Origin of the sequence: Kitasatospora cinereorecta (assembly GCF_024172095.1) — a bacterium.
GTDB classification, from domain to species: Bacteria; Actinomycetota; Actinomycetes; order Streptomycetales; family Streptomycetaceae; genus Kitasatospora; species Kitasatospora cinereorecta.
Map to the genome: position 1 here is coordinate 445451 of NZ_JAMZDX010000004.1, position 230686 is coordinate 676136.

193 protein-coding genes, 3 rRNA genes, 6 pseudogenes and 1 riboswitch (2 of these 203 cut by a window edge) are annotated in these 230686 nt (G+C 73.0%); of the genes and pseudogenes, 90 read left to right on the forward strand and 112 right to left on the reverse strand.

The window, feature by feature from the left end; translation table 11 throughout:
• On the forward strand, positions 1-1891 hold the 3' portion of the coding sequence (locus tag FHR36_RS22195; RefSeq protein WP_253799922.1) for a ricin-type beta-trefoil lectin domain protein. It extends 473 nt beyond the left edge of the window; only the last 1891 of its 2364 coding nucleotides appear in the window; its start codon lies beyond the left edge, outside the window; the stop codon is at positions 1889-1891.
• Between the two features lie 9 nt (positions 1892-1900).
• Here the strand turns inward: FHR36_RS22195 and FHR36_RS22200 are convergent, their stop codons facing one another.
• A complete protein-coding gene (locus tag FHR36_RS22200; RefSeq protein ID WP_253799923.1) occupies positions 1901-2659 on the reverse strand; it encodes a serine hydrolase in 759 nt (252 codons plus the stop codon).
• 252 nt (positions 2660-2911) lie between these two features.
• Positions 2912-3439, reverse strand: a complete 528-nt coding sequence (locus tag FHR36_RS22205) for a GNAT family N-acetyltransferase (RefSeq protein WP_253799924.1) — start codon at positions 3437-3439, stop codon at positions 2912-2914.
• Positions 3440-3568: 129 nt separating this feature from the next.
• On the opposite strand from FHR36_RS22205, the gene FHR36_RS22210 reads away from it, so the two are divergent.
• The 7 genes from FHR36_RS22210 (at position 3569) to FHR36_RS22240 (ending at position 10693) form a co-directional block, all read left to right on the forward strand.
• The gene (locus tag FHR36_RS22210; protein WP_253799925.1) at positions 3569-3958 is read left to right on the forward strand and encodes a hypothetical protein; all 390 of its coding nucleotides are present in this window, start codon (positions 3569-3571) and stop codon (positions 3956-3958) included.
• A 94-nt stretch (positions 3959-4052) separates the two neighbouring features.
• A complete protein-coding gene (locus tag FHR36_RS22215) occupies positions 4053-4511 on the forward strand; it encodes a hypothetical protein (RefSeq protein ID WP_253799926.1) in 459 nt (152 codons plus the stop codon).
• A 149-nt stretch (positions 4512-4660) separates the two neighbouring features.
• On the forward strand, positions 4661-6247 hold the full coding sequence (locus FHR36_RS22220; RefSeq protein WP_253799927.1) for a CehA/McbA family metallohydrolase: 1587 nt from the start codon (positions 4661-4663) through the stop codon (positions 6245-6247).
• Between the two features lie 157 nt (positions 6248-6404).
• Positions 6405-7574 carry a 4-hydroxybenzoate 3-monooxygenase gene (locus FHR36_RS22225; RefSeq protein ID WP_253800666.1) on the forward strand — a complete coding sequence of 390 codons (1170 nt, stop codon included), beginning with the start codon at positions 6405-6407 and terminating at the stop codon, positions 7572-7574.
• A 52-nt stretch (positions 7575-7626) separates the two neighbouring features.
• Positions 7627-9333 (forward strand): methyltransferase, encoded by a 1707-nt coding sequence (locus FHR36_RS22230; RefSeq protein WP_253799928.1) that lies wholly within the window; start codon positions 7627-7629, stop codon positions 9331-9333.
• A 74-nt stretch (positions 9334-9407) separates the two neighbouring features.
• Complete coding sequence (locus tag FHR36_RS22235; protein ID WP_253799929.1) at positions 9408-10013, forward strand: YdeI/OmpD-associated family protein; 606 nt, start codon at positions 9408-9410, stop codon at positions 10011-10013.
• Positions 10014-10063: 50 nt separating this feature from the next.
• Complete coding sequence (locus FHR36_RS22240; protein WP_253799930.1) at positions 10064-10693, forward strand: class I SAM-dependent methyltransferase; 630 nt, start codon at positions 10064-10066, stop codon at positions 10691-10693.
• Here the strand turns inward: FHR36_RS22240 and FHR36_RS22245 are convergent.
• Positions 10690-11232, reverse strand: coding sequence for a GNAT family N-acetyltransferase (locus FHR36_RS22245; RefSeq protein WP_253799931.1), 543 nt, complete (start codon positions 11230-11232; stop codon positions 10690-10692). The two genes, FHR36_RS22240 and FHR36_RS22245, sit on opposite strands and share 4 nt — an antisense overlap.
• 69 nt (positions 11233-11301) lie before the next feature.
• Here FHR36_RS22245 and FHR36_RS22250 point away from each other — a divergent pair, with 69 nt between their 5' ends.
• Entirely contained in the window at positions 11302-11883 is a 582-nt protein-coding gene (locus FHR36_RS22250) for a 3'-5' exonuclease (protein WP_253799932.1), read from the forward strand.
• A gap of 44 nt (positions 11884-11927) precedes the next feature.
• Here FHR36_RS22250 and FHR36_RS22255 read toward each other — a convergent pair whose 3' ends face one another.
• The 4 genes from FHR36_RS22255 to FHR36_RS22270 all read right to left on the reverse strand — a co-directional run bounded on the left by FHR36_RS22255 (position 11928) and on the right by FHR36_RS22270 (position 21122).
• Positions 11928-14147, reverse strand: coding sequence for a DEAD/DEAH box helicase (locus FHR36_RS22255; RefSeq protein ID WP_407660851.1), 2220 nt, complete (start codon positions 14145-14147; stop codon positions 11928-11930).
• A 135-nt stretch (positions 14148-14282) separates the two neighbouring features.
• The gene (locus FHR36_RS22260) at positions 14283-15629 is read right to left on the reverse strand and encodes a hypothetical protein (protein WP_253799934.1); all 1347 of its coding nucleotides are present in this window, start codon (positions 15627-15629) and stop codon (positions 14283-14285) included.
• A gap of 52 nt (positions 15630-15681) precedes the next feature.
• On the reverse strand, positions 15682-16545 hold the full coding sequence (locus tag FHR36_RS22265) for a hypothetical protein (protein ID WP_253799935.1): 864 nt from the start codon (positions 16543-16545) through the stop codon (positions 15682-15684).
• Entirely contained in the window at positions 16542-21122 is a 4581-nt protein-coding gene (locus tag FHR36_RS22270) for a PDDEXK-like endonuclease domain-containing protein (RefSeq protein WP_253799936.1), read from the reverse strand. The genes FHR36_RS22265 and FHR36_RS22270 overlap by 4 nt, the downstream gene beginning before the upstream one ends.
• Positions 21123-21509: 387 nt before the next feature.
• Between FHR36_RS22270 and FHR36_RS22275 the strand changes: the two genes are divergently transcribed.
• Complete coding sequence (locus FHR36_RS22275; RefSeq protein ID WP_253799937.1) at positions 21510-21917, forward strand: hypothetical protein; 408 nt, start codon at positions 21510-21512, stop codon at positions 21915-21917.
• A 57-nt stretch (positions 21918-21974) separates the two neighbouring features.
• Here the strand turns inward: FHR36_RS22275 and FHR36_RS22280 are convergent, their stop codons facing one another.
• Together FHR36_RS22280 and FHR36_RS22285 are read right to left on the reverse strand one after the other, a co-directional pair.
• Entirely contained in the window at positions 21975-22655 is a 681-nt protein-coding gene (locus FHR36_RS22280; protein WP_253800668.1) for a response regulator, read from the reverse strand.
• 14 nt (positions 22656-22669) lie between these two features.
• Positions 22670-23872: a sensor histidine kinase gene (locus FHR36_RS22285; protein WP_253800670.1), complete on the reverse strand. Its 1203-nt coding sequence runs from the start codon at positions 23870-23872 to the stop codon at positions 22670-22672.
• A gap of 218 nt (positions 23873-24090) precedes the next feature.
• Between FHR36_RS22285 and FHR36_RS22290 the strand changes: the two genes are divergently transcribed.
• Complete coding sequence (locus FHR36_RS22290) at positions 24091-24783, forward strand: ABC transporter ATP-binding protein (RefSeq protein ID WP_253799938.1); 693 nt, start codon at positions 24091-24093, stop codon at positions 24781-24783.
• Entirely contained in the window at positions 24780-27179 is a 2400-nt protein-coding gene (locus FHR36_RS22295) for an ABC transporter permease (RefSeq protein WP_253799939.1), read from the forward strand. The genes FHR36_RS22290 and FHR36_RS22295 overlap by 4 nt, the downstream gene beginning before the upstream one ends.
• A gap of 15 nt (positions 27180-27194) precedes the next feature.
• Here FHR36_RS22295 and FHR36_RS22300 read toward each other — a convergent pair whose 3' ends face one another.
• Positions 27195-28181: a LysR family transcriptional regulator gene (locus tag FHR36_RS22300; protein WP_253799940.1), complete on the reverse strand. Its 987-nt coding sequence runs from the start codon at positions 28179-28181 to the stop codon at positions 27195-27197.
• A 104-nt stretch (positions 28182-28285) separates the two neighbouring features.
• Here FHR36_RS22300 and FHR36_RS22305 point away from each other — a divergent pair, with 104 nt between their 5' ends.
• From FHR36_RS22305 to FHR36_RS22315, 3 genes are all read left to right on the forward strand, one after another.
• The gene (locus tag FHR36_RS22305; RefSeq protein ID WP_253799941.1) at positions 28286-29203 is read left to right on the forward strand and encodes an NAD(P)H-binding protein; all 918 of its coding nucleotides are present in this window, start codon (positions 28286-28288) and stop codon (positions 29201-29203) included.
• Positions 29203-29568, forward strand: a complete 366-nt coding sequence (locus tag FHR36_RS22310) for a darcynin family protein (RefSeq protein WP_253799942.1) — start codon at positions 29203-29205, stop codon at positions 29566-29568. Before FHR36_RS22305 ends, FHR36_RS22310 begins: the two co-directional genes overlap by 1 nt.
• Before the next feature lie 87 nt (positions 29569-29655).
• On the forward strand, positions 29656-30222 hold the full coding sequence (locus tag FHR36_RS22315; RefSeq protein ID WP_253799943.1) for a hypothetical protein: 567 nt from the start codon (positions 29656-29658) through the stop codon (positions 30220-30222).
• 68 nt (positions 30223-30290) lie between these two features.
• Here the strand turns inward: FHR36_RS22315 and rrf are convergent.
• The 3 genes from rrf to FHR36_RS22330 form a co-directional block, all read right to left on the reverse strand.
• Positions 30291-30407, reverse strand: a 5S ribosomal RNA gene (gene rrf, locus FHR36_RS22320).
• A 71-nt stretch (positions 30408-30478) separates the two neighbouring features.
• Positions 30479-33584, reverse strand: a 23S ribosomal RNA gene (locus FHR36_RS22325).
• A gap of 253 nt (positions 33585-33837) precedes the next feature.
• Positions 33838-35354: ribosomal RNA gene (locus tag FHR36_RS22330) — 16S ribosomal RNA — on the reverse strand.
• Together the 16S, 23S and 5S rRNA genes form the textbook arrangement of a ribosomal RNA operon.
• A 697-nt stretch (positions 35355-36051) precedes the next feature.
• Between FHR36_RS22330 and FHR36_RS22335 the strand changes: the two genes are divergently transcribed.
• Positions 36052-37722, forward strand: a complete 1671-nt coding sequence (locus FHR36_RS22335) for a SulP family inorganic anion transporter (protein ID WP_253799944.1) — start codon at positions 36052-36054, stop codon at positions 37720-37722.
• A gap of 237 nt (positions 37723-37959) precedes the next feature.
• Entirely contained in the window at positions 37960-38604 is a 645-nt protein-coding gene (locus FHR36_RS22340) for a DUF4360 domain-containing protein (RefSeq protein ID WP_253800672.1), read from the forward strand.
• A 99-nt stretch (positions 38605-38703) separates the two neighbouring features.
• Here FHR36_RS22340 and FHR36_RS22345 read toward each other — a convergent pair whose 3' ends face one another.
• The 4 genes from FHR36_RS22345 to FHR36_RS22360 all read right to left on the reverse strand — a co-directional run bounded on the left by FHR36_RS22345 (position 38704) and on the right by FHR36_RS22360 (position 43090).
• Entirely contained in the window at positions 38704-39291 is a 588-nt protein-coding gene (locus tag FHR36_RS22345; protein WP_253799945.1) for a GNAT family N-acetyltransferase, read from the reverse strand.
• A 212-nt stretch (positions 39292-39503) separates the two neighbouring features.
• Positions 39504-40649 (reverse strand): PP2C family protein-serine/threonine phosphatase, encoded by a 1146-nt coding sequence (locus FHR36_RS22350; protein WP_253799946.1) that lies wholly within the window; start codon positions 40647-40649, stop codon positions 39504-39506.
• Between the two features lie 128 nt (positions 40650-40777).
• Complete coding sequence (locus FHR36_RS22355) at positions 40778-41677, reverse strand: glutathione S-transferase C-terminal domain-containing protein (protein ID WP_253799947.1); 900 nt, start codon at positions 41675-41677, stop codon at positions 40778-40780.
• Between the two features lie 393 nt (positions 41678-42070).
• Positions 42071-43090: an LLM class flavin-dependent oxidoreductase gene (locus FHR36_RS22360; protein WP_253800674.1), complete on the reverse strand. Its 1020-nt coding sequence runs from the start codon at positions 43088-43090 to the stop codon at positions 42071-42073.
• A gap of 474 nt (positions 43091-43564) precedes the next feature.
• Here FHR36_RS22360 and FHR36_RS22365 point away from each other — a divergent pair, with 474 nt between their 5' ends.
• Positions 43565-44131: a cupin domain-containing protein gene (locus tag FHR36_RS22365; protein WP_253799948.1), complete on the forward strand. Its 567-nt coding sequence runs from the start codon at positions 43565-43567 to the stop codon at positions 44129-44131.
• Between the two features lie 2 nt (positions 44132-44133).
• Positions 44134-44586, forward strand: coding sequence for a rhodanese-like domain-containing protein (locus FHR36_RS22370; RefSeq protein WP_308199620.1), 453 nt, complete (start codon positions 44134-44136; stop codon positions 44584-44586).
• 8 nt (positions 44587-44594) lie between these two features.
• On the opposite strand, the gene FHR36_RS22375 is transcribed toward FHR36_RS22370, so the two are convergent.
• The 5 genes from FHR36_RS22375 to FHR36_RS22395 all read right to left on the reverse strand — a co-directional run bounded on the left by FHR36_RS22375 (position 44595) and on the right by FHR36_RS22395 (position 49992).
• On the reverse strand, positions 44595-45815 hold the full coding sequence (locus FHR36_RS22375; protein ID WP_253799950.1) for an SPFH domain-containing protein: 1221 nt from the start codon (positions 45813-45815) through the stop codon (positions 44595-44597).
• A 13-nt stretch (positions 45816-45828) separates the two neighbouring features.
• The gene (locus tag FHR36_RS22380; protein ID WP_253799951.1) at positions 45829-46083 is read right to left on the reverse strand and encodes an NfeD C-terminal domain-containing protein; all 255 of its coding nucleotides are present in this window, start codon (positions 46081-46083) and stop codon (positions 45829-45831) included.
• Between the two features lie 173 nt (positions 46084-46256).
• On the reverse strand, positions 46257-46622 hold the full coding sequence (locus FHR36_RS22385; RefSeq protein WP_253799952.1) for a hypothetical protein: 366 nt from the start codon (positions 46620-46622) through the stop codon (positions 46257-46259).
• A gap of 78 nt (positions 46623-46700) precedes the next feature.
• A complete protein-coding gene (locus tag FHR36_RS22390) occupies positions 46701-48833 on the reverse strand; it encodes a SpoIIE family protein phosphatase (RefSeq protein WP_253799953.1) in 2133 nt (710 codons plus the stop codon).
• A gap of 175 nt (positions 48834-49008) precedes the next feature.
• Positions 49009-49992, reverse strand: coding sequence for an aldo/keto reductase (locus FHR36_RS22395; RefSeq protein WP_253799954.1), 984 nt, complete (start codon positions 49990-49992; stop codon positions 49009-49011).
• A gap of 311 nt (positions 49993-50303) precedes the next feature.
• Between FHR36_RS22395 and FHR36_RS22400 the strand changes: the two genes are divergently transcribed.
• Entirely contained in the window at positions 50304-52757 is a 2454-nt protein-coding gene (locus FHR36_RS22400; RefSeq protein ID WP_253799955.1) for a SpoIIE family protein phosphatase, read from the forward strand.
• 39 nt (positions 52758-52796) lie between these two features.
• On the opposite strand, the pseudogene FHR36_RS22405 reads toward FHR36_RS22400, so the two are convergent.
• The 3 genes and pseudogenes from FHR36_RS22405 to FHR36_RS22415 all read right to left on the reverse strand — a co-directional run.
• Positions 52797-53903: pseudogene (locus FHR36_RS22405) on the reverse strand (ATP-binding SpoIIE family protein phosphatase); the annotation flags it as partial.
• A 213-nt stretch (positions 53904-54116) separates the two neighbouring features.
• Positions 54117-54650: pseudogene (locus tag FHR36_RS22410) on the reverse strand (ATP-binding cassette domain-containing protein); the annotation flags it as partial.
• Positions 54647-56737, reverse strand: a complete 2091-nt coding sequence (locus FHR36_RS22415; protein WP_253799956.1) for a SpoIIE family protein phosphatase — start codon at positions 56735-56737, stop codon at positions 54647-54649. The gene FHR36_RS22415 and the pseudogene FHR36_RS22410, both read right to left, overlap by 4 nt.
• A gap of 233 nt (positions 56738-56970) precedes the next feature.
• On the opposite strand from FHR36_RS22415, the gene FHR36_RS22420 reads away from it, so the two are divergent.
• A complete protein-coding gene (locus tag FHR36_RS22420) occupies positions 56971-57882 on the forward strand; it encodes a squalene/phytoene synthase family protein (protein ID WP_253799957.1) in 912 nt (303 codons plus the stop codon).
• Positions 57883-57914: 32 nt separating this feature from the next.
• Here FHR36_RS22420 and FHR36_RS22425 read toward each other — a convergent pair whose 3' ends face one another.
• From FHR36_RS22425 to FHR36_RS22435, 3 genes are all read right to left on the reverse strand, one after another.
• Positions 57915-58199, reverse strand: coding sequence for a hypothetical protein (locus FHR36_RS22425; RefSeq protein WP_253799958.1), 285 nt, complete (start codon positions 58197-58199; stop codon positions 57915-57917).
• A gap of 127 nt (positions 58200-58326) precedes the next feature.
• Positions 58327-59637, reverse strand: a complete 1311-nt coding sequence (locus FHR36_RS22430; protein ID WP_253799959.1) for an MFS transporter — start codon at positions 59635-59637, stop codon at positions 58327-58329.
• Positions 59634-60869, reverse strand: coding sequence for an aminotransferase class V-fold PLP-dependent enzyme (locus tag FHR36_RS22435; RefSeq protein WP_253799960.1), 1236 nt, complete (start codon positions 60867-60869; stop codon positions 59634-59636). Before FHR36_RS22435 ends, FHR36_RS22430 begins: the two co-directional genes overlap by 4 nt.
• On the opposite strand from FHR36_RS22435, the gene FHR36_RS22440 reads away from it, so the two are divergent.
• The 5 genes and pseudogenes from FHR36_RS22440 (at position 60868) to FHR36_RS22460 (ending at position 67222) form a co-directional block, all read left to right on the forward strand.
• The gene (locus FHR36_RS22440) at positions 60868-62280 is read left to right on the forward strand and encodes an aminotransferase-like domain-containing protein (RefSeq protein ID WP_253799961.1); all 1413 of its coding nucleotides are present in this window, start codon (positions 60868-60870) and stop codon (positions 62278-62280) included. The two genes, FHR36_RS22435 and FHR36_RS22440, sit on opposite strands and share 2 nt — an antisense overlap.
• Before the next feature lie 174 nt (positions 62281-62454).
• The gene (locus FHR36_RS22445) at positions 62455-62946 is read left to right on the forward strand and encodes a universal stress protein (protein ID WP_253799962.1); all 492 of its coding nucleotides are present in this window, start codon (positions 62455-62457) and stop codon (positions 62944-62946) included.
• A 150-nt stretch (positions 62947-63096) separates the two neighbouring features.
• Positions 63097-63893, forward strand: a protein-coding gene (locus tag FHR36_RS22450; protein ID WP_253796714.1) for an IS5 family transposase whose coding sequence is annotated in 2 segments (ribosomal slippage) — positions 63097-63433 and positions 63433-63893 — 798 coding nt in all. Because the reading frame shifts where the segments join, the coding sequence is not laid out codon by codon here.
• 9 nt (positions 63894-63902) lie between these two features.
• Positions 63903-65795 (forward strand): annotated as a pseudogene (locus tag FHR36_RS22455) (Xaa-Pro dipeptidyl-peptidase); the annotation flags it as partial.
• A 143-nt stretch (positions 65796-65938) separates the two neighbouring features.
• Positions 65939-67222 carry an NAD(P)/FAD-dependent oxidoreductase gene (locus FHR36_RS22460; RefSeq protein WP_253799963.1) on the forward strand — a complete coding sequence of 428 codons (1284 nt, stop codon included), beginning with the start codon at positions 65939-65941 and terminating at the stop codon, positions 67220-67222.
• Here FHR36_RS22460 and FHR36_RS22465 read toward each other — a convergent pair.
• Together FHR36_RS22465 and FHR36_RS22470 are read right to left on the reverse strand one after the other, a co-directional pair.
• Positions 67167-68747: a GMC family oxidoreductase gene (locus FHR36_RS22465; RefSeq protein WP_253799964.1), complete on the reverse strand. Its 1581-nt coding sequence runs from the start codon at positions 68745-68747 to the stop codon at positions 67167-67169. The genes FHR36_RS22460 and FHR36_RS22465 overlap by 56 nt on opposite strands.
• 134 nt (positions 68748-68881) lie before the next feature.
• Positions 68882-69352: a hypothetical protein gene (locus tag FHR36_RS22470; RefSeq protein WP_253799965.1), complete on the reverse strand. Its 471-nt coding sequence runs from the start codon at positions 69350-69352 to the stop codon at positions 68882-68884.
• Between the two features lie 237 nt (positions 69353-69589).
• Between FHR36_RS22470 and FHR36_RS22475 the strand changes: the two genes are divergently transcribed.
• Positions 69590-70132: a thioredoxin family protein gene (locus FHR36_RS22475; RefSeq protein ID WP_253799966.1), complete on the forward strand. Its 543-nt coding sequence runs from the start codon at positions 69590-69592 to the stop codon at positions 70130-70132.
• Between the two features lie 77 nt (positions 70133-70209).
• On the opposite strand, the gene FHR36_RS22480 is transcribed toward FHR36_RS22475, so the two are convergent.
• Both FHR36_RS22480 and FHR36_RS22485 read right to left on the reverse strand, forming a co-directional pair.
• Entirely contained in the window at positions 70210-73101 is a 2892-nt protein-coding gene (locus FHR36_RS22480) for an ATP-binding protein (RefSeq protein ID WP_253799967.1), read from the reverse strand.
• A gap of 47 nt (positions 73102-73148) precedes the next feature.
• Positions 73149-73928 (reverse strand): SDR family oxidoreductase, encoded by a 780-nt coding sequence (locus FHR36_RS22485; protein ID WP_253799968.1) that lies wholly within the window; start codon positions 73926-73928, stop codon positions 73149-73151.
• A gap of 323 nt (positions 73929-74251) precedes the next feature.
• Here FHR36_RS22485 and FHR36_RS22490 point away from each other — a divergent pair, with 323 nt between their 5' ends.
• Complete coding sequence (locus FHR36_RS22490; RefSeq protein ID WP_253799969.1) at positions 74252-74986, forward strand: DUF899 domain-containing protein; 735 nt, start codon at positions 74252-74254, stop codon at positions 74984-74986.
• Positions 74987-75084: 98 nt separating this feature from the next.
• Here the strand turns inward: FHR36_RS22490 and FHR36_RS22495 are convergent, their stop codons facing one another.
• From FHR36_RS22495 to FHR36_RS22515, 5 genes are all read right to left on the reverse strand, one after another.
• Complete coding sequence (locus tag FHR36_RS22495) at positions 75085-75999, reverse strand: carbohydrate ABC transporter permease (protein WP_253799970.1); 915 nt, start codon at positions 75997-75999, stop codon at positions 75085-75087.
• Positions 75996-77309, reverse strand: coding sequence for a carbohydrate ABC transporter permease (locus tag FHR36_RS22500; RefSeq protein WP_253799971.1), 1314 nt, complete (start codon positions 77307-77309; stop codon positions 75996-75998). Before FHR36_RS22500 ends, FHR36_RS22495 begins: the two co-directional genes overlap by 4 nt.
• 6 nt (positions 77310-77315) lie before the next feature.
• Entirely contained in the window at positions 77316-78641 is a 1326-nt protein-coding gene (locus tag FHR36_RS22505; RefSeq protein WP_253799972.1) for an ABC transporter substrate-binding protein, read from the reverse strand.
• A gap of 48 nt (positions 78642-78689) precedes the next feature.
• Positions 78690-80381 (reverse strand): glycoside hydrolase family 13 protein, encoded by a 1692-nt coding sequence (locus FHR36_RS22510; RefSeq protein ID WP_253799973.1) that lies wholly within the window; start codon positions 80379-80381, stop codon positions 78690-78692.
• A gap of 173 nt (positions 80382-80554) precedes the next feature.
• A complete protein-coding gene (locus FHR36_RS22515; RefSeq protein WP_253799974.1) occupies positions 80555-81862 on the reverse strand; it encodes an ABC transporter substrate-binding protein in 1308 nt (435 codons plus the stop codon).
• Positions 81863-81996: 134 nt separating this feature from the next.
• On the opposite strand from FHR36_RS22515, the gene FHR36_RS22520 reads away from it, so the two are divergent.
• Genes FHR36_RS22520 through FHR36_RS40005 form a run of 3 tightly spaced genes read left to right on the forward strand, consistent with a single transcriptional unit; the run spans position 81997 to position 85635 of the window.
• A complete protein-coding gene (locus FHR36_RS22520) occupies positions 81997-82500 on the forward strand; it encodes a PadR family transcriptional regulator (protein ID WP_253799975.1) in 504 nt (167 codons plus the stop codon).
• Positions 82497-83264, forward strand: coding sequence for an ABC transporter ATP-binding protein (locus FHR36_RS22525; RefSeq protein WP_253799976.1), 768 nt, complete (start codon positions 82497-82499; stop codon positions 83262-83264). Before FHR36_RS22520 ends, FHR36_RS22525 begins: the two co-directional genes overlap by 4 nt.
• A gap of 4 nt (positions 83265-83268) precedes the next feature.
• Complete coding sequence (locus tag FHR36_RS40005) at positions 83269-85635, forward strand: FtsX-like permease family protein (RefSeq protein WP_253799977.1); 2367 nt, start codon at positions 83269-83271, stop codon at positions 85633-85635.
• A gap of 155 nt (positions 85636-85790) precedes the next feature.
• Here FHR36_RS40005 and FHR36_RS22535 read toward each other — a convergent pair whose 3' ends face one another.
• From FHR36_RS22535 to FHR36_RS22545, 3 genes are all read right to left on the reverse strand, one after another.
• The gene (locus FHR36_RS22535; protein WP_253799978.1) at positions 85791-86582 is read right to left on the reverse strand and encodes a DUF3050 domain-containing protein; all 792 of its coding nucleotides are present in this window, start codon (positions 86580-86582) and stop codon (positions 85791-85793) included.
• Positions 86583-86795: 213 nt separating this feature from the next.
• Positions 86796-88253 carry an ATP-binding protein gene (locus FHR36_RS22540; protein WP_253799979.1) on the reverse strand — a complete coding sequence of 486 codons (1458 nt, stop codon included), beginning with the start codon at positions 88251-88253 and terminating at the stop codon, positions 86796-86798.
• Entirely contained in the window at positions 88250-89926 is a 1677-nt protein-coding gene (locus FHR36_RS22545) for an NAD(P)/FAD-dependent oxidoreductase (protein ID WP_253799980.1), read from the reverse strand. Before FHR36_RS22545 ends, FHR36_RS22540 begins: the two co-directional genes overlap by 4 nt.
• 288 nt (positions 89927-90214) lie before the next feature.
• Here FHR36_RS22545 and FHR36_RS22550 point away from each other — a divergent pair, with 288 nt between their 5' ends.
• The 3 genes from FHR36_RS22550 to FHR36_RS22560 all read left to right on the forward strand — a co-directional run bounded on the left by FHR36_RS22550 (position 90215) and on the right by FHR36_RS22560 (position 93424).
• Positions 90215-92320 (forward strand): SpoIIE family protein phosphatase, encoded by a 2106-nt coding sequence (locus FHR36_RS22550; protein ID WP_253799981.1) that lies wholly within the window; start codon positions 90215-90217, stop codon positions 92318-92320.
• A 242-nt stretch (positions 92321-92562) separates the two neighbouring features.
• Positions 92563-92859, forward strand: a complete 297-nt coding sequence (locus tag FHR36_RS22555) for a hypothetical protein (protein ID WP_253799982.1) — start codon at positions 92563-92565, stop codon at positions 92857-92859.
• 169 nt (positions 92860-93028) lie between these two features.
• Complete coding sequence (locus FHR36_RS22560; protein WP_253799983.1) at positions 93029-93424, forward strand: nuclear transport factor 2-like protein; 396 nt, start codon at positions 93029-93031, stop codon at positions 93422-93424.
• A gap of 99 nt (positions 93425-93523) precedes the next feature.
• Here FHR36_RS22560 and FHR36_RS22565 read toward each other — a convergent pair whose 3' ends face one another.
• Together FHR36_RS22565 and FHR36_RS22570 are read right to left on the reverse strand one after the other, a co-directional pair.
• On the reverse strand, positions 93524-94120 hold the full coding sequence (locus FHR36_RS22565; protein WP_253799984.1) for an NADPH-dependent F420 reductase: 597 nt from the start codon (positions 94118-94120) through the stop codon (positions 93524-93526).
• A 49-nt stretch (positions 94121-94169) separates the two neighbouring features.
• Entirely contained in the window at positions 94170-94988 is an 819-nt protein-coding gene (locus FHR36_RS22570) for a 3'(2'),5'-bisphosphate nucleotidase CysQ (RefSeq protein ID WP_253799985.1), read from the reverse strand.
• Between the two features lie 139 nt (positions 94989-95127).
• Here FHR36_RS22570 and FHR36_RS22575 point away from each other — a divergent pair, with 139 nt between their 5' ends.
• Positions 95128-96033, forward strand: coding sequence for a LysR family transcriptional regulator (locus FHR36_RS22575; protein WP_253799986.1), 906 nt, complete (start codon positions 95128-95130; stop codon positions 96031-96033).
• Positions 96034-96126: 93 nt separating this feature from the next.
• On the opposite strand, the gene FHR36_RS22580 is transcribed toward FHR36_RS22575, so the two are convergent.
• Entirely contained in the window at positions 96127-96597 is a 471-nt protein-coding gene (locus tag FHR36_RS22580; RefSeq protein WP_253799987.1) for a TetR/AcrR family transcriptional regulator C-terminal domain-containing protein, read from the reverse strand.
• A gap of 125 nt (positions 96598-96722) precedes the next feature.
• Between FHR36_RS22580 and FHR36_RS22585 the strand changes: the two genes are divergently transcribed.
• The gene (locus FHR36_RS22585) at positions 96723-97754 is read left to right on the forward strand and encodes an FAD-dependent oxidoreductase (RefSeq protein WP_253799988.1); all 1032 of its coding nucleotides are present in this window, start codon (positions 96723-96725) and stop codon (positions 97752-97754) included.
• Positions 97755-97818: 64 nt separating this feature from the next.
• Positions 97819-97950: pseudogene (locus FHR36_RS22590) on the forward strand (IS5/IS1182 family transposase); the annotation flags it as partial.
• Here the strand turns inward: FHR36_RS22590 and FHR36_RS22595 are convergent.
• Both FHR36_RS22595 and FHR36_RS22600 read right to left on the reverse strand, forming a co-directional pair.
• Positions 97932-98069: a hypothetical protein gene (locus tag FHR36_RS22595; protein WP_253799989.1), complete on the reverse strand. Its 138-nt coding sequence runs from the start codon at positions 98067-98069 to the stop codon at positions 97932-97934. The pseudogene FHR36_RS22590 and the gene FHR36_RS22595 overlap by 19 nt on opposite strands.
• The gene (locus FHR36_RS22600) at positions 98056-99045 is read right to left on the reverse strand and encodes a hypothetical protein (protein WP_253799990.1); all 990 of its coding nucleotides are present in this window, start codon (positions 99043-99045) and stop codon (positions 98056-98058) included. Before FHR36_RS22600 ends, FHR36_RS22595 begins: the two co-directional genes overlap by 14 nt.
• Positions 99046-99083: 38 nt before the next feature.
• On the opposite strand from FHR36_RS22600, the gene FHR36_RS22605 reads away from it, so the two are divergent.
• Entirely contained in the window at positions 99084-99437 is a 354-nt protein-coding gene (locus tag FHR36_RS22605) for a hypothetical protein (RefSeq protein WP_253799991.1), read from the forward strand.
• A 110-nt stretch (positions 99438-99547) separates the two neighbouring features.
• On the opposite strand, the gene FHR36_RS22610 is transcribed toward FHR36_RS22605, so the two are convergent.
• The 4 genes from FHR36_RS22610 to FHR36_RS22625 all read right to left on the reverse strand — a co-directional run bounded on the left by FHR36_RS22610 (position 99548) and on the right by FHR36_RS22625 (position 103240).
• Positions 99548-100207, reverse strand: a complete 660-nt coding sequence (locus FHR36_RS22610; protein ID WP_253799992.1) for a response regulator — start codon at positions 100205-100207, stop codon at positions 99548-99550.
• Positions 100204-101412, reverse strand: coding sequence for a sensor histidine kinase (locus FHR36_RS22615; RefSeq protein ID WP_253799993.1), 1209 nt, complete (start codon positions 101410-101412; stop codon positions 100204-100206). Before FHR36_RS22615 ends, FHR36_RS22610 begins: the two co-directional genes overlap by 4 nt.
• Positions 101409-102242 (reverse strand): CPBP family intramembrane glutamic endopeptidase, encoded by an 834-nt coding sequence (locus FHR36_RS22620; RefSeq protein ID WP_253799994.1) that lies wholly within the window; start codon positions 102240-102242, stop codon positions 101409-101411. The genes FHR36_RS22615 and FHR36_RS22620 overlap by 4 nt, the downstream gene beginning before the upstream one ends.
• 389 nt (positions 102243-102631) lie before the next feature.
• Complete coding sequence (locus tag FHR36_RS22625) at positions 102632-103240, reverse strand: PadR family transcriptional regulator (RefSeq protein WP_253799995.1); 609 nt, start codon at positions 103238-103240, stop codon at positions 102632-102634.
• Between the two features lie 64 nt (positions 103241-103304).
• Between FHR36_RS22625 and FHR36_RS22630 the strand changes: the two genes are divergently transcribed.
• Together FHR36_RS22630 and FHR36_RS22635 are read left to right on the forward strand one after the other, a co-directional pair.
• The gene (locus FHR36_RS22630) at positions 103305-104003 is read left to right on the forward strand and encodes an ABC transporter ATP-binding protein (protein ID WP_253799996.1); all 699 of its coding nucleotides are present in this window, start codon (positions 103305-103307) and stop codon (positions 104001-104003) included.
• Positions 104004-104008: 5 nt separating this feature from the next.
• Positions 104009-106807: an FtsX-like permease family protein gene (locus tag FHR36_RS22635; protein ID WP_253800676.1), complete on the forward strand. Its 2799-nt coding sequence runs from the start codon at positions 104009-104011 to the stop codon at positions 106805-106807.
• 238 nt (positions 106808-107045) lie between these two features.
• Here the strand turns inward: FHR36_RS22635 and FHR36_RS22640 are convergent, their stop codons facing one another.
• From FHR36_RS22640 to FHR36_RS22660, 5 genes are all read right to left on the reverse strand, one after another.
• A complete protein-coding gene (locus FHR36_RS22640) occupies positions 107046-107933 on the reverse strand; it encodes a MurR/RpiR family transcriptional regulator (protein ID WP_253799997.1) in 888 nt (295 codons plus the stop codon).
• 124 nt (positions 107934-108057) lie between these two features.
• Positions 108058-109299 (reverse strand): M20 family metallopeptidase, encoded by a 1242-nt coding sequence (locus tag FHR36_RS22645; protein WP_253799998.1) that lies wholly within the window; start codon positions 109297-109299, stop codon positions 108058-108060.
• Positions 109296-110048, reverse strand: coding sequence for an amino acid ABC transporter ATP-binding protein (locus FHR36_RS22650; protein ID WP_253800678.1), 753 nt, complete (start codon positions 110046-110048; stop codon positions 109296-109298). The genes FHR36_RS22645 and FHR36_RS22650 overlap by 4 nt, the downstream gene beginning before the upstream one ends.
• A gap of 16 nt (positions 110049-110064) precedes the next feature.
• On the reverse strand, positions 110065-111060 hold the full coding sequence (locus FHR36_RS22655) for an amino acid ABC transporter permease (protein ID WP_253799999.1): 996 nt from the start codon (positions 111058-111060) through the stop codon (positions 110065-110067).
• Position 111061: 1 nt separating this feature from the next.
• Positions 111062-112027: an ABC transporter substrate-binding protein gene (locus tag FHR36_RS22660; protein ID WP_253800000.1), complete on the reverse strand. Its 966-nt coding sequence runs from the start codon at positions 112025-112027 to the stop codon at positions 111062-111064.
• Between the two features lie 341 nt (positions 112028-112368).
• Here FHR36_RS22660 and FHR36_RS22665 point away from each other — a divergent pair, with 341 nt between their 5' ends.
• Both FHR36_RS22665 and FHR36_RS22670 read left to right on the forward strand, forming a co-directional pair.
• Positions 112369-113652: a cyanophycinase gene (locus tag FHR36_RS22665; protein WP_253800001.1), complete on the forward strand. Its 1284-nt coding sequence runs from the start codon at positions 112369-112371 to the stop codon at positions 113650-113652.
• Positions 113653-114059: 407 nt separating this feature from the next.
• Positions 114060-115286 carry a C40 family peptidase gene (locus tag FHR36_RS22670; protein ID WP_253800002.1) on the forward strand — a complete coding sequence of 409 codons (1227 nt, stop codon included), beginning with the start codon at positions 114060-114062 and terminating at the stop codon, positions 115284-115286.
• 296 nt (positions 115287-115582) lie between these two features.
• Here the strand turns inward: FHR36_RS22670 and FHR36_RS22675 are convergent, their stop codons facing one another.
• Complete coding sequence (locus tag FHR36_RS22675) at positions 115583-116581, reverse strand: NADP-dependent oxidoreductase (RefSeq protein WP_253800003.1); 999 nt, start codon at positions 116579-116581, stop codon at positions 115583-115585.
• 130 nt (positions 116582-116711) lie between these two features.
• Here FHR36_RS22675 and FHR36_RS22680 point away from each other — a divergent pair, with 130 nt between their 5' ends.
• A complete protein-coding gene (locus tag FHR36_RS22680; RefSeq protein WP_253800004.1) occupies positions 116712-117584 on the forward strand; it encodes a LysR family transcriptional regulator in 873 nt (290 codons plus the stop codon).
• Between the two features lie 251 nt (positions 117585-117835).
• On the opposite strand, the gene FHR36_RS22685 is transcribed toward FHR36_RS22680, so the two are convergent.
• Positions 117836-118543 (reverse strand): SDR family oxidoreductase, encoded by a 708-nt coding sequence (locus FHR36_RS22685; RefSeq protein WP_253800005.1) that lies wholly within the window; start codon positions 118541-118543, stop codon positions 117836-117838.
• 101 nt (positions 118544-118644) lie between these two features.
• Between FHR36_RS22685 and FHR36_RS22690 the strand changes: the two genes are divergently transcribed.
• Positions 118645-119496, forward strand: coding sequence for a helix-turn-helix transcriptional regulator (locus FHR36_RS22690; protein ID WP_253800006.1), 852 nt, complete (start codon positions 118645-118647; stop codon positions 119494-119496).
• 151 nt (positions 119497-119647) lie between these two features.
• On the opposite strand, the gene FHR36_RS22695 is transcribed toward FHR36_RS22690, so the two are convergent.
• On the reverse strand, positions 119648-120241 hold the full coding sequence (locus tag FHR36_RS22695) for a TetR/AcrR family transcriptional regulator (protein ID WP_253800007.1): 594 nt from the start codon (positions 120239-120241) through the stop codon (positions 119648-119650).
• Between the two features lie 165 nt (positions 120242-120406).
• Between FHR36_RS22695 and FHR36_RS22700 the strand changes: the two genes are divergently transcribed.
• Positions 120407-121354, forward strand: a complete 948-nt coding sequence (locus FHR36_RS22700) for an alpha/beta hydrolase family protein (RefSeq protein ID WP_253800008.1) — start codon at positions 120407-120409, stop codon at positions 121352-121354.
• Positions 121355-121642: 288 nt separating this feature from the next.
• Here the strand turns inward: FHR36_RS22700 and FHR36_RS22705 are convergent, their stop codons facing one another.
• From FHR36_RS22705 to FHR36_RS22725, 4 genes are all read right to left on the reverse strand, one after another.
• Positions 121643-122338 carry a class I SAM-dependent methyltransferase gene (locus FHR36_RS22705; RefSeq protein ID WP_253800009.1) on the reverse strand — a complete coding sequence of 232 codons (696 nt, stop codon included), beginning with the start codon at positions 122336-122338 and terminating at the stop codon, positions 121643-121645.
• 127 nt (positions 122339-122465) lie between these two features.
• Complete coding sequence (locus FHR36_RS39465) at positions 122466-123989, reverse strand: HD domain-containing phosphohydrolase (RefSeq protein WP_308199621.1); 1524 nt, start codon at positions 123987-123989, stop codon at positions 122466-122468.
• A gap of 236 nt (positions 123990-124225) precedes the next feature.
• Complete coding sequence (locus FHR36_RS22720; protein WP_253800010.1) at positions 124226-125581, reverse strand: GH1 family beta-glucosidase; 1356 nt, start codon at positions 125579-125581, stop codon at positions 124226-124228.
• A gap of 93 nt (positions 125582-125674) precedes the next feature.
• Entirely contained in the window at positions 125675-126331 is a 657-nt protein-coding gene (locus tag FHR36_RS22725; protein WP_253800011.1) for a TetR/AcrR family transcriptional regulator, read from the reverse strand.
• 134 nt (positions 126332-126465) lie between these two features.
• On the opposite strand from FHR36_RS22725, the gene FHR36_RS22730 reads away from it, so the two are divergent.
• The 4 genes from FHR36_RS22730 (at position 126466) to FHR36_RS22745 (ending at position 129385) form a co-directional block, all read left to right on the forward strand.
• A complete protein-coding gene (locus FHR36_RS22730; RefSeq protein ID WP_253800012.1) occupies positions 126466-127500 on the forward strand; it encodes a medium chain dehydrogenase/reductase family protein in 1035 nt (344 codons plus the stop codon).
• A gap of 155 nt (positions 127501-127655) precedes the next feature.
• The gene (locus FHR36_RS22735; protein ID WP_253800013.1) at positions 127656-128528 is read left to right on the forward strand and encodes a universal stress protein; all 873 of its coding nucleotides are present in this window, start codon (positions 127656-127658) and stop codon (positions 128526-128528) included.
• Between the two features lie 68 nt (positions 128529-128596).
• Positions 128597-129130, forward strand: coding sequence for a flavodoxin family protein (locus FHR36_RS22740; RefSeq protein WP_253800014.1), 534 nt, complete (start codon positions 128597-128599; stop codon positions 129128-129130).
• 81 nt (positions 129131-129211) lie between these two features.
• Positions 129212-129385, forward strand: coding sequence for a DUF8730 family Cys-rich protein (locus FHR36_RS22745; RefSeq protein WP_253800015.1), 174 nt, complete (start codon positions 129212-129214; stop codon positions 129383-129385).
• A gap of 114 nt (positions 129386-129499) precedes the next feature.
• Here the strand turns inward: FHR36_RS22745 and FHR36_RS22750 are convergent, their stop codons facing one another.
• Together FHR36_RS22750 and FHR36_RS22755 are read right to left on the reverse strand one after the other, a co-directional pair.
• Complete coding sequence (locus FHR36_RS22750; RefSeq protein WP_253800016.1) at positions 129500-129709, reverse strand: cold-shock protein; 210 nt, start codon at positions 129707-129709, stop codon at positions 129500-129502.
• Positions 129710-130001: 292 nt separating this feature from the next.
• A complete protein-coding gene (locus FHR36_RS22755) occupies positions 130002-130364 on the reverse strand; it encodes a GvpU-like protein (RefSeq protein WP_253800017.1) in 363 nt (120 codons plus the stop codon).
• A 226-nt stretch (positions 130365-130590) separates the two neighbouring features.
• Between FHR36_RS22755 and FHR36_RS22760 the strand changes: the two genes are divergently transcribed.
• The 3 genes from FHR36_RS22760 (at position 130591) to FHR36_RS22770 (ending at position 133069) form a co-directional block, all read left to right on the forward strand.
• A complete protein-coding gene (locus FHR36_RS22760) occupies positions 130591-131502 on the forward strand; it encodes a universal stress protein (RefSeq protein WP_253800018.1) in 912 nt (303 codons plus the stop codon).
• Between the two features lie 240 nt (positions 131503-131742).
• Positions 131743-132306: an Rv1733c family protein gene (locus FHR36_RS22765; RefSeq protein WP_253800019.1), complete on the forward strand. Its 564-nt coding sequence runs from the start codon at positions 131743-131745 to the stop codon at positions 132304-132306.
• Positions 132307-132424: 118 nt separating this feature from the next.
• Positions 132425-133069 (forward strand): potassium channel family protein, encoded by a 645-nt coding sequence (locus FHR36_RS22770; RefSeq protein WP_253800020.1) that lies wholly within the window; start codon positions 132425-132427, stop codon positions 133067-133069.
• Between the two features lie 7 nt (positions 133070-133076).
• Here the strand turns inward: FHR36_RS22770 and FHR36_RS22775 are convergent, their stop codons facing one another.
• Positions 133077-134438 carry a chloride channel protein gene (locus tag FHR36_RS22775; protein ID WP_253800021.1) on the reverse strand — a complete coding sequence of 454 codons (1362 nt, stop codon included), beginning with the start codon at positions 134436-134438 and terminating at the stop codon, positions 133077-133079.
• Positions 134439-134642: 204 nt separating this feature from the next.
• Here FHR36_RS22775 and FHR36_RS22780 point away from each other — a divergent pair, with 204 nt between their 5' ends.
• From FHR36_RS22780 to FHR36_RS22805, 6 genes are all read left to right on the forward strand, one after another.
• A complete protein-coding gene (locus tag FHR36_RS22780; protein WP_253800022.1) occupies positions 134643-136040 on the forward strand; it encodes a hypothetical protein in 1398 nt (465 codons plus the stop codon).
• Between the two features lie 162 nt (positions 136041-136202).
• Positions 136203-136925, forward strand: coding sequence for a helix-turn-helix domain-containing protein (locus FHR36_RS22785; protein WP_253800023.1), 723 nt, complete (start codon positions 136203-136205; stop codon positions 136923-136925).
• Entirely contained in the window at positions 136925-137158 is a 234-nt protein-coding gene (locus FHR36_RS22790) for a DUF1918 domain-containing protein (RefSeq protein WP_308199622.1), read from the forward strand. Before FHR36_RS22785 ends, FHR36_RS22790 begins: the two co-directional genes overlap by 1 nt.
• Before the next feature lie 57 nt (positions 137159-137215).
• A complete protein-coding gene (locus tag FHR36_RS22795; protein ID WP_253800680.1) occupies positions 137216-137716 on the forward strand; it encodes a P-loop nucleotide/nucleoside kinase family protein in 501 nt (166 codons plus the stop codon).
• A gap of 361 nt (positions 137717-138077) precedes the next feature.
• Positions 138078-139979 carry a putative Ig domain-containing protein gene (locus FHR36_RS22800; protein WP_253800024.1) on the forward strand — a complete coding sequence of 634 codons (1902 nt, stop codon included), beginning with the start codon at positions 138078-138080 and terminating at the stop codon, positions 139977-139979.
• Between the two features lie 340 nt (positions 139980-140319).
• A complete protein-coding gene (locus FHR36_RS22805) occupies positions 140320-141423 on the forward strand; it encodes a hypothetical protein (RefSeq protein ID WP_253800025.1) in 1104 nt (367 codons plus the stop codon).
• A gap of 78 nt (positions 141424-141501) precedes the next feature.
• Here the strand turns inward: FHR36_RS22805 and FHR36_RS22810 are convergent, their stop codons facing one another.
• On the reverse strand, positions 141502-144240 hold the full coding sequence (locus FHR36_RS22810) for a bifunctional acetate--CoA ligase family protein/GNAT family N-acetyltransferase (protein WP_253800026.1): 2739 nt from the start codon (positions 144238-144240) through the stop codon (positions 141502-141504).
• A gap of 35 nt (positions 144241-144275) precedes the next feature.
• Positions 144276-145319 carry a zinc-dependent alcohol dehydrogenase family protein gene (locus FHR36_RS22815; protein WP_253800027.1) on the reverse strand — a complete coding sequence of 348 codons (1044 nt, stop codon included), beginning with the start codon at positions 145317-145319 and terminating at the stop codon, positions 144276-144278.
• A 204-nt stretch (positions 145320-145523) separates the two neighbouring features.
• Between FHR36_RS22815 and FHR36_RS22820 the strand changes: the two genes are divergently transcribed.
• Positions 145524-147236 (forward strand): sensor histidine kinase, encoded by a 1713-nt coding sequence (locus FHR36_RS22820; RefSeq protein ID WP_253800028.1) that lies wholly within the window; start codon positions 145524-145526, stop codon positions 147234-147236.
• A gap of 6 nt (positions 147237-147242) precedes the next feature.
• Here the strand turns inward: FHR36_RS22820 and FHR36_RS22825 are convergent, their stop codons facing one another.
• The 4 genes from FHR36_RS22825 to FHR36_RS22840 form a co-directional block, all read right to left on the reverse strand.
• Positions 147243-148220, reverse strand: coding sequence for an Acg family FMN-binding oxidoreductase (locus FHR36_RS22825; protein ID WP_253800029.1), 978 nt, complete (start codon positions 148218-148220; stop codon positions 147243-147245).
• A gap of 42 nt (positions 148221-148262) precedes the next feature.
• The gene (locus tag FHR36_RS22830; RefSeq protein WP_253800030.1) at positions 148263-148535 is read right to left on the reverse strand and encodes an SHOCT domain-containing protein; all 273 of its coding nucleotides are present in this window, start codon (positions 148533-148535) and stop codon (positions 148263-148265) included.
• A 139-nt stretch (positions 148536-148674) separates the two neighbouring features.
• The gene (locus FHR36_RS22835) at positions 148675-149382 is read right to left on the reverse strand and encodes a response regulator (protein WP_253800031.1); all 708 of its coding nucleotides are present in this window, start codon (positions 149380-149382) and stop codon (positions 148675-148677) included.
• Positions 149383-149480: 98 nt separating this feature from the next.
• Positions 149481-149951, reverse strand: coding sequence for a CBS domain-containing protein (locus tag FHR36_RS22840; protein WP_253800032.1), 471 nt, complete (start codon positions 149949-149951; stop codon positions 149481-149483).
• Between the two features lie 173 nt (positions 149952-150124).
• Here FHR36_RS22840 and FHR36_RS22845 point away from each other — a divergent pair, with 173 nt between their 5' ends.
• Positions 150125-152557: a glycoside hydrolase family 65 protein gene (locus FHR36_RS22845; RefSeq protein WP_253800033.1), complete on the forward strand. Its 2433-nt coding sequence runs from the start codon at positions 150125-150127 to the stop codon at positions 152555-152557.
• Between the two features lie 33 nt (positions 152558-152590).
• Here FHR36_RS22845 and FHR36_RS22850 read toward each other — a convergent pair whose 3' ends face one another.
• On the reverse strand, positions 152591-155527 hold the full coding sequence (locus FHR36_RS22850) for an ABC transporter permease (RefSeq protein WP_253800034.1): 2937 nt from the start codon (positions 155525-155527) through the stop codon (positions 152591-152593).
• A gap of 3 nt (positions 155528-155530) precedes the next feature.
• On the reverse strand, positions 155531-156238 hold the full coding sequence (locus FHR36_RS22855) for an ABC transporter ATP-binding protein (protein WP_253800035.1): 708 nt from the start codon (positions 156236-156238) through the stop codon (positions 155531-155533).
• A 386-nt stretch (positions 156239-156624) separates the two neighbouring features.
• Between FHR36_RS22855 and FHR36_RS22860 the strand changes: the two genes are divergently transcribed.
• From FHR36_RS22860 to FHR36_RS22880, 5 genes are all read left to right on the forward strand, one after another.
• Positions 156625-157218: a hypothetical protein gene (locus FHR36_RS22860; RefSeq protein WP_253800036.1), complete on the forward strand. Its 594-nt coding sequence runs from the start codon at positions 156625-156627 to the stop codon at positions 157216-157218.
• A gap of 67 nt (positions 157219-157285) precedes the next feature.
• Positions 157286-158149: a universal stress protein gene (locus FHR36_RS22865; RefSeq protein ID WP_253800037.1), complete on the forward strand. Its 864-nt coding sequence runs from the start codon at positions 157286-157288 to the stop codon at positions 158147-158149.
• Positions 158150-158296: 147 nt separating this feature from the next.
• Entirely contained in the window at positions 158297-158965 is a 669-nt protein-coding gene (locus FHR36_RS22870; protein WP_253800038.1) for an Rv1733c family protein, read from the forward strand.
• Positions 158966-159119: 154 nt separating this feature from the next.
• Positions 159120-159863: a response regulator gene (locus FHR36_RS22875; RefSeq protein WP_301330523.1), complete on the forward strand. Its 744-nt coding sequence runs from the start codon at positions 159120-159122 to the stop codon at positions 159861-159863.
• 91 nt (positions 159864-159954) lie between these two features.
• The gene (locus FHR36_RS22880) at positions 159955-160365 is read left to right on the forward strand and encodes a pyridoxamine 5'-phosphate oxidase family protein (RefSeq protein ID WP_253800039.1); all 411 of its coding nucleotides are present in this window, start codon (positions 159955-159957) and stop codon (positions 160363-160365) included.
• A gap of 34 nt (positions 160366-160399) precedes the next feature.
• Here the strand turns inward: FHR36_RS22880 and FHR36_RS22885 are convergent, their stop codons facing one another.
• From FHR36_RS22885 to FHR36_RS22895, 3 genes are all read right to left on the reverse strand, one after another.
• Positions 160400-162112 carry a sensor histidine kinase gene (locus FHR36_RS22885; RefSeq protein ID WP_253800040.1) on the reverse strand — a complete coding sequence of 571 codons (1713 nt, stop codon included), beginning with the start codon at positions 162110-162112 and terminating at the stop codon, positions 160400-160402.
• 103 nt (positions 162113-162215) lie between these two features.
• Positions 162216-163736 (reverse strand): IPT/TIG domain-containing protein, encoded by a 1521-nt coding sequence (locus tag FHR36_RS22890; protein ID WP_253800041.1) that lies wholly within the window; start codon positions 163734-163736, stop codon positions 162216-162218.
• 175 nt (positions 163737-163911) lie between these two features.
• Positions 163912-168138, reverse strand: coding sequence for a bifunctional nitrate reductase/sulfite reductase flavoprotein subunit alpha (locus FHR36_RS22895; RefSeq protein WP_407660858.1), 4227 nt, complete (start codon positions 168136-168138; stop codon positions 163912-163914).
• A 350-nt stretch (positions 168139-168488) separates the two neighbouring features.
• Between FHR36_RS22895 and FHR36_RS22900 the strand changes: the two genes are divergently transcribed.
• Complete coding sequence (locus FHR36_RS22900) at positions 168489-168968, forward strand: ATP-binding protein (protein ID WP_253800042.1); 480 nt, start codon at positions 168489-168491, stop codon at positions 168966-168968.
• 390 nt (positions 168969-169358) lie between these two features.
• Here the strand turns inward: FHR36_RS22900 and FHR36_RS22905 are convergent, their stop codons facing one another.
• On the reverse strand, positions 169359-169778 hold the full coding sequence (locus FHR36_RS22905) for an ATP-binding protein (protein WP_253800043.1): 420 nt from the start codon (positions 169776-169778) through the stop codon (positions 169359-169361).
• Between the two features lie 372 nt (positions 169779-170150).
• On the opposite strand from FHR36_RS22905, the gene FHR36_RS22910 reads away from it, so the two are divergent.
• The 3 genes from FHR36_RS22910 to FHR36_RS22920 all read left to right on the forward strand — a co-directional run bounded on the left by FHR36_RS22910 (position 170151) and on the right by FHR36_RS22920 (position 173612).
• Positions 170151-170999: an SMP-30/gluconolactonase/LRE family protein gene (locus FHR36_RS22910; RefSeq protein ID WP_253800044.1), complete on the forward strand. Its 849-nt coding sequence runs from the start codon at positions 170151-170153 to the stop codon at positions 170997-170999.
• An 85-nt stretch (positions 171000-171084) separates the two neighbouring features.
• Positions 171085-171450, forward strand: a complete 366-nt coding sequence (locus tag FHR36_RS22915; protein ID WP_253800045.1) for a VOC family protein — start codon at positions 171085-171087, stop codon at positions 171448-171450.
• 98 nt (positions 171451-171548) lie between these two features.
• Positions 171549-173612 carry a SpoIIE family protein phosphatase gene (locus tag FHR36_RS22920; protein WP_253800046.1) on the forward strand — a complete coding sequence of 688 codons (2064 nt, stop codon included), beginning with the start codon at positions 171549-171551 and terminating at the stop codon, positions 173610-173612.
• 23 nt (positions 173613-173635) lie between these two features.
• On the opposite strand, the gene FHR36_RS22925 is transcribed toward FHR36_RS22920, so the two are convergent.
• The 6 genes from FHR36_RS22925 to FHR36_RS22950 form a co-directional block, all read right to left on the reverse strand.
• On the reverse strand, positions 173636-173893 hold the full coding sequence (locus tag FHR36_RS22925) for a DUF6296 family protein (protein ID WP_253800047.1): 258 nt from the start codon (positions 173891-173893) through the stop codon (positions 173636-173638).
• Positions 173894-173899: 6 nt separating this feature from the next.
• Entirely contained in the window at positions 173900-174241 is a 342-nt protein-coding gene (locus FHR36_RS22930; protein WP_253800048.1) for a hypothetical protein, read from the reverse strand.
• Positions 174242-174494: 253 nt separating this feature from the next.
• On the reverse strand, positions 174495-174740 hold the full coding sequence (locus tag FHR36_RS22935; protein WP_253800049.1) for a hypothetical protein: 246 nt from the start codon (positions 174738-174740) through the stop codon (positions 174495-174497).
• Positions 174737-175891 (reverse strand): inorganic phosphate transporter, encoded by a 1155-nt coding sequence (locus tag FHR36_RS22940; protein ID WP_253800050.1) that lies wholly within the window; start codon positions 175889-175891, stop codon positions 174737-174739. The genes FHR36_RS22935 and FHR36_RS22940 overlap by 4 nt, the downstream gene beginning before the upstream one ends.
• Positions 175892-176056: 165 nt before the next feature.
• Positions 176057-178117, reverse strand: a complete 2061-nt coding sequence (locus FHR36_RS22945) for a phosphocholine-specific phospholipase C (protein ID WP_253800051.1) — start codon at positions 178115-178117, stop codon at positions 176057-176059.
• Positions 178118-178268: 151 nt separating this feature from the next.
• Positions 178269-178475, reverse strand: a complete 207-nt coding sequence (locus tag FHR36_RS22950) for a hypothetical protein (protein WP_253800052.1) — start codon at positions 178473-178475, stop codon at positions 178269-178271.
• Between the two features lie 599 nt (positions 178476-179074).
• Between FHR36_RS22950 and FHR36_RS22955 the strand changes: the two genes are divergently transcribed.
• From FHR36_RS22955 to FHR36_RS22975, 4 genes are all read left to right on the forward strand, one after another.
• Positions 179075-179839, forward strand: coding sequence for an SDR family NAD(P)-dependent oxidoreductase (locus tag FHR36_RS22955; protein WP_380230413.1), 765 nt, complete (start codon positions 179075-179077; stop codon positions 179837-179839).
• Between the two features lie 89 nt (positions 179840-179928).
• Positions 179929-180105: riboswitch (M-box (ykoK) riboswitch) on the forward strand.
• 304 nt (positions 180106-180409) lie between these two features.
• Positions 180410-181777, forward strand: a complete 1368-nt coding sequence (locus FHR36_RS22960) for a magnesium transporter MgtE N-terminal domain-containing protein (RefSeq protein ID WP_253800054.1) — start codon at positions 180410-180412, stop codon at positions 181775-181777.
• On the forward strand, positions 181774-183093 hold the full coding sequence (locus FHR36_RS22970) for an NRAMP family divalent metal transporter (protein ID WP_308199623.1): 1320 nt from the start codon (positions 181774-181776) through the stop codon (positions 183091-183093). Before FHR36_RS22960 ends, FHR36_RS22970 begins: the two co-directional genes overlap by 4 nt.
• Positions 183094-183332: 239 nt before the next feature.
• Positions 183333-184823, forward strand: a complete 1491-nt coding sequence (locus FHR36_RS22975; protein ID WP_253800055.1) for a flavin-containing monooxygenase — start codon at positions 183333-183335, stop codon at positions 184821-184823.
• Positions 184824-184893: 70 nt separating this feature from the next.
• Here the strand turns inward: FHR36_RS22975 and FHR36_RS22980 are convergent, their stop codons facing one another.
• From FHR36_RS22980 to FHR36_RS23005, 5 genes are all read right to left on the reverse strand, one after another.
• Entirely contained in the window at positions 184894-185514 is a 621-nt protein-coding gene (locus tag FHR36_RS22980; protein ID WP_253800056.1) for an L-threonylcarbamoyladenylate synthase, read from the reverse strand.
• 155 nt (positions 185515-185669) lie between these two features.
• Positions 185670-186611 (reverse strand): MBL fold metallo-hydrolase, encoded by a 942-nt coding sequence (locus FHR36_RS22985; protein WP_253800057.1) that lies wholly within the window; start codon positions 186609-186611, stop codon positions 185670-185672.
• A gap of 75 nt (positions 186612-186686) precedes the next feature.
• Positions 186687-187943 carry an MFS transporter gene (locus FHR36_RS22990; RefSeq protein WP_301330524.1) on the reverse strand — a complete coding sequence of 419 codons (1257 nt, stop codon included), beginning with the start codon at positions 187941-187943 and terminating at the stop codon, positions 186687-186689.
• A gap of 112 nt (positions 187944-188055) precedes the next feature.
• Positions 188056-188616, reverse strand: a complete 561-nt coding sequence (locus FHR36_RS23000; RefSeq protein ID WP_253800058.1) for a TetR/AcrR family transcriptional regulator — start codon at positions 188614-188616, stop codon at positions 188056-188058.
• 74 nt (positions 188617-188690) lie between these two features.
• Positions 188691-188912: a hypothetical protein gene (locus FHR36_RS23005; RefSeq protein WP_253800059.1), complete on the reverse strand. Its 222-nt coding sequence runs from the start codon at positions 188910-188912 to the stop codon at positions 188691-188693.
• Positions 188913-189030: 118 nt separating this feature from the next.
• Between FHR36_RS23005 and FHR36_RS23010 the strand changes: the two genes are divergently transcribed.
• From FHR36_RS23010 to FHR36_RS23020, 3 genes are all read left to right on the forward strand, one after another.
• Positions 189031-190188 (forward strand): ROK family transcriptional regulator, encoded by a 1158-nt coding sequence (locus FHR36_RS23010; RefSeq protein WP_253800060.1) that lies wholly within the window; start codon positions 189031-189033, stop codon positions 190186-190188.
• A gap of 92 nt (positions 190189-190280) precedes the next feature.
• Positions 190281-190892 carry a winged helix-turn-helix domain-containing protein gene (locus FHR36_RS23015; protein WP_253800061.1) on the forward strand — a complete coding sequence of 204 codons (612 nt, stop codon included), beginning with the start codon at positions 190281-190283 and terminating at the stop codon, positions 190890-190892.
• Positions 190889-192214 carry an MFS transporter gene (locus FHR36_RS23020; protein ID WP_253800062.1) on the forward strand — a complete coding sequence of 442 codons (1326 nt, stop codon included), beginning with the start codon at positions 190889-190891 and terminating at the stop codon, positions 192212-192214. Before FHR36_RS23015 ends, FHR36_RS23020 begins: the two co-directional genes overlap by 4 nt.
• Positions 192215-192244: 30 nt before the next feature.
• Here the strand turns inward: FHR36_RS23020 and FHR36_RS23025 are convergent, their stop codons facing one another.
• Both FHR36_RS23025 and FHR36_RS23030 read right to left on the reverse strand, forming a co-directional pair.
• Positions 192245-192931, reverse strand: a complete 687-nt coding sequence (locus FHR36_RS23025; RefSeq protein ID WP_253800063.1) for a hypothetical protein — start codon at positions 192929-192931, stop codon at positions 192245-192247.
• Positions 192928-194169 carry a hydroxymethylglutaryl-CoA lyase-like TIM-barrel protein gene (locus FHR36_RS23030; RefSeq protein WP_253800064.1) on the reverse strand — a complete coding sequence of 414 codons (1242 nt, stop codon included), beginning with the start codon at positions 194167-194169 and terminating at the stop codon, positions 192928-192930. The genes FHR36_RS23025 and FHR36_RS23030 overlap by 4 nt, the downstream gene beginning before the upstream one ends.
• Positions 194170-194474: 305 nt before the next feature.
• Here FHR36_RS23030 and paaK point away from each other — a divergent pair, with 305 nt between their 5' ends.
• From paaK to FHR36_RS23055, 5 genes are all read left to right on the forward strand, one after another.
• Positions 194475-195746 (forward strand): phenylacetate--CoA ligase PaaK, encoded by a 1272-nt coding sequence (paaK, locus tag FHR36_RS23035; RefSeq protein WP_253800065.1) that lies wholly within the window; start codon positions 194475-194477, stop codon positions 195744-195746.
• Positions 195747-195866: 120 nt separating this feature from the next.
• Positions 195867-196604 carry a hypothetical protein gene (locus FHR36_RS23040; RefSeq protein ID WP_253800066.1) on the forward strand — a complete coding sequence of 246 codons (738 nt, stop codon included), beginning with the start codon at positions 195867-195869 and terminating at the stop codon, positions 196602-196604.
• A 54-nt stretch (positions 196605-196658) separates the two neighbouring features.
• Positions 196659-197126 carry a hypothetical protein gene (locus tag FHR36_RS23045; RefSeq protein ID WP_253800067.1) on the forward strand — a complete coding sequence of 156 codons (468 nt, stop codon included), beginning with the start codon at positions 196659-196661 and terminating at the stop codon, positions 197124-197126.
• A 39-nt stretch (positions 197127-197165) separates the two neighbouring features.
• Positions 197166-197708 (forward strand): MOSC domain-containing protein, encoded by a 543-nt coding sequence (locus tag FHR36_RS23050; protein ID WP_253800068.1) that lies wholly within the window; start codon positions 197166-197168, stop codon positions 197706-197708.
• Between the two features lie 62 nt (positions 197709-197770).
• Entirely contained in the window at positions 197771-198199 is a 429-nt protein-coding gene (locus FHR36_RS23055) for a VOC family protein (protein ID WP_253800069.1), read from the forward strand.
• A 24-nt stretch (positions 198200-198223) separates the two neighbouring features.
• Here the strand turns inward: FHR36_RS23055 and FHR36_RS23060 are convergent, their stop codons facing one another.
• On the reverse strand, positions 198224-198646 hold the full coding sequence (locus FHR36_RS23060; RefSeq protein WP_253800070.1) for a S26 family signal peptidase: 423 nt from the start codon (positions 198644-198646) through the stop codon (positions 198224-198226).
• Between the two features lie 93 nt (positions 198647-198739).
• Between FHR36_RS23060 and FHR36_RS23065 the strand changes: the two genes are divergently transcribed.
• The gene (locus FHR36_RS23065) at positions 198740-199225 is read left to right on the forward strand and encodes a DUF2975 domain-containing protein (RefSeq protein ID WP_253800071.1); all 486 of its coding nucleotides are present in this window, start codon (positions 198740-198742) and stop codon (positions 199223-199225) included.
• A complete protein-coding gene (locus FHR36_RS23070; protein ID WP_253800072.1) occupies positions 199225-199446 on the forward strand; it encodes a helix-turn-helix domain-containing protein in 222 nt (73 codons plus the stop codon). The genes FHR36_RS23065 and FHR36_RS23070 overlap by 1 nt, the downstream gene beginning before the upstream one ends.
• A gap of 108 nt (positions 199447-199554) precedes the next feature.
• Here FHR36_RS23070 and FHR36_RS23075 read toward each other — a convergent pair whose 3' ends face one another.
• Positions 199555-200865 carry an alpha/beta hydrolase gene (locus tag FHR36_RS23075; protein WP_253800073.1) on the reverse strand — a complete coding sequence of 437 codons (1311 nt, stop codon included), beginning with the start codon at positions 200863-200865 and terminating at the stop codon, positions 199555-199557.
• Positions 200866-200964: 99 nt separating this feature from the next.
• Complete coding sequence (locus FHR36_RS23080; RefSeq protein ID WP_253800074.1) at positions 200965-201519, reverse strand: carboxymuconolactone decarboxylase family protein; 555 nt, start codon at positions 201517-201519, stop codon at positions 200965-200967.
• Between the two features lie 51 nt (positions 201520-201570).
• Between FHR36_RS23080 and FHR36_RS23085 the strand changes: the two genes are divergently transcribed.
• Positions 201571-202068, forward strand: a complete 498-nt coding sequence (locus FHR36_RS23085) for a MarR family winged helix-turn-helix transcriptional regulator (protein WP_253800075.1) — start codon at positions 201571-201573, stop codon at positions 202066-202068.
• Between the two features lie 27 nt (positions 202069-202095).
• Here the strand turns inward: FHR36_RS23085 and FHR36_RS23090 are convergent, their stop codons facing one another.
• From FHR36_RS23090 to FHR36_RS23105, 4 genes are all read right to left on the reverse strand, one after another.
• Positions 202096-204249: a SpoIIE family protein phosphatase gene (locus FHR36_RS23090; RefSeq protein WP_253800076.1), complete on the reverse strand. Its 2154-nt coding sequence runs from the start codon at positions 204247-204249 to the stop codon at positions 202096-202098.
• An 83-nt stretch (positions 204250-204332) separates the two neighbouring features.
• Positions 204333-206021 (reverse strand): amidohydrolase, encoded by a 1689-nt coding sequence (locus FHR36_RS23095; RefSeq protein ID WP_253800077.1) that lies wholly within the window; start codon positions 206019-206021, stop codon positions 204333-204335.
• Positions 206018-207451, reverse strand: coding sequence for an APC family permease (locus FHR36_RS23100; protein WP_253800078.1), 1434 nt, complete (start codon positions 207449-207451; stop codon positions 206018-206020). Before FHR36_RS23100 ends, FHR36_RS23095 begins: the two co-directional genes overlap by 4 nt.
• Before the next feature lie 135 nt (positions 207452-207586).
• Positions 207587-208534, reverse strand: a complete 948-nt coding sequence (locus tag FHR36_RS23105; RefSeq protein ID WP_253800079.1) for an Lrp/AsnC family transcriptional regulator — start codon at positions 208532-208534, stop codon at positions 207587-207589.
• Between the two features lie 41 nt (positions 208535-208575).
• On the opposite strand from FHR36_RS23105, the gene FHR36_RS23110 reads away from it, so the two are divergent.
• Positions 208576-209415, forward strand: a complete 840-nt coding sequence (locus FHR36_RS23110; RefSeq protein WP_253800080.1) for a tetratricopeptide repeat protein — start codon at positions 208576-208578, stop codon at positions 209413-209415.
• Between the two features lie 90 nt (positions 209416-209505).
• Here the strand turns inward: FHR36_RS23110 and FHR36_RS23115 are convergent, their stop codons facing one another.
• The 6 genes from FHR36_RS23115 to FHR36_RS23140 all read right to left on the reverse strand — a co-directional run bounded on the left by FHR36_RS23115 (position 209506) and on the right by FHR36_RS23140 (position 216253).
• Positions 209506-209946: a hypothetical protein gene (locus FHR36_RS23115; protein ID WP_253800081.1), complete on the reverse strand. Its 441-nt coding sequence runs from the start codon at positions 209944-209946 to the stop codon at positions 209506-209508.
• A 132-nt stretch (positions 209947-210078) separates the two neighbouring features.
• Entirely contained in the window at positions 210079-211677 is a 1599-nt protein-coding gene (dacB, locus tag FHR36_RS23120; RefSeq protein ID WP_253800082.1) for a D-alanyl-D-alanine carboxypeptidase/D-alanyl-D-alanine endopeptidase, read from the reverse strand.
• Between the two features lie 309 nt (positions 211678-211986).
• The gene (locus FHR36_RS23125) at positions 211987-214071 is read right to left on the reverse strand and encodes an alpha-galactosidase (protein ID WP_253800083.1); all 2085 of its coding nucleotides are present in this window, start codon (positions 214069-214071) and stop codon (positions 211987-211989) included.
• A 106-nt stretch (positions 214072-214177) separates the two neighbouring features.
• Positions 214178-214477, reverse strand: coding sequence for a DUF4193 domain-containing protein (locus tag FHR36_RS23130; RefSeq protein ID WP_253800084.1), 300 nt, complete (start codon positions 214475-214477; stop codon positions 214178-214180).
• A gap of 199 nt (positions 214478-214676) precedes the next feature.
• Positions 214677-215411 (reverse strand): VanZ family protein, encoded by a 735-nt coding sequence (locus tag FHR36_RS23135; protein WP_253800085.1) that lies wholly within the window; start codon positions 215409-215411, stop codon positions 214677-214679.
• Positions 215412-215446: 35 nt separating this feature from the next.
• Entirely contained in the window at positions 215447-216253 is an 807-nt protein-coding gene (locus FHR36_RS23140; RefSeq protein WP_253800086.1) for an AraC family transcriptional regulator, read from the reverse strand.
• Positions 216254-216363: 110 nt separating this feature from the next.
• On the opposite strand from FHR36_RS23140, the gene FHR36_RS23145 reads away from it, so the two are divergent.
• Positions 216364-217032 carry an alpha/beta fold hydrolase gene (locus FHR36_RS23145; RefSeq protein ID WP_253800087.1) on the forward strand — a complete coding sequence of 223 codons (669 nt, stop codon included), beginning with the start codon at positions 216364-216366 and terminating at the stop codon, positions 217030-217032.
• 56 nt (positions 217033-217088) lie between these two features.
• Here FHR36_RS23145 and FHR36_RS23150 read toward each other — a convergent pair whose 3' ends face one another.
• Both FHR36_RS23150 and FHR36_RS23155 read right to left on the reverse strand, forming a co-directional pair.
• Positions 217089-217739, reverse strand: coding sequence for a response regulator (locus FHR36_RS23150; RefSeq protein WP_253800088.1), 651 nt, complete (start codon positions 217737-217739; stop codon positions 217089-217091).
• Positions 217727-218974: a sensor histidine kinase gene (locus tag FHR36_RS23155; protein ID WP_253800089.1), complete on the reverse strand. Its 1248-nt coding sequence runs from the start codon at positions 218972-218974 to the stop codon at positions 217727-217729. The genes FHR36_RS23150 and FHR36_RS23155 overlap by 13 nt, the downstream gene beginning before the upstream one ends.
• A 424-nt stretch (positions 218975-219398) precedes the next feature.
• On the opposite strand from FHR36_RS23155, the gene FHR36_RS23160 reads away from it, so the two are divergent.
• From FHR36_RS23160 to FHR36_RS23175, 4 genes and pseudogenes are all read left to right on the forward strand, one after another.
• Positions 219399-220181: a maleylpyruvate isomerase family mycothiol-dependent enzyme gene (locus FHR36_RS23160; RefSeq protein WP_253800090.1), complete on the forward strand. Its 783-nt coding sequence runs from the start codon at positions 219399-219401 to the stop codon at positions 220179-220181.
• Positions 220182-220261: 80 nt separating this feature from the next.
• Positions 220262-221073 (forward strand): annotated as a pseudogene (locus FHR36_RS23165) (transposase).
• Positions 221074-221212: 139 nt separating this feature from the next.
• Complete coding sequence (locus FHR36_RS23170; RefSeq protein ID WP_253800091.1) at positions 221213-221650, forward strand: hypothetical protein; 438 nt, start codon at positions 221213-221215, stop codon at positions 221648-221650.
• 115 nt (positions 221651-221765) lie between these two features.
• Positions 221766-222809, forward strand: a pseudogene (locus tag FHR36_RS23175) (IS701 family transposase); the annotation flags it as partial.
• Positions 222810-222935: 126 nt separating this feature from the next.
• Here the strand turns inward: FHR36_RS23175 and FHR36_RS23180 are convergent.
• The 8 genes from FHR36_RS23180 to FHR36_RS39475 form a co-directional block, all read right to left on the reverse strand.
• Positions 222936-223733 (reverse strand): hypothetical protein, encoded by a 798-nt coding sequence (locus tag FHR36_RS23180; protein ID WP_253800092.1) that lies wholly within the window; start codon positions 223731-223733, stop codon positions 222936-222938.
• Between the two features lie 260 nt (positions 223734-223993).
• Complete coding sequence (locus FHR36_RS23185; RefSeq protein WP_253800093.1) at positions 223994-224536, reverse strand: hypothetical protein; 543 nt, start codon at positions 224534-224536, stop codon at positions 223994-223996.
• Entirely contained in the window at positions 224533-225858 is a 1326-nt protein-coding gene (locus FHR36_RS40010; protein WP_253800094.1) for a DUF58 domain-containing protein, read from the reverse strand. The genes FHR36_RS23185 and FHR36_RS40010 overlap by 4 nt, the downstream gene beginning before the upstream one ends.
• Positions 225855-226916, reverse strand: a complete 1062-nt coding sequence (locus FHR36_RS23195) for an AAA family ATPase (RefSeq protein WP_407660852.1) — start codon at positions 226914-226916, stop codon at positions 225855-225857. Before FHR36_RS23195 ends, FHR36_RS40010 begins: the two co-directional genes overlap by 4 nt.
• Positions 226917-226958: 42 nt before the next feature.
• The gene (locus FHR36_RS23200) at positions 226959-227471 is read right to left on the reverse strand and encodes a hypothetical protein (protein ID WP_253800095.1); all 513 of its coding nucleotides are present in this window, start codon (positions 227469-227471) and stop codon (positions 226959-226961) included.
• Positions 227468-228442 carry a DUF4129 domain-containing protein gene (locus FHR36_RS23205; RefSeq protein WP_253800096.1) on the reverse strand — a complete coding sequence of 325 codons (975 nt, stop codon included), beginning with the start codon at positions 228440-228442 and terminating at the stop codon, positions 227468-227470. The genes FHR36_RS23200 and FHR36_RS23205 overlap by 4 nt, the downstream gene beginning before the upstream one ends.
• 300 nt (positions 228443-228742) lie before the next feature.
• Positions 228743-229825, reverse strand: a complete 1083-nt coding sequence (locus FHR36_RS23210) for a methyltransferase domain-containing protein (protein ID WP_253800097.1) — start codon at positions 229823-229825, stop codon at positions 228743-228745.
• Between the two features lie 77 nt (positions 229826-229902).
• Positions 229903-230686: the 3' portion of an ATP-binding protein gene (locus FHR36_RS39475; protein ID WP_308199624.1), read on the reverse strand. The gene runs 2282 nt beyond the window's last position; the window shows 784 of its 3066 coding nt (coding positions 2283-3066); its start codon lies off the right edge, out of view — the gene reads right to left on this strand; its stop codon occupies positions 229903-229905.

Here is a 230686-nt window from a genome sequence, read left to right on the forward strand (position 1 = left end):
GATGAACTGGATGGGCTGCGCCGCCCAGCACCACCTCACCGTCGACTACCTCGGCGGCTGGAACGAGCGCGGCTACGACAAGGCCTGGTACGAGAACCTCAAGAAGACCCTGACGGCCAAGGGCTGGACCGGCACCAAGGTGGTCGCCGCCGACAGCGACTGGACCGTGGCCGACGCCATGAACCTCGACCCCGCGTTCAAGAACGCCGTCGACATCGTCGGCGTCCACTACCCCTGCGGCTACCTCGGCAGCTACACCTCCTGTCCCAGCACGCCCGTCGCCCAGGGCCTCGGCAAGCCACTGTGGGCCAGTGAGAACGGCTCCGAGGACGCCGACACCGGCGCACCCGCGGTCGCCCGCGCCATCAACCGGGACTACCTGGACGGGAGGATGACCGGCTTCTTCAACTGGCCCGTCATCGCCGCGCTCTACCCCAACCTGTCGTTCTCCACCGACGGCATGTCGATCGCGAACCAGCCCTGGTCCGGCCACTACAGCATCGGCAGCACCACCTGGGTCACCGCGCACACCACCCAGTTCACCGCGCCCGGCTGGCACTACATCGACGCGGCGAGCGGCTACCTCGCCGGCAACCGGGCGAACGGCAGCTACGTGACGCTGAAGTCCACCGACAACCGCAACTACAGCACCGTCGTCGAGACCCTGGACGCCACCGCCGCGCAGACCGCCGCCTTCACCGTCACCGGCGGCCTGTCCACCGGCCAGGTGCACGTCTGGTCGACCGACCTGACCTCGACCGACCCGGCGAACTGGTTCGTCCACCAGCAGGACGTCACCCCGGCCAACGGCAAGTACACCCTCACCCTCCAGCCCGGCCACGTCTACACCGTGAGCACCACGACCGGCCAGGGCAGGGGCACCGCCTCCCCGCCCCCCGCGGCGCCGCTGAACCTGCCGTACGCGGACTCCTTCGACACCCCCGCCGCGACCACCTCGCCGGCGTACTTCACCGACATGAACGGCGCCTTCCAGACGGTCGCCTGCGGCGGCGGGCGCAGCGGCACCTGCCTGCGCCAGATGGCCCCGACCACCCCGATCCGGTGGACCGACGAGCCGTACAACGCGCCGTACACCATCATCGGCGACGGCGGCTGGAGCAACTACACCGTCACCGCCGACACGATGTTCGAGCAGAGCGGCACGGTCGAACTCCTCGGCCGGGTCAACCAGCAGGGCCGCAACAACAACGGCCTGAACGCCTACCACCTCCGGGTGAGCGACACCGGCGCCTGGTCGCTCGACAAGAGCGACACCAGCTGGACCTGGACCACCCTCGCCAAGGGCACCACCGCCGCCCTCGGCACCGGCCGCTGGCACACCGTCGCGCTCACCCTCCAGGACGCGACCCTCACCGCCACCGTGGACGGCGCCACCGTCGGCACCGCCACCGACCGCAGCTTCACCAACGGCCAGGCCGGCCTCGGCGTCACCGGGTACCGCACCGAGCAGTTCGACAACTTCGCGCTCACCCCGGGCACCCCGTCCGCGCACACCGGCCCGATCACCTCCGCGCTGCCCGGCAAGTGCGTCGACGCCGCCGCGAACTCCGCCGCCGACGGCACCCGCGTCCAGCTCTGGGACTGCACCAACGCCCCTGCCCAGCAGTGGACCTGGGCCAACGGCACGCTCACCCACAACGGCGCCTGCCTGGACGTCACCGGGCAGGGCACCCTCAACGGCACCCTGGTCGAACTGTGGTCCTGCAACGGCGGCAGCAACCAGCAGTGGCTGCCGCAGCCGAACGGCTCGGTCAAGAGCGCCCAGTCCGGCCGCTGCCTCGACGACCCCGGCGCCACCACCGCCAACGGCACCCAGCTGATCATCTGGGACTGCAACGGCGGCGCCAACCAGCGCTGGCAACTCCCCTGACCTGCGGCTTCAGCCCGGCGCCTCCCCGCGCCGGGCCCACGCCCGCGCCGACAGGCGGGCCAGCAGGCGGGCGGCCGGGTCGTGTTCGTACGCGTCCCGGCCCGACGCCAGCGGGCCGGTGTAGCAGACGGCGATCACGTACGGCGGGGCGTCGTCGGGGTACACGATGCCCGCGCTGTTCCGGACCTCCGGGATCCAGCCGTTCTTGAACGCGATCCTGGTGCCCTCCGGCAGGCCGGCCGCCAGGTCCACCCGCCAGGCGTTGCGCTCCAGCAGCGACAGCAACTCCGGTTCCAGCGACCGCAGGAGGCGGACCAGATCGGCGGCTGTCACCCGGTTGTGGATGCCGGCCGCCCGGGCCGCCAGGTCCTCCACCCCGCGCGGACTGGCGCTGCGGGTCGCCCCGGCCCGCCGCCACACCTGGGCCACCGCCGCCGGGCCGACCGCGGCGAGGCAGAGGTTGGTGGCGAGGTTCGACGAGTGCGTGATCATGCGTTCGGCCAGCCACCGCAGGCTCGCGGACCCGCCCCGGTCCAGCAGCAGCCACGGCTCCGGATCGCTGTCCCACTCCCGGGTGTTGGCGAAGCTCCCGCCGGCCGCCGACGCGAACCGGTTCACCACCGGCCGCTCGGCGCCGAGGTCGATCCCGCTGCGGTGCAGCGCGGCCAGCACCGCCACCTTCATGGTGCTGGCCGCCTCGTGCAGCACGTCCGCGTTCCGCGCCACCACCGGCTTGCCGTCCAGCGGCCCCGCGACGACCGACAGCACCGACCCACCCGCCTTCCGCCCGGCCCACGTCCCGACCCCTCCACCATGCCCGCCCGCACGGCCCGATCACCCGCAGCAGCGCCGCCAGGTCACCCACCTGCCCGCGCGGCCCGGCGCCGCCGACAGCGGTCGCCCAGGACGTCCCGGCCGGGGATCACTGCGCCACGCCGGCCGGCAGCCACCGCCGCACCGGGACCTCGACCAGCAGCCGCTCCGACCACGGCCGGTCCGGCGCGGCCGCCTCCACCGCGGTCACCGGGGCTCGGTACGGAAGTCGGGGCAGGCCATGATGCACAGGCGCTTCGCCGGATCCAGCGGGTACGGCACCGTCGTCCCGGTCTCGGTGAAGCCGAGGCGCCGGTAGAACGCCCTGGCCCGGTGGTTGTCCTCCCGGACGCCCAGGGTGAGGTGCGTGCGGGCGATGTGCTCGCGGGCGAAGCCGACCGCCGCCGCCATCAGCGCCCGCGCCGGCCCGTCCGGACCGCGGTGCGCCGGGGAGACGTAAACGGCGTGGACGTGCGCGGTGTCCGGGATGTCGGTCAGCGGCGCCGCACCGGCGGTGCCCACCCAGACGCCGTCCTCGTCCACCGCCACGAACAGCCCGTCGTCGGGCGCGGTCGCGGCCCGCCGCGCCTCTTCCTGCCAGCTGTGGTCGGCGAGCGCGACCGCGTCGGTGTACCGGGTGCTGAACGCCTCCGGCGAGTCCTGCAGCGCCTCCAACCGCAGGGACCGCAGCTCGCGCCACTCCCCCGCCGCGATCCGGCGCACGTCGTACTTCATGATCCCCATCATGCCGGACGGCCGACGGCGGGCGGCGGTGCGCCCTGGCTACGATGAGGCATGGAATCGAACAACGCACGTACCGCGGCAGGTTGGGCCCGACCGCGGGCGGAGGTTCTCACCGCACTGATGGGCGCCGCAGCGCTCGGCTGGACCATCGTCGCGCTGAGCGTGCATCAGTCCGCGCTCTCGCCCGACGGTGCGGCCGATGCCGCGCTGGAGCGGATCGCCGCCGGCACGATGGCCGCCGTCGCGGCGGTGGCGGCGCTGCTGTGGAACCACCACCGGGTCGCCGCGCGCCGCCCGGGAAGCGGCGCGGGCCGGGCGTGGACGGCGTTCGCCGTCTCCGCCGCCCACCTGGTGCCCACCCTGCCGGTGATCGCGCTCGCCCCGTGGGGCTGGAAGGCCCCGCTGATCGCGCTGACGGCCGCCGTGGTCACCTGCGGCGTCCGCGAGATCGCCGCGTCGATGCCGCCCGCCGCTGTCGCGGCGAACCGGCCGGTCCCGGCGTCCGGCTGACGACCGGGCCCCGCCGTACGGCTGCGCCCGCCGGTTCCCGGACCTGCGGGCGGAGCGGCGCAACCGTCCGGCGGGGTACGCCGTCCTCCCCTCGGTGAGCGAGACCGAACCTTCCGCACCCGCCCTGAGCTACTTCAGGGCCGCGCCCGCCCTGTGGAGCGCCTGGGACATCCCGGGCTGGCGCGAGGACAGCCGCCTGCGGACCTTCTACACCTGCTTCCTGCATCCGAACATCGGCTGGGACCTCGTCGAGGAGAAGCGCAGGCTGGCCCGCGACGCCGCCTGGGCCGCCCGGCTTCGCACCAGCCTGGAGTACCTGCTGGAGCAGCAACCGGCCACGCTGGGCACCTGGCACTCCCTCACCCAGGCCGACCTGCACCTCTACTCGGAGGGCGAGCTGTACGGCTACCTGCTCGACCTGCACGCCTTCCTCTTCGGCGACCGCCCCTCCCCGCCCGACGACCCCGACCCCGACCGGCCGACCCCGCCCGCCCACTGGACGTACTGGACCAGGAACTCCTGGCGCGCGGGCCGCGCGCCGTGGGAGCACTGACGTGCTTTCAGGTGACGGGGGCCGTCCGCCATCCGATCGACCGGCCGCCGTGGGACCGTCCTCACCGGGGGTTCACCCGCCCGGGTAGGTCTCCAGGGTCGGCGGTGTCCGCCCGGGCAGCGCCGGGCCGGGGCGAGGGAGGCTGCAGGATGGACGAGGTCGAGCAGACGGGCGGACCGACGAGCCGCCGGGCGGTCCTGCGGGCCGGGGCGGGCTTGGCGGCGGGCGCGGCGGCCGGAGTGGCGGCCCCAGCCCCGGCCGCACCGGCGACCGCTCGCGCGGCCGGGGCCGAGGCCGGGGCCGGCGGGCCCGAGCGGAGCGTCGTCCTCACCGGCCGACTGGACTCCGGCGCACCCGACTTCGTGTACCTCCCGGTCGAAGTGCCCCCCGGTGTCCGGGAGATCGCGGTGGCGTACTCGTACGACAGGCCGCCCGTCCCGCCCGGGACGCCGGGCAACGCGTGCGACATCGGCATCTTCGACGAGCGAGGGACGGCGCTCGGCGGCCGCGGCTTCCGGGGCTGGTCGGGCGGGTTCCGGCAGGAGTTCGCGATCAGCCGCTCGGCGGCGACGCCGGGCTATCTGCCGGGCCCGGTCCGTCCCGGCACCTGGCACGTGGTCCTGGGCCCGTACCAGGTGGCGCCGCAGGGCCTGAACTACCGGGTGGAGGTGACGCTGCGCCTCGGCGAGCCGGGTCCGGCGTTCGTGCCCGCGTACCCGCCGGAGCGGGCGCGGGGGCGGGGCCGGGCCTGGTACCGCGGCGACTGCCACCTGCACACGGTGCACTCCGACGGCCGCCGGGTGCCCGAGGAGGTGGCGGCGGGGGCCCGGGCCGCCGGGCTGGACTTCATCGTGTCGACCGACCACAACACCCCGTCCTCGCACGGCGTGTGGGGCCCACTGGCCGGCCCGGACCTGCTGATCGTCCTCGGCGAGGAGGTCACCACCCGCAACGGGCACTGGCTGGCGCTGGGCCTGCCGCCGGGCAGGTTCGTCGACTGGCGCTACCGCTCCCGGGATGACGCCTTCCCCCGGACGGCAGCCCAAGTCCGCCTCCACGGCGGCCTGGTGGTCCCGGCGCACCCGTTCTGCCCGTACGTGGCCTGCCAGTGGAAGTTCGGTTACCGGGACTCGGACGCCGTCGAGGTGTGGAACGGGCCGTGGACCTACGACGACGAGTCGGCGGTCGACGGCTGGGACGCCCGGCTGGTGGAGGCGGTCCGCGACGGGCGGCACTGGCTGCCCGCGGTCGGCAACAGCGACGCGCACAGCGCCCCGCAGGTGATCGGCTCCCCGCACACCGTGGTGCTGGCCGAGGACCTGACCGTGGCCGACGTCCTCGCCGGGATCCGGGCCGGACACAGCTGGCTCGCCGAATCCGCCGCCGTGCAGCTGGAGTTCACGGCGACCGGTGGCGGCCTGCAGGCGGGGATCGGCGAGGTGCTGACGGTGCCGGGGCAGGCCCCGGTGGACGTCCGGCTGACCGTGGCGGGAGTGCCGGGCGGGACGGTCCGGCTGATCACCGACGAGGGGCAGCTGCACCAGGAGTCGCTGCCCGCGGACGGCGCCGGGACGGTGGTGTGGCGGACCACCGCCTCGCTCGCCTCGTACGTCCGCGCCGAGGTGCGCCACCCGCGGGCCGACGGAACGCCGGGCAGGGGCAACTCCATGGGCCCCGACCTGCCGTGGGGTCCGATGGCCGCGCTCACCAACCCGGTGTTCCTCCACAGCACGTGAGCGTCCGGCCCCGGCCGCCGGTTCGTGTCGCGAACCGTGATCACTCTTCCCTGCCGCCATACGGGTGAATCCGCCCATTCGGGGCGTTTCCCACTGCCTATGATCCTTTTCCGTGACGGACAGTGAGAGCAGTCGAGCAGCACGTGGAACGGCCGACGTGGTCGTGCTCGGCGCCGGCCCCGCGGGGCTGGTGCTCGGGAACCTCCTCCTCGCCGGCGGCGTCGACTGCGTCGTCCTGGAACGCGCCACCTCGGAGCAGGTCAAGTCCCGCTCCCGCGCGGGCTTCCTCGCCGCGAACACCGTACGGATCCTCGACCGCCACGGCCTGGCCGAGGGCCTCCACCGGCGCGGCCGGACCCACTCGACCTGCGAATTCCGCACGGAGGACGGCCGGTTCCGGCTCGACTACGCCACCCTCGGCCGCCGCGAACCGCACACCGTCCACCCCCAGCACGAACTGGTGACGGACCTGCTGACGCACTACCTGGACGCCGGCGGCCGCCTGCACTTCGCCACCGAAGCGGTCGCCGTCCACGGCGCGGACGGCGACCGCCCCTCCGTCACCGTCCGCGGCGCCGACGGCCGGACCGGCACCTGGCAGGGCCGGTACGTGGCCGGCTGCGACGGCCGGCACGGCGCGGCCCGCCGCTCGCTCCCAGCCGGCAGCGTCCGCCACCACCGCCTGGACCACGGCGTCTCCTGGCTCGCCCTGCTCGCCGAGGCGCCGCCCAGCCTGGACGCCGTCGGCTACGCGGTGCACGAGCGCGGCTTCGCCGGGCACATGGCCCGCACGCCCGAGGTCACCCGCTACTACCTGCAGTGCGAGCGCGGCACCCCACCCGGTGCCTGGTCCGAGGACCGGATCTGGGACGAGCTGGCGCTGCGGATGCGCGCCTCGGACTACGGCCCGCTGCGCCGCGGCCCGCTCCTCCACCGCGCCGTGGTCGACCTGGAGTCCGACGTCCTGGAACCCCTGCGCCACGGCTCCCTCCTGCTCGCGGGCGACGCGGCGAGCCTGATCAGCCCGTCCGCGGCCAAGGGCGCGAACCTCGCCGTGCTGGAGGCCGAACTCCTCGCCCGCGCCCTGATCGACGACCTCCGCCACGGCTCCCCGGACGCCCTCGCCGACTACTCCGCCCGCTGCCTCGAACACATCTGGCGCGCCCAGGAGTTCTCCCGCTGGATGGTCGGCCTGCTACACCGCGTCCCCGGCCCGGCGGGCGACGAGGCGGCGTTCCACGACTCCCTGCGCCGCTCCCGCCTCGCCTCGCTGCGCACCTCGTGCAGCTGCCAGGACTGGTTCGCCGAGAACTACGTCGGCGTCTGAGAACCACCTGCTTCCGCTCAACTCCGCTCGACCGAAGTGAGGTTGCTCCGCCATGACCACGATCTTCCCGACCGACACCGACCGTTTACGCGAGACCGTCGACTTCGTCCGCGAGCAGGACGCCACCACCCTCCTTCCGCTCCTGCTGCCCGGCCTGGACGCCCTGGAACTGCGGGCCCTGGTGGACCGCTGCCGCTTCGCCCACGCCGCCGTCCTGATCTTCCCGCCGACCCCCGCGGCCCTGCGCACCGTCCTCGCCGACTGCGGGCTGTCCGCGGATGCGGCCCCGCAGCCCAGCGTGGTCGTCCGCGACCGCCTGGCCGCACGGCACCGACGCGACGCGGCTGACCTCGACGTCCACATCCACCGCCCGCGCGTCACCGGCCCCGCCGGGACCGGCCGCTCGGTCGAGGTGTTCGCGCTGACCGTCCCGCCCGGCTCGGACCTCGCCCCGATCGCCGCGCACGAACGCGCCCGGGACCACGAGGCACACGTCGCCTTCGAGGTGGACCGCCCGGACCCGCTGGTCCTGCGCGGCATGTGCGCCCTCCTCGCCCGCCACGGCGCGCTCGCCGACGGCGGGGGGTACAACCCGCACGAGGACGGCACGGTCCTCTACTTCACCGCGCCCGCCGCCGCGAAGACCGGCTACCGGCGGATCGAGCTCTACGCACCCGGCGACCACCGGGACGTCCTCGCCACCCATCTCGACGCGTACCGCGCGCGACACTCTGCGGAAACGCTCCTGCGCCTGATGACCGGCGCGTGGACCACCCAGGCCCTCGCCGTCTTCGCCGACCTCCGACTGCCCGACACCCTGCACCCCGAGGCGGCGACCTCCACCGAGGCCCTCGCCCACGCCGTCGGCGCCGACCCCGACACCCTCGCCACCCTGCTGCGCTACCTCGCCATGCTCGGCGTGGTGGCGAGCGACCGGGACGGCCACCGGCTCACCGCCCTGGGCGCGCTGCTCCGCGCCGACGCCCCGGACTCCCTGCGGCCGCTCGCCCTGATGTACGGCGGCCCGTTCTACCGGTCGTTCGGCGCACTCGGCCACACCGTCCGCACCGGCGAGCCCGCGTTCGACCACCTCTTCGGCGAGAACCACTTCGACCACTTCGCCCGCCACCCCGACCTCGCCGAACTCTTCGACCGGTCCATGGCCGCCAGCTCCCGGATGTTCGAACCGCTCACCGCCCACCCGGCCGTCACCGCCGGCCACACCGTCCCCCGCCCCCGGACCGTCGTCGACATCGCCGGCGGCAACGGCGCCCTCCTCGGCCGCCTCCTCACCGCCCACCCCCACCTGCGCGGCGTCCTGCTCGAACGCCCCCACGTCGTCGAAGCCGCCCGCCGCACCCTCGACACCGCCGGCCTCGACGGGCGCTGCGCCTACCTCGCCGGCGACTTCGCGGACGTCCCGCCCGGCGGCGACGTCTACGTCCTCTCCCGGATCCTGCACGACTGGGACGACGACCGGTGCCGGGAGATCCTCCGCCACTGCGCCCGCGCCATGCACGCCGACGCCGACCTCCTCATCGTCGAACGCGTCCTGCCCACCGACGACTCGCCCTCCCTCGCCACCGCCTGGGACCTCCACATGCGCTGCAACGTCGGCGGCCGCGAACGCCGCGCCGACCACTACGCCCGCCTCCTCGCCGACGCCGGCCTCACCCTCGTCGGCCGCACCCCGCTACCACTCGAAGGCACCGTCCTCCACGCCCGCCGGGCCGACACCCCCCAGCCCACCGACAACTGACCGGCCGACCGCCTACCGTCTCGCCGAGCCCGTCCCGGACGCACCTGCCGGGCAGGCTCGGCTAGCCTGGCGGGATGGAGCACCCGGAGGAGATCGACGGGGTGGAGGTCCTCCCGTTCGCCGACGAGCAGGCGTTCGCGGACTGGCTCGGCGAGCACCACACCCGGCACGAGGGCGTCTGGCTGAAGCTGGCCAAAAAGGGTGCCGGAATCCCGTCCCTGACCAGCGACCAGGCGGTCGACGTCGGGCTCTGCCACGGCTGGATCTCCGGGCAGCGGCGCAGCCTCGACGACCGCTACTACCTGCAGAAGTACGTGCCCCGGCGGCCGGGCAGCCTCTGGTCGCGGGTGAACGTCGAGAAGGTGGCGGTCCTCACCGCCGAGGGCCGGATGCGGGAGCCGGGCCTCGCCGAGGTCCGCCGGGCGCAGGCGGACGGCCGCTGGGCGCGCGCGTACGAGTCGCAGCGCACCGCCACCGTCCCCGACGACCTGGCCGCCGCCCTCGCGGCGGACCCGGCCGCCGCCCGGGCCTTCCACGCCCTCGACCGCACCGGCCGCTACCTCGCCGGCCTCCCCCTCCTCCAGGCCGCCACCCCCGAGGTCCGGCAGGCCCGTCTGGAGCGCACGGTCCACCGCCTCGCCGCCGAAGGTCATCGCCCCGGGGACGGTCCGACGACCTAGGGACCTGACGGTCGGTCTCCGGAGGTGCGCGGGTGCTACGTTCCCTTCCCGTGACGGAGCACCAGGACGAGACCAGGGCGGCCTACGACGGGGTCGTCGAGCTGTACGCGTCATTGTTCGCGGATCGGTTGGAGACGCACCCGTTCTCGCGGAACATGATCGGCACCTTCGCCGAGCTGGTGCGCGGGACAGGGAACCCGCGGGCGGCCGATGTCGGGTGCGGACCGGGCCATCTGACCGCCATGCTGCACGACCTGGGCCTGGACGCCTTCGGTCTCGACCTCTCGCCGGGGATGGTCGCCCATGCCCGGCGGGCCCATCCGGCGCTGCGGTTCGACGAGGCGCGGATGGAGGCCCTGCCGGTCGAGGACAGCGCGCTCGGCGGCGTGCTGGCCCACTACTCGATGATCCACACTCCGCCCGTGGACCTGCCCGCGCTGCTCGCCGAGCAGGCGCGAGTCCTGGCACCGGGGGGCCTGCTCCTGGCCTCGTTCTTCGCGACCGACGGGCCGGAACCGGTCCGCTTCGACCACAAGGTGACGCCTGCCTACAGCTGGCCGGTGGACCGGTTCGTCGAGCTGCTGACCGGGGCCGGTCTCGTCACCTTCGCCCGGCTGCTCCACGATCCGGCCTCCGAACGGGGCTTCCTCGACGCCCACGTCCTGGCCCGCCTCGGCTAATGCCTCGTCGGTGCGACGGGCGACCGCATGCCGAGCCACTGCTCGGCGCCCCACGCCTCGAACCGCTCCACCTCGGTGAACCCCAGCTTCGCCGCGAGACGCATCGAACCGGCGTTGGCGGACTGCGTGGTGAGCACCACCGGCTCGCCCGGAAGCGCGCCGGCGAGCCAATCGAGCGCCGCCGCGCACGCCTCCGCGGCGTACCCGCAGCCCCACGCCCGTGGCAGGAACAGGTAGCCGAGATCGGCCTTCCCCGCGGCGGCAGCGCGACGGTGCCCCGTGGCTCTCCGGAGCAGGACCTGCCCGATCATCGACCCGTCGAGCTCGACGACGAAGCTCCCGGGCCACCGCTCGGGCACCTCGGCCAACTCGCGCTCGAGCTCGTCCCGCGACCGGGGGCCACCGAGGTAGGTGTGCACCTCCGGCGAGGCGAGCAACTCGATGAACGCCGCCCGGTCCCGGGCCTCGGGCGCACGGAGCACCAGCCGGTCGGTGCCGATCGGCGCGGGCGGCCACGCCACAGGTCCGAGATCGTCCATCCGCGCACCCTAACAGGCGGTCAGAAATTGAGATGCCGGCACCGGGGGCGCATCCCTACCCTCGGCCCCATGCACCACGAACCCTCCCTGCTGAACGTCATCGACCTGGAAGCCACCTGCTGGGACGGACAGCCGCCGCCCGGGTCGGTGAACGAGATCATCGAGATCGGCCTGACCGTCGTCGACGTGTCCGCAGGACGCCGCGTGTCCCGGCACCGCATCCTGGTCCGCCCCACCCGCTCGACGGTGAGTGACTTCTGCACCGAGCTGACCGGACTGACGCAAGCCGAGGTGGACCGGGGCGTCACCTTCGCCGAGGCGTGCCGGATCCTCGTCGAGGAGTACGGCGCCGCGCAGCGCCCCTGGGCGAGCTGGGGCGAGTACGACCGCCGGCAGTTCGCTCGCCAGAGCCAGGCCGACGGGGTGGCGTACCCGTTCGGCTATCCGACGGAGCGCACCCACACCAATGCGAAGGCCGTCTTCGCCGCCGCCCACGGGCTGCGCAGGAAGCCCGGCATGGACCAGGCCCTGCAGATCGCCGGACTGCCGCTCGAGGGACGCCACCACCGCGGCGAGGACGACGCGTGGAACATCGCCGCACTCGTCCTCGACCTGCTCGGCCGCGGAGCCTGGCCGGTGCCCGAGGCCTGACCCGCTGGTCCGCCGACGGAGTCCGGCGACGCCCGCACCGCGGCTCACTCACCCGCCGCGGCCGCCAGGCGCAGCTGCTCCTCCTCCACGATCCGTACCGCAAGCGACTGCTCCGAGACGTCCACCGCCTCGGGCGTCGACTCCGCCACCTCGCTGCGCCGCGCGTACTCGTCGAACAGCTGGTTCTTCGCCCGCAGGATCTCCAGCATTCGCTGGTCGACGCTGTCGGCGACGAGCAGGCGGTGCACCTGGACGCGGCGGAGCTGTCCCATGCGGTGGGCGCGCCCGACGGCCTGGCTCTCCATCGTGGGCTTCACCTGCGGCTCGCACAGGACGACCACCGAGGCTGCCTGGATGTTCAGTCCGACACCGCCGGCCTGGATCTGGGCGAGCAGCACCGCGTGGCCCGGCACGGCGGCGAACTGGTCCACCACGTCCTGGCGCCGGGCAGCGGGAAGGCTCCCGTCGATCGGGCCGAACGCCCGCTGGCCCAAGGCCTCCTGGACGACCGCAAGGACGTCGCGGAAGAACGAGAAGATCACGACCTTCCGCCCGTTCTCGGCGGCCTCGTCCACGATCTCCCGCAGCCGCTGCAGCTTCGCCGACCGCTCGGGGTCGGCGTAGGCGGCACGGCGCATCGCCATGAAGTTCCCGGCGGTGACGGCCGACCGGTACGCGGCGAAGTCGGCCGGCGTGAACTCCTCCCACTCGTCGACGTGGACGACCTCGGGAAGCTCGGTGAGGACGTCCTGCTGGTTGCGCCGCAGGTACGCGGGGGCGACCGCCTTGCGGAAGGCCGTCGGTCCGGCGGCCCCCGATCCGCTGTGGATCCGGGGCAGCAGGTCGGGTTGGAGATAGTGCACCAGGTTGCGGAACTCCTCGACCCGGTTCTCCATCGGGGTCCCGGTAAGGAAGAGGACCCGCTCGACCCGGTCCGCCCAGGCGGCGACCGCCCGAGACCGCTGGGTCCGGTGGTTCTTGACGAAGTGGGCCTCGTCGACCACGACCATGGCGACGGCGACCTCCGGCGGCGTCTCCAGGTGGCGGAGTCCGTCGAACGTCGCCACCGCGACGCCGCCGTTGCGCAGCCACTCGGACTGAGCCGCTTCCCGCTCCTGGCCATGGAACCGGTAGGCGCGCAGTGTGCTCCGCGACTCGATCTCCCGGGTCCAGTTGATCAGGACGCTGGCCGGGCAGACGACCAGGAAGTGCGCACTTCCCAGCGCCCGCAGGTGCGCCATCGCGGCGATCGCCTGAACGGTCTTCCCCAGGCCCATCTCGTCTCCGATGATCACCCGCTTCTGTCGGAGGGCGAAGCGGGCACCGAAGGCCTGGTAGCCGCGGAGCGAGACCTTGCAGTGGGTCTCGTTCAACGGCTCTGCCCGTACCCGGTCGGACAACTCCTCCGGCAGGAAGCCCTCGGAGGCACTGTCCTCCGCCGGTCCCGGCCCGGCGATGCCGCCGAGCACGCCGTAGTAGTCGGCCGAGCGGTGCTCGAAGTCCGTCCATGCCTCGATGTCGGAGGCCGGCGGGCGCAGGAGGTCGGCCGAGGCCTGGGCGAGGAGCAGCGGCACCGCCTCCGCTTCCAGCTCCGCCAGCAGGGCCGTGAGCCGGTCGACCGCGGCGAGTGCCTCGCGTCTGCGGCGCGGTCCGGCGAGGAGGCCGCGGATGACGCCTCGCGCCGGTCGGGCGGTGGCGACCAGGCCGGTGACCTCCTCGACCAGGCCCCGCGCGAGTTCCTCGGCGCGGGCCGCCTCGGGTCCGGCGACGACCAGCCGGTGGAGCGCGACGACCAGGGCCGTGCTCAGCGGGTCGCGGTGGTCGACATCGAGCCGGACGGCCACCGTCTGCCCGGCCGCCTCGGCGATCTGACGGGCAGCCGCGACCGCCTGGGCCGCCGTCTGCGCACCCACTCCCGGGAGCAGCCGGAGCGCGTAGACGGACGAGTCCAGGACGTGTCGTACGGTGTCGAGACCGGCGGCCTCCAGCGCGGCGACCCGCAGGCGCCCGTCGGTCGCGTCCTTGAGCCGGGCCACCGGGATGGTGGCCAGCTGGTCCCGCACCAACCGGTCCTGCACACCGGCCACGGCCTGGGCCACCTGTGCCACGGCACCGCGGTGGTCGTCGACGACCGCGGTAGCGGCCGCGTGCAGCCGCTCGGCATCCGCGAGGACGTCCCGGGGCCTGCGGACGGTCCGCTGTCTGTCCCCCACGTACCGCCCCTCCCTCGGCTCGACCGTCCGGCGCCCTTCGGGCCACCCCATGATCCCACCCCGGGCACGGTCCCCGACGCCACGATCGTCCTCCCCGTACCGCCTTGGCCGGTGACCGGCACCCGGCGGCTTCGGCGCGGTCGAAACCGTGCCGAAGCCGCCGGGACGCCGTCGCTCGGCCGGACGTCAGAGGACGCGGATCGCCAGCACCGAACCGTCCGGGTTCACCGAGACCGGCCCGTTCCACTCGGTGTCCCACTGCTCCTCCGGCCAGGTGGTGCGCAGGGCGTGCGCCTTGTGCCGGTAGTCCTCGACCCGGCCGGCCGCCAGGTCGTCGAAGAGGTCCTGCGCGACGCCCGAAAAGGCCTCCACCCGTGTGCCGTTCAGCCGGAAGACGTGGTCGGTGCCGACGCAGGGGACGCCGTGAACGGAGTACGCGACGTCCTGGACGATGCCTGTTCCCGCATGCGTGTACTGCTCGAAGTGGCGCTTTCCCTGCCGCTTCGACAGGTAGCGGGCGGTGGGCTCGCCTCCTCCGGTGAAGGCTGCCAGGCCTGCCGCGTCCGCGTGCGCGAGGACCCGGCGGAACCACCCGTGGTCCTCGGGCCGCACGTGGTAGCCGGAGACCGTCCGGGGCTTCTCGCCGGTCCCCCAGGCGAGGTCGATTCCCGGTACGACGGCGCGGTCCTCCGGAGGGCTGTCGAGGTCGACGTCCCCGGCTCCGGCGGGGAGGTGCAGCGTTCCGTCCCCGGGTGCCTCCAGCAGGTGGAGGGTGATCGGGTCGGTGCCCGGGAGCTCCGTGCCGAACACCATGGCAGGTACCTCGCCCGGCCTCCCGATGTGGAGCGCCTCGACGTGGACGGCGGCCGTGGACAGCTGCGCATGCACCCGTGCGGGCTTGCTGTGCGTCCCCTTGCAGGCGACGAGCACGACCTTCGAGGGCGCCCCGGGCTTCCACACCTCCAGGAGGAAGTGCGGCCGCTTCGATGCCCGGTGGGCCGCGTGCTCCTTCCCGGTCAACGTCCATCCCGCCCGGAGGGCGATCTCGGCGTCGACGACCGAGACCGAGTGGTCCGGGTACCGGCGCCGGAGCACCTCCTGGGCGACGACCAGGGCGAAGCCGACGCCCAGCTCCGCCGACTGCACGGCCTTGTAGTGGCGGATCGGGTTGCGCCCCTCCTCGGAGAGGGTCATGAAGCTTCCGTGGTTGCCGCTCAACGCCTGGCAGTACTTGAGGCTCGCCCAGTGTTCGGCCAGCCCCCGGCCCGCTCCCTGCCGGGCCAGGACGTTGGCCCGGCCGAGCGTGTGCAGCAGCTTCCACGGCGTGAGGCGGATCGACTGCCCGCGGTCCGCGACGGGTACGGCACGCAGCCCGGGCTTGCGCCGCAGCGGTTCACTGTTCTTCGCGCGCCGTTCCTTGTCGTCCGCGGCGGAGACCTCGGCGACGCTCCCGGCCAGGCCGGAGTTCGAGTGGAGCGCCACGCTCCACGGCTGGACGAGGTCCCTCAGGACGGCGGATGCCTTCTTCCCCATCTTCTCTCTCTCCTTCGAGCGGGTCACGGTTGGCACGGCACGGCGTCGGCCGTCACCGGTAGGACTGGCGGGTGCGGCCGGGGTGGGTCTCGGCGAGGTCGTTCAGGGCGGCGTTGACCACCTGCCAGCAGATGCTCAAGGTGTCGCGGTCCGGGCGGTGGCTCTGGCGGGACTCGGCCTTGGGGTGGACGAAGTTGCGGTACTCCCGGAGTTCGTGGCTGAACCTCTTGGCGTCCGCGCCGATCCACCCGGCACCGTGGCAGGCCTCGATCAGCGCGTGCAGGGTGACGCGGTCCTCCGTGGACCGTCCCAGGAGCGAGGGGTCGCGCTCGACGACGCTCTGCAGCAGTACGCCCTCCATCAGCGAACCGAGCATGATGATCGCCGCGACGTGGGCCCCGTTGGCGTAGCAGGTCCGGGCCTCGTCCAGGCGCCGCTGGAGGAGCTCGGCCATGGAATCGTCGGCGATGACGTCGGCCATGACCGCCTTGAGTTCGGTCGCTCCGTAGTGCGTCGGATGGGCCAGCGCCGGGTCGCACGGCACCAGCCGGGCGCTGCCACCGGGGTTCTCCAACCGGTACCCCTCGTGGATCAGGAAGGAGTTGACCGCCGCCACGACCTCGGCCAGCAGGGCGGGCTCGTCGAGGTACTCGCGAGGGTCGGCCAGCCGGAGCAGGACCTTCTCGATCTCCCCGGACACGTCGCGTCGCTCCATCAGCAGTTCGGTCGCCCACTCCCTGCGGTACTGGCCGTCGTACTCGGGCACCTCCTGCCAGCCGGCCCGCTTGAGGAATGCCGCGATCTCGAACCCGCGGCGGTAGTAGAGGTCGTCGTCGCCGGCGACGACGCGGGCGAGTTCCTCCAGCGTGTTCTCGTCCAGGGTGAGGTCGTACCGGGTGGACTGGGACTGGTTCATGCCGTTCCTTCGGTCGTTCCGGATTCGGGTTCGGAGTCCGTTTCGGATTCCGGTTCGGAGTCGGGGAGTTCGTCGCCGGACTGCAGCTCGAGGGGCGTCCAGGCGGGCGCGTCCTCGGGCGGCCGCGGCGATGCGGACGGCCGGGTGTAGTCGGCCGGATGGATGCCCGACCGCTCGAGCTCCAGCCAGAGACCGGCCAGGGCCTCGTCCGGGTCGATCGCGAACTCGCTCTCCCGGACGCGCCAGAACCGCCAGCCGACGCGCTGGAGTTCGCGGTCGCGCTGGTGGTCGTGGCGGATCTGTTCGAGGGTGGAGTGGTAGTAGTCGCCGTCGCACTCCACACCCAGCCGGCCCCGTGCGCCCACGACCACGAGGTCGATGCGCTTGCTGCCCGCGGGGTACTGGGGCACCACGTGGTAGCCCTTCTCCTTCAGCCGCAGGTAGACCCGCTGCTCGAAGAGGGAGTCGAACGGCGCTCGCCGCACGTCGGGCAACACGGCCCCGAGGTCGGCAGCTTCCGCCATCGCGGCCGGCGGGTTCTGCATGTAGCCGAGCAGGTTGAGCCGCAGGTCGCCGGGCTTGAGCTGGTCCGGCGGCACGGAGTAGAAGAGCCGCATCTGGTCCTGCGCCCGGCTGGCCGCCACGTTGTAGGCCTGCTGCTCGCTGCGCAGACCGCCGGCGATGCGCCGTACCCGGTCCACCACCATCGACAGCAGGATGACGTGCCGTTCGTCGCCCTGGAACTGCGCGGGTGTGCCGACCCGGATGCGGTGGCGCTCCCGGACCGGGGCGGGGATGCGCTGCTCGATCAACTGCTCCAGCAGGCGGACCTGGCCGGTGCCCTGGAGCACGATGGCTCCCATGGTCTTGTTCTCGTAGGCCGGGTCCGCGGTCAGCTCGACAAGGCAGTCGACGACCGCCTCGGCCTCCCTGGGATTCCGGATCCGACCGTCCCTGCCTTCGGCGACCCCGCCCTCGACGTAGTGCGTCAGCAGTGGGTCGAGCCGCTCGCCGCCGTACTGGCGGAGCGGGATGAGCCCGGGCGGGGTGTAGAACGTCTCCGAGGACCAGCCGATGATCTCGGGCATGCACCGGAAGTGTTCCTGCAGGCGGATGGTCGACGGGAAGAGGGCCGACAGCAGCTGGTACAGGTTGGAGTGCGGCATGTACAGCTGCCGCAGGTGCGCGGGGACTTCGGGAAGGTGGGCGGTCAGGCGGTCCTGGATCTGCTGGGTGCGCCCGAACCCGGTGACGGGGGGAGTGCACTGCTTGTCGTCCCCGACCACGATGATCCGCGGGGCGAGCCAGAGCAGGAAGAGCGCGTCCATGCCGGCCTGGCTGGCCTCGTCCACGATCACCACGTCGAACGCGTCCTGCTGCGGCTGGATCATCTCGGCCACTCGGGCAATGGGCATCACCCAGGCCGGCACCGCCCCCTGGGCGATGTGCATCGCACTGCGGGCGGCCGCCTTGAAGTGGGATGCGTTCTTTCCCTTGCCCTTCCCGTACGAGGCCATGTGCGTGCGGTAGGCCTGCAGGGCCGAGCGCTGTTCCGAGGTCATCCGGACCAGGCAGTGCAGGCGACCGTGGGCGGCGGCCAGGTCGCCGGTGAGCTCCTCCAACTTGGCCTCGTGCTCGGTCAGCTCACCGTCGAGCCGCTGTTCCCGGCCGGGGGCGCGCTCGTCCTCGATGAACCGGGAGGCCTGCGCCCAGGCCCAGGCCTCCCGGAGTCGGCCGAGCCGCTCGTCCCAGGCCGGGTCCTCGGCCTCGGATTCGAGGCGCCCCGCGAGGGCGGGCGACGCGGCGCGGAGTGCTCCGAGCAGTTCGGCGCAGCGCCGGCCTCGCTCGTCCCGCCGCTGGGCCGCCGCGAGCGCTTCGAGTTCTTTGGTGTAGCGGTCGACGTCGCCGTCGCGCAGGGCCTCGGCCATGGCCAGGGCCTCGAGCGGCGGAGCCGTACCGTCGTCCTCACCCCGCAGGATCGCGTGCCATCGGGCCAGGCGCGCCGACGCCTCCTCGGCACGCTGCCGACCGGCCAGGGCCGACGCGGCCTCGGCGAAGTCCTGCCACGCCTGCGGCCGGGTCAGGTCGAGGTACGTGCCGTGGCGCACGAGGAGGTCGTCGACCTTTTCGCGGATCAGGCCGAAGGCGTCGACGTCCGTCAGATGCCGGTACCGCTCGCGCAGCGCGGCCAGGCGTACCTCGAGCGGCGCCTCCGCCACGGCCGCGCCCACCTGGTCCCAGCGGGCGGCGACGGCCGCGAGTGCCGCGTGGGCCCGCAGGTGGACGAGGACCGCTCGCAGATCCTCCGCGGAAGCCGGCGCCCTGCCGTCCACCCGGCAGGTGTTGAGGAGTTCTTCGGCCTCCCGCTGTGCCTTCGGCACGAACCAGGTGCGCAGCTGTCGTCCCGCTGCCAGGTGGGCGGTGAGGGCGGGGACCGTGGCCGCCAGTCGGTTGGCGTGTTCGGGTGTCAGCGTCTCCGGAAGGACCACCGTGCGCAGGCCGATCCGCTCGAGGTCGTCGGTCACCTCCGAGAGGACGCCGGCGACATCGGCGACCCGACGCCACAGCTCGGGGTTGCGTCGGCCGAGCCGGTCCGCCAGAGCCCTCGCCACCCAGGTCTCGGTCCCCCAGTCCGCGGCCTCCCGGTGGATGCCCAGCCGGTGCAACCTGCTCCTGGCGGAGCCGAGCAGCTCGGTCAGGCCGTCGGTGACGGAGGTCTCCAGCGCCGCCAACTGGTTGCGCACCCGGACGGCCTCCGGCGAGAGCCCGTGGACGCTCAGTCGGCTCGCCGCGACGGCCGTTGCGACCTGGCCGGGCGTCGGCAGTGTTCCGGCCGCCCGGAACACCCCGGACCCGGTCCACTGACCGGCCCCGTCCCTCAGCAGCGCCAGCAGTTCCTCCGCCTCTACCGGCGACAGCGGAGGCGCCGCAGGCGACCGGTCGGGAAGGTTCCCGATCCAGTTCAGCCGCACCGCCCCGTCCTGCACCTTCTGCACGATCGCGGCGAGCGTTCCCGAGTAGCCCGGTGCGACCTCCGGGTGCTGGTAGATCTCCGCCTCCCGCAGGGAGATCACCTGCTCGGTGAGCAGCTTGATCCTGCTGCGGACCTCGTACCGGCGCTCCGTCAACCGGCGGATCTCGTCCCGCAGCTGACCGGTGTCCCCTGCCGCCACCTGGTCGCTCAGCGCGTTGATGGTGCGCTCCAGCTCGTTGGCGCCGTCCTGACGGGTGCTGCTGAGCAGGAGAACGCACAGATCCCGGACGGCGGGCGGGAGTTTGTCGCGAAGAACCGTCAACGCCTGGTCCCGTGCGCTGGTGACGAGGACCCGCTGTCCTTGGGCCAGAAGTGCGGACACCAGATTGGCGATGGTGTGGGTCTTGCCGGTCCCCGGCGGCCCCTGCACCACCACGCCGGTGTCGCGCTGCAGCCGTTGAAGGACGGACCGCTGCTGCGCGTTGGTCTTGCCCGGGAACAGCGGCTCGTCACCGAAGAGCTCGGGAGGCTGTCTCCCACCCCAGACCTGCCGGTCCTCGGAGTCCAGTGACATCACCAACTGCGCCAGACCGAGCGGGGCGTGCCGCTCGGCGACCACGGTCTCGGCGATGCGGTCGTAGAAGCCCAGGACCGCGTTGCGGTCCCTCGGCCGCATCAGGAGGGCCGGTGCGAACGTCAGCCTGGTGCCCGCCTCCGGCCCGCTCGGCGGCCGCCAGTTGGTGCTGAACGCCACCGGGCGGGGCAGCACCAGGTCCAGCCACTGGGAGAGGCAGTCCAGCGTCTCCTCGCTCAGCAGGTGGAGGGGCCGCGCGGAGAGTTCCTCGTCGAACGCCGCGGAACGCTCCGGCACCCACCCGTCGTCCGTGTCGAGGAAGTCCCGGTCCTCCAGCCGCACCGCCCCAGCTCCCGTGAGGTGGACGGTGATCCGCGCGGTCCGCCGGTCCACCTGGGTCTCCACCCGCCGCGAGAGCACGTGCCGGTGGACGGCCGCGCCGTTCGGCTCGCTCCAGGACAGCAGACCCACCGCGAGAACCAGCTCGTACTGGTCGTCCTGCTGCGCCAACTGCTGGTGCCAGTGGTAGACCTTCTCGTAGAGCTCCCGTTGAGGCCGCTCGGACCGTTCCCGTTCCGCCCACAGGCGCCAGCGTGTGAGCCACGATCCGTACGCCCGAAGGACGTCCGGGGCGTCCCCCCGCGCGACGGTGGCCTCCTCGCCGCCCTGCCGGCCGTCGCCCACAGCCGTGGCCGGGGCCCACGTCCGGTGCGGTCCCTCCTCGGCCAGCGGCGGGTCCTCGGCATCGGCGTCGCGGCACAGCCGCTCGTCGACCCACCCCTCCAGTACCGGCGGAAGCTCCGGCGCCGCCGCCTGCGGAACGTGGTCCAGGACCAGGAGCGGGCGGTCGTCGTCGGACGGCCTGGGCACCTTCGCCGGCAGGTCGGCCAGCCAGAGCGGCCCCCAGGGGCGGGTGTCCCGGAGCCGCTGATGGCTGCTCTGCACGACCTCGCGCAGGAATCCGACCAGCGCGGCGGTCTGGCCGATGACATCGGGATCACCCGCATGTCGTCGTGGAACGCTCACCATTCTCCCTTCGATCGGTGACGAACGTTCCAGGATGGGGGCGGCCGTCGGCGACGGAAAGCGATCACGGCAAAGTGGCCGAAGATACGCTGAGCGATGGCCGAGACACGCTCGGTCGCCGGGCGTACGCCGGCGCAGAGAACGGCAGTCGGTACGCCACCTTCAGCATTGCGGGACGGCACTGACGGTTCGCCCGGCCTCCGGCGGATGCGGACGTGTACGGCCGAGCGGGATCCGGTCCGACGATTGGCCCGACCGGCCGTCAGGCGCGCCGGTCGACACGCCACGACCGGCGGACCATCGCCCGTCGGCGCGGGGAGCCGCGCCTACTGTCGCCAGCGCCAGAAAGGGCACCCCTACAACCTCTACGACGGAAGCGGAGAATCCCTCATGAACCGGCTCATCACCCGGACGCTGACCCTGCTCGCCGTCGCCGGCATCGCCGCCGTGCCGACCACCGCGAGCGCGGACGCGGTCCCCGGCGGCAACCACGGGACGGTCGTCGTCGGCAACGGCAACCAGGTCGCCGGCTACGACCTCATCAACGCGGGCCACGACGCCACCGTCGGCTCCCAGAACGGCAGCTCGACCGGGTCGGCCGAGGCGCCCGCCACGGACGCGGCCGAGGCGCCCGAGGCGGCGGGTGGCAACTACGGCACAGTGGTCGTCGGGAACGGCAACCAGGTCGCGGGCGACGACATCATCAATGCCATGAACGACGCCACCGTCGGCTCCTACAACGGCGCCTCCGGGATGGCGGCGATGATGACCACCGCGCTGCGCCCGATCACGGGCTGAGGCCGAAGCGACGGCCGACGTTCGACGAGGCCAGCCCGGCGCGGGACCGGCCCGGGGTTACGGGGTGGCGGCGGCTCCGCCGACGCTGATCAGTCCGCTCTCGTAGGCGGCCACCACCGCCTGCGCCCGGTCGCGGAGGCCGAGCTTGCCGAGGATCCGGGCGACGTGGGTCTTGACGGTCGCCTCCGAGAGCTGGAGTCCGGCCGCGAGTTCGGCGTTGCTGAGTCCCCGACCGAGCAGGCTCATGACCTCCAGCTCGCGCGGTGTCAGCGCGGCCAGGGAGCGGTGCAACTCGGTGGTACCGGAGTCGCGGCGGGCGAAGCGTTCGACCAGGCGCCGGGTGATGGCCGGGGCCAGCAGCGCGTCGCCGGTGCGCACCAGGCGGACGGCGGCGGTGAGCTGCTCGGGGCTGACGTCCTTGAGCAGGAAGCCGCTCGCACCGGCGGAGAGCGCGGCGTAGACGTAGTGGTCGAGGTCGAAGGTGGTCAGGATGATCACCCGGGGGCTGTCGGCAGCGTCCGTGACGATCCGCCGGGTGGCCTCCAGGCCGTCCGTCTCGGGCATCCGGATGTCCATCAGCACCACGTCGGGCCGGGTGCGGCGGACCGCCTCGACCGCCTCGGTGCCGTTGGTGGCCTCGGCGACGACCTCGATGCCCTCGGACATCAGGATCAGCCGGAACCCGGTGCGCACCAGGGTCTGGTCGTCGGCCAGCACCACGCGCAGCGGCCCGGTCACGCTTGCTCCGGCGGTCACGCTTCCTCCAGGGGGATCAGGGCGCGGACCCGGAAGCCGCCGCGCGGTCGCGGTCCGGTCTCCAGGGTGCCGCCGTGGACGGCGAGGCGTTCGCGCAGGCCGATCAGTCCGCGCCCGTTGCCGGTGGCCGCGGTGGCGCTCGGACGGCCTCCGGTGTCGGAGATCTCGAGGTGGAGCCGTTCGACGCCGTACTCGACCCGGACGTCGACCCGCACCTGGCCGCCGGCTCCGCCCGCATGCTTGATCACGTTGGTCAGTGCCTCCTGCACCACCCGGTAGGCGGCGAGTTGGACGGCGGGCGGCACCGCCCGCGGCGGGCCCTGCACCGTCAGCTCGACGGGCAGCCCGGCCCGCCGGACCCCGTCGACCAGGGCGTCGAGCCGGTCCAGGCCGGGCTGGGGGGCCAGGTCGACCGAGGTGGGGTCGGGCCCGTCGGGCCCGCCGTGTCCGTCGGAGTCCATCGTGAGCAGGCCCATCACCTGGCGCAGTTCGGTCATCGCGGCCCGGCCGCCGCTCTCGACGGCGAGCAGGGCCTCGCGGGCGAGGGCGGGCTCGCTGTCCATGATCTTGCGGGCGGCGCCGGCCTGGATGACCATCACCCCGACGTTGTGGGTGACCACGTCGTGCAACTCGCGTGCGATCCTGGCCCGTTCGTGTTCGACGGCGCGGATCAGCGCCTCGAACCGCTCGCGTTCCAGCGCCACGAGCCGCTTGCGCTGCTCGTCGACCCGGCGCCGCCACTGCCGGATCTCGTACGCCACCACCAGCACCGGGGCCAGCACCAGCAGGCCGATCACGCCGTTCGGGAACTCCGGCAGCTTCGCCTCGGTCCACAGGACCACCAGCCCGGCCGCCGCCGGCGCCAGCGCGGCGAGCGTCGCCACCCGGTGGCCACCGTGGACGGCGGCGCTGTGGATCGCGACCAGGCAGACCACCCCGTCCCAGTACGCGATGTCGCCGGAGAGCCACCCGGTGGGCAGGGCCAGCGCCACGACGGCCCACAGCACCGCCACTGGGAAGCGGCGGCGCAGGACCAGCGGCAGGGGTGCGAGGACGACCAGCAGGGGCAGTCCGAGCCAGTCGACCGGGCCGTCGGAGATCGACACGTACCGGGCCCCGACCAGCGCGAGGACCAGGGCCAGCGCCGCGTCGAACCATCGGCCGCCGCGCGTCCCCTGGCGGGGTGGGAGCAGGTTCATCACGGACACGATTGTGGCCGACCGCCCCGGCCCGGCACATCCTCCTTCGTGATCAATGGGCCTGCATCTTCCGGATACCTCGCAAGGATGACACCGGGCGCCATGGTCCTGACGGGGTATGTGATTTGCCCCGCCCGGCCGACGTGCCGAACCGCCCCTCCGCGCCAGGCTTCACAGCGTCACGGCAGCACGCCGAAGCGGACCGAAGGAGACCACAGATGTCCACGCCCGTCATCGAGTTGAGCGGAGTCAGCCGCCGGTACGACGAGGGACCGCCAGCCCTGGACGCGGTGTCCCTGACCGTGGAGGCGGGGGAATCCGTGGCGGTGCTCGGCCCGTCGGGCAGCGGCAAGTCCACCCTGCTCAACCTCGTCGCCGGCCTGGACCGGCCGAGCGCGGGCACAGTCACCGTGGACGGCGTCCGCGTGGACCGGCTCGGTGAGGCGGGTGCCGCCCGCTACCGCCGGGCCAAGGTCGGCATGGTGTTCCAGTTCTTCAACCTGCTGGACGACCTGACGGTGGTCGAGAACGTCCTGCTCCCGGCCGAGTTGGCCGGGGTCGAACGCGCCGAGGCGCGGCGCCGCGCGGCGGAGCTGCTCGACGTCCTGGGGATCGCCCGCCATGCCCGCGCCCACCCGGCCCGGCTCTCCGGCGGTGAGCGCCAACGGGTCGCGGTGGCCCGGGCGTTGATGAACCGGCCGGCCCTGCTGCTGGCGGACGAGCCGACCGGCGCGCTGGACTCCGCCTCGGGCGAGGACGTCAAGCGCCTCATCACCGACCTGAACGCGGACGGCCAGACCATCGTCACCGTCACCCACGACCTGGCCCTGGCCCGCGCCTGCGCGAGCCGTACGGTCACCCTGGTGGACGGCCGGATCGCCGCCGACTCCCGGACGGAGGCCGTCCGATGAGGGGGGTCGGGCGGGTGGTGCGGGCGGGGGTGCGTCGCCGGCGGGTCCAGACGGTGGTGATCCTGCTGGCCGCGTTCATCGCGGTGACGGCGTCCGTCCTCGGCGGCTCCCTGCTGGTGGCCTCCGACGGACCGTTCGACCACGCCTTCGCCGACCGGCACGGCGCCCACCTGACGGTGGAGTTCGACCCCGCCCGGGCCGATGCCTCGCAGGTCGGGGCGACCGGCCGCGCCGCCGGGGTGACCGCCGCCGCGGGGCCGTTCCGCACCGCGACGCTCGACCCGCAGGGCGGCCCGGAGCTCGGCCTCCCGGCCGGCGTCTCCCTCCCGCCGCTGCGGGTCGTCGGCCGCACCGACCCGGGCGGCCCGGTGGACCGCCTCACGCTGCTGCGCGGCAGCTGGCCCTCGACCCCCGGCGAGGTCGTGCTGTCCGTCGACTGGCCGAGCCCGATCACGGACCTCGGCACGACCCTGCACTTCCCCGGGCTGCCCGGCGATCCCACTCTCACCGTGGTCGGCTTCGGCCGCTCGGTCGGCCGCAGCGGCGACGCCTGGGTCACCCCGTCCGGGATCACGGCCCTGACCAATCCCGGCACCCCGGGCGGCTACCAGATGCTGTACCGCTTCGCCGCCGCCGACACCGAGACCCGGATCGCCGCCGACAGGGCCGCCGTCACCGCGGCCGCGCCCCCCGGGGCGGTGCGCGGCGCGCAGTCCTGGCTCACCACCAAGCGGGGCTCGGACCGCAACACGGCGCTCTTCGTGCCGCTGCTCGTCGCGTTCGGGCTGCTGGGCGTCCTGATGTCGGTGCTGATCGTCGGGGTGGTCGTGGCCGGCTCGGTCGGTACGGCGACCCGGCGGATCGGCATCCTCAAGGCCGTCGGCTTCACCCCCGCCCTGGTGGTCCGCTCCTACCTGGGCCAGGCGCTGGTCCCGGCCTCCGGCGGCACCGCGCTGGGTATCGTTGCGGGCAACGCCCTCGCCGTCCCGGTGCTCTCCGCCACCGCCCAGGTCTACGGCACCACTTCGGTGGTCGTCGCCCCGTGGATCGACCTCGCCGTGGCCGCGGGCGCGCTCGGCCTGGTGACGCTCACCGCGTGGGCGGCCGCCCTGCGGGCCGGCCGGCTGCGCACCGTCGACGCCCTGGCCGTCGGCCGGACCGCCCGCCGCACCCACGGCCGGCACGTCACCCGGCTGACGGCCCGGCTGCCGCTCCCCCGGCCGGTCGCCCTCGGCCTGGCCCTGCCGTTCGCCCGCCCGGCGCGCGCGGCGGGCCTGATGGCGGCGATCCTGTTCGGCACCGCCGCCACCACCTTCGCCGTCGGCATCGCCGCCACGACGAACTGGGTGCAGCAGGCCAAGAACCACGACACCAGCGATGTCGCGGTACGGCTCCTTCCCCCGCCGACCGCCGCCGCCTCACCGACCGCCTCCGCCAACGCTTCCCCAAGCGCCGACGCTTCCCGTACCGCGGGCGATCCCGCCGCCCTGGCCGCCGCGGTCGACCGGGCGCTGGCCGCGCGGGCGGAGACGGGGACGTCCTACAGCGTCGGGCAGGGCGAGCTGACCGTCGCGGGCGTGGCCGGCACCACCACGGTCTTCACCTTCAAGGGCGACGCCTCCGCGGCCGGCTACCGGATGGTCTCCGGCCGCTGGTTCCGGGGGCCCGGCGAGGCCGTCGCCCCGTCGACCTTCCTGACCGCGGCCGGCGCGAAGGTCGGGGACACCGTCCGACTGGAGGACCACGGCCGGACGGTGCCCGTGCGGATCGTCGGCGAGGTCTTCGACCCGCACACGCAGACCAACGAGGTCCTCACCGACGCCGCCGCCCTCCCCGACCTGCCACCCCGGAGCTACCACATCTCCGTCCGGCACGGCAGCGACGCGGCCCGGTACCTCGACGGGCTCCGCACGGAACTCACCCCCCTCGGCATCACCGTGGAGAGCGGCCGGGCCGGCGGGTCGAGCGACGTGATCGCCGCGCTGGACGCACTGACCGGTCTGCTCACCCTGATGCTGGTCGCGGTGGCAGGCCTCGGGGTGCTCACCACCGTCACCCTCGACGTGCACGAACGCGTCCGCGAGATCGGCACCGCCAAGGCGCTCGGCATGACACCGCGCCAGACCACCGCGATGGTGCTGGCCTCCGTCGCCCCCGGCGGCCTGGTCGGCGGCGCCGTCGGACTGCTCGCGGGCGTCGCGCTGCACACCGTCACCGCGCCCGCGATGGCCCACGGCGCCGGACTGACCTTCCCCGCCGCGGCGCTGCACGTCTACCCGCCGGCGGAGCTCGTCCTGCTCGGCGCGGGCGGTCTGCTGATCGCCGTCCTCGGCGCGCTGCTCCCCGCCACCCGCACCGCCCGCGCCCGCACGGTCACGGCGCTGCGCGCAGAGTGACGCCTGGACACTTTCTCAGCGCTCGGGGTCGACCGCGTCCGCCGCCGTGATTCCGGGGGCCGGCGCCGGTGCGCGGAGCGTCCGACGGACGGCGTCGCGCAGCCAGCGGTGGGCCCCGTCGGCCGTGTGTCGCGGGTGCCAGGCCATGCCGATGGTCAGCGGCGGCAGGGCCAGGGGGATGTCGAGAAGGACCAGCCCGAGGGCGCCCGCGTCGCGGGTGAGCGGCGAGGGCGCGGCACCGGGCTGTGCGGCGGGCACCAGGCAGACCACGTCGCTGCGGGCGGCGAGGGTCATCGCGGCCAGGTGGCTGGGGAGGACGACGCCGACCCGCCGGTGAAGGCCCTGCTCGGCCAGGGCGGTGTCGAGCGGACCGCTGAACCGGCCGCGGCGGCTGACCGCGACGTGCGCGGCGGCCGCGAGCCGAGCCGGGGTCAGCGTCCCTTCGGTGAGCGGATGGCCGGACCGGACGGCGGCGACCATCCGGAGGCTGACCAGGTCCTCGACCCGGGTCTCGGGATCCACGTGGTCGATGGACCCCACCTCCAGGTCGATCCGGCCGTCGCGCAGCGCGGGCCCGGCTTCCCACTCCTCGGCCCCGATCCGGAACGAGACCCCGGGCGCCTCCTGCTCGGCCAGCCTCAACAGCCCGGGGGCCAGCGCCGAGCCGACCAGGTCGGCGGCCTGGAGCGTGAAGGTGCTGCGCAGGCCGGCGAGGTCGACGCTCGCACCCGGGCTGAGCAGCGCGCCGAGGCTGCGGACCACTGCGGCGGCTTCCTCGCGCAGGGCCTGGGCGCGCGGGGTGGGCACCATCGTCTGGCCGGCCCGGACCAGCAGGGGGTCCTGGAGGATGCGCCGCAAGCGGGCGAGGGTGCGGCTCATGGCGGCGGGCGAGGTGTGCAGCCGCGCGGCGGCACGGGTCACGCTGTGCTCGGCCAGCAGTGCGTCCAGCGCGATGGCGAGATTGGCGTCGATCACCGGATCCGGGCTGTTCACCTGCATCATTCCATTCCGAGCAATGATTGCGTGCCGAAGTTCCCATTGTGGCAGCACTGCGGTCGTCAGCAGGATGAGGGACGTACCGAACCGGCACGACCTCCGAGGATTTCATGATCGTCATTACTGCTCCCACCGGGAACATCGGCCGTCACCTGCTCTCCCGGCTCCTGGAGTCCGCACCCGCCGCGAGCGAGGACCTGCGGGTGATCGTGCGCGACCCCGCCCGGCTTCCGGACACGGCACGCGGCCGCGTCGAGGTGATCACCGGCTCGCACGCGGAGCCCGCGGTCCTCGACCGGGCCTTCGACGGTGCGGACGCCGTCTTCTGGCTCGTCCCCCCGGACGCCTCCCGCACCCCGCACGACGCCTACACCGGCTTCACCCGCCCCGCCGTCAAGGCGCTCACCGACCACGGCGTCGGCCATGTCGTCGGCGTCTCCGCACTCGGCCGATCCACCCCTCTCGCCGACCGGGCCGGCCTCGTCACCGCCTCCCTCGCGATGGACGACCTCATCGCCGGCGCCGGCGTCGCCTACCGGGCGCTGGCCTGCCCGTCCTTCTTCGAGAACCTCCTGGAAGACGTCGACACGATCCGCGAGAACGGTGTCTTCACCGACGCCGTCCACCCCGACCTCAAGGCCCCCCTGGTCGCCGTCACCGACATCGCGGCCGCCGCCGCCCGCCTCCTGCTCGACCGCTCGTGGGCCGGCGCCGGCAGCGTCCCGGTCGTCGGACCGCAGGACCTCTCCCCCAACGACCGGGCCCGCATCATGACCGAACAGCTCGGCCGCCCCGTCCGCTACCGACACCAGCCGCTCGACGAGCTGTACACCACCCTCGTCGGCTACGGACTCAACGAGGCGTTCGTCCAGGGCATCGTCGACATGAAGCGCGCCAAGGACGACGGCCTCGACGCCGGCATCGCCCGCACCCCGAACACCACCGCCCCCACCGGCTTCGCGCAGTGGTGCGCCCAGACCCTCAAGCCCGCCGTCCTCTCCGCACCCGCCACCCCGGAGGCATCCTGATGCCCACCGACCCGACCGAACCGCCGGTCACCGCGTTCATGCTGCTCAAGACCACACCCGAGTGGCTCGCCCTGACCGTCCCGGAACGCGTGCACGCCTTCACCACCCACGTCCTGCCGGCCATTCACGCCAGGACCACCGGCGTCCGATCACGCTTCTACGACACGGAGTTCTACTCCGCCCGCGTCACCGACGTCTGGGTGTGGGAGGCCGAGAGCCACTACGCCTACCAGCTCCTCATCGACGCCCTCCGCGAAACCCCCTTCTGGGACCGCTACTTCGAGATCGTCGACCTCCTCGTCGGCACCGAGAACGGCTACGCGCGGACCTACGGCCTCGAACCCGTCGCCACCATCACCGCCTGACCGCGGAATAATCCGCTGGGCCTCCCGCACCGTCGGCCGGTACCGTGCCGAAACGATCTCAGGGGGTGGAGCGATGGGGGTGGACCGATGCGGCCGGTGCGGCCGGTGCGGCCGGTGCTGCTGGTGGACGTCGACGGACCACTCAATCCGTACGCGGCGAAGCCGTACAGACGTCCCGACGGCTACCGGACGCACCGGCTTCTGACACCGCAATGGGAAGCGGCCGAACGGCAACGGCTCACCGAGTGGGGGATGCCCAACAGGCCCGTCAAGCCGCTGCGGGTCTGGCTCAACCCGGACCACGGGCCGGCGCTGGCCGAGCTCCCGTACGACCTCGTCTGGGCCACCACCTGGGAAGAGGAAGCCAACGACTTCCTGGCGCCCCTGCTGCGGCTGCCCGCGCTGCCCTTCATCGCCTGGTCCGATCCACGGCCCCGGCCGGAGGGCGGCGTGTTCTGGAAGACACCGGACATCGTCACGTGGGCCCAGGGACGTCCGTTCGCCTGGATCGACGACCAGATCACCGACGCGGACCGCGCCTGGGTCCGAACACACCACAACGGCCCGGCACTGCTGCACCGGGTGGACCCCCGGACAGGGCTGACCGCCGCCGACTTCGCCACCCTGGCGGACTGGGCGGCCGGCCAGCGCTGACAGACCGGGCCCGGAAATGTGAAAAGCCCCTCCCGGGTCTCCCCGGGAGGGGCTATTTCTGAAGAATTGTTCGGCGGCGTCCTACTCTCCCACAGGGTCCCCCCTGCAGTACCATCGGCGCTGTGAGGCTTAGCTTCCGGGTTCGGAATGTAACCGGGCGTTTCCCTCACGCTATGACCACCGAAACACTATGAAACTGTCGACCCGCCGGCAGGGCGGTCGTTGTTTCAGAACAACACAGTGGACGCGAGCAACTGAGGACAAGCCCTCGGCCTATTAGTACCGGTCAACTCCACCCCTCACGAGGCTTCCATATCCGGCCTATCAACCCAGTCGTCTACTGGGAGCCTTACCCTCTCAAGGAGGTGGGAGTGCTCATCTCGAAGCAGGCTTCCCGCTTAGATGCTTTCAGCGGTTATCCCTCCCGAACGTAGCCAACCAGCCATGCCCTTGGCAGAACAACTGGCACACCAGAGGTTCGTCCGTCCCGGTCCTCTCGTACTAGGGACAGCCCTTCTCAACACTCCTACGCGCACAGCGGATAGGGACCGAACTGTCTCACGACGTTCTAAACCCAGCTCGCGTACCGCTTTAATGGGCGAACAGCCCAACCCTTGGGACCTACTCCAGCCCCAGGATGCGACGAGCCGACATCGAGGTGCCAAACCATCCCGTCGATATGGACTCTTGGGGAAGATCAGCCTGTTATCCCCGGGGTACCTTTTATCCGTTGAGCGACGGCGCTTCCACAAGCCACCGCCGGATCACTAGTCCCTACTTTCGTACCTGCTCGACCCGTCAGTCTCACAGTCAAGCTCCCTTGTGCACTTACACTCAACACCTGATTGCCAACCAGGCTGAGGGAACCTTTGGGCGCCTCCGTTACTCTTTAGGAGGCAACCGCCCCAGTTAAACTACCCACCAGACACTGTCCCTGATCCGGATCACGGACCCAGGTTAGACATCCAGCACGACCAGAGTGGTATTTCAACGTCGACTCCACGACAACTGGCGTTGCCGCTTCACAGTCTCCCACCTATCCTACACAAGCCGAACCGAACACCAATATCAAGCTATAGTAAAGGTCCCGGGGTCTTTCCGTCCTGCTGCGCGAAACGAGCATCTTTACTCGTAATGCAATTTCACCGGGCCTGTGGTTGAGACAGTCGAGAAGTCGTTACGCCATTCGTGCAGGTCGGAACTTACCCGACAAGGAATTTCGCTACCTTAGGATGGTTATAGTTACCACCGCCGTTTACTGGCGCTTAAGTTCTCAGCTTCGCCACGACGAATCGTGACTAACCGGTCCCCTTAACGTTCCAGCACCGGGCAGGCGTCAGTCCGTATACATCGCCTTACGGCTTCGCACGGACCTGTGTTTTTAGTAAACAGTCGCTTCTCGCTGGTCTCTGCGGCCACCACCAGCTCGGGGAGCAAGTCCCGTCACCAGCAATGGCCCCCCTTCTCCCGAAGTTACGGGGGCATTTTGCCGAGTTCCTTAACCACAGTTCACCCGAACGCCTCGGTATTCTCTACCTGACCACCTGAGTCGGTTTGGGGTACGGGCCGCCATGAAACTCGCTAGAGGCTTTTCTCGACAGCATAGGATCATCCACTTCACCACAATCGGCTCGGCATCAGGTCTCAGCCTTGATGTGAGGCGGATTTGCCTACCTCACGGCCTACACCCTTACCCCGGGACTACCACCGCCCGGGCTGGACTACCTTCCTGCGTCACCCCATCGCTCACCTAATACCCCGTTGGGTCACCGGCTCCACCACGTCCCTTTGTCCGAAGACTCCGGGCCGGCTTCACGGGCTTAGCATCAGAGGGTTCAGCGTTGGCGCTTCAAAGCGGGTACGGGAATATCAACCCGTTGTCCATCGACTACGCCTGTCGGCCTCGCCTTAGGTCCCGACTTACCCTGGGCAGATCAGCTTGACCCAGGAACCCTTGGTCAATCGGCGCAAGAGTTTCCCACTCTTGTATCGCTACTCATGCCTGCATTCTCACTCGTGAACCGTCCACAACTCGATTCCTCGGCTGCTTCACCCGGCACACGACGCTCCCCTACCCATCACAGCGGGCGTTGGCCCTATTGCTGCAATGACACGACTTCGGTGATGTGCTTGAGCCCCGCTACATTGTCGGCGCGGAATCACTTGACCAGTGAGCTATTACGCACTCTTTCAAGGGTGGCTGCTTCTAAGCCAACCTCCTGGTTGTCTCTGCGACTCCACATCCTTTCCCACTTAGCACACGCTTGGGGACCTTAGTCGGTGTTCTGGGCTGTTTCCCTCTCGACCATGGAGCTTATCCCCCACAGTCTCACTGCCGCGCTCTCACTTACCGGCATTCGGAGTTTGGCTAAGGTCAGTAACCCGGTGAGGCCCATCGCCTATCCAGTGCTCTACCTCCGGCAAGAAACACGCGACGCTGCACCTAAATGCATTTCGGGGAGAACCAGCTATCACGGAGTTTGATTGGCCTTTCACCCCTAACCACAGGTCATCCCCCAGGTTTTCAACCCTGGTGGGTTCGGTCCTCCACGCGGTCTTACCCGCGCTTCAACCTGCCCATGGCTAGATCACTCCGCTTCGGGTCTTGGGCATGCAACTCAGACGCCCTATTCGGACTCGCTTTCGCTACGGCTACCCCACACGGGTTAACCTCGCTACACACCGCAAACTCGCAGGCTCATTCTTCAAAAGGCACGCAGTCACAGTCCGAAGACTGCCCCCACGGCTTGTAGGCACACGGTTTCAGGTACTATTTCACTCCGCTCCCGCGGTACTTTTCACCATTCCCTCACGGTACTATCCGCTATCGGTCACCAGGGAATATTTAGGCTTAGCGGGTGGTCCCGCCAGATTCACACGGGATTTCTCGGGCCCCGTGCTACTTGGGAAATGAGCAAGCAAGCCGCTGATGTTTCGTCTACGGGGGTCTTACCCTCTACGCCGGACCTTTCGCATGTCCTTCGACTACACCAACGGTTTCTGACTCGCCGACCGGCCGGCAGACCGATCAAGCTCACTCCCACGACCCCGTCACGGCAACCCCTGCCGGGTCTCACACCATGACGGTTTAGCCTCATCCGGTTTCGCTCGCCACTACTCCCGGAATCACGGTTGTTTTCTCTTCCTGCGGGTACTGAGATGTTTCACTTCCCCGCGTTCCCTCCACATACCCTATGTGTTCAGGTATGGGTGACAGCCCATGACGACTGCCGGGTTTCCCCATTCGGACACCCCCGGATCAAAGCTCGGTTGACAGCTCCCCGGGGCCTATCGCGGCCTCCCACGTCCTTCATCGGTTCCTGGTGCCAAGGCATCCACCGTGCGCCCTTAAAAACTTGGCCACAGATGCTCGCGTCCACTGTGCAGTTCTCAAACAACGACCAGACACCCACCCGAACAGGCATGGGACCGGCACTCCATGAGGCAACTTCCGTTCCCTCAGGACCCAACAACGTGCCCGACACACCAAGCGGTGACCCACGTTCCACGCCGAAGCAGTACTAGTGATCCCTACCGAGTGTGCCGAATAGTCAACGTTCCACCCATGAGCAAGCACTCCGGGACATTCGCCCGAAGCTGCCGTGTGCTCCTTAGAAAGGAGGTGATCCAGCCGCACCTTCCGGTACGGCTACCTTGTTACGACTTCGTCCCAATCGCTGGTCCCACCTTCGACGGCTCCTCCCCTTACGGGTTAGGCCACCGGCTTCGGGTGTTACCGACTTTCGTGACGTGACGGGCGGTGTGTACAAGGCCCGGGAACGTATTCACCGCAGCATGCTGATCTGCGATTACTAGCAACTCCAACTTCATGGGGTCGAGTTGCAGACCCCAATCCGAACTGAGGCCGGCTTTTTGGGATTCGCTCCGCCTCGCGGCATCGCAGCCCTTTGTACCGACCATTGTAGCACGTGTGCAGCCCAAGACATAAGGGGCATGATGATTTGACGTCGTCCCCACCTTCCTCCGAGTTGACCCCGGCAGTCTCCTGTGAGTCCCCGACATTACTCGCTGGCAACACAGAACAAGGGTTGCGCTCGTTGCGGGACTTAACCCAACATCTCACGACACGAGCTGACGACAACCATGCACCACCTGTACACCGACCACAAGGGGGCTGATATCTCTACCAGTTTCCGGTGTATGTCAAGCCTTGGTAAGGTTCTTCGCGTTGCGTCGAATTAAGCCACATGCTCCGCTGCTTGTGCGGGCCCCCGTCAATTCCTTTGAGTTTTAGCCTTGCGGCCGTACTCCCCAGGCGGGGAACTTAATGCGTTAGCTGCGGCACCGACGACGTGGAATGTCGCCAACACCTAGTTCCCAACGTTTACGGCGTGGACTACCAGGGTATCTAATCCTGTTCGCTCCCCACGCTTTCGCTCCTCAGCGTCAGTAATGGCCCAGAGATCCGCCTTCGCCACCGGTGTTCCTCCTGATATCTGCGCATTTCACCGCTACACCAGGAATTCCGATCTCCCCTACCACACTCTAGCCTGCCCGTATCGAATGCAGACCCGGGGTTAAGCCCCGGGCTTTCACATCCGACGCGACAGGCCGCCTACGAGCTCTTTACGCCCAATAATTCCGGACAACGCTCGCACCCTACGTATTACCGCGGCTGCTGGCACGTAGTTAGCCGGTGCTTCTTCTGCAGGTACCGTCACTTGCGCTTCTTCCCTGCTGAAAGAGGTTTACAACCCGAAGGCCGTCATCCCTCACGCGGCGTCGCTGCATCAGGCTTTCGCCCATTGTGCAATATTCCCCACTGCTGCCTCCCGTAGGAGTCTGGGCCGTGTCTCAGTCCCAGTGTGGCCGGTCGCCCTCTCAGGCCGGCTACCCGTCGTCGCCTTGGTAGGCCATTACCCCACCAACAAGCTGATAGGCCGCGGGATCATCCTGCACCGCCGGAGCTTTCCACCAACCCCCATGCAGAGGAAGGTCATATCCGGTATTAGACCTCGTTTCCAAGGCTTGTCCCAGAGTGCAGGGCAGATTTCCCACGTGTTACTCACCCGTTCGCCACTGATCCACCCCGAAGGGCTTCACCGTTCGACTTGCATGTGTTAAGCACGCCGCCAGCGTTCGTCCTGAGCCAGGATCAAACTCTCCGTGAATGTTTACCCGTAATCGGGTCCACACCCGCGAAAGAGCGGCACGGCAACCACCGGAATAGGGCGGCCCCGCGCACTGCGTCCTCGCTAGTGTTATTTCAAAAGGAATCTCCAACCGGTCACAAGAACCGGCCGGGGATGTCAACATATCTGGCGTTGACTTTTGGCACGCTGTTGAGTTCTCAAGGAACGGACACTTCCTTCGGGCCGCCTTCCAGCGGGCCCTCCGGGCGCTTCGTTCTTTCGTGTTTCCAGCTTATCAGATCCGAGCTGCTGCTCTTTCCCGACTCGCTTTCGCCTTCTTGACCCTGACGGCCCTTCCGACGTTTCAAACTCTAGCCGATCCCCGCTCCGAAAAGCGAATCCGACCGCAACCCATATAAACGCGCACACCGAATACGAACGGAGACGCGAAAAGACGCGACCCGCTACGGATCAGAAGTGGTGGTTCAAGGATTGGCCGCCCCGGGACCGTCCGCGTGGACACGTGTCCGGTGCTCCCAGCCGAGCGACTGGTGAACAGTACTCCCATCCACCGGCCAGGGCAAACCGACGCCCATCCACATCGCGGGCATCCGCGACACCGTGGACTCGGACCAAATGCCGGAGTCAGAGGCCCTCCGACGGCCACCATGGGACCGTAACGGTTCCCCGGCTGCGGTGAGGTGCCCACGTGACTGGCATGACGAGGCTGGTCCCCGTGTCCCTGCGCGGGTACCGGCGGGCGTGGCTGAGTCAGGACGTGCTCGCCGGGGTGGCGCTGGCGGCGGTCTCGATCCCGGAGGTCATGGGGTACAGCTCGATCGCCGGCATGCCCATCGTCACCGGCCTGTACACGCTGATCCTTCCGGCGATCGCGTTCGCCCTGCTGGGCTCGTCGAAGCTGCTCGTGGTCGGTGCGGACTCGGCCACGGCGGCGATCCTCTCCGCCGGGCTGCTCGGGCTGGGGGTCGACGGTCTGGTCCCGGGGTCGCCGCAGTGGGTCGGGCTGGCCGGTCTGGTCGCCCTCCTGTCGGGCGCCATCCTGGCTGTCGCGCGGCTGCTGCGGCTCGGCTTCCTCGCCGACTTCCTGTCGGCCGCGGTGCTGATTGGTTTCCTGACGGGTGTCGGTATCCAGGTGGCGACGGCGCAGATCCCCGAACTGCTCGGCATCCCCAAGGGCCACGGCAACTGGTTCCAACAGCAGTGGTCCTGGATGTCCCGCCTGGACGAGATCTCCTGGCGCACCGCCGCCTTCGGCGCCGCCACGGTCGTGATCATCCTGGCCTTCAGGCGGTTCACCCGCCGGTTCCCCGGTTCCATCGTGGCGGTGGTCGTGCTGATCGCCGTGTCCGCGGCGACGGACGCCTCCCAGCACGGGGTCGCCGTCGTCGGTGCCGTCGAGGGCGGCTTCCCCCCACTCGGCCTGCCGTCCGGACTGACCCCGGGCGATGTGCCCGCGGTCTTCTCCGTCGCGATCTCCTGCTTCGTCCTGATCCTGGCGCAGAGCGCGGCCACGGCGCACAGTTTCGCGACCCGTCACGGCGACCGCGTCGACGTCGACCGCGACCTGGTCGGTCTCTCGGTCGCCAACTTCGCGGCCGGGCTCAGCGGGACCTTCGTGGTGAACGGCTCCCCGACCAAGACGGAGATCCTCGACCAGCAGCGCGGCCGCACCCAGGTCGCCAACCTCACGATGGCGTTCCTCTCGCTCCTGGTCGCGCTGGTCTTCACCGGGCTGCTGGCCGACATGCCGCTGGCGACGCTGGCCGGGATCGTGTTCCTGGTGGCGCTCGGCCTCATCGACGTACGGGGTCTGCGGCAGATCCTCAGCCGGCGCCGCAACGAGTTCGTCGTGGCCGTCGCCACCGCCTTCGCGGTGTTCGGCATCGGCGTCGAGCAGGGCGTCCTGCTGGCCCTCGCGCTGTCGCTGTTCGAGGTCATCCGGCGGGAGTACCGGCCGAAGGACTTCGTGGTCGGCGTCACCGGTGAGGGCGTGCCCACGTACACGGTCGCCGAGCCCGGGATCGAGAGCGCGCCGGGCCTGATCGTGTTCCGCTTCAACGCGGAGCTGTTCTACGCGAACGCGAGCCGCTTCGCCGACCAGGTCACCGCCCTCGTCGACGGTGCGCCCCATCCGGTGCACTGGCTGGTGCTCGACGCCGCCGGCATCGCCGATGTCGACTACTCCGCCGGCGTCCGGCTCCACAGCCTGCTCGACTTCCTCGCCACCCGGGGCGTCACGTTCGTCCTCGCGCGGCCCGACGCGGCCCTCGTGGAGACCCTGAAAGTCTACGAGTTGTGGCAGCGGATCCCGCCCGGGAACGTCTTCGGCAACCTGATCGACGCGATCCGGGCGTATCCCGCCGGCGAGTCCCCCGACGCCCAGTGAGCCTTCCGGCGCCCAGTGAGCCTTCCGGGGGCATTCGGTAGCCCCACCCGCCCCTCCCTCCCCCGTGACCTCGCAGGCGACCCGCAAGCGGATGAAGCGGGTTCCGCTCGCGCCGTCTCCCTGGACGGCCCCGATCCGACGTGTTGTCATGTTCCGACCAAGACGCGGGGTCTGGCGGCGGGGCACCTCCCCCCTGCAGACCTCGGGTTGTCGGACGAGTGGAAGGAGAGACCCATGATGGTGCGCGCTCTCGCCGTCGCCGGGGCCGCCGTGTCACTGCTCGGCGGCACGATCGCCCAGAGCAGCTCGGCCCTGCCGACCACACCCCCGCCGGACAAGATCGTCATCGATGTGGCGACCGTCAACGGATCCGGCTGCCCGGCCGGCACCGCCGCGGTGGCCGTCGCCCCGGACAACACCGCCTTCACCGTGACGTACAGCAACTACCTCGCCCAGGTCGGCGTCGGTTCCAAGCCGACGGACTTCCGCAAGAACTGCCAGCTCAACCTGCGCGTCCACGTCCCGCAGGGATTCACCTACGCGATCGCGTCCGCCGACTACCGCGGCTTCGCCCACCTCGAGACGGGCGCGAAGGCCGTCCAGCGGGCCAACTACTACTTCCAGGGCTCGCCCCAGACCGACTCCCTCAGCCACCAGTTCAACGGCCCGTACGACGACAGCTGGCAGGCCACCGACAGCGTCTCGGTCGCCGCCCTGGTCTGGGCGCCGTGCGGCGAGCTGCGCAACTTCAACATCAACACCGAACTCCGGGTCAACGCCGGCACCTCGAACCCGGCCACCACGACCAGCTTCATGACCATGGACTCGACCGACGGCGACATCAACACCGTCTACCACCTCGCCTGGAAGCACTGCCCCTGACCGCCGCCGGGCGGGCCGTCACCCCCGTACGGCCCGCCCGACGGCCCGCCCGACGCCCGCCGAGGGCAAACCTGAGCGGTTCCGACCACCGACCACCGCTCAGAAGAGCCCGGCGCCCCAACCGCTCCGCCACTCGTTGGCGAGCAGCGCGTAGACGAGGGTGTCCCGCCAGGTGCCGTCGGAGCGCCGGGCGTGGCGGCGCAGCGGGCCCTCGCGGACGGCGCCGAGACCCGACAGTGCGAGCTGGGAGCGAACGTCGAGGTGGTCGATCTGCCACTGGACCCGGCCGAACGCCAAGTGCTCGAAGGCGTGGCGGAGCAGCAGGAGCTGGGTCTCGGCTGTCACCGGGGTGTCCCAGGTGGATCGCGCAGCCCAGTGCCAGCCGATGTCCAGACGCTCGTCGGCGATCGAGACGTCCGTGTACGCGACCCATCCGGCGGCCCGGCCGGTGCCGGCCGGGACGATCGCGAACAGTACCGCCCCTCCTGCAGCCTGCTGGGCCAGCCGCTGTTCGACCAGCATGCGCATCTCGCCGAGGGTGTACGGCGTGACCACGGGAAGCCAGCGCCACAGGTCGTCGTCCCGGCCGCCGGCAAGATACAGGTCCGGTACGTGCGCTGTGGTCAGGGGTTCCAGCCGGGTGTACCGGCCGTGGAGGACGACGGGTGCGGGGGGCCGAGGTTCCATGCCGAGCAGGCTAACCCCGGCCGAGGATCCTTCACAGGGATCCGCCTGGCTCAACCGTCCCGGGGTGTTCGGCGCCGAAGCTCCGGCACGAGCCGACGCGGGTTCGAGACCGGCCTGGGCCCGGTGCCCACGTGGCCGGCCCTCCCACCGGTCGCACGCCCGCAAAGGCGGCGGTCCTGACCTGGACATGGGATCGCGGTGACGGACAGCCCTCAGAGCAGCCCGTGCAGGCCGTGCAGCCCGTGGCCCGGTTCTCCGGCCGCGCGCCGGACGGCGACCAGGGCCGCGTCGTCCCCGAGTCGCCCGCCGGCATGAGCCAGCAGGTCTCGGCGGATGTGGTTGACCAGTGCCTCCGGGGTGCTCCCGGTCCAGCGGGCGACCCGTTCGGTGAGGGGGTAGAAGGCGCCAGCACGGTCGCGTGCCTCGACCACGCCGTCGGTGTACAGCAGGAGGGTGTCGCCGATCTCGAAGCGGAACGCGTCCTCCGGGTAGTCGTCCGCCACCAGCGCGCCGAGCCCCAGGGGCGGCGCGGCACCCGTGCCGTCGAGGCTGACGACGCTGTCGTGGCGCAGGAGCAGCGGTGGCGGGTGCCCGCAGTTGGTCAGGCGGGCCGACGGGGCGTCGTCGGGGATGTCGAGGAACAGGGCTGTGACGAAGTGCTCGGCGGTCTCGCGGTCGGTCTGGGCGAAGTCGAGCAGGTACCGGCTGACGTTGCCGTCCAGCGTTCTCGCCAGGTCGGCCAGCGTGGCGTGCTGGGCGGCGATGAGCCGGAAGGCGCTGAGCAGCAGGGCGGACTCTCCGACGGCGGCCAGGCCCTTGCCGCGGACGTCCCCGATGATCATCCGGGCCCCGCTGCCGGTGCGGGTCGCCGTGTAGAGGTCACCGCCGATCTGTGCCTCGTACTCCGCCGCCAGGTACACGGTCGCGATCTGCAGCGGGCCGATCTGTTCGGGAATCGGCCGCAGCAGTGCGCGCTGGGCGGCTTCGGCGACCGACTGGGCGCGGGCGAGCTGCCGACTGCGGCGGTCGCGGACCGCCGTGAAGAGCACGATCATCACTGACACCGCGGCGAGTGCGATGAGCTGTGCCGGATGGTCGCCGTCGGTGACGCCGCCGCGCAGCGCCGCGATGAGGACGCCGGCGGCGACGGTGAGTGCTCCGATCATGGCGGTCACCCGGGCTCCCGCGAAGGAGGGCGTCAGCGCGGGAGCGATCACGAGCAGCGGGCCGAGCCGGGTCGAGGCGGGCGACTCGAGAATCACCATGGTGAGCACCACGACGAGGGCGACCGGTACCAGCACCAGGGCCGAGGTGCGTCCCCACAGCCGCTCGCCGGCCGGGCGCCGCTCGATGTTCATGCCCTCAACTGTGCGCCGCGCCCAGGGCCGGTGCATCCGACACGTGGCGGATTTCGCGGCCGATCACCCGTACGGCACCGTCTCCGTACGGCACCGTCTCCGTGCACGCCGGGCGGTGCGGCCGTCGATCACCGTGCGCGGCGGCCGCCGGCCGGATCGTCGACCTGCTGCCGGACCAGCGGGTGGGCGTGCTCCGCCCAGTCCACGATCTGCATGGCCGCGCCGGCGGCCTCCTTGCCCAGGCAGCGGGAGTGGTGGCGCAGGGCGATGCCGTCCAGGTCGAGGTGGCGGCCGAAGGCGGGGTGTCCGGCGAGTCGGCGGGCGTAGGCCCACACCCGCGGGTGGTCGGCGATGCGGTGCACGGCGGTGGCGTCGAGGTGCCAGCGGTGGACGGTGTCCAGCTGGACCAGGGTGGCCCAGAGCCGTACGTCCGCGAGGGTCGGCTCCTCGCCCAGCAGGTGGTCCCGGCCCTCCAGGCGGCGCTCGATCAGGGCCAGCCCCTCGACCAGGACGCGCAGGGCCGCCTCGCGTACGGCCGTGCCGGTGTCGGCGCGGCCCGCGCACTGTGCCGGAGCGTCGATGCTCCGCTCGCACAGCAGCGCGACCGTGTCGATCGCGCTCTCGGCCCCGCGCGGGTACAGGTCGGGGCCGCGGAATCGCCGTGCCAGGTCGGTGAGGATCTCGGCGGGGTCGGTGCTGACGATCCGTCCGCTCCAACCGTCGCTGAGCAGGGGCGCCTTCGCCGGACCGGGGTGCTGGTGGGAGCTCGCCTCGTACAGCGGTCGAAGCGCGAGGTAGCCGTCGCCACCCGCGTCCGGCAGGGCCGGCAGCAGGGTCACCGGAAGGATCTCGTCGAGGCCGAGCAGGCTGTGGGTGACGGCGATCTGCAGACCGTGCGGACAGGACAGTGCGAGGTGTAGCCGGTAGCGGTGGGACGCGGGGTAGAACCCGCTGCGGGCGTCGTGGCCGATCCGGCCACGGAGCGAGGGAACGACGGCGGGCACGACGGAGGGGAACGAGGAGGACATGAATCTCCCAGGCGTCGGAGGTACGCGGACGCGCAGACGACGGATCCGGCGGGGTGAGGGGGGCTCAGGAAAGGGCGACGGCGCGGTGGGCCCGGTCGGGTACGGCCACCGGACCGCGGGGAGCAGGCACTCATGCCATGCTGCTGCACACCCGCTGCAGATCGATGTGGCGACGGCACGTCAGCACGGGGAGCAGCCGGACGGCGTGGGCCACGCCGTCGATCACCGGCTCCGCTCGCCTCACGACTCTCCCGCCCACGTTCGAGGATCTGCGCTTCGGAGTGTCGTCCCGCCCTGGCGCTCCGTCAAGGGCGCCGACCGGACAGCCCGTCGGCGTCCCGCATGCTGGGACGGCGTGTCCCACCCGGACGGCGTGTCCTCCCGGGCGACGGCTCAGAGTGTCGGCTGCCGGCCGAGGGCGGGTGCGAGACGGGTCGCGATGTCGGTGAGGATCTGCACGTAGTCCTCGTGGCCGAAGGAGAACGGCAGCGCGAAGACGACTTCGTCGACCTCCCGGAACGCCGCGTGGGAGTAGAGCTGTTCGGCGATCTCGGTGGAGGTTCCGATCAGGTCCGGCGCGAACACCGTCCGGGCCGGTCCCTGCGGGGCGGCGGTACGCGGGGTCCGGCCGCGCACGTAGTCCCGGTACTTCGCGCGCTGCCCGGCCGAGGCGCTGTCGGTGGGAATCACGACGAGCCCCTGCGAGACCCGGGCGCGCCCGCCCTCGGGGTGGCGGGCCCGGAAGGCGGCGATCTGCGAACGCTGGATCTCGGCGAAGTCCTCCGACTCCTCGGCCCGGACCACGTTGCTGGTCAGCAGGCTCAGCCCCTGCTCCCCCGCCCAGCGGGCCGAGCGCAGGCTCCCGCCGCCGTACCAGAGCCGGCCGGCCAGGCCCGGTGAGACCGGCTGGACCCGGTCCGAGTACACCTCGATGCCCTCGACGCCGTCGAAATCCGTGGCGGGCTCCCCGCGGAGGAAGTCCAGCAGCCGCCGCACCCGGTCGTAGCCGAAGTCCTCGGCCTCGGCGGTGTGGGGGTAGAGCGCGGAGGCGACCCGGTCGTAGTGGCCGGGGCGTCCGACGCTGACGCCCGGGTTCAGCCGGCCGCCGGAGAGCAGGTCGACGGTCGCGAGGTCCTCGGCCAGCCGCAGCGGGTTCTCCCACCCCAGCGGGATGACCGCGGTGCCGAGCTCGATCCGCTCGGTGCGCTGCGAGGCCGCCGCCAGGACCGCGACCGGGGAGGAGATCCCGTACTGGAGGTGCCGGTGGCGCACCCAGGCGCTGTCGAATCCCAGCTCCTCGCCGAGTTCGATGAGCCGGAGCGTCGACTCGTGACCCCGGCCGGGGTCGGCCGGGTCGAACAGGCCGATGGTCAGGAATCCCAGCTGCCGAAGGGGCTGCGCGGGCAGCGGCACCGGTGTCCCTCCCTCCTCCTGGGCGGCGGTCACCCGGTTGGTGTCCGGCCCACCGTCACACACCGATCGGCGGCGCTCAAGGCCGCCTCGGGAAAGGTCATCGGGCGCAACACGGGTGTGACATCGCCGCAGCAGTACGCAGCAGTACGGTCCCGGACCTGCCCGCCGTACGGGGCGGCGGCGCTTGACCGCACCGCCGGGTGCTGGTTCACTGCCGAGCGTGGGACACCTCGACCTCAGGCTCTTCCGGCGCACGCACCTGGACACCGTCCGGTACGCCGGCTGCCTGTGTTGTCGCCCCGCCGTCTGATCACTGCGCCGCTTCCGCGCCCTCGGCTCCGTCGGCCCGTTCTCACCGGGCGCCCGCGCCGTACCCTGCGCGGCCGTACCCCGCGCGCACGATCAGTCGGCTCCGGACCGCTCGCCATCCGCAGCCCGTTCGACCGGGCGACCCACATCCAGGACGGTTCCCCCGTGTTCCGCACCACCGCACCCCGCACCGCCGTACCCACCCCCACCCGGACCCCCGCCCGGAGCCCCGCCCGGAGCGCCGGGCCCGCGCTCGGTGACCTGCTCGCGTTCGCCCGCCGGACCGCCGCCGACCCCGGCGTCCTGTCCCGGCTGCCCCGCCACCCCGAGGACCGCACCTGGATCGCGCTGCCCGCACCCGGCGGCGCCGAGGCGTGGGTGATCGGCTGGCCGCCCGGCACCGGGACCGGCTGGCACGACCACGGCGGGTCCCGCGGCGCCTTCGCCACGGCCTCCGGGCAGCTGCGCGAGAGCTCGATCGCCGTGGAACTGCCCTCCGCGGGCTGGGAGGCGTGGGAGCTGGCCGACGGCGTGGACCGCGGTCGCGAGCTCGCCGCGGGCCGCGGTCGTGCGTTCGGCCCGCACCACGTTCACCACGTGGTCAACCCGTCCCGGACGGAGCACGCGGTGTCCGTCCACGTCTACTGGCCGCCGTTGCCGCTGGTCCGCCGCTACACCCGCGACGGCCGGGTGCTGCGGCCGGCGGGCGTCGAGCAGCCGCAGGAGTGGTGACCGTGTCCGAACACCCGAAGAGCGTCGACGAGTTGCTGGGCGAGGCCCGGAGCCGGCTCGACCGCCTGACGCCCCGGCAGGCCGCCGCGGCCGCGCGGGAGGAGGGGGCGCTGCTGGTGGACACCCGGTACGGCGCCCTGCGCGACCGCGACGGCCTGATCCCGGGCGCGGTGGTCGTGGAGCGCAACGAACTCGAGTGGCGCCTGGACCCGCAGTGCCCGTACCGGCTGCCCGGGGCGACCCGTCACGACCTGCGGGTGATCGTGCTGTGCAACGAGGGCTACGCCTCCTCCTTCGCCGCGCTGTCCCTGCGGCAGCTGGGGCTGTGGCGGGCCACCGACGTGATCGGCGGCTTCCAGGCCTGGGCGGCGGCCGGGCTGCCCGTCACCCCGCCGGGTGCGGAGCCGTCCGTCCCGACTGCGCACCTCTCCCCGCACGGGCCGGCTCGGACCTGACCCCGGGGTCAGGGCCCTTCGACCGCGAGACCGGCCGCCCCACCGTCCTGGCCGCCGTCCTGTTCGATCTCCCGCCGACCGTCCTGCAGTTCGTCCTGCAGTTCGTCCTGCTGTCCGCTCTGCTGTCCGCTCTGCTCGACGCGCCCCTCCGGCGTGCCGAGGCCCCGGCGGACCGAGTCCAGGATCGTCATGCCCTGGCCGACCAGGCCGGCGGCGATCTCGCCCAGGCCGTCGGTGCCGTTGAGCACGTTGACGTTGGCGCCCGCGAGCCCGCCGGCCGCCTCCTTGACGATCTGCGGCAGCTGGTCGATCAGCATCCGGTCCAGCGCCACCCGGTCGTACGAGGCCGCCGCCTCGGCCTGGATCTTCATCCGCTCCGCCTCGGCCCGCGCCAGCACCCGGATCCGCTCGGCCTCCGCCTCGGCCGGTTTCACGACCTCGGCGACCAGCTGCTGCTGGCGCAGCTCGGCCGCGCGCTGGGCCAGCTCCGTCTGCGCCGTCAGCACCTCCTGCTGCGCGTGCGCCTGGGCCAGCGGGCCGGCCTGGGCGGCCTCGGCCTGGGCCCGGTCCACCTCGGCGGAGTACCGCGCCCGCACGACCGCCGTCTCCCGGGCGTACTCGGCCTGCATCCGGGCGGACTGCTGCTCCGCCTCCACGGAGGCCTGGGTGGCCTGGGCCTGGGCGATCTGGGCCTGGCGCCGGATGGCGGCCAGGTGCGGGGCCGACATCGCGGCGATGTAGCCGGTGTCGCCGTCGTCGATCGACTGGATCTGGAGCGAGTCGACGATCAGGCCGATCTTCGCCATCTCGGCCTTGGAGGTGTCGAGCACCTCGGTGGCGAGTTTCTGCCGCTCGGTGACGATCTCCTCAACCGTCATCGATCCGATGATGGAGCGCAGGTGCCCGGCGAAGATCCGGCCGGTCAGGACGGACATCTGGTCCTGGTCGGAGAGGAAGCGCTGGCCGGCGTTGACGATGCTCTCGGTGTCGTTGCCCACCTTGAAAGCGATCACCGCCCGGGCGGTCAGTGCGATGCCCTGCTTGGTGACGCAGGTTTCGGCGACCTCCGCCTCGCACATCGCCAGGGTCAGGAACCGGACCTTGCGGAAGATCTGCAGGACGAACGTCCCGTGTCCGGTCACCACGCGGAACGGCGAGCCCGACAGGCCCCGTCTTCCACCGGAGATCAGCATCGCCTGGTCGGGGGCGGGAACGCGGTAGCCGAACATCTCGATTGCCTCCTCAGCGCGGTCCGTCGGCCCGGTCGGACCCCGGGTCGGCGGTGGGGTCGGTCCACGCCATGACGTCGACCTGGCGGGTGCCGCGCGATTCGATCACCAGGACGGTCGTGCCCCTGGGCAGGGGCTCCTCCGACCAGGCGAGGAAGCTCTCCGAACCGCCCCGGATCCTGACCAGGACCTCGCCCGGGCCGTCGGCGCCCCTGGTCGCGATCATCAGCACGCCGGGGCAGCCGATCACGGCCTCGTCCGACACCATCGGCGGCCGCCCCTTTCACCTGTCGAAGGTCGCGCGACCATCCTGGCAGCAGCGACCGTCCGCGGCGGTCAGGCGCGCGGCCGGGTCACCGCACCGAGGTGGCCCTGTCTCCACGGTGCCACCGACACGCGCGCAGCGGACCCGACGGGGCGCCCTCGCTCGCCGTCACGGCCTCACCGCAGGTCGACGATGTCCGTCGCGAAGACCGTGCCCAGCGGCTCGGGGCCGATGTACTGCTGGCAGTTGCACGGGCGGGGCTCGAAGTTCAGGGGCTTGCGCTCGGCGTCCCAGGCGGTCGGCGCTTCGACCACCTCGTGGCACCGGCCCTGCTTGTCGTGCTTGGCGAGGTGGTGCGTGCAACCGCAGACCGGCTCCGGCGGCCGGTTCGCCGCGTCCAGCGCGAGCTGGCGGCGTTCGGCGGCCTGGTGCAGTTCCAGCTTCCGCTCGTGGCGGGTCTTCAGCGCGCGCCTGAGGTTGTCGCTGATCCATCCCCCGCCGACCATCACGGCGGGGATCACTGCCCACAGCCAGCCACCCATGTCGTCCCCCTGTTCGATGGAGTCACAGCATAGGGCCGGCGACACTGCGCTGAGGAGCCGGGCGGTGTCGGACAGGCCCTACCGCGGTTGCGTCGCCTCCAGGAGGAAGGTCGCGATGTCGTCGGCGCGTTGGCCGGACCGCTGGGCGCCGGCCACCAGGTCGGTCGCCATGGTCTCCAGGTCGGGGGCCGCATGGTCGAGCTGCCGGGCGACGGCGGCGATCGCCTCGTCGAGGTCCGTGTGGGGGGACTCCACCAGGCCGTCGGTGTAGAGCAGCATCAGCGCGCCGATGTCGAACTCCACCTCGGTGATCGGGTAGGCGGCGCCGGCGTCGATGCCCAGCGGCAGGCCGGGCGGGATGTCCAGGACCCTGGTGGTCGACCGGCCGGGCGGGCGCAGCAGTGGCGGCGGGTGTCCGGCGTTGACCACGAAGGCGCGGTGCGCGGCGAGGTTCAGGTGTGCGTACAGGCAGGTGGTGAACAGGCCCGGGTCGAGGTCGCACAGCAGCCGGTTGACCCGGACGAGCACCTGGTCGGGGGCGGCGCCCGCGGTGGCGTGGACGGCGGTGCGGACCTGGCTCATCAGGGCGGCGGCCGGGACGTTGTGGCCCTGGACGTCGCCGATCACGGCCGCGGCCGAGGTCGGGCCGAGCCGGATGAGGTCGTAGAAGTCCCCGCCGATGTCCATCTCCCGGGTCGCCGGCAGGTAGCGGGCCGCGACCCGCAGGCCGTCGACGGTCGGCAGGGCATGCGGGAGCAGGGCCTGCTGGAGGTCGTGGGCGAGCCGGTTCTTGGTGTCGTACAGGTGCGCCCGGTCGAGGGCCTGGGCGATCAGTCCGGCCAGGGAGGTCAGCACGGTGCGCTCGTCGCCCGCGAAGCGGTGCGGCTGGTCGTAGGCGAGCAGGCAGCAGCCGACCGGGCGGCCGGAGGTGACGAGGGGCAGGACGGCCCAGGCCTGCTTGCCGGTGACCTGCGGGACCTTCGGGAAGGCGCGGGCCAGCGACTCGGGGTCGTCGAAGAACCCGGGCACTCCTGCGGTGATGGCCCGCTCCATCGGGGCGGTGCGCTCGTCCAGGGGGATCTCGTTGTAGCGGGCGATCTCCGCGGCGGTGTACCCCCGGTAGCCGGTCACCTGGAGGCGGCCGTCCTCGGCGCTCATCATGGCGAGCCCCTGCGCGTCGAAGGCCGGCAGGATCTGTTCGGCCACCAGGGCGATGACGTCGTCGACCGTGACCGCTTCGGTGAGGGCGGCCGCCAGGTGCATGATCTGGTACAGCTGACCGGCGCGGGAGACCGGGGTGGGCCGGTGCCCGCCGGGGCCGGGGGCGGGGGTGGTGGCGCGGCCGGCGCTGGTGGGGGTGATGCGCACGCTGATCCCGTTGCCGTCGGTGTAGAGCCGGAAGTCCAGCCACTGGTCCGGGGGGCGCATCGCGGTGAACGCCACCGGCTGCCGGCTGATGATCGCCGCCCGGTACCGGTCCTCGAAGTCGGGGTCGTCCAGCCAGGGCAGGGTCTGCCAGGGGATCGCGCCCAGCAGGTGCTCCCTCTCGGCGCCGAGCAGGGCGCACGCGGTGTCGGTGAGGAAGGTGATCCGTCCGTTGAGATCGAGTGCGCAGCTGCCGCCCGGGAGGCGTTCCGCGAAGGCGGTCGCGGCGGCCTCGGGCAGCTTGGCGGCGGCCAGCCGGCGGGGCAGGACGCGGGGCCGCAGGGGCGCCGTGACGGGCTGCCCGGCGGCGTCGGCTCCGGCCAGCAGCTCGGCGAGCCGGTCGCACCCGGCGACGATCAGCTCGCGGTCGGCCGGGGTGAGGTGGGACGGGCGGGAGCCGGGCCACAGCATCAGCAGCGAGCCCCACCGCCGCCCGTCCCGGCAGATCGGGGCGGCCGCCAGCGCGAAGTGGTACGGCATCGAGACGGCGATCCGCGGGTACAGCCGGGCGAAGTCCTCGTGGCTGCCGGACCACACCATCCGGCAGTCCCGTGCGGCATCGCTGCTGGGGGCCGGGGCGGTGAGCGCGATCCTGGTCCACGGCGCGATGAACTCGGCGGGCAGGCCCCGGACGACCGCCAGGTCCAGCACGCCCTCGTCGGGCCGCAGGAGGTACACACCGCCCGAGGACGCGCCGCACTGCTCCACGGTCGCGGTCAGCACGTCGTCCAGCCGCTCGTCCCAGTCGGCCGCGTCACCGGCGGCCGGCACGAGGTTCTCCCGCACGCCGTCTCGCTTTCCGCCACTGATCCGGAGGGCCGGCCCCGCAGCGCGCTCCGCGCCGTGCCCGTACCTGTGACGCTACGCCCGCTGCGGTGGTCGGGCACACGGACCACCCCGCCGTGGACGCCGGCGCGCGACGAGGCACTCGACCGGCGTCACCCCTGACGGACCCTAGCCCTCAGGCCCACGGCAGCGCGGCGCGGGTCCTCCAGTAGAGCTCGGCGGGCTCGGCGAGCGCTGCCAGGCCGGCGAACTCGCCGAGGTCGAGGTCGAGCCGGGCGGCGGTGAGGTTCGAGGCCAGCTGGGCCGGGGTGGCGGCGCCGGAGAGCACGATGTCCGCCCAGGGCTGCGCCGCGACCGCGGCCAGCGCGAGGGCGTCGCAGGACGCGCCGGTCCTGGCGCCGAGCGCGCGCAGCGCGGCCGTGTCGGCGCCGGTGGCGTTGCGATCGGCGAGGCGGCCGTTGGCCATGCCCTCCTTCACCACGACCAGCAGGCCGGCCGCGCGGGCCTCGGCCAGCGCCGGTCCGGCGGACGGTTCCAGCAGGTTCCAGGTGGACTGGACGGCTTCGAACAGCGGACGGCCCGCCACCTCCACCTCCAGCGCCGCCCGGACGGTCTCGCGCTGGGCCGGGCCGCTGGTGGACAGGCCCACGCGCAGGCCCCCGGCGGCCAGTTCGGCCAGCCGTTCGTGCAGCGCGCGGTCGGTCAGGGCCGGGCTGTCCGGCGTGACGGAGTGCACCAGATAGACGTCCAGCCGCGGGCCCAGCAGCGCCCGGCTCTCCCGGATCTGCCGGTCGAACACGGCGGTCGAGTGGTCCTTGACCTCGTGCACGGGCACCCCCGAGGCCTGCCAGTCGGCGGTGTACGTGTACCCCCACTTGCTTCCCACCACCACGTCGGCCGCGGCCTCCGGCCGGGTGGCCAGCCACTCGCCGACGAACTCCTCGGCCCGCCCGTACGACCGGGCCGTGTCGAAGTACCGCACCCCGGCGGCGTGGGCGGCGTCCAGCAGCGCGTGGGTCCGCGCCCGCAGCGCCTCGACGCTCCGGTCGGCGGGCAGGTCGAGGTCGCGGCCGAGCGTGATGTAGCCGGGACGGCCCACGGCGGCGGTGCCGAGGCCGAAGCGTGCGGGCGACGGTCCGGCGGTGGGTGCGGTCCCCATGGCGGAGCTCCGTTCGACGGTTGCGACGGGCGGGGCGACGTACCCCGTCCGGGGTCCGACCCTAACCACCGCCCTTGCCGCACCGACGACCTGATCACCGCCGACCCGGACGGGTACCGGGCGGCCTTGTGGTCGCCGTCGTGTCGGCCTTGACAACACCGGCGGCCGGACGTAGATCGGGAGGCATGGATCGGCAGGACCCGGTGGAGCGAGCGAGGCCGCGCATCCGGGACGACACGGCCACCTACCCGCACCCGGGCACGGGCACGGGCACGACGGCAGGGGCAGCGGAGGCCGAGGAGGCCGACCGTGTGACGGCGGAGCGCGAGGACGCCCTGGTGGCGGCCGTCGTCAAGGCCGTCAGGGCGGCCGGCGGCCATGCCGGGAGCGTCTTTCTCCGGTCCGAGGACAACCGGTCGATCGTGCTGGCCGCGACCTGCGGCGCATCGGCGGCCCTGCTCGGTGGCTGGCGACTCATCCCGGTCAACAGCCCCATTCCGGTGGCGGAGGCCTACCGGTCGGCGCGGACGATCCATCTGGCCGACGCGGGCGCGACGATGCGGCGCTATCCCCAGCTCGCGATGGCCCTGCCGTACGCGTTCGGCTCCGTGTCGGTTCCGGTCAGGGCCGGGCAGGAGCGGCTGGGCGCGCTGGCGGTGATCTGGGAGGCGTCACCCGGGCACGAAGGGCTGTCCCGGGCCCAGCTCCGCCACCTTCGGGCCATCGCCAATCGGCTCGGCGCCGTGCTCGCCGACCTCCGGGCCCGCGGGGACGCCTTCGTGTACAACGCCGCGACGGTGCCCATCGAGGTCCCGGCTCCCACCGCCCCGGCGGTACGGGTCGGCCTGTTCGACTGGCGACTCGACACCGGGGCCGTGGGAGCCGACGACGAGCTGTGCGCGATCTTCGGTCTCGCGCCCGGCGCGTTCGACGGGCGGGCCGACACGCTGGCCTCCCGGCTCCACCCCGGCGACCGGGTCTCGCTCCGGGCCACGGCCCGCGCGGCCGTCGCGGACGGCAGGGTGCTCGCCCGTCGACTGCGCATCCGCGCCGACGACGGGTACCGCACCGTCGAGCTGTGGGGCCGCGTCCCGGACGGACCCGGGGAGGAGGTGCGCAACCACCTGGTCGGCTGTGTGCTGGACGCCGCAGCCGGCGCCGCGGCCGTCACCGCGGTGGAGCGGCTGCGGGACGGACTCTTCTCCGCCGCCCCGGACGGGCGGGTCGGCTACGCCAACCACAGTCTGGAGCAGTTGCTCGGAGCCGGCGCCGGGGAGCTGCTCGGCCGCCGCCTGTGGGAGGTCCTGCCGTGGCTGTCCGATCCGGTCTTCGAGGACCGGCACCGGGCCGCGATGGTCTCGCAGCAGCCGACCACCTTCCTGGTCTGCCGCCCGCCGGACCGCTGGCTCACCTTCTCCCTCCAGCCGGACGCGACCGGCGTGACCGGCCGAGTGGCCCCGGCGGGGCCGCCGGTGGAACCCGGGGAGTCGGCCGTCACGTCGTCCACCTCCCGGCCCGGACCTCCCGCACCCGACCCGCCGACGGCCCAGGCGGCGCCCGCGCGCCTGGGTTCCATCTACCGCGTGCTGCAGCTGAGCAGTTCGCTGACCGAGGCGGTCACCACCGACGAGGTCTGCAAGGTCGTCGCCGACCAGCTCCTCCCGGCCTTCGGCGGACAGCACCTGGCCATCTACGTGATCGACGGAGGCCGCCTGCACCTGCTCTTCCGCACCGGCCGTCACGACCGCTTCCTGCACTGGCTGGAGGGCAAGCCCCTCGACACTCCGCTGCCCGGAACGGAGACGCTGACCTCCGGAGTGCCCCTCTTCGTCGAGTACCCGCAGGATCGTGCCGACTCCCACCCGGCGCCCTCCGTGGACGGCATCGGCGCCTGGGCCTACCTGCCGCTGATCGCCTCCAACCGTCCGGTCGGCACCTGCATCCTCGGCTTCGACGGGATCCACCACCTCACCACCAAGGACCGCGGCATCCTGACCGCGCTCAGCGGTCTGATCGCCCAGGCACTCGAACGCGCCCGGCTCTACGACGCGAAGTCCGCCCTCGCCCACGGCCTGCAGAACGCGCTCCTGCCGCACCGCCTGCCCGCCCTCCCGGGCATCCGCACCACCGGCCGGTACCTGCCCGGCACCAGTGGGATGGACATCGGCGGCGACTGGTACGACGTGATCCCCACCGGCAGCGGCGTGGCCCTGGTCGTCGGGGACGTCGAGGGCCACAGCGTCGCCGCGGCCGGCATCATGGGCCAACTGCGCAGCGCCGTACGCGCCTTCGCAACCGTCGGCCACCGCCCCAGTGCCGTGCTGGCCGGCACCAATCGGCTTCTGGTCGACCTCGACCCCGGGTTGCTCGCCAGCTGCTGCTACGTCCGCGTCGAGCCGGGCACCGACCGGGCCCTCGCCGTCCGCGCCGGGCACTGCCCGCCGCTGTTGCGCCGTCCGGACGGCACCACGGAGGTGCTGGACCTGGCGGGCGGCCCGCTCCTCGGCGTCGACGGCGCCGCCGGTTACCCGGAGACCCGGCTGGATCTCCCCCGCGGCTCGATCCTCGCCCTCTACACCGACGGCCTCGTCGAGGCCCGCGGCAGGGACATCGATCTGGGCATCGACGACCTGCGGGCCTCGCTGGCCCACGCCACGGCCGGAAGCCTCGATGATCTCGCCGACCACCTGCTGCGCAACGCCCTGCACTCCCCGCACCGGTCGGACGACATCGCCCTGCTGCTCACCGAATACCGACCCGAGTGAGCCTCGGCCGGAGCACCGCACTCGACCGGAGCACCGTGCTCACAGCGCCTGCTCAGCCCAGATGATCTTGCAGTCGGGGGTGTAGCGGGTACCCCAGCGCTCGGCGAACTGGGCCACCAGGAACAGTCCGCGTCCGCCCTCGTCGGTGTCGGCGGCGTACCGCAGGTGCGGGGAGGTGCTGCTGGTGTCCGAGACCTCGCAGATCAGCGTGCGGTCCAGGAGGAGGCGCACGCCGATCGGGCCGCCGCCGTACCGGACCGCGTTGGTGATCAGCTCGCTGAGGATCAGCTCCGTGGTGAAGTCCAGCTCCGCCAGCCCCCACTCGGCGAGCTGCCGGCCGGCCGCGGCCCGGATCCCGGACACGGCGGCCGGGTCCGGCGGGACGTCCCACTGGGCGATCCGGTCGGGCGCCAGCGCCCGGGTGCGCGCCACGAGGAGGACCACGTCGTCCGTGGAGCTCGCGGGCAGCAGCGCGTCGAGCACCGCGTCGCAGGTCTCCTCCGGGGTCCGGTCGGTGGCGGCCAGCGTGCCGTGCAGGAGGTCGAGACCGGCGTCGAGGTCCCGGCGCCGGTCCTCGACGAGGCCGTTGGTGTACAGGACCAGCCGGCTGCCCTCGGGCACCTGGATCCGCGCGGTCTCGAAGGGCAGGCCGCCGACGCCCAGCGGTGGTCCGGCCGGCAGGTCGAGGAACACTGCCGTACCGTCCGGCGCCACCAGCGCGGGCGGGAGGTGGCCGGCCCGGGCCAGCTCGCAGCTCCTCGACACCGGGTCGTAGATCGCGTAGAGGCAGGTGGCCCCGGTGACCGCCGGGTCGCTGCGCGCGGCGGCTTCGTCCCGGTCCATCCGGTTGACCAGCTCGTCGAGGTGGGCGAGGAGGTCGTCGGGGGGCAGGTCGAGCATCGAGAAGTTGTGGACGGCCGTCCTGAGCCGGCCCATGGTGGCGGCGGCCTGCACACCGTGCCCGACGATGTCCCCCACGACCAGCGCGATCCGGGTGCCGGAGAGGGGGATGACATCGAACCAGTCGCCGCCGACACCCGACTGGGCTGGCAGGTAGCGGTAGGCGACGTCGAGGGCGTCCTGCTCGGGCAGCCCGTGGGGCAGCAGGCTCTGCTGGAGGCTCACGGCCGTGCTGTGGTCGCCGGTGACGGCCGAGACGATCTGCTCCTGGGTGGCGTACTTGGTGTCGAACACGCCGCTGTTGCGGCCGAGGCGCAGCACCACGACCCGGTCGGCGACGGCCCGGACGTTGTCCAGGTCGTGGCTGACCATCAGCACGCCGAGCCGCTGGGCCCGCAGCCGCTCGACCAGTTCCAGGACCAGGGCGGTCGGTCCGACGCCGAGGGCGGCGGTGGGCTCGTCCAGGATCACGACCCGGGGCTCGCCGATCATCGCGCGCGCGATGGCGACGGTCTGGCGCTGGCCGCCGGAGAGCGATCCGACCGGGATCCGCAGGCTCGGGAGCCGGATGGACAGGTCGCTCAGCAGCCGGCGGCAGCGCTTCTCCATCTCGATCTCGCGGAGGATCCCGAATCTGCGCAGTTCGCGGCCGAGGAAGACATTGGCGACGGTGTCGAGGTTGTCGCACAGCGACAGGTCCTGGTGGACGGTGGCGATGCCGAGGTTCTGGGCGTCGATCGGCCTGCGGAGGTCGACCGGCCGGCCGTCGAACTCGATCACTCCGCCGTCCGCCGGTGCCACCCCGGAGACGACCTTGACCAGGGTGGACTTGCCGGCCCCGTTGTCGCCGACCAGCGCCACGACCTCGCCCTCGTCGACGGCGAGGTCGACGGTGCTCAGCGCCTGGACGGCGCCGAACCGCTTGGAGACGCCGCGGGCGGCCAGCAGCGGGGTGTGTGCCACGGAATCCGTCTCCTTCCCCTCGCCGTTCACCGGGGGACGGACCGGACGAGCAGCAGCGCGATGTCGTCGGTGCGCTGCTCCGCCTGTCCGGCCCGGCCGATGAGCGCGTCGGCCAGCTTCTCGAGCGGTTCGCCGCCGTGGCGGGCGAGCGTGGCGGTGAGGTCGGCCAGCGCCCGGTCGGGGTCCATGCCGGGCGTGTCGACGAGGCCGTCGGTGTACAGGACCAGGATGGTGCCGATCGGAAGGCCGATGCGGACCTGCGGGTACTCGGCGGCGGGGTCCACGTTCAGCACCATGCCGATCTGCGGCTCCACCGCCTCCGCCCGGCCGTCCGGCCGGTACAGCAGGGGTACGGGGTGGCCCGCGTTGGCCAGCCGGGCCTCCCGGCGCGCGAGGTCGACCAGCAGGTAGGCACCGCTGGCCAGCAGGGTCGTGTCCAGGTCCGCCAGCAGGCGGTTGGTACGGCTGAGCACGGTGCCCGGATCGGCGTCGGCCGCGGCGAAGGCACGGACCGCGGTGCGGATCTGTCCCATCAGCGCGGCGGCGTTGACGTTGTGCCCCTGGACGTCGCCGATGACGACGGCCACGCTGTCCGGCCCGACCCGGATGAGGTCGTAGAAGTCGCCTCCGACGTCCATGTCCGCGGTGGCCGGGAGGTAGCGTGCGCAGACCTCCAGGCCCGGGACGGCGGGCAGCCCCCGGGGCAGCAGGCTCTCCTGGAGACCGTGGGCGAGGACAAGCTTGGTGTCGTACAGCCGGGCCCGGTCCAGGGCCTGCGCGATCAGACCGCCGAGCGAGGTGAGGACGGCCCGTTCCTCCACGTCGAAGCGGTGCGGCTCGGCGAACGCCAGCACGCAGGTTCCGATCAGCCTGCGGGAGGTCACCAGCGGCAGGTACGCCCAGGCCGCCATCCCGTCCTGCGTCTCGTGGCGGTCCGGGTAGAGCCGCTCCAACTCCGTACGGTTCTCGAAGAACGCCGGCACGGGACTGGTCGACGCCTGGACTCCCGGGGTCGACTCGGTCAGCGGGGTGCCGTCGAACTGGTCGACCAGACCGGCCGGATAGCCGCGGTGCCCGACGATGCGCAGCCGGCCGCCCTCGGCCAGCAGGACCGCGACGGCCTGGCCGCCGAAGGCCGGCACGATCTGCTCGGAGACCATGCCCACCACGTCCTGCACGCTGATCGCCTCGGTCAGCGCGCCGGCGAGGTGGAGGAGGTGGTAGAGCGCCCCGGGCCGGGTGTGCACCGCCCGCGCGGTGGGTGCCTCGGTACGCCGGTCGGCCCCACCGTGCCGACCGTCGGAGACGGCGACGATCCGCACGGTGAGTCCGGATCCGTCCGGGAAGAGCTGGAACGACAGCCACCGGTCCGGCGGCCGCAGTGCCACGAACGAGGTCGACTGCCCGCTGATCACCGCCGAGCGGTGGTGGTACTCGTACACCGGATCGCGCAGCCACGGCAGCACCGCCCACGGCCGTCGGCCCAGCAGCTGCTCGACCGGCTCGCCCAGCAGCTCGGCGGCGGCCGGTGTGACGGCGGCCAGCCGGCCGTCCAGGTCCATGGCGCAGACGCCCTCCGGCAGCCGCGCCACCATCGAGCCGATCGGGTCGACGGAACGGTTCTCCGCCACTGCGGGGCGTGCGCCCGCTCGGATCGGCCGGCCCGCCCCGGCCGCCTCCGCCACCACTTCGGCCAGGCCCCGGGCGAGCGCGTCGAGCCCGGCGCGCTCACCGGACGACAGCTCGGGCGAGTGCCCGGCGGGCCAGATCACGAACACGGACCCGTACGTGACCTGCTTCGCGACGAGCGGTACGGCCGCGAGGCAGAACGCGTACGGCATCGCGACCGCCACCCGCGGGTACCGGCGCGCCATCTCCTCCGCGCCGCCCACCCAGACGACCCGGCCGCTGCGCACGGCGTCGACCACCGGGATCGGCGCGGTCATGCCGACGTGCCGCCACGGCCTGGTGAACTGCCGGGCGGCTCCGAGCGTCATGACCAGCTGGAGCAGCTGCCCGTCGTCCGACAGCAGGTAGACGCCGCCGAGCTGCGCGTCGAGCCGGTCCGGCACCGCCCGCAGGATCTGCGCCACCGCCTCGAGCCCGCGCTCCGTCATCGCACCGCCCCGTCAGCGGGCAGCGACCACCCGTGCCACGACATGCCCATCACAAGAACCTCATTCGAGCCGACGAGAACCCGCAGCCTCCCTCCCATACTGGCCCGACGGGCACCATCCGTCCCCTCGCCCGCCTCCCGCCCACGATCAGGTCGCCCCATCGGTTGTTCGGCGATGTCGAACACGGCACTAGGCTCGGGGACGTCGATCGATCATGGAGAGGGCTACGACACGTGGGCAAGTGGCAGCGGGCACTGGACGCGGCCGGGATCAACGACCCCGGCCTCCGCGACGACTACAGCCGGCAGCACCGGCAGGTGGCGCAGTACAAGCGCGAGGCCGTCCTTGCGGCACAGATCCTCCTGCCGACCCGGCTCGTGCCCCACATGATCGCGGCCACCGCCTACATGCACCGCACCGACACCCTCCTCGACAGCGGTCCCCTCGACGACCGGAAGGCAGCGTACGCACGCTGGGAGCAGGAGGTGCGCGACAGCCTCGCCACCGGTACGACCGGCAATCCCGAGCTGCGCCCCCTGCTGAACACCATCGCCGCGCACCCCGCTCTGCGCGACCGTGCACTGGACTACCTCGCCGGGGCCGTCGCCGACCTCGACTTCGCCGGATTCGTCGCCGAGGCCGACTACCAGCGCTACCTGGACACCTACTCGCTCCCCGCGTTCATGGTCGTCGCCACCCTGCTCGGCCCGGACGGCGACCAGACCGCCTACCGGGCCGCCTGTCGCACCTTCATCGACGCCAGCCAGCGGCTCGACTTCGTCAGCGACCTCGCCGAGGACCTGGTCGACGGCCGCCTGACCATCCCCGAGCAGACCCTCGACCGGCACGGGGTCACCCGCACCGATCTGGAGCAGGCCCGCAACCTTCCCGCCGTCCGGTCGATGATCGCCGACCAGCTCGACCAGGTCGACCGCACCCTCGCCGAAGCCCGCGCCGTGGTCGGGCTCGTCCCACCCGCCCACCGGCCCATGGTCCGCTGCATGATCGGCCTCGACGGACTGACCAGCTCGGCCGCCCGTGCGGACATCCCCGCCCTGCTGCGCCGCTCGGCCGGCCCGGCCAAGGTCGCCGCGCTCCGCCTGCTGGGACGCGAGTACCTCCGGGCACGCCGGGTGAATCGCTGAGCACCGCCCGGCGAAGCCGACCCAAGGCCTCGTTACCCGGCAGCCACCACCTGACCGGCCGTGACCTGGGGAGGGTTGGGCAGCAGTTCAGCGAGGTTGTCCCGCACGAACTCCGCTGCTCGGCGGATCGATTCCTCGGCCCCGGCCTCGTCCCGGAAGACGCTGGTGGAGACCATCACCCCCGCCCCGGCGTCGACCCAGTAATAGGCCACGAATCCGGGAACCCGGCTGAGCAGGGGCACGAATCCCTCGCTCACTCGCCGTCCTGCCTCCGCGGGATCGGTCACCCCGTCGTACCGCCGCACCACCGCATACATGCTGGTCTCCTCACGGGTCCCGGGTCATCGCGTGCGGGACGACATACCCGCCGCCGGAGTCCTCCGCTCGCGGGGCATCCGGAAGACACTCGGACAGCCGCACGGACCGGGACGGGCCGGAGCCCGGTCACCCACCTTCGGCGGCGGCCACCGGCGACTGCGGCATCTCCTTCAGTCGGCTGACGGGAGAGACGACCAGCCCGAGGACCACGACGGCGGACCCTGCCGCCGCCACGACCAGCGCGCCGTGGGCCCCGAGCCGCCCGGCGAGCAGACCGGCCGAGAGTCCGCCGAGCGCGCCGCCACCGAACAGGAGGGTTCGGAACGCCGCCGTCATCCGGCCCATCATCGACTGCGGGGTCAGGGTCTGGCGGAGGCTGACGATGACGACGCCGGCCACTCCCAGGCCGAGGTAGGTGGTGAAGAACGACAGGACGAACAGCACGAGCATCAGCGGCCGCGGCCCGATGGCCGGCACCAGCAGGGTCGGGCCGAGGAGCAGGGCCGACTGGGCGACCAGGTAGACCCGGCCGATCGGGAAGCGGGCGATGACCCCGCGGGAGACCAGCGAGCCGATCAGTCCGCCGACCGAGGCCGTCGCGAGGACGGCCCCGAGGGTGGACGAGCCCAGGTGGAGATCGTTCGTACCGTAGAGCAGGAACATGGTCCAGATCGCGACCATCGAGAAGTTGCAGCAGAAACCGACGAGCGCGAGCGCCCGCAGGATCCCGCTGCCCAGGACCCATCCGAGCCCGTCCCGGAGCTCGCGCAGCAGGTGCCGCTCGGCCGTCGGCTCCGGGCGGGGTTCGCGGGTACGGATCAGCAGCAGCGAGAGCAGGGACACCGCGTACGAGCAGGCGTCCACGACCAGCGCGACCGGTGCGGTGAGTGCCGAGACCAGGAGACCCGCGAGCCCCGGCCCGGCCACCTCGGCGGCGGAGGAGGAGCTCCCCATCCTGGCGCTCGCCTCGACGTAGTGCTCGGGCCTGCGGACCAGCGTCGGCACGTACGACATCCAGCTGACGTCGAACACCACCGAGGCGATGCCCACGGCACAGGCGATCACCAGCAGGAGTGTCAGATCGAGGGCGTGCCACCAGTACATCACCGGGACCAGCGCGATCAGGACCAGCCGGACGAGGTTGGCGCCGAGCATCACCGGTCGGCGGCGTGCCCGGTCGGTCCACACGCCGATCAGCAGGGCGAGCCCCAGGTACGGGACCAGTTGCAGGAAGCGAAGCAGCCCGACCTGCTCGTCGGTGGCGCCGAACGCGTTGATCGCGGTCAGCGGGAGGGCGAGGTTGGTGACCTGGGTACCGAGCAGCGACACCGTCTCGCCGAACCAGAACGTGAGGAAGTCGCCGTTGCGCCAGAGGCTGTCCCTGCGCCCGGAGGTGCTCGGCGCGTCGATGGCGGCCCCGGCCGCCGTCCGGCTCACCGGGCACCGCCCACGAGCTCGGCGACGGCGGCGGCGACCTCGTCGACCTCGTCCTCGGTGTTGTAGTAGTGCGGCGACAGCCGCAGGCACCACTCCACCTCCTTGTCCGCGAAGTCGAATTGCGCGAACTCCCGGTAGCTCAGGGCCGAGTTGATGCCACGTGCGGCCATCGCGGCCTTGAACGGCTCCGGTTGCCAGCCGTGGACCGCGAAGGTGACCAGCGCGGCGGGAGCCGCTCCCCCGTCCAGCGTCCGCACGCCCGGCAGGTCGGCGAGTTGCCCGCGCAGCCGGGCGGCGAGCGCCGGGGTGCGCCGGGCCACCGGTTCCAGGCCGACCCGCAGCGCGTAGCGGACGGCTGCGGCGCAGCCGAGCACGGTGGCGTACGGGAATTCCCACTCCTCGAACCGGGCAGCGGTGTCGACCGGCCGGTAGTGACCGGGGGCGGTCCAGCGGGCGCCGTACATGTCGATGAACAGCGGCTCCAACCCGGCGTCGAGCAGCCGGTCGGAGACGTACAGGAAGCCCGAACCACGCGGCCCGCGCAGGAACTTGCGGCAGGTGGCGGTGAGCAGGTCGCAGCCGATCTCCGTGACGTCGATCGGGTACTGGCCGACCGACTGGCAGGCGTCGACGAGGTAGAGCAGGTCGAGTTCGCGGCAGTGCCGGCCGATCTCGGCGACCGGCTGGACGAGGCCCGAGTTGGTGGGGATGTGGGTGACCGACACCAGGCGGGGGCGGTGGGTGCGCATCAGGCGGGCCATCGCGTCGACGTCGACGCCGCTGCCGTCGGGGTGGTCGGGAGCGTGCACGATCCGGATGCCGTGGCGCCTGCGCAGGGCGAGGAAGGCAATTTGGTTGGAGATGAAGTCGTTCCTCGTCGTCAGCACGGTGTCGCCGGGCCGGAAGTCGATCGCCGAGAGCGCCTTGGTGAAGGCGTGGGTGGCGCTGCCGGCGAAGGCGATGTTCCGCGCCCCGGCGCCGATCAGCTCGGCGACCGACGCGTGGAAGTCGGCGACCTCGGCGGCCCGGGCCGCGGACGCCTCATAGCCGCCGATCTCGGCCTCCAGCCGGAGGTGGTCGAGCATCGCTGCGAGCACCGGCCGGGCGAGCAGGCCGCAGCCGGCGTTGTTGAAGTGGATCACCGATTCGCAGCCCGGGGTGTCGGCCCTGAGGGCGGCGAGGTCGAGGAGCGGTTCCACCGGCGAGCCGAAAGCGCTATTCTGTATCGTCATGTCCGACGGTAGCAGTACTGAAGCGCTCACGGCCATCCTCCGGACGGAGATCGCCGCCCTGGCGCCGGGCGACCGGCTGCCCTCCAGCCGGGATCTGATCGCCCGTCACGGAGTCGGCCCGGTCACCGTCTCCAGGGCCATCGCCCAGCTGGCCGCCGAGGGCCTGGTGGTCACCCGTCCGGGCAGCGGCACGTACGTCGCCGACCGCCGTCGGGCGTCGGACGAAGGCGCGGCGGACACCTCCTGGCAGACGGTGGCGCTGGCCGGACGGGCCTTCGACCCGGGCGCCGCGGACGGCCCGTCCGAGGATCTGCCGCCCGGCACCATCGCGCTCTCCGGCGGATACCTGCACGAGAACCTCCAACCCACCCGGGCCCTCGGCGCCGCGCTGGCCCGCGCCGCCCGCCGTCCGGACGCCTGGCACCGGGCCCCGGCCGCCGGCCTCGCCCCGCTGCGCGCGATCCTCGCCCGGCAGGCCGGGGGGACGGTCGGCCCCGAGGACGTCCTGGTCACCGGCGGCGGCCAGGGCGCGCTGTCGATGCTGTTCCGCGCCATGGCCGCCCCCGGCAGCCCGCTGCTGGTCGAGTCGCCGACCTACCCGGGCGCGCTCGCCGCCGCCCGCGCGGCCGGACTGCACCCGGTGGCCGTGCCGACGGACGGCGACGGCATCCGCCCCGACCTCCTGGCCGATGCGTTCGCCATGACCGGCGCCCGGCTGCTCTACTGCCAGCCGACCTTCCACAACCCGACCGGCACGGTGCTCTCCCCCGAGCGCCGACGGCAGGTCGTGCGGGTCGCCCGGGCGGCCGGGGCGTTCCTGATCGAGGACGACTTCGCCCGCCACCTCGGCCACGGCGCACCGCTCCCCCGCCCACTGATCGCCGACGACCGCGACGGCACGGTCGTCCACCTGACCTCGCTGACCAAGCCCTCCTCGCCCAGCCTGCGGATCGGCGCGATCGTCGCCCGCGGCCCGGTGATGCACCGGCTGCGCGGCATGCGCCTGGTCGACGACTTCTTCATCGCCCGCCCGCTGCAGGAGGCCGCCGTCGAACTGCTCTCGACCCCCGCCTGGGACCGCCACCTGCGCGCCCTGGCCACCGCGTTGCGCCACCGCGCCGCCACCCTCGCCACCGCCCTCGGCCGCGAACTGCCCGACTGGACCCTCGCCTGCCACCCGGCCGGCGGACTCCACCTGTGGCTCCGGCTGCCGGCCCACCTCACCGACACCGCCGTCGCCGACGCGGCCCGCCTGCACGGTGTGTCCCTCGACGCGGGCCATCGCTACTTCCCCACCGACGCTCCCGCCGCCCACCTGCGCATGGGCTTCGCCGCGGCCGCCGACCCCGCCGAACTGACTGAAGCCGCCCACCGCCTCGCCACCGCGACCCGGACGCTGGGCAGTCCCTGAGCGTGCCGCGCCGCGGCTCCACGCCGGCCGAACCGCCGGTCACTCGTCGGCCTCGACCGGACGCGGCGCGTGGCTGCGATGGTGGCCACCGGCGGACCGGGGCAGGCTGAGAGGTGCACCCGGCAACGGACGGCCGACCGCACCTCACGGCCGCCGAATCCCTGGAGGTCACCCATGACCGATCCTGTCGCCCGCCCCGCGGTCGGCCCGATCGTGGTCGGCACGGACGGTTCGCCCCAGGCCCGGCAGGCCGTGACCTTCGCGCTCCGCGAGGCCCGCCTGCGCGCCACCGGCCTGCGGGCGGTCTGCGCCTACGAGTACACCCCCGCCCGGCAGTCCGGCTTCGAATGGACGGCCTCCGGCCCCGACAGCGGCCCCGTCCCGCAGCAGCGCGATCTCGTGACCCAGGCCGTGGCGGACTCCGTCAGGGAACTGCAGGAGCAGCTCGGCGAACCGCCCGTGGAGGTGGAGATCGTCTGCGAACCCGGCCGCCCGGCGCAGGTCCTCCTCGAAGCCAGCCGGGACGCCGACCTGCTCGTGGTCGGCTCCCGGGGATCGGGCGCCTGGGGACGCCTCGCCCTCGGCTCGACCAGTACCGAGGTCGTCCACCACGCCCGCCTCCCGGTCGTCGTCGTCCCGGCGGAACCCGGCACCGCCTCCTCCTGACTTGTCCATGACTTGTCAAAGTCCTTCCCGGTGGCGGGATGCCGGATCTACCGTCATTCGGTATGGCCATCAGACTGCTTCGCTCCATGGTTCTCGTCGGCGCGCTCTTAGAAGCTATCTCATTTGGGCTTGTAGGCTGCTCTCGTGACGATCGTGGAGCGGCTGGTACCGGACGAGTTGTGGGAGCTGTTCCAGCGGGTGGTGCCAGCGGCACCGACGCGCCCGCAGGGCGGTGGCCGACGCCGGCACGGGGACCGCGAAGTGCTTGCGGCGATCGTGTTCGTGGCGACATCGGGGTGCACGTGGGCCCAGTTGCCGCCGTGTTTCGGCCCGTCCGGGCCGACGGCCCACCGGCGCTTCACCGAGTGGACCGCGGCCCGGGTGTGGGCCAAGCTCTATCGTCTGGTCCTGGACGAGCTCGGCTCGCAGGGTGAGCTGGACTGGTCGAGGTGCGCGGTCGACTCCGTGAACATGCGGGCCACGAAAAAGGGGACCTGACGGGTCCGAATCCTGTCGATCGGGGCAAGTTCGGGTCAAAGATCCACTTGCTCACCGAACGCACCGGTTTACCCCTGTCGCTGGCGATCTCCGGCGCAAACCTGCACGACAGCCAGGCCCTGATTCCGCTCGTCGAGGCGATCCCACCGATCCGCTCCCGCCGCGGCCCCCGGCGCCGCCGGCCCGGCAGGCTCCACGGCGACAAAGCCTACGACCACCGCTTCATCCGCTCCTACCTGCGACGACGACAGATCACGACCCGCATCGCACGCCGCGGCATCGAGTCCTCCAGCCGCCTCGGCCGGCACCGCTGGGTGATCGAGCGGACCGTCGCATGGCTGGGCGGCTTCCGTCGGCTCCACCGCCGCTACGAACGCAAAGCCGACCACTTCGCAGCCTTCGCCACCATCGCCGCGGCACTCATCTGCCATCGCCGGCTGGCCAAATGAGATGGCTTCTTAGCGACGCTCACCGCCACCCAGCTCGGCCCCGCCACGGCGCACGCCGCCGCCCCCGGCCCGATCAGAGGCGGCGTCAGCCAACCCGTCTACTCCTACGCCAACGCCGTCCGGGAGACGGTCTGGGTCGACACCGGGCTCGACCTCGACGGCGACGGCCGTACCGACCGGGTGGCCGCGGACATCATCCGGCCGAGTGAGCCGGCCGCCGCCGGGCGGAAGATCCCCGTCATCATGGACGCCAGCCCCTACTACTCCTGCTGCGGCCGGGGCAACGAGTCGCAGCTCAAGACCTACGACGCACAGGGCAGGCCGGTCGGCTTCCCCCTCTACTACGACAACTACTTCGTGCCCCGCGGCTATGCGGTGGTGCTGGTCGACCTTTCCGGCACCAATCGCTCGGACGGCTGCGTGGACGTCGGCGGCCCCGCCGACGTCACCTCCGCCAAGGCGGTCGTCGACTGGCTGAACGGCCGGGCCGCCGGCCACAGCGCCCGTACCGGCGGCACCACGGTCAAGCCGGCCTGGGCGAACGGCTCGGTGGGCATGATCGGCAAGTCCTGGGACGGCACCATCGCCAACGGCGTCGCCGCGACCGGTGTCGACGGCCTCAGGACCGTCGTGCCGATCTCGGCGATCAGTTCCTGGTACGACTACTACCGCTCCGACGGCGCTCCGCTCTACAGCGGCACCCCCGCCGACCTGGCCGCTGTGGTGGAGAGCGCGTCCGCCGCGCCGCACTGCACGGCGGTGCAGCAGCGACTCGCCGCCGGCGCGCCGTCGAACGGCGACTGGAGCCGACTGTGGCAGCAGCGCGACTACGTCGCCGACGCGGCCAAGGTGCGCGCCAGCGTCTTCGTGGTGCACGGGATGCAGGATCTGAACGTCCGTGACATCAACTTCTCCCAGTGGTGGACGGCACTGGCCCGGACCGGCGTCGACCGCAAGATCTGGCTGTCCCAGACCGGCCACGTGGACCCCTTCGACTTCCGGCGCGCCGCGTGGGTGGACACCCTGCACAGCTGGTTCGACCACTACCTGCTCGGCGTGGACAACGGCATCCAGCGCGGCCCGGTCGCCGACATCGAGCGCGCCCCGGACCAGTGGACGCAGGACCGCACCTGGCCCGCGCCCGCCACGGCGACCGGCACATTGGGCCTCCGGCCCGGCACCCTGACCACCGCGACCGGCCGCGGCACCGCCACGTTCACCGACAACCCGGCTCTCGGCGAGGACGACTGGGCCGCGAACGCCGATTCGGCCTCCCCGGAGAAGACGGTCTTCACCACCGGAGCGCTCACCCAGGACCTGCGGATATCGGGCCAGGGCTCGATCACCCTGTCCGTACGATCCACCACCAGCAGCGCCCACCTGAGCGCCGTCCTGGTCGATCTGGGGCCGACGACCATCCGCAACTACGAGGGCGCGGGCGAGGGCATCACCACCCTGACCACCCGCTCCTGCTGGGGTGACAGTACGCCGGGCGACAGCGCCTGCTACCTGGACACCGCGGCCGACACCGCACCGGCGGGCTACACGATCTTCAGCCGGGGCTGGGCCGACCTCGGGCACTACGCCGGGCTGGACCGGACGGTGACGCTCACCCCCAGCACGCCCTACTCGATCACCTTCGACCTGGCCGGCACCGACCACGTGGTGCCCGCCGGACACCGGCTCGCCCTGATCGTGGCCGGCACCGACAGCGGCCTGCTCGAACCGCCGCCGACCACGCCGCGCCTGAGCATCGACCTGGCCCACTCCTCGCTGCGACTGCCGATGGTCGGCGGCGCTGCCGCTCTGCGGCAGACGGCCACGCCCACGCCGAGCAGGGCCCTCCCGGGGCTGCCGGCGGGTCGGGCAGGTGCCGCCACCGGCCCGGAGAACTTCCGGTAGGCCGCCCGGAAGCGCCTGCGCGCCTGTCGGGGAGCGCTGCAGCGGTGCGCTGCAGCGCTCTTGACAATTGCTCATGTTCCTGACAGCACTGGGGCCGCACCACTCCCACGAACGGCACCGTACCCCGAAGGGGCGATCCGCACATGACCAGTCCTGAGAGCGCCGGCTCCGACTACGACGTCGTCATCAGCGGAGCCGGCCTCGCCGGCAGCGCCGCGGCCATCCTGCTCGCGCGTCGCGGCGCCCGCGTCGCGCTGCTGGAACGCCGCTCGGACCCCGACGCGTACAAGGTGCTCTGCACCCACTCCCTCACCGCCAACGCCTACCCGGTGCTGGACGAACTCGGCCTCGTCCCCGCTCTCGAGGAGGCGGGAGCCGTCCGCAACGACGCCCGGTGGTACACCCGCTGGGGGTGGATCGAGCCGAGGGCGGCGCCGACGGGCCCCGAGCTGCCGTACGCGTACAACATCCGGCGCAGCACCCTCGACCCGTTGATCAGGTCCCGGGCGGCGCAGACGCCCGGCGTCGACCTGCTCCTCGGCCACCGGGTGACCGGGCTGGTCGGGGAAGCCGGGCGAACCGTGGGGGTGCGCGCGGCGACGCCGCAGGGCGAGCGCGAGATCCGGGCCCGCCTGGTGGTCGGCGCCGACGGCAAGGACTCGGCCGTGGCGAAGTTCGCCGGGGTGGCGACCCGGCGGTTCGAGAACGCGCGGTTCGCCTATCTCGCGCACTTCCGCAACCTGCCGCTGCGCGACGGGATCGGTCACACCTGGTTCCTCGAACCCGACATGGCGTACGCGTTTCCCAACGACGACGGGGTGACGGTCGTCGCGGTGCTCCCGAACAAGGACCGGCTGCCGGCGTTCCGGGACGACCTGGAGGGCAGCTTCCGCCACTTCGTCCGTTCCCTGCCCGAGGCGCCGCCGATCGACTCGGCCGAGCGCATTTCGAAGATCATCGGCACGGTCGACTACCCGTTCCACACCCGCAACCCGACCGCACCGGGCGTCGCCTTGATCGGCGACGCCGCCCTGACCGGCGACCCCCTGTGGGGAGTGGGGTGCGGATGGGCCCTGCAGTCCGCGCACTGGCTGACCGCGGCGGTCGCCCCGGCCGCGACCGGTCGGGGCGACCTCGACCGGTCGCTCGCGGTGTACGCCCGCAGGCACCGGCGCCGGCTGCGCGGCCACCAGTACCTGGCCGCCGACTTCGCCAGGGCCCGTCCGTTCAACCCCTTGGAGCGGCTGATGTACTCGGCGGCAGCGCGCGACCAGGCGGTGGCGCGGCACATGCACCGGTTCGCCTCCCGCGTGATCGGCCCGCTGCGCTTCCTGAACCCCGTGGCAGTGGCCAAGGCGGCGGCCGTCAACCTCAGGCACCGCGGGGCGGCCGTGCCACCGGCGCGGGTGTCGCACCCGCGGTCATGACCGGCTCGGCTGCCGCCCCACGCGGCCGCTGCCGCAGGGCGGCCACGTGTTCGGCGACCATGATCGTCGGCAGGTTGGTGTTGGCCGACGGGATGTCCGGCATGATCGACGCGTCCACCACCGACAGGCCCACGACGCCGAAGACGCGGGCCTCGTGGTCGACGACGGCGCCCGCCCCGGGATCGGAGCCCATCGCGCACGAGCCCACCGGGTGGTGGTAGCTCCAGGTGTTGGCCCGGACCCAGACGCGGGCCGCCGCCGGGTCGTCGAGCAGTCCTGCCGGGAGGCCGGCCGCGGGCGCGGCGGTGATCGCCTTCCACGCCGGCGTGCGGGTGACGGCTTCAGCACGTCGGAGACCCTCGATCAGCCGGGGCAGGTCGGCGCCGTCCGCGAAGTAGCCGAGGTCGATGTCGGGCGGCGCGGCCGCGTCGGCCGAGCGTGCCAGGACGCGGCCGCGCGAGCGCGGTTTCAGCAGCGCGGCGAACACGGTGCACCCGTGGGCTCCGGGGCCGAGCGGATAGGGGCCGACGGCCACCAGTTGCAGGTCAGGTGGCCCGGTTGCCTGCCCGCTGTGACAGGTGGCGACCGTCTGGAACCGGGCGTGGCCGCCGACCGGGCCGACGTACGGCAGGTCGATCGAGACGGCGGGATGATCGACGAGACCGGACCCCACGCCGGGCAGGTCCGCCACCACCGGCCGCCCGAGGGCCGCCACCTCCGCCGCCGGCCCGATTCCGGATCGCAGCAGCAGCCCCGGCGAGAGGTAGGCGCCCGCCGCGACGATCACCTCGCCGGCGGGAACGACCTCCGCGGAGCCGTCCAGGCGTACGCCCGCGACCCGGCCGTGGCGGATCACGACCTCGCGGACGAGCGTGTCGGCGCGGACGTCGAGGTTGACCCTCGACCGGCAGGGGTCGAGGTAGGCGGCGGCCGTGCTGATCCGCCGCCCGTCCACGGCGTTGACCGGCAGCGGTCCCACGCCCACCGCGGCGGGCGCGTTGTGGTCGGCGATCCGCGGCACGCCGAGCGAGGCGATGGCCTCCTCGGCCGCGTCCGCGACGGCGGACCGCTCGGTGCCCCGGTACCGGCGGATCGGCAGCGGCCCGTCGTGGCCGTGGTGGTCGGCGGCGTCGAAGTCGAGGTCGCACTCGAGGCGCGTGAAGGCGGGCAGGACGTCGTCGAACGCCCAGCCGGGCACTCCGGCCGCGGCCCAGGCGTCGTAGTCCGCCGGGTGCCCGCGCAGCGCGAAGGTCGCGTTCACCGCCGACGAGCCGCCCATCACCCGTCCGCGCGGCAGGTCCAGCAGCGGTCCGCCGCGGACGCCGACTCCGCGCAGGCCCCAGTCGTGCGAGGCCGCCGGCCCCTGCGTCCCCTCCACGAGATCGGCCGGGAGGGCCGCGGGCCCGTAGTCCGGCCCCGCCTCGATGAGCAGCACCCGCCGCTCGGGGTCCTCGCTCAGCCGTGCGGCGAGCACACACCCCGCGCTGCCGCCCCCGACGATCACCACGTCGTACGAAGCGTTCATCCCGTGCCTCCGCTTCCAGGCTGTTCCGCCGACCGGCTCGGGGCCAGTCGGCGGCCCGGGGCGGCCGACTGCGCCCGGCGCAGGACGACCGGCGCAGGACGACCGGCGCCGCAGCCCGCCCGTGCGACGGGCCGTCAGTCCGCCGCGTTGCGGTCCGGCCCCGCCTCGGCGTCCCGGCGGTCCAGAGCCTCGGCGATGGTGGGGTGCCTGGCGCGGAGCCGGTCCCGGAGCGACTGCGCCGGCTCGTCCGCTTCCGCCCCCGGATCGGCGTGCGCCACACCGGTTCCACGCAACTGCGCCACCTCCGCTTCCAGGTCGGCCACCCGCGTCTCCAGGAGCTGCACGTCCCGGGTCGCGTCCCGGTATCCCTCGCGGTGGCGCCTGGCGACGTCCGTGAGGGTGTCCACCCGGTCCGCGAAGGCGTCGCGTTCGGCGGCGATCGGCTGGACGACGTGGCCGGCGACGACCGCCGCGATCCAGTCGACCCACTGGTTGATGCGCTCGGCGCCCGCCGCGCCGATCAGTTGGGCGTCCTGGAGGCCGTTGAGCATCGCCGGTCGGATGGCATCGGCGATGCGCTGCTGCGGGCCGGACTGCTCGGTCACAGCTGCTCCTCGATGACGAATCGGACGGTGTCGGGAAGCGATCTTCCCATGCGCCGGCCCGCCGGGTCCGAACGGCACTCGTACCACCAGCGTCACGCCGTCCCGCGCGGCCCGCGAACCGGCCGCTCCGCCCACGGCACGGTGATCGGCGTCGGTGGATTGGCAACCGCCGCCCCGGTCGGACGACCATGGTGGTGTACGCACTGCCGCCGCAGTCGACCGGAGGAGTTGAACCGGATGGCCGCCACCTCCGCCCTGGTCCCGCTCGGGACACCGGCGCCGGACTTCTCGCTGCCCGCGATCGACGGCCGGGTCGTGGCCCGGGACGACTTCGCCGCCGCACCGGCCCTGCTGGTGGCCTTCCTGTGCAACCACTGCCCGTACGTACGGCACGTCGAGCAGGTCTTCGGCGAGCTGGTCGGCGAGTTCCCGGACCTCGCGGTCGTCGGGATCTGCAGCAACAGCCCGGCCGTCGCGCCCGCCGACGACACCGCCGGGCTGCGCGCCCAGGTCACCCGCACGGGGTGGGTCTTCCCGTATCTCGTCGACCTCGACCAGTCCGTCGGCCGGGCGTACGGGGCTGCTTGCACACCGGACTTCTTCCTCTACGACGCCCGGCGCGCGCTGGCCTACCGGGGCGCGATGGACGACTCGACTCCCGGCAACGGGAAGCCGGTCACCGGCAGCCTGCTGCGGCAGGCCATCGGCCTGGTCCTGGCCGGCCGGCCCGTCCCGGAACCGCACCGGCCGAGCATGGGGTGCTCGATCAAGTGGGCGTGACGGACACTCTGTCGGTGTCGGTGGTCGGCCGCTCCACATCCCGGTGGTGAGCCTGCTGGGAGGTGCTCATCGCGGGTTCACCGCCGGCGCACTGCCTCGACGACGGTCTCGGGAACGCCGAGCAGGCGCAGCACGGCCGGGGCGTCGTGGCCCACCTCGGTCGCGGTGTCGGCGGCCGCCCGGTAGCGGGTCCGGGCGGTGAGGTGGTCTCCTCGCAGTTCGGCGACGCGGGCGAGTCCGGCGAGCGTGCGCACCCGGTTGCCGAGGGCCTTGATCCAGTGCGGGTCGATCCGGTCCAGCGCCTCGGAGTACAGCCGTTGCGCCGCGCCCAGGTCGCCTTCCGCCAACGCGAGGTCGGCCTGCCCGCGCAGGGCGGCCGCGAGACCGTCGGGGCTGCCGGCGCCGACGGCCAGCTCGGCCGCTCGCGCGTAGTCGGCACCGGCCGCCGCGGGGTTGTCGGCGGCGAACTGGTCACCCCGGTTGACCAGGAGGTCGGCGGCGTCCTCCAGGGCTCCGAGCTCTTCGGCCAGGGCGAGGGCCCGGTCGGTCAGCGCGACCGCCTCCGCCCGGTCGCCTCGGCCGGCCGCCACTCCGGCGAGCAGGTCCAGGGCCAGTGCGGCTCCCCAGCGGTCGCCGAGTTCGCCGAACGCGTCGGCGGCCAGGGCGAAGGCGCGCTCGGCTCCCGGGGTGTCGCCGGCACCGAGGAAGCCGAATCCCGACACGTACCCGGCGACCGCCCGGGCCCACGGCTCGGGGCAGTCGCGCTGGGCCGAGACCAGCTCGAACGCGCTCTGCCGGTCCCGGGCCTCGGCCTGGCCGGCGCTGCGCAACATCCACACCAGCAGCGCGACCGGGTACCGGCCCGCCCGGTCACCCGGCCAGGCATCGGCCAGCGCCTGTTCGGCCGCGGCACGGTGCTGCTGCCAGAGCGGCCGCCCGGCGCTGCCGGACGCCGCGAGCAGCACGCACACGGCGTACTCCTCACCGTGCCCGGGTGGGGGCCGGTCACCGATCGTCCGCAGCAGCGCGCAGGCGTGGGCCGCCACTGACGCCGAGGCGCCCCGGATCCACAGGTAGGCCGAGGCCGAGGAGAGCAACTCCAGGGCCGTCTCCACCTCCTGCGCCGCGACGGCCCGACGTACCGCCGCCAGGAGGTCGTCGTGCACGGCGGAGACGACCGGCAGCCAGGTCAGCTGCTCGGCCGCGCGCAGGTGTGGGTCGGCGCTGCGGACGAGCTGCCGGACGTACCGGGCGTGGGCGCGGCCGGCCTCGTCCTGCTCGCCCGCCGCCGCCAGCTGTTCGGCGGCGAAGGTCCGGATCGTCTCCAGCATCCGGTACCGACCGCGGCCGGCCTGAAGGAAGGACTTGTCCGCCAGCGATTCCAGCGTGTCGTCGTCGGCGTCGCACACCTGCGTCGCCGCCTCGGCCGACGCATCGCCGGCGAAGACCGCGAACCGCTGGGCGGCCCGCCGTTCGGGTTCGGAGAGCAGGTCCCAGCCCCAGGCGACCACCGAGCGCAGGGTCCGGTGGCGCTGGTCGGCCGTACGGGCGCCGCGCGCGGCGATCCCGAGCACGTCGTCCAGCCGCTCGGCGAGGTCGGCGACCTCCAGCGTGCGCAGCCGGGCCGCGGTCAGTTCGATGGCGAGCGGCAGGCCGTCCAGCGCCGTGCAGATCCTCCGCAGGAGGGCGGGATCGGCGGCGAAGCCGCGCCGCACGGCGGCGGCCCGCTCGGTGAACAGCCGTACCGCCGCGTCCTCGTCGAGCGGCCCGACCTGCTGCAGGCTCTCGCCGATGAGACCGAGCGGCTCGCGGCTGGTGGCCAGGACGCGCAGCCGCGGGCAGGCCGCCAGCAGCCGCGCCACCAGCGCGGCGGCCTCCTCGACCAGGTGCTCGCAGTTGTCCAGGACGAGCAGCAGCAACCGGTCCGACAGCGCCGTGATCAGGCGGTCGAGCGGTGCCCGCGCACCGTCCAGGTGGAGCCCGCTCCCCCGCAGGCCGAGCGCGTCCAGCAGTAGCTGCGGCAGTGCGGCGCCGTCGCGCAGCGGGGCCAGTTCGACGAAGCACACCTCGTCGGCGACGCCATCGGCGAGCTCGACGGCCAGCCGGGTCTTCCCGACGCCGCCGGGGCCGACCAGGGTGACCAGGCGGGCCGCGCGCAGCAGCTCCGCGGTCTCCTCCACCTCCTCGGCGCGGCCCACGAAGGAGGTCAGTTGCGCCGGCGGAGCAGCCGGCGCCGGCGCCCGGTCGGCGCTCAGCAACTCCCGGTGAAGAGCGGACAGTTCGGCCGAGGGATCGGCGCCGATCTCCTCGGCCAGGTGGCGCCTGGTCTCCTCGAAGACCACCAGCGCCTCGGCCTGACCGCCCTCGGCGAACAGCGCGCGCATCAGTAGCGCCGCCAGGTGTTCCCGGAGCGGGTGGCGGCCGACGAGTTCCCGCAGTTCCGGGACGGCCGCGCGGTGCTCGCCGAGGCGGAGCGCTCCCTCGAACCGGTCCTCCAGCGCTGCGAGCCGCAGCTCCTCCAGCCGTACGGCCGCCGCCCGGGCCGTCTCGCGTTCGGCGACCTCGGCCAGCGCGGGCCCCCGCCACAACTCCAGCGCCTCGGACAGCAGCGCGACCGCCTCTTCCGCATCGCCGTCCCGCAGTGCGGCGCGCCCCTCGCCGGTCAGCCGCTCGAACCGGCGGGCGTCCACGGCGTCCGGCCCGACCACGATCCGGTAGCCCGCCCCGGCCCGCTCGATCGCCGCCGCCGGTCCCAGGACCGTCCGCAGCCGGGACACCTGGGACTGCACCGCGTGCGCCGACAGCTCCGTGCCCGGGTCGACCTCCTCCGCCAGCCGGTCGACGGAGACCACCTCACCGGGGCGGACCAGCAGCAGGGCCAGCAGTGCCCGGCGGGCCGGCCCTCCGAGCGGCACCTCGGCCCCGTCGTCGCGCCACGCCTTGGTCTCTCCGAGGATTCCGAACCGCATGGAGGTGATTGTCCCTCAGATGCTCATCGGATGTGCCTCGGAGTTGATCACGCCGGCACGATGGGGCCGAGGTAGGTGCCGCCCGACACGTCGACCGTCTGGCCGGTCACCCATCGCCCCTGCGGGCCGGCCAGGAAGCCGACGACGTCGGCGACGTCCTCCGGCTCGCCGAGCCGGCCCAGCGCGGTGATGGACTCGAGCCCCGCGACCACCTCCGGAATCGCGGTGTGACCCGCCGTCATGTCGGTCCGCACCGCCCCGGGGGCCACCGTGTTCACCGTGATCCCCCGCCGGCCGAGCTCGTTGGCCAGCGACGGCGCCATCGCCTCCAGCGCCGCCTTGCTGACCGTGTACGCGATCTGGGTGGAGACCGCGAACCGGCTGGCCGTCGAGCCCATGTTGATGATGCGGCCACCGTCGTTGAGCAGCGGCAGCGCCCGCTTGATGACGAAGAACGGCGTGCTGACGTTGACCGCCAGCAGTGCGGCGAACTCCTCCTCGGTGACCTGCCCGATCGAACTGCCGGAGATGATGCCCGCGTTGTTGACCAGGACGTCCAGGCCGTCCACCCCGTGTGCGGCCAGCCCCGCGGTCAACCCCTCGAACAGCCGGTCCAGCGCGCCGCTCTCGCCGAAGCGGGCCCGGACGGCGAACGCCCGGCCACCCGCGGCCTCGATCCGCGCCACGGTCTCCTTGGCGGCGTCGTCGTTGCCGCCGTAGTGTACGGCGACCAGGGCACCTTCCGCGGCCAGCCGCAGCGCGACCGCCCGGCCGATCCCCCGCGATCCGCCGGTCACCAGCGCCGCCTTGCCGGTCAGCTCGCCCATGATCGTGCTCCCTCTGTCGTGGCCGGCCCCTCGGCGGTTCCGGCGATGACCGGAGACTGCCGACCACCGCTCACCGCGCCCTCACCGCCGGCTCACCGCCCACCGAGGACCGCCGGTCCCGGCCGCCGACCGGCCCGGTCCGCGGCTCCTCGACGCTACGACGCCGATCAGGCCGTTCGGCTTGGCCTCGAAGGCCCGCCACCGCACGCGTACGGTGGAGGTATGGCCGGACGGGTGCCCGGTGGCAGGCACGGCCGGCTGCCACTGCGGGTGACCGCACGCCGCGGTGCGGTGTCCTGCTCCCAGGACAGGAGGGAGAGGCCATGCCCGAGCACAGCATCGGCACGCAGGAGGAATTCGAGGCGGCCCGGAAGGAGCTGCTTGCGGAGGAGAAGAAGCTCACCCGACGAAGCGACGAGCTCGCGCGCAAGCGGCGGGAGCTTCCGTGGGTGCCGGTCGACAAGGACTACCGCTTCGAGACCGGGGGCGGGACCAAGTCGCTCGCGGACCTCTTCGACGGGCGCTCGCAGCTGCTGGTCTACCACTTCATGTTCGGCCCGCCGTACGAGGCCGGGTGCCCGGTCTGCTCCTCGATCGCGGACACCCTCAGCCCCAACGCGGTCCACCTGAAGGCCCGTGACGTCACGCTGATCTGCTCCTCTCGGGCGCCGATCGACAAGCTCCTCGCCTACCGGGAGCGGATGGGCTGGCGCTTCGACTGGGTCTCCGCCGCCGGCAGCGACTTCCACCGCGACCTCGGCTTCCAGTACACCGCGGAGGAGCTGGGGCCGTTCCTCGACGGTGACATCCCGCCGACCGTGCGTCAGATGGCCGAGGCCTGCGGCACCGACGTGCTCGGGTACGTCACCGAGGGGCCCGGACTGAGCGCCTACGCGCTCTCGAACGGCACCGTCCACCGGACGTACGTCACCACCGCGCGCGGCCTCGAACCTGCCATGGCCTACTACGGCCTCCTCGATCGGACACCGCTCGGCCGGCACGAGGACGGCGAGGAGACCCACTGGCTGCGCCGCCACGACGAGTACGGGACGACCTGACACCGGCGGCATGCCGGGGATCGGACGGCCCGTCCCCCGCATGCCGCCGGGTGATCACACGATCGTCGCACCTACGGGCTGCGCCGCCCCGGCGGTCGTCATTTCACGGATCCGGCCATCGCTCCCTGGACGAAGAACCGCTGGAAGCAGAGGAAGACCACGACAGGGACCAGGAGCGACAGGAACGCACCGGGCGCGAGGATGTCCATGTTGCTGCCGAACTGCCGCATCTGGGACTGCAGGTAGACGGTCAGCGGCTGCGAGTCGTTGCCGGCGAAGATCAGCGCGACCAGCATGTCGTTCCAGACCCACAGGAATTGGAAGATGCACAGCGAGGCGACGGCCGGGGCTGCGAGCGGCAGGGCGAGGGTGCGGAAGATCCGCCACTCCCCGCAGCCGTCCATCCGTGCCGCTTCCAGAATCTCCGCGGGGATCTCCAGGAAGTGGTTGCGCATCAGGAACACCGCGAACGGGAGTCCGTAGCCGACGTGGAACAGCACCACGCCGGGGATGGTGCCGAACAGCCCGACGGCGCCCTCCAGTCTGGCGACCGGGATGAGGCCGACCTGGACCGGTACGACCAGCAGCCCGACCACGCCGAGGAAGATGCCGTCCCGGCCGGGGAAGCGCAGCCAGGCGAAGGCGTACCCGGCCCCCGCCGCGAGGGCGACCGTCAGCAGCGTCGCCGGGACGCTGATGAGCACGGTGTTCCACAGCGCCTTGGGTACGTCCCCGCCGCCGAGCAGCGCGGTGTAGTTCTGCAGGGTGAGCTGGGCGGGCCGGGTCAGCGCCGTCCACCAGCCGCCGGTCGCGCCGAGCTGCTTGGGCCGCAGCGAGGAGACCAGCAGGCCGACCGTGGGCACCAGCCAGGCCACGGCCGCGACGATCAGCACGACCTGCACGAGGCCGCTGCTCGTCAGGGAGACCAGTCGGGTGGTGAGCCGTACGGCGGGCCGACCGGTGGGCGCGGGGGCGGAGGCGGTGGCGGCCGGGGCCGCCTGGGTGGTGGTCATGCGCGGCTCCCTCGGAAGCGTCGGACGTTGAGGAGCATCACCGGGACGACCAGGAGCAGGAGCAGGACGCTGAGTGCGCTGCCGAGGCCCTGGTCGTTGCCGCCGCCGAAGGAGACCAGGTAGAGCCGGAGGGCCAGCACGCCGGCGTCCTGCTGCACCGGCCCGGGCGCGATGATGTAGACGAGGTCGAAGATCTTCATCACGTTGATGACCATGGTGATGAACACGACGCCGAGGACCGGGGCGAGTTGGGGAACGGTGATGCGGCGGAAGATCTGCCACTCGCCGGCGCCGTCGATCCGGGCCGCCTCGATGGTCTCGCGGGGCAGGTTGGCCAGGCCGCCGGCGATGATGACCATCGCGAAGCCGGCCCAGATCCAGATGTAGGCACCGATGATGGCAGGGGTGACGAGGGCGGGCCCGAGCCAGTCGACTCCGCGGTAGGGAGCGGCGAAGTCGGCTGCCGGCAGGACCAGCGTGGTCGTGGCGGACGGGGCCGCCGCGAACCGGAAGGTGCCGTCGTCGGCCGTGGTCGTGGTGGCGATCGTCCTTCCACCGTCCCGGAGTTGGACCTCGATGCCGGGCAAGCCCTGCTTTCCGGGGCCCAGTTGTCCGGGGTGGCCGCCACCGCCCGGGACGAAGTCCAGGAACACCGTGCCGCTGACCCCGTCACCGGCGTCCGGCCGGCGGGCCGTCCGGGCGCCGGCCGGGAGCGTGTCGGGCTGCACGCCGACCAGCGGCAGCAGCACGACGTGCGTGGCAGCCGGCGCCGTGACGTCGCCGCTCCCGACCCGGTCGAGGCCGACGCCGGGGCGCGGCCGGGCACCCGGGTAGGACGGCTGGTCGTCGAAGGTGTCGTGGACCGCGACCGCGGCGGCGTTGAGCACGCCGCGGTGCGGGTCCGCGTCGTACACCGTGCGGAAGATGATGCCGGCGGCGAGGAAGGAGATCGCCATCGGCATGAAGACGAGCAGCTTGAACGCGGTGGCCCAGCGGACCTTTTCGGTGAGCACCGCGAACACCAGGCCGACCGCGGTCACCAGCGCCGGGGCGACGGCGACCCAGATCGCGTTGTTGCGCGCGGCGGTGAGGGTGGCGTGGTCGGTGAAGGCGGCGCCGTAGTTGTCGAGCCCGACGAAGCGGTGGCCGGAGGCGTCGAAGAGGCTTCGCGCCACCGAGTAGCCGATGGGGTAGACGACGAGGGCGCCGAGCAGCAGCAGGGCGGGCAGGACCAGGAGCAGGGCGAGGCCCCGGTGGCGCCGGAGCGCGCCACCGGAGGCCTGGCCCCTGCGGGGTGAGCGCAGAGACATGGCGGATCAGCCCTTGTAGGCCTTGGCCGCGTCCGCTTCGAGCTTCGCCGCGGCGCCCCGGACGTCGGAGGGGTCGGCGATGAAGTCCTGGAGGTCCTTCCACTCACCCTGGCCCGCGGTGCCGCCGAACGCGGCGGGCGCCTGGTCCGACATGTCGAAGCGGAACGTGTCGCCGGCGTCGATCACGGACTTGGCGAACTGCCGGGTGGTGTCGTCCGGGTAGACGGAGAGGTCGACCGCCCTGTTCGGCGAGATGAACCCGCCGGCCTTGGCCCAGACAGCAGCGGCCTCGGGGCCGGCCAGGAACTCGACGAACTTCTGCGCGGCCTCGGCGTGCTTGGCGCCCTTGAGGACGACCGCGGCGTCGCCCGCACCCATCACCGGGGCCTTGCCCCCGTCCACGGCGGGGAAGGGGAAGACCTTGGCGTCGGTGCCGATCTGCTTCTTCAGCTCGGCGGCGATGACGCCGCCCACGAAGTCACCCTCGTAGGTCATGGCGGCCTTGGGCTGCGCACCGAAGACCTGCTGGACGGAGGTGGGGAAGTCGGTCTGCAGCGCGCCCTGTCCGCCGCCCGCGACGAGCTGCTGGTCGCCGAAGACCTTGCCGAGAGTGGTGAGGGCCTTGATCACGGACGGATCGGTCCACGGGATCTCGTGCCGGGTGAGCTTGTCGTAGAGCTCGGGCCCGGCCTGGGAGAGGTAGACGTTCTCGAACCAGTCGGTCAGGGTCCAGCCGGCCTGGCCGCCGACCGCGAAGGCCGGGGTGCCGGAGTCGGAGAGCGTCCGGCCGGTCCTGAGCAGGTCGTCGAAGGTCGTCGGGGGCTGGACACCGGCGTTCTGGAAGGCGGTGGGGTTGTACCAGACGGTCGACTTGTCGGCGGCCTTGAAGTAGAGGCCGTACTGGGTGCCGCCGACGGTGCCGAGGCTCGACCAGACGCCGGCGTAGTTCTTCTTCGCGGCGTCGGTGACGGCCGGGGAGAGCGGCGCCAGCCAGCCCTTGTCGGCGAACTGCTTGATCACGCCGGGCTGGGCGACCATGACCACGTCCATCGGGTCGCCGCCCTCGATCTTGCTGCCGACCACGGTGGAGAGGTTGTCGCCGGTGGAGGTGTAGCTGACGGTGGCGCCGGTCTTCTCGGTGAAGGCCTCCAGCACCTTCTTGAAGTTCTCCTGCTCGGTGCCGCTCCACACGGCGGCGACGGTCAGGTTCTGTCCCTTCAGTTCCTGGGTGGCGGACGCGTCCGCGCTGCTGCCGCTGCTTGCGCAGGCGGTTGCGGTGGTGCCCAGGACGACGGCGGCGGCCAGGGCAGGGAGGGTGCGGCGGAGTCTCATCGTCGGGTCTTCCTTCGTGAGGTGGGTGGGGGGCAGGGTGGTTGGTCGTCAGATGCGCTCGGCGGCGGTGGGTCCGATCCACCAGGCGGCCGTGGCGGGCGGCAGGACGCCCTCACCGCACGGGCCGCTGGAGAGCAGGGGCGGACCGGCGACCGGCGCCGGCGCGGGGGTGTCGCCGAAGTTGACGGCGCACACCAGGCCCTCGCCGCGGACGAAGGCGAGGACCCCGGGCGGAGTCTCCAGCCATCGCAGCGTGCCCTCGCCGAGCTGCGGGAGTTCACGACGCAGCTGCAGGGCGGTGCGGTACAGGTGGTACACGGATCCGGCGTCGGAGCGCTGCCGCTCGGCGGTGTGGGCGGCGAAGGAGGCCGGCTGCGGCAGCCAGGGGGCCGTCGGGCTGCCGTGCGGGCTGAATCCGTACGGGGCCTCGGTGCCCGACCAGGGCAGCGGTATCCGGCAGCCGTCGCGAATGCCGGTGCGGCTCCCGGTGCGCCTGAAGATCGGGTCGGTGATCAACCCGTCCGGCAGGTCGAGGACTTCGGGCAGCCCGAGCTCCTCCCCCTGGTAGATGTAGGCGGCTCCGGGCAGGGCCAGCATCAGCAGGGCGGCGGCCGCGGCCCGGGCGGGGCCGGAGGCGGGGTCCTCCCCCGCGAACCGGCTCACCGTACGGACCTGGTCGTGGTTGTTGAGCACCCAGGTGACCGTCGACCCGGTGGCGGCGATGTCCCGCACCGCGTCGTCGATGACCCGGTGGAAGTGCGCGAGGTCCCACGGCGCGTGCAGCAGATGAAAGAAGAAGGCCTGGTGGAGCTCGTCTGGGCGCACGTACAGCGCCTGCTCCGCCGGTGTGGGCACGGAGGCCTCGCCGACCAGCAGCCGCTGGTGGCCGTCACGGGCGGTGTACTCCTCGCAGATCGCGCGCCACCGGCGCCAGATCCCGTGCACCTCGGGCTGGTTCCAGGCCAGCGGGTTGACCGAGTCACGGGTGCGCTCGTCGACGTCCGGATCGGCCGAGTCCGGCAGCTCGGGGTGCTTGAACAGCCCGGCCGCGACGTCGATCCGGAAGCCGTCCACGCCGCGGTCCAGCCAGAACCGCAGCACCTCCTCGAAGTGGGCGGCGACGTCGGGATTGCGCCAGTTGAAGTCCGGCTGCTCCGGGGTGAACAGGTGCAGGTACCACTGGCCGGGCCGGCCGTCGGCCTCGGTGACGCGGCTCCAGGCCGGGCCACCGAACATGGCCCGCCAGTTGTTGGGCGGGAGTTCGCCGGCCTCGCCACGTCCGTCGGCGAAGTGGAACCGCGCCCGCTCCGGGCTGCCGGGGCCGTTGGCCAGGGCCTTCCGGAACCACGGATGCTCGCTGGAGCAGTGGTTGGGGACGACGTCCAGGACCAGCTTGAGGCCGAGCAGCCGGCAGTCCGTCACCAGGCGGTCGAACTCGGCGAGGTCGCCGTAGACGGGGTCGACGGCGCAGTGGTCGGCGATGTCGTAGCCGTGGTCGTGCTGGGGCGACACGTAGAACGGGTTGAGCCAGACGCCGTCGGCGCCCAACTGCCGTACGTGGTGCAGCTGTTCCCGGACACCGGCGAGGTCGCCGACACCGTCGCCGTCGGTGTCGCGGAAGCTGCGCACGTAGACCTGGTAGATCACGGCGTCGCGCCACCAGGCGCGGGCGAGGGGGCTGTGTGACCGGGCGCGCGGAAGGGTGACCACGTCGCCGTCGGGAAGGGTGGGGGTGGGCATCTGGCTACTCCAACGGTTATGCATTCGCGTTAGGTATAGCAGGCAGACACGACCGCTGTTAAGCCCTTGTTCCAGGGAGTTTTCCAGGCGCTACGCGCTAAGGTGCCCGAACGGGCATAGATACATGTTAGGTACTCGCCGGTAAGGGCGGCGAACCCCGGCTCGGCGTCGGCTCAGCCGACGAGGGCGCGCAGGTCGGCAGCCAGCCGCGGCAGCGCCGCCTCAGCGGTCCGGCGCCCCGACACGACCTCGAACGCCGCCTCGCTGAACGCGAGGCTCAACTGCTGGTACTGCGGAACGCCGGGCCTCGCCCCGGCCGCCAGGATCGCCGTGCGCAGCACGGGGAGGTACGGGAACCGGGCCGTCAGCTCCGGGTCCTCGTAGAGGTCCGCCCAGACCGGCGGCAGCCCGCCGTCGGCCAGCACGCGGTACTGCGCCCGACGGCTCGTCAGGTAGCCGATCAGCGCCCGCGCGGTGCGCTGCCGCAGGGAGAACCGGCTGACCGCCAGCCCCGAGCCGCCCAGGACGCCGCTGCCGGGCCCGTGCGGCCCGGGCAGCGGCACCACACCGAAGCGTCCCGCCACCGGCGAACCGGCCTCGCCGACCGCGTGGTAGACGTACGGCCAGTTCCGCAGGAAGAGCAGGCCGCCCCGGCCGAACGCCGCGCGGGACTCCTCCTCCTGGTAGCCGAGCACCTCGGGCGGGATCCAGCCCTCGCGCACGCCGCCGGCCAGGAACTCCAGCCCGGCCCGGGCCTGCGGGCTGTCCACGACCACCGATCCGTCGCCGGCCAGCAGGTCCCCGCCCGCCGAGCGGATCGCCTCCAGTGCATTGACGGCGAGGCCCTCGTACGGGCTGAGCTGCCCGGCGTACCCGGACAGGCCGTGCGCGGGCGCCAGCGTCCGTGCCTGCCGCGCCAGCTCGGCCCACGTGGTGGGCGGCTGCTCGCCGGCCGCCTCCAGCACGTCACTGCGGTAGTACAGCAGAGCCGCGTTGGCCACGAACGGCACCACGTACAGCCGCCCGCCGTAGCGGCCGGTCCGCACGACCGGCGGCAGGAAGCTGCCCAGCGCGAAGCCCGACTCGTCCAGTGGCACGGTCCACCGCTTGGCCGCGAACTCGGCCGTCCACACCACGTCGAGGTTGAGCACGTCGAACCGGCTGCCGCCGGTCGACAGCTCCCCGGCCAGCTGCGCGTGCACCTCGTCCGCGGCCTCGGGGAGCTCGACCAGCTCGGCCGGCTGGTCCGGGTGCTCGGCGTTCCAGTCGGCCAGCAGCCCGCGCAGGTAGCGCGTGGTGTCCCGGCCGGTGGCCAGCGTGACCGGCCCGACGCCGTCCGGGTCGCCGGAGGCGTGCGAGCGCCCGGCCAGGCCGTACCAGGTGGACGCTCCCCCGGCCGCGAGCACCGCCGCCCCACCCACCAGCGCGCGCGTCACGCGCCGGCGGCCCGGGTCGTGCCCGGGGGGCGGCCGGTCTTCCATGGGGCTCCTTCGGTCCGCCGGAGCGGGTGGGCGCCGACGCACGTCCCTTTATACGGTCTCCCTGCTGGTCGGTGCCCACCTGCCCGTACTGTGTGACCGAGGTGTAATCAGCGAAGAGGAAGAGGTGACGCCCGGTGCGCCATCAGCTGCTGGCGCTGCTGGCCCGGCAGCCCGCCTACGGGTACCAGCTCAAGCAGGGGCTTGAGCAGACCTTCGGCGCGGCGTACCCTCAGCCGAACATCGGCCAGATCTACGTGACCCTGAGCCGACTGGAGAAGTCCGGTCTGATCCGCGGCACCGAGGTGACCCAGGAGGGCAAGCCGGACAAGAAGGTCTACGAGATCACGGAGAAGGGCACCGAGGAGCTCGCCGGCTGGTTCGAGGCGCCCACCGAAGGGCCGCGGGTCAGGGACGAGTTCTTCATGAAGCTCATCCTGGCCGAGGACACCGACCTCGCCGACCGGCTGACGCTGATCAACAACCAGCGCCGGCACTGCATCAACATGATGCGGGGACTCAACAAACTGGCCGCCACCGAGCGCGGCAACCGGACCTCGCTGCTGCTGATCGAGGGAGCCGTCCTGCACCTGCAGGCCGACCTCGACTGGCTGGAGCGTTGCCAGGAGGAGCTCATTTGACCGGCTCGGAGCCGACGCCGCCACCGCTGCTGGCCGCTGACGACCTGGTGCGTTCGCACCTGAGCGGATCGACCCTGATACCCGCGGTCCGTGGTGTCAGTCTGCGGATCGACCGGGGTGAGTTCGTCGCCGTCACCGGCCCCTCCGGCGCCGGCAAGACCACTCTGCTGCACCTCCTCGGCGGACTGCTGCGGCCCGACGAGGGCGAGTTGAGGCTCGACGGCCGCCGGGTCGACCGACTCCGGGAGGCCGCCTGGGCCCGCCTGCGCCGCCGCCGCTACGGCATCGTCTTCCAGAGCGGCAACCTGCTCTCCGACTTCTCCGTCGCCGACAACATCGAACTGACGGCGGTGCTCGCCGGGATGTCCACCCGGACGGCCCGCGAACGCCGCCAGGAACTCCTGGCGGACCTCGGCCTCGCGCACAAGGCCACCGCCGGGCCCGGGGAGCTGTCCGGCGGCGAGCGCCAGCGGGTCGCCCTGGCCCGCGCGCTGGTGAACCGGCCCGAGCTGCTCCTCGCCGACGAGCCGACCGGAAACCTCGACAGCCGCAGCACCCGCGACGTCCTCGCGCTGCTCAGCCGCTACCACGAGCAGGGCACCACCATCGTGCTGGTCACCCACGACGCCCGGGCGGCCAGCACCGCCGACCGGGTCGTCAGCCTCTTCGACGGCCGGATCGCCGACGACGCCCGGGTGGAGGAACCCCCGGCCGCCTGGCGCAGCGCCACCGGGATCCGCGACGTCATCGACTTCGGCGGGTGACCCGGTGCGCGCCCTCCTCCGCTGGATCCGGGCCGACCTGCGCTCGCACCGCCTCCACGCCCTGCTGATCGTCCTCGCCACCGGCGGCACCGCCGCCGCCCTCCTGCTGGCCGGCAGCCTGCTCGGCGCCGCCGCCGACCCGTGGCAGCGGGAGTTCCGCGCCGCCGGGTCGCCCGACGTCCGGATCGACCTGCGCCCGTCCGCGGCGGCCGCGGGCGGCAGCGACGAACCGTCGGCCGAACTGCTCGCCCGCGAACCCGGAGTGGTCGCGGTCTCACCGCCCCAGCACACGGCCGAGACCACCCTGGTCGGCCGGCGCCCCGACGGAGCGCCCACCGCGGGGGGCACCGACCGCACCACGCTCGTGCTGCGCGCCGACACCCCGGGCGCGGCCCGCCCGCTGCTCCGCTCCGGCGCCTGGCTCGACCCCGCCGACGTCCACGGCATCGTCCTCGAGCAGTCCGCGGCCGACGCCGTCTGGGCCCACCCCGGCGACCGCCTGACCGTGCTCGACAGCCACGGCGCCCCCGTCGAACTCCGGGTCCTCGGCATCGCCGACAGTCCCGACCAGCTGCCCAGCCAGGCCGCGGGCTACGACCTCGGCTGGACCCTCCCCGCCACCCTCGACCTCGTCCAGCCCGACCCGGCCGCACGCGGCCTCACCCTCGGCCTGCACCTGGCCCACCCCTCCGACGCCGCGTACACGGCCCAGCGCGTGGTCAGCGTCCTCGGGCCCGAGCGGGTCTCCCGGATCACGACCTGGCTGGACGCACGGGCCGCCCGGCAGCAGGACAACCGGCTCGCCGGGCTGCTCCTCGGCCTCAGCGGCCTGGCCGCCCTGCTCGCCGCCGCCCTCGCGGTGGCCGGCACGGCCGGCGCCCGGATCAAGGCCAGGACGGGCGACATCGCCCTCCTCAAGGCCATCGGCTTCACCGCCGCCCAGGTCGCCTGGATGTTCATCACCGAACAGCTCCTGCTGGCCGTCACCGGAGTCCTGCTCGGCGCCGGCGGCGCCGCGATCGCCGCCCGCGCCGTCCCGGCCCCGGGCGGCGGCACCGACGCCCTCCATCAGCTCGTCCCCGGCGGAACCGCGGCCACCGGCGCCGTCATGGCCGCCGCGCTCGTGGCGATCGGGGCCGCAGCCGCCCTACCCGCCCTGCGAGCCGCCCGGGTCGCCCCCGTCCCCCCGACCGACGGCACCCGGCCGCCCGCCATGGCGGCCCGGCCGGTCCGGCTCGGCCTGGTCCGACGGCTGCCGCCCACCCTCGTGCTCGGGCTCGGCGGGGTGCTGCGCCGACGCTCGGGCCTCGCCGGGAGCGCCGTCCGGCTGACCGTCCCGGTCGTCGCCGCCACCCTGGCCCTGAGCACCTGGTCGACGCTCGACGCCGTCACCCGTCCCGACGGCGGGGTCACGGTGCCGTCCGTCACCGCCCGCCGAACCACCCCCGCGCCGTCGGGCGGGGACGCACAGCTCACCGGTGCCCTGGCCGCCGACCCCGCCGTGCGGGGTGTCTACCCGGGATCCGAGATCCAGGCCCTGGCGCCCGGCCAGTCCGCGACGCTCACCCTGCGGGCCGTCGGCACCACCGACGCGCCATACCCGTTCAGCGTCGTCGAGGGCCGGGCGATCCGCGCCACCGACGAGGCCGTCGCCGGACAGGGCGCCCTCGACCTGCTCGGCGCCCGGGTCGGCCAGTGGGTCCGGATCACCACCGGCGGCACCCCCCGCATCCTGCACATCGTCGGACGCGACCTCGAACCCGAACACGGCGGCCGCGTCCTGTCCACCGGCTTCGACACCCTCGACCGCCCCGGCGACCCCACCGGCCCGGACTTCTGGCAGCTGGCCCTGTGCCCCGGCCACGATCCGGCCGAGGTCCAGCGCGACCTCCCCACCCGCGCCGGTCTCACCGGCCAGGTGGAACTCCGCCTCCCGACCGGCCCGGTCACCCGGCCCGGCGCCCTGCGGGCCAGTGTCGTCGGCCTCCTGCTCCTGCTCGCCCTCATCGGCCTGGTCGACCTGCTGACCATGGCCGCGGCCGGCTTCCACGAACGTCGCCGCGACATCGGGCTGCTCAGGGCGATCGGCCTGACCCCGGGCCAGTCCGCCGTCGTGCTGGCCGTCCGCGGGACGGCCATCGCCCTTGCCGCGGTCGCCGTCGGCTCGGCCGTCGGCATCCCCCTGGTCCGCCGGCTCATCGACCGCCAGGGCCACCTGGGCGGCATCGGCGCGGGCATCGCCCGAGCCCCGTCCGCCTGGACATTCCTCGCCATGGCCGCGACCTGTGCCACGGTGGCAGCCGTACTCTGCGCGCTCCCGGTGCTGCGCGTCCCGCCGCCCACCCGGGGCCCGGACGGCGCCGGCCGGTAGCCCGGCGTGGCCCTCGACGGCGACGCCGGGGACCTTGGTGCACCGACGAGCGCGTACGTGCCGTCCACGTCGGTCTCGCCGCACCGGTGGACTGCTGGACACCCGCGCCCGGCCCGCCGGCCACCGGAGGTCCGGCGGCCCGGCGGGTCCAGGGGTCAGGCGTCGAAGGCGGCCAGGATGCCGTCCCACAGGGCAACGCGGGCGGCGAGCGCCCCGCGGACCGTCGCGGCGCACTCCTCCCAGCGCTGCGGGTCGTCGCCGCACAGGTCGATCAGCATCTGCATCGCCATCGGCGTGTGCTGCTCGCCGTCCACCTCGATGTGCCGGGCCAGGTAGTCCTTGAACACCGTCAACCGGCCGCCGCCGTCCTCGATCCGGACCACCTGCTCGAACATCTCCGGGATGAGGTCCTCGCGCCCGAAGGCGAAGGCGGCGGCCTGGCAGTGCACCGGCGCGTTCTCGATGATGTCCCAGGTCACCGCGACGAACTCGGCCGCCGCGGACGGAACCTCGGCCGCCTTGGCGGCCTCGGTCGCCGAGGTGCCGCGGCCGAGGAGGCCGAGGAAGGCCTCGACCACCGCCGTGTCCGCGCCGGCCCGGGCCATCCCGTCCACGTAGAGCTCGAAGTGGCTGATATAGCCCTCGCCGAGTTCGTCGCTCTCCTCGACCAGGACGATCTCGTTGATCAGTCGTCTGCTCGCGGTCGGACCGGTCGGCACCCACGGCAGCTCCACGCAGGTCAGCTGCCGCTGCAGGCACTTGAGCAGTGACATGAAGTCCCAGACCGCGAAGACATGGTGCTCCTGGAAGGCCCGGACCCGCTCGATGGAGTTGATCTCCCGGTAGATCGGGTGGCCGACCACCTCTCGGCGCACCGGCTCGATGGCCTCGCGCAGGGCGGTGAGCCCGGGGTGCGAGCGGTCCCAGTGGTAACGGTCAGAACTCATGGGGTCTCCATGGCATGGGTTCGCGGAGCTTGCGTGACGAAGATGCGGTGATCATGTGTTCGACACCGCGCACCAGGCTACGCGCGGCGCGCCGCGGATCCGAGACCTCTGCCTCCACTTCTTTCCGCGACCGACTGGTGACGATTCGTCATCTCTCCAGCCGAGGGCCCCGCTTGCGCGATGGCACGGTCGGGTCGATCGGGCTCCCGGTGCTCAGGAGAGCTCCTGCGGGGTGTCCGGCGCTGCGGGGTCGATCGGGAGGCGGACCTGGAAGCGGGTGTCGCCCGGGGCCGACTCCAGTCGCAGATCGCCGCCGTGCCGGTTGACGATGATGCGCCAGGAGATGTCCAGACCGAGACCGGTCCCCTCACCGACAGGTTTGGTACTGAAGAACGGGTCGAAGACCCGACTCTGTACGTCGGCGGGCACACCGGGCCCGGTGTCGCGGACTTCGACCAGCACCTGGTCCCCGTCCCGTGCGGTGCGTACGGTGAGGGTGCCGCCGGCGCCGGTGCTGCGGATGGCCCAGGCGGCATTGTCGATCAGGTTCGTCCAGACCTGGTTCAGCTCGGCGGGGTAGCCGGGGATGTTGGGCAAGGTGCGGTCGTAGTCGCGCACGACGGTGATGCTCGGGCCGATCTTCGCGGAGAGCAGCAGCAGCGTGCTGTCCAGCAGCTCGTTCACATCGGCATTCCGGTACGGGGCCCGGTCGAGCTGTGTGTACTGCTTCGCCGCACCGACGAGTGCGGAGACGCGGTGCGCGGCGTCCTCGATCTCGTTGATCAGGAGTTCGCCCTGGACCGTGCAGCTCAGCCAGTTCAGTGCCTTTCCGAGCAGGTCTTCGGGCATCGCTCCGGCGATCCGCTCCAGCCAGTCGAGGTCCAGACCCGCCTCGACGAGGACCGGCGCCAACTCCCAACCGTCGCCGACGCCGTGCTCCTCCAGCCAGCCGCCGATCTCGTCCTCGCGGTCCGAGGCCTCCAGCGGATTGAGCACCGAGGCCTGCCCCATCCGGCCGAGCGTCATGTCCTGCAGTTCCCTCAGATGTGCCAGATCCCCGCGTCGGTCCGGCTCGGCCGCGAGTCGCGCGAATTCGCGGCGCATCCGGGCGAGGAGTTCCCGCAGGGCCGAGGTGGCGCGCACGGCGGCAGCCGCGGGGTTGTTGAGCTCGTGGGTGAGCCCGGCTGTCACCGACCCGAGGGCGAGCAGCCTCTCCCTCTGGCCCACCGCCTCCTGGGTGCTCTTGAATCCGAAGAACAGACCCTCCAGCAGGTGGACGGCCATCGGGAACCAACTGCGCATGATCTCCGCGAACGCTTCCGCGGGCAGCACGAAGAACCTGGACCGCTCGGTCACCCGGAGCGAGTTGTTGTAGACCTGCGGCACCTGGTCGCCGAGGTAGGCCTGGAATGCCCCGGCGTACACGCCGGGCTGGGATGTGCGGCTGACGTCCACCTGCTGGCCACCGACGCTGCGCGAGAGGACCACGGTGCCCCGGAACAGCACGAAGAGGCTCGTCGCGGGATCGCCCTCCCGGTACACGGGGCCCGGGTCGAACCATTCGGCGTGGCCGTCCCGGCACAGCTGGGTGAGCTGGTCGGGAGTGAGCTTTTCGAACAGGAACAGCGTCCGCAGCTCCTGCTCGTCGCACTTCTCCCGGGCGGTGGTCATGACTGCTCCAGGTACCGGTGCGCGAGCATGACGGCCATGGCGCCTTCGCCGACCGCGGAGGCGACCCGCTTGGCGGACTCCGCGCGCACGTCTCCGGCCGCGAAGACCCCCGGCACGTTGGTCTCGAGGTGGTAGGGGGGCCGATCCAGCGGCCAGCCGGCAGGGGGGCGCCCGTCGGTGGTCAGGTCGGGGCCGGTCAGCACGAAGCCCCGCGGGTCCCTCAGCACCGTGCCGTCCAGCCAGTCGGTCAGCGGTGCCGCGCCGATGAAGACGTACATCCACTGCGCGTCGACGGTCTCGGAGCTGCCGGTCACGCGGTTGCGCAGGGTCAGCCCTTCCAGGTGTTCCTTGCCGTGGGCAGCCTCGACGACCGTGTCCGTGAGCACCGTGATGGTGGGGGCGTCCTGGACCCGCTGGAGCAGGTAGTAGGACATCGAGGTGGCCAGCTTCGGCGCCCGCACCAGCAGGGTGACCTTCCGGGCGGTGCGGGAGAGGAACATCGCGGCCTGGCCGGCGGAGTTCGCACCGCCGACGATGTGCACCTCCTGCCCCTGGCAGGCGGCCGCCTCGGTCAGGGCCGAGCCGTAGTAGACCCCGCGCCCGGTCAGTCCGGCCGCCCCTGGCACGTCCAGTTGCCGGTAGGACACACCGGTCGCGAGGATCACGGTGTGCGCCGAGACGGCGGAGCCGTCGGAGAAACGCAGCACACGGGCCGCCCCCTTCACGTCCAGGCCGGTGACCGTGCACGCCGTGAGCAGTTCCGCGCCGAACTTCGTGGCTTGGCGGCGCGCCCGGTCGGTGAGCTGCGCGCCGGACACGCCGTCGGGGAAGCCCAGGTAGTTCTCGATGCGGGAGCTCTGGCCCGCCTGCCCGCCGGTTGCCTCGCGTTCCACGAGGACGGTGCGCAGACCCTCCGAGGCCCCGTAGACGGCCGCGGCGAGGCCTGCGGGGCCACCGCCGACGACGACCAGGTCGTAGAAGTCGGCCTCGGGGGTGGTCGACAGCCCTACGTGGTCGGCCAGGTCCCGCTCGGCGGGCTCGACGAGGGCGGTGCCGTCCGGCGTCACCACCAGCGGCAGCCGCAGACCGTCCTGCCCTGCGGCGGCCAGCAGACGTCTGCCCTCCGGTTCCTCGCTGGAGTACCAGCGGTACGGCACCTGGTTGCGGGCGAGGAACTCCCGGATCCGGGAGGAACGGGCCGACCAGCGGTGGCCGACGACCTTGGTGACGTCCACGGCGCGGGCGGCGCCGGCCCGCCACGTCTCCAGCAGGTCGTCCACCACCGGGTAGAGCTTCTCCTCGGGCGGCTCCCACGGCTTGAGCAGGTAGTGGTCGAGATCGACGACGTTGATGGCGTCGATCGCGGCGTTGGTGTCGGCGTAGGCGGTGAGCAGGATCCGTCGGGCCGCCGGGAACAGATCGAGCGCCGCTTCGAGGAATTCGATGCCGTTCATCTGCGGCATCCGGTAATCGGCCAGGATCACCGCGACCGGCGTGCCCCGCAGCTTCAGCACACGGAGCGCCTCGAGCGCCGCGGCGCCGGACTCCGCGCGGACCACCCGGTAGTCCTCCCCGTAGCGGCGGCGCAGGTCGCGGGCGACGGCCCGGGAGACTGCAGGATCGTCGTCCACGGTCAGAATCACGGTCCGCGCCTCATCGGTGGCCTCTGCCATGGTTCACCACCCAGGACTGTCGCAGGGCCGGAGGGGGAGCACCTTTCCAGTCTGGTCGCCTGCACGCGGAGCGGCCCGCCGTCGCGTCGTCGCCGTGTGTTCGCGAACGGGCACGGTCGGTGTGACCGACGACCGTCTCCACGGGGCGGCGGACACAGCCGCCCGAGCTGTCCAGCGGCCCTGCGCGGAGAGACGATGGAGGGCACCGGAACGGAAGGCGAGGTCGAGCGACAGGACCGGAGCGGACGAGGCCGCCGGTATCGGCGGCAGGCAGGAGGAAGGCCGGGAATGAGCGCCTCCGAGGCGGGCCGGCCCCTGGTCGGCACGGTACGGGCTGCCGCCTCCGAACCCGGGGGCCTGCTGGACCTGCTGGGTGTGGCCGCAGCGGTGTTGGACGCGGACGGGCGGGTCGCCCTGTGGAGCCCGCAGGCTCAGGATCTCTTCGGCTGGAGCGCCGAGGAGGCGCTCGGCCGGTACGCGGCCGAGCTGCTGGTCGCCGACGAGAACCGGGGCCTGATCCTCGAGCTGTTCGCCGAGGTGATGAGTGGCGGCGGGCGCTGGGCGGGGGTGTTCCCGGTGCTGCACAAGGACGGCAGCACCCGGCTGGTGGAGTTCCGCAACATGCGGTTGCAGGACGAGCGCGGCCGCCTCTATGCCTTGGGGATCGCCACCGACGAGGCCACGCTACGCAGCGTCGAGCGGGATCTGGCCCTGTCGGCGCGGCTGGTGGCCCAGTCCCCGATCGGGCTGGCGGTGCTGGACACCGACCTGAGGTACGTCCTGGTCAACCCCACACTGGAGCGCATCAACGGCCTGCCGGCCGAGCAGCACCTCGGTCGCGAAGTCCGCGAGGCGCTGCCGTTCCTCGACACCGGGGTCGTCGAGTCCGCGATGCGCCAGGTACTGGCAAGCGGCAAGCCGCTGGTGGATCAGTCCACGGTCGGCCGCACACGTGCCGATCCGGACAGCGACCACGCCTGGCGGGCGTCGTACTTCCGGCTGGAGGACTCGGCCGGACGGGTGATCGGCCTGGCTGTCTCCGTGGTGGACGTGACCGAGCAGCACCGCGCGGCCGCCGAGGCCGCCCGCGCCCGACAGAGACTGGCACTGGTCGCCCAGGCGTCCATCAGGATCGGCACCACCCTCGACCTCGGCCGGACCGCCCAGGAACTGGCCGGCTTCGTCGTCCCCGGCCTCGCCGACGTCGCTGCGGTCGACGTTCTCGACTCGGTCCTGAGCGGACGCGCGCCCACCCACGGGCCGGTCGCGGGGCCGGTGACCCTGCGCGCCCTGGCCGTGGCGGCGGCCTACCCCTCCGACGCCCTGCGCGCCGCCGACCCGGTCGGGGAGATCGCCAAGTACGACGCCGACCGCCTGGTCACCCGGTGCGTGACCACCGGCCGTCCGGTGCTCGTGGCCGATGTGACGGACGAGGATCTGCCCGGCATCGCCCGGGACGGCGAGGCCGCAGCCGTGCTGGCCCGAGCAGGCCTGCGCTCCTACCTGGCGGTGCCGCTGATCGCCCGCGGCGAGGTGCTCGGCGCCCTGGACCTCAAGCGCCTGCGCGATCCGTTGCCGTTCGGCGAGGACGACATCGTGCTGGCCGAGGAACTCGCCGCCCGCGCCGCCGTCTGCATCGACAACGCCCGCTGGTACCAGAGCCAACGCAACACGGCCCTGACCCTGCAGCGCCACCTGCTGCCGCACGTGCCCACCCGGCCGGTCGGTCTCCAGATCGCCTCCCGGTACCAGCCCGCGGGACGCACCGCGCTGGCCGGCGGTGACTGGTTCGACGCCATCGCGCTGGCCGGCGACAAGACCGCCCTGGTCGTCGGCGACGTGATGGGCCATGACATCAACGCCGCCGCCAGGATGGGCCAGTTGCGCACCGCCACCCGTACCCTGGCCGATCTCGACCTCGACCCCGCTCAGGTGCTGCACCACCTCGACCGCGTCACCGCCGAGCTCGGCGAGACCACCGCCACCTGCGTCTATGTCGTCCACGACCCGCACGCCAGGCAGTGCCGCATCGCGCTGGCCGGCCATCCGCCGCCCGTCCTGGACCGCCCCGGTCGGGCCCCGACGCTCCTGGAGCTGCCCCCGGGCGCGCCGCTGGGTGTCGGAGGCGTCCCGTTCGAGTCCACCTGCCTGGAGCTGGCACCCGGCGACCGGCTGCTCCTCTACACCGATGGCCTGGTGGAGACCCGTGACCAGGCCATCGACACGCGCCTCGATGCCCTCATGAGCCTGCTCCGCGGGCCGAGGCTCTCGCTGGAAGCGACCTGCGACCGTCTGCTGACCGCACTGCGGCGGGCGGACGACGACGAGGACGACGTGGCCCTGCTCATCGCCGAGGTCGACGCGGCGCCGGGTCCGGTCGGCCACCCGGCGTGAGTGCTGCGACCGCCGAACCGAGGGGCCGAGACGAACTCGTCGAGGTAGCGGATCGACGCGATCATGATGGTGCGCTCGGTGTCCGCGCCGAACGAGATGTGGTGGGCGTTCGCGTCGAACCTGCCGTCCCGAGCGGCGCGACGCCCCTGGACACACCCGTTCGCTTCGGGTGGTGTGCGGGCGGGATGCCAGGGTGGTCAACTCGGCCTGTCGGAGTTCGACCGGTGTCAAGGGAGTGCGGCATGGCGATCGTGGCGGTTTTCGAGCTGTCGGGGATGACCGAGGCTCAGTACGACAAGAGCGCGGAGATGGTTGCGGGCCGTCCGGGACCGGTCACGAGCCCGCAGGACTGGCCGGTGCCGGGGCTCATCTCGCACACCGCCGCGCCCACGGCGGACGGCTGGCTCGTCGTGGATGTGTGGGAGTCGGAGGAGGCGTTCCGGCAGTTCGGCGAGGTCATCGTCCCGATTCTGAACGAACTGGGGGTTCAGAACGCGCAGCCGAGGATCTACCCGGTTCACGTCGTGGTGACCCGATAGCCCGCCGAATCCGCGCAGGTCTTGTGGTCGCGACAGCCCCGCCGGGCCCGCTGGACGCTGACCCCTCCCAGGGCTGCGGGGCTGCCGCCGGCAGAGCGGGCTCGACCCGTGGGCCAGGGCAGGGCGAGCCTCCGAGGACGGCGGGGCGATCGGTTCTACTGTGCGCCTCATGGGAGAACGCGCGCACTCGACCCGCCTTGAGCGCATCCTCGGCGTTCGGCTTTCGGAGGATGCGGTGCGCCAGTGGCCGCAGAGCGGCGAAATCATCCGGGGGAGATCACGGATCGCCGAGGTGGAGTCCCACTTCGTCGGGCTGAGACTCGGGGTGGGGAGGCGGCGTGCCTTCGGCGACACCGTCGTCGTCGAGTGGAGCACCGACTACGGCGACGGCCGGGTGTACCGGAACGTCTCAATCGCCGAGCTCGTCGCCGGAATGGCGGTCCGGGTGACCGACTACTGGGGCGAGCCGTTCACCCCACCCCCGTGGCGGCAGACGCTGGCAGAAGACCTCGAGATGCCCGCCGACGGCACCTGGCCCGCCGCCGAAGCCCTCACCCAGGACTGAGCCGCCGGCGCCATTCGTCGGCGAGCAGCCCACGCTCCGCCTCGCGCTCCGCGCCCGGTGAGCAGCGATCAGGTCGCGGTAGCAGGCGTAGAAGGCTGGTCAGCGGGTGATCGAGATCGCGAAGGGGACGAATCCGCTGGAGCGGATGACGTGGGGTACGAAGAGGATCGCGGCCTCCGTTGCGCGGGCGGTCCGGATTCCGCCGAGGTCGGTGATCCATTCGTGGTGCCAGCCGAGGTCGGTGAGGAGTTCGCGGACGGTCTGCTTGGCCCCGAGGTCCTCGCCGGAGAGGAACACGGTGGGCGTCCGGGTGAGCATGGCCGGATTGGTCATCACCGGGAAGAGCATGGTGTTGAGGGTCTTGACGACGTGTGTTTCGGGGAGTGCTTCCTGGAGTTGCTCGGCGAGGCTCGACCCGGGGTAGAGCAGGTCGGCGGGCAGGCCGTCCGGTCCGTCGGTGGTGGCGTTGGACACGTCGACGAGGAGGGTGCCGCGCAATTCGTCGCGCAGGGCGGCGAGTCGTTCCAGGGAGCCGGCGCCCGGGGTGGCGTTGATGACGATCCGGGCGCGTCGGGCGGCGTCGGCGGCGGCGCCCGGGGTGCGGTCCGCGACGGTCACCTCGTGCCCTGCGCGGGTGAGGGCGGCGGCCAGGTTGCCGCCGACGCGGCCGTTTCCGAGTACGGCGATCGTGGTCATGAGGGTGTGGCCCCTTGTCGTGTGTGCGTGCGGGTGGGGTGGTGTTCGGTCAGCGTGCGAGGGTGGCGACGGCCTGGGCGTGGACGCCGGGTGCGGCGGCCAGGAAGCCGGCGCTCTGCGGGGTCCAGGGGCGGCCCTCGTGGTCGGAGATCCGTCCGCCGGCCTCGGTGACGAGGAGCGCGCCGGGCAGCAGGTCCGCGCGGGCGCCGGCGAACTGCCAGAAAGCGTCGAGCCGGCCGGCGGCCACGTTCAGCAGGTGGAGGGTCGCGGGCACGGCGACGCGGACGACGAGTGCGTCGAGGAGCATCTCGGTGATTGAGGCTCCGACGCGCCGGACGACGTCCTCGTCCTCGTCGGGCCGGGCCTGGCTGGTGGCCACGACGCTCAGGCCGAGCTCCGCGGTCCGGGAGACGTGCAGGGGCCGGCCGTCGAGGTGGGCGCCCGCGCCGGTGAGCGCGGTGTAGGTCTGGTCGGTCAGCGGCAGGTGGACCGCGGTGAGCACCGGCTGGTTGTCGCGTACGAGGGTGGCGGTCACTGCCCATTCGGGCAGGCCGTGCAGGTGGTTGACGTTGCCCTCGGCCGGATCCACGACCCACCACTCGCCGGGCGGCAGCGCCCCGCCGTCCAGCTCGTCCTCCACCCAGCCGGCGTCCGGGCGCAGGCTCGTGAGGCGGGGGCGCAGGATGCCGAGGGCCGTGTCGTCGTTGGCGGCGAGCGCGCTCATCAGCTCTTCGCGGGTCCGGTAGGGGACCACCTCGCCGTACCGCTCGCGCAGTGCCGAACCGGCCTCACGCACGGCGGCTGCGGTCCGCTCGAGCAGGTCGGCGTCCAAGGCGGTGACGTCAGTGGCCTGAAGCGTTTCGAACATGGGGGAACTCCCGTCTGAGCAAGGGGTGTTGAAGAGGATTCGGGCCAGGACGCGCGTTCCGTCCGGCGCCGTGATGACGACGCTATCCACCCCCTCCGTTAACATCAAATGCATGTCAAGAACTGCTGGGATTACTCCCATGCAATTGGATTTGAATCTGCTCACCGCGCTCGACGCGCTGCTGGAGGAGGGCAGCGTGGCCGGGGCGGCCGCACGACTGCACGTCACCGCCCCCGCGATGAGTCGGAGTCTGGGCCGGATCCGGCGCACGACCGGGGACCAGATCCTGGTGCGCACCGGCCGCACCATGACCCCGACGCCCTATGCGATCGCCGTCCGGGAGCAGGTGCACGAGCTGCTGCACCAGGTCCGGGGCGTGCTGGCACCGAGCCGTGAACTCGATCCGGCAACGCTGGAACGCACCTTCACACTCCGCTGGCACGATTCCCTGGTCGCCCTCAGCGGCCCCGCGCTGCTCGCGGCCGTACGCGGACAGGCGCCGGGCGTGCGACTGCGCTTCGTCGCGGAATCGAGCACCGACACCCCCGAACTGCGACGCGGCGAGGTCGATCTGGAGGCGAACGCCAACCGCCCGAGCGCACCCGACATCCGCGCCGAGCACGTGGGCGAGACCCGCCTCGTCGCCGTCGTGCGGCAGGGACACCCCCTCACCCGCGCCCGAACCGTCACCGCGCAGCAGTACGCCGCCGCCGAACACGTCACCGTCTCGCGACGCGGAAACCTCAGCAACGCCGTCGACGACGCCCTCACCCGGCTCGGCCTCACCCGCCGGGTGGTGGCGGCCGCCCCCACCGAAGCAGCCGCGCTGGAGTTCGCGCGCGGCACCGACCTTCTGATCACCGTCCCCGAAATCACCACCCGCACCGCGGCCGCCGGGCTCGGCCTGGCCGTGCTCCCCCTGCCGCTCGAACTCCCCCCGGCACCGGTGTACCTGTCATGGCACCAGCGCTACGACACCGACCACGCCCACGCCTGGCTGCGCGCGCTGGCGCGAACCGCACTGGCCACCTGCGGGGCGTCGTAGCCGACGCCGTACGGCCGCTTCACCGGGATACGTCCGACCGGCCCCCGTCCGACCGGGCCCGTCCGGTCGGCCCCCGTCCCGCTCGGGTTGGAATCAGGTCCGAGCGGACGGTCCCGGGTGGGCAGCCTCGATGCCGCCCAGGATGAGGTCGATGCCGGCCAGGAACTGCTCCCGATCGTCATGCTCGGGCAACTGCGCCGCCACCCGGTGCACGAACGGGTACCGAGCGGGGTCGAGCTGAGCCCACTGCTGGGCGATCTCGCCCAGGAAGGCCGTCCGATCGGTCCTGTGCGCGAGCAGGCGGGCGTTGGCGGCGTTCTGTCCGGCGACGCCGCGGACATGGATCACCAGCGTGGACGTGGCGTCGAACTGCGCCTCCTCGGGCACACCGAGTTCCTCCAGCCGGCTGCCGAAACCCTCGAAGATCTGCGGAATCGCGGCCAGCCACGGCGCGCGGGAGAGCTGGGTGCCGACCCAGGGGTGTACGTCGATCGCGTCGAAGAGCCCGAGCGCGAGGGCCCGGATCGCCTCCCGCGGACGCGCGCCTTGGGCCAGGTCCGCCATGACTCGGGCGATCACGTCGTTGGTGGCCGCCGCCAGCAGGTCGTCCTTGTTGGCGACGTGCCAGTAGATCGCCCCGCTTCCGGTGGCCAGGCGGGCCGCGAGCGCGCGGCCTCACCCTCGCACGCGTGCTGCACATCCACGGCATACCCGCCACCGTCCACGAGGCCGACCCCTCCCCCGAGGCCCGCGCCCAGGGCGGCCAGCTCGACATCCACCAGGGCGGCGACGCCGCCCGGGTGCTCGACCAGCACGGCGCGCTGCTGTTGGACGTCCCCTCCGACGGCACCGCGGTACGCCCCGAGGTGCTCCGCGGCGACCTCCGCCGGATCCTGCTCGACTCCCTGCCCGAGGGGACGGTGCGCTGGGGCAGCAAGGTCACCGGCGTCCGGCCGCTCGGCGGCGGCCGGCACGAGCTGACCTTCACCGACGGCTCGACCGAGACCAGCGCCATCCTGGTCGGAGCGGACGGCGCCTGGTCCAGGGTCCGGCCCCTGCTCTCCGACGCCCGGCCCGTCTACACCGGCACGACCTTCGTCGAGACCTACCTGCACGACGTCGACGAGCGGCACCCCGCGACGGCCGCGCTGGTCGGCCGGGGCGCCATGTACGCACTCGCCCCCGGCAAGGGGATCGTCGCCCACCGTGAGGCGGGTGGCATCCTCCACACCTACGTCGAGCTGAACCGTTCGGAAGAGTGGATCGCCGCCACGGACTTCACCGACACCGCGGCCGCGACCGCCCGGGTCGCGGCCGAGTTCGACGGCTGGGCGCCGCACCTCACCGCGCTGATCACCGACGGCGAGACCGCCCCGGTGGCACGCATGATCCACACCCTCCCGAACGGACACCGCTGGGACCGGGTGCCTGGCGTGACGCTGCTCGGCGACGCCGCGCACCTGATGCCGCCGTCCGGCGACGGCGCCAACCTGGCGATGTTCGACGGTGCCGAACTCGGCAAGGCCATCGCCCAGCACCCCGACGACGTCGAAGCGGCGCTCGCCGCCTATGAGAAGGAGCTCTTCCCGCGCAGCGAGGCCTTCTACGCGGACGCCCACGAGATTCTCGACCTCTGCCTCGGCGAGCGCGCACCGCAGAGCTTGGTCGACTTCTTCAGCGGGCACCCGGGGGAACACGACGAGGCGGTGGCGCAGTCCTGAAGGTGACCGCCGCGTGCGGACGACCGGGTGCGGCCGGGCTCGTCCTCACCAGATGAACCGGTCAGAGTCCGGCGCGAAGGCCGCCGTCGGCCGGAGGACGACCATCGCTGACGGCGGCTGTCCGGGCACCGGCCCGGTCATCCCGCACCGGATGCGGGGACGGTGGCGACGGGAGTCTCAGTCCTTTCGGCGGGAGCGGGCCATCCTGATGAGCACCACGACACCGACCAGTACCAGCAGGCCGACTCCGATGATGAGGAGCGGTGCGGGGACGGCGTCGGGGCCGGGCGAGGGGGCGATGTCAGCGAGCGGCACGGGAGGTCCTTTCAACAGCACTGCCGCCCGGGGCCATCCCCAGGACGAGCATCAGCAGAACGGGGAATTCGAGGTAAGCGTGGTAGCTCGCCACGGCCGCGTAGAGCGCCTTGCCCTGCGCGTAGTCGGTCGCGAACAGCACGGCGAGCGCGGCGCCGACGGCGCAGCCGAGCAGCCAGGCGCGAGGACCGCGCAGCAGCGGTACCCGTCGGTCGAAGGCGGCGGCGGCGTCGGGCGCGTAGCGCGGGAGGAACCAGATCCACACGACGTAGTGCATGGTCTGGAGGAAGGCGAACACCGCAACGAAGCGCAGCCCCGCCGAGGTGTGCAGCCAGGCGGGCGGTGTGTAGGCGGTGGCCAGCCGGTCGGTCGTGGCCGTACCGGCTGCGAACCAGCCGTCCAGTGCGCCGGAGAGCAGCAGGGCCGGAATCGCCAGCACCCAGGCGCACTGCACCGCGAGGAACACCGTCCGGCCGCGCGGCAGCGCGCGCGACCACTCCCAGAGGAAGAGCAGCGGGACCAGGTTGTGCAGGTGTGTCAGCACCACGAAGTGGTACGCCGGGAATTCCAGGGAGACCGAGGCGGCCCCGACCAGGACGGTCGTCGCGGCGGCGAGCAGCAGTGGGCGAGGACGGAGCGAGTACAGACAGGCCGTGGCCAGTACCCCGTAGGTCAGCAGGATCTCCGCGGCTCGCGGCCCGGGAGCGGGCGGCAGCAGTCGGCAGAGCACGATTCCGCTGATCAGCAGGAGCAGCAAAGCCAGGAACCGGCCGGTCAGGATCCGCTCGAACCGGCCCGAGACGTACCGCAGTTCCAGGACGTTGTGCAGGATGCCGAAGGTCGCGAGGCCCAGCACGGCCAGCCCGGCCGGTGCCCGCAACGCCGTGACCAGCGCCAGGCCGGCAGCCGTGCCGAACCCCGCCAGCGGCAGGGCGCCGCCCGCCGTCCGGCCGACCGGCAGCGCAGCTGTCGTCACGTCACTCCTTCTCCCTGCCCCGTGGCACGATGCACACCGTGCCCTATCCGCTGGCCTTCGCGCTCACCCTGCTCGTCGAGCTGCCGCTGTACACCGTGGCGCTCACCGCCCTCGGCCGGGTACCTGCCAGGCTCGCCCTGGCTGCCGGTACGGCGGCCAACTGTGCGACGCACCCGCTGCTCTGGTGGTTCCTCAACCGCTTCGCCGCCGCGGCCCCGGCAGCCTACTGGACGGCGTTCGCCCTTGCGGAGGCCGTGGTCTGCCTGGTGGAGGCGGTGCTGGTGCGGGCCCTGGTGGGGCCGACGCGGCTGGCTCCGGTCCCGGCCCTCACGACCGCGCTGACCGCCAACGCGGCCTCGGTCCTGGCCGGGTTGCTGCTCACGGCGCGATGACGGCATCACCGGAAGCCCCCTGGGAGCGCCACCCCTTGGGACATCCCGTCCACCTAGAGCTCGAAGTGGCTGATGCAGCCCTCGTGGCGCTCCGGAAGGCCCGGACCCGGTCAGGTGACCAGGCCGTGGCGGTAGGCATAGATGACGGCCTGGACCCGGTCGCGGAGTTGAAGTTTGGTGAGGATGCGGGAGACGAAGGTCTTCACGGTCTCATGGCTGATGACGAGGGCTGCGGCGATCTCGCTGTTGGAGAGGCCGTCGGCGATGAGTCGGAGAACCTCCAGTTCGCGAGGGGTGAGCGGGATGTCTCGGTGGGTCTTCTCGGCGGGGCGGATGCGGGCGGCATAGCGCCCGACGAGGCGGCGTGTCACGTCGGGGTCGAGGAGGGCCGCGCCGGTGGCCACGGTCCGGATGCCGTGGAGCAGTCGGTCCCCAGGGGCGTCCTTGAGGAGGAAGCCGCTGGCGCCGACGCGCAGTGCCTCGTAGACGTATTCGTCCAGGTTGAACGTGGTCACCACGAGGACTTTGGCGGGGTGGGGCACTCCGACGCCGGCCAGCAGGCGGGTGGCTTCGAGGCCGTCGAGGACCGGCATGCGGATGTCCATCACGACGACGTCGGGTCGTACCTTGCGGGCGAGGTCGACCCCGGTCCGTCCGTCCCCGCACTCGCCCGCCACCTCCATGTCGGGCTGGGCACCGATGATGGTGACCAGGCCGGTGCGGACCAGCATCTGGTCGTCGCAGACCAGGACCCGGATCGGTGCGCTCACGAGGTGCCGTCGGCGGGGATGCGTGCCCGGACGGTGAAGCCGCCGTCCGGGCCGCGGCCGGCGCTGAAGTCGCCGCCCAGAACGTCGACGCGCTCGCGCAGGCCCGCCAGGCCCCGTCCGCTGCCGGCAGCGGCGGCGGTGGTTCGTGAGCCGCTTCCGTCCGTACTGACCTCCACGGTGATCTCCCTCTCGCCGCGCTGAACCTGCACGGAGGTTCGGCTGCCGTGAGCGTACTTGAGGGCGTTGGTCAGTGCTTCCTGCACCACCCGGTAGGCGACGAGGTCGGCGCTGCCGGTCGATGCCGGCGGTGTGCCCCGCTCGGTGAAGTCCACGGGCTGTCCGGCCCGGCGGGTCTGCTCGACGAGCGTGAGGACCCTGCCGACGGCCGGTGTCCTGGCCTGCGTGGCCTGCGTGGACTGCGTGGCCTCCCCCGGGCCGACGCCGTAGTCGGTGCCGTGACCGGGGTTGAGCAGGTCCAGCAGGTGACGCAGGTCGGTGAGGGCGCGGCGGCCGGTGTCGCTGACAGTGGTCAGGGACTGCTCCAGCCGCTCGGGTGCGGCGGTCAGGTAGCGGGCGGCTTCGGCCTGGACGACCATCGCGGTCACGTGGTGGGTCACCACGTCGTGCAACTCCCGTGCGATACGGATGCGTTCGGCGGTACGAGTCTCGGCAGCCACACGCTCGCGGCGTGCGGCCTCGGCGGCCCGTGTGGACCGCAGCCACGCCCCAGCTCCCCAGGCCAGGGCGAGCGTCAGGTAGAACGTCGCGAACTCCGCCGCCGTCTCGCCGCCCGAGCCGAGCCGCGCAAGCGCGATCGCCAGCGGCACGTATGCCACGGACAGCAGGACCACGGTGGTGCGCCGGCGCTGTTCCAGATGGCAGCCGGCACTGATCAGCGCGACGAGCAGGGTGGTGCCGGCGGCCGAGTGGTAGCCGCGCAACTGGTCGAGGGCGAAGCCGCACGCCACCAGCGCGAGACAGATGACCGGCCACCGCCTGCGCACCACGAGGGGGAGGCATTCGAGCGCGAGGGCCACGACGGCCAACGCGTCGAAGGGGCGGGTCGCCAGGTCCCCGACCTGCGTCCCGTGGCCGCGCAGCCCCGGCAGGAACGACGCGACCAGGAACAGTGTCCCGAGCGGGAGGTCGCGGAGGGTGACGTCGAGCCGGCGCCACACCTGACCGGCCCCCTGAAGGCTCCTCACCGGGCGAGTGTAGCGAGGGCGTCGACGCGCTCGGCCCGCTGCCGGGGGACGATGTGGCCGCGCCGACGGGCCAGCCACAGGAAGACGACGGTGAGCAGCGCGCCGAACAGCGTCGCGTACACGCTGGCCTCCGGGCCGAACTCGCCGCCGGTGATCAGCTTGGCCCCCGACGTCGAGGCGTCCAGCAGTCCGTGCGTCTCGCCGTTGCCCGAGACCTCGGTGCCGAAGATGCCGGACTCCGCGAAGTTCCAGCCGAAGTGCAGGCCGATCGGCAGCCACAGGGAGCGAGTGGCGGCGTACGCGGCGGCGAGCATGCCGCCGGCCTCGATGGCGATGGCGACGCCGCCCAGCAGGGTGGCGTCCTTGTTGAGCAGGTGGGACGCACCGAACACGGTGCCGGACAGGGCCAGCGCGAGGTACGTTCCGAGGCCGCGCTCCACGAGCCGGAAGAGCAGGCCGCGGAACATCAGTTCCTCCGTGACGGCGGCGCCCGCCATGAAGCCGACCAGCCCGATCGCCCCGGTCGCCGAGCCGAAGCCGTGGACCTTGTAGTCCCCGAGGAAGGAGATGTTCGCAATGACGGACCCGAACATCGCGACCCCGATCACCAGCCCCCGCAGGAGCGACCCGGGCGCTCCCTCGCGGGCCAGTTCCGTGACCGGGCGCCGCTCGGTACGCCCCACGACCCATCGGTAGACGAGCACCAACAGCACGACCGTCAAGCTGCCCACGAGCAGCGAGAGCCACGGGTCGTCCTGGACCGCGGTGGCAGCTTGACCGCCGACCGCACCGACCAGGACCACCGCCAGGATCTGCCACACCAGTTTCATGACGACTCTTTCCTCGGTTCCGTTTCCGGTTCCTTGTCCGGTCCGCGACCAGGGCGCCGCGGCTGAACTGAACGCTAGGGAAACCGTGATCAGGAATCGTCACCTCACAGGGGACACCTGCACGTAGCTCTCACGGGGGACAGAACCCCCGCCACCCCTCCCGGCGTGCAGGCCTGTGCAAGCGCGGCTTGTCGTGACGCGCAAGGGGCTGATGCCCGGCCGGGGAGGCTGAGGAGCTGGGGCCGTTCCTCCGAGGTGACATCCCGCCGACCGTCCGGCGGATGGCTGAGGCCCGCGGCATGCCCGGGTACGTCACCGAGGGGCCCGGGCGTGGACCGAGTCCGAGCGGCAAGCCACAGACCTCGCTCACTCCCGGCTGTGCCGGGATCTCAGGCTCGTCGGGCGGATGTTTCGCCCGCTCGTCTTCCCTGGGTATCCGTGCTCGCACACCGGTCGTCATGATTCACCCCGCCGGCGGCCGCGACCTCCGCCAGCCGGGACTCGGCGCTGTCGACGATCTCCAGATCCGCCTTCGTGTGCGCCACGGCAGCATCGATCAGCAGGGCGACCATCGGATCCGCCGCGTGCTCGCGCCGCAGCCGAGTGAGCCCGCCCAACTCGGCCAGATAGGTCTGCCGCTGCGCCTCGACCAAGCTGGTCAGGGCCTGCGGTCCGAGCCGGGCCGCGCCGAAGAGCTTGAGGAAGAGCTCGTCGCGGAAGCCCGAGGTGCGCACCCACGGGCTGGTCGCCCAGCCCAGCAGCTCCTCGCGTCCGGCGGGGGCGAGCGTGTAGTGCGTCTTGTCGGGACGGTCCGACTGCGCCACCTGCGAACGAGTGACGTATCCGTCCCGGACCAGACGGTCGAGGATCTGGTACAGGTGCCCGATGTTCAGGCCGCCCCACTGCGGACCGACGGCCTCCTCGAACCGGCCCTTGAGCTCGTAACCGTGGCTGGGCCCGTCCGCGAGCAGGGCCAACACCGCGTGGTGCAACGGCATTTACACACCTCCTAGGTTGTGACAATGTACCCGTACATTGTCACAATGTAGAGGGGGATCGACCATGGTGGTGAGCCTGCGCGGGGTGACTCGCGGCTATCCCGGGCTGAATGCCCTGGACGCCGTGGACCTGGAGATCGCGGACGGCGGCGCCGTCGCGCTTACCGGCGCCTCCGGCGCGGGCAAGTCCACCGTGCTGCATCTGCTCGGCGGCATGGACCGCCCGACCGCCGGCACCGTCGAGATCGACGGCAAGGCACTGACCTCACGGCAGATGGACGAGCACCGGCGCCGCGTCGGCTTCGTCTTCCAACGCTTCCACCTGCTGCCGGCGCTCACCGTGCTGGACAACGTGCTCGCCCCGTTACTCCCACGCCGGGTCGACTTCGACCGCCGGGAGCGGGCCACCGAGCTGCTGACCGCGGTCGGCCTCGCGGAGCGGACCTCCGCCCTTCCGGCCGAGTTGTCCGGCGGCCAGCAACAGCGGGTGGCCATCGCCCGCGCGCTGGTCGGCCGGCCCCGGCTGCTGCTGGCCGACGAGCCCACCGGCAACCTCGACAGCGTCATCGGCCGCGAGATCGTCGACCTGCTGCTCTCGCTGCGCGAGCGCTACGGCACGACCCTGGTCGTCGCCACCCACGACCCCGAGGTCGCGGCTGGCTGCGACCGGATCGTCCGCCTGCAGGACGGCAGGATCACCTCGGACACCAAGCTCTCCCCGTCGGACGACGTACTGGACCGGCTGGGAGGGCTGCGCCCGTGATCGCGATGATCCTGGCCCAACTGCTGCGCCGACGCGGCCGCACCTTCGCCCTGGCCGCCGGGATCCTGGTCGCGGCGACCAGCTTCACGCTGCTCACCTCGGCGGTCACCACCAGCCGGGCGGAGACCGTGGGCACGGTCCGGGCCAACGTCCGCTCCGCCTACGACCTGCTGATCCGGCCGCCCGGCGCCACGACGCCGCTGGAGCAGCAGCACGGGCAGGTCGAGTCCAATTTCCTGTCCGGCATCTTCGGCGGGATCTCGATGGCGCAGTACCAGCGGATCAAGGACCTGCCCGGGGTGGACGTCGCCGCGCCGGTCGCCAATATCGGCTACCTGCAGATCAACAGCCACCTCACCCTGGACGTCTCCGCCTTCCTCGACAGCGGCGCCCGCAACCAGGTGCTCCGGATCCGGCCCGTGCTGAGCACCGGCCTGGGCAGCTATCCCCTGGCCGACCAGTACCTCTACCTGACGCGCGACCCGATCGCCACGGTGAACGCCCAGCGGCAGGGCGGTCTCGAGCCCCAACTCCAGTTGCAGCGCACCGGCGCCAAGGACTACGCCGTCTGCTGGTACTTCAACTGGGACCACACCGGCCAGCCGGGCGGCCCGTACACCAATGTGGACCCGTTCGAGCTCCACCCCCTTGGACCGACGGCCTTCACCCCGGACGACCGCACCCGCCTCACCTGCGAATCCGGCCAGGACAAGGCCTCCGTCGTCCTCCCGATCGCCTACCCCGTCCTGCTGTCGGCGATCGACCCGACCGCGGAGAGCCGGCTGGTCGGCCTCGACTCGGCGGTCACCTCCGGCCGGATGCTCAACGAGAACGATGCCCCGCGCACCACGACGGGGAGCTCCACCGGCGGCTTCGACCAGCCGGAGGTCACCGTCCCGGTGCTGCTCAGCGCCCGCGCGATGAGCGCCGGGACAATCGCCGCCGACATCCAGCGCCTGAACGCCGCAGACCCGTCGGCCCTGCCCGACCAACTGAACAGCCCCGCCGCGCACGCCTACGTCGAAGGCCTTCCGGGAACCACCGTCGGCACGGTGCACACGGACCTCGCATCGGGGTTCCAGAACCTCGACACCTCCTCCGCATCGTCCTCCGGCACCTACTGGACCGTCGGTCCGGTCGACTACCGCACCACCCCGGAGGGCCTGGTCGCCCTCACCCGCCCCGCACAGTCGACCGACGTCTGGCAGAGCAACAGCACCACCGGCGGCTGGGTCCGGCTGGTACCCGAGGAGAACACCGGCACCCAGTTCCGCTCGGTCACCCGCCGTCCGCCCTCGGACTGCCGCGGCGTCCTGGGACGCTGCGTCACGGTGGAATCCAACAGGACTCCCTCCCCCGCGCTCGACTTCGTCGGCCGCTACGACACCGCCAAACTGCGGACCTTCTCCGCGCTCAGCAGCGTCCCGCTGGAGACGTACCAGTCCCCCGCCGTCACCGGTGCCGACGCGGCGAGCCGCACCGCACTCGGCGGCAATCCGCTGCTGCCCGACCGCAACCTCGGCGGCTACACCAGCCAGCCGCCGACGCTGCTGACCACGCTCTCCTCCCTCTCCGCCTTCACCGGCAGCCGCCTCACCCCCGACGCCCAGGCGACCGCGCCGATCAGCGCCGTCCGGATCCGCGTCGCCGGGGTGACCGGCGTCGACGCGGCCTCGCAGGCCCGGGTCAACGCCGTGGCCGCGGCGATCCGCGACGCGTACCCCTCGCTGGATGTGGACGTGACGGTGGGAAGCTCGCCGGTCCCACAGACGATCGTGCTGCCCGGCGGCGTGCGGGTGGTCGAGGACTGGACCACGAAGGGCGTCGCGCTGCGGATCCTTTCCGCGGTGGACGCGAAGAGCGCGGTGCTGTTCGTTCTGGTGCTGGTGGTCTGCGCACTGTTCCTCGGCCAGGCAGCGCTGGCGTCGGTCCGGTCCCGGCGCACCGAGATCGGCACGCTGCGCTGCGTCGGCTGGAGCGCGGGCGAGGTGTTCCAACTGGTCCTGGGTGAGCTGCTGGTGATCGGCACGGCGGCGGGAGCCGCCGGAGCCCTGCTGGCCTACGCGCTCGCCGCCGCCTTCGGCCTGCACGCCTCGGCTGCGAAGGCCGCGCTGGTGCTCCCCACAGCCGTGCTGCTCGCGCTGCTGGCCGGACTGCCGCCGGCCTGGCGGGCCACCCGTCTCGGCCCGCTGGACGCGGTCAACCCGCCGGTCGCGGCAGTCCGCCGGGCCCGCGCGGTCCGCTCGGTCCCCGGCCTGGCCGCGCGCAACCTGCTGCGCGTGCCCGGCCGCAGCCTCCTCGGCGCGGCGGGCCTCGCACTGGGCGTGGCAGCGTTCACCGTGCTGCTGGGCGTCACCCTGGCCTTCCACGGCGAGGTGGCCGGCTCCCTGCTGGGCGACGCGGTGGTCGCCCGGGCCCGGGCGGTGGACTTCGCGAGCGTCGCGCTCTCACTCCTTCTCGGGGCGGCGGGCGCGGTCGACGTCCTGGTCCTCTCCCAGCGAGAACGCGCGGCAGATCTCGCGGTGCTGCGCGCCTGCGGCTGGAGCAGTCACGAGCTGACGCGGCTGGCGCTGACGGAGGGTGTCTGCCTCTCCACGTTCGGCGGAGCGCTGGGCGCCGGCGCGGGGCTCACGGTTCTGGCGAACCTGGGCTCAGGACTGCTCGCCGGGCGAGCACTTGCCCTGACGGGAGCAGGCCTGCTGGCAACGGCGGCGGGCGTAGCGCTGGTGTGCTGCGCTCTGCTCCTCCCGATCCGGGCGCTGTCGCGCCTGGCTCCGGCCGGACTGCTCGCAGCGGACGGATAGATCTAGACCTGCCAGGCGGCGCACGGAGCTCTGTTTGCTCAACCGTCCCTGCGGGATGCCACCCCATCCCGTAGGGACGAAGCACGAACCCCCGTCAACGCGTGTCGAGCCCCCGGCTTGTGCTCTTCACCGCAGGGCTCAATTACCTTGCACGGCGGGCCCTGCCCTGATCCCCGAACCGGGCGCTCACCGTGCTGCCCGGCGGGTGAGACCGCCGTACTGCCTCGGCTGCGGGAGCTCAGTAGAACCCGGCGCGCTTGGCGATGTCCTCGCCTCGCTGCATGTGCCGGTGCCCGTCCTCGCCGAGGGTCTCGAGTATCCCGGCGATCACCGTCTCGGTGACCGCGAGGGTCGGGACGAGGCTGTCGTACGGGGAGGGCGCCCCGACCTGGCTGGGCAGCACGACCTCCGCATGGGCGGCAACCGGGGAGAGCCAGGTGTCCGTGAAGAGGACCACCCGGCCGCCCTGCTCCTGGACGAGCTCCGCCATGGTCACCTTGTCCGGCTCGTAGCGCCGGTAGTCGAACACCACCAGGACATCACGGCGGCCGAACGCGCCGAGCACGGCCGCCCGCTCGACATCGCGGTCGGGTAGGAGGCGGACGTCGTCCCGTAGCTGCATCAGGTGCAGGCCGAGGTACTGGGCGAGGAGACCGGTGAAGCGCCCCCCGACGAGAGTGATCCGCCGTTTGCGGTCGGCCAGCAGCTGGATCGCACGCTCGACGTCATGCGGCGGCATCCCGGTGAGGGTGCGGCCGACCGCCTGCGTGAACACCGTCGAGGCGCGCGCCAGGAGCCCTGCCCCACCGACCCCGCCGGGCGCGCCGTCGCTCTCGCCCGGGTCCACCGCCGCGCCGGCCGTGTACAGCGACAGCGGGGAGGCGTTGCGCTCCTCCAGTTCGGTGCGCAACGCGGCCTGGAAGTCGGGGAATCCGCGGTACCCGAGCCGTCCGACGAACCGCAGAACCGTGGGAGCGCTGACGACTGCGCGCTCGGCGAGGGTGGCGACCGTCTCGAAGCCCGAGGCCGGCCAGTTGGCGAGCAGTACCCGGCCGACCTTCCGTTCGGCGGGGCTGCATTCGCCGAGCCTGGTACGGATCTGCTCGGCGATCGGGGCGGCCGGCATGTCGGGGGTCCTTTCGCGTGTCCTGTGCGAACGATATCCGGTCGTGGCTCGGGGCCGGGTGCGATGGTCGGAGCGCTCCCGGCCCCGGTGCCGTACGGCCTCGGTTCCGCACCGGTGCTGGAGATCAGAACGACCGTCCCCCGCCGGTGCCGGACAACCGCCGGCCGAGCCGGGCGACGGTGGCGGCCAGCACGGCGATCCGGGCCGGCACGCCGGAGATGTCCAGCCACTCCTCCGGGGAGTGGTCCGCGCCGCCGACCGGTCCGAGGCCGTCCAGGGTCGGCACTCCGGCTCCGGCGATCAGGTTGGCGTCGCCGACCCCGCCGGTGGCGGCGGCTCCGAGGTCGATCCCGAGCTCGGCGGCCGCGGTGCGGGCGACGGAGTACATCGTCCTGGCGGCGGGCGTGTCCTCCATCGGCGGGCAGCGGGAGAGCTCGGTGACGGTCGTCCTGGTGCCGGACACGACGCTGTGGGCCGCGAGCGTGTGTACGGCTTGGGCCGCCAGGTTCAGGCCTTCGGTGGTGCTCGCGCGGACCTCGACCCACAGCTCGGCCTCCGGGCAGACGATGTTGGCCCGCGTACCGGCCCGCACCACGCCGACGTTGACGGTCACACCGTCCCAGCGGCCGTTGAGATCCTGGAGGTCGACGACGAGGTACGCGGCGGCGAGGGCGGCGTTGGCTCCGCGCTCGGGCTCGATGCCGGAGTGGGCGGCGCGGCCGGTCACGGTGAGCTCGAAGTCGGCGACGCCCTTTCGTCCGATGACCAGGTCGCCGTTCTCCCGTGCGCACTCGAGAGCGAGGGCGATGTCCATCGTGGCGGCGATCCGTTCGGTGACGGGGCGGCTGGCCGGGGAGCCGATCTCCTCGTCGGGTGTGGCGAGCAGGACGATCTCGGCGTAGTCCTCCCAGCCGGCGCGCAGGAGGATCTCGACGGCGGTCAGGCCGGCCAGTAGCCCGCCCTTGTCGTCGCTCACGCCGGGTCCGTGGGCGGTGGTCCCGTCGATGCGGAACGGGCGCAGGGCCGCGGTTCCGTCCTCGAAGACGGTGTCCATGTGGCCGGCCAGCAGGATCCGCCGGCCGCCGTCGGCGGCCGTGAGGCGGCCGCTGCGGCGGGCCACCAGGACGTCCCCGACCGGCCGGCCGTGGACGGGGTCGGGCCGGATCCGCTCGACGGCGAGCCCGATGCCACGCAGTCGGGCCTCGAGCCGGTCGGCGACCCGGTTGACGCCGGCCGGGCTGTGGGAGCCGGAGTCGATGGCCACCAGCTCGGCGAGGTCGGCCAGGTACCGGTCCGTCAGGTTCTCGGCGAGCGGCAGCAGAGCGGGGGCGCTGAAGGCGGCGGCCGGCCGGGCGGGGGCGCTCACAGGACCTTGCCCAGGAACGCCTTGGTACGCTCCTGCGTCGGTGCGACGAGGACCTGCCGAGGAGCGCCGGACTCCACGACGACGCCCTCGTCCATGAAGACCGCGGTGTCGCCGACCTCGCGGGCGAAACCGGTCTCGTGGGTGACCACGACCATCGTCATGCCGTCGGCGGCGAGGTCGCGCATCACGTCCAGGACGTCGCCGACCAGCTCGGGGTCGAGGGCCGAGGTCGGCTCGTCGAAGAGCATCAGCTTGGGCTTCATGGCCAGCGCACGGGCGATGGCCACACGCTGCTGCTGGCCTCCGGACAGCTGGGCCGGGTAGTGGTCGGCCCGGTCGGCGAGGCCGACGCGGTCCAGCAGGCGCCCGGCTTCGGCACGGGCTTCGGCGATGTTCACCCTCGCAACCCGCACCGGCGCCTCCATGACGTTCTGCAGGGCCGTGAGGTGCGGGAAGAGATTGAAGCGCTGGAACACCATGCCGATGTCGCGGCGGCGGGCCGCCACCTCGGCCTCGCGCAGCTCGTACAGCCGGTCGCCCGCCTGCCGGTGGCCCACCAGGTCGCCGTCGACGGCGAGGCGTCCCCCGTCGATCTTCTCCAGGTGGTTGATGCAGCGCAGGAAGGTGGACTTGCCCGAGCCGGACGGGCCGAGCAGGCAGCACACCTGACCTCGTTCGACGGTCAGGTCGACGCCCTTGAGGACCTCGAGCTTCCCGTACTGCTTGCGCACGCCCTGGGCGTGCACCATGGGGAGGGGCATCGCCTCAGCCCTTCTGGTCGGTGGTGTTCCGGGAGCCGCCGAACGCCGGGAGCAGTCCTGCCGCTCCCGTGAACATCCGGCGCAGTGGGGAGACCTGGCCGGCGCGTGCGGTGCCGCGGCCGTAGCGCCGCTCCAGCCAGGCCTGCGGGACGCTCAGGACGGTGGTCAGCGCGAGGTACCAGAGCGCGGCGACGACCAGCATCGGGATGACCTGGTAGTTCTGCGCGTACACGTCCTGGATGTTGGACATCAGGTCGTGTGCGGCGATCACCGACACATAGGCGGTGGTCTTGAGCATGTTGATGGTCTCGTTGCCCATCGGGGGGATGATGACCTTCATTGCCTGGGGGAGCACGATCCGGCGCATCGTCAGGGCGGGCTTCATGCCCAGCGAGTACGCGGCCTCGGTCTGGCCGGGGTCCACCGACTGGATCCCGGCGCGGACGATCTCGGAGGCGTAGGCGGCCTCGTTGAGTCCGAGCGCGAGCAGCGCGGCGACGGTCGGGGTGAGCAGCGCGTTGGTGTCGAACTCGACGAAGGTGACCGTGGTGAACGGTATGCCGATCATCACGTGCTTGTAGAGCGCGGCCGCGTAGGCCCAGAAGATGATCTGCACCAGCAGCGGCGTACCGCGGAAGACCCAGACGAACAGCGCGGACAGGCCGTGCAGCACGGGGTTGGCGGAGAGCCGCATGACCGCGACGAGCGTGCCCAGGCCGAGGCCGACGGCCATCGCCGCGACGGTGAGCCAGACGGTGGTGACCAGGCCGTCGAAGACCAGGTCGGCGAGCAGGAAGTGCCCGACGACGTCCCAGTGCAGGTTCGGGTTCTTCGCGAGGGAGCCGATCAGGCCGACGAGGGCGAGGACCGCGAGGACGGCGGTCACCCGGCGGCCCCAGTGACGGACCGGAACGGCCGTGAGCTGCTGCGGTGCCGGGGCGCCGACCGGCCTGTCGGGACGGGCTGCCGCGGCGGCGGGCGGGTGGGTGGGGGTTGCCATGTCAGTCCACCGCGCCGTTCCTGACGGCCCGCTCGACCGCGATGGAGGCGACGCCGTACTTGTCGTAGATCTTGGCGACGGTGCCGTCGTCGATGAGCTGCTGGAGCGCCGTCTGCACGGCGTCGGTGAGCCGGGGCAGGGCCTTGCTGATCGCGATGCCGTTCGGCGAGGCGTTGTATCCGGCGGCGGCGGCCGGGTCGTCGACCACCTCGAAGGCGGTGCCGTCGTCCGCGACCCTCGCGGTCCAGCCCGCGGCTGGCTTGGTCAGGACGTCGGCGACGACCTTGCCGGAGCGCAGGACGAGTTGGGCGTCGGAGTCCTTGGGGAAGGCCTGCACCTCGATGGCGCCCCGGCCGGCGGACCTGCAGGCGTCCTGGTGCCGGTCGAGGAGCTTCTGCTGGTTGGTGCCGGTCTCGACGGCGACCTTCCTCCCGCACAGGTCGTCCAGCGTGACGATCTTCTCGGGGTTGCCCTTGGCGACCATGAGGCCGGTTCCGGAGGCGGAGTAGTCGACGAAGTCGACGACCTGCTCGCGCTCCTTGTTGTCGGTGAGGGCGCTGATCGCCGCGTCGTACTTGCCGGCCTGGATGGCGGGCACGATGCCGTCGAACTTCTGTGCCTGGAACTCGAATCGCACGCCGAGCCGCGCGCCTATGGCCTGGCCGAGCTCGTAGTCGAGACCGGTCATCCCGGTCTTTCCCTCGCTCTGGTACATCTCGAACGGCGGGTAGGGCACGTCGCTGGCCACCCGCACCTTGCCGGCCTTCCGCACGGCATCCGGGAGGGCCGCGTTGAGCACCGGGTCGGGCCTGATCTCGACACCGGCGACGACCACCGGGCCGGTGGCCGAGGGTGCGGACGGCGCGGTGGAGCTGCCGCCGCCGCTCCCGCACGCGGCCGTGCCCAGGCCGACGCCGAGGGCGAGTGCCGCCGCAGCGGCGAATCTGCCGGAGTTCTTGTTCTTCATGGTCGCAACCTCTTCCGGGCTGGCGTGTCCGGCCCGTCGGGCCGGCCCATCGAGCTGAAGCGAAAGTTACACATCGAGCAGACAAATATCCAGATGTAACGAGCAGTACAGGTCTGCAACGACACGGCCATGGGGTCGACATGACCGCTTCGAGACCCGTCGGTCACTCAGAGTAACGATTCACTTGAAATCAGAGTTACATCTACCGGTCGAGCCAACCCATCTGTATGTTCCGTTCCCATGGCTCGGAGGAGCCCGCGGCGACTCGGCGGGCCCGGCCCCACGTTCGTGCACCGCTCCTACCGCTCGGCCGCCCTCGGCCGTTCCCCCACGGAGGACGCATGTCCGCTCACCGCTCGCCCGTCGGCCGCCGCACTCTGGCGGCCCTCGCCGGCGCCGCACTCACCACCGGCGCCTTACTACCCACCGGTACCGCCCACGCGGCCGAACCGATCAACGGCGGCCTGGTGCTGGCCGGCGGCGCGCTCGCCGACACCGACTCCGCTGTCTACGGCAGCTTCCTCAACCTCGCTGGGGGTGCCTCCCACGCGAGAATCGGCGTGATCACCGCGGCGTCCGACGTACCGGCCGACGACCCGAACGCCGACGACCCGGCCACCTGCAGCAACTCGGTCTGCAACGGCAACTACTACGTCCACCTGCTGAAGAACACGTACCACGCGGCCGACGCGCAGTGGATCCCGATCGACCTGGACCACATCTCCAACAACTCCAGCCAAACGGTCGTCGACCAGATCAACTCGCTCAACGGCTTCTTCTTCGGCGGCGGAGACCAGAGCCGCCTGGTCCAGACCCTCCTGAAGAGCGACAACAGCGACTCCCCCGCCCTCGCCGCAATCCGCGCCAGGTTCACCGCGGGCGCCGCCATCATGGGCACCAGTGCGGGCACGACCATCGCCAACGGCCGAGACATGGTCACCGGCGGCGAGAGCTGGGACAGCCTGCGCTACGGCTCACACACCAGCACCAGCGGCGGCCACCCCGACGACCTCAGCTACCGCCCCCAGGGCGGCTTCAACTTCTTCACCTCCGGCCTGCTCGACACCCACTTCGCCACACGCGGCCGCGAGGGCCGCATCACCCGCCTCGCCGCCGACACCGGGCACAACCGCGCGTTCGGCATCGACGAGGACACCGCGCTCGTCGTCACCAACCCCGGCTCGGCGAACGAGACCGACAAGGTCGTCGGCACCCACGGCGTCTCGATCCTCGACCTGCGCACCGACACGGTCGGCACGCACAGCGGCTACTGGTCGATCGACAACGTCAAGTGGTCCTACCTGACCGACGGTGACACCTACAACCCCGCCACCTGGACCGCCACCAGCACCAAACCCACCTTTGCGCCGACCGGCGGCACCGTCGGCAGCCGCTGGAGCGACGTCTTCTCCTCGCCCAACTCCCGCGCCGACCACCCCTACCGGCTGGTCGACATGGCCACCGAACTCGTCAACGCGGGCCGCAGCACCCACCAGTACGGCATCAGCTACGAGAGCGGCCCCACCTTCGAGGCCGACCTCACCAAGGGCACCGGCTACCGGGCGTGGAAGAGCGGGTCCGCCGTCTCCTTCGCCGACCTGACCACCCACCTGTACGTCCACTAGATTCCGCAGCAATCTCCCGCGCCATACCGGGAGGCCCTGATCGGAAATCCCTGCGAACCCGGATCGCATTTCCGTGTCCCCTTGCCAGGGGAAATGCGAGCCGCTCTCCGCGGAATGCCGGCTGCTTCACACGCATGCCCGGGTCGCACTGTGGCGATGGCCCACATGGACACCAACACCGTTGTGTCTCACGGTAGTTGGCCGACTCCTGCGGACACCCGCGCAGCCTTGTCGCGCCTTCCTGCGCCCGCCGCGTGCGGAATCAATGGAGCTTCTGCGCGCACGTGAGGCTTGCAGAAATAGTTTTCACCGGGGGCTGTCGGAGTCGAACCGGCGGTGCTTGAATAGCCGCCACCAACCCCCCTTCCACTCCTGCCACTTGTGGCACACGAGATCAAGGATGAGCTGTGACTACGCGCGTTGACCTGTTACCACGCCGGGCCCTTCCGGTCCTGCGCCTCGCCGCGTTCCTGGCCGTACTCGCCTCCTTCGCCGTCTTCTTCGCCGGCGCGCAGCAGGCCCATGCGGCGCCCGCCTGCGGCGTTCTCTCCTCCGGTGCCGCACCTCAGGCCAACTCGGCGGTGAACGCGGCCTGCAGCCTGATCGGCACGCCGTACTCCTGGGGCGGCGGCCACGGCTCGCAGCCCGGTCCGTCGTACGGGATCTGCGATGCGTCCAACGGAGCCCCCAACGACTGCCATGTGAAGGGCCTGGACTGCTCCGGCATGGTCCGCTACGCCTACGACCTGGCGGTCGGCACGGACGTCATCAACGGCGTGACCACCACCCAGTGGAACTCCTCACGTGCGGTGGCCAGGTTCTACCGGGGCGACGGGACGGGCCCGCTGCTCCCGGGCGACCTGGTGTTCTTCGGGAACACGCCGTCGACCATCCACCATGTGGCGATCTACCTCGGGCAGGGGTACATCGCCGAGGCCCCCTACTCCGGCGGCTACGTGCAGGTGGCGGCACTGTCCTCGCACGGCGACTACTACGGCGCCATCCGCCTCTACGGTCCCGGCGGCAATCCCGGTCCGCCCGGCGGCGGTCGGTACTGGGTGGACACCTTCGCGAACGCGTCCGTGTACGGCTCGCCGACCAGCACGAACAGCACCGGCACGCTCTACCAGGGCACCAACTACGTGTTCTGTAAAGCGTGGGGACGTGAGATCCGCAACGGCAGCAGCTTCAACCACTGGTGGCTGAAGACCGACCCCGACGTCGGCCCCGCCGGCCAATGGGTCTCCGCCTACTACCTCTCCAAGTGGGGCAACGACGAAGCCAAGGACAACAACGGCACCGTCATCCCCGACTGCCCGGGCGGCTCCACCCCGCCCCCGCCCCCGCCGCCGCCCGCCAACACCAAGTACTGGGTGGACACCTTCTCGAACGCGTCCGTGTACGGCTCGCCGACCAGCACGACCAGCACCGGCACGCTCAACAAGGGCACCAACTACGTGTTCTGCAAGGCCTGGGGACGCGAGATCCGCAACGGCAGCAGCTTCAACCACTGGTGGCTGAAGACCGACCCCGACGTCGGCCCCGCCGGCCAATGGGTCTCCGCCTACTACCTCTCCAAGTGGGGCAACGACGAAGCCAAGGACAACAACGGCACCGTCATCCCCGACTGCTGAACGGGCGGTCGGACCCGGCCCCTGCGGCCGGCTGCACCAGACGCGGGCCCGGCCCGGTGGACGGTCGTCCGCCGGGCCGGGCCCCCGCAGGCGTGGAGCGCTGGATCTCCAACCAGTTCCCCGACCAGACTTCGAGACGGCCTGGCTGAACTCGGCGCCGGACGACCACTGGCGCAGCCGCGAATACCCGCTGCGCTTCGCGACCTGGACGCGGTTGCCGCCTCCGAGCTGCGCGGGCACCTTCAGCTCGTCCAGGGCGTGGGCGCAGTGCGCCACCGCCTGCTGGAGTTCGGCGATCACGAGACCACCGTCAGCACGATCTTGCCTTGGATGTGGCCCTGCGCGGCTCGCGTGTGTGCGCTGCCCGCCTCGGGCAGCGGGTAGGTGCTGTCCACCCCGACCTGCAGCTTGCCCTCGTCGAACAAGCGCCCGATCTCGGCCAGCTGGGGGCCGTTGGAACGCACCTGAATGTTCGAGACTGTGATGCCCAGACTCGCCGTCTCGTCCGGATCGTACTGGGCGAAGAACACCGGAAGCATGGTGCCGCCGCGCTTGAGCACAGTCAGGAAGCGTGAGCTGTCCGGGCCACCGACGGCGTCGATCACCAGGTCGACACCGCTGACCACGTCCGCAGCCTGCGTCCTGGTGTAGTCGATGAACTCATCGGCGCCGAGCTTGCGCAGGAACTGCTCGTGCCGCCCGGAGGCCACCGCGATGACGTGTGCCCCCTTCCATTTCGCCAGCTGCACCGCGAAGTGACCCACTCCACCGGCAGCCCCGTTGACCAGCACGGTCATCCCTGGCGTGATCGGCACCGGCTGGTGCACCTGACCGGTGAAAACTGACGGCACGTCGTGGCCGAGATCCACCAGGTACTGCCAGGCCGTAAGCACGGCCATCGGCGCCCCGGCCGCCTGCACGTGGTCGATACCGGCCGGCTTGTGAGCCAGGTCCGAAGCCGGTGCGGCCACGTACTCGGCGTAGGTCCGGCCGTCGAATCCGGGGAACCGCAGCATGCCGAAGACCTCGTCACCGACGGCGAACCCCGACACGTCCGGAGCGACCGCCTGGACCACGCCCGACATGTCCGTTCCGGGGACCAGAGGGAACTCCAGGGCCGGCCTCATCTCGGCCGGCATGACCTTCATCCCCTCGCGCAGGTACCAGTCCGGCGGGTTGATGCCCGCTGCGTGCACCCGGACGAGCACTTCGCCCGGGCCGATCTCGGGAACCGGCACCTCGTCATACTGCAAAACCTCGGGCCCGCCCGCTTCATGGAACTGGATCGCCTTCATCGCGTCTGTCGCCTTCTTGGGGAAACGTTGAAACGTTGCTCCTTGAGTCAAGGCCCACCGCGGCATCGCCGTCCAAGACCAATCCGGCACCCTGCTCATGCCGAAACGGCATGACGCGTACGGTGCAAGGATGAACGATCTCGGACAGGACCTGGAACTGCGGTTGGTGCGCTACTTCACCGTGGTCGCGGCGCACCAGCACTTCGGCCGGGCCGCCGCCGACTTGCACGTGGCCCAGCCTGCGCTGAGCCGCCAGATCCAACGGCTCGAGAAGTATCTCGGCACACGATTGCTGGACCGCGCACCCCAGGGCACCCGGCTCACTCCGGCAGGCCAGAGGTTCCTCCCCCGGGCCCAAGCCCTGCTGCAGGCCGCGCGCCAGGCCGAACTGGCCGTGCGCGAACAAGCCGAGATCGAACGAATCACCATCGGCTACGTTGAAGACCTGGTGATCACTGCCGCCGTGGGGGAACTGCGCCGCCGCTACCCGGACGCCGAGATCACCACCCGGTACCTGAGCTGCCGCGACGTCGGGGCGCTGTCCGACAAGCGCGTCGACGCCCTGATCGCGCGGGCCCCGCTGCCGCTCACCGCCGACGTCCTCACCACCCCTTTGTACGAGGAGCCCCGGATGCTCGTGGTCCCACGCGGCCATCCCTTGGCCGACCGCCCGTCGGTGACCTCGGAAGAACTGGCCGGCGAGGAGGCGGCGCCATGCCCGTTCGAGACCGCGGACTGGACTTCCTACCGGATCCTCGGGGCCGACGTGCCGCCGATCGAGAGCTACGAGGACAAGCTCGAACTCGTCGCGAGTGGCAGGGCGATCGCCGTGCTACCGGTCGGCGATCGGCGTAGCTCACTACGCCCCAACCTCGTCACCGTCCCGATCGAGGGCGCTCCTTCCAGCCAGGTCGTCCTGGTCAGCCGCAAGGGCGACCCGAATCCGATGATCAGGAATCTCCGACTGGTGGCCAGGGCCGTCCTGACCGCCCCGGCAGCCTGACCGGGCTCGCCTCTGACCTGTTAGAACGCTGGTCGGGACAACAGGATTTGAACCTGCGACCCCTTGACCCCCAGCCGCAGTGCCTACCTTCACGGCTGGACCCGCCGCCTGCCTCTGCAGCCAAGCCGCGTGGGCCTTCGGTGGGAAGCCGGATGGTGTCGCGCAGGGCCGTGACCAGGATGGGCTGAGCACATGCTCCTGCAGGGCGAGGACTTGATCGTCGGCCGGGGCGGCCGTCGTGGGCGGGTCGGTTACCAGGGCAGCGGGCCCTTGGCATCGGTGTAGGTGCCGGTGGGACCGTCCGGGGTGAGGCCGGCCATGCGGACGATGATCTCGGCACCCTGTTCGACGGTCTGGATGCCGGTGTTGCCGTTGAGGTCCGTCCTGGTGAAGCCGGGCTCGACGGCGTTGATGCGCATGTTCGGGAACGCCTTGGCGTACTGCACGGTGACCATGTTGACGGCGGCCTTGGAGGCCGGGTAGGCGACGCCGGGGTACGCGTAGGTGGGAGTGTCGGCGGTGGTGACGCGGGTGAGCGAGGCCAGGCCGCTGCTGAGGTTGACGACGACGGGGGCGGCGGAGCGCTGCAGCAGCGGGAGGAACGCGTGGGTGACGCGTACCGTGCCGAAGACGTTGGTTTCGAACGTGCTCCGCATCAGGTCGGCGGTGACGTCCGCGGCACCGATGATGCCGTTGTCCTCGGCCCGCTCCTCCACGCCGGCGTTGTTGACCAGCACGTCAAGGCCGCCGTCGGCCTCGACGGTCTTCGCTGCTGCGGCGACCGAGGCGTCGTCGGTGACGTCGATGACGACCAGCCGCGCGCCCAACTGCTCGGCGGCGCGACGCCCGCGCTCGGGGTCCCGGCTGCCGATGTACACGGTGTGGCCTGCGGCGATGAGTTGACGGGCGGTCTCGAAGCCGAGCCCCTTGTTCGCTCCGGTGATCAGTGTTGTGGTCATGCCTCCACGATGCTGCGCGGCAATGCCGTCAGCCAGGCGTCCGGTCTTCCTGGGACTGCCAGTACCAGGCACCCGCCGGTGGGGCGGTGCACAGTGGTGGCATGGCGACCACGGAGTTCGGGCAGACGGTGCGGCGCTGGCGGGACCGGGTCCCGCCGGAGGCGGCCGGCCTGCCGGTGGGCGGCCATCGGCGCGCGGCCGGACTGCGCCGGGAGGAGCTGGCGCTGCTGGCCGGGATCTCGGTCGACTATGTCACCCGCCTGGAACAGGGCCGGGCGACCAACCCGTCGGAGCAGGTCGTCGAGGCGCTGGGGCGGGCGCTGCGACTGAACGCGGAGGAGCGTGAGCATCTGTTCCGGGTCGCCGGGCTGGTAGCGCCGGGAATCGGCACGGTGCCCGCCTACATCACGCCCAGCGTGCAACGGATGCTGGACCGGCTGACCGGCACACCTGTCGCGGTCTCCGACGCGGCGTGGACGCTGCTGCTGGCCAATCCGCTCTACACCGCGCTGATGGGTGAACGGCACGGCAAGGAGCGCAACGGGGCGTGGCGGAACTTCCTCGGCTCGGGCAGCCGGGTCCGCCACACGCCGGAGTCCCGGCGGGCGTTGGAGACCGCGGTCGTCTCCGACCTGCGGGCGACGGCGAGCCGCTACCCGGCGGATCTGCGGCTGCGGCGTCTGATCGCTGATCTGCGCGGCAACAGCGAGCGGTTCGCCAAGCTGTGGGACTCCGGCGCGGTGGGACACCAGGAGGCTTCGCGCAAGACCATCGACCACCCGCAGGTGGGATCGCTGACGCTGGACTGCGACGTGCTCAGCGTCGCGGGCAGCGATCTGCGGATCATGGTCTACACGGCCGAACCCGGCACCGAGGACGCCGAACGGCTGGCGCTGCTGTCGGTGATCGGCACGCAGGCACTGGTGGAAGCCGCCGGCGAGGGCGTCGGGTGAAACCGCCGCAGCGGGTCGGCTCAGCTGTCGAGCGCGGCGGGCGCGGCGGGTGCGGCGGGTGCGGCGGGCGAAGACGGCCTCGCGGCGTCCGGCGGTCCGGCCCGCACCCCGCGGACACTTGACCGCGCCCGGCGAGCAGTTACCGTCAACGTCACTCCGACGGGTGGCGCTGCAATCCGCACAGGAGCAGTTCGACCAGGCGCCGGGGATCGTACTGCGGGTCTCCGCCTCCGATGCACAGGTTGCCGATGCCGCGCATCAGTTCATAGGGATGGGTGCCCGCCCTGATCTCCCCCGCCTCGACCGCGGCGTCGAGCAGCCGCGCGCAGACCGGCAGCAGACGGTCGAGGAAGTAGCGGTGCAGTGCGGCAAAGCCGCTGCTGTCCGACTGCATCGCGTCGGCCAGCCCGTGTTTGGTGACCAGGAAGTCGACGAACAGGTCGATCCACTGGCGCAGCGCGATGAACGGGGAGTCGGCGGCGGCCAGCAGCACCGACCCCGCCTCCGCGCACTCCTCGATCTGGTGGCGGAACACGGCCGTGACGAGATCGGCCCGGGTCGGGAAGTGTCGGTAGATCGTTCCCGTCCCTACACCCGCCTTGGCCGCGATCTGGCGGATCGGCGCGTCGACGCCGGAGGCCACGAACACCTCGGCGGCGGCCGCGAGCAGCGCCTGTTGATTGCGCAGCGCGTCGGCCCGCTTGCTCCGGGCCGACACCCTCCCCGTGGAGTTCTCGCTGGACACGGCTCTCCCTCCGACACCCGTTGACAAAGCGGAACGATGTTCCGGATAGTAAACGGGACAGCGTTCCGCTTCAGCTTAGCCGAAGCGGGGCGCAGCTGCCCTTGCCCGCCGCCACCCGATCGGGGCCGGCCGCGGCACCCATCGCAGTAAGGAGAACCGCTCGTCATGAGCGCATCCGCCCGCACCGCACCTGTCCCCGTCCTGTCGTACAGCCCCGTGGTCCTGCCCGTACCCGGGCGTCCCGTGGACCTCCAGGTACGCGTCTCCGCTCCCGAGTCCGGAACCGGCCTTCCCGTCATTCTGTTCTCCCACGGTCACGGCCCGTCGAACAACCTCTCCTCGCTGAACGGCTACGCGCCGCTCGCCAACGCCTGGGCGGCACAGGGATTCGTCGTCGTCCAGCCCACCCACCTCACCTCCCGGACACTGAGCCACCTGGTCGCCGACGCCGCCGGTGCACCGGACTTCTGGCGCTCCCGTGCCGAGGACATGAGCCACCTCCTCGACCGGCTCGACGTGATCGAGCGCACCGTGCCGCAGCTCGCGGGACGGATCGACCACACCAAGGTCGCCCTCGCCGGACACTCCCTCGGCGGCTTCACCGCAGCCCTGCTCCTGGGCGCCGGGCTCAACGACCCCGACACGGGGAACGTGGTGCACCTGGTCGAGCCGCGGATCAAGGCGGGCGTACTCCTCGCCGCGCCCGGCAGGGGTGGCGACGTCTTCAACGGGCCCATGGCCCAGCACTGGCCGATCATCGGGGCCGTCGACTTCTCCACCATGGCCGCTCCCACCCTGGTCGTCGCAGGCGACAAGGACGACCCCCGGCACTTCACCGACGCGGGCCCGGATTGGCATGCCGACCCCTACATCCTTGCCCCCGGCCCCAAGTCCCTGCTCACCCTGTTCGGGGCGGAGCACGGACTCGGCGGGATCGCCGGATACGACGCCGCCGAGACCACCGACGAGAACCCCGAACGGGTTGCCGCCGTCGGGCGACTCACCGCGGCCTACCTCCACAGCCGCCTCCACCCCGGCGACCCGGCCTGGCAGGCCGCATGTGAGGCGCTGGGAACCGATCCCGACCCGATCGGACGAGTCGAAGCAAAGTAGACCGCCCGGACGCACGGCGCGGGGGTCACACCGGGCGCGGACGGCCCCGCGCAACCCCCGACACAGGCAACTCCGGCTTCCTTGCCGGTATCACGTGCGCCTGACGGTCGGCCAGGTCATCGACCGGAATCGCCGTCCTCGCCGGACTGCACCCGGGCCCGACACCGACACCGCCCCCGGTGGGCGAGCCTGCGCCGGGCCCGGGTGGGGATCCGTCACATCCGATTCGACCGCGGGCGAGCCGGGAGGCACGGGACCCGTTGCGGAGATCAGCCGGAGCGCCCCCCGTCAGCCGCCCGCGGCCGTCTCCGGCACAGCCGTCTCCGGCACGGCCGTGGCCGCGTCGGGCCCGGGCCGGGTCGCGGCCGCGAGCGTGGCGCTGCCCAGCACGGCCGGGCCGACGAAGGACGGACTCGCGGGGAAAACCTGGCGCTCGACGTGGTCGACGACGAATCCGGCCGCCCGGATCGAGTCGAGCGTCGGACGGTTGCACTCGCAGCAGACCACGAGCCGGTTCAGCCAGTTCATCCGGTCCTGGTGGCGGGCCAGCTTCGGGTCCTCCGAGCGCATGTGCTCCAGGAAGAGCAGCCGCCCGCCGGGGCGCAGCACCCGGCCGAGCTGGCGCAGTGCCCGCTGCTGGTCGCTCACCCCGCAGAGCACCAGCGTCGACACGACGACGTCGAAGCTGTCGTCCTCGAACGGAAGGTCCTCGGCCGGCGCCCGCAGGACCGTGGTGCGCGGAGCCCGCTCCGCGACGTGGCGCTCCAGCCGGCGGACCATCGCCGGCTCGGGCTCGGTGACCGTCAGCGACTCGACGCCCTCGCCGTAGAGGGCGAGGTTGGCCCCGGTGCCGCCGCCGATCTCGAGCACCCGGCCGCCGGCCTCGGCGATCAACCGGCGACGCAGGTCGCTCAGGCCCTGCCGCTCGGCCTTGGCCATCATCCGGTCGTACGTCACCGCGAACAGTGTGCTTCTGATGCCCATGACTGCCTCGATTCACGGTCCGACGTTCTGCCTCGACGCTAGGCCCGTGCCGTGCCCGGCACATGGGGCGGATGCCTCATCTTCGGCGCCTTTCTCCGGGCCGTCGGCCCCGGAGCCGGCCCCGCTCTCAGAGCAGACCGTTCTGCACCGCGAAGAGGCAGGCCGAGGCCCGGGTCGAGGTCCCGATCTTGGCGTAGATGTGCTCGATGTGGTTGCGCGCGGTCTTGGGCGAGATCACCAGTTGTGCGGCGATCTCCTTGCTGGAGCAGCCGCGGGCCAACAGCCGCAGCACGTCGATCTCGCGGGTGGTCAGGCCCGCGGGCCCGGCGCTGCGTCGCGGCGTGCGGTGCCCTGCGGCCGCGAGGACCGCGGCGACCGCCTCGCCGTCCAGGCATCCGGCGGCGACCTCGGCGTGCAACTGCGCGGCGGCCTCCGCCGCCTGGAGCGCCGCCCGGTGCGGGCGCGGCTCGATCATCGACTGGTACGCGTCCGCGACGCCCAGGATCCGGCTCGGCCGGGAGATCGCGCCGCCCGCGAGCCCGCGCGGGTAGCCGGAGCCGTCCAGCCGCTCGCGATACTGCACGGCGACCGCGCCCAGGGGGGCGAGCGCCGGGGACTGCCGGAGCATCCGCTCCGTCAGATAGGGCTGCAACCGCACCCGTTCCCACTCCCCCGCGCCCAGCGGACCTGGTTTGTCCCAGATCGCGTTGGAGACGCCGAGGCGGCCCAGGCCATGAACCAGGCCGGCCCGGCGCAGCGTCGTGACCTCGGCCGGATCCATCCGCAGCCCGAGCGCCGCCGCCTCGGCCAGCGCCCCCACGGCACGGCCGTGGCCCAGGGTGTACGGGGACTTCAGATCCACGAAGTCGGCGACCGCGAGCAGCGCCGCGTCGAACTCCTCCTCGCCGAGCCACACGCCGAGCGCGGGCTCGGCCCCGATCACCGCCTCCCAGGTACGGGCCGTGTCCAGTCCGCCCACGATCTCCTCGGGCTCCCGGCAGAACTCGACCGCGAGTCCGGGATCGAACTGCGTCCCCGCCCGACGCCTGACCAGCGCCGTGGCCGCGCCGGTTCCGCCGATCCGGTGCGCCACCTCGACGTACTCGGACAGCTGCGCGAGCCGGGAGGGCAGCGGCACGGCGTCGCCCTTGAGCTCTCCCGGCCAGCCGCGTCCGTCCCACTGCTCGTACGAGCCGGCCAGCGCCTCCTGCACGGCGTCCGGCAGACCGAGCCGCCGGGCGAGCTCACGGGCCAGCGCCGAGTGCGAGTTGATCATCCCGTTCAGATCGCGGAACCCGCCGAGCGTGAACTCCAGGCCGACCCGGAACCGGTGCAGCGGCGGATTGCCCGATCCGATCAACCGGAGCGTCGCCGCCGCTCCTGCCAGGCTGCGCTGCTCGTAGGCGTACTTGCCCGACTTCAGCGTGATGTCGTCGCCGAACCACTTCGCCTGCTCGTGCGCGTCGGAGTGGCAGCCGACGTTGACCAGCAACGCGGTGTAGTAGACGACCATCCGGGTGTCGTCGTCCAGGCCGAGCCGCTCGGCCAGCCGCAAGGCGATCAGGCACTGGCGCAGCACGTGCTCCATCGGCTGGCCGAAGCCCAGGTCCACGCCCAGGGAGAGCGCGGCCACCAGCTCTGCCAGACGCACCCCCGCTCCGCTCTCCGCGCGGCTCGTCACCGTCACCACGCTACGCCTCCGCGCGCCGCCGATCCCGGTCCATGTGACAGAGGCGGAGACGCAGGACGGCCCGTGGCCGCACCGCGGTGAAGCTGGGACCGCCGGCCAGGTGTTCGTCGGACGGGCGTGGCTGGTGGTGGCGGTCCGTGCGTGGTCGGTCTCCGAGGCCTGCTGCGCACGGAGGACGGCATCCGAGCAGGCCGCTCCTACCTCTCGTGCTGCGCCCGATGGCCGCTGATCAGGTCGCGGTACCAGGCGTACGAGGCCTTCGGCGTCCGCCGCTGCGTCTCGAAGTCCACGTGCACCAGGCCGAAGCGCTGGTGGTAGCCCTCGGCCCACTCGAAGTTGTCGATGAGCGACCAGGTGAAGTAGCCGCGGACGTCGACGCCTTCGGCGACTGCGGCGGCGACGGCGTCGAGGTGGCCGGCCAGGTAGTCGATGCGCGGCTGGTCGTCGACGGTGCCGTCGGCGGACGGCTTGTCGTCGACTGAGCAGCCGTTCTCGGTGATGGTGACGGGCGGCAGGGCCGCGCCGTAGCGCTCCCGCAGGCCGACCAGAAGCTCCCGCAGGCCGTCGGGCACGACGGGCCAGCCGAAGGCGGTGCGGGGGACGTCCTCGATCTCGGCCTGGGTGAAGGGGAGACCGGGGTCGGTGGGGGCGGCGATGGCGGTCGGGTTGTAGTAGTTGACGCCGAGGCCGTCGAGGGCGGTACCGGCGATCAGGTCGAGGTCACCCGGGCGGACGGCGCCGTACAGGTCGTCCGGAACGCCGAAGGCGGAGAGGTCGGGGTAGCGGCCGAGCAGGACCGGGTCGGTGAAGAGCCGGTTGTGGAGGGCGTCGTACGCGGCGGCCGCCGCGCGGTCGGCCTCGGCCGGGCCGGCCGGGCGGACGGGGGTGAGGTTGTTGGTGAGCTGGACCCGCAGGCCCCGCTCGTGCAGTGCGGCGGCGGCCAGGCCGTGGCCGAGGAGCTGGTGGTGGGCGGTGGGGAGGGATTCGAGCATCAGCGTCCGGCCCGGGGCGTGGATGCCGAGGGCGTAGCCGTAGACGGTGTGGACGAAGGGCTCGTTGAGGGTGATCCACTCCGGGACGCGGTCGCCGAGCCGGTCGGCCATCACGGCGGCGTACTCGGCGAAGCGGTACGCCGTGTCGCGCTCCAGCCAGCCGCCGGTGTCCTCCAGTGCCTGCGGGAGGTCCCAGTGGAAGAGGGTGGGCAGCGGGGTGATCCCGGCTGCCAGCAGGGCGTCGACCAGGCGGTCGTAGAAGGCGAGACCGGCCGGGTTGGCGGGGCCGCTGCCGGTCGGCTGGATGCGGGGCCAGGCGACGGAGAAGCGGTAGGCGTCCAGGCCGAGGCCGCGCATCAGCTCGATGTCCTCGGGATACCGGTGGTAGTGGTCGCAGGCCACCGCCCCCGTGTGCCCGTCGCGGACGGCGCCGGGCCGGGCGACGAAGGTGTCCCAGACGGATGGTCCGCGGCCGTCCTCCCCCACCGCCCCCTCGATCTGGTACGCGGCGGTGGCGGCACCCCAGCGGAACCCCGCCGGCAGGTCGTAACGGTCCGGCATGACAGCCTCCTGACGTAACATGAGGAGCACTCATGTTACCGATGTGGCGCCGAAACACCAGGGGTGGTCGCAGCGCCGCAGGAAGCGCGGCGGTCAGCGCCCGGTGAGGGCGTCCACCTCGGCGGCGTAGAGGCGGGCCGGGTCGAAGCCCATGCCGGCGAAGTGGCCGGCCAGCTCCAGGGACAGCACGCCGTGCAGGCGGGTCCAGACGGTCAGAGCGTGGCGGAGCACCGACGACGGGGCCGGATGGTCGCCCGCCCAGTCGCGGTGATCGCCGAGGTGGTCGTCGAGAGCTGTCGCAGCGACGGACGGCGCAGCGGCGGCACAGGCGGCGCAGGCGTCGAGGAGGACGGCCATGATCTCGCCGGCGATCCGGGTGGTGTCCTCCGGGGCGTGGTAGCCGGGCACCGGCGTGCCGTAGACCAGCAGGTACCGCTGAGGGTCGTCGAGCGCCCAGCCGCGCAGGGCGTGGGCCAGCCCGGCGAGGTCGGCGCCGGCTCCGCCCCGCTCCCGGAAGGTGTCGGCGAGGCTGCGGTAGGCGTCCCGGACGAGCTCGGTGATCAGTTCGTCGCGGTTGGCGTAGTAGCGGTAGAGCGCGGGACCGCTCACGCCCATCCGCTTGGCGATGGCGTTGAGGGACAGCGCCGAGGCGCCGGCGGTGGCGATCTGCTCCCACGCGTGCTGCTTGATCTCGTCCCGCACCTGGGCGCGGTAGCGCTCCCGGGGAGTCCTCGCGTCCGACTCGGCCACTGCCGCCTCCCGACCTCGGCCGGACCCGACGCCGACACTCTTGTTAGAGGTTATCACTTTCCTTCTTGACTCTCACTGAAGCGCGGAGTTATAACTTCTAACGAACACAACAAGCTCTACGAAAGGGGACGGTCATGGAGACGACCGACCGCATGACCCAGGTCGTTCTGCCCGGCATCGTGGCGCCGGAGGGGCTGGAGATCCGCCACGGACGCATACCGCAGGCCGGTCCCGGGCAGCTCGTCGTCGCGATGGAGGCGAGCGGCGTCTCGTTCGCGGAGCAGCAGATGCGCCGCGGCCGGTACTACGACCAGCCGCCGTTCCCGTTCGTCCCCGGCTACGACCTGGTCGGCCGGGTGCTCGCCACGGGCGCCGGGGTCGACCCGGGCCTGGCCGGGCGGCGGGTCGCCGCGCTGCTGAAGGTCGGCGGATGGTCCAGCCACGTGGTGCTCGACGCGGCGGACGCGGTCGAGGTCCCGGACGGGCTCAGCGCCGCCGAGGCGGAGACCGTCGTGGTCAACGGCATCACCGCCTGGCAGATGCTGCACCGCCGGGCGCGGGTGCGGGCCGGGCAGACCGTCCTGGTGCACGGCGCGAGCGGCGGCGTGGGATCCGTCCTGGTCCAACTCGCCCACGCGGCCGGCGCGACGGTCATCGGCACAGCGTCCGCCCGGCACCACGACGCCCTGCGGGAACTCGGCGTGATCCCCGTCGACTACCGCAGCGGGAACGTCGCCGCCCGGGTACGGGAGCTGGCGCCCGGCGGAGTGGACGCGGTCTTCGACCACGTCGGCGGCCAAAGCGTGATCGACTCCTGGCACCTGCTCGCCGACGGCGGCACCCTCGTCGCCTACGGCAGCGCCTCCACCCGCGACGACACCGGCTCCAAGCAGTGGCCGGTCCTGAAGATCCTCGCCCGCACCTGGCTCTGGAACACCCTCCCCAACGGGCGGCGCGCGTACTTCTACAACATCTGGGCCGGCCGCGCCCTCGGCAAGGACCGCTTCCGCGCCCGCCTGCGCACCGACCTCACCGAGGTGTTCGGCGCCCTGCACCGGGGCGACATCACCGCCCGCATCGCCGCCCGGCTCCCGCTCGCCCGGGCCGCCGAGGCCCTCAGCCTGGCGGAGTCCGGCACCGTCACCGGCAAGATCGTCCTGACGCCATGATCCCCACGCTCCACCACCGGGCCTTCCCGATCGCCGGGCCCTGACCGGCCCCGGCATCAGGGCCGGTCGGCCCTCGCCCGCCCCGCGCGGTGCTGCCTACCGTGAGTGGTGTCCGGCCGTGTGCGGACACGGCCACTCGACCGGCTGGAGGAGTGATGGCAACCGCCGCTGAACGCCGCTCCGTCGTACTCGGCGTCGACTCCCAGGACGTCCACCCCATGGTGATCGGCTGGGCGGCGGCCGAAGCCGACCGGCGCGGCCTCCCGCTGCGGCTGGTCCACGCCGTCCCCGACGAACTCCGCGACCTGCGCGGCTTCGACGGCGGCCGCTACCACCAGGCGCTGCGCACCCGCGGCGACACCGCGCTGGAAAAGGTGCTCGGCATCGTCCACGAGCGCCGGCCCGGCCTCGAAGCGACCGCGGTCCTCGTCGACGGCAGCCGCGTCCACACGCTGTGCCGGGAGTCGGCCGAGGCGGAACTCGTCGTCCTCGGCTCCCGCGGCCTCGGTCGGCTGGAGGAGTTCCTCAGCGGGTACTCGGTGGTCGTCCCGGTGAGCGCCCAGGCACACTGCCCGGTCGTGGTGGTCCGCGCGCCGGAGCACACCACCCAGGAACCGCCGTACGTGGTCGTCGGCGTGGACGGGTCCCGCTCCTGCGAGTACGCCGCCCGGTTCGCCGCCGACCTCGCCGCCCGCCGCGGGGCCGCCCTGCGCGCGGTGTGGGCGTGGCAGGTGCCGCCGGTCGTGCCGTTCGACGAACACCTCGCCGCCGACGAGATCCGGCGGCAGATGCACGAGACCACCGCCGGCTGCCGGACCGACCACCCGGACCTCGACCTGACCCACGAGGTCCTCACCGGCCACCCCGTCGAGGAACTGGCGCGCGTCTCCGCCCACGCGCTCGCCGTCGTCGTCGGACGCCGCGGCCACGGCGGCTTCACCGGCATGCGGCTCGGCTCCGTCCCGCACGGCCTGTTGCACCGCGCGCCCTGCCCGGTCGTCATCGTCCCCGCCCCCGACCACCCCTGAGCCCGCGCCCCCGCACACCGACCGCCCTCCGACCACCCTTCGACCGCCCTCCGACCGAGGTGAGAACGATGCAGGCCCTGATCGTCTACGAGAGCATGTACGGCAACACCCGCGAGATCGCCGAAGCGATCGCCGAGGGCGTCCACGAGGCCCAGCCGGACGCCTCGGTGCGCTGCCTGCCGGTCGCCCAGGCCGACCTCGACCTCACCCGCACCGCCGACCTGCTGGTCGTCGGCGGCCCGACCCACATGCACGGCATGTCCAGCGGACTCAGCCGCCGCATGGCCGTCAAGGCCGAGGCCGGGAAGGACGGGCACCGCGAGCAGGCCCACGAGGCCGCCACCACGGCCGAGGGCCCGGGACTGCGCACCTGGTTCCGCTCCCTCCCCGACACCGAACCCGGCACCCACGCCGCCGCGTTCGACACCCGCGCCGACATCAAGCACTCCGGCGGAGCGGCCGACGGCATCGCCCGGCGCCTGACGCAGCACCACTACGACCTCACCACCGAACCCGAGGGCTTCATCGTGGAGGAGTCCGACGGGCCGCTGCGGGCCGGGGAACTCGAACGCGCCAAGTCCTGGGGCGCGCAGCTGGTGTGACGTGCGACCGGTCGACCAATACCCCACCGGGTATATTGGAGAGGAACGCACGTCCACCGCACGATCACAAGGAGTTCCGTCATGTGTCGACGCACCACGTGCCGCACCTGCGGCAAGGCCGGCTACGCGGGGTGCGGCATGCACGTCGACCAGGTGCTCTCCGGAGTTCCCAGGGCCGACCGCTGCACCTGCGCCGGAAACGCGAGCAAGGGCGGGGGCGGGGGCTTCCTGGCGAGGCTGCTGGGCCGCCGCTGAGCACGCGGGCCCCCGGACGCGTCGGCGCCGCAAAAACAAGCCGGGGCTCGTACCGCACAATGCGATACGAGCCCCGCTTTGCTGCGAATCGAGAATCGCGCAGCCGGGAATTCTTTAGCCGGCGAGGGGGCGAATGTTCTCCGCCTGGAGGCCCTTCGGGCCCTGCGCGACGTCGAACTCGACCTTCTGCCCCTCGAGCAGCTCGCGGAAGCCCGCGGCGTTGATGTTCGAGAAGTGGGCGAACACGTCAGGGCCGCCGTCTTCCTGCTGGATGAAACCGAAGCCCTTGTCCCCGTTGAACCACTTCACGGTACCGAAAGCCATAACAAATTCCTCTTCAAGGCGTTGCAGGCCCGCACTGCACAGGCCTGTCTTTCGCCGCACTGATGACCCACCCGGGATCTCAGAAAAAAATACGCCCGCGAGTGATCAGCAGGCGCACACAGAGTTCATGGGAAACCAAAACTGCAACTACTTCGACCATAGCAGGGTTCGGAGCGCGGCGGGGATTTTGGCAGCAATTTTCTTCCCGCGCACGGGAACCGGCACGGCAGGGGAAGCGCGGGCCGGGGCGCGTCCGGCACGGGTTGCGCGAGTGTCAGGTGTCGCGCGACTGTCAGGTGTCGGAGTAGCTGAGGTCCCCGACCGTCCAGGCGCTGATGTCCTCGATGGCGATGCGGTACATGCCACCGGTGTGGGGCAGCCCGAAGTCGCCCTGGAGGATCTTCGCCCGATGGAGATGGAGGTGGGTGGGCCGCGCGGGCGTGCGCTCGGCGGACGGAGCGAAGAGGTCGGCGAAAGGCTTCAGATGGTCCGAGGCCTGGAGGACCTCCGCCACCCGCTCCCACCACAGCGCCACCGGCGCGAGCCGGCCGGTGATCACTGCGCCGGGGACCACCACGGTCAAGGACATCTGGTTGCTGCGCTCGGACTCGACCATCGCGGCGATGTCGACGAGCAGCTCGTCAGAGTTCGACATGACTCGACACTACGGCACCGTCCCGGCGCCCAACCGTCATCCGGCCGGCAGCGCGCGGCGGGGCACCGGATCGCCGGCGAGCGCCCCGCGCGGTACGTCGTTCTGCGGGGCGGCGGCGAGCGGGCCCGACCGGCCCCGGGACGGGGGCCGGTCGGCACCCTGCGCCGAGCGGCCCGGCGCGGAAGACTGACAGCGGACCGACCTTTCGACGCTGCTGGAGGACACCGTGGCAGGCCCGATCACCGTCGGATTCGACGGGTCACCCCAGAGCCTGGCGGCCGCGCGGTGGGCGGCGCGCGAGGCGGAGCTCCGTGGGGCCCGGCTGGAACTCGTCCAGGCGTGGCCGTGGGCCGCACCGCACCTGTTGGCGGCGGACGACGCCGTGGCGGAGGGTCGGCGCTGGCTGAACCACGCGGAGACCGAGCTGCGGGCCATGCTGCCGGAGGTCGAGGTCACCGGCACGCAGATTCCCGCGACGGCGGTCGACACGCTGCTCGAGGCGAGCGGGCGCGCCTCCATGGTGGTGCTCGGGTCGCGCGGTCTCGGCATGCTCCGCGGTTTCCTCGTCGGCTCGGTGAGCCAGCACGTGCTCGCCCGGGCCTCCTGCCCGGTCGTCCTGGTCCGGGCTCGAGACGAACCCGCCGACCGGACCGCCGACGAGGCCGCGGACAAGACCCCGGACGGGACCCCGGACGAGCCTGCGGAGCGTACCGCCGAGGTGGTGCTCGGCCTGGACCTCGACCGTCCCGGGGACGAGGTGCTCGGCTTCGCGTTCGAGGCCGCCGCGCTCCGCGGGATGCCGCTGCGCGTCATCCACTGCTGGCGGCCACCGACCGGTGACGAGTACCGGTCCTTCACCGCGATCGCGGGCATGGACGAGGAGCTGACCGCCGGCGAGCAGCAGCGGCTCGCGGACGCGATCGCGCCGTGGCGGGAGAAGTACCCGGACCTGGAGGTGTCGCCGGCGCTGCTGCGCGGCAGTGCCGCCGCGACCCTGGTGGAGGCCGCCGGCCGCCCGGACCTGCTGGTGGTGGGCCGCCGAAGCCGCCGCGGCGCGCTCGGTTCCCGGCTCGGCCCGGTCGCCCACGCGGCCGTCCACCACGTCCACAGCCCGGTGGCGGTCGTCCCGCACGGCTGACCGGGCCGACGGCCCGCCGACGCCACCGTAGACGCCGCCGCAGACCGCGAGCGCGTCCGCCCGGCCGCCGCCATGGGGCCGGGCGGCCCATGCGCGCCGGGCGGGTCCGGGGGCACGCTGGAGACACGGCCTCCCGGCGCACCCGGAACGCGAGGCCGGCCGGCCCGGACAGGGACCACCGGGTACCGAGGACGGCAGCGGTCGGCGGTCGGCTCCGCCGGCGGGAAGGAGGCGGACGTCATGTCTGCGTTCTCCGAACGGGTCAATCCGCTGCGGCGGTCCTCCGACCGGTTCCAGTGGTGGCTGGGCCGCATCCTGCTGGCCGTCGTGCTGGTCGGCCTCCCGGTCGCCGCGGCCGCCGCCGGCCTGCAGTCGTACCGGGCCGAGGTGCATGCCGGGCGGGCCCAGTCCGCGGCCCGGCACACCGTGACCGCGCATCTGACCGCGGACGCCGTCGACTCCGCCCCGCAGGTCGTCTCCAAGGTGCCGGTGACCGCCTCCTGGACGGCGGCGGACGGCACCACCCGCACCACCACGGTCCGGATCTGGCCCGGGGTGCGGGCCGGTACCCCGGTCGTCCTGTGGGTCGACGGGCGGGACGCGGTCACCTCCGCACCGGTCACCGGCGGCCAGGCCGTCACCGCCGGGCTGACCACCGCCGCCGTGACCGCCGGCTCCGTCGCGGTGGTGTGCCTGGCCGCCTGGAAGGGGTCGGTCCGGCTGCTCGACCGCGGCCGCTACGCCCGGTGGGACGCCGAGTGGAGCCTGGTCGAGCCCCGCTGGTCGAAGCGGCTCCCGAACTGAGACCCGCACCTCCGCGTCCCGGCAGCCCCCGGGCGCGCGACCCGCGCCGAGGCGGCATCCTGGCCCTCATGGGGATTGACGTACTCCCGCACCGGACCGGGGTCGAGGAGCTTCCCGGATGAGGACGCCGCCGGCGCTCGAGGATGTGCCCAAGCGGCAGCGGCGGCTGCTGGTCGTGGTCGCGCTGCTGCGGCCCCTGCTGACCGCCACCGGCCTGGTGACGGCGTACTACCTGTTGCCGCTCGACAAGGGGTTCACCGGCGACACGGTGGTCGGCCTGGCGCTCGGGCTGCTCGCCGTCGCGGTCCTGATCGGCTGGCAGACCTGGGCGATCGTCCGCGCGCGCTATCCGCGGCTGAGGGCCGTCGAGGCGCTCGCGACGACCTTCCCGCTGTTCGTCCTGCTGTTCGCGGTGACCTACTTCCTGATGGAGCGGAGCGAGCCCGGCTCGTTCACCCAGCACCTCGACCGGACCGACTCGCTGTACTTCACGATCACCGTGTTCACCACCGTGGGCTTCGGCGACATCGCCGCCGTGACCGATCCGGCGAGGATCACCGTGACCGTGCAGATGGTCGGGGACCTGATCCTGCTCGGCATCGCCGCCCGGGTCATCCTGGGCGCCGTCCACGCGGGCCTGGACCGGCGCGGCCTTCCCGGCGACACTGCCGACGCCCCCGACGCCCCCGACACCGGGCGTACGCCGCCGGACGAGGGGGACGGCGGCCGACCGCCCGGCCCGGACGGGCCCGCACCGCGCTGAGGCGCGTTCAGCCCGTCCGGGGCGGTGCGCCGGTGCCGGGTTGGGCCGGTGGATCGGCCGACGGGGGCCGGGTGATCCGCAGCGTGAGCACGTACGAGATGACCACCGAGACGATCACCAGCGGCATCACGGTCAGCCCTTGGGCGCCGAGCAGCAGGGTGGCCAGCAGCACGCTGGTCATCGGCAGTCGCAGCATGGCCACGCTCATCGCGCCCACCCCGATCGCGAACCCAGTGGTGGTGTCCACCCCGGGCAGGTGGGACACGGCCAGCCCTCCCGCACCACCGATGAACAGCGACGGGAAGACCGGGCCGCCGCGGAAGGCGCTGAGCGAGAGGCAGTAGGCCAGCGACTTGCACACCACCAGCAGCACCAGCGTGCCCGCCGAGTACGCGGCCTGGTCGGCCAGCAGCGGGCCGAGCGTGGACTCACCCGAGTAGAGCACCCCGGACAGGGGCTTGTCGGAGAGCACCGTCCAGATCAGGGCCGTCACCCCGACCAGGACGCCCGCCAGCACGGTGAGCGGCAGCCGGTGCCGCTCGACGTGGCTCTTCAGGCGCAGCGCGGTGCGGCGGACCGCCTCGCCGAGGAACGCGGCGGCCACCCCGACGAGGATCGCCCAGGCGAACTCGGAGAGGCTCGGACGGTCGGCCTGGGGCACTTGGTGCAGGGTCAGCGAGTAGGTGCCGAGGCCGGTCCACGAGCCGAGCCCGGTGAAGATCAGCGAGCCGACGCCGGCGGCCAGCAGGCCGGGCACCAGCACCACGCCGAGCATCGGGCCGGACAGGCCGGAGGCCTCCATCAGCAGGAACGCGCCGAGCAGCGGCGAGCCGAGCAGTTCGCTGATCGCGGCGAAGCTCCCGGCCGCCCCGACCACGGCGACCGCCGAGGTCGGGGCGTCCCGCTTGAGCAGGCGCAGGGCGCCCACTGCCAGGCCCGCGCCGATCGCGATCAGCGGCGCCTCCGGCCCGAGGACGACGCCCAGGCAGAGCGAGGCGACGGCGGCGAGGGCCACGCCCGGGACGATCGCGAACGAGGGGGTGTCGCCGGTCTTCAGGCCCTCGGCCGGCTCGTGGCCGCCGTGCCCCGGCAGGTGGCGGACGGTCAGGGCCACCACGACGCCGGCCACGGCGAGCATGGGCACGGCCCACCAGTCGGGCGTACTGCTGAAGCCGACGGCCTTCGGCAGGTCGTTGTAGACGAGCGACTGGACTTCCGACACCAGGGCGAGGAAGCCGAACGCGGCCGCCGAGATCGGGACGCCCAGCAGGGCCGAGACGACCAGCACCACGAGGTAGCCGCGGTTGCGGACGATCGTGAAGGGATCCGGCGGCGGGGTGGCGCTGTCGACTGCCGGTCCGGTCGCCATGCGCGGTCCTTCCTCGGATACAGGTGACGATCGCGGCATCGCGCGCCCCTCCCGTGGTAGCACACCGGGCACCGGCCGCTACCCTTCCGCCGGACGCGTCGTCACCGCACCACCCGAACGCCGCCCTCCGGTGGTGCGCAGGCCGTACGGGCCGTCTCCTGGAAGCCCTTGCGACACCCGTGCACGTTTCCCTAGGAGCGGTCGATGGGACCCGACACGTCCGGTCCGAATCCCGAGGAGCCCCCCGGCGGGCGTCCCGCCGGGGGAGCCGCGAACGGCGGCGATGACGAGCTGGAGCGGCTGCACAAGCGGATCGCCGCGCTGGAGGCCGCGCCCGCGAAGCAGCACCACCGGCTGCGGACCTCGGGCTCCGTGGTGCTCATCGTGATCGCCTCCCTGCTGTCCCTGCTGTCCGTGCTGGCGGTCTGGACGTCCGACTTCGTCGGCAACACCGACCGGTACGTCCAGACCATGGCCCCGCTGGCCACCGAGCCCGACATCCAGCAGGCCGTCACCAACCGCGTCACCCAGGTCGTGCTCGACCAGATCGACGTAACCGCCCTGGTCAAACAGCTCTCCGACGCCGCCGCCGAACAGGGCGTGCCGCAGAACGCCGCCAACCTGATCAACAACCTGAGCGGGCCGATCAAGAGCGGCCTCACCGAGCTGGTGAGCAAGGCCGTCAACAAGGTCGTCACCAGCGACCAGTTCGCCACCATCTGGGTCGACGCCAACCGGCTCATCCACACCGCCCTGGACAAGGCACTCACCGGGAAGGGCGGCGGCGCGGTCGTCCTGGAGAACAACCAGGTCTCCATCGACATCGCACCGATCGTCGCCAAGGTGAAGGACGAACTGGTCAACGCCGGTCTGGGCGTGGCCGCCAAGATCCCGGACGTCCACACGAACTTCGTGGTGTTCCAGTCGAAGGACATCGGCAAGGTCAAGACGTACTTCCGGCTGCTGGAGATCATGGGTGTCTGGCTGCCGATCATCACCGTGCTGATCGCGGCGGGCGGCGTCTTCCTGGCCGTCAACCGGCGCCGCGCGCTGGTCGGCGCCGCCGTCGGGGTGGCGCTGGCCATGCTGCTGCTCGGCATCGTGCTCACGGTCTTCCGCGCGATCTACCTCGACCACCTGCCACCGGGCGCCAACCAGGCGGCCGCGGGTACGGTCTACGACACCCTCGTCCGCTTCATGCGGGCCACGATCCGGGCGGTCGGCGCGGTCGCCGTGGTCACCGCCGTCGGCGCCTTCCTGCTCGGGCCGTCCCGGCCCGCCGTCGCGGTGCGCGAGGCCTGCCGGCGCATCATCGGCTCGCTGCGCGACGCGCTGTACTCGCTCGGCATGAAGCTCGGCCCGGTCGGGCCCTTCGTGCACCGCTGGAAGCGCTGGATCGGTGCGGCGATCCTGGTGATCGGCGCCGTGGTCCTGGCCACCTGGTCCTACCCGACCTGGGCGGTGGTGCTGTGGATCACCTTCTTCGTGGCACTCGGCTTCGGCATCCGCGAGTTCCTCGACACCGGCGCCGGCGGCGACCCACCGGCGCCCGGGCCCGCGCCGGGGCCCGCACCGGGCGGGCCTCCGGCTGCAGCCGCCTGATCCAACGGTGAGCCGACCGGTGCGGGCCGCCCGGACGGGCCGAGGGGACCGACCGGCCCTCCCGGCGGCCGCCGCTCCCGGCGAGGCTGGAGTCGGAGCCCCGTCACCGACACGGTCGCCCATCGCCGCGCGCGCCGCGCGGAGCGGAAGGGAGCGGAGACCATGTTCATGCACGCCGCATCGGACGCGTCCGACCGGGACCGGGCGATCAACCCGGGCGACCTCGGGCGCCGCATCACCCTCCGGCGCGAACAGCTCGGGCTGAGCCGCACGGCGACCGCGACCAGGGCCGGGATGGCGGAGGAGTACCTGGAGTACCTGGAGACCTCGCCCACGGCGGTCGACATCGGTCCGCTCCTGCGCCTGGCCGTGGCGCTGGAGACCTCGGCCGACCAGCTCCTCGGCGGCGGGCTCGACCTGCCGCCCGGCCGGGCGGCCGCGGCGGCGCGGCCGCGGCTCGAGGAGTTGGCGGCCGCGGAGTGCTGGGCGAGGCTGGCCCCCGGCGGGATCGGCCGGGTGGCCCTCACCACGCCGGACGGGCCGATCGTGCTGCCGGTGAACTTCCGCGTGCTCGACGGCGCCGTGCTGTTCCGGACGGGCGTCGACGGTCCGCTCGCCGCCGCTGTGGGCAACCGGGTGGCGGTGGAGGTCGACCGGGTCGACGAGGCGATGCGCACGGGCTGGAGCATCCTGGTCGTCGGCGAGGGAACCAGGCTCGCCGACCGGGCGGCCGCGGAGCTGCTGCGCCACCGGGGCGGCCCCGACCCGTGGGCCGGCGGGGACCGCGAGCTCTGGGTACGGGTCGAGCCGGCCGCCGTCACCGGACGCACCGTCACCACCTCCGACGACTCCACCGAGTCGGCCGGCACCGAACGGAGTCGGTGATGAGGGCCGCGGTGGGAGACCGGATCATCGTCGAGGGCACCCGTCCCGGTACCGCCCGGCGCGACGGTGAGATCGTCGCGCTGCACCACGCCGATGGCAGCCCGCCGTACGACGTGCGCTGGTCGGACACCGGGCGGGTGTCGGAGTTCTTCCCCGGCCCGGACGCCCGTCTCCACCACTACGGGCACACCGCCGCGGGGGGTCAGGAGGCTCCGCACCGCCTCGCGGAGTGACGCCGCCCCGGTGCCCGGCGCAAGGCCTGTCAGACAGGCCTTAGCGTGGGCCGGGTGATGCGACGAGCGAGCACGGTCGTACTGATGTGCGGCCTCCCGGGGGCGGGCAAGACGACGTACGCGATGGGCCTGGTCCGACGCGGCTATGCGCGGCTCTCCATCGACGAGGTGGTCTGGCAGCGGCTCGGGCAGCGCGACGCCGGGCTGGTGCTGGAGGAGGCGGCCTTCGACCGGCTCAAGGAGGAGGTCCGCCGCGAGCAACGGGCGGAGCTGGTCGAGCTGATGCTCGCCGGGCGCGACGTCGTGATCGACTACAGCTTCTGGAGCCGCGCCGCCCGCGACGACTACAAGGCGCTGGTCGAACGCCACGGCTGCCGCTGGGAGCTGGTCCATCTCAAGGCCGACCGGGCGACGCTGGAGCGCCGACTCGCGGTGCGCAACGGCCAGGAGGGCGCCAACGCGGTCACCGTGGACGAGCGGCTGCTCCACCGGTACCTGGCCCACTTCGAGGAGCCGGCCGGCGAGGGCGAGCGGGTCCTCGTCCAGCCGCCGGTGTGAGGACCGCTGCCGCCGTACCGGGCCCGCCGACGGGACCGGTACCGACCCATTGCCGATTTCCGGAGAGAATTTTCCCTCGCCGGAGGTTTCGACGGCTCACACCCATTTCTTCCGTTCCAGTCGTTGACTGCGACCCGTCATCGCTGCTTTTCTTCCACTGCCCCACCCTTGCTCCGCTGCTCGGCTGCTGACGTCGCGTCATTTCCAGGCGTCAGCACTTCCATGGCACCGCCGGCAAAAGCACGGGCCGCCCCACGTCGCATTCCTCCCGCCCGTGTCATTGCCGTACCCCGACATGCCACGAGCCGTCCTCCGGGCCCACCGGCACGCAAGGACGGCAGGAGAGAGGATTCCCCCACCCATGGGCATTCCCCGCATCCGCGCGACCAGACGGCTGGCCCTGGCGGCCGTCGCGTCGCTGTCGCTGGTCACCGGCGCGCTGACCACCGCCGTCGCCGCCCAGGCGGCGAACGAGCCGGTGTCGCCGCAGGGCGGCTCCGTCGCCAACCCGTACAGCCCGGCGTACCAGCACTCGTACCGGCACGGTGTGGTGCCGACGCTGCAGCAGCACGCCAAGATGCAGGACTGGGCGGCCTCCCACCCGGCGCTGAACGCCGCCACCGGCCCCGAGACGCTGTCGTACGGCGGCGGCATCGACGGGATCGGCGTGCAGAGCGGCCACTCCAAGGTCTACCTGGTGTTCTACGGGACCCAGTGGGGCACGCAGACCACCGACGCCAACGGGAACGCCAAGTTCTCCGGCGACTCGGCCGGGGCGGCGGGCGCCGCCCAGCAGATGTTCAAGGGCATCGGCACCGGGAACGAACTCTGGTCCGCGGACCTGACCCAGTGGTGCGACGGCCCCAACGTGGCTGCCGGCGCCACCAGTTGCCCGGCGAACGCCAACTTCGTCCCGTACCAGAGCGGCGGCGTGCTGGCCGGCGTCTGGTACGACAACGCGGCCGCCTCGCCGAGCGCCGCCAGCGGCCACCAGCTCGGCCAGGAGGCCGTCAACGCGGCCGCCCACTTCGGCAACACCACGGCCGCGGCCAACCGCGACGCGTACTACGTGATCCTCTCGCCGCACGGCACCAACCCGGACAGCTACCAGAACCAGTACTGCGCCTGGCACGACTGGAACGGTGACACCACGCTCACCGGCGGCGCGGTGAACTCGCCCTACGGCGACCTCGCGTTCTCCAACCAGCCCTACAACATCGACTCGGGCGCAGGCTGCGGCGTCGGCTTCGTCAACTCGCCCGGAACGCTGGACGGTTGGACCATGACGCTCGGCCACGAGTGGCACGAGATGATGTCCGACCAGAACCCGGCCGGCGGTTGGACCAACCACACCGGCAGCAGCTACGACGGCCAGGAGAACTCCGACGAGTGCGCCTGGCTCTCCCCCGGCACCGCGGGCGGCGCCGCCAACGTCACCTTCGGCAGCTTCGGCACCTGGGCCGAGCAGGCCAGCTGGTCCAACGACACCAACTCCTGCGCCATCTCGCACCCGATCGTCGGCGGCCAGACCGGCAACACCGTGACGGTCACCAACCCCGGCAGCCAGAGCGGCAAGGTCGGCACCGCCGTGAGCCTGCAGGTCAGCGCGTCCGACTCGGCCTCGGGCCAGACCCTCACCTACTCGGCCACCGGTCTGCCGGCCGGCCTGTCGATCAACGCCTCGACCGGCCTGATCTCGGGCACCCCGACCGCCGTCGGTACCTCCTCGGTCACCGTCACGGCCAAGGACACCACCAACGCTTCCGGCAGCGCCTCCTTCTCCTGGACGGTGTCCACCACCGGCGGCTGCACCGCGACCCAGCTGCTCGGCAACGCGGGCTTCGAGACCGGTTCCGCCGCTCCGTGGACGACCACCAGCGGTGTGGTCGACAACTCGGCGTCCGAGGCGGCCCACGGCGGCTCCTGGAAGGCGTGGCTGAACGGCTACGGCTCCGCGCACACCGACAGCGCCTCGCAGACCGTCACCATCCCGGCCGGCTGCAAGGCCACCCTCAGCTACTGGCTGCACATCGACACGGCTGAGACCACCACCACGACCCAGTACGACAAGCTGACCGTGACCGTCAACGGCACCACGGTGGCGACGTACTCGAACCTCAACAAGAACACCGGTTACGCCCAGAAGACCGTCGACCTGTCCGCCTACGCCGGACAGAGCGTCACCCTGAAGTTCAACGGCGTGGAGGACTCCTCCCTCCAGACCAGCTTCGTGATCGACGACACCGCGATCCAGACCAGCTGACGGCAATCCACCCAGCGGGGCCCGGCGGAGAAGGCCGACCGTCGGGCCCCGCACATTTCTCCTCCATACAGTTCATGGAATTCCTCAACTGTTGACGCCGGAGTGCGCTACGCGCATTGACCGGTCGGCCACCTGCGCCCTTTGGGATTTCGCGATCCAGGCAATGGAATTCCTTTACCGTCCGGTGCATTGACCCGCTTTCTCCGGCTCTGATGTGCTGCCGCCCGGTCCTCGGAAATGCTCGCGACGCCGCGTTCCGACCGGCCGTCAGTCGTCCCCCACGGCAACCGTTGCCGCCGCGCGACCCGTACGCGGCCGGCAGAAGAGAGGAACCCCCACCATGGGTATGTCCCCCACCAACCGCCGGGCGAGAGTCAAGGCCGCGACCGGCCTCACCTCGCTGGTGATCGCCGCCGCCGGTTTCGCCGCCGCCCCCGCCTCCGCGAACCAGCCGGTCGACGAGTTCGCCGGGCAGTCGCACCCGTACCGCCACGGCGTGGTCTCCGCGAAGAGCGCCAACAGCGCCGCCGCGGGCAAGCGCACCTCGAACCTCAAGTACGGCGGTGGCGTCGACGGCATCGGCGTGACCACCGGCCCGGAGAAGGTGTACCTGGTCTTCATGGGCTCCCAGTGGGGCACCCAGGGCACCGACGCGAGCGGCTACACCACGCTCTCCGGCGACCCGCAGGGCATCGCGGTGCGCGCCCAGCAGCTGTTCAAGGGCCTGGGCACCAACGGTGAGACCTGGTCCGGCGTCATGACCCAGTACTGCGAGGGCGTGGCCGCCGGCTCCACCAGCTGCACCGCGTCGTCCGCCCACGTCGGCTACCCGACCGGCGGGGCGCTCGCCGGTGTCTGGGTCGACGGCTCCGCCGCCGCGCCGAACCAGGCGACCGGCAACCAGCTGGCCGCCGAGGCGGTGAAGGCGGCCGGTCACTTCGGCAACACCACGGCCGCGTCCAACCGCAACGTCCAGTACGTGGTCCTCTCCCCGACCGGCACCCACCCGGACGGCTTCAACACCGCCGGCGGCCAGTTCTGCGCCTGGCACGACTGGAACGGCGACACCACCCTCTCCGGCGGCGCCGCCGCCTCCCCGTACGGCGACATCGCGTTCACCAACGACCCGTACGTCACCGACATGGGGACGTCCTGCGGCCAGAACTACGTCAACGCGGGCAGCGCGGGCACCCTGGACGGCGTGACCATCGTCTACGGCCACGAGTACTCGGAGACCGTCACCGACCAGAACCCGGCGGGTGGTTGGACCGACTCGACCGGCTACGAGAACGCCGACAAGTGCGCCTGGAAGGGCACCGGGGGCGTCGGCGGCGCGCAGAACGTGACGTTCGCGACCGGCTCGTTCGCCATGCAGGGCACCTGGTCGAACGACTACAACGGCGGCGCCGGCGGCTGCCAGATCTCCCACCCGATCGTTCCCTGACCGGGCTGACGGGTTGATCTCCCGAGCGTCGGGGCGGGCCGGTCGGCCCGCCCCGGCGCGTTCGCGCTCCCGGCTCGCTCACGGGGCCTGCGTGGCGGTGCGGGGGCGGCGCAGCCGGCGCAGGTACGGGTCGAACGGGGGCCTGGGCTCCAGCCGGATCCGGGCGTCGACGCAGAGCACGCCGTCGGGCCGGGCGATCACCGGGTTGAGGTCGACCTCGGCGAGCTGGGGCAGGTCGGTGGCCATCCGGGAGAGTCCGGCGAGGACGCGGTGGAGGGCCGGAAGGTCGACGGGCGGGTTGCCGGGGCGGCCCGACAGCAGGGGGGCGGTGCGCAGTTCGGCGACCATGGCGGGCAGGTCGGCTTGGGTGAGCGGCGCGAGGCGGGCGGCCCGGTCGTCGAGCAGTTCGGTGGCGGTGCCGCCGAGTCCGAGGACGACCAGCGGTCCGAAGACCTCGTCCTGGACGACGCCGGCGAGCAGTTCCACCCCGGGTGCGGCCATCGGCTGGACCACAGCGCCGGCCATCCGGCTGCCGTGGGCCGCGGTGAACTCCCGGTAGGCGTCGCGCACCTCGCGGTCCGTCCCGAGGCCGGTCCGGACGGCGCCGGCGGCGCTCTTGTGCACCTGGTCCGGCCAGTACGCCTTCAGCACGGCGCTGTTCCGGTGTCCGAGCGCGCGCAGCCCGCGGGCGGCGAGGACGGCGCTGTGCTCGTCGGGGGCCCACACGGTCGTGGTGAGCGGAAGCCGGTAGCAGTCCAGCAGATCGGCGGTGGCCGTCGGGTCGAGCCACCCGCCGTCGGGGTGGGCGGCGAGGTACCGGTCGACCAGCCGTCGCGCCGCGACGGTGTCGCGGTCGGGAACGTCGGCCTCGGCGCTGTCCGGCCGGGCCAGCCACCGGGCCCGGTCGCGTGCGTGGGCGAGGGCGACGGCGGCCGCGCGGACGTCGGCGTACGCGGGCAACCGGGTGCCGTCGTCGGCCCGGAGGTGGCGGACCGGCACCTCCTGGTCGAGGCGGACGACGGCGACCGGGAGGCGGCGCCGCGCCCGGCCCTCGACCAGGCCCCGGAGCAGGTCGCCCGCCGGTTCGGTGGCGAGGGCGGTCGGGACGAGGCAGACCAGGAGGGCGTCCACCGCGCCGCTCTCCTCGAGGGCGTCCAGGCAGGCCCGGAGCCGGTCCGGTTCGACCGCGGCGGTGGTGTCGACGGGGTTCGCGGCCGAGGCGCCGTCCGGCAGCAGGGCCAGCAGCCGGGCGGTGAGGCCGGGTGGCAGGGCGGGCAGGGCCAGGCCCGCGTCGGCGCAGGCGTCGGCGGCGAGGATGCCGATGCCGCCCGCGTTGGACACCACGGCGACCGCGCCGCGTCCGTCCGGCAGCGGCTGGGCGTGCAACAGCGCGGCGGCGTCGACCAGTTCGGCGATGGAGCGGGTGGCGGTGATGCCCGCCTGCCGGAACAGCGCCTCCCGGGTGACGGTCGGGGTGGCGGCCGCGGCCGTGTGGGAGGCGGCGGCCCGGCGGCCGGCGGCGGAGCGCCCGGCGTCGACGGTGAGGACCGGCAGCGTGCGGGTGACCCGGCGCGCGGTGCGGGCGAAGGCGCGCGGGTTGCCGAAGGATTCGAGGTGGAGCAGGGCGAGGTCGGTGCATCCGTCGCTCTCCCACCACTGCAGCAGGTCGTTGCCGCTGACGTCGTACTTGTCGCCCAGCGACACGAAGGTGGAGACGCCGATCCCGAGCCAGGCCAGGCGCTCCAGCAGTGCGATGCCCACGCCCCCGGACTGCACGGCGACTCCGGCTGTGCCGCGCAGCGGGAAGACGCCGCCGAACTCGGCGTCGAGGCGCACGTCCGGGGCGGTCTGCGCGATGCCCAGGCTGTTCGGGCCGACCAGCCGCATCGAGTACCGGCGGCAACTGTCCGTCAACTGCCGGGCCCGGTCGGCGTCCAGACCCGAGGTGAGGACCACCAGGGCCCGCACCCCGGCCTGACCGCAGGCCTCGGCCGCCGCGGGGACGGCGGGGGCGGGCACGGCGAGGACGGCGAGGTCGGGCACCCCGGGCAGGGCCGCGAGATCGGGGTACGCGACGGCGCCCGCGACCCGGTCGGCGTGCGGGTTGACCGCCCACACCGGGCCGGTGAAACCGCCGTCCCGGATCTTGCGCAGGACGGTCTGCCCGACCGACCCGAGGCGCCGGGAGGCGCCCAGGACGGCGACCGAGGCGGGGTGCAGCAGCGCGGTCAGGCTCGCCACGTCGGCGGCGCGTCCGCGCTCGTCGACGGCCCGGCGGTAGTGCTCGTCGGTCTCGGCCAGCGGCACGGTGATGCGGATCTCGCCCTGGCCGTAGCGGTGGTGGACGGGCAGTCCGAGGTCGGCGAAGACGCGGTGGACGGCCCGGTTCCCGGCCAGCGTGTCGGCTTCGAAGGCGGTCACGCCGTGCTCGTGGGCGGCGTGGACGAGGTGCTCCAGCAGCAGGGTGCCGACCCCGCGGTGGTGCCAGGCGTCGGCGACGGCGAGCGCGAGCTCGGCGGATTGCGGATGGTCGTCGAGCACCTCGTAGTCGGCCTCGCCGACCAGGTCGTCGGCCGCCCACGCCCCGAGCGCGCACAGTCCGGGGCGGGGTTCGGCGCACAGCCGGTCGGCGGCCAGACCGGGTGCCCGCCGGCTGGCGCCGAAGAAGCGCAGCCGCCGGCTCTCGTCCGACATCCGGTCGGCGTGCAGGGCGAGCACGGCCGGCCGGTCGGCGGGGGTGATCCGCCGGATGGTCACGGTCGTGCCGTCGGCGAGCAGGGCCTCGCTGCCGGACGGCTGGTGCTGGACGGTCGGCATGGTCCTGCTCCTCTGCGGTGCGGGTCGGAGGTCGGTCACGTGCGGAACAGGGCGACCTTGAGTGCGCCGGTGGTGCCGGGGTCGGCGAAGACGTCGTAGGCGTCCTGCATCTCGTCGAGGCCGAAGCGGTGGGTGACCAGGCCGGACACGTCGAGCCGGCCGGCGGCGAGCATGTCGAGGAGCAGCGGGGTGGTGCCGGTGTCGACCAGGCCGGTGGTGATGGTGACGTTCCTGATCCACAGCTCCTCGAGGTGGAGAGTGGCCGGTCTGCCGTGCACGCCGACGTTGGCGACCCGCCCGCCGGGGCGGACCACGCGGGTGCACAGTTCGAAGGTCTCGGGGACGCCGACGGCCTCGATCGCGACGTCGGCGCCGAGCCCGTCGGGGCTGAGGGCGCGGATCGCGGCGTCGACGTCGTCGGCCGCCATCAGCACCTCGTCGGCGCCGGCCCGGGCGGCGGCGTCCAGCCGGCTGCGGGCGAGGTCGACCGCGACGATCCGGCCCGGGCTGTACAGGCGGGCGGTGGTGACGGCGGCCAGCCCGATCGGCCCGGCGCCGACGATCACCACGGTGTCGCCGGGGCCGACCCGGGCGTTGCGCACCCCGACCTCGAAGGCGGTGGGCAGGATGTCGGCGAGCAGCAGCGCCGTCTCGTCGGTGACGCCCTCGGGCAGCCGGTGCAGGGAGTTGTCGGCGAACGGGGTGCGGACGTACTCGGCCTGGGTGCCGTCGACCAGGTGGCCGAGGATCCATCCGCCGCCGCCCCGGCACTGCCCGTACGCGCCCTGCCGGCAGTACGGGCAGCGGCCGCAGGCGGAGATGCAGGAGACCAGGACCCGGTCGCCGGGGGCGAAGGAGTGCACGGCCGCCCCGACGGTGACGACGGTGCCGACCGCCTCGTGGCCGAGGATCCGGCCGTCGGTGACCTCGGGGACGTCGCCGCCGAGGATGTGCAGGTCGGTGCCGCAGATGGTCACCGCGTCCACCCGGACGATCGCGTCCTCGGGGTCGCGGACGACCGGGTCGGGGACCTCCCCCCAGGTGCGCCGGCCGGGTCCGTGGTAAGTCAGTGCCTTCATGCCGCTCACTCCCGTCTCGGGTCGTGGTGCCTGCCCTTCCAGCCTCGCCCCGGACGGCTCGCCGGGCATGGGCCCACCGGGTGCCCGGGCCGGGCCGATCGGCCCATGGCTCCGCGCCCATGGCGCGGCGCAGGCCGGAAGCGCCGCCTAGGCTGGTAGCGCCGCGAGGCTTGAACGCGCCGTCGCCGAGACCCGGAGGAAGCGGTGGGCAGCGAATCCGAGCGTCCGACCCCCCTGCCGCAGCTGCGGCTGGACGAACTGCTGGACGAGTTGCAGAGCCGCCTGGACGCCGCGCGCGGCGCCCGCGACCGGGTGCACAGCCTGCTGGAGGCGGTCCTCGCGGTCGGCCGGGACCTGGAGCTGAGCCAGGCGCTGCGGCACATCGTCGAGGCCGCGGTCACCCTGGTGGACGCCCGGTACGGCGCCCTCGGCGTGATCGGCGAGGACCAGCGGCTGTCCCGGTTCATCCCGGTCGGCGTCCCGGAGGAACAGGTCCGGCGGATCGGTGCGCTGCCGTCGGGTCACGGCATCCTCGGCGAGCTGATCCGGCACCCCGAGCCGCTGCGGCTGGCGGAGCTGTCCGACCACCCGTCCTCGTACGGCTTCCCGCCCGGCCATCCGCCGATGCACAGCTTCCTCGGGGTGCCGATCCGGATCCGCGACCGGGTGTTCGGCAACCTGTACCTGACCGAGAAGCGGGGCGGCGGCGAGTTCGACGCCGAGGACGAGGCGGTGCTCTCCACGCTGGCGGTGGCCGCGGGCGTGACGATCGAGAACGCCCGCCTGTACGCCCGGGCCCGGCTGCGCGAGCGCTGGCTGGCGGCGAGTGCCGAGGTGACCAACAGCCTGCTGTCGGGCAGCGCCGAGCACGAGGTCCTCGACCTGCTGGTCACCCGGGCGAGCGAGATCGCCGGGGCCGATCTGGCGGTGGTCGCGCTGCCGGTCCACGGCAGCGACGAGCTCGAGGTGCGGATCGCCGTCGGGAAGGGCGAGCGGGACCACCGCGGCCTGGTCCTCCCGCTGCAGGGCTCGTTCATGGGGGCCGCCGCCCTCACCGACGGTCTGGTGGTCAGCCCGGACGTCCGCACCGACCCCCGGATCACCACCGGACCGCCCCGCTGGGAGGGGCTCGGGCCGGCCGTCGCCGTGCCGATCGGCACGGCGGACCTGGGCGTGCGGGGTGTGCTGATGCTGGCCCGGACGGCGGGCTCGCCCCTGTTCGAGGCGGACGAGTCGGCCCCGCTGCAGGGCTTCGCCGGGCAGGCCGCCGTCGCCATGGAGCTGGCCGCGCACCGCCGCGACTCCGAGCAGGTCGCCCTGCTCCAGGAGCGCGACCGGATCGCCCGCGACCTCCACGACCTCGCGATCCAGCGGCTGTTCGCCACCGGTATGACCCTCCAGGGGGCGACGCGCTTCATCGACCACCCCGAGGCCGCGGACCGGGTCCTACGCGCCATCGACGACCTCGACGAGACGGCCAGGACCATCCGCTCCACCATCTTCGGCCTGCGGACCCGCGAGAGCGGCCCGGCCTCGGTCGGGCTGCGGGCCGCCGTGGTCGGGGTGGTCGACCGGGCCGCGGCGGTGCTGGGCTTCGCGCCCGCGCTGCGGATGTCGGGCCTGCTGGACGTCACGGTGCCGAAGCCGATGGCGGACGAGGCGGTGGCCGTGCTCCAGGAGGCGCTCTCGAACGCCGCCCGCCATGCCCGGGCCGGCGCGGTCGAGGTCACCGTCGAGGCCGGCGACCAGCTCACCCTCACCGTCTGCGACGACGGGGTCGGCCTGCCGGACGGCGGCCGGCGCAGCGGGCTGGCGAACCTGGCCGAGCGGGCCGCCGCCCTCGGCGGCGAGTTCCGGGCGGGTACGCGGGCCGGGGGCGGGACCGAGCTGGTGTGGCAGGTACCGCTGTCCGGCTGAGACGGCTCAGCCGTCGAACACGTCCGCGGCCCGGAGCCGCGGGGTCGGCGCGCCCTCCAGCCCGTACCCGAGCCGGATCAGCATCTGGACGTGGCCGGGGCCCCGGTGGACGTCCCGGGTCTCCCAGCGCAGGTACGGCCACTCCATCGCCTGGTGCAGCAGCGAGGCGCGGACCCGGTGCACGGTGGCCGTCAGCAGGACGTGTTCCAGCGCCATGCCCGCCCGCAGCCAGTCGAGGCGCTGGTCGCCGTGGGTGGCGAGGACGGCGATCCGCGGCTCGTCCTCGAACGGAACGGGCGCGAGGTGTTCGGCCGGTTCCAGGGCGGCGAAGTCCCGCATCGGCAGGTGTCCGCTCGCGTCCTGCGGGCCGAGCGCGGAGACCGGGATGCCGTACGGCGGGGCGTCCGGCCCCTGGATCCAGCTGCGGCTCTCGCTGCGCTGGTCGGGGTCGGTGGTGCTGCGCCGCTCGGCCTCCGCGGTCAGGTGCAGCAGCCGCTCGGTCTCCTCCCGGTCCGGGAGGTGGAGCAGCGCGTCCTCGACCCGGGCCGCCTCGACGAGCTCGGCGAGGACCGTCTCCGGGACCGGCGGTCCGGTGAACGGCGAGCGGATGGTGTGCCGGCGCCAGATCGCCTCGTACAGCGCACCGGTGGCGGACAGGTGGGCGGCGGACGGCTCGTCCAGCTCGACGCCGGCCAGCAGGTCCGGCTCGGCCGGATCGGGGAGCAGACGGACCTCGGGCGCCCAGCCGAGGTGCCGGGCGGCGGTCCGCAGGTTGAGCACCGCCGCGCCGACGGACATGTGCAGGGCCCGGCCCTCGGGGTCGGCGGCGGGCAGGGTGCGCTCGGGGACGGTGCGGACCTCCAGCGTGGAGGTCTCCGGCACCAGCCGGAAGTGCCACGGCTGGGTGTTGTGGACGGACGGCGCGGCGACCGCCGCGGAGACCAGCGTCTCCAGGGTCTGGGCGTCGAGGACCGGGGGGATCATGGTGGGCTCCCGGAGGGTGCGCGGGTCGGTGGGGTGCGCGGGTCAGCGTGGCGTCGGGGTGCGCCCGGCCCGCAGGGCGTCCAGGCGCGTGCGGTACTCGTCGGGCTCGATCTCGCCGCGGGCGAGCCGGTCGGCGAGCAGCTGCTCGGGGTCGGGCCGTCCGGGGTCAACCGGGCCGTCCGGCGGCGGGGTGCGCGCGAAGTGGCGGAACAGGGCGACCGCGCCGGCCACGAGCAGGGCCCAGAACACCAGCACGGTCAGGGTCATCAGGCCGATGCCCCAGCCGCTCATCCCGTGGTCGTTCCAGTACATCATCACGGCCTCCCCTGGCCGGTGGGCGGCGGGCTCGGTGCCCCTCACCGTCCACGGTGCGGCCGGGGCCGCCTCCGGCGCTTGGGCCGGTCGGCTCTGTTCGGCGGGCCGGTCGGGCTCAGTCTCGGGCTCAGTCTCGGGCTCAGTGCGGGCGGGTGGGGTGGTGGCCGGTCCCGCCGTGCTCCGTGTCGGCGTGCGCGGCGAGCACGGCGGCCTGCAGGCGCCGCTCGACGCCGAGCTTGGCGAGCATCCGGGAGATGTGGTTCTTCACGGTCTTCTCGGCGAGGTAGAGCTCCTGGCCGATCTCCCGGTTGGTCCTGCCCTCGCCGATCAGGGCCAGGATCTCCCGCTCGCGCGGGGTGAGCTGGGCGAGGGCCGCCTCGGTGTCGCTCGGCTCGGGGTGGCGCAGGCTCTCCATCAGCTTGCGGGTGGTCGCGGGGTCGAGCATCGACTGTCCGGAAGCGACCGTACGCACCGCGCTGACCAGGTCGGAGCCCTTGACCTGCTTGAGCACGTACCCGGCCGCCCCGGCCATGATCGCGTCCAGCAGGGCGTCGTCGTCGTCGAAGGAGGTCAGCATCAGGCAGGCCAGCTCGGGCATCCGGTCCCGCAGTTCGCGGCAGACGCCGACGCCGTCGCCGTCCGGCAGCCGGACGTCCAGCACCGCCACCCGGGGGCGGACCGCCGGGATCCGGGCCAGCGCCTGCTCGCAGGTGCCGGCCTCGCCGACCACCTCGATGTCGGGCGCGGCCTCCAGCAGGTCCTTCACGCCGCGGCGGACGACCTCGTGGTCGTCGAGCAGGAACACCGTCACGCGCGGCTCGGACCCACCGAGCGGGTTCTCGTCCATGGCCTGCTCCCGTGTGGAAAGCCCCCTCCGATTCTGCCCGCCGGGCGGCGTCGCGGCGCGGCATCGGCCGGGCGGGACCCTCGCGCGGGCGACGCGGGTCAGGGCGCCGTCGGCGGTGTACTCCCGGTACGGCCCGGGCCCGCGGGGCCCTCGCGCAGCGCGCTCCAGGACACCGGGCCGAGCAGGTCGGCGAGGTGCTGCAGGACGTCCAGGAAGAGGTCGTCGATGGCGAGCACGCCGACCGGGCGGGTGCCGTCGACCACCGGGAGGCGGCGCACCCCGGTGCGGCGGAAGGCGCGGTAGGCGGCGGAGAGGTCCTCCTCGGCGCCGACCGTGACGGCCGGCGACGACATCACGGCCGCCACCGGGACGGTCGGGTCGGGGTCGGCGTCGGCGGCCAGCCAGCGGACCGCCAGGTCCCGGTCGGTCAGCACGCCCCGGAGCGCCTCCCGGTCGGCGACCAGGACGCAGCCCACCTCCGCGGCCGCCATCCGCCGCGCGGCGTCCCGCACCGACGCGGTCGGCGGGACGGTGACCGGCGGCGCGCTCATCAGCTCGGCGACTCTCATGGCGGCCACCCTCCTGGCGTCGGCTCGGCTGCCCTGCCTCCAGCACAGCCCATCCGCCGGGACGGACCCAGGGCCGAGCGGCCCGGCGAACCGGTCCGACCGGCACCGGGCGGGCGGGCAGGTCGGCCAGCAGACTGGGGGCAGGGCCACCGCACGCCGACCGAGGAGGCCTCGTGGAACCGGACGCCCCGGACCCCGTCGCCGTCTCCCGTACCGGCGGGCCGTCGGTCATGCCCGACCCGTGGACGCTGCGGTACGACGGCTTCGATCCCGTCCAGGAGGGGCTGCGCGAGGCGTTGTGCGCCGTCGGCAACGGCTACCTGGTCACCCGCGGCGCCGCCCCGGAGTCGGTGGCGGACGGCGTGCACTACCCGGGCACCTACCTGGCGGGCTGCTACGACCGCACCGCCTCGACCGTGGCCGGCCGCACCTTCACCCACGAGGACCTGGTCAACTGCCCGAACTGGCTGCCGTTCACCTTCCGCCGGCCGGGCGGGGAGTGGTTCACCGGCCCACCGGAGGGCCAGCGGCTGGAACTCGACCTGCGCCGCGGCGTGCTGACCCGCCACGCCGTCGCCGTGGACCGCGACGGCCGGCGCACCCGGCTCGTCCAACGGCGGATCGCCAGCCAGGCCCAGCCCCACCTGGTCGCGCTCGAGACCGTGCTGACCGCGGAGAACTGGTCCGGCCCGCTGGAGGTCCGCTCGGCGCTCGACGGCACCGTCACCAACACCGGCGTCCCGCGCTACGCCGGGCTGACCGGCCGTCACCTCTCCCCCGTCGGCGCGGGCGCGGACCCGGACGGCACGCTCTGGCTGCAGGTCGCGACCGGCGCGGGCCGACGCATCGCCCTCGCCGCCCGGCACCGGGTCCGCACCGCGGGCGGACCGGCCGAGACCGTGCGTACCGAGGAGTTCCGGGACGGCCGGGCCGCGCAGCGGCTGACCGTGGATCTGCGGGCGGGCGAGCCGGTCACGGTCGAGAAGGTGGTGGCGATCCACACCTCCCACGACCCGGCCACCGGTGACCCGCTGCGCGCCGCCCGGCGTCTGGCCGCCGGCGCCGCGGACTTCGACCACCTCGTGGCGGACCACGCGCTGCGCTGGCGGGCGCTGTGGCGCCGCTGCCGGATCGACGCGGACTTCGAGGGGATCGGCGCGCTGCACCTCGACCTCTTCCACCTGCTGCAGACCTACTCGGAGCACTCCGCCGACCTCGACGTCGGCATCCCCGCGCGCGGTCTGCACGGCGAGGCGTACCGGGGCCACGTGTTCTGGGACGAACTGTTCGTGCTGCGCCTGCTCGACCTGCGCTTCCCCGAACTGGCCCGGGCGGTCCTGCGCTACCGCCACCGCCGGCTGGAGGCCGCCCGGCAGGCCGCCCGCGAGGAGGGCCTGGCGGGTGCGATGTACCCGTGGCAGAGCGCGAGCGAGGGGCGGGAGGAGTCCGCCCGGGTGCACCTCAACCCGCTCTCCGGCCGGTGGCTCGGCGACCACAGCCATCTCCAGCGGCACGTCGGCTCGGCGGTCGCCTACAACGTCTGGCAGTACTACGAGGCCACCGGCGACCTGGACTTCCTGGCGGAGGCCGGGGCCGAGATGCTGCTGGACATCGCCCGGTACTGGTCGTCCGCCGCGGTGTTCGATCCGGCCCTCCGGCGCTGGTCGATCCGCGGGGTGCTCGGTCCGGACGAGTACCACGACGGCTACCCGTGGGCGGACGCTCCCGGGCTGGACGACAACGCGTACACCAATGTGCTGGCCTCCTGGGTGCTCGCCCGGGCCTGCGACGTGCTGGACGTCCTGCCCGCCTACCGGCGGGACGAGCTGGCCGAACGGCTCGCCCTGGACGGCGCCGAACCGGAGCGCTGGCAGGAGGTCGGCCGCCGCCTGCGCGTCCCCTTCCACGACGGGGTGATCAGCCAGTTCGACGGCTACGAGCGGCTGGCCGAGCTCGACTGGGCGACCTACCGGCGCCGCTACCCGGGCCTGCGCAGGCTCGACCGGATCCTGGAGGCCGAGGGCGACACGGTCAACCGCTACCGGGCCTCCAAGCAGGCGGACGTGCTGATGCTGCGCTACCTGTTCTCCGACCGACAGCTGCGCGACCTGCTGCGCCGCCTCGGCTACCCGGCCGGCCCCGAGCTGCTGCGCCGCACCACCTCGTACTACCTGGGCCGCACCGTCCACGGGTCGACGCTCAGCTCGGTGGTGCACGCCTGGGTGCTGATCCGCTCGGACCCCCGCGCCTCCTGGCGGCACTTCCGCGACGCCCTCACCGCCGACCTGTGGGACGTCCAGGGCGGCACCACCCGCGAGGGCGTCCACCTGGGGGCGATGGCCGGCGCGGTCGACCTGCTGCAGCGCTGCTGCACCGGCCTGGAGATCCGGGAGGACGCCCTGTGGCTGGACCCCCGGCTGCCGTCGGCGCTGCCCGGGATCGAGGTCGAGCTGCGCTACCGCGGCCACTGGGGCGTCCGGGTCGCCGTCGACCGGCGGACGGTGACGGTCGGGCTGCGCGAGGGCCGCCAGGAGCCCGTGCAGATCCGCTTCCGCGGCGAGTCGACCACCGTACGGCCGGGCGAGAGCCGCACCTTCAGCCGCTGACCGGCCACGTCGGGCAGGGCCGCCTCGCTCCGCTCAGTCCGGCAGGCGTACCGCGAGGGCGGGGCGGATCCGGGCGGCGTGCCGGGCCGGGCCGAGTGCGGCCAGCAGCGAGGCGGCGAGGGTGGCGCCGGCGAGGACGGCGATCGGGCCCCACTCGATCGGGAAGCCGCCCTCCAGCCCGGCGAAGGCGGAGCTCTTCTGGTACATCAGCCAGGTGGTGAGCACGCCGAGCACGCTGCCGAGCAGCACGCCCTCCAGGGCGACGAACCCGCTCTCCCACAGGAACGACCGTTCGACCGTCCGGGCCTGGCAGCCGAGGGCGCGCAGTACGCCGATGGTGCGGCGCCGCTCGCGGACGGCGCGGACCATCACCACGCCGAGACCGGTGATGCCGATCAGCAGCCCGAGGGCGAGGAAGCCCTGCATCAGTCGGAAGAACGCGGTGTTGGCGGCGAACAGGCGGTGCACGTCGGAGGCGATCGGACCGGCGACCAGGCCGGCGGCGAGGTGCTCGCCCTGCAGCTGCCCGGCGAACGCCTCGGGCGAGGTGCCGGGGGTGGTGCGGACCAGGGCGCTCGCGGTCCGGGCGTCCGGCCCGAACTGGGCGGCGATGCTCCGCTCCCCCGCGATCAGCGGGTAGGAGGTGGCGCTGTTGCCGTTGGCGGGGTAGAAGGCGAGGCCGCTCTTGAGGACGCCGGCGATGGTCTTCGGCTCGGCCCGTCCGGTGCCGGGGTCGGTGAGGGTCAGGGTGTCGCCCGGGGCGAACGGCTTGCCGCTCGGTCCGCCGGTCGAGCCGAAGAAGCCGTCGACGACGACGTAGTTGGGGTGGTCGGCGAGCGAGCGCCAGACCGCGGGGTCGTCGGCGAGTCCGGGCAGCCGGTCCCGGAAGGCGATGGAGGTGACGGCGCCGTCGGGGACGCCGACCACGGCGGTCTCCAGCAGGCCGGCCGTGCGGTGTCCCGGGTCGGTGGACCGGCCGCGGGCGTTCAGCAGCGGGGTGACGGCGGACACCTGCGGGGCGAGCGGGCCGCTTCGCAGCGCGGCCGACGGGTCCGTCCCGCCGGCCTGCGGGTTGTAGTCGATGCGCAGGGTGTAGCCGCCGGTGGCGTCGGCGGCCGCCTGGTCGATGCTGGCGTTCATGATCCCGCCGATCTCGGTGAGCAGCACCAGCACCAGCGCGATCAGGGTGTACATCACCAGCGTCGAGCCGGTGCGGAAGCGCTTGGCCAGCGGGTAGGCGGCGGCCAGGCGCATCGCCAGGCCCTGCTGGGTGGGCCGGGACGTCATCCGGCGCAGCGGAGCCAGCAGGGCCCGCTGGTTCTCGCTGACGAGCACGACGGCGGAGAAGGCGGCGAGGCTGCCGAGGATCACGTACACCGCCATCGACGGGGTGTCGAAGACCCGGGGCCGGATGACGCTCGCGGTCAGCGTCCACAGCAGCACCAGCGCCGCGACGGTGCTGGCCACCGCGCGGCGCGGCAGCACCCGCAGCGCCGCCGGGACGGCGAACAGCAGGGCGAGGGCGGGCAGCAGGTAGGTCTGCTCGCCCTGGCTGCGGGCGACGGCCGGCACCGCGGCCACCGCGCACAGCACCGCCAGGGTGCTGGAGACCACGAGCAGTCGGCGGCGCGGCCGGCGGCCGGGGTCGGCGGGCAGGTCGCGGATGGCGGCGATCACGTTGAACCGGCTGATCCGGACGCTGGTCGCGGCGATCGCCCCGAGCGCGATCAGCAGGCCGAGGGCGGCGCCGTTGACCAGGCTGGTCGGGGTGACGGCGAAGGCGATGGTCAGCCCGCCGCCGTCCACCGACCAGCTGCGGAAGATCTGGGCGGCGATCGCGGCGACGCCCCACCCCACGCCGACGCCGATCGCGACCCCGGGCAGCAGGGCGGCCAGCGCGTACGCGGCGCCCTCCAGGCTGAACGAGCCGACCAGCCGGGAGCGCTTGAGGCCGACCGCGCGGACCATGCCGAGCTGGGGCTTACGCTCCTCCGCGAGCATCACGAAGATGTTCACCAGCAGCAGGGCGCCGGCGATGATGCTGAAGCTGCCGATCATCAGGAACAGCGCGCCGAGCGAGTCGCCGGTCCTGCGGGCCTCCTGGAGCACGCTCTGCTTGGGGGTGTCGACGGCGGCCCGGGCGGCGTCGGGCCCGAGCGCGGTACGGATCCGGGCCGTGACCGGGTCGGTGAGCCGCTGTCCGGCCTCGACGCCGCCGCGGTTGGAGACCACGGTCACCGACAGGGGCTGGGCGCCGGCCGCGCGGGCGGCCGTGTCCAGGTCACCGGGCGGCAGGAAGGCGTTGCGGTTGACCCGGCCGCCGAGCCCGGCGCCCGCCACGCCCTGTTCGGGCACCACCCGCTCCACCCGGTAGTCGACCGCCGTCCCGTAGAGGTAGAGGGTGACCTGCTGGCCGGGGCCGGTGCGCAGGGCGTGGGCGAGCGGCTCGTTGAGGACGACCTGCCCGGGTAGCGGGGCCGGCCCCCGCAGCCCGGAGTCGCCGCCCGCGGCGCCGAACCGGCCCGCCGCGTCCAGGTCCATCTGCCAGGCGAGCACCCGCGGTTCGCCGACCGGCTGTCCGGCGTGGACGCTCGCGGCGGCGGCCTGCGCCACCTGTCCGCTGAGCACGCCGTCGACCTGCGGGTCCGCGGCGAGCGGCTGCAGGCGGGCGGCCACGTCCGCACCGACGGCGGTGTCGGTGGCGACGATCCGTTCGTCGATCGGGCCGAGCGTCCGGTACGCCTCCTGTCGCACGGAGAAGCCCAGGGTGTCGCCGACCACCAGCGCGCCGACGATGATCGCGGTGCCGAGCACCGAACCGCTGATCACCAACGCGGCCTCGGTCCGGCGCCGCGCCACCTGACGCAGCGCCAGCCTCCGGACCACCGGCTGCCGGACGGCGACCAGCAGCAGGGTCAGCAGGGCGATGCCGACGACCCCGACCAGGGGCAGCAGCAGGTTCGGGTACACGGCTCAGCCCACCGCCTCCAGGTCGGCGCGCCGGGTGTCGGAGACCAGGCGGCCGTCGCGCATCCGCACCACCCGGGGCAGCCGTCGTCCGATCGCCTCGTCGTGGGTGACCAGCACGATGGTCTGGCCCTCGTCCCGGTTGAGCCCGGTGAGCAGGTCCATCACCTGCCCGGCCATCCCGGTGTCGAGGTTGCCGGTCGGCTCGTCGGCCCAGACGATCGCCGGGCGGGCGACCAGGGCGCGGGCGATCGTGACGCGCTGCTGCTCGCCGCCGGAGAGCTCGTTCGGCCGGTGGTCGACCCGGTCGGCGAGCCCGACCCGGGCCAGCATCTCCACCGCCCGGGCGCGGGCGGTCGGCGGGGGCGTGCCGGTGAGCATCAGCGGTAGTTCGACGTTCTCCGCGGCGGAGAACACCGGGATCAGGTTGAACGCCTGGAAGACGAAACCCATGCTCCGGGCCCGGTGTTCGGTGCGCTCGGCGTCCGACATGGCGAACAGGTCGCGCCCCTCCACCTCGACCCGGCCGGCGTCGATGTCGTCCAGCCCGGAGAGGCAGTTCAGCAGCGTGGTCTTGCCCGACCCGGACGGCCCCATCACGCCGACCAGTTCGCCCGGCAGCACGGTCAGGTCGAGGTCGCGCAGCGCGGTCACCTCGACCGCACCGGTCCGGTACGTCTTGCGAACGCCGGTCGCGGCCAGCAGCGGTGGCATCCGTCCCACCTCCCTGGGGGGCGCGCGGGGTTGCGGCTGACGCTTCCACTCTCCCCGACCCGTGCCCGCCGGCCGATGGGCCGATCGGCCCGTCCGCCTGGGCCGCCCGGCCCCGCGCACCCGCCCGTACCGGGGTCCTGACACCCGCTCGGCCCGCCGCCGGTGGTGCTCGGCCGCCGGGACCGGACAGGGACCGTTGTTCCGGTACCCGTGACCAATGGCCCCATGCCGCGGGCCGCTGCGGGCGAGCAGGCTGTGATCCGTGCCCCGGCGGTCGGATCCGCTCCCCGCAGGGGTTTCGACCGCCCGTCGAGCGCACCCCTTCGACGGCCGGCGCACCGCCACCGATCCACCCGAGGATCCGGAACCGACAAGGAGCGCACCCCATGGCCGTCCACCACACCCACGCCCCCCGGCTCACCCTCCGCCCCGCCGCGGGCCGGCCCTTGGAACAGCCGACGAGCGTCGTCGCGGGGCTCGCGGCGGCGGGCGCCCGGCTCACCATCGGCGCCGTCTTCCTCTGGGCCTTCCTCGACACGACCTTCGGCCTCGGCTACGCCACCAGGCGGGCCGGCGCCTGGGTCGAGGGCGGCTCCCCGACCAGGGGCTTCCTCAGCCACGTCTCGGCCGGCCCGTTCCAGACGACGTTCCACCACTGGGCCGGCCAGGCGTGGGCCGACTGGATGTTCATGCTCGGCCTGCTCGGCATCGGCCTCGCCTTCGCCGGCGGCGTCGGACTGCGCATCGCCGCCACCGGCGGCACCCTGCTGCTGGCCCTGATGTGGGCCGCCGAGTGGCCGCCGGCCCGCCACCTGGCCGGTGGCGCCGCGAGCGGCTCCACCAACCCCGTCGCCGACTACCACCTCGTCTACGCCCTGCTCCTGATCCTGCTGGCGGCCATCGGCGCGGGCGACTGCTGGGGGTTGGGACGCCGCTGGGCCGCCCTGCCGATCGTCCGGAACCACGCCTGGCTGCGCTGAGCCTCCCCGGCACCCCGCCGGTGAACCGCACCACCACTCCCGTTCGCCCTCCCGAGAGGAACTCCCCATGACCCGCTCCGTCCTGGCCGGCATCGACGGCTCCGCGCAGAGCACCGCGGCCGCGCACTGGGCGGCCGACGAGGCCCGCCGCCGCGGCGTCCCGTTGCGCCTGCTGCACGTCCGGACCTGGCTGGACGACACCCGGCCCGCCGCCGAGGACGTCGCCGACCACCGCTCGCCGACCGGTCGGATGCTGTCCGCCGTGGAGCGGGAGATCCGCGAGACCCACCCCGCCCTGGACGTCCGGGTCGAGGTGGTCGAGAGCGAGGAACCGGTCGACGTCCTGGTCGAGGCGGCCGACGAGTCCGAACTGCTGGTGCTCGGCTCGCGTGGCCTCGGCGGCTTCGCCGGCCTGCTGGTCGGCTCGGTCGGCCTCGCGGCCGCCGCCCACGGCAACGTTCCGACCGTCCTGGTTCCGGCCGCGGCCGCCGGGCGCCCCGCCGGGGCGCAGGTCGTCGTCGGCGTCGACACCCGGGCGCCCGCCGCGGACGTGCTCGACTTCGCCTTCCACCAGGCCGCCGAGCGCCGCGCCGCCCTGCGGGCCGTGCACGCGTGGACGCCGCCGCCGGTGTGGGGCTACGCCGGCTGGGTGGCCCCGGCGAGCGAGGCGGAGCAGTTCCGCGTGATCGAGAGCGAGCTGCTGACCCGGGCGATGACCGGGTGGCAGGAGAAGTACCCGACGGTGGCGGTGGTCGAGGACTGCCGGATCGACGGCGCCGCCGGGGCGCTGGTGGACCTCTCCGCCGAGGCTGCCCTGGTCGTGGTGGGCCGGCGGCGCCGCCCGCACCGCGCCGGCCTGCGGCTGGGCCCGGTCGCCCACGCCGTGCTCCACCACGCCCACGCACCGGTCGCGGTCGTCCCGCACGACTGAGCGGCGCCCGGCGGGGACCGCGCCGTAGCCGCCGGCCCCGCCGGAGCAGCCGACGCGCTGCTCCGGTCGGGCCGGTCCCCGTACCGCCGGGCCCGGCTCACCCGTTACCGCTCCTGAGCACGTACCCCGTCCGTAGAGGAGTCCCCGATGGCCGGCGCACGCCGCACCCGCAGTCCCCGCCCCCGGTACCGGCACCTGTACCTGCACCGGCACCTGTGCCGGGCGCTCGGGCTGGAGCACAACGACCTGGCGCGGGCGGTCGACCGGGCCCGCAGCCGCGCACTGGTCCTCGCCGCGCTCGCGGTGGGCCTGGCGGCGCTGCTCGGGGCCGGGATCGCGTGGGCCGAACTGGCATCGACCGCACGCCGTGCGGCGCAGTCCGCGCCGCACCTGCACCGGGTCGACGCGGTCCTCCTCGGCCCGGCCCGGGCGGCGACCGGCGTCGCCGACCCGCAGGCCGGCCGCTACCGGGCGGACGCCGAGTGGACCTACCCGTCCGGGCAGCGCCACACCGGTGAGGTGGGCCTGGACCGGTCCGCCCCGTCCGGATCCACCACCGGTATCTGGGTCGGCGACGCCGGTCGGCCCGCCGCGGCCCCGCCCAGCACCGCCGATCTGGTCTCCGACGCCGTCAGCCTGGGCCTGTCCGGCTGCGTCGGCATGCTCACCCTCGTCGGCTGCGGCCTCGGCCTCCGGCTGACCCGCCTCAACAACCGGACCGACGCGGCCTGGCAGCGGTCCTGGTCCGCGGTCGAACCGGTGTGGACCGGACGCGCCGCGCGCGGGCCCGGCAACGGAGACCCGCGGCGGGGCTGACCCGACGACCGGACACACCGTCACCGGGGCGCTTCCTCGGGGCCGTCCACCGGGACAATAGGGACCTCCGGCCCTGGTACGCCGCCGGCGCACCCGGCAGACTGCCGAGGGTCTACCCACCGCTCCTGCGGGGGTCCGGAGTGACGGAGAAGAGATGGCTGGCAGCACGGAGTCCCGGATGAGCACCCCGGTCAGAGTGTTCCTGCTCGACGACCACGAGGTCGTCCGGCGCGGCGTGCACGACCTGCTGGACTCCGAACCCGACCTCACGGTCGTCGGCGAGGCCGCCACCGTCGAACAGGCCCTGGCCCGGGTCCCGGCGCTGCGCCCGGACGTCGCGGTGCTGGACATGCGGCTGCCGGACGGCGACGGCGTCACCGTCTGCCGCGAACTGCGTTCCCGCATGCCCGAGTTGGCCTGCCTGATCCTCACCTCCTTCGACGACGAGGAGGCCCTGCTGGACTCGATCATGGCGGGGGCGGCCGGCTACGTCCTCAAGCAGATCAGCGGCACCGACCTGGTGTCCGCCGTCCGTACGGTCGCCTCCGGCCAGTCGATGCTCGACCCCGGCGCCACCACCCGCCTGATGGCCCGGCTGCGCGGCGACAGCGCCCCGCCGAGCAGCGACGTGCCCGGGCTCACCGACCGCGAGCGGGAGATCCTCGCGCTGATCGGCGAGGGACTGACCAACCGCCAGATCGGCCAGCGCCTCTACCTGGCCGAGAAGACCGTCAAGAACCACATCTCCCGGCTGCTCGCCAAGCTCGGCGTCGAACGCCGGGTCCAGGCCGCGGTCATCGCCACCCAGACCCTCGCGGCGCAGAGCCAGGCCGCACCGGGCCACGGCCACGCGCACGGCCACAGCCACGCCCGGGCGGCCGGGCGGCCCGCCCGCTGACGACCGGTCCCCGTACGGCGGGCCACCCGGCCGACCGGCCGGGACCATCGGCCTCTGCCCGGCCCGCCGCGGGACGGCGACCATCGATGCCATGACCTCTGACACCACACCGCTGGAAGAGTGGCACTGCCTGCGCCTGCTGGCCAAGTCGTCGATCGGGCGCGTCGTCTACACCGTCGGCGCGCTGCCGGCCGTCCTGCCGGTCAGGTACCGGCTCGACGACGACGGCAGCGTCCTGTTCCGGACCACCGCCGGGTCGGAGTTCCTCCGGGCGGTCGCCGACGCCCTCGTCGCCTTCCAGGCCGACGAGGTGAACGACGCCGGCGGGACGAGCGGCAGCGGCTGGAGCGTGACGGTGCTCGGCAGGGCCGAGGCGGACCTGGGCAGCCGGCCGCCGGAGGACGGGTCGCGGGCCCCGACCGTCGACCTCGTCACCGTCCGGGTCCGCCCCGAGTGGGTGACCGGCCGTCTCCTGCCCGCCCTTCCCCACCCGCCGCCCTGACGCAGCGTTGCCCCGACCTGCGCCCCGGCCGGGCTCAGCCCGCGAGCGGCGCCGACCAGACCAGCCGGGACCCGCCGTCCGCGGGGCTGGTCAGCTCCAGCGCCCCGCCGAGGCCCTCCGCCCGCTCCGCCATGTTCCGCAGGCCGCTGCGCCGTCCCTGCTCGGGGATGCCGACGCCGTCGTCCTGCACCGCGAGCACCACGTGCGTACCGGTGGCCTTGAGCGAGACCTCGACGCGGCCGGCCCGGGCGTGCCGGGCGGCGTTGCTCAACGCCTCGGCCAGCACCGCCAGCACATGGTCCGCGACCTCCCCGGGCACGTCGGTGTCGAGCAGGCCCTCCATGCTGAGCCGGGGTGCGAAGCCCAGGGTGGCCTGCGCCTCCTCGACCGCCCGGACCGCCCGGGCGCGCAGGCCGTGGCCGATCGAGTCCTCGCGGGCCCGCAGGCCGAAGATGGTCGAACGGATGATCTTGATGGTCTCGTCCAGGTCGTTCACCGCACGCAGCACCCGGTCCGAGGCGCCGGGGTGCTCGATGAACCGGGCCGCGCTCTGCAGGGTCATTCCGGTGGCGAACAGCCGCTGGATCGCCAGGTCGTGCAGGTCCCGGGCGATCCGGTCGCGGTCCTCCAGCATCGCCAGCTGCTCGGCGTCCCGGCGCCGCTCGCCCAGTTCCAGCGCCAGCGCGGCCTGGTCGGCGAAGCCCAGCAGCGGACGGATCTCCCTCTCGGTGAAGGGCGGCTCGCCGGGCCGGCGGGCCAGCAGCAGCACGCCCGCGCTCTCGCTGCCGGCCCGGCCCAGCGGTACCGCCACGGCCGGACCGAGCCCCTCGAAGCGCCGCGGCCCGGCGGACAGCCGCGGGTCGTGGGCCAGGTCCGGGGTGGTCACCGGTTCCGCCTTCGCGACGGCCTCGCCCGAGAGCGTGCCGTTCGCCGGGACCACCAGGCCCAGCCGCGCCGGGGCGTCATCGCCGAGCGCCAGCTCCACCCGCAGCGAGTCCGTGCCCTCGACCGGCACCGAGACGTCCGCCAGCTCCGCCCCGGTGATCTCTCGCGCCCGCTGCGCGATCAGCGCGACCACCTCGGGCCGCGCGCTGCCGGACAGCAGCGTCCGGGTGATCTCCGCGCTCGCGCTGAGCCAGCGCTGCTGGCGCTGGGCCTCCTCGTACAGCCGGGCGTTGTCGATCGCCACACCGGCCGCCACCGCGAGCGTGGCGATCACCGACTCGTCGTCCGCGTCGAACTCCTCCCCGCCGCGCTTGTCGGTGAGGTAGAGGTTGCCGAACACCTCCTCCCGCACCCGCACCGGAACGCCCAGGAAGGTCCGCATCTCCGGGTGGTGCGCCGGACACCCGAACGACGCCGCGTGCTGCGACAGGTCGCGCAGCCGCAGCGCCTCCGGCCGGTGGATCAGCTCCCCGAGCAGGCCCTTTCCGGTCGGGTACGCGCCGATCCGGGCGATCTCCTGCTCCGACAACCCGACCGTCAGGAACTGCGACAGCGTCTCGCCGTCCGGGCCGATCACGCCGAGCGCCGCGTACCGGGCGTCGACCAGCACGGCGGCGGCCTCCACGATCCGCCGCAGCACCTGGGTCAGGTCCAGCTCCCGGCCGACCGACAGGACGGCCTCCAGCAGGCTGTGCACCCGGTCCCGGGTGCCGCGGGCAGCGTCGATCCGGGCCTGGAGCTCCTCCAGCAGCTCGTCCAGTCGCAGCTGCGGAATCCTCGACCGCACCTCGTCCCCGCCCACGCGAGCCTCCTCGTACCCGGACTGCCGACCGGTCGATTCTCGCAGACGCCCGATCGCGGGTGACGGGAGTGTCCGTATCCAGCGGTCCCGGACCGACCCGGTGTCAGCCGGTGTAGGTGAACTCGTCGGAGCCAGCCCCGGGGGTCAGGTAGCCGTTGGTCAGCACCCGGACGTTCACGGTCGAGGGCGCGGTCGGGCTCGGGTCCTTCAGCGGCGCCCGCACGGTGATCGCGGTCGCCGTGGCGGACAGCACGGTGGCGGGCTTGTTCCCGAAGTACACCTGGGGGTTGTCGGCGAAGCCCTGCCCGTTGACGGTGACCTTGGTCTCCACCGTTCCCGACTCCGGGGAGATGTCGAGGACCAGTGCCGGCTGCGGGCCGCCGTAGGCGAACTGGTTGAACGGCGAGGCCGGGGAGGTGCCCAGGATCGTGGTCACCTGGACGTCGACGACACCGACCCCCTCCGGCGCGTAGCAGGTGATCTGCGTGCCGTCGGCGTTGACGGTGAACTTGTCGCACGGGACGGTGCCGAAGTCGACCACGGTCTCCATCAGTTGGGGATCGGTGCCGAAGCCGCTGCCGTGGATGGTGAGCTCGGTGCCGGTCGGCCCGAACGCGGGGCTGAACGAGGTCACCACCGGTCCGGAGCTCACCACGGGCGCCCCGAGCTGCGTCAGGTACAGCGCGTTGCTGTGCTGGAAGCCCACCTGGGCCATGAAGTCCTGGACCGAGCCGCGGGTCGCGTACGGGTCGTACGAGCCGGGCTGCCCGTAGTCGGGGTTGAGCACGAACGGGATGCCCGGCTGGGCGTAGGTGTTGGGCCCGGGGAGCGAGCCGATGGTCGAGAGGAGCGCCTTCACGTCGAAGTCGGCCGCCGGGCCGGGCTCCGGGTACCAGCCCTTGGCTGCGGCGAGGTCGGCCCAGGCCCGCGGGATCAGGTCGTAGGCGTTGTAGCAGTGCTCGTTGGCGACCCATCGGAGCGAGTCGACGAAGTCGGCGAAGTCCTGGTTGCCGGCGGTGGGCGCGGCGAAGGTCGACAGCGCGAACTTCGGCGCGCCGGACGGCCACTGCACGGTCTGGAGGTACGGTGCGACCATGGTGACGAGGCAGCCGCCCAGGCTGTGGCCGGTGACGTACACCGTCGGGTTCGGGGGCGCCTTGCGCAGCGCGGTGTCGAGCGCCTGCACCAGGTTGGCGCCGTTCGAACTCACCGTGACGACCTGCGTGAACGCCGCCATGGCGCCCCGCGACACCGACACGGGCTTCGGCGAGCCGCCGGCGGTGAACGGCACGACGGTGCCCACCGAGAGGTCCTCGAGCATGTCGGTCGCGTTGCCGGCCACGGTGCCCCGGACGGCCACCGCGAACTCGTTCGCGCCCTGGATGTTCTGCGCCAGGTACACCAGGTTGGCGTTGTCCGGGCTCAGCCCGAGCCACAGCAGCTCCCAGTCGCCGCCCGTCGCGAGGGAGGTGTCCGCCAGGTGGGTGGTGATGCCGAGCGTGACGCGCGCCGCCTGCGCCGCGAGGCTCTCCCCCGAGGGGCGCGGGGTCGCCGCGGTGGCCGCGATCGCGGCCAGCGTCATGGTGACCTTCCGGGTTGCCGGGTCCAACGGCTGCACTGCCATGGCTGCTCCTCGGGGGTACTCGCCCAGTGAGTTCGCAGCCAATCTAGGAGGCGGCCGGGGTGGCTGACGCACCATCATCTCTTCGGTGCGGCAGGGTTCAGGCTTTCGGCCCAGTGCGCCGGGGCCCTGACGGGCGGCACGGGTGTCGGGGCCGGTCCGGGCGTCGACGAGCCGTTCAGTAGACGTCCCGGACGTAGCGCTTGTCGGCGGCCAGCTGCTTGACGTACGCCACCGCCTCGTCCTCGGTGAGGCCGCCGTGGAGGTGGGCGATCTCGCGCAGGGCGTGGTCGACGTCCCTGGCCATCCGGGAGGCGTCGCCGCAGACGTAGAAGTGGGCGCCGCGCTTGAGCCAGTCCCAGAGGCGGGGGCCGTGCTCGCGCATCCGGTCCTGGACGTACACCTTGTTGCGCTGGTCGCGGGAGAACGCCAGGTCGAGGCGGTCGAGGTGGCCGGAGGCCCGGAAGTCGGCGAGCTCCTCGCGGTAGTAGAAGTCGGTCGCCTCCCGCTGCTCGCCGAAGAACAGCCAGTTGGGGCCCGAGTGGCCGCGGGCGCGGCGGTCCTCGAGGAAGCCGACGAAGGGGGCGACGCCGGTGCCCGGTCCGACCATGATCATCGGGGTGGTCGGGTCGCTCGGCGGCCGGAAGTGCGGGGAGCGCTGGACGAAGACCGGCACCGGGCCGTCGTCCGCGTTGTCGGCGAGGTAGGTGGAGCAGACGCCGCTCCGCTCCTGCCCGGAGCCGCCCGCGTACCGCACCACCGACACCGTCAGCCGTACCTCGCCCGGGTGCGCGAGCGGGCTGGAGGATATCGAGTACAGCCGCGGCTGGAGGCGCTTCAGGACGCCCGCCCACTCCTCTGCGCGGGCCCGGACGGGCAGCGAGCCGACCACGTCGACGGCCTGCCGGCCCCAGCTCCACTTCGCCAGCTCACCCGTGTTGTCGGGGCGCAGCAGGCGCTTGATCTCGCGGTCGCCGGTGCGTTCGGCGACGAAGCGCAGCAGGTCCGGGGTGATCCTGGCGATCTCCAGGCGGCTGCGCAGCGCCTCGGCGAACGGGATCGCGGCGGCGTCGCCGAGAGTCACCGGTTCGTCGGGGTCGACGCCGGTGACGGCGAGCCATTCGGCGACCAGGTCCGGGCGGTTGACGGGCCAGACGCCGAGCGCGTCGCCGGCCTCGTAGACCAGGTCGCCGTGGTCGCCGCCGCGGGTGTCGAAGGCGAACTGCCGGACCTCCTTGGCGGAGCCGGGCAGGCTGAGCAGCCGGTTGCCGATCAGCAGGGTGCCGAAGGGTGCGGCCTTGGTGTAGCCGGACCGGCTCGGCGGGGCGGGCCGCGCCGCGGGGGCGGTGCTCGCCGTCGCGGGTGGGGGTACCTGGTCGGCGAGGGCGGCGACGACCTGGTCGAGCCACCGGTCGGCGCTCTGCCGGTAGTCGGGTTCGCAGTCGGTGCGGGGGACGAGCCGGACGGCGCCGAGTTCGCCGAGGCGCTGGTCGAGGCGGCGGCCGTGGCCGCAGAAGTCGTCGTAGCTGGAGTCACCGAGGGCGAGGACGGCGTACCGCACCGGCCCGGAGTCGGCGGCTTCTGCCCCCGCGAGGCCGTCGGCGGTGAGACGGTCCCAGAAGGCGGAGCCGTTGTCGGGCGCCTCGCCGTCGCCGAAGGTGCTGGTGATCAGGAGGACGGGTGTCCCGTTCGCCAGGACGTTCGCCAGCACCTCGGGACCTGCCTCGTCCATGCCGAGCAGCAGCGGCTGCCAGCCCTCGGCGGCCAGCCGCTCGGCGGCCGAGGCGGCGACCTCCTCGGCGTTGCCGGTCTGCGAGGCCCAGAGCACGGCCACCGTACGGGCCGCCCCGACGGCCGCGACCGCGGGCTCGGTCCCGGGCTCGCTCGCCGCCGCGGCCTGCGCGCCGCCGGCCACCGTCCGGGAGAACGTTCCGGCGAGCATGCCGTTGATCCAGCGGGCCCGGTCCGGGTCGACGGGGGCCAGCGGCGGGAGCACCGGCACGCCGACGACGTCGGCGGGCGCGGACCCGATTCCGGCGAGGAAGCCCGCCAGGTACGTCCGCTCGGCGGCGGTCAGCACCGGCGGCGCGACCTCGGCGACGCCGAGCAGGCCGGCCAGTGCCGCGACCGGCTCCGGCGCCCCGACGACAGCGACCGCGGGCAGCGCGGCGGGCACCACCGCGGCCGCGGGCGGCTCCGGCGCCGTCCGCTGCGGCGCGGCCACCGGCCGCAGCGCGACCGCGCAGGCCTTGAACTCGGGCTGGTACGAGACGGGGTCCACCGCGTCGCTGGTGACGGCGTTGATGCTGAGGTACTCGCCGAACAGGTCGTTCCAGTGGAAGGGCGCAAAGCAGTTCCCGGGGCGGACCCGGTCCGTCACCACCGCGGGCAGCACGGCGCGCCCGCGCCGGGAGGCGACCTCCAAGTGGTCGCCCTCGGTGAGGCCGAGGGCCCGGGCGTCCTGCGGGTGGACCTCGACGAAGGGCCCCGGGTTGAGCTTGGTGAGCTTGGCGACCCTGCCGGTCTTGGTGAGGGTGTGCCACTGGTGCTGCAGCCGACCGGTGTTGAGCACGAACGGGTAGTCGTCGTCGGGGAGTTCGGCGGCGGGCAGGTGCGGCCGGGCGAAGAAGGAGGCACGTCCGGTGGCGGTCGGGAAGGCAAGCCGCGGCCGGCTGCCGTCGGGGCGCTCCAGCAGGGTCTGGCTGACGCCGTCGTTGAGGTAGCGGATCGGGTTGCGGTCCGGGCCGTCGGCGTGCGCGGCGGGCCACTGCACGGGGGTCTCGCGCAGCCGCGGGTACGTCACACCGCGCAGGTCCCACCCGGTCCTGGGGTTCCACGCCTGCTTGAGCTCCTCGAAGACCTCCTCGGCGCTCGCGTAGGTGAAGGCGTCGGCGAAGCCCATCTCACAGGCGCCCCGGGCGATGAGCTGCCAGTCGGGCAGTGCCTCGCCGACCGGGTCGGTGGCGGGGCGGGCCAGGGTGAGGTTGCGCTCGGAGTTGACCAGGACGCCTTCGGCCTCGGCCCACATCGCGGCGGGCAGCACCACGTCGGCGTAGGCGTTGGTCTCGGTGTCGGCGAACACGTCCTGGGTGATGACGAGGTCGGCGGCCTCCAGGCCGGCGATGACGGTCCGCCGGTTGGCGACCGAGGCGACCGGGTTGGTGCAGATGATCCAGCACGCCTTGACCGCGCCCTCCGCCATCTGCTCGAACATCTCGACGGTGCCCCGGCCGACCTCGGTGCGCAGGGTGCCGGCGGGCAGGTTCCACAGCTGTTCGGTGAAGGCCCGGTCCTCCGGGTCGAGGACCGAGCGCTGTCCGGGCAGTCCGGGTCCCATGTAGCCCATCTCCCGGCCGCCCATGGCGTTCGGCTGGCCGGTGAGCGAGAACGGGCCGCTGCCGGGGCGGCAGATGGCGCCGGTGGCGAGGTGCAGGTTGACCAGGGCGTTGGTGTTCCAGGTGCCGTGCGTGGACTGGTTGAGGCCCATCGTCCAGCAGCTCATCCACTCCCCCGCCTCGCCGATCAGCCGAGCGGCGGCGCGGATGTCCTCCTCCGGGATCCCGGTGATCGCGGCGACCTTCGCGGGCGGGTAGTCCCGCAGGAAGCCGGGCATCTCCTCCCAGCCGTCGGTGAACTCCTCGATGAAGGCCGGGTCGGTGTGCCCGTTCTCCACCAGCAGGTGCAGCAGGCCGTTCATCAGCGCCAGGTCCGTACCGGGTCTGATCTGCAGGAACAGGTCGGCCTTGTCGGCGGTGGCGGTGCGCCGCGGGTCGACCACGACCAGCTTGGCGCCCGCCTTGACCCGGTCCATCATCCGCAGGAACAGGATCGGGTGGCAGTCGGCCATGTTGGAGCCGATCACCAGGAAGACGTCGGCGCGGTCGAAGTCCCGGTACGAGCCGGGCGGCCCGTCCGCACCCAGCGAGAGCTTGTAGCCGCTGCCCGCACTCGCCATGCACAGGCGGGAGTTGGACTCGATCCGGCTGGTGCGGACGTACCCCTTGGCCAGCTTGTTGGCCAGGTACTGGGCCTCCAGCGTCATCTGGCCGGAGACGTAGAACGCCAGCGCGTCCGGCCCGTGCTCGTCGAGGATCGCCCGCAGGCGGCGGGCGGTGGCGGTGATCGCCGCGTCGACGGCGGTCGGTACGGCCTCGGCTCCGCGCTCGGTCCGGACCAGCGCGGTCGCCAGGCGCCCCGGGGCGGCGAGCATGTCCGCGGTGGTGGCGCCCTTGGTGCACAGCCGTCCGGCGTTGGCGGGGTGGCTGCGGTCGCCGGAGGACTTGGCGACCGTACGGCGGCCGGTCGCCGGGTCGAGCGCGACGTCGAGCAGCAGGCCGCAGCCGACGCCGCAGTACGAACAGACGGTCTGCACCGTCTCGACGGGGTTCGGGCCCGGTGCCGTCACCACGGTTCCCTCTCGCTCGGCGATCCTCGTCGCCGGCGTCGGCCCGGTGGTGGGGCGGCGCCGTCCGACAGTGGGGTCTCCCACCGTCGTCACCGTAGGAACGCGGCATTAACGAGAGATCACGAAGCCCGGGCACCGAACGTAAACCCCGCCGCACAGTGCGCGTCCGGCGGCTGTGAGCGCCCCGCGGGCACACCGGTGCTCGGCGACATCTCGCTCGTATCCGGAACGGACCGCCGGATAGGTATACCTAGTCCTGCCGACCCGGATTGCCCGGTGTGATCGGATCACGGCACGGTCGAGTCAGACACCCGCGCATGCACGCCGCGCGGGGCGCCCCAGGAGCAGACATGGCCATTGCCTCGATTCCCTTCGGACCGTCCGCGCCGGACCGGGCCGTCGATCCGGCGCGGCCGCTTCCGCGCCGGGAGTTCGCCGTCAGAGAGGCGGACGCGGCGCCGGGCACCGTCCCCACGATGCGGCGCTTCGCCGCCGAGGCGGCCCGGCGTTGGAACGTCCCCGCCGAGGCCGTCGACCGGCTGGCCCTCGTCGTCAGCGAACTGGTCACCAACGTGGTGCAGCACAGTCACAGCGTCGACGTCCTGGTCGCGATCGAGTTCGACGGGTCGGTCCTGACCGTCGAGGTCAAGGACTCCGGGATGTGGCGCAGCCGCTGGTCGGCGCGCCACATCCCGGAGGACGCCGCCACCGGCGGGCTGGGCCTGGAACTGGTGCGGCACGTCAGCACCTGGTGGCTGGCCTTCCCTTCGCCGTCCGGCACCCGGGTGGTGGCCTCCCTGACGGTTGCACCCGGGGCGCACGGCCCCTGAGCCGTGGGGGCCGTGCCCGGGTGGCCCGGGTTCGACGTGCACAGGCCTGCGACGGGATCAGATCCCGGCGGTGGGCGGGTTGGCGTCCGCGCGGGCGCAGGTGAGCGCGGACACCGGCATCGGCTCGTCCTGCAACTGCAGGACGAGGGCAGCCGGGGCGACTGGGACGCCCGCCCCGGCGGGCGTCGGAGCGGGAGCTCTTCGGAGCCGCGCTGGATCCGGCGGGTGGGGACCCCGGAGGCCCGCAGCGGGCATCGAACAGAACCGGTCGGCCGGTGAGCCGTCGGCCCAGGGGCACGGGGCGGGTTCGGCGGCGGGGACGGGGACGGTGGCGAGCGCCATGTCGACTCCTGGGGCTGCGATCGAGGGTGGCGGTGGCCCGATGCGGTGTCAGCCGACTGCGCCGTCCACCGGCACGCGGGCGACGATCCGGGTCCCGGCCGGTGACAGGAACGCCAGCCACCAGCTGGAGATGCGCTTGACCAGGTCCAACCCGCGTCCGCAGCTCGCGCCGGCGTCCTCGGCGACCCGGCGCGGGGCGGTGCGGCTCACCCACCGGCCGAAGTCCGAGACCTCGACGGTGACCGTGGGACCGTCGACGACGAGCAGCACCGTCACGTCCGGGCTGCCGCTGTGCAGGTGGACGTTGGTCACCAGCTCGGTGACGACCAGAGCCAGGGTGTCGATCGCGTCCACCGGGATCCCCCAGCGCCCGGCCGTGCTCACCACGAACCGCCGCATCGCCGGCGCGGACCGCGCCGAGGCCGGCATCACGCATCCGGCGATCCGTTCGGCGGGCTGGCCGGTCACCGGAATCGGGCGGTCGAGGACGGCCGTCGAACGGGTGGGGTATCGGCTGGTATGTGCGGCAGGGGCTTCCATCGGTGACTCGCAAGAGGCTCGAAGGGGTTGTGTTGCCATTTCAGGAAAGGCCATGCGCACCCCGCGCCACCAGCGTATTGACCACCCATTGTGAACAACACGGCCCGCCGATCGATGGGTACTCCCGGACGGAGCACTAGGTAGTAGCCGCTGACCTGCAACGATTACTGCCAGACCCGGCGACGGCGAATGCGCAGCCGGTTACATTGCGTAACACTCGCCTAAGGAACGGCGTGCAACGCGCCGGGCCGGCCGCCATCATGGGAGAGCCGCCCGCCCGTCCGCCCCAGGAGCGCCGCCGTGACCGAAGTCCGCGTCCTGCTGGACGGCCTCGTCCTGGGTGAGTCCCCCCGCTGGCACGACGGCCGCCTCTGGCTGTGCGACTGGGGCGCCCACGAGCTGCTCATCGTCGACGCGGACGGCCAGCGGGAGACCGTCGGGCGCCTCGACGCCTTCCCGTTCTGCATCGACCCGCTGCCCGACGGCCGCCTGCTGGTCGTGGCGGGCAGCGACCGCCGCCTGCTGCGCCGGGAGCCGGACGGCACCCTCACCCCGTACGCCGACCTGCGTCCGCTGTGCGACCGCCCCTGGAACGAGGTGGTCGCCGACGGGCGCGGCAACGCGTACGTCAACTGCATCGGCTTCGATCTGATGATCGGCGAGCCGCCCGGGCCGGGACTCCTCGCCCTGGTCACCCCGGACGGCGCGGCCCGGACCGTCGCCGGGGACCTCGCCTTCCCCAACGGCATGGCGATCACGCCCGACGGGGCCACCCTGCTGGTGGCCGAGTCGTACGCGTCCCGGATCACCGCCTTCGACCTCGCCCCGGACGGCGGACTGCTCGGCCGCCGCACCTGGGCCGGGATCGAGGGCTCCGCCCCGGACGGCATCGCCCTCGACGCCGAGGGCGCGCTCTGGTACGCCGACGTGCCGGGCCGGCGGTGCGTCCGGGTCCGCGAGGGCGGCGAGGTGCTGCAGACCGTCGAGGTCGACCGCGGCTGCTTCTCCTGCGCGCTCGGCACCCCCGACGGGACACCCACCCTCTTCGTCACCGCCGCCGCGTGGACCGGCACCGCGAACGCCACCGCCACCCGCACCGGCCGGCTCCTCACCGCCCCGGCCCCCGCCCCGCCGGCCGCCCGCCCGTAGCCCACGCCCGCAGCCCGCGCCCGGCCGACAGCCGGACACGGGAATTCCGTTGCCGGAAGGGACCGTACGGACGACAATCCCGCGCATGACCTCCTTGATCCGCCATGTGACGATCGACAGCCTCGACCCCTACGCCCTCGCGACCTTCTGGTCCGCGGTGCTGGACCGGCCCCTGCACGAGGACGACCACCCCGGCGACGAGATGGCGCTGATCGAGGACGCGGGGCTGCTGTTCGTCACCGTCCCCGAGGCGAAGGCCGGCAAGAACCGCGTCCACCTCGACCTCCAGCCACAGGACCGCACCCGCGACCAGGAGGTGGAGCGGGTGCTCGGGCTCGGCGCCACCCTGGTGGACGACCAGCGCAAGCCGGACGGCACCGGCTGGGTCGTCCTCGCCGACCCGGAGGGCAACGAGTTCTGCGTGGAGCGCAGCGCGGCCGAGCGGGCGTAGCCCCGCACCCGGTGCGCTCGTCCACCACGGGTGGGCGGGGGCCGACTGGCAGAAGATGGTAGGAGCGAGGTGCCCGGGTCGGCGAGGAGGTGGCGCGCATGCCGGACCGATTGGGGCCCTCGGACGCCACCATGGCGCCGGGCGGGCTGCTGGACGTGCTCGGGGTGGCGGCCGTCGTGCTGGACGACCGGGGGCGGATCGTGCTGTGGAGCCCGCCTGCGGAGGAGCTGTTCGGCTACTCGTACGAGGAGGCGGTGGGCCGCCACGCCGCGGAGCTGCTCACCGAGCCGAGCGGGCGCGACGAGGTACTGGCGGCGTTCGCGCAGGTCATGGCCGGCCAGGGGACCTGGGCCGGGGCGTTCCCGGTCCGGCACAAGAGCGGGCGCACGGTGCTGGTGGAGTTCCGCAACATGCGGCTGCAGGCGTCCAGCACCTGGTACGCGCTGGGCATCGCCTCCGAACGGGAGACGCTCGACCGGGTCGAGCGGGACCTGGCGCTGTCGGCGCGGCTGGTCGACCAGGCGCTGATCGGGCTGGCGGTGCTCGACCCGGAGCTGCGCTACGTCCTGGTCAACCCGGCGCTGGAGCGGATCAACGGCCTGCCGGCGGCGGAGCACCTCGGCCGCACCCCCGCCGAGGTCCTCCCGCACCTGGACGTGGCCGCCATCGAGGAGCGGACGCGGCAGGTGCTGGCGTCCGGGAAGCCGGTGCTGGAGGAGTTCGCCACCGGGCACGTGCCGCACGACGACGGCCGCGAGCACGCCTGGACGTCCTCCTTCTACCGGCTGGAGGACCAGGCGCACCGGGTGATCGGCCTGGCGATCTCGGTCATCGACGTCACCGAGCAGCACGAGCAGGCGAGGGCCGCCGCCCAGGCCCGCCGCCGCCTCTCGCTGATCGCGGACGCCTCGATCAGGGTGGGCACCACCCTCGACCTGCCGACCACGGCCCGGGAGCTGGCCGATGTGACGGTCCCCGAGGTCGCCGACATCGCCGCCGTGGACCTGCTCGACGCCGAGCTGCCCGGTTCGCTGGGCCGGAACACCGGCGAGGGCCCGTCCCGGTTCCGGGCGATGGCGCTGAAGGCCGCGCACTCCACCCTCGCCACCGTGGCCGCCGACCCGGTCGGCCAGGTCTCCCACTACCCGCGGCGCCGGCTGGTCGCCCAGGCCGCCGCCAGTGCCCGCCCGGTCCTGGTGCCGCGGATCCGGCCCGCCGACCTGGCCAGGATCGCCCGTTCCGAGGAGGCGGCGCAGCTGCTGCTGGAGGCCGGCGTCCACTCCTACCTCGCCGTACCGCTGATCGCCCGCGGCCACGTCCTCGGCACCCTGGACCTGAAGCGCACCCGCAACCCCGCCCCGTTCGACCGCGACGACGTGCTGCTCGCCACCGAGCTCGCCGCCCGCGCCGCGATCGCCATCGACAACGCCCGCTGGTACCAGCACCAGCGCCAGGCCGCCCTCGCGCTGCAGCGGCACCTGTTGCCGCCGCAGCACTCCCTGCAGGCGCCGGGCCTGGCCATCGCCCACCGCTACCAGCCGGCCAGCACCACCGTCGAGACCGGCGGCGACTGGTTCGACGTCATCCCGCTCGCCCACGACCGCACCGCCCTGGTGGTCGGCGACGTCATGGGTTCCGGGATCACCGCGGCCGCCACCATGGGGCAGTTGCGCACCACCACCCGGGCGCTGGCCCGGCTCGGTCCCGACCCGGCCGAGCTGCTCGGGCACCTCGACGAGACCGCGCACGACCTCGGCGACACGATGGCCACCTGCCTGATCGCCCTGTACGACCCGGCCACCCGCCGGTGCCGTCTGGCCACCGCCGGGCACCCGCCGCCGGTCCTCGCCCGGCCCGGCCAGCACCCGCACACGGTGCCGCTCGACCCGGGTCCGCCGCTGGGCGTGGGCGGGATCGCGTTCCGCACCCACGACCTGACGCTGCGGCCCGGGGACGACCTGATCCTGTTCACCGACGGGCTGATCGAGGTCCGCGACCAGGACATCGACCAGCGCCTGCAGACGCTCACCGACCTGGTCGCCGGTGCCCGGCGGCCGCTGGAGGACACCTGCGACCTGCTGCTCACCGCGCTGCTCCGGCCGGACACCCAGGACGACGTGGCCCTGCTGATCGCGCGGGTCCTGCCGACCGCCACCGTCTGAGCCGCTGCGGGGTGCCGGGCGCCCTACACCGTCGGCGCGAAGTCGTCGGCGGCGAAGGCGTGGATCGCGGCGGGGAGCAGCCCGCGGCGGGCCAGCAGGCGGCAGCGGCCGTCGGGGGCGATCTCCACGGTCAGCCGGCCCTCGGGGTCGCGGAAGACCGGGTACCCGGCCGGGCCCGCCGTCCCGGTGGGTGCCACCGGGACGCGCAGCGGTGCGGCGCCGTCGCCGAGCCGTACCCACAGCAGATATCCGGAGCCGGTGACCGGCACGGTGGTGGCCATCGCCGCTCACACCCCGATCGGGCTGAAGCCGAGCAGCCACTCGAGTGCGCCCGCCGCGCCGCGGGCGAAGGCCCGGTCGGCGGCGGAGTGCCGGGGGTCGCGGGCGCGGTCGATGGCGGCGCGCTCCTCGACCGCCAGGTCGAGTTCGGCGACCGGTCCGCGGACGACCCGCCCGGTCACCGGCGCGGGCCCGGCGGGGTCCAGTGCCCACGCGTACGCGGCGAGCGCCCCGCGGGTGTCACCGGTCGCGCGGTGCTCGCACTGCCGTGCCAGCTCGGCGGCCCCGGCCTCGACCGTCTCGCGCGGCCGGACGGCGATGAATGCTTCCTTGTGCCGGATCCTGGGCACGTCCGCTCACCTCATCACGAGTTCCGCCGCAGGGCCGTGCCGGCTCCAGCGGCCACCACCGATCATGTGTCGCACCACGATGCCCGACCCCGAACCCGCCCCGTACGTGGCGCGCCGACCGCCGTGCTCCCGTCTCTCCGGGAGGCCCACGGCGGTCCTCACCAGCCTCGGGCACGTTCGGACCGGCCTCCAGCGGGACTGCTCCGTCCGGGGTGCGCCCGTGGCCGCCGGTGGCGGGCACCGGCGGCCGCGGTCAGCTGTGGTTGACGATGACGTAGATGCCCCAGCCGATCGCGGCGAGGACGACGGCGAAGCAGAGGACGGCGGCGGTGTATCCGAGCGGTCCCGCGGTGGGGCGGCCGGCCGGTCCGTCGACCGTCCGGCCCGGCGGGTAGAGGGCGCGCAGGCCGACGGCGAACAGGGCGGGCAGGCCGGCGCCGGCCAGCAGACCGACCAGCATGATCTTCCACAGCGCGTTCAGGTTGATCCAGGAGTTCACTGCGGCACCTCGTCGGTGGGAGCGGCCGGGACGACCGAGCCGGTCCAGGTGGCGTTCACGTTCTCCGGGGTGACGGCCGGTCGGCGGGAGGCGAACCAGAACGCGATCGAGGCCAGCACCAGCACCGCGAAGATCACCGCCACGCCGGCGGTGCCGCCGATCCCGTTGGCGACCCAGTAGGCGAGCGCGCCGACCACGGCCGCGGCGGGGAGGGTGAACAGCCAGGCGGCGACCATCCGGTGGGCGATGTGCCAGCGCACCACCGCGCCCTTGCGGCCGACGCCCGCGCCGAGGATCGACCCGGTGGCCACATGGGTGGTGGAGAGGGAGTAGCCGAAGTCGGTGGAGGAGAGGATGACCGCGGCGGAGGCCGATTCGCTGGCCATGCCCTGCGGGGGGTCGATCTCGACCAGGCCCTTGCCGAGCGCCCGGATGACGCGCCAGCCGCCGATGTACGTACCGAGCGCGATCGCCACCGCGCACGAGCCGATCACCCAGGTCGGGGCGCTCGCGCCGCTCTGCAGCGTGCCGTTGGCGATCAGGGCCAGGGTGATGACGCCCATGGTCTTCTGCGCGTCGTTGGTGCCGTGGGCGAGCGAGACCATGCAGGCGGAGCCGACCTGGCCGAGCCGGAAGCCGTGCCGCTGCGGCCCCTCGGCCACCCTGCGGGTGAGGCGGTAGACCAGATAGGTGCCGAGCGCGGAGACCGCGCCGGCGATGAACGGGGACAGCGCCGCGGGCACGATCACCTTGCCGACCAGGCCCTGCCACTTGACGGCGGAGGCGCCGGCGGCGGCGATGGTGGCGCCGACCACTCCCCCGATCAGGGCGTGCGAGGAACTGGAGGGGATGCCGAGGTACCAGGTGGCGAGGTTCCACAGGATGGAGCCGGTCAGGCCGGCCATGACCACGGTCAGGGTCACGTCCTGGCTGTTCACCAGGCCGCTCGCGATGGTCGCGGCGACCGCCGTGGACAGGAACGCGCCGACCAGGTTCAGTACCGCGGAGATGGCGACGGCCACCCGCGGTGGGAGGGCACCGGTGACGATCGAGGTCGCCATCGCATTGCCGGTGTCGTGGAATCCATTGGTGAAGTCGAATCCCAGCGCGGTTACGACCACCAGCACCAGGACCACGTCGTTGCCGGTCACGTACACGAACCTAACCGCCCTCCCGACCGGGTCCGGCCAACGACACTCGAACAGCGGACGGTTCGCGGGCGGCCATCCGATCGGACCACCGACCGCCGGGTCGACGGGGTACGGGGCGTCGCCGCCCGGGCACGACCGGTGCCCGGGCGGCGGAGCCCAGGGCCGTCAGGAGGTGGCGATGCCGGGGTCGGAGAGGCCCGGCACACCGGTCTCGACGTGTCCGGCGAGGCGGCGGACGAAGTCGGCGCTCGCGTTGGAGGTCACCGTCACGTCGTACCAGTTGCGGCAGGTGCGCAGGTCGACGGTGTACCCGACGGTCGCGCCCCGGCGGACGGCGACGGTCTGCGGGGTGCCGGCGTAGGCGTTGGCCACGGTGAGCACGACGTCGCCGCTGCCGGTGTTGGTGAAGGTCAGGTCGAGGCTGCCGGTGGTGGCGTTGTGGCGGGCGGTGACCTCGGGCCCGGCGGTCTTGCCGGGGTTGCGGAAGCGGCGCAGGAAGCCGTTCGGACCGTGCACGGTCAGGTCGACGATGCCCCTGGAGTACTTGGTGTTCCAGGCGTCGGTGATGCTCTTGCCGGCCTCGGCGGTGTACGTCCACGGGCCGTCGGTGCGGTTGGGCGCGGTGACCAGGAACTGGGCGCCGGCCGCGGCCCCGCCGCTGAAGGTCAGGGCGTACTTGCCGCTCGCCGGGTCGAGCACGCCGTCCACCGAGGGCGCGTACTTCAGCGGGCGGGTCGGCTTGCTGCCGGCCTCCTGCGTGGGCATGGCGCCGGTCGCGGGCGGGGTGGGCACGTAGTCGGGGTGGCGGTTGCGGTCGGCCGGCTGGTAGGCGGCGGTCGACGGCAGGGCGGCCGGGGTCGCGTTCGAGGCGGTGAAGTCGAAGGCGGCGGTCAGGTCGCCGCAGACGGCCCGGCGCCAGGGCGAGATGTTGGGCTCCAGGACGCCGAAGCGGCGCTCCATGAAGCGGATGATCGAGGTGTGGTCGAAGGTCTCCGAGCAGGTGTAGCCGCCGGTGCTCCACGGCGAGACGACCAGCATTGGCACCCGCTGCCCGAGACCGTACGGGCCTGCGGCGTAGCCGGTGCTGCCCGGGTAGTAGTCCGCGGCGGTGGCCACGGTGGACAGGCCCTGGGCGGCGGAGGCGGGCGGGAACGGCGGGACGACGTGGTCGAAGAAGCCGTCGTTCTCGTCGTAGGTGATGAACAGCGCGGTCTTCGCCCACACCGCCGGGTTGGAGGTCAGCGCGTCCAGCACCTGCGAGATGTACCAGGCGCCGTAGTTGGCCGGCCAGTTGGGGTGCTCGGTGAACGCCTCGGGCGCGGCTATCCAGGAGATCTGGGGCAGCGTGCCGCTCTCGACGTCGCGGCGCAGCTGGTCGAAGTAGCCCTCGCCGGCCTTGGCGTCGGTGCCGGTGCGGGCCTTGTCGTAGAGCGGGTCGCCCGGCTTGGCGTTGCGGTACTTGGTGAAGTAGAGCAGCGAGTTGTCGCCGTAGTTGCCGCGGTACGCGTCGTTGATCCAGCCCCAGGAGCCGGCCGCGTCCAGGCCGTCGCCGATGTCCTGGTAGATCTTCCAGGAGACCCCGGCCTGCTCCAGGCGCTCGGGGTAGGTGGTCCAGCCGTAGCCGGCCTCCTGGTTGCCGAGGACCGGGCCGCCGCCGGTGCCGTCGTTGCCGGTGTAGCCGGTCCACATGTAGTAGCGGTTCGGGTCGGTGGAGCCGATGAACGAGCAGTGGTAGGCGTCGCAGATGGTGAAAGCGTCGGCCAGGGCGTAGTGGAACGGGATGTCCTGGCGGGTCAGGTACGCCATGGTGGTGGCGGTCTTGGCGGGCACCCACTGGTCGTACTTGCCGTTGTTGAAGGCCTTGTGACTGCCGGCCCAGTCGTGGTTCAGGTCCTGGATGAACTGCATGCCCAGGTCGTTGACCTGCGGGCGGAACGGCAGCACCTCCTTCTTGCTGCTGTCGGTCTGGTGCCACACCGACTTTCCGCTCGGCAGGGTCACCGGACGCGGGTCGCCGAAGCCCCGTACGCCCTTCATCGCCCCGAAGTAGTGGTCGAAGGAACGGTTCTCCTGCATCAGCACGACGATGTGCTCGACGTCCTGGATGGTTCCGGTGGTGCCCAGCGGGGCGATGGCCGCGGCGCGCGCGATGCTCTGCGACAGCGACGCGAACGCCGTGGTCGCACCGGCCAGTTGCAGGAAACGGCGACGGTTCAGATCTGCCATGGGGGGATGACCTCGATGTGTCACGGAGGGAGGGGGACAGTGCCACAAGGACACCGGGCGTTGGGTACCGCCCGGCGGACCATTCATGACTGCCCGCTGTACGTCAGACGAACGCATCGAGTTGTACGGACATGTGGCGCCGCGGCGCCGGCTACTGCGGGGCGGGCGCAGTCTCTGCGCCGACCGTCCAGGTGCCCGCGCGGACCCGCTCCGGCCGGTCCGCGCCGTCCCAGCGGACGAGCCACTGCCGCAGCCCTGGCAGGTACCACCGGCGGCGGGCCGCCACCAGCGTCCCGATCCGGTCCACCTGCCGGTAGTGCACCACGCGGGATCCGATCGCGAAGTCTTCCGTGGACATGCGGGGCAGGGCCTTTCTCGGGTACGGGCGCCGGCTTCTCCTGCTTCGAGAACCGGTACGGCGGGCCCCGGGTCACGCGGGCTCACCCGCACGTGTGGCCCCTCGGTGCTCGATCAGAACACAAACCCACCGAATCGAACGCACCCGACCACCCGGCATCTGCGCACCGGCACACCCGACCGCACGTTTGCCCGAGTTCCATATCGCCGTTCACACACCAGACTTGACCGACCGTCACGCACCGCAGGATTCACCGGATCAGCCGACGCCGGACAGGCGGACTTCACCCGATCATCGTTCACGTCTGTTTGATCGTGATACTTTCTGAATGGCCGTCATCGGTCGGGCGCTCGACACGTCCCCGTACGCCCGGACCGGCCGGCTGCCGCCGGTTGCACGACCGCGCGGCCTGCCCGGTCGCAGTCGCTGTGGGGCGGTGCGACCGGGCAACCGTCCCGCTGCCTCGGACCGGCCTCAGGTGCGCCACAAGGGTGGTGCCGGTCCCGGCGCCGACGCGGGACCGGCGGGTCGCCTCGCCGTCGGCGGGATCCCGGCCGATCATGGCACCGGCGGCCGACCGACAGCCGCGAGGAGGCACTGTGAACACCACCAAGGGCAACGGCCCGCTGGACGGCGCGGTCGTCGCGGTGGCGGGCGCCGCCGGACCGGCGGGGCGGGCGGCCCTGCTGCGGCTCGCCGAGGCCGGGGCCACGGTCGTCGGCTCCGACGCTGACGCGTCCCGGCTCGCGGAGGCGGTGGACGCCGCCCGCGACGCCCACGGCGGCGCCACCGTCACCGGCGACACGGTCGACCTGCTCGACCTCGACGCCACCCGCACCTGGGCGGAGCGCACCGAGCGCGAGTTCGGCCGCGTCGACGGCCTGGTGCACCTGGTCGGCGGCTGGCGCGGCTCCGCGACCTTCGCCGAGACCGACCTCGCCGACTGGGACCTGCTGGAGAAGCTGCTGATCCGCACCGTCCAGCACACCTCGCTCGCCTTCGAGGGCGCCCTCGGCCGCAGCGGCAACGGCCGGTACGTCCTGATCAGCGCCGCCGGTGCCAGCCGGCCCACCGCCGGCAACGCCGCCTACGCGGCCTCCAAGGCCGCCGCCGAGGCGTGGACCCTCGCCCTCGCCGACGCCTTCCGCAAGGCGGCCGGCGACGGCGAGCTGCACGCCGCGGCGACGATCCTGGTGGTGAAGGCGCTGGTGCACGACGCCATGCGGGCCGAGCGTCCGACCGCGAGGTTCGCCGGCTTCACCGACGTCAAGGATCTCGCCGAGGCCGTCGCCGGCCTCTGGGACCGGCCCGCCGTGGAGGTCAACGCGGCCCGCCTCTGGCTGACCGCCCAGCCCACCACCTGACGCCCCGGTCGCGGTCAAGGTCGCGGTCAAGGTCCGGTCAAGGATTGGGCCCTGGGGCGGGCGGGGGCCTATCCTTGACCCGGTTTGAACAGACACCTCGTTCGGTGAGGCGTCTTCACGGACACAGGCCACTGATCCCACCCGTCGAGAGACGCTCCGGATCAGGACAGGTCTCCCCGGCCCAAGGGGTGACCCCAAGTGGCTTCCCCGCCGTCTCGCGGGGACACGCCGTGGAGTGCCAAAGCTCTGACGAGTTGGGGTGTGCCGGGGCCCGACGTGCCCCGGCCTTCCCCCTGCCGCGCCGCCGCGACCTCCCCTCGCGGCCGGGAACGGAAGGAGGCGAGATGGACAGTAGTCCGGGTCATAGTCGGCCCCTCCCCGTGTTGTCCTCGTCGTCCTTCCCGGCCCCCGGACAGCCGCTCCTCCCCTGATCCGCGATTCCCGTCCCGCCCGTCGGGCACGGTGCGCCGCCGTGCGCCCGGGAACCGCCGTGCCGGTCCAGGGGGTGCGCAGGCGCGTCCCGGGCCGGGCCGAAGCCCCGGTCCGCCGGGGCGCCTGGGGGTGTTCACCGTGGCTTCCACCACTCTGCTCATGTCGACCACGGCCCGGCTGCGCGACCGCAAGGTCGAGGTCGCGCGCCGCGCCACCGCCACCCGTACCGTCCGCTCCTCGCTGGTCTCCCTGGCCGGCCTGGTCGGCGCCCGGGTCTCCAACCCGTCCGGCGAGGAGGTCGGCCGCGTCGTCGACGTGGTCGCCCGCCTCTACGGGCCCGAGCCCTATCCCCCGGTCACCGGGCTGATCATCCGCATCGGCCGCCGCCGGGCCTTCCTCGCCGCCGACGCCCTCGGCAAGGTCGCGGCGATGGGCGTACGGCTGCGCACCGCCCGGGTCGACCTGCGCGACTACGTCCGCCGCCCGGGCGAGGTGCTGCTCGCCCGCGAGGTGATGGACCACCAACTGGTGGACGTCGACGGCGTCCAGGTCACCCGCGCCGCCGACCTGTACCTCGCGCCGCTGGCCGACCGCACCGTCCTGGTCGGCGTGGACGTCTCACTGCCCACCCTGCTGCGCCGCCTCGGCCCGCGCCGCTGGCAGACCCGCCCCACCCCGGACCGCGTCCTGGACTGGCAGTCCGTCGCCCCCTTCGGCGCGGAGGCCACCCACGGCCCGGCCGAGGTCCGGCTGCGGGCCTCCCGCTCCGCACTTCACCAGCTGCGCCCCGCCGACCTCGCCGACATCCTGGAGGACCTCGGCCGCCACGAGCGCCAGCAGCTGCTCGGCTGGCTGGAGCCCGAGCACGCCGCCGACGCGCTGGAGGAGATGGAACCCGCCGAGCTGGAGAACCTGCTCCGCGAGGCCCCGCCCGAGCACGCCGCCCGGCTGCTCGACGAGATGGAGCCCGACGAGGCCGCCGACGCCCTGCGCGACCTCAAGCCCGGCGAGCGGGAAACCCTGCTGGCCCGCATCCCCGAGGCCGAGGCGGCCGAGCTGCGCACCCTGCTCACCCACCGCGAGGGCACCGCGGGCGGCGCGATGACCACCCTGCTGGTCACCGCCCACCCGGCGCAGACCATCGCCGAGGTCCGGGCCGAACTGGCCGCGCAGGCCGAGCACCGCACCGAGATCGACGCCGTCACCGTGCTGGACGACGACGGCCGCCTGGTCGCCGACATCCCGCTGTTCGACCTCGCGGTCGCGGAGGACGCCGCCCTGGTCGGCGACCTCGCCCAGTGGCTCGCCCAGTTCGGCCCGACCGTCACCGTCCGGCCCGACACCCGCCTGGCCGAGGCCGCCGACCACCTGGTCGCCGCCCGCGCCACCTCCCTGCTCGTCGTCGACGACACCGGCCGTCCGCTCGGCCGGGTCCTCGCCGACGACATCCTCGACTCCCTGCTGCCCGAGCGCGGGCGCCTGCACTTCCGGAGGCTCCTCAAGTGACCCGCGACCTCGACACCGTCACCGCGCCCACGAGCGCCTCCCCCGCCGCACTCCCGTCTCCGGCCGCACCCGCCACCCGCCGCCGCGGCTGGCGCCGTATCGCCGCCGTCGCCATGGTCGCCGGCCCCGGACTGGTCGCCGCCAACGCCGGCAACGACGCCGCCGGCATCGCCACCTACGCCAGCGCCGGCTCCCAGTTCGCGTACGGCACGCTGTTCTTCATGGTGCTGGTCACCATCGCCCTGGTGATGGTCCAGGAGATGGCCGTCCGGCTCGGTGCCCACACCGGCAAGGGCCTGGGCGCCCTCATCCGCGAGCAGTTCAGCCTCCGCCTCACCGCGCTCGCCGTGTTCTGCCTGCTGCTCGCCAACACCGGCCTGGTGGTCAGCGAGTTCGCCGGCATCGGCGCCGCGTTCGAACTGCTCGGCGTCCCCAAGTGGGCGGTCATCCCGCCGGCCGCGGTCCTGCTCTGGTCACTGGTGCTGTTCGGCAGCTACAAGTGGGCCGAGCGGATCTTCCTGGTGATGTCGCTCGCCTTCTTCGCCTACCCGGTCGCGATGATCCTCGGCCACCCCGACTGGGGCCAGGTCGGCGAACACCTCGCCGTCCCGCACTTCCAGCCCGGCAAGGACTTCGTCCTGCTGGCCGTCGCCCTGATCGGCACCACCGTCAGCCCCTACATGCAGTTCTACGCCGCCGCCGGCGTCGTCGACCGCGGCGCCAAGCCCGCCGACTACAAGCTCATCCGGGCCGACGCCGTCCTCGGCGCCGTGTTCGCCTGCCTGATCAGCCTCACCATCATCATCGCCACCGCCGCCGCCATCGGCGGCACCGGCCCGCTGGAGTCCGCCGCCCAGGCCGCCGAGGCCCTCAGGCCGGTCGCCGGCCACAGCGCCGAACTCCTCTTCGCCTTCGGCCTGATCGGCGCCTCCGCCCTGGCCGGCGCCGTCGTCCCGCTCTCTGCCAGCTACGCCGTCGGCGAGGCCGCCGGCGTCGAACGCTCCGTCTCCCGCAGCTTCCGCGACGCCCCGCTCTTCCTCGGCCTGTTCACCGCCCAGATCGCCCTCGGCGCGATCGTCGCCCTCACCCCCGTCGACGTCATCCAACTCCTCATCGGCACCCAGGTCCTCCAGGGCCTGATCAGCCCGATCGTGCTGGTCTACCTGCTCGTCCTGACCAACCGCCGGTCCGTCCTCGGCGACGCCGCCAACAGCCCCCGCTACCGCATCGCCGCCACCACCGTCGTCGTCGGCGTCGCCGCGATGTCCACCGTCCTGCTCGTCCAGACCGTCCTCGGCTGGCTCGGCCTCGCCTGAGCCCCGCACCCGTCCGAAGGAGCACCCCCACCATGCGCCGCCTCGCCCCCCACCTGGCCTTCACCGCGATGTTCGCCTGGGCCGCGTACGTCGCCCTCTGGATCCACGCCGGCCCCTGACCGCCGCGCTGCTAGCCCCCTGCCCGGTCCCGGTGGTGATCGTCCGCCCGCGGTGGCGCGCGAGGTACGGTGTCGCGAAATGACGTGACGTACTCCCCGGCGAATCGCGACAGTGAACCCATGACCTCGAACCGCGCCACCGTCCTCATCATCGGGGCCGGGCTCTCCGGCATCGGCGTCGCCTGCCGGCTGCGCCGGGAGCTCCCGGACCGGGACTTCGCGATCCTGGAACGCCGCGACCGGATCGGCGGCACCTGGGACCTCTTCCGCTACCCGGGCGTCCGGTCGGACTCCGACATGTTCTCGTTCGGCTACGAGTTCCGCCCGTGGAACGGCCTGAAGGTGCTGGCCGACGGCGAGTCGATCCGCTCGTACGTGGCGGCGACCGCCGAGGAGTACGGCGTCGACCGGTCGATCCACTACGGCCTGCGGGTGGTGGCCGCCGACTGGTCGAGCGAGCGGCAGCAGTGGACCGTCACCGCCGTGCGCGAGGCGACCGGCGGGACGGAGACGTGGACCTGTTCGTTCCTCGTCACCTGCACCGGCTACTACGACTACGACCGCGGCCACCTGCCCGGGTTTCCCGGTGCCGAACGGTTCGGGGGCGTCCTGGTCCACCCGCAGCACTGGCCGCAGGAGCTCGACCACACCGGGAAGCGGGTCGCGGTGATCGGCAGCGGCGCCACCGCCGTCACCCTCGTCCCGGCGATGGCCGAGCGGGCGGCGCACGTGACGATGGTGCAGCGCTCCCCGTCGTACGTCTTCTCGCTGCCGTCGGTCGACCGGGTCACCGCCTGGCAGCGCAGGTTCCTGCCGGAGTCGCTGGTGCACCGGATGGCCCGCCGGCGCAACATCCGGATGCAGCGCACCGTGTTCCGGGCGGCCCGGCGCTTCCCCGGGGCGACGCGCCGGCTGCTGCTGGCCGGGGTGCGCCGCGGGGTCGGCCGGGACTTCGACATGACCCATTTCAGCCCGCGGTACGCCCCGTGGGACGAGCGGCTGTGCGCCGTACCGGACGGCGACCTCTTCCGGGTGCTCCGCGAGGGCCGGGCCTCCGTCGTCACCGACGCGATTCTGACCTTCACGGCCACCGGGATCCGGCTCGCGTCCGGTCGGGAGGTCGACGCCGACATCGTCGTCACCGCCACCGGCCTCAACCTCCAGGCCCTCGGCGGCGCGACGGTCCGGGTCGACGGTGCGGTCCGCGACCTGCACGACGTCTGCACCTACAAGAGCGTCATGCTGGAGGGCATCCCCAACCTGGCGTGGGTCTTCGGCTACACCAACGCGTCCTGGACCCTGAAGGTCGACCTGTCCGCCGCCTACCTGGTGCGACTGCTGCGGCACCTGGACACCACCGGCCGGACGGTTGCCGTACCGGTCGACCGGGCGGCCAACGCGACCGCGGCGGGCGTGGTCGACGAGCTGTCGTCGGGCTACATCCGGCGGGCGAAGGACATCATGCCGCGGCAGGGACGGGACTTCCCGTGGCGGATGGTCATGGACTACCGGCACGACCGGAAGGTGCTGCTGTCCGACCCGATCGCGGACGGCGTCCTGGAGTTCCACGGCCGCCCCGATGGCGACCGTACGGCGGAATCGTCGGCCTGACCGAGGGCCGGCAGCGCCCGCCCCGCCGCGTCCCGGTCCGCCGGGTGGGCGGCGGACCGGCGGCGGACCGCTACTCGAAGCGGGACGGGTCGCCCGCGCCGTACCGGACGATCTCCGCCTCGCCGCTGGAGAAGTCGACGACCGTGGTCGGCTCGGTGCCGCAGTCGCCGGAGTCGACCACGGCGTCCAGGACGTGGTCCAGGCGTTCCTTGATCTCCCAGCCCTGGGTCATCGGCTCGTCGTCGCCGGGCAGCAGCAGCGTGCTGGAGACCAGGGGCTCGCCGAGCCCGGCGAGCAGGGCGCGGGTGACGGGGTGGTCGGGGATCCGGACACCGACCGTCTTCTTCTTCGGGTGCAGCAGTCGGCGCGGGACTTCCTTGGTGGCGGGGAGGATGAAGGTGTAGCTGCCCGGCGTCGCGGCCTTCACGGCGCGGAAGACGTTGTTGTCGAGCTGGACGAACTGCCCGAGCTGGGCGAAGTCCTCGCACATCAGGGTGAAGTGGTGGCGCTCGTCGAGCCGCCGGATCGTGCGGATCCGTTCGAGGCCGTCGCGGTTGTCGAGCCGGCAGCCGAGGGCGAAACAGGAGTCGGTCGGGTACGCGATGAGGGCGCCGGTCCGGAGGCTGTCGACCACGGTGCCGATGGTGCGCGCTTGCGGGGTCTGCGGGTGAACGTCGAAGTACTTCGCCATTGGCCGACCTTACGGGATCCCGGCTTCCCTCGGCTGCACCCGCGGCGCCCCGGGTCGCACGCGCGCCTCGGGCGGTGCCCGTCGCGCCCGCGAGGGAGCGGCCGCGCCGCCGGTCCCGGGCGAGCCTGACCGACGGCGGGCGGGCCAGGTGGCCGTCAGGCGAGGGCCGCCGGAACGGGCGTGCCCGGCTCGGCGTGCAGGCGGTAGCGGCCGCTCTCCCCGTCGCGCCGGACGAGACCGCCGGTCGGCTGCGGGAAGTGGGTGCCGAGCAGCAGGGTGTCGGTGTCGGCCAGGGCGGTGAGCAGCCGGTTGCGGGTGCGGACGGCCTGCGCGGGGTCGGCGTCGACGCAGCTGGTCAGGTGGGGGTGGGCGAGCTGGACGGGGTGGTGGATGCTGTCGCCGGTGATCAGGGCGGACCGGCCGCTGCCGTGCAGTTCGACGGCGAGCTGCCCGGGGGTGTGGCCGGGTGCGGGGACCAGCCGGACTCCGTCGGCGACCTCGATGCCCTGCTCCGGGACGTCGACGGCGTCGTACTGCCCGCTGTCGCGTACCGGGTGGACCGAGTCGGCGAACATCTGGCGGCGGGCCGGGTCGAGGTCGACGGACGCCCAGTGGTCCCACTCGGCGCGCGCGGTCAGGTACCGGGCGCGGCGGAAGGCGGGCTCCCAACGGCCTTCGTGCAGCCGGGTGTTCCAGCCGACGTGGTCGGTGTGCAGGTGGGTGGTGATGACCAGGTCGACGGTGTCCGGGGCGAATCCGGCGGCTGTCAGCCGCTCGTCGAAGTCGGTGTCCAGGCCGTCCCAGGCGGGGTTCGCCCGGGACTTGCCGTTGCCGATCCCGGTGTCGACGAGGATCCGCAGGCCGCCGGCCTCCACCGCGAAGCTGTGGCTGACCAGCAGCGGAGCCTTCGCGTCGGCGAACTCCGGCCGCAGCCAGGGGGTGGCGTCCAGCACCTCGCCGGTCGCCCCGGGGAGCAGCCAGGTGCCGGTCTCGGCGGGGAGGGCGATCTCGTCGATCCGTCGGACTACGATGTCGCCGAGGCTCCACGCCACCGTGGCGTCGGTGGTGGGGTGCGGGGTCGCATCGGTCGGGTTCATGGGGGCGGTCCGTGCCTTTCGGGCGGTGCGGATGATCGACAGTTCACAGGACGGCCTGAACGGGCCGACGGTTCGTCAGGAGGCGTGCGGCGCGCGGTACTGCCGCAGCGCGGCGAGGGCCGCGAGCGTGAGGACGGAGATGACGGCGGTGTACGCCAGGACGGCAACGGTGAGGCCGGCCCGGGTGGTGAGCCATCCGGCACCGATCGCGGGCAGGCTCATCGCCAGGTAGCTGAGCACGTAGAAGGCGGCCAGCGTGCCGGCCCGCTCCTTCGGCGCGGCGGGCGGGAGGACCAGGCGCAGCGCGCCCTGGTTGACGGCACCGAAGCCCGCACCCGCCAGGGCGGTGGCGGCGAACAGGGCCGTCGGGCTGCGCAGGTGCGGGGCGGCGGCGGTCAGCAGCGCGGCCGGGAGCAGGGCGGCGGCGCCGAGCCGGACCGCTCCGGTCGCGGGCAGCGGCGCGGTGGCCCGGACGGCGAGGGCCGCACTGGTGGTGAGCGTGAAGAACACCAGGCCGCGGGCGGACGCCGGAATGGCCGGGTCGGTCAGGCGGGCGAGCGAGGGGCCGAGCGAGGAGTAGAAGCCCCCCAGGGCCCAGGCGGCGGCGACGGCGGGGCCGGCGAGGAGCAGGGCGCGGCGCGAGGCCGGGGCCGGGGCGAGCGAGGGTCGCAGCGAGCGCAGCGCTCCGGGTCGTGGGACGGCGCTCTCCCGGGTGAGCGCCACGCCTGCGGCCTGCGCGAGGAACAGGGCCGCGAGCACAAGGTAGACGGTGCGGGTCGGAGCGGGGGCGAAGGCGACCAGGGCGGTGGCGACCAGCACGCCGGCGGCCATGCCGCCGACCGGGGTGAGGCTGTTGGCGAGGGCGGCCCGCCCGGGCCGGCGCGGGTCCTCGGTCTCCAGCAGGGCGGCGCCGGCGGCGCTGGTGGCGGCCCCCGTGGCGAGGCCCTGGACGATCCGGGCGGCGATCAGTCCGGCCGCGTCGTGGGCGGTGGCGAGCAGGGCCATGGCGGCGGTCTCGGCGGCCAGCGCGCCGAGCAGGACGGGCCTGCGGCCGAGGTGGTCCGAGAGGGTCCCGGTGCAGAGCAGGGCGAGGAGCAGCGCCACGGCGTACGCGGCGAAGACGACCGTGACGCTGAGCGCGGAGAGGTGCCAGTCGGCCTGGTAGCGGGCGTAGAGCGGGGTGGGGGCGCTGGAGGCGGCGAGCAGGCCGGCGAGGACGCAGGCGTGGAGGGCGAAGGCGCCGCGGCGACCGATCCGGGGCCGGAGCGATCGACGGGGCCGGGTCTGAGTGCGGGTGCGGGGTGGGGTGGGCGGTACGAGAGTCCGGGGCATGGCCTCTTCCCGACTGCTAACGCGAAATGTTTGCGTTAGCGAGCATGGCATATCCGGCGCCCTTGTCGCAAATATTTAGCTTTAGCGGCACCCGTCCCGCCGCGAGGCGCCGTCAGTCCGTCGTCAGCGCCGCCCGGACCAGCCCCTGCGCGTACGCCACCGACAGCCCGTCCGGGCGGAACAGGATCCGGTACACCAGCGGCGCCACCACCGCGTCCATCAGCGCCTCGACCCCCGGGACCGCCTCGCCGCGACCCGCCGCCCTCACCCCGATCGCCCGCAGCTGCTCGGCCGCGTAGTCCGAACAGCGGCCGGCCACCCCCTCGTCGGCTGCGCCCCCCACCGCGTCGCGCAGGTACAGCCGGCCGGCCGGCGATCCCAGCTCCTCGACGAACTGCTCGGCCCACGCCTCCAGGTCCTCGCGCAGCCCGCCGCGGTCCGCCGGCGGGCCGTCCGGCCGCAGCCGCTCCAGCGCGACGTCCGCCAGCAGGGTCGCGAGGTCGCCCCACCGCCGGTAGACCGTCGACGGCGTGACCCCCGCCCGCGTCGCGATGGCCGGCACCGCGACCGCCCCGCGCCCGCCCTCCGCCTCCAGTTCCCGCACCGCCCGGTGCACCGCCTGCTGAACCCGCGCACTGCGCCCACCGGGGCGCGCCACCGCCTTCTCGCTCATGCGGCCAGGCTAACGCAGGATATTCGCGTTAGCCGTGTCGCCGCCGGGACCGACCCCGGCTGCGGGGGCGACGGTCAGAGCACGCCGGGGTGGATGACGGCCAGCCGGGCGCGGGTCGGGTCGAGGACGACGTCCCGACGGTGGCGGCGGGCCTCCAGGGACTCCGCCCGGGCGACCGCACACTCCAGGGCGTGCTCGGCTCCGGTCGCTTCGACGATGAAGACGTGACTGCCGGCCGGGTGTCCGTCGAGGTGGGGGATTTCTACCCGCCAACGGCGCAGGGGCTCCGCATACATCGGGACCTCCTCTCGCTGACACCGTACGAAGGCGGATTATTGCCGTCAAGGGGACGAACTCAGCGATTATTAATTCCTTCCAGCGGCAGAAATGGGACGGCGCCGGTACTGTTCAGACATGAGCGTGTCAGCCCGACGCACCCGCACCAGGGACGCCCTGCTCGCCGTCCTCGCCGAGCACGGCACCGTCAGCCGCGCCGACCTCAGCCGGCTCAGCGGCCTGTCCCGGTCGGCGGTCAGCAGCGCCGTCGCCGAACTGCTCGCCGACGGGCAGGTCACCGAGGACCCGGCCCAGGCCGCCCCGGGCGCCGGGCGCGGCCGCCGCCCGACCGGCGTCAGCCTGCGGCGCGGCGCGGGCGTGGTGCTGGCCCTCGACCTCGGCCACGCGCACATCTCGGCCGCCGTCGCCACCACCGCCGGGGTGATCATCGCCGAGGAGGGCGCGGCGCTCGACGTCGACAACCGCCCGCAGGAGGCGCTGGACGCCGTCGTCGTCCTCGCCGACCGGGCGCTGGAGCGCTCCGGGCACCGCCGGAGCGACCTGGCCGGCGTCGCCGCCGGCGTCCCGGCCGTCCTCGACCCGCGCACCGGGGTCGTCCGCGCGCCGACCAAACTCAGCCGCTGGCTCGGCATGAACCCGGGCGAAGCGCTCGCCCGGGCGCTCGGCCGCCCGGTGGAGATCGGCAACGACGCCGAACTCGGCGCCCGCGGCGAACGCGCGTACGGCGCGGCCCGCGGCATCGACGACCTGATCTACGTCAAGGCCTCGCACGGCATCGGGGCCGGCCTGGTGCTCGGCGGCCGCGTCTACGTCGGGGCGACCGGCGCGTCCGGCGAGATCGGGCACATCCAGCTGCCCGGCGCCGCCAATCTCTGCCGCTGCGGCAACCGAGGCTGCCTGGAGACGGTGGTGTCGATCGGCGACGTCCGCCGCCAGCTGCTCCATGTGCTCCTGGTGCGCAACGAGGAGGACCTGCCGCCGCTCGCCGAGCTGAGCACGGAGCCGGCCGCCGCCCGGGTCATCACCGAGACCGGGCGGACCCTCGGCCGCGTCCTGGCCGACCTGGTCAACGTCCTCAATCCGGCCGCCATCGTCATCGGCGGCGAACTCGGTCTGGCGGGCGCCCCGTTGGTCGCGGGCGTACGCGAGTCGGTCGACCGGTACGCGCAGCCGGTGTCGGTCGGCGCGGTGGACGTCCGGGCCAGTGCGCTGGGGCTCAAGGCGGAGCTGTACGGCGCGATCACGGCGGCGGCCGAGCAGGCCCGCCGGGCGTAGTCACCTCCTCCCGTTCGGCTGCTCCGCTGCGGCCGCGAGGTAGGCAAAGACTTCGTTGCAAAGAAACGTTGGCGATCGCTACGCTGCCGTCCATGACGGAACCTCAGCCCGCCGTGCGCAGCCTCGATCCGCGCTCCCTGCGCGGTCTCGCCCACCCGCTCCGGATGCGGCTGCTGGCCGCGCTGCGCGAGGACGGACCGGCCACCGCGACCAGGCTGGCCGCCCGGCTCGGCGAATCCTCCGCCTCGGTCAGCTACCACCTGCGCCAGCTCGGCGCGCACGGCTTCATCGCCGAGGACCCGGACCGCGGTACCACCCGGGAGCGGTGGTGGCGGGCCGAGCACCGCGGCCACCGGTTCGACAGCCTGGAGGAGTTCCTGGAGAACCCGGACCCCGAAGTGCGCGGCGCCATGGGCGTGTTCCTGAACGAGGTGGCCGCCGTCCACGACCGGGAGCTGAGCGGCTGGCTCGCCACCGCCGCTGGCTGGCCCGCGGAGTGGCGCCGCAGCTGGGACATGAGCGACTTCACCCTCCGCCTGACTCCCGAGCTCACCCGCGAACTGGCCGAGCGGGCCCACGAACTGGTGCAGAGCTTCCGCGACCGGGCCGCCGCCGACGGCGACAGCGAGCAGGCCGTCCCGGTCCGCATCCACCTGCACGCCTTCCCGCTGCCCACCGACGGGCGCCAGGCGAGCCGCCCGTGACTGCCACCGTCCCCGCTCCCACCGACGCGGGCGCGGGCGCCGGGGAGTCGGGGACCGCCCCGGACCGGCGGCCGCTGGTCGCCCTGCTGACCGCGAACCTGGTCTCGATCACCGGCAACGCCCTCTCCGCCATCGGCGTGCCGTGGTTCGTCCTGGAGACCACCCACAGCGCCTCCCGCGCCGGCCTGGTGGCCTTCTGCGGCCTGCTGCCGCTGGCGGTGTCGGCGCTGGCCGGCGGCCCGCTCGTCGACCGGCTGGGACGGCTGCGCGCCTCCGTGCTCTCGGACGCGGTGTGCGGGACGGCCATCGGGCTGATCCCGCTCCTGCACTGGGCCGGAGTGCTGCGGTTCTGGCAGCTCTGCGTCCTGATGGCGGTCAACGGCCTGTTCCGGGCGCCGGGCGAGACCGCCCGCCAGGTGCTCACCCCCGATCTGGCCGACCGCGCGGGCGTCCCGCTGGCCCGGGCCATGAGCCTGTACACCGGCGCGTCCAGAGGGGCCCGGCTGTTCGGTGCCTCGACCGCCGGCGTGCTGATCGCGGTGTTCGGCGCGGAGTGGGTCCTCGGCCTGGACACGGTGACCTTCGGCGTCTCGGCCCTGCTGGTCGCCCTCGGCCTGCGGCGGGTCCCCGCCGCCCGGCCGCGCCGGGACGCGGCCCCGGCGGGCTTCGCGACGTACCGCGCCGAGCTGCGCGAGGGCCTGGATTTCCTGCTCGGCCAGCGGCTGCTGCTCGCCGTCACGCTGGTCCTGATGGTCACCAACGGCCTGGACCAGGCCTGGAGCGCCGTCCTGCTGCCCGTCCACGCCGCGCGCGACCTCGGCGGTTCGGTCGACCTCGGCCTGCTCGCCGGCCTCTTCTCGGCCGGCGCCCTCGCCGGATCGCTGCTGTACGCCGCATGGGGTGACCGGCTCCCCCGCCGGACGCTCTACGCCTGCTGCCTGATCCTCAGCGGCTGCCCGCGGATGCTGGTCGCCGCGTTCGCCCCCGGCCTGCTGCCGCTCGGCGTCACCCTGGCCGTCGCCGGCCTGGCCGCCGGGATCCTCAACCCGATCGTCTCGACCGTGCTCTACGAATCCGTGCCGGACGCGCTGCGCAGCCGGGTGACGGGCGTCCTGGCGGCGGGCGTGCTGATGGCGACGCCGCTCGGCGCCCTGGTCTGCGGCTTCCTGGTCGAGGGGGCCGGCCTGACGGCGGCCCTGGTCCTGGTCGGCGGCGCGTACCTGCTGGTCTCGCTCGGCCCGTCGGTCCTCCCTGCCTGGCGCCGGATGGACGCTGCGAACGACGCGGACGGCACAGCGGACGGCGGTGAGCCGGGGCGGTGACCGTGCCGCCCGTCCGCGCGTCCGTGCGCCTCACCCCGCCCGCAGGTAGGTCGAGCGGACCAGGTCGAGGTACCGGTCGAAGTCGGCATGCGGACGGTCCTGGGCGCCGCGGCGGTGCAGTTCGAGCCGCCCGTCCGGGTGCAGCCGCAGGGTGGTGGTGGCGGCCCGGGGCCGCGTGTCCGGGCCGCCGCCGGTGAGCGGGCCGGCACCGAGGACGGGCACGGCGGGCGGGAACATCGCCACCGCCTCGGCCGCCGTCGCCGCGGGCCGGTGGCCGGTGCGGTTGGCGCTGCTCACGTAGAGCACGGGATGACCGGCGATGACCGGCAGCAGCGGTGCCCAGCGGGCGCCGAACAGCATGGTCCAGCCGTCCCGGGTGGCCGGGGCCAGCCAGGCGGGCCGCGCCGCACCGGGGCGCAGCGGCAGCAGCAGGGTCACCAGCTCCTCGGCGAGCAGCCGGCGGACGGCGGCGGTGCGGGCCGGGTCGAGGTCGAGGACGGCGTCGAGCGCGGCGAGGGTGGCCGGGTCGTGCACCCACAGGGCGACGGCCTGGTCGGTGGGGCGGTCCTTGGCCGTGTTGACGGCGGCCGGATCGGTGCCTGCGACGACGTACGTCAGCGGTGCGGGGTTGGGCAGCACCACCGCCGTACCGCGGTGCAGGGCGATCCGTGCGCCGTCGGGGTCGACGGTGCCGGCGCTCTCCCGGCCGGCGCTCACGACCGGGCCGCCGGGAGGGTCCGCAGCCCGTCGAGGTAGGCGGCGAAGGCGGTGTCGTCGACGACCGCCCGGCCGGCCCGGTAGGCCTGCGTCTTCACCCAGGCCGTCGCCTGCCGCGCCTGCTCCGGGTCGAGGACGTGGCCGAGGCGGGCGGCGACCGCCGTGACCACGCGGGCGCTGGCGAGTTGGGTGAGCACGGTGGTCGGGGCGATGCCGAGCAGCCGCTCCGGGTCGAACGGCTGGAACAGGTCCGGGTGGACGAACGGCGTGCCGGTGGAGATGGTGCCGACGCCGGTGCCGACCACGGGGGTGGTGACGGTGAGCGGCACGCCGGTCTCCGCGGAGACCGTCCGGGCGATCCGGGGCAGGGCGGTGAGGTCCGGGGCGGTCCACCAGGCCGGGGTGTCGGTGCCGAGCAGCCGGGCCGTCCGGGCCGGGTCGTGGGCCAGCAGGAACAGCAGTTGTTCGGTGGCGGCCATGCCGCTGCGCTCGGCGATGCCCAGCCAGGAGGCGGACACCACCCGGGTGCCCGCCCGCAGCGCCTCCAGGGTGTTGGCGAGGCCGAGGCCGAGGTCGTTGTGCAGGTGGGAGGCGAGCACCACGTCCGGTCCGGCGGCGGCGCCGACCCGGGCGAACAGTTCGGCGGCCTCGCCGGGCAGGTGGACGCCGACGGTGTCGGCCAGCACGACCGTGCCCGCGCCGGCCGCGGTCAGCGTGCCCGCGTACGCGCCCATCAGCCCGTGGTCGGCGCGGGAGGCGTCGGCGAGGCAGATGTCGACGGCCACCCGGTCGTCCGTGTCGCGGGCGTCCTTGACCAGGGCGAGCGCCGACTCCAGGGCGTCGCGGGCCGGGCGGTGGGTCATGGTGTGGGCCATCGCCTCGGAGGCCGGCACCACCACCATGACCCGGGCGTTCGCGGTGCCCCGTACCGCGGCGAGCGCCTGGCGCACGTCGGCGCTCCTCCCCCGGCACACCGCGGCGACGCCGACCGCTCCCTCGGCCTCCACCGCGACCCGCCGCACCGCCTCGAACTCCTCGCCGCACACTGCGGGGAACCCGGCCGCGAACACCACGTGCCGCGGCCCGTCCGCGCCGAACATCCGTCCCTGGGCCCGCGCCAGCCGTACCCGGAACGCGGCCGACATCAGCGTCTTGGCCTGCGCCCCGTCCCGCGCCGACTCCTCCCAGAGCACCACCCGCCCCGCCCGCGCGGACTCCCTGACCACGTCCTGTTCCACCACGGCCTCCCCTGCCGACGCCGGCCTCCCGCTGCGGTCGGCCACCGCTTGCGCACTCTAGGCCGCAGGCCCGCCCCGGGGCGGTGGTGGCGGTCAGCGTGTCACCCGGCGGGTCGGAGAATCCCCAAGGCACTTGTCATGGGCCGTACCGGCCGATATGGACCGCGGGAGAGCTCTCGGCGGCGCTCCGCAGACGACCCTGGCGCACCGGCGCGCCGTACCCTAGGGTGGCGGACTACCGAACGATCGGTCGGCATTTCGGTCGGGTTTTCGGTCAGGTTGCAGGGAGTGACCAGGGAGTGGCCATGGACGACAGCGAGCAGATGAACCGCGACGAGCTGGCCGCCCTCCAGCTCACCCGACTCCGCTGGTCCCTCGAACACGCCTATCGCAACGTCGACTTCTACCGCCGCTCGTTCGACGCCGCCGGCGTCCACCCCGACGACTGCCGCAGCCTCGCCGACCTCGCCCGCTTCCCCTTCACCGGCAAGCGCGACCTGCGTGACAACTACCCCTTCGGCATGTTCGCCGTACCGATGGACCAGGTCCGCCGGCTGCACGCCTCCAGCGGCACCACCGGCAAGCCCACCGTGGTCGGCTACACCGAGGGCGACCTGGAGACCTGGGCCAACGTGGTCGCCCGCTCCATCCGCGCGGCCGGCGGCCGCCCCGGCGACAAGGTCCACATCTCGTACGGCTACGGCCTGTTCACCGGCGGCCTCGGCGCCCACTACGGCGCCGAGCGCGCCGGCTGCACCGTCATCCCCGCCTCCGGCGGCATGACCGCCCGCCAGGTCCAGCTGATCCAGGACTTCCGGCCCGAGATCATCATGGTCACCCCGTCCTACCTGCTCACCCTGCTCGACGAGTTCGAACGGCAGGGCGTCGACCCCCGCAGCACCTCACTGCGCGTCGGCATCTTCGGCGCCGAGCCCTGGACCGAGGAGATGCGCCGCGAGATCGAGGAGCGGATGGACATCGACGCCGTCGACATCTACGGCCTCTCCGAGGTGATCGGCCCCGGCGTCGCCCAGGAGTGCGTGGAGACCAAGGACGGCCTGCACATCTGGGAGGACCACTTCTACCCGGAGGTCGTCGACCCGATCACCGGCGAGGTCCTGCCCGACGGCGAGTCCGGCGAACTCGTCTTCACCTCGCTCACCAAGGAGGCCATGCCGGTCGTCCGCTACCGCACCCGCGACCTCACCCGCCTCCTCCCCGGCACCGCCCGCCCCGCCTTCCGGCGGATGGAGAAGATCACCGGCCGCAGCGACGACATGATCATCCTCCGTGGGGTGAACCTCTTCCCCACCCAGATCGAGGAGATCGTGCTGCGCGAGGCCGCCGTCGCGCCCCACTTCCAACTGGTCCTCACCCGCCGCGGCCGGATGGACCACCTCACCGTCCGCGTCGAGGCCCGCCACACCTCCTCCACCCCCCAGCGCGAAGCCGCCGCGGCCACCATCGCCCGCGGCATCAAGGACGGCGTCGGCGTCACCGCTGACGTCGAGATCGTCGACCCCGAAACCCTGGAGCGCTCGGTCGGCAAGCTCAAGCGTCTGATCGACCGCCGCTGACCCGACGGCCCCGGCGGATAACGAATGCGCTGCTGTTCGCCGTCGATTCGTCCGCTTTCACCGTGATCATCCGGCAACGAACCATGCGGCGGTGCGCGGGCCACCGCTAGGGTGCCCCGCATGCTTTCCGCCATCGACACCCATTCCACGGCCTACCTGTACGGACGCGTCATCGGGCAGACCGCCGTCCTGGCCACCGGCGTCACGCTCGCCTGGGTGTTCACCCGCAAGTGGCGCAATCCGGCCGCCCTCACGCCGGAGGAACTGCCCCGCGTCACCGCGCTCCGCCGCAAGCGCCGGGGCCTGCTCGCCCTCGGCCTCGCCGTGGTCTGCGTCCTCTCCTTCACGCAGACCTTCCTGAGCCTGCGGAGCGAGAGCCCGTACGGAGCGGCCACCGCGACCGGGCCGACCGACCGGACCGTCGACGCACCCGACACCGTCGCCGGCTACCACCTCATCACCGGCCAGGCCGCGGCCGACCTCGCCGCGAAGCACGCCAACAGCACCTCCGAGCGAATCTGGTACTACTCGAAGACCCCGGGCGGCACCCAGCCCAACCTCATCTTCTCCGCATCGAACGCCGCCTGGAATCCGAAGGGCGCCGCCGAGAAGTCCCAGCACTCCCTGGACTGGCTCCTGGTCAATTTCTTCGCCGGCGCCAAGGTCGAGGACGCGAAGGACGTCGACGCCGGTCCGCTCGGCGGTCTGATGCGCTGCGGCCACACCACCACCAACAACCTGCTCATCTGCCGCTGGGAGGACGCCTCGACCGGTGGCACCGTCATGGCCCCCGGCGTCACCGACGTCCAGCAGGCCTCGGCCCTCACCCTCCAGTTCCGCAACGCCGCCGAGCACTGACCACGTCCACGCGGGGCCCTTGCTCCGACGGACCGGCTCGGTGATCATCGACGGATGTTCGAGCTTCTGCCGGGAACGGGCCTGGCCCTTCCGTACGGTGCCGGGGTGCTGCGGTTCGGCATGACCGAGCGGGAGGCCCAGTGGGCGGTCGCGACCCTGGCCGACGTCCGCGAGTCCTGGGTCTGCCAGGCCGGTTGGGCCTTCACCGCTCGCTACCAGGGGCTGGAGCTGCACTTCTCCGGCGACCACACCGACCGCCTCGGTCGTCCCGAGTACCACCGGGACGGCTTCGCCGGCGTCCAGCTGCGCCGCTGCGACCCCGCACCGACCGAGCCGTCCGCCGTACCCGTGGTCCTCCAGGGCATCGACCTGTTCGGATACCCGGCAGCCGACGTCCTGGCCGCCCTCGGACCGGACCCGCACCCCGCCGTCCGACTGCCCCCGGCCGGTTCTCCGTCCCCGGACGGCTACCTGCCATCCGTCTGGCTCTCCGCCGACGGCCCCGGCAAGGGCGCCACGTAGGCTCTCGACCGGTATCACCACGATCCAGGGGGCGCAGCAGTGGACGGCACGGTCACGGCAGTCAGCAGCAACGGCACGTACGCGTTCAGCAAGCCGAACCGCGACAGCATCACTCTGCTCGCGGGCCTCGGTGTGGAGGGCGACGTGCACGCCGGAGCAACCGTCAAGCACCGCTCACGGGTCGCACAGGACCCCACCCGGCCGAACCTGCGCCAGGTCCACCTCATCCACGGGGAACTCTTCGCCGACCTCCACCGGGCCGGATTCGACGTCACCCCCGGCGACCTCGGCGAGAACATCACCACCCGCGGCATCCACCTGCTCGACCTGCCCGTCGGCACCCTCCTGCACATCGGCGACGAGGCGGTCGTCGAGGTCACCGGTCTGCGCAACCCCTGCCTGCAGATCGACGCCTTCCGACCCGGCCTGCTCAAGCAGGTCGTCGGGCGCAACGACGCCGGCGAACTCGTCCGCAGGGCCGGCATCATGGGCATCGTCCGCCTCGGCGGTGAGGTCCGGCCCGGCAGCCAGATCCGCGCCGAACTGCCGACCGGCCCGCACCGACCGCTCGACCGGGTCTGACACCTCCCTCGCGGGTGCCGCGGCCTCCGTCGGTCCGTCATTCCTCCTGCTACGGTGGGCGGATGGCATCGGTCAGGAAGTTCCAGGTCACCTTCGACTGCGCGGAGCCCGAGCGCGTCGCCCGCTTCTGGTGCGAGGTCCTGGGGTACGTCGTTCCGCCGCCGCCGGAGGGCTTCGCCGACTGGGACGAGTTCAATCTGTCGCTGCCGCCCGAGGTTCAGGGTTCACGGTTCGCCTGCGTCGACCCCACGGGCGAGGGCCCCCGACTGTTCTTCCAGCGCGTCCCCGAGGGCAAGGTCGTCAAGAACCGGGTCCACCTCGACGTCCGCGTCGGCACCGGCCTCGTCGGCGAGGAACGCCTCGCCGCACTCGAAGCCGAATGCACCCGCGTGGTCGCGCTCGGCGCGGTGCGCGTGCGACTCCTGTACGACGGCCACGACTCGTGCATCGTCATGCAGGACATCGAGGGCAACGAGTTCTGCCTCGACTGAGCCCGCGCCCCGGCCCGTCGCCGTTCAGGGCCGGTTGCCGGGGTCGGCTGCCGCAGCCCTGCCCGCGGTACCGGCCCGGGGTACCCCGTCGACCGCGACACAGATGCCGAACACACGGTCGTGACTGGTCCAGCCGTTGATGCGGCCCCGATTGTTGCTGATCTGCACGCGCTTCCTCGCCGGGTCGAGGGACGACACCAGGTGCAGGTACACGGTCCCGGCGACGCGGGCGAGGACGATGTCCCCGAGCTCCAGCCTCGTCGGGTCGACCGGAGCGACGGCCACCAGTTGCCGACTGCGGATCAGCGGAACCATCGACGAGCCGCTCGGCCGGAACTCGACGGTGGCCCCACCGGCCACCCTGGCTGCCACGGCGTCCAATACACCCATCCGGCGATCGTGGCAGATCCGGCCGGGTCGGCCCAACCGATTTCCGCCGTCGTCCACCCCACTCCACCTCCGCTCCACCTCCGCTCCACCCCTTGCCGGGACTATCGAAATTCGATAGATTCCCATCGCAACTCGATGGAGGGATGGGTCGTGGGAAACCTGACAGTGCGCGCGCTGCGCGCCGTGCTCGCGGTGGTGCTCGCCGGCACCGTGCTGGTGCAGGCGCTGATGGTGGTGGCCATGGCCACCAAGCCGGACGACGGGACGCTCCCGCTGACCGCGATGCGCGTGCTCACGATCGTGGGGCTGGCGTCGGCCCAGGTCGCGCTGGTCTGCGTGTGGCGGCTGGTGGCGATGGTGCGGCGCGGGACGGTGTTCTCCCACGCCGCCTTCCGGTACGTGGACGGTGTGATCGGCGCGATCGTGGCGGCTTCCCTCGTGTGGTTCGCGGTCACGGCCGTCAACGCACCGGGCCAGCGGGACGACCCGGGCGTCAGCGTGATCATGGCCGGGATCGGCCTGGCCATCCTGGGGGTCGCGCTCATCGTGCTGGTGCTGCGGGTGCTGCTCGTCCAGGCCGTCGCGCGGGACGTCGAGGCGGCGCAGCTGAAGGCCGAGCTGGACGAGGTGATCTGATGCCGATCGCCGTCGACATCGACGTGATGCTGGCCCGGCGGAAGATGTCCGTGGGCGAGCTCGCGGACCGCGTCGGGATCACTCCCGCCAACCTGGCGGTCCTGAAGAACGGCCGCGCCAAGGCGGTGCGGTTCGCGACGCTCGCCGCGCTCTGCGAGGTGCTCAAGTGCCAGCCGGGCGACCTGCTGCGCTGGGAGGCCGAGGACGCGGCGGAAGGCTGACCCACCACCGGGAGTTCGCAGTGGTCGCCGGCCTCCAGTGGCGGGAGCGTCCAGGACAGCCGTCGTGGCCGCCGACGGCGCTCCCGTGAGAGTTCTCCATTTGCCCTGTCAACGGCCTGGTGGTGGGGAGTTCGGCGAGGCCGGGGCACGGGTGGGGGCGCCCGGGTGCGGGCCGGGGGTACCGAGTTGCTGGGACAGCCAGGGCAGCGCCTCGGCGAACGCGCCCGAGGCGAACTGCCAGACGTGCTTGCCCGGTTCCACCACCACCTTGCTCTTGAAGCCGGCCTTGCGGGCGGCCGCGTCCAGTTGTTTCGCCTGGGCGATGTGGGCGGCTTCCTGGTCGCCGCTCTCGAACCAGCCGGAGGCGTTCTTGTACTTGGCGTGGTGCGCCAGCACGGTCAGCGGGTCGTGCGCCGCCCAGGCCGCCGCGTCCCCGCCGTACAGCTTGTCGATGGTCTGCTGCTTGTCCCCGGCATTGGGCCCGAGGTCGCCGGAGATGTCCTCGAAGTGGCTGAACACGTCCGGGTGCTCGACCGTGAGGTCCACCGCGCAGGTGCCGCCCATCGACCAGCCGACCACCCCCCACTTGTGCGGGTCGGCGGCGGCGCCGAACGTCTTCTCGACGTACGGCGGAATGTCCTTCACCAGATGGTCCTCGGCCTTTCCGTTCGGGCCGTTCACGCATTCGGTGTCCACCTTGAACCCGCCGGTGGCGTCGGCGAAGACGAGCACCGGGGCGAACCCGCCGTGCTGGGCGGCGTACGCGTCGGCGGTCTGCACCGCGTTGCCGGCCCGCACCCAGTTGTCGGGAGCCGCGAATTCACCGCCGATCATCTCCAGCACCGGCAGCTTGGGCCGGGTCTTGCTGCGGAACCAGGCCGGCGGCAGGTAGACCAGCTCCTGCCGGTGGCTGAACCCGCTGGCGGAGTCCGGGATGTCGACCTGGACGATCCGGCCGGTGCTGGTGCGGCCGGTCAGCGAGGCGAGCTGGTCCAGCGTCACCTGCTGCGGCAGCGAGTTGCCGCTGAGCTCCCCGATCGCGTCGTCCAGGGTCGGGAAGTAACCGGTGGAGGCGTTCAGCGCGTTGGCGCCGGCCACCACCGCGAGCAGCGCGGCCAGGGGGGCGAGCGCCCGGCGCCACCAGCGCGCGCCGCGCCACCCGACCACCAGCACCGCGAGCGCCGCCACAGCGGCGCCCAGCCAGCACCAGAGGGCGCGCGGCAGCGGGTCGGTGATGCCGCCCACGGTGACGGCCAGCAGGCCGAGCACGGCGGTCAGCACGGCCGCCGCCGCCAGCGCGAGCGGGGCCCCGCGCAGCTGCCAGCGGCGGTCGCGCCGGCCGATCGCGGCCAGCAGCGCAGCGGCCGCCGCGAGTTGGACCGTCCACGGGAACCAGCCCGTCAGCAGTGCCACGTTCATGCCAGGGATCGTACTGATCACCGCACCGGCCGACCCCTGATCGACCGCCGCCAGGGACGCCTTGGGACGAAGCTGCTACAGAACGGGCGTGGCGCGGCGTCAGGCGTACGAGGTGAGGGCCGGGTCGAGTGGGGCGTCGGTGAGGCGGTTGGCGAGGGTGGAGAGGGTGTAGGCGCCGATGCCGAGGACCACGTCGAGGGCGTTGCGGGGGGTGAACCCGTGGTCGAGGAAGGACTGCAGTTGCTCGGCCGGTACGGCGCCCGCGTGGTCGAGGACGGCCAGGGTGAAGGTGCGGACGGCGTCGAGGCGGGGTTCGGGGAGGGTGTGCTGTTCGCGGAGGGCGGTGATCAGTTCGGGGTCGGCGTCGAGGGCGGTGAGCTTGCGGGTGTGCATCGCGACGCAGAGGTGGCAGGCGTTGCGGGTGGCGATGGTCATGATGACGGTCTCGCGGGCGAGCGGGTCCAGTTCGGTGCTCTCGAACAGGGCGCTGAGCTTGAGGAAGCCGTCGAGGGCCTGGGGCGACTCGGCCATCAGCGCGACGGCGCCGGGGAGGTAGCCGAGGGCGCGGGTGGCGCCCTCCATGGCGCGGCGGGCGGCGGGCGGGGCGGTGTCGGGGGTGTGCAGGACGAAGGGGGCGGTCGGAACGGATCGCATGGCTGACTCCACAGGGGCGCCACCGGGCACGGCGGATCGCACCCCGCTAGAATGGACAACGTGGTTGACCAAAACGTAAACCAGGTTGTCGATCCGCGCAACGGGTTCGAGCTCCCGCTCCTCCTCTTCGCCGGCTTCCGCTCGATCATCGACGAGTTGCACGTCGAACTCGCCCGCCAGGGCCACCCCGACGTCAAGCCCGCGTACGGCTTCGCGCTGCAGGCGATCGGGCTCCACGGCACCAGCGCCAGCGACCTGGGCCGCCGCCTCGGCGTGTCCAAGCAGGCGGCCGGCAAGACCGTGGACCGGCTCGAAGTCCTCGGCTACGCCGAGCGGGTCGACGACCCGGCCGACGCGCGGCGCAAGACGATCCGGCTCACCGCGCGGGGCCTGGACCTGCTGCACCGCTCGGCGGTGGAGTTCGACCGGCTGCACGCCCGGTGGGCCGCGACACTGGGCGAGGAACGGCTGCGCGCGCTCCAGTCCGACCTGCGGACCATGGTCCCGGGCGGCGGCTTCCGCCTCGACGCGGCCGGCTGGTTCGGCTGACCCGACGAGAGCGCGCCGGACGCTGCGTCAGGGCCGGGTGTGCAGGAGCAGGACGGCGATGTCGTCACTGCGCGGCAGGTCGTGGGACCACTCCTGCAGCAGAGTGTCGAGCAACGCCTCCAGCCGCCCGTCGCCCGGCTCGCCGAGGCCGTCGACGAGCGCCGCGCACCTGGCGAGTTGCCGGTCGAGGTCGACGCCGGGGGCCTCGACCAGTCCGTCCGTGAAGAGGCCGAGCAGGGAGTCCGGCGGCACGGCGAGTTCGGTCATCGGGTACTCGGGATCGCGGAGGATGCCGAGCAGCGGGCCGGGGGCGACCCCGGCGAAGGCGCAGTTCCCGCCCGGCGGGCGGAACATCGGCGGCAGGTGCCCGGCGCTGGCCAGCAGGGCGCGGTGGCGGGCCAGGTCGAGCCGGATGTACAAGCAGCTGGCGAGCAGTTCGGTGTGGAGGTCGTCGAGGAGGCGGCTGGTGCGGGCCAGCACCTGGTCGGGTGGGGCGCCGGCGCTGGTGTGGGCGCGGATCGCGGTACGGACCTGGCCCATCATGGCGGCCGCCGCCACGTTGTGGCCCTCGACGTCGCCGATGACCGCGACCACGGTGGCGTCGTCGATCCGGATGAGGTCGTAGAAGTCGCCGCCGATGTCCATGCCGCGCGTGGCGGGCAGGTAGCGGGCGGCCGCCTCCAGCCGCGGGTGGTGGTCGAGGGCGCGCGGCAGCAGGGCCTGCTGCAGGCCGTGGGCCAGCCGGCTCTGCTCGTCGTACAGCTGCGCGCGGTCCAGCGCCTGGGCGATCAGCCCGGCGAGGGAGGTGAACACGGCGCGTTCGTTGGCTCCGAACGTGCGCTCCCGGTCGTAGGCGAAGACGCAGCAGCCGGCCGGTTCGCGGTGGGTGGCCAGCGGGAGGATGGCCCAGGCCCGCTTGCCGGTGATCTCCGACAGGCGCGGGGAGAACCGGTCGATCTCGCCGGCCGATCCGAAGAACAGGGCCCGGCCGGTGTCGGCGGCCCGCGCGGCGGCGCTGAACGCGGTGTCGAGCGGGGCGCCGTCCAGCAGGTCGGCGATGCCGGGCGGGTAGCCCGCGTGGCCGACCACGCCGAGGCGGCCGTCGGTGACGGCGTACAGCAGCGCGGCCTGCGCGTCGACGACGGGCATGATCTGCTCGGCGACCACCTCGGCCACCTCGCGGACCGTGGCCGCTTCGGTCAGCGCCGCGGCGACGTGCACCACCTGGTACAGGTGCGCGGCACTCCTCGGCGCGGCGCCGCGGCCGGGTGCGCTCTCCGGCTCGGCCGGACCGGCGGCGGGCTCGCTCACCAGCACCGTGATCCCGCTGCTGTCCGGGTAGAGGCGGAAGAGCAGGCCGTCGTCGGGCGGCCGGACGGCCGTGAACGACACCGGCTCCCGGCTCACCAGGGCGGCCCGGTAGCCGTCCTCGCAGACCGGGTTGTCCAGCCAGGGGATCGAGTGCCACGGCAGCGTCCCGAGCAGGTCGGCCTCGGTGCTGCCCAGCAGGTCGGCCGCCTTGGGGCTGACGTAGCTGAAGCGGCCCTGGAGGTCCAGCCCGCAGGCGCCCGACGGCAGGCGCTGGAGCACGTCGGCGGCGGCGAGTGCGTGCTGGCGCGGGTCGAGGCCGGGGGCCCGGGCCGGCGCCAGCACCCTCGGAGTGCGGGGCGGCAGCGGAAGGCTCCGGCGCGCCTCGGTGTCGATCAGCCGGGCGAGGCGGTGGGCGGCGGCCGTGAGGTGGCGGCGTTCCCGGGAGTTGGCGACCGGCGGGTGGGTGGGCGGCCACATGAGCAGCAGGGCGCCCCAGCGGTGCGCTCCGGTGATCGGCAGCGCGGCGAGCGCGAAGGGGTACGGCAGCGCGGCCGCCACCCGCGGGTAGGCCCGGGCCATCTCCTCCTGGCTGCCCACCCAGACGAAGTGCTGCTCCCGGTACGCGTCCGCGCCCGGCAGCGGCGCGGAGATCGCGGCGCTCAGCCATGGGCTCAGCACGTCGAGCGGCAGCCCGGCGAGCAGCGCGAGCCGCAGCATGCCGCGGTCGGCGTCGCGCAGGTAGACCGCTCCCGCGGTCGCACCGACCTGCCGCAGGCACTCCTGGAACGGGCCGTCCAGGTACGCCACCGTGTCCGCGTCACTGCCCGCGTCCGCGGCCCGTCCGTGCGGCCGAGTGGCGACTCCACCCATACCTGCGACCCTAGGCTCCCGCCCGCCGCCCCGCACCCAGGCGGACGCGGGGCGGCGGGCCCTACCGGTAGCGGGACACGGCGTCAGTCGGCCCGGTGGACCACCTCGCCGCCGAGGACGCCGAGTTCCACCCTGGCGTCCAGGTAGGCCTTCGGCTCCACCGCGAACAGGTCGTCGGAGAGCAGCACCAGGTCGGCCAGCTTGCCCGGTGCGAGGCTGCCGAGTTCGCGCTCCAGGTGGACGGCGTGGGCGCTGCCCAGGGTGTAGCCGCGCAGCGCGGTCGCCAGGTCGAGGGTCTCGCCGGGCATCCACGGTTCGCCGCCGTCCAGTCCGCGGCGGGTGACCGCGGTGTAGAGGCCGACCAGCGGGTCCATCTCGGCGACGTTCCAGTCGCTGGACAGGGCCAGCACCGCGCCGGCCCGGTGGAGGCTGCGCATCGGCCAGGCCTTGGTCCAGCGGTGCTCGCCGACCGCCTCGGCCCAGTCCCGGCCGGGGCCCGCGATGTCCGGCGAGCAGTGCCGCGGCTGCATGCAGGCCACCACGCCGAGCTCGGCGAAGCGCGGCACGTCGGCCGGATCGAGGCACTCGACGTGGACGATCTGGTGGCGGGCGTCGCGCGGGCCGTTGACCGTCCGGGCGTGCTCGACCGCGTCCAGCACGGTGCGGATCCCGCGGTCGCCGGTGGCGTGGACGAACGCCTGGAAGCCGGCCGCGTCCAGTCCGGCGAGCACCTCGGCGAACTCCTCGGGCGGGTAGAACGTCTCGCCGCGGTGGCTGTGGTGCCCGGCGTACGGTTCGAGCAGCGCGGCGGTGTGCGGCTCCACCACGTCGTCGATGTACAGCTTGAGCGGGCCGACCCGGAACCGGTCGGAGCGGTGGCGCCGGGCCGCCTCCGCGAACGCGGCGAGGTCCTCGGCGGTGGTGCCGCGCGGGTGGAACAGGCCGGCCACCAGCCGGGAGCGCAGCCGCCCCTCGGCCAGCGCCCGTTCGAACAGGGGCAGGTCGTCGAGCGAGTTCTGCGGCTCGACCACGGTGGTGATGCCGTATCGGGCGGCCATGTCGAGGCTGCCGGCCAGCCGCCGGTACTGCCGGTCCGGGTCGGCCCACGGCACCCCGGCGGCGCGCAGCGCGCGGTGGCCGTCGCGGGAGAGGCCGCGGACGGCGAAGTCGGTGAGGAAGCCGGTCGGCTCGCCGGTGGCCGGGTCCTTCCGCACGGTGCCGTACGCGGTCTGCCCGGTGTCGCGGTCGATGCCGAGGCGGCGCAGGGCGGCGGTGTTGAGCCAGGCGGTGTGCACGTCGTAGCTGAGCACGAAGGCGGGCCGGTCGCCGGTGAAGCGGTCGAGGTCGGCGGCGGTGGGCATCCGGCCGCCGGGGATCGCCGAGTAGTCGAAGGCCTCGCCCTCGATCCAGTCGGCGTCCGGGTGGCAGCGCAGGCGCTCGGCGATCCGGGCGCCGATCTCCTCGAGGGTGCGGGCGCCGGCGAGCTGGACGCAGTCCGCGTCGGAGCCGAGCCGGACGTGGTTGTGGCTGTCGACGAAGCCGGGCAGCACCAGGCGTCCCCGGGCGTCGACCACTTCGGTGTCCGGGCCGGTGAGGGCGCGCCAGTCGTCGCCGTCGCCGACCCAGGCGATCCGGCCGTCGCGGACGGCGATCGCCTCGGCGCGCGGCCGGGAGTCGTCGACGGTGTGGACGTGGGCGCTGTGGAGGACGAGGTCGGCAGGGCGGTCGGCGGCAGCGGGGCGGTCGGCGGCCGGGGCAGCGGGGCGGATCACAGCCGGGCTCCGTTCAGCGGGGCGGCGTCGGCGCCGTCACGGGTGGGGTCGTCGGGGGCGCCGGTCATGTCGGCGGGCAGGCTGAGCACCCAGTGGGTGGCGCTGCGCGGGCGCAGGTAGAGGAACCAGTAGCCGGCGCCGGCCAGCAGGACGCCGCCGGTGATCAGCAGGTCGCGGGCAGTCTGCTGGGTGAGCGAGTAGCCGAGCACCGCGATGGTGACCACCGGGACGACCGGCCAGAGCGGCATCCGCCACGCCGGGGTGCTGCGGTGGCGTCCGCGGCGGGCGGCCAGCGCGGCGCAGCCGAGCAGCAGGTAGATGACGGCGACCACGACGCCGGTGAAGCCGAGCAGGGCGTCGATCGGGACGGCGAGGGCGAGGACCACGCCGGGCAGGCCGATGGCGAGGGTGGCGGCCCAGGGCGACTCCCAGCGCGGGTGCAGCGAGCCGAGCAGGCGGTTGACCGGGTCGGGCCAGGTGCGGTCGCGGGCCGAGGCGTACAGGACGCGGCCGTTCTGCAGCACCATGACGATGACGGCGTTGAGGATGGCGGCGGCGATGCAGAGGCTGACGAAGGTGCCGACCGTGGTGCCGGCCCAGGAGTCGACGACGGCGACCAGGTCGCCGGTGGCAAGGCGGTCGGGCGAGTCGACGCCCAGGCAGATCGCGGCGACCGGCACGGTGATCAGCACGACACCGGCCAGCAGCGACCAGAGCACCGTGCGGGCCACGCTGCGGCGCGGGTCGCGCAGGTCCTCGGAGAGGTACACGGCGGTGCCGAAGCCGTTGTAGGTGAACAGAGCGACGGCGAGGCCGGAGATCAGCAGCCCGGCCGTGAACGGGCCGGTGCCGCCCTGCCCGTCCGGGACGACCGCGTGCACCAGGCTGCCCAGCGGCTGGTGCACGTGGGTGAAACCGAGCACGCTGACCACGGCCGCGGCGAACACTTCGAGGCCCAGGAACAGGCCGGTGATCAGCGCGTTCGACTTGATGTCGAGGACGCCGACGGCGACCGCGAGCGCCATCACCACGGCGCCGGTGACCGCCGGGTCGAGCGACACCACCGAGGACAGGTAGCCGGCGGTGCCGAGCGCGATGATCGGCGGGATCACCAGCAGGGACACCACCGAGATCACGAACACCAGCCAGCCGGCCAGCCGACCGAGCAGCTGCCCGACGATCGAGTACTCGCCGCCGGCGCTCGGCACCAGCGTGCCCAGCTCCGCGTAGCAGAAGCCGACACCGAGCGAGAGCAGCGCGGCGATCAGCAGGGTGGCGACCGCGCCGCTGCCCTGCGACTGGAGCAGCGGCGGTACCACGATGAACAGCGAGGACGCCGGGGTCACGCAGGAGAGGGTCAGCAGGACGCCGCCGAAGACGCCGAGCGAGCGGGGCAGCGCGGCGACAGGCGCCTCGGGGGATCTGGTCATCGGACATCCCGGCGGGGTGAGGGAAAGGGGGGTGCCGGTCATTCAACGCCGGGCGAAAACGTCGCGTCAATGATCTCCGGTTACGTTTCCGCTGCCGATTTCCGCGATATTCGGTAATTCCTTGGTCAGTACTCCTCAGCTCGAACGATCCGCCGGAGCGGCCGGGAGATCGTAACTGTACGTCTCCTTCACGATGTCCAGGTGGTACCAGGACTCCGCCCGCGCCACCCCCGGCAGCGCCCGCAGCGCGTCGACCGTGCCGAGCAGCGCCGCCCGGTCGCGGGCGTCCACCCCGCAGACCACGTCGTAACGGCCGTAACCCGCCGCCACGTAGTTCACCCCGGGCAGCTCCACCGCCAGCGCAGCCACCGCCCGCGCCCCGCCCCGGACGCCCAAACCCACCCCGACCGCCTCCCGCACGCCCAGCGCCTGCGACGCCACCAGCCCGGTCACGTGCACCGCCCCCGACTCCAGCAGCCGCAGCACCCGCGCCCGGGTGGCCGGCTGGGAGAGACCCACCCGCTCGGCCAGCGCCGCGAACGACGCCCGCCCGTCCACCTGCAGCAGGCCCAGCAGCACCCGGTCCGTCTCGTCCACCGCCGGCGGCGGCCCCTCCGCCGGGCGCGGCGCCGAACCGCCCGGCAGCGGCGAGTACGCGTCCCGCAGCAGCTCGGCGCAGCGGAACACCTCGATGCGCTGCACCCCCGGCAGGGCGCGCAGCGCCGCGAACTCGCGCTCCAGCGCCGTGTCGTCCGCCACCCGCACCTCGGCCAGCACCGCGCCACCACCCGCCACGCACGAGACGAACGACGTCGCCGGACGGGCCGCCGCCGCCTCCGCGACCGGCCGCGCCGGGCCCTCGACGCTCACCGACACGTGCGCCACCGCCGCGATCCCCACCACCGACGGCCGGACGATCCCCACCACCCGCACCGCACCGGCAGCCGTCAGCCGGTGCACCCGCGCCCGCGCCGCCTCCCGCGACACCCCGAGCAGCTCGGCCAGCCGCTGGTAGCTCACCCGCCCGTCCCGCTGCAGCTCCCGCACCAGCGCCGCATCCAGCCCGTCCAGCACCACCGCCACACCCTTCCCGCTCCGCGCCCCGGGCGCGCCGTCGTCCCGCGATGATGACACCCCGGCCGACCGGCCCACTTCCCTCGACCGCAGCACGTCCCGACGCCGAAAACTCGACGACGCCCCACTCGGTCGATTGTCCGCCGTACTGGCAGTCCGGCCGCTACCCCGAGGCGCTGGAGGCCCTGTGGCGCAGCCACGCCCTCGCGGTCGAACTCGGCGACACCCGCGGCGCGGCCTCCTGCCTGGTGCGGATCGGCATCGTCCACAACGCGAGCGGCGATTCGCAGAGCGGGATCGAGGCGCTGCGGCAGGCGATCCCGGTGCTGCGGGGCCTCGGGGAGCGCCGCGACGAGGCGAACGCGCTGGGCAACCTCGGCTACTTCCTGTCCCTGGTCGGCCGCTCCGAGGAGGCACTGGACACCCTGCGCGAATCGGCCGCCGTCGCCCGCGAGATCGACGACCGGCGCAGCGAGGCGCACGCCCTGGTCGGGCTCGGCCAGACCCTGCTGGGTCTCGGACGGCCCGGCGAGGCCTTCGACCACCTGCGCGGGGGGCTGGCGGCGGCCCGCGACTGCCAGGACTTCAGCGGCGAGGCGGAGGCCCTGATCGAACTGGCCGACGCGCTGCTGCGGCTCGACCTGGCGGGCCCGGCCCTGGACCACGCCCGGCAGGCGGACCGCCCCGACCTGCGGGCCACCCTGCACAACCGGCTGGGGGCCATCCACCGGGCGACCGGCGACCCGGCGTTGGCGGCCGAACACCACGCCCTGGCCCTGGAGTTGGCGCTGCGCCTCGGCAGCCGGACCGAGCAGGACGCCGCGCGCGAGGGCCTGTCCCTGGCCCAGGAGCACCTCGCGGTCGAGGGCCCGAACGAGAGGACCCGGTAACCCGGGAGCGTCGGCCCCACCACCCGGCGGTGGTGGGGCCGACGCTCTCCCCCGATGCTTCCCCGATGTTCCCCCGATCCCGAGAGACGGTCAGACGCAGCGCGGGCAGGGCGGGAAGACGGAGATCGGCCGGCTCTCGCCGCCGTACCAGTAGGTGGGGCTGGTGAAGTACGACACGGCGTAGTACGTGCCGTAGGGGACGGTGACCGGGTTGGAGCTGACGTGGCCGTGCGGGCCGTTCACACCCCAGGCGCAGTTCTCACTGCCCGGAACGTCGTGCTGGCTGCCGTCCACGACCTTCACGCAGAGGTTGATCGTGGTGTTGTTCCCGCCGGAGGTGTCGGCGGTGGCGGTCAGGGTGCGGCCGCCGTCGCCGCTGATACAGGTGTGCACGTTCAGGCCGTCCGCGGACACATCGGGGTTGCGGCAGACCCTCCCAGTGGTGTTGGCGCTCGCGGTGCCGGCGCTGAACAGGCCGGCCGTCGCGACGAGGGCGATCACGGCGGAGGATGCGGCAAGGCGGAGCTTCAAGGCGTCTCCATTCGACGTCCGGCGGCGGGGCCCCTTCGGCCCCGCCGCGCTGCTGCGCCCAACCCTGGCAACCGCCGCTCACGGCCGGCTTACCGCTCGCTTACACCTCCGACGACCGGCGGTGGTGCCCGGTCAGCGGTGGTGGTGTTCGGCGGCGGAGGCCTGTTCCTGGAGCAGGGCGGAGATCTGGTTGACGTCGTCGAAGATGCTGATGAAGCTCGTCAGGTCGGCACTGGAGGCGCCGGTGACGCCGATGTAGAAGAGGTGGAGGCAGCCGCCGTCCGTCTGCAGGTAGCCGGCCTCCTCCTGGGCACTGGCCGCGATCCGCTGGTTGAGCTCGTCCAGCCCCAGGACGGTGCCCGGCTTGGCGAACACCTTGCCCTTCGCCGGGCAGTCGGTGGTGCAGGAGATCCCGTTGCTGCCGTCGACCCCGAGGATCGGCAGGGACAGCCGGAAGGCGTCCGCGTACGGGGTGCCCAGCCAGTACGCGAGGAGCTGGTCGAGGCCGCTCGGGGTGGCCCGCTCGGCCGCCACGCCGCCGCGCCCGTCGGCGAGTTGGAACTGGGTCGGGTCGACATGCGCGACGTCTGCCAGGAAGTCGTGCTCGATCGGGAAGGCGTCGAAGCAGTTGCGGCTGCCGTGCTCGACGGCCATGTTGCACAGGGCGAGGTTGGCGCCGAGGTTGTGGCTGACCTTCAGGATCAGCTTGGCGTACTGGCTGTACGGCGGGGAGACGTACGCGGCCACCTGCGGGTCGCCGTCGTAGGAGGCGGGCAGGGCGTCCTGCGGGTTGGGCCCGGTCGGATCCGCGGTGACGGCGACGCCCGCGCGGCCGAGCGCCTCGATCAGCGCGGTGCGGGCGAAGGCGTTGGGGTCCTGGATGTTGGACACCTTCAGCAGCGGCTGGGCGTCGGCGGCGATCGTGCCGGACAGCGCGATCCGGGTGCCGTCGGGCGAGGCGGTGACGTGGATGTCGGTCGTCCCGCCCGCCTCGACGGTCTGCACGGTCGATGTGACCTGGTAGGGGGCGACCTGGGGCCGCCACAGCAGCTGGGCGGGCTGCCCGGCGGTGGTGGGGGTGGTGAGCAGGTCGATCAGGTTGTCGTTGATGATCATCGGGGTGGGCTGCGGGTCCAGCGCCGGGGGCTGGAACAGCCGCGGGTCGACGATCACATCGCCGTTGACCCGGGTGATGCCCGCGTCGCGCACCTGCTGGGCGATCTGGTTCAGGCCGGCCAGCGGGTTCTCGGGGGTGAGGCTGGCCCCGGGCAGGTTCGCCTCGGTGTGGTCGATGTCGGTGTAGTCCACCGAGCCGTCGGGCTTGGTGCGCCCGCCCATGGTCAGGTCGCCCTGGGCGACCATGGCCAGGTTCCCGTTCAGCGTCGAGCCGTCGCGGGCCCCGGTGGCCAGCACGGGGGTGGTGAAGCGGTGGTCGGGGCCGAGGGTGTGCAGGGCCGAGGAGATGGTGACCAGCTTGGTGGTCGAGCCGGGGATGAAGAACTGGTCCGCGTTCCGGGAGTGGATCACCTTCCCGCTCGCGACGTCGATCTCCAGCACACCCCACTGCGCGTGCTCGTAGCCGGGCTTGTGCATGATCGCCTCGATGGCGGGCCCGAGGTCGTCGTCGTGCGCCAGGGCGGTCGGGCCGGTGACGACCGAGGCCGCCACGGCCGCGAGTGTTGCACCGGCGGCGCACAGGGCCCGTACCCGGCCGCGGATCGTCGGTCTCATGCGTTCCGCCGTTTCTGGGGTCGGGGACCCCGGGTCGCGAGGGCCCCGCCGATCGGCACCGGGGCGACGGCGGCCCGCGTCGCACGGGCCGTGGGCCACCGGGCGGCAACCGCCGCGGCGCTCCTGGCGGCATCGTAGGAACCGCAGCGGCCCAGGTCCCGCCACCGGCAGCCGCGCTGACGGCGTGTGGGCCGAATGTCATCCGGTCGGACGATCACCGACGCACCCGTACGGCCTGCCGGCGGACAGCGCGAAGGCCCCCACCGTCCGGGCGGGGGCCTTCGCGGGACATCGGGGCCCGACCGGGCGTCAGGAGACGACGGTCCAGCTCTGGCCGGCGGCCGACGGGTCGGCCGGGTTCGTCATCACGACCGAGCCCGCCGCGCCGGCGGAGGCGTCCAGGACCAGGCCGTTGCCGACGTTGGTGAGGGTGAGGGCCCCGGAGCCGTTCCGGGTGACCCGCCACTTCTGCCACGGGTTGTCGGCGTACGCGGTGAGCAGGTAGGCGCTGCCGACGCCGGATCCGGCGGACAGCACGGTGTGCGCCTGGGTACCGGTCCAGCAGTTGTCGGTGATCTGCACGGTGCCGTCGGCGTTCGGGGTGAAGAGCCACTGCTCGGAGGTGTGGGTGCTGTCGTAGGCGTTGATGTCGGCGTTGGCTCCGACGGCGGCACTGCAGGTGCCCTGGACCTCCAGGACCTGGCCGCCCGTCCCGCCGGCCGAGATGCTGTGGTAGCGGCCGTCGCCGACGATCGCCGCACCCTGACCGGAGCCCGAGCCGCCGGTGCCGGCGCTGATCCGGTAGAGCGCGGTGCCGTGGGCGGGGATCCAACTGCCGCCGAGGGTACCGGTGGTGGTGCCGGTGGCGCCGCTCCAGACCTCCCGGTAGCCGTAGCCGGATCCGGTCAGGCCGAGCTGGCCGAGGGTGACGCTGGGCATCGCCCAGTGGTCGGGGTCCTGGTTGACCAGCGCGACGGCGAGGTCGCCGTTGGCCAGCTCCCGCTTCAGGACCACCGGGGCGGTGGCGGAGGCGGGCGGGTTGCCGACCAGGGTGGCGGGCCGGGCGAGCGCGTCCTGGTCGATGGCGATCACGTCGCGGTTCTTCATGAGCCAGACGGCGGAGGCGCTGATGCCGGTGGACCAGGTGTAGCCGTCCGCGGTGTGCCGGGAGTCGGCGGCGGTGCGCAGGTCGGCGCCGGAGATCAGCGGCGCGGCCATCATCGACAGCACGGACAGCTCGGTGCGCGACTCGTCGTCGGTGAACGGCTTGTGGCCCTTGTAGGTGTCGGTGACGCCCCAGACGCCGTACACGTCCTGCCAGCCGGTGAACATCATGTCCAGGTCGTTCCAGCTGCCGGGGCGCACGTTGCCCGGGTACTTCAGGGCGGTCTGCAGCTGGCCGTTGTAGAGCACCCCGTCCAGTTCGCTGTCGCGGTCGCCGCCGATCCGGCACAGGTTGGCGACCTGGCCGCACCAGACGCCGGTCGGCGCGTAGCCCGGGGACTGGTGCGCCGGTGTGCCGGCCGCCTGGATCACCGGGTCGGTGCGGGCCGGGTCGGCCGGGTCCAGCAGGTACGGGATGCCGGTGTGGGCGGGCTGCGCGGACAGGCTCAGGGTGACCTTCGGCCTGCCCTGGGCGGCGGTGGCCGCGTCGAGGGCGCGCTGGAAGTCCTGGGTGCGGGCGTAGATGGACCGGGTGAGCTCCCGGCCCTCGCCCTGCGGGTAGTAGGTGTAGCCGTCCGGGCCCTGGATGGTCGGGCCGTACGGGCAGTCGTCGTACTTGACGAAGTCGACGCCCCAGGAGACGAAGTCGGCCGCGTCGGTGGCCTCGTGGCCCAGGCTGCCGGGATGGCCCTGGCAGGTGGTGTAGGTGTCGGTCGCGTAAAGGCCGAACTTCATGCCCTTGCTGTGGGCGTACCAGGCGAGGTACTGGATGCCGTTCACCGTACGGCCGTTGACGGTCTGTGCGGGGAAGTTGCGCGGGTCGGGCACCAGGTGCCCGCTGGTGGGGTCGTTGCCGGTGCCGTCGGCGCCGCTGACCGGCCGGCCGGCGCTGTCGTACAGCTGCATCGCGCCGTCCGACGTCTTCGCGAAGTCGGCGCTCTGGCCGTCGCGGTGGCTCACCGACCAGCCGTCGTCGATGGTGACGGTGTCGTAGCCGGCCTGCACCAGGCCGTTGGCGGACATGAAGTCGATGGTCTGCCTGACCTGTTGCTGGTCGACCTGGGTGCCCAGGCTGTTCCAGGAGTTCCAACCCATCGGCGGGGTGAGGGCGTTGCCGTTGCCGAGGGCGGCGGCCGGGACGGCCGCGCCCGCAGTCAGCACGCCGAGGCCGGCGGCGGCCAGCGCGAGGGTGGTGAGGGTGGAGGCAAGACGGTGGACGGGGGTGCGCATGCGCGACTCCAGCGTGGGGGGTGGGGGTGCCTCGACAGCAGTGCAATACGATATTGCACACCCCAAGAGCCCACAAGGGTCAACACAATCGATCACAAGCGATCAGTCAGGACGCGCAGTCGACGCAGATCGGCTGACCGTTCTTGTCCTCACCGGCGAGCTGGGCACGGTGGTGGACGAGGAAGCAGGTCATGCAGGTGAACTCGTCCTGCTGCAGCGGCACGACCCGGACGGTGAGCTCTTCGCCGGACAGGTCCGCGCCCGGCAGCTCAAGTCCCTCGACGGCCTCCGCGTCCACGTCGACCGCGGAACTCTGCTTGTCGTCGCGCTGGCTCTTCAGCGCCTCGATGCTGTCGTCGTTGCTCTCGTCGCCGGTGTCACGCGGGGCGTCGTAGTCGGTTGCCAAGGCGGTACCTGCTCCTCCGGGGTCGCCCGAGTACCGACGCACGCCGCGCGACGGTCGCGCTCGGGAGTCCGCGACCGGCCCGCCTCCCTCCAGCATCACCAGCAAACCGGCACCACGTCCACCGGCCACCGCCCGGCGCGCGGCCACACGGGTGCGGCCGCCGTCCTCACGCCGAGGCCGACCGGCCCCGAGCGGCGGCTCAGCGTCCGGCCGGCACCGCCGACCGGGGCCGGCCCGCCGGCGCCCCGCCCGCCGTACGCCACCAGCGGCGCGACGCGCGCGCGGCCAGGGCGGCGCCGGCGGCATTGACCAGGACGTCGTCCACGGAGGACACCCGGTCCAGCCATAGCACGTACTGCGCGGTCTCGATCAGCACCGAGCACGCCACCCCCAGCACCAGCACCCGCCGCACCGACGCCAGCGCCGTGAACCGCACCGGGGCGAAGAACCCCAGCGCAGCGAGAACCAGCAGGTTGCCGACGACCTGGACGATCGCCGTCACCGGGGCACCCGCGACCACCTCGATCAGGTCCCGCAGCGGCACCAGGCTCACCCGGCGCGGCGCCACCCCGGCCCCGCTGCCCGGCAGCATGGTCATCCACACCCACGGCACCGTCCCGTAGACCATGCCGACCTCCGCCAGCGACCTGCGTCGCGCCCATTCCGGCGCGACGCCGGCGGCCGTGCGGCGGCGGGCCGACACCCACACCACCAGCGCGGCCAGCGGCAGCGCAGCCACCGTGAGCACCACGACGCCGTTGACCGTGCCGACCCAGGCGTGCCACCCCGTGTGGCGGTGGCGCAGCGGGCGCTGCGCGACGAAGGCGACGAGCGCCGCGCCGAGGGTCGCCGACGCGGCGAGCACGGCCCGGCGGATACGGCGGATACGGCGGGTGCGGCGGGCCGGTGCGGGGAGTGCTGCGGTGTGGTCCATGGCTCCGCTGGGGTAGGTCGGTCGGGGCCCGCACATTATGTCGCCGGGAGTCGGGCCGCCCGGTAGCGGCCCGGGGTCGTTCCGACGACGGCGGTGAACGCCGCGATGAAGCCGCTGGGGTTGGCCCAGCCGCAGGCGTGGGCGGTCCGGACGGTGTCGTGGCCGTCGGCGAGGAGCACCAGCGCGTGGTGGATGCGCAGTTGGGTGCGCCACTCGTAGAAGGTCATACCGAGCTCGTCACGGAACAGCCGGCTGAGGGTGCGGGCGCCGGCCCCGACCGTCCGCCCGAGTTCGGCCAGCGTGGCGTTGTCCGCCGGGTTCTCCGACAGCCTCCGGGCGACGGCCCGCAGTCGGTCGTCCCGCGGCTCCGGCAGGTGCAGGGGCTGCTCAGGTGCCTCGCGGAGTTCGTCGACGAGGACGCGCAGGAGGCGGGTGCGTGCGGAGCGGTTGTGGCCGGGCGCGGCGCCGTCGTGGTCGCGGGGGCGGGTCAGGGCGAGCAGGACTTCGCGGGCCAGGCCGGAGGCCTGGAAGACGGCGGGACGGTCCGGTACGAGCCGGGCGAGGGACGGCGGGAGGAAGACGATCCGCATGTCGGTTTCGCCGTGGGCGCGGTGACGGTGCGTGAACCCGGCGGGCGTCCAGGCGACCCGGTTGGCGGGAACGATCCACGTAGCGTGCTCGGTGTGGACCGTCAGGACGCCGCCGGCCGCGTACACCAGGTGTCCGCGGGCGTGCGACTGCTCCGCGCTCGCTCCGCCGGACGGCCAGAGGTGGCGCCCGCCGGACGGCCACACCTGGGAGGTCGCACCGGCGCTCCGGCGGGGTTGGCGGTCCATGGGCATGACTTGGCATCGTAGCGCTAACCCGCCATGCCCCGATCCGGTGAGAGTGGTCTCCGTACCGAGTGGTCGTCAGTCGCGCTGCCCGCGGCTGGGAACGGAAGGAGCAGCACATGGCGACGTTCGTCCTGGTGCCCGGCGCCTGGAAGGGCTCCTGGTCGTACGAGGCGGTGGTCCCGCTGCTGGAGCGGGCCGGTCACACCGTTCACGCCCTGACCCTGACCGGTCTGCGGCCGGACGACGACGACGCGACAGTCGCGTCCGCCAACCTGGACACCCACGCCGGTGACGTCCTGCTCCACCTCGATCGCCACCGCATCACCGGTGCGACGCTGGTCGGCCACAGCTACGCCGGGATGGTGATCGCGGCCGCCGCCGACCGCGCCGGCGGCCGGATCTCGCGCCTGGTGCACCTGGACGCCTACGTACCGCGCGACGGCGAGTCGTGCTGGTCGTCGACGAACGTGCACTTCCGGGAGGTCTTCGCGGCCGGCGCCGCCGCCACCGGCTACGCCGTGCGGCCACCGGACGGCGGCGATCCCCGGCGCCGCCCCCACCCCCTCGCCTCGTTCCTGCAGACGGTCCGCCTCACCGGCGCGGTCGACCGGATCCCCCGGCGGGAGTTCGTCCACTGCTCGGGGTGGGCGGACCGGACGCCGTTCACCGACCTGCGCACCCGGCTCCTGGCCGACCCCGGCTGGCGGGTCCACGACCTCCCCACCGGCCACGACGCCATGCACGAGGCCCCGGAGGCCGTCGCCGCGCTCCTGCTCTCCGGCTGACCTCCCTTCGTTCGGCCCAGTACTCCAGCCGTAGCTCGTGATCACGGATGGGAAGGTCAGGCCCGGGACGCTCCGAGGAACCGCAGCACGGCCAGGACGCGGCGGTGGTCCGCGTCGACCACGGGCAGGTCGAGCTTGGCGAAGATGTTGTTGATGTGCTTCGCCACGGCGCTCTCGCTGACCACCAGCGCCTGCGCGATGCCGGCATTGGAGCGCCCCTCGGCCATCAGGCCGAGCACCTCCCGTTCGCGGAGGGTCAGCCGCGCGAGCGGGTCGCTGTCGCGCCGCAGCAGCAACTGGGCGACGACCTGCGGGTCCAGGGCCGTGCCCCCGTCCGCCACTCGCCGGACCGCCGCCACGAAGTCGGCGACATCGGCAACCCGCTGCTTGAGCAGGTAGCCCACACCGCTGGTGTTCGCAGACAGCAGGTCAGCCGCGTACCGCTCCTCCACGTACTGCGAAAGCAGCACCACCGGCGTCCCCGGCCAGCGCCGACGGATCTCCATCGCCGCCCGCACCCCCTCGTCGGTGAAGCCGGGCGGCATCCGGACGTCGATCAAGGCGAGTTCGGGCCGGTGCTCCGCCACCGCCGCCAACAGCCCCTCCGCGTCGCCGGCTTCCGCGACGACCTGGAACCCGCCCATCTCCAGCACCTTGATGAGGCCGACCCGCAACAACACCGAATCCTCGGCGATCACCGCGCGCACGGCAGCTCCGCGGTGATGGTGGTGGGCCCGCCAACGGGGCTGCTGACGTGGAAGGCCCCGTCGAGGGAGCCGACCCGCTTGGCCAGCCCGGTCAGCCCCGTGCCGCCAGCGGCGTCGGCACCGCCCAGCCCGTCGTCGGTCACGCGCACTCGCAGCACCTCGCCGACCTGACGGACTACCACCTCTGCATGCATCGCGTTGGCGTGCTTCGTTGCATTGGTCAGCGCCTCGGAGATCACGAAGTACGCGACCGACTCCACGTTGGGCGCCACCCGCTCCTCCAGATCGACCCGCAGCCGCACCGGCAGGGGCGTGCGGGCAGCCAGCCCGGACAACGCCGCGTCCAGACCTCGGTCTTCGAGCACGGCCGGGTGCAGCCCCCGCACCAGGTCATTGAGTTCGGCGATCGCCTCCTTCGCCTCCAGGTGCGCTCTCGCGATCACCTCGCGGGCATCACTCGACAGGTCCGGGCAGGTGGCAATGGCCAGACCCAGGTTGACCGCGAGAGACACCAACCGCTGCTGGGTGCCGTCGTGCAGGTCGCGCTCGATCCGGCGGCGCTCCGCGTCGACGGCCTCGATCAAGTCGGTCCGGCTCACGGTCAGCTGATCGACCCTCTCCTGGAGCCGCTGCGCCTGACTGGGCCCGAGCAGGCCCAACGCCAGCCGCGCCTCGGCCCGGGCTACTGCCCGCGCGGTCCAGGGCAGGGCGCACAGGAGGAGGAGTCCAGCCGCCGTGTAAGCCGGCAGCTGGGTCAGGTAGCCGAACCAGTCCTGGCGGACTCCGGTTGGCAGCGCCCATGACCAGGCGTAGGCGATGACGCCCGCCACGCACGCCGCTGCCACCGCGAGCACCAGCAGTTCCAGCAGCGCGAGCAGCGGGCCCAGCAGGAGGTGGTAGCCGATCTTGCGCCAAGGCCACGTCGCCGCGAGCCACCGGGCGGTCGAGGCCCACGTCCACTGTTCCGGCGCGGTGGGGGTGAGCCGGGGGACGTCCACACCGATGAGCACCCGGTAGCGAGCCCGCTGAACGGCCGTCAGCACCGGGGTGCCGAGCAGGACCAGGGCGGCCGACAGGGAAACCGTAAGGAGCCAGTTCCCCGTCCTGGCGATAGTCGCCGCCGCCCAGGCCCACACGGGCACAAGCGCCAGGTGAGGCAGCACACCCGCGGCAAGAAAACCGGTGTCCCGCTGCGCCCGGAGGACCGCGCGTCTCAGTCCAGCTGGAATCGTCATGGCACGACGCTAGGGCACCGCAGGAGGACGGTGCCATGAAGCCTGCACCCGATCTCATGGTGAACCTAGATGATTGATTCCAAGGGGTCCTGGGCTGCGCGTTGAGGTGCCGAACAGCAAGAACGCGGTCTCCTGTTGCGGTTGTCGGCAGTAGCGGGGGATGAGCATCAGCAGCAGACGGTGTACAGCCGCTGCCGGACCTGGGAGTTGGACGGGACCTGGGAGCGGCTGTCCACCGCGATCTTGGCCGAGGCCGAGGCGACCGGAGCGATCGAGTGGATCGTGGTTCTGTCGCCCGGGACACGGGGCTCGGCTGTGGCGTAGCGGAAGCCCGAGCGTGGGCTCGCCTGGGCCGGTTTTCCCCGCCGTATCGGCTGGGAAAACCGCTGTCGGGCGAATGGATCATGGTGGTAGAACTACCGCCGTGCACAAGACTCTGGAGTTTCCCGATCTGCTGCGGCTGATCGACGAACGTTCAACCGCCTTCCGCGCCGCGATCGCCGTCGCGCCCAGCCTCGACCTGCCCGTGCCGACCTGCCCCGAGTGGACGCTGTTCGACCTGGTGCAGCACATCGGCGAGGGCCGCCGCCGCTGGGCCGCCACCGTCGCCGCCGGGCCGGACGCCACGTCCAGGACCCCGGCCCAGGGTGACGCGGTCGCGCCGCAGGAGCGCGAGGCCGTGCTGGCCTGGCTGGCCGCCTCGACCGAGCTGTTGCTGGCGGCCCTGCGGGAGGCCGGTCCGGACCAGGGCTGCTTCACCGGCTGGGGCGTCACGCAGACGCCGCACACTGCCGGTGGCGTCGCCCGGCACCAGGTGCAGGAGATCGCGGTGCACACCTACGACGCCCAGCTCGCCGTGGGCGAGTCGGCCTCACTGCCTGTCGAGGTGGCGCTCGACGGTGTCGAGGAGAGCCTGTTCATCGCCAGCTTCACGAGGAGTGCCTGGCCGCACAAGCCCACCGCCTTCGACTTTCACGCCACCGAGGGCCGCTCCTGGCGCCTCACGGTCGACGGCGACGGTGCACGGACCACCCGGCTGCCCGCCATCGGCGAGGCCCCGGAAGCGGCAGGCCTCTCCATTCGCGGCACGGCCAGTGATCTGGTCCTCTGGCGGTACGACCGCATTTCGGCGGACTCCCTGCAACTCGACGGGGACCCGGAGCTGCTCGACCTGCTCTTCGCCTGGGAACCGGAGGACTGGGCGTGACGACACGCCACCGCGTACAAACCTGCCGCGATTCCGAGGGTTGGCTGCGCGTATGAGACGAGGGAGTCCACAGTCAGGTTGTGACGCCAGACATGGACTCCCTCGCGGCCGCACTCTACGTCAGGACCGACGACCTGCTGATGGGTTCGCCGCAGCTCGCCCCGTGGCGGCCGGTGGTCGGCATAACGCCGCAGCTCAGCGATGCCGAACTGGTAACGCTGCCGATGATGCAGGCCATGCTCGGCTACACCTCCGAGGCCCGTTGGCTCCGGCATGCCCGGGTCCACCTGAGGCACCTGTTCCCGTACCTGCCGAAGCAGCCCGGCTACAACAAGAGGCTGCGGAAGGCGGCCGGGCTCATCCGGCACGTCATGCGCGAGTTGGCCACCGCAGTACGGCTACTGCGCCAGCCACACTCGCTACTTCCGGGGACTTCGGCTGCACCTGCTGTGCACGCTGGGCGGGCTGCCGATCGCGTTCGCGCTGACCGGGGCGAAGGCCGACGAACGCGAGACACTCCTCGACATCTCGCCACCGAACCCACGCTCGTCACCGACCGGCCACCAGGACAGACGCTGATCGGCGACAAGAACTACTTCGGCCGCGAGTTCGAGTCGCAGCTGGCCGGCCTGAACATCGAACTGCTGCGTCCGGCCCGCAAGGGCGAGGCTGAGCGGGCCGGATCACAGCTGTTCAAGCCGTTGCGGCAGGTCATCGAGTCGATCAACGAGACCTTCAAGGGCCAACTCGACCTCGAACGCCACCGCGGCCGCACCCCCGGCGGCGTGATGGTCCGCGTGCTCAGCGAATCCTCGCGCTGACCGCCGGCATCTGGCACAACGAGCACACCGGCCAGCCCGTCATGCGGTCGCTGACTGCCTATGACCACTGACGGCTTGGAATCGATCATCTAGTACCAGCTGTAGATCTTGATCTTGGCCTGTGGGCGGACAGCAGCTCGGGTCGGTAGGTCGGCTTCTGCTGGCCGCTGGCAGGTAGACCGGGCCCGGTGGAACAGGCACTATGCCCCGGTGAGCATCGTCATCAAGTTCTTCGTGGCACCGGACGCCGAAGCTGCCGCTGCTGTCGCGGAGGGTGGTCCCGATGGGGTCTTCGAGTCCCTGACCTTCGGCAACTTCGATGTCGAGGAGGCTCTGATCGAGTGGGAGGGCATCTTCACCGGTCCGAGCCTTGAGGAAGTCCTTGACAACGATGTTCCCGAGACAGTTGTCGACCCGGACGACGGCGAGGGTCCGCTCGTCCTCGCCGTCTCCGGCACCCTTCAAGATGCCCTGTGCACTGCCGCCGAGCACCGGCTCGCTGAAGTCAGCCGGCTGTGGGTGGCCGAGCGGGCGGCAGACGGCGAGGTCTTCGACCCCGAGATCGCCGTGTGGATCCTGAGCGGCTTGGCCGACCTGGCCCGTGCCGTCCGCGAGGGAGACGAGAACCTGTACTGCTGGGTGGCGTAGAAGAGCACGGCCACCGTTGATCATCGTCGCTTGTGTGGACAGACGAAGATCAGCCGATGGCCGTGGGACACAGCGTAGACCCCTGCCCGGTGGCAGCCGGTGTTTCGACGACCTAATGGCGAGGGTGGCAAGCCGGTTCGGCCAGGTTGAGCCGCGTCGCAGGGCACGGGCCTTCGTGCTGGGCCTGCTGGCCGAGTTGCCGCGGAAGAACTGCTGGACGACCGCGGAGCATGCCGGTGACAGCAGTCCGGCCGGTATGCAGCACCTGCTCAGCCGCGCGTCCTGGGACGCCGACGGAGTCCGCGACGACATACGGGACTTCGTGGTCGAGCACCTCGGCAACCAGGGCGCCGTCCTGGTGGTGGACGAGACCGGTGACCTGAGAAAGGGCACCGCGAGCGTCGGGGTGCAACGCCAGTACACCGGGACTGCGGGGCGAATCGACAACGCCCAGGTCGCCGTCTACCTCGTCTACTCCACCCCGGCCGGGCACGCTGCCATCGACCGGCGCCTCTACATCCCACGCTCCTGGACTCAGGACCCCGACCGGTGCCGGGCCGCAGGCATCCCGGACCACACGGGGTTTGCCACCAAGCCCGCCCTGGCCACCGAGATGATCACCCAGGCCCTGGACGCCGGCGTCACGGCCTCATGGGTCACCGGCGACGAGGTCTAGGCGGCGACCCCCACCTGAGCGTCGAACTGGAGTGCCGTCAGGTCGGCTACGTCCTCACCGTCTCACGCAAGCGACCGATCCCGACCCGCGCGGGCGTCTTCACGGCCGGCATGGTGGCTCACTCCCTCCCGAACGAAGACTGCATGGCAGCGACTCTCAGCCGGAGACGGCGCCAAAGGTCACCGCTTCTACGACTGGGCCCAAGTAGAGATCGACACCCCGGCGAGCAGCACGGGTCACCAGTCGTTGCTCATTCGACGCAACCGGCGCACCGGCGAACTCGCCTTCTACCGTTGCTACTCGACTGGACCCGTTCCTTTGAGCGCCCTGGCCAGGGTGGCCGGGCGCCGCTGGACGGTGGAGGAGACCTTCCAGTCCGCGAAGGGCCTGACCGGCCTGGACGAGCACCAGGTCCGCCGCTGGACCTCCTGGCATCGCTGGACCACGCCGGCCATGCTCGCGCACGCATTCCTCCTGGTCACGGCCGCCATCGAACGGACCACCGTGACCACGCCGTCAGGGCTCGCCCCGCTGACCTGCGGCGAGATCCAACGTCTCTACCAACGTCAGGCCCTCCAACAGTCGTGATCAAGATCGACAGCTGGAGTACTAGGGTTTGCGCAGATCGCCGGTCTCCATGTACACCTCCCGCTCCGCCTCCAGTTGCACGCCGAACCCGTGGAATCCACTCGGGGGCGCGGTGGCGAAGAACGACCCATGGACCGTTTCGGGGGGAGCCACCCGCTGGTCCGGCTTGTCGCTCCGCCCGCCGATGGCGACCGGTTCGGCCACGGCGAAACGCTCTGCGAAGAATTTCTCCAGGGTGGCGTCGTCGTCAGGCAGCCGCTCTCCGAGCGGGTTGGTCGCGGTGCCCGGGACGGCCCGAACCGCGAGCACCTGGTCGAAGTCAGGCGCCGCGTTGATCTCGTGAGCGAGGTACAACTGCCCGCCGCGGCCGAAGCAGAGGTAGGAGAGCTCCCGGTCGTCCTGGTGCTCCGCCTCCACATCGAGCTGCGCGAAGTACACGACGCTCTGGACGGTGGCGATGGTGCGTTTGGCGAGCGGCGGGTGCTGCCCGCCTTTGCGCTCGAAGTGGCCGCAGAAGATCGTGCCGGTGATCGACGTCCGCCGCGGACCGGCGCCGCGCGGATCCAACTCGCTCATGGGGAAGTCTTCGGGAACGAACGTGTCGTACGGCTCTTCGGGCACAACATGCTGATGGGAGCGGACCGTTGAACCGTCGGTGTCGTCCAGGCTCACCTCCAGGATGACCTGGAAGTTGTGTGGCGACATGAACATCGGCAGATGCGACATGTAGAAGACCTCTCCGCCGAGAAGCAGCATGCCGTGAGTGCCGAGGGTCATGTCGCCGTCGTGGTGTCCGTGAAGTCCGTGGTTCATGTCCATCGTTACTCCCTTGAATCGATGGCTTGCCACTCGTCGGACCGAAGTGACCTGCGCTCAGGTCCATGGAGTCGGCGCCGAGCTTGAGGGAGAGATTTCCGCACAAGAAAGCAAGGACTGCCCGAGCACCGCGCCCCGGTGCGGCCACGGGGCACCCCAGCTGGATGCGTTGATGCTGAGGATTTCCTGTTCTGCTACCACCGTATCCCTGGAGCCGCCAGGTCACGACCCCGTAGGCGCAGCAACGGGCGGCCTGTTCGCGGTCAGGCGTCCGCTGCGTCGGACGGGTCGGCGGCGGGGCCGTGGAGGGCGAGGCCGACGGCGGTGGCGGTGCCCGCGACGGCGAGGACGGCGAGCAGGGGGGCCCAGCCGTCGACGGTGACGGGGAGCAGGGCGAGGGCGAGGACCAGCGCGCCGGTGGCGTAGGCGGCGACGGGGGCGATCCGGGCGCGGAGCTGGTGGAGGCCGGCCGGGCCGGCGGCGCGGGCGTCGGCGAGGAGCAGGTAGGCCAGCAGCAGGGCGGTGAAGACGGCGGCGATCCAGGGGCCGGGGCGGCTCAGCGCCGCGACGACGACGCTGCCGGCGGCGAGCGCGGTGTTGCGGTGGTGGGCGAGGTGGCCGCGCCGGCCGGTGGTGGAGCGGACGGGGCGGCGGACGACGATCGGGGCAGCCCACCAGGCGACGGCGACGACGGCGACGGCCGTCAGCAGGACGAGCGAGGAGTGCCGGGCCAGGCCGGGCGGGTTGCAGGCGGCGAGGGCGAGCGCGAGGCCGAGCGGCCGGGCGGTGCGGTCCTTGGGCGTCATCGCGACCTTCCCGGGATTCTGGAGCGCAGCAGGGGGGCGAGGGACAGATCGAGGCTCTCGCCGGAGTGGTGGGCGACGACGGGGATGCCCTTGCTGCGCAGGGCGGCGCGCATGGCCTCGCGTTCGGCCTGCCAGAGGGCGAGGGCGAGCGCCCCGGCCGGGTCGTCGGCGGCGACCCGAGGGCTGCCGGTGGGGACTTCGACGACGACCAGCGGGGTGCCGCGGGCGGTCAGTTCGCCGAGCGCGTCGAGGATGCGGTGGTCGGCGAGCGGGGTGAGGGCGTACACGAGGGCGTCGGCGGGGACGGCGGCGGCGAGCGGGGCGGCCGGCTGGCGGTGGCGGTCCTTGCGGCGGCCGGCGAGCGGGTCGCGGGCGTCGAGGACGCTCTCGACGATGCGGTGGAAGTGGGCGTCGCCGGTGCCGGGGCGCAGCCAGCGGGTGGCGGTGCCGACGGTGACGATGCCGACCCGGTCGTGGCTGCGCAGGTAGGCGCGGGCGATGCCGGCGGCGGCACGGACCGACTCGTCGAGGCTGGAGGTGCCGGTGTCGGCGTCCTGGTAGTCGGCGAGGGTGTCGATCAGGACCACGGTGTCGGCGGCGTGTTCGGCGGCGAAGCGGTTGAGCTGGAGGGCGCCGCGCCGGGTGGTGGAGGGCCAGTGGATGCGCCGCTGCCGCTCGCCCCACGCGTACGGGGAGACGCCGACGACCTCGATGCCCTCGCCGTGCCGGCGGGCGGTGTGCTCGCCGATGGAGGGGGGCAGGTGGACGGGGACGGGCGTCAGGGCCGCGGCGCCGGGCACGGGGAAGACCTGGGCGCGGCCGAGGTCGACCCGGACGGTGCGCCGGGTGAGTCCGCCGCGGTCGTGGAGGTCGATGTCGACCGCGCCGAGGAAGGGGTGGCCCCAGCGCGCCGCGGCGAGTTCCAGGTGCAGGACGTTGCCGGTGACGGTGAGCGAGCGCAGTTCGACGCCGGGGCCGAGGTGGACGCCGGGGTCGAGCCAGCTGGCCTCCCCGGCGAAGTCGACGGTGATGCGGGCGGTGACGGTGTCGCCCTCGAAGCAGCGGCGCGGGGCGACCTCGGCGGTGGCGGCCGGGCGGGTCGGGCGGCCGCCGCCGGCCGCGCCGAGGGCGAGCAGGACGGCGGCGCCGCCGGCCGGGGCGAGCAGCCACGGTTCGCGCAGGAGCAGCGCGGCGGTGACGGCGGTGACGGCGACGGTCAGCAGGCGCAGGGCGCGGGCGGTGAGGCGTCGGCCGGCGGGTGGGGGTGGTGGGGGTTCGGCCGCGGCGGGGGCCTCCTCGCCGAGGGCGCGGGCGAGGCTCACGCGCGGACCGCCGCGGCCGCCCGGTGCGGGTCGTCCTCGGACGCGGCGCGCGGGGCGGTGCTCGGCGCGGTGCTGGGCGCGGTGCGCGGGGCGGGGACGCGGGCGACCAGGTCGGCGATGACCTCGTCGGCGTCGACCTGGCGGACCCACAGTTCGGGCCGCAGCGACACCCGGTGGGCGAGGGCGGGGACGGCGAGCGCCTTGACGTCCTCCGGGACGACGTAGTCGCGTCCGGCCAGGACGGCCCGGGCGCGGGAGAGTTGGACCAGGGCGAGGCCGCCCCGCGGCGAGGCGCCGACCTGGAGCTGCGGGTCGTTGCGGGTCGCGTCCAGCAGTGCGACCACGTAGTCGACCAGGTCGTCGGAGACCTCGACCCCCTCCAGGGCGGCCCGCATGGCGAGCACCTCGGCGGGGTCGGTGAGCGCGGTCAGGACGGCCTCCGGCGCGGCCCGCTCCAGGCGGGCGCGGAGCATCGCCGCCTCGTCCGCCACCGGCAGGTAGCCCATCCGCACCCGGAGCAGGAAGCGGTCGAGCTGCGCCTCGGGAAGGGTGTAGGTGCCCTCGTACTCGATCGGGTTGGCGGTGGCGATCACCACGAACGGGGACGGCAGCGGGTGGGTGGTCCCGTCGACGGACACCTGCGTCTCGGCCATCGCCTCCAGCAGGGCGGCCTGGGTCTTCGGCGGGGTGCGGTTGAGCTCGTCGGCGAGCAGCAGCCGGGTGAAAACCGGCCCGGGGCGGAAGACCATCTCGCCGGTGCGCTGGTCGTAGAAGGGCGCGCCGGAGACGTCGGAGGGCAACAGGTCGGGGGTGAACTGGATCCGGCGGAAGTCCAGGCCGAGCGCGGTGGCGAAGGAGCGGGCGAGCAGGGTCTTGCCGAGGCCGGGCAGGTCCTCGATCAGGACGTGGCCGCCGGCCAGGACGGCCAGCATGACCAGCTCGAGGGCCTCCCGCTTGCCGGTGACGGCCCGCTCGACCTCGTCGAGGACGGCGCGGGCCCGTTCGCCGGCCTGCTGCGGCGTCAGCGTGCCGGGGGCCGGGTGGGTGGTGGTGGTCACGGTACTCCTGGGGAGGTGGCGGTCGAGGGTGGGGCCGGGCGGTCAGAGCCGGTGCAGCTGGTCGACGAGCATGCGCAGGTCGGACTCGGTGAGCGGGCCGGGCGGGTCGGTGCGGGCCGGGTCGAGCCACGGCCAGACCTGCGGGCCGGTCAGTTCGGCGACCCGCTCGGGGTGGTGGTGGCGGGAGATCCGGTGGCGTTCCAGCAGCCGGGCGTCGTACAGGCGTTGGATGCGGTGCCGGAGCACCGGGCCGTAGCCGTCCTCGCCGCACAGGGACCGGTCGACCAGCTGCCGCCAGTCGCCGAGGTTGACCTGCCGGGCGTGCATCCGGCGGGCCTCGTCGCGGTGGCCGCGGTCCTCGGAGTCGGCGCCGGCCACGTACCGGGCGGTGGCCAGGGCGAGGACGGCGAGGACCAGGGCGCCGCCGCAGAACGCGGGCAGTCCGCCGACCAGCGCGAGGCCGGCCTCGGTCACGACGGCGAGGACGGCGGCGTGGGCGAGGCTGTGGGCGACGCTGCCGGGGGCGGGAGGCTTCATCGGGCGTGCTGCCTTCATCGGGCGTCCTCGGGGGCGGCCGCGGAGCGGTCGAGGCGGGCGGCGATGGCGTCCAGCGCGTCGCCTGCGCGGCGGACGTGGCCGGCGTCCATCGGGTGGGTGGAGTAGCGGGCCTCGCGGAACAGCTCCGCCAGGGTCTGCGCCTCGCGGGCGTCGTCCAGCCGGCCGGTCCGGGCGGCGCGGCTCAGCAGGTCGGTCGGGCTGTCGGAGTCCAGCAGGTCGACGCCGGCGTCGGCGAGTGAGGTCTCCATCGCCCGGTAGCAGGCGATCACGGCGCTGCGCGGGTCCGAGCCGCCCAGCAGCGCGGCCCGTCCGGAGGCGACCGCCTCGGCGAGCAGGCCGGCGGTGGCCTCACCGCCTGTCCCGTGCACGGGCACCGGTGCCGGCCCGGCGAGGCCGCGACGGCGCCACTGCCGGACGGCGAACACCACGGCCGCCGCCACGACCGCGGCCAGGCCCAGCCAGATCAGCCCGGCGCCGAGGTGGCCCGCCGAGTGCGGGGGCGAGCTGTCGAGGTCGGCGACCGCCCGGCCGGGCCTGCCCGGCGCACCGGACCCCATCGGCGGCGGCGTGGGGTGCGACAGGTCGGGGACGAGCGGCGCCGGACCGGCGTCCCGGCCGTGCACCAGCAGGAGGGCGACCGGCAGCAGGACCGCGCCGGCGACCAGCAGCCACCCGACCGCGTCAACGAGCCGCTCGGCCACGGCGTTCGGCGGCGTGACGGACCTCGCCCCGGCGCGGAACCGCCGGGCCAGCACACCGAGCAGCACCGCCGTCCCGGCGACCAGCAGGCCGATCAGGCCGGAGTGGTGGGCGAGCGGCGCGAGGTCGTGGCCGCGCGGCGGGTCGGCGTCGGGGTGCAGGGCGAGGGCCGCCAGGGCCAGCCCGAGGACCGCGGCGCAGGCCGCGGCCGTACCCGCCGTCCGCGGCGCGACCGCGCCGCGACGACCGGTGCCGCCTGTTCGCGACATGGTGGTGACTCCCCCGTGCTCCCCCGCGTCGGCCCGGTGCGCTGGTTGCGGATGTTCGGCCGACCGGGCGACAGCGTGGCACACCTCCGGGCGTTCTGTCAGCAGTCGAACGGCCGGACACGGCTGACCGGGTGTCGGCTCGCACGGTGCGGGAGCACGAGCAGCAGCCAGAGGTCCGGCGGATCGGGGGCCTCCACCAACGGTTCCTCCAAGTCCGGGGGCGGGGCGGTGACGCCGCCGTCATCGGCGCGGCCACCGCCCCGGCCCCGGGCCCACGGCGGGGGGACGCCGGAGGCACGGTCAGGGCCGGGCCTCCAGGACGATGTTGACGGGGGCGCTGTCCTGGGCGATGCGGCGCACGCGGGTGAGTCCGGCGGCGGCGAGGACCTCGCGCAGCCGGGCTTCGCCGGCCATCGCGCCGAGGGCGGCCGCCCCGGGCTGGGCGAGCGAGGAGGGGGTGCAGACCAGGGTGGAGATCGCGTAGCCGATCCGGGCGTACGGGTTGGCGAAGTCGTCGGCGAAGCGGTCGGCGGCCAGCGGCTCGACGACCAGGACGGCGCCGTGGTCGGCGAGGGTGGTGCGGGCGTGCGCGGCGGCCGCCACGGGGTCGCCCATGTCGTGCAGGGAGTCGGTGAAGGTGACCAGGTCGTAGCCCTTGCCGGGGTAGCCGGCGGCGTCGGCGACCTCGAAGGAGACCCGGTCGTCCACCCCGGCCTCGACGGCGGCGGAGCGGGCGTGGGCGATGGCGGCGTCGTCGGCGTCGAAGCCGGTGACCCGGGTGTTGGGCCAGCGCTGCCCGATCAGGATCGAGGACTGGCCCCAGCCGCAGCCCAGGTCCGCGACCCGCGCCCCGGCTTCGAGTCGCGGCGCGATCCCGTCGACGGCGGGGATCCACTCGGCGACCAGGCCGTGGACGTAGGCGGGCCGGGTGAAGCGGTCCTGGGCCGCGCCGAGCGCGGGGTGGTGGTCGCCCCAACCCATGCCGCCGCCGCTGCGGAAGAAGTCCTCGATGCGGTCGAGGTCGGCCCACAGGGCGGCGAAGCCGGGGAAGACGCCGATCAGCGCGGCCGGTCCCGCGTCGTCGGCGAGGACGGCGGCGTATGCGTCGGTGAGGGTGAAGCGGTCGGTGGCCGCGTCGTAGTCCAGGTAGCCCGCGACGGCGACGCCGCGCAGCCACTCCCGCACGTAGCGCTCGGCCAGTCCGGTGCGGGCGGCGAGGTCGGCGGGGCCGAGCGGTCCGGCGCCGGCGAGGGCGCGGAACAGGCCGAGCCGGTCGCCCAGCACCACCAGCGGTGCGGTGCAGGCCGCGCCGAGGTCGCCGAAGACGGTGCCCACGGCCTGCTCGATCAGGTCGGTCTCCGGGGCGGTTTCCACGGTCGTCATTTCGATCACCTCTCTCGGACGGGTGTCCTTGACCGAGAGGCGTGGGATCGCGTCCCACGGCGCGTGAGCCCCCGGGGTCACAGCTGCCAGTGGACGGGTTCGGCGGGCCGGTAGGCGCAGACCCGGCCGGTGGTGACCGAGGCCGACAGGTGGGCGCCGAGTTCCGGGTGGGCGCCGTCGATCCGGCGCAGCGTGTCGCGGATGCGGGCGGTGACGGTGGTGCGGGCGCGCTCCCCCTCGTCGCCGAGGCGCCGGCGGCGGCCGCCGAGGCCGTACACGTGGCGCAGTTCGGCGATCAGGGCGTCGCGCTCGTCCTGCGCCCGGGCGAGGGCGGTCGCGTGCCCGCCCTCGCGTGCTTCGGTGATCTCGGTGTCCAGCCGGTCCAGGCGCGTCCGGTAGGCGGCGCGCGCCGGTCCGTCGGCCAGTTCGTCGCTGCCGGGGGCGGGCGTGTCCTCGCCGGAGAGCAGGCGGGTGGCGGGGATCTCCCGGCCGGGGTTGGCCAGCAGCAGGGCCAGGTCGTGCAGGCCCTTGGCGTCCTTGAGGTGGGCGGTGCGCCCGGCGAAGGCGAGGGTCCAGGTCTCGCCGTCGCGGTGGAAGACGCGGTCGGTGCCGGGGTGGGCGAGCAGCGCCTCGGCGCGGTCGCGGAGCCGGTCGAGGCCCTGTTCCCCGGCGGCGGCACCGGCCTCGGCGATCAGCTGCCGGCCGGCTTCGCGGTCGGGCTCGCACCCGAGCAGGGCTCGGCCGAGTTCCAGGCGGGCGCGGACGGCGACCGGGCGGGCCCCGAGCCGTTCGGCCGCGGCGACCGCGGCCCGCAGGTGCTCGGCCGCCCGCTGCGGGGTCGGCGCGGCGAGGCCCAGGTAG

Excerpts from the sequence above, each read along its gene's own strand:
- FHR36_RS22205 (WP_253799924.1), bottom strand. The coding sequence starts at position 3,439 with ATGAAGTACGACGTGCGCCGGATCGCGGCGGGGGAGTGGCGCGAGCTG.
- FHR36_RS22210 (WP_253799925.1), top strand. The coding sequence starts at position 3,569 with ATGGGCGCCGCAGCGCTCGGCTGGACCATCGTCGCGCTGAGCGTGCAT.
- FHR36_RS22220 (WP_253799927.1), top strand. The coding sequence starts at position 4,661 with ATGGACGAGGTCGAGCAGACGGGCGGACCGACGAGCCGCCGGGCGGTC.
- FHR36_RS22230 (WP_253799928.1), top strand. The coding sequence starts at position 7,627 with ATGACCACGATCTTCCCGACCGACACCGACCGTTTACGCGAGACCGTC.
- FHR36_RS22235 (WP_253799929.1), top strand. The coding sequence starts at position 9,408 with ATGGAGCACCCGGAGGAGATCGACGGGGTGGAGGTCCTCCCGTTCGCC.
- FHR36_RS22245 (WP_253799931.1), bottom strand. The coding sequence starts at position 11,232 with ATGGACGATCTCGGACCTGTGGCGTGGCCGCCCGCGCCGATCGGCACC.
- FHR36_RS22250 (WP_253799932.1), top strand. The coding sequence starts at position 11,302 with ATGCACCACGAACCCTCCCTGCTGAACGTCATCGACCTGGAAGCCACC.
- FHR36_RS22255 (WP_407660851.1), bottom strand. The coding sequence starts at position 14,147 with ATGGGGTGGCCCGAAGGGCGCCGGACGGTCGAGCCGAGGGAGGGGCGG.
- FHR36_RS22260 (WP_253799934.1), bottom strand. The coding sequence starts at position 15,629 with ATGGGGAAGAAGGCATCCGCCGTCCTGAGGGACCTCGTCCAGCCGTGG.
- FHR36_RS22265 (WP_253799935.1), bottom strand. The coding sequence starts at position 16,545 with ATGAACCAGTCCCAGTCCACCCGGTACGACCTCACCCTGGACGAGAAC.
- FHR36_RS22270 (WP_253799936.1), bottom strand. The coding sequence starts at position 21,122 with ATGGTGAGCGTTCCACGACGACATGCGGGTGATCCCGATGTCATCGGC.
- FHR36_RS22275 (WP_253799937.1), top strand. The coding sequence starts at position 21,510 with ATGAACCGGCTCATCACCCGGACGCTGACCCTGCTCGCCGTCGCCGGC.
- FHR36_RS22285 (WP_253800670.1), bottom strand. The coding sequence starts at position 23,872 with ATGAACCTGCTCCCACCCCGCCAGGGGACGCGCGGCGGCCGATGGTTC.
- FHR36_RS22290 (WP_253799938.1), top strand. The coding sequence starts at position 24,091 with ATGTCCACGCCCGTCATCGAGTTGAGCGGAGTCAGCCGCCGGTACGAC.
- FHR36_RS22295 (WP_253799939.1), top strand. The coding sequence starts at position 24,780 with ATGAGGGGGGTCGGGCGGGTGGTGCGGGCGGGGGTGCGTCGCCGGCGG.
- FHR36_RS22300 (WP_253799940.1), bottom strand. The coding sequence starts at position 28,181 with ATGATGCAGGTGAACAGCCCGGATCCGGTGATCGACGCCAATCTCGCC.
- FHR36_RS22305 (WP_253799941.1), top strand. The coding sequence starts at position 28,286 with ATGATCGTCATTACTGCTCCCACCGGGAACATCGGCCGTCACCTGCTC.
- FHR36_RS22310 (WP_253799942.1), top strand. The coding sequence starts at position 29,203 with ATGCCCACCGACCCGACCGAACCGCCGGTCACCGCGTTCATGCTGCTC.
- FHR36_RS22315 (WP_253799943.1), top strand. The coding sequence starts at position 29,656 with ATGCGGCCGGTGCGGCCGGTGCGGCCGGTGCTGCTGGTGGACGTCGAC.
- FHR36_RS22340 (WP_253800672.1), top strand. The coding sequence starts at position 37,960 with ATGGTGCGCGCTCTCGCCGTCGCCGGGGCCGCCGTGTCACTGCTCGGC.
- FHR36_RS22345 (WP_253799945.1), bottom strand. The coding sequence starts at position 39,291 with ATGGAACCTCGGCCCCCCGCACCCGTCGTCCTCCACGGCCGGTACACC.
- FHR36_RS22350 (WP_253799946.1), bottom strand. The coding sequence starts at position 40,649 with ATGAACATCGAGCGGCGCCCGGCCGGCGAGCGGCTGTGGGGACGCACC.
- FHR36_RS22355 (WP_253799947.1), bottom strand. The coding sequence starts at position 41,677 with ATGTCCTCCTCGTTCCCCTCCGTCGTGCCCGCCGTCGTTCCCTCGCTC.
- FHR36_RS22375 (WP_253799950.1), bottom strand. The coding sequence starts at position 45,815 with ATGTTCGGCTACCGCGTTCCCGCCCCCGACCAGGCGATGCTGATCTCC.
- FHR36_RS22380 (WP_253799951.1), bottom strand. The coding sequence starts at position 46,083 with ATGGTGTCGGACGAGGCCGTGATCGGCTGCCCCGGCGTGCTGATGATC.
- FHR36_RS22385 (WP_253799952.1), bottom strand. The coding sequence starts at position 46,622 with ATGGGTGGCTGGCTGTGGGCAGTGATCCCCGCCGTGATGGTCGGCGGG.
- FHR36_RS22395 (WP_253799954.1), bottom strand. The coding sequence starts at position 49,992 with ATGGGGACCGCACCCACCGCCGGACCGTCGCCCGCACGCTTCGGCCTC.
- FHR36_RS22415 (WP_253799956.1), bottom strand. The coding sequence starts at position 56,737 with ATGACGGAGCGCGGGCTCGAGGCGGTGGCGCAGATCCTGCGGGCGGTG.
- FHR36_RS22425 (WP_253799958.1), bottom strand. The coding sequence starts at position 58,199 with ATGTATGCGGTGGTGCGGCGGTACGACGGGGTGACCGATCCCGCGGAG.
- FHR36_RS22440 (WP_253799961.1), top strand. The coding sequence starts at position 60,868 with ATGTCCGACGGTAGCAGTACTGAAGCGCTCACGGCCATCCTCCGGACG.
- FHR36_RS22435 (WP_253799960.1), bottom strand. The coding sequence starts at position 60,869 with ATGACGATACAGAATAGCGCTTTCGGCTCGCCGGTGGAACCGCTCCTC.
- FHR36_RS22445 (WP_253799962.1), top strand. The coding sequence starts at position 62,455 with ATGACCGATCCTGTCGCCCGCCCCGCGGTCGGCCCGATCGTGGTCGGC.
- FHR36_RS22460 (WP_253799963.1), top strand. The coding sequence starts at position 65,939 with ATGACCAGTCCTGAGAGCGCCGGCTCCGACTACGACGTCGTCATCAGC.
- FHR36_RS22465 (WP_253799964.1), bottom strand. The coding sequence starts at position 68,747 with ATGAACGCTTCGTACGACGTGGTGATCGTCGGGGGCGGCAGCGCGGGG.
- FHR36_RS22475 (WP_253799966.1), top strand. The coding sequence starts at position 69,590 with ATGGCCGCCACCTCCGCCCTGGTCCCGCTCGGGACACCGGCGCCGGAC.
- FHR36_RS22480 (WP_253799967.1), bottom strand. The coding sequence starts at position 73,101 with ATGCGGTTCGGAATCCTCGGAGAGACCAAGGCGTGGCGCGACGACGGG.
- FHR36_RS22485 (WP_253799968.1), bottom strand. The coding sequence starts at position 73,928 with ATGGGCGAGCTGACCGGCAAGGCGGCGCTGGTGACCGGCGGATCGCGG.
- FHR36_RS22490 (WP_253799969.1), top strand. The coding sequence starts at position 74,252 with ATGCCCGAGCACAGCATCGGCACGCAGGAGGAATTCGAGGCGGCCCGG.
- FHR36_RS22495 (WP_253799970.1), bottom strand. The coding sequence starts at position 75,999 with ATGACCACCACCCAGGCGGCCCCGGCCGCCACCGCCTCCGCCCCCGCG.
- FHR36_RS22500 (WP_253799971.1), bottom strand. The coding sequence starts at position 77,309 with ATGTCTCTGCGCTCACCCCGCAGGGGCCAGGCCTCCGGTGGCGCGCTC.
- FHR36_RS22505 (WP_253799972.1), bottom strand. The coding sequence starts at position 78,641 with ATGAGACTCCGCCGCACCCTCCCTGCCCTGGCCGCCGCCGTCGTCCTG.
- FHR36_RS22510 (WP_253799973.1), bottom strand. The coding sequence starts at position 80,381 with ATGCCCACCCCCACCCTTCCCGACGGCGACGTGGTCACCCTTCCGCGC.
- FHR36_RS22515 (WP_253799974.1), bottom strand. The coding sequence starts at position 81,862 with ATGGAAGACCGGCCGCCCCCCGGGCACGACCCGGGCCGCCGGCGCGTG.
- FHR36_RS22535 (WP_253799978.1), bottom strand. The coding sequence starts at position 86,582 with ATGAGTTCTGACCGTTACCACTGGGACCGCTCGCACCCCGGGCTCACC.
- FHR36_RS22540 (WP_253799979.1), bottom strand. The coding sequence starts at position 88,253 with ATGACCACCGCCCGGGAGAAGTGCGACGAGCAGGAGCTGCGGACGCTG.
- FHR36_RS22545 (WP_253799980.1), bottom strand. The coding sequence starts at position 89,926 with ATGGCAGAGGCCACCGATGAGGCGCGGACCGTGATTCTGACCGTGGAC.
- FHR36_RS22550 (WP_253799981.1), top strand. The coding sequence starts at position 90,215 with ATGAGCGCCTCCGAGGCGGGCCGGCCCCTGGTCGGCACGGTACGGGCT.
- FHR36_RS22555 (WP_253799982.1), top strand. The coding sequence starts at position 92,563 with ATGGCGATCGTGGCGGTTTTCGAGCTGTCGGGGATGACCGAGGCTCAG.
- FHR36_RS22560 (WP_253799983.1), top strand. The coding sequence starts at position 93,029 with ATGGGAGAACGCGCGCACTCGACCCGCCTTGAGCGCATCCTCGGCGTT.
- FHR36_RS22565 (WP_253799984.1), bottom strand. The coding sequence starts at position 94,120 with ATGACCACGATCGCCGTACTCGGAAACGGCCGCGTCGGCGGCAACCTG.
- FHR36_RS22570 (WP_253799985.1), bottom strand. The coding sequence starts at position 94,988 with ATGTTCGAAACGCTTCAGGCCACTGACGTCACCGCCTTGGACGCCGAC.
- FHR36_RS22575 (WP_253799986.1), top strand. The coding sequence starts at position 95,128 with ATGCAATTGGATTTGAATCTGCTCACCGCGCTCGACGCGCTGCTGGAG.
- FHR36_RS22580 (WP_253799987.1), bottom strand. The coding sequence starts at position 96,597 with ATGGCGGACCTGGCCCAAGGCGCGCGTCCGCGGGAGGCGATCCGGGCC.
- FHR36_RS22620 (WP_253799994.1), bottom strand. The coding sequence starts at position 102,242 with ATGAAACTGGTGTGGCAGATCCTGGCGGTGGTCCTGGTCGGTGCGGTC.
- FHR36_RS22625 (WP_253799995.1), bottom strand. The coding sequence starts at position 103,240 with ATGCCGTTGCACCACGCGGTGTTGGCCCTGCTCGCGGACGGGCCCAGC.
- FHR36_RS22630 (WP_253799996.1), top strand. The coding sequence starts at position 103,305 with ATGGTGGTGAGCCTGCGCGGGGTGACTCGCGGCTATCCCGGGCTGAAT.
- FHR36_RS22635 (WP_253800676.1), top strand. The coding sequence starts at position 104,009 with ATGATCCTGGCCCAACTGCTGCGCCGACGCGGCCGCACCTTCGCCCTG.
- FHR36_RS22640 (WP_253799997.1), bottom strand. The coding sequence starts at position 107,933 with ATGCCGGCCGCCCCGATCGCCGAGCAGATCCGTACCAGGCTCGGCGAA.
- FHR36_RS22650 (WP_253800678.1), bottom strand. The coding sequence starts at position 110,048 with ATGGTGCACGCCCAGGGCGTGCGCAAGCAGTACGGGAAGCTCGAGGTC.
- FHR36_RS22655 (WP_253799999.1), bottom strand. The coding sequence starts at position 111,060 with ATGGCAACCCCCACCCACCCGCCCGCCGCCGCGGCAGCCCGTCCCGAC.
- FHR36_RS22660 (WP_253800000.1), bottom strand. The coding sequence starts at position 112,027 with ATGAAGAACAAGAACTCCGGCAGATTCGCCGCTGCGGCGGCACTCGCC.
- FHR36_RS22665 (WP_253800001.1), top strand. The coding sequence starts at position 112,369 with ATGTCCGCTCACCGCTCGCCCGTCGGCCGCCGCACTCTGGCGGCCCTC.
- FHR36_RS22675 (WP_253800003.1), bottom strand. The coding sequence starts at position 116,581 with ATGAAGGCGATCCAGTTCCATGAAGCGGGCGGGCCCGAGGTTTTGCAG.
- FHR36_RS22680 (WP_253800004.1), top strand. The coding sequence starts at position 116,712 with ATGAACGATCTCGGACAGGACCTGGAACTGCGGTTGGTGCGCTACTTC.
- FHR36_RS22685 (WP_253800005.1), bottom strand. The coding sequence starts at position 118,543 with ATGACCACAACACTGATCACCGGAGCGAACAAGGGGCTCGGCTTCGAG.
- FHR36_RS22690 (WP_253800006.1), top strand. The coding sequence starts at position 118,645 with ATGGCGACCACGGAGTTCGGGCAGACGGTGCGGCGCTGGCGGGACCGG.
- FHR36_RS22700 (WP_253800008.1), top strand. The coding sequence starts at position 120,407 with ATGAGCGCATCCGCCCGCACCGCACCTGTCCCCGTCCTGTCGTACAGC.
- FHR36_RS22705 (WP_253800009.1), bottom strand. The coding sequence starts at position 122,338 with ATGGGCATCAGAAGCACACTGTTCGCGGTGACGTACGACCGGATGATG.
- FHR36_RS22720 (WP_253800010.1), bottom strand. The coding sequence starts at position 125,581 with ATGCCGGACCGTTACGACCTGCCGGCGGGGTTCCGCTGGGGTGCCGCC.
- FHR36_RS22730 (WP_253800012.1), top strand. The coding sequence starts at position 126,466 with ATGGAGACGACCGACCGCATGACCCAGGTCGTTCTGCCCGGCATCGTG.
- FHR36_RS22735 (WP_253800013.1), top strand. The coding sequence starts at position 127,656 with ATGGCAACCGCCGCTGAACGCCGCTCCGTCGTACTCGGCGTCGACTCC.
- FHR36_RS22740 (WP_253800014.1), top strand. The coding sequence starts at position 128,597 with ATGCAGGCCCTGATCGTCTACGAGAGCATGTACGGCAACACCCGCGAG.
- FHR36_RS22745 (WP_253800015.1), top strand. The coding sequence starts at position 129,212 with ATGTGTCGACGCACCACGTGCCGCACCTGCGGCAAGGCCGGCTACGCG.
- FHR36_RS22750 (WP_253800016.1), bottom strand. The coding sequence starts at position 129,709 with ATGGCTTTCGGTACCGTGAAGTGGTTCAACGGGGACAAGGGCTTCGGT.
- FHR36_RS22755 (WP_253800017.1), bottom strand. The coding sequence starts at position 130,364 with ATGTCGAACTCTGACGAGCTGCTCGTCGACATCGCCGCGATGGTCGAG.
- FHR36_RS22765 (WP_253800019.1), top strand. The coding sequence starts at position 131,743 with ATGTCTGCGTTCTCCGAACGGGTCAATCCGCTGCGGCGGTCCTCCGAC.
- FHR36_RS22770 (WP_253800020.1), top strand. The coding sequence starts at position 132,425 with ATGAGGACGCCGCCGGCGCTCGAGGATGTGCCCAAGCGGCAGCGGCGG.
- FHR36_RS22775 (WP_253800021.1), bottom strand. The coding sequence starts at position 134,438 with ATGGCGACCGGACCGGCAGTCGACAGCGCCACCCCGCCGCCGGATCCC.
- FHR36_RS22780 (WP_253800022.1), top strand. The coding sequence starts at position 134,643 with ATGGGACCCGACACGTCCGGTCCGAATCCCGAGGAGCCCCCCGGCGGG.
- FHR36_RS22785 (WP_253800023.1), top strand. The coding sequence starts at position 136,203 with ATGTTCATGCACGCCGCATCGGACGCGTCCGACCGGGACCGGGCGATC.
- FHR36_RS22790 (WP_308199622.1), top strand. The coding sequence starts at position 136,925 with ATGAGGGCCGCGGTGGGAGACCGGATCATCGTCGAGGGCACCCGTCCC.
- FHR36_RS22795 (WP_253800680.1), top strand. The coding sequence starts at position 137,216 with ATGCGACGAGCGAGCACGGTCGTACTGATGTGCGGCCTCCCGGGGGCG.
- FHR36_RS22800 (WP_253800024.1), top strand. The coding sequence starts at position 138,078 with ATGGGCATTCCCCGCATCCGCGCGACCAGACGGCTGGCCCTGGCGGCC.
- FHR36_RS22805 (WP_253800025.1), top strand. The coding sequence starts at position 140,320 with ATGGGTATGTCCCCCACCAACCGCCGGGCGAGAGTCAAGGCCGCGACC.
- FHR36_RS22810 (WP_253800026.1), bottom strand. The coding sequence starts at position 144,240 with ATGCCGACCGTCCAGCACCAGCCGTCCGGCAGCGAGGCCCTGCTCGCC.
- FHR36_RS22815 (WP_253800027.1), bottom strand. The coding sequence starts at position 145,319 with ATGAAGGCACTGACTTACCACGGACCCGGCCGGCGCACCTGGGGGGAG.
- FHR36_RS22825 (WP_253800029.1), bottom strand. The coding sequence starts at position 148,220 with ATGATCCCCCCGGTCCTCGACGCCCAGACCCTGGAGACGCTGGTCTCC.
- FHR36_RS22830 (WP_253800030.1), bottom strand. The coding sequence starts at position 148,535 with ATGATGTACTGGAACGACCACGGGATGAGCGGCTGGGGCATCGGCCTG.
- FHR36_RS22835 (WP_253800031.1), bottom strand. The coding sequence starts at position 149,382 with ATGGACGAGAACCCGCTCGGTGGGTCCGAGCCGCGCGTGACGGTGTTC.
- FHR36_RS22840 (WP_253800032.1), bottom strand. The coding sequence starts at position 149,951 with ATGAGAGTCGCCGAGCTGATGAGCGCGCCGCCGGTCACCGTCCCGCCG.
- FHR36_RS22855 (WP_253800035.1), bottom strand. The coding sequence starts at position 156,238 with ATGCCACCGCTGCTGGCCGCGACCGGCGTTCGCAAGACGTACCGGACC.
- FHR36_RS22860 (WP_253800036.1), top strand. The coding sequence starts at position 156,625 with ATGGCCGTCCACCACACCCACGCCCCCCGGCTCACCCTCCGCCCCGCC.
- FHR36_RS22865 (WP_253800037.1), top strand. The coding sequence starts at position 157,286 with ATGACCCGCTCCGTCCTGGCCGGCATCGACGGCTCCGCGCAGAGCACC.
- FHR36_RS22870 (WP_253800038.1), top strand. The coding sequence starts at position 158,297 with ATGGCCGGCGCACGCCGCACCCGCAGTCCCCGCCCCCGGTACCGGCAC.
- FHR36_RS22875 (WP_301330523.1), top strand. The coding sequence starts at position 159,120 with ATGGCTGGCAGCACGGAGTCCCGGATGAGCACCCCGGTCAGAGTGTTC.
- FHR36_RS22880 (WP_253800039.1), top strand. The coding sequence starts at position 159,955 with ATGACCTCTGACACCACACCGCTGGAAGAGTGGCACTGCCTGCGCCTG.
- FHR36_RS22890 (WP_253800041.1), bottom strand. The coding sequence starts at position 163,736 with ATGGCAGTGCAGCCGTTGGACCCGGCAACCCGGAAGGTCACCATGACG.
- FHR36_RS22900 (WP_253800042.1), top strand. The coding sequence starts at position 168,489 with ATGGCCATTGCCTCGATTCCCTTCGGACCGTCCGCGCCGGACCGGGCC.
- FHR36_RS22915 (WP_253800045.1), top strand. The coding sequence starts at position 171,085 with ATGACCTCCTTGATCCGCCATGTGACGATCGACAGCCTCGACCCCTAC.
- FHR36_RS22920 (WP_253800046.1), top strand. The coding sequence starts at position 171,549 with ATGCCGGACCGATTGGGGCCCTCGGACGCCACCATGGCGCCGGGCGGG.
- FHR36_RS22925 (WP_253800047.1), bottom strand. The coding sequence starts at position 173,893 with ATGGCCACCACCGTGCCGGTCACCGGCTCCGGATATCTGCTGTGGGTA.
- FHR36_RS22945 (WP_253800051.1), bottom strand. The coding sequence starts at position 178,117 with ATGGCAGATCTGAACCGTCGCCGTTTCCTGCAACTGGCCGGTGCGACC.
- FHR36_RS22950 (WP_253800052.1), bottom strand. The coding sequence starts at position 178,475 with ATGTCCACGGAAGACTTCGCGATCGGATCCCGCGTGGTGCACTACCGG.
- FHR36_RS22975 (WP_253800055.1), top strand. The coding sequence starts at position 183,333 with ATGACCTCGAACCGCGCCACCGTCCTCATCATCGGGGCCGGGCTCTCC.
- FHR36_RS22980 (WP_253800056.1), bottom strand. The coding sequence starts at position 185,514 with ATGGCGAAGTACTTCGACGTTCACCCGCAGACCCCGCAAGCGCGCACC.
- FHR36_RS22985 (WP_253800057.1), bottom strand. The coding sequence starts at position 186,611 with ATGAACCCGACCGATGCGACCCCGCACCCCACCACCGACGCCACGGTG.
- FHR36_RS22990 (WP_301330524.1), bottom strand. The coding sequence starts at position 187,943 with ATGCCCCGGACTCTCGTACCGCCCACCCCACCCCGCACCCGCACTCAG.
- FHR36_RS23000 (WP_253800058.1), bottom strand. The coding sequence starts at position 188,616 with ATGAGCGAGAAGGCGGTGGCGCGCCCCGGTGGGCGCAGTGCGCGGGTT.
- FHR36_RS23005 (WP_253800059.1), bottom strand. The coding sequence starts at position 188,912 with ATGTATGCGGAGCCCCTGCGCCGTTGGCGGGTAGAAATCCCCCACCTC.
- FHR36_RS23010 (WP_253800060.1), top strand. The coding sequence starts at position 189,031 with ATGAGCGTGTCAGCCCGACGCACCCGCACCAGGGACGCCCTGCTCGCC.
- FHR36_RS23015 (WP_253800061.1), top strand. The coding sequence starts at position 190,281 with ATGACGGAACCTCAGCCCGCCGTGCGCAGCCTCGATCCGCGCTCCCTG.
- paaK (WP_253800065.1), top strand. The coding sequence starts at position 194,475 with ATGGACGACAGCGAGCAGATGAACCGCGACGAGCTGGCCGCCCTCCAG.
- FHR36_RS23040 (WP_253800066.1), top strand. The coding sequence starts at position 195,867 with ATGCTTTCCGCCATCGACACCCATTCCACGGCCTACCTGTACGGACGC.
- FHR36_RS23045 (WP_253800067.1), top strand. The coding sequence starts at position 196,659 with ATGTTCGAGCTTCTGCCGGGAACGGGCCTGGCCCTTCCGTACGGTGCC.
- FHR36_RS23055 (WP_253800069.1), top strand. The coding sequence starts at position 197,771 with ATGGCATCGGTCAGGAAGTTCCAGGTCACCTTCGACTGCGCGGAGCCC.
- FHR36_RS23070 (WP_253800072.1), top strand. The coding sequence starts at position 199,225 with ATGCCGATCGCCGTCGACATCGACGTGATGCTGGCCCGGCGGAAGATG.
- FHR36_RS23075 (WP_253800073.1), bottom strand. The coding sequence starts at position 200,865 with ATGAACGTGGCACTGCTGACGGGCTGGTTCCCGTGGACGGTCCAACTC.
- FHR36_RS23080 (WP_253800074.1), bottom strand. The coding sequence starts at position 201,519 with ATGCGATCCGTTCCGACCGCCCCCTTCGTCCTGCACACCCCCGACACC.
- FHR36_RS23085 (WP_253800075.1), top strand. The coding sequence starts at position 201,571 with ATGGACAACGTGGTTGACCAAAACGTAAACCAGGTTGTCGATCCGCGC.
- FHR36_RS23090 (WP_253800076.1), bottom strand. The coding sequence starts at position 204,249 with ATGGGTGGAGTCGCCACTCGGCCGCACGGACGGGCCGCGGACGCGGGC.
- FHR36_RS23100 (WP_253800078.1), bottom strand. The coding sequence starts at position 207,451 with ATGACCAGATCCCCCGAGGCGCCTGTCGCCGCGCTGCCCCGCTCGCTC.
- FHR36_RS23110 (WP_253800080.1), top strand. The coding sequence starts at position 208,576 with ATGATGACACCCCGGCCGACCGGCCCACTTCCCTCGACCGCAGCACGT.
- dacB (WP_253800082.1), bottom strand. The coding sequence starts at position 211,677 with ATGAGACCGACGATCCGCGGCCGGGTACGGGCCCTGTGCGCCGCCGGT.
- FHR36_RS23125 (WP_253800083.1), bottom strand. The coding sequence starts at position 214,071 with ATGCGCACCCCCGTCCACCGTCTTGCCTCCACCCTCACCACCCTCGCG.
- FHR36_RS23135 (WP_253800085.1), bottom strand. The coding sequence starts at position 215,411 with ATGGACCACACCGCAGCACTCCCCGCACCGGCCCGCCGCACCCGCCGT.
- FHR36_RS23140 (WP_253800086.1), bottom strand. The coding sequence starts at position 216,253 with ATGCCCATGGACCGCCAACCCCGCCGGAGCGCCGGTGCGACCTCCCAG.
- FHR36_RS23145 (WP_253800087.1), top strand. The coding sequence starts at position 216,364 with ATGGCGACGTTCGTCCTGGTGCCCGGCGCCTGGAAGGGCTCCTGGTCG.
- FHR36_RS23155 (WP_253800089.1), bottom strand. The coding sequence starts at position 218,974 with ATGACGATTCCAGCTGGACTGAGACGCGCGGTCCTCCGGGCGCAGCGG.
- FHR36_RS23180 (WP_253800092.1), bottom strand. The coding sequence starts at position 223,733 with ATGGACATGAACCACGGACTTCACGGACACCACGACGGCGACATGACC.
- FHR36_RS23185 (WP_253800093.1), bottom strand. The coding sequence starts at position 224,536 with ATGACGCCCAAGGACCGCACCGCCCGGCCGCTCGGCCTCGCGCTCGCC.
- FHR36_RS23200 (WP_253800095.1), bottom strand. The coding sequence starts at position 227,471 with ATGAAGGCAGCACGCCCGATGAAGCCTCCCGCCCCCGGCAGCGTCGCC.
- FHR36_RS23205 (WP_253800096.1), bottom strand. The coding sequence starts at position 228,442 with ATGTCGCGAACAGGCGGCACCGGTCGTCGCGGCGCGGTCGCGCCGCGG.
- FHR36_RS23210 (WP_253800097.1), bottom strand. The coding sequence starts at position 229,825 with ATGACGACCGTGGAAACCGCCCCGGAGACCGACCTGATCGAGCAGGCC.